Here is a 224,562-nt window from a genome sequence, read left to right as displayed (position 1 = left end):
ACACCAGAAGACGCCGTTCGTCGTCGCCTGCAACGACTTCGGCGAAGGCCACCGCCCCGACGAGGTCCGCGACGCGCTCGACCTGGATCGGCACGTGCCGGTGATCGACTGCGACGCCCGCTCCCGCGAGTCCGGCAAGGGCGTCCTCATCACCCTCGTCGAGCACCTCTATTCCCGCGCGCCGTCCCCGGCGGCCCGGCGCCCCTTGTTCCCGACTCCGGAGGCCGCGTCATGACCACGCCCGCGCCGAGTTCCACCGACAGCTGCCCCGTCCGCACCGCACCGGTCACGTTGAGCGGCCCGCGTTTCCATACCGACCCGCATCAGCTCTATCACGAGATGCGCCGGGAGCACGGACCGGTGGTCGCCGTGGAACTGCCCGGCGGCGTCCCCGCGTGGCTGGTCATCGGCTACCGCGAATTGCATCAGGTGACCAACGATCCCGAGTTGTTCCCCCGCGATGTCGGGCGGTGGAACCAGTGGCCGAACATCCCGCCGGACTGGCCCTTGCTGCCGATGGTCGGGCAGCCGATGCCGTCGATCTATTTCACCGCGGGCGCGGAGCACCGCAGGCACGTGGCGATGGTGGAACCGGCGTTGGAGACGGTCGACACCTTCGAATTGCGCCGCACCTGCGAGGACCTGGCCGACCGCCTGATCGACGCGTTCTGCGGCAGGGGCGAAGCTGAGCTGGTCGCCGATTTCGCCGAACCGCTGCCGGTGCTGGCCCTTGCGCGGATCCTCGGCTTCCCCGACGCGGACGGACCGCGGCTGGCGTGGACGATGAAGACGCTCGCCGACGGCGGGGCCGACGCCCAGGCCGCGCATCAGCAGTTCGCCGAGCACATGGGGCGGTTGCTCGCGACCAAGAAAGTCGCGCGAGGCGCCGATTTGGTGTCCTGGATGCTGGCGCATCCCGGTCCGTTCTCCGACGAGGAATACGTCCTGGACCTGATGGCGATCACCGCCGCCGGATACCTGCCCACGGCCGACTGGATCGGGAACTCGGTGCGGCTGATGCTCACCGACGACCGGTTCGCCGCGGCGCTCGGCGGCGGGCGACACAGTGTGGGCCAGGCGATGAACGAAGTGCTGTGGGAGGACACCCCGACCCAGATCCTCGCCGGACGGTGGGCAGCCCGCGACACGCGGCTCGGCGACAAGGTCATCCGCGCCGGTGACATGCTGCTGCTCGGCCTGGCCGCGGCCAACGCCGATCCCCATGTGCGCCAGCATGTTTCCGACGGCGCCGAGCCGGCGCACTCGGGCAACAGCGCGCACTTCGCGTTCAGCTACGGCGAATACCGCTGCCCGTTTCCCGCGCAGGAGATCGCCGAGGTCGTCGCGCGCACCGGCATCGAGGTGCTGCTCGACCGGCTGCCCGATCTCGATCTCGCGGTGCCCGCCCGAAACCTGGTCCGGCGACCGTCGGCCTTTCTGCGCGGCATGACATCCCTGCCCGTCCGCTTCACACCCGTTCGCGCCGTCGGAGGTACCCCGTGAGCAGAGAATGCCCACACGCAGCAGCCCTTGTCATCGATCCGATGGTCGGCGACCTGAGCGGAGAGACCAGCAGGCTGCGCGCCGCGGGTCCGCTCACCCGGATCGAGTTGCTCGGCGTGCCCGCTTGGACCGTCACCCAGCACGCACTGGCCAGGCAGCTGCTCGTCGACACCAGGCTGGTCAAGGACATCAACGCCTGGTCGCTGTGGCAGTCCGGCGCGGTGACCAGGCAGTGGCCGCTGATCGGCATGGTCGACGCGGGCCGTTCCATGTTCACCGTCGACGGTCCCGAGCACCGCAGGCTGCGGATCAAGACCACCCAGGCGCTGACCAAGCGCAGGCTCGACGCGCTGCGTCCCGCGGTCGAGCGGATGACCGCCGAACTGCTCGACGACCTGGCCGAGGCCGGACGCGACGGCGCGGCGGTCGACCTCAAGACGGTGTTCGCCTACCCGCTGCCGATGCGGGTCATCAGCGAGCTGATGGGCGTGGACCGCGCCGACCATCCGATGCTGCTCGACTGGTACAAAGCGTTCTTCTCGCTGCTGACGCCGCAGGACGAGCGGCTGCGGGTGATCGACGAGTTGGACCTGTATTTCACCGAGTTGGTGCGCAAGAAGACCGCCGACCCGACCGACGACCTGACCAGCGCCTTCATCGTCGGCGGCGACGACGCCGAGCCGTTGACCGAAGAGGAGGTGGTCGGCAACCTGAAGGCGCTGGTGGCCGCCGGGCACGAAACCACGATCGGCCTCATCCTCAACACCGTGCGCGCCCTGCTGGCGCGGCCGGAGCAGTTGAGCGCCGTCCACGCCGGCGACCGCACCTGGGACGCCGCGGTGGAGGAGACCCTGCGCTGGGACAGCCCGGTCACCCATCTGCTGATGCGTTTCGCCACCGAGGACATCGCCGTCGGCGACACCGTCATCGAGAAGGGCGAGGGTGTGGTCATGTCCTACCGTGCGATCGGCCGGGACTTCGCCGTGCACGGCGACGACGCCGACGACTTCGACGTCTCCCGCCCGACGGCCAACCGGCACTTGGCTTTCGGCTACGGCCCGCACATCTGCCCCGGCGCCGCGCTCGCCCGCATGGAAGCGGGCATCGCGCTGCCCGCCCTGTTCGCCCGCTTCCCCGGCCTGCGCTTCGCCGTGCCGGTCGAACAAATCCGCAACCTGCCGGTGCTCACCCAGAACGACCTCGAAGCGTTCCCGGTGTATCTGGGGAACTGATTCGGCGCACGGGTTGTTACCGTGCCCATGGCCAGTGATTCCCCGGCGCCGCACCGCCGCGCGCAGCTGCGCGACTTCCTCCGCACCCGCAGAGCCAGGCTCACGCCGCGCGACGTCGGTCTGCCGACCGTGGGCAAGCGGCGGACGCCCGGCCTGCGGCGGGAGGAGGTCGCGATGCTCGCCGGGGTGAGATGTCGGTTACACACTCCTCGAGGGCTCACCCAAAGCAGGAGACGAAACCGTCGCCTCCCCCGTCCGTAAATCAGTCTTCGACCGAATCACCACCTCCGGGTTGGTCTGAGCATCCTGAAATGGCGAATACAGGATGGTTTTGAAGCCCGCCGGTATCGAGGATCGAACGATTTCGCGGCACCACCAGGCAGTGTGCACGAGTCGAGCGGGTGCAAGCGGTACGACTTCACCCAGCGGAGTGTCCGGCTGTTCGTGCCACCGCCACTTCACCCCATGTCTGCGTCGGGTACCTGCGGCGCTGTAGGGGTGACGGTAAGAACCGTGTCACCTGGTCGATGAAGCTGTCGTGATAGCGGCCTTGGGCGGGTCGGTGCGGTATAGCTTGCCGCGTGATGAGAGAGATGGGCCAGGACGAACTGATCGACCGGTGGACGTGACTGGGCAAGGAACCAGAGCTGGACGCCACCAAGCGGGGCGCGACGAAACTCGGGCTCGGGCTGATGCTGCGGTTCTATACCAAGCGGGCCGGTTTCCGCGTGCCCGGGCCGAGATCTCCGACGCCGCGGTCGACTACGTCGCCCGGCAGGTGGATGTAGAGCGGATCGAGATGCGTTCTACGACTTCACCGGCCGCACCAGCAAGCGCACCGGTTCAAGCGGTGGTGTGGTCGGGAGGTGACCATCGGTAGGCGATAGGTCCGACGAGCAGGGGCTGGTCCAGCGTGTCGGCCGTGAACGACACTCCAGTGACCTTCGCCGCCAGGGCGAAGGCTCTCGGCACGACGGCGCTGTAGCTGATGTCCCAGGCGTCCGAGTCGCTCTCGTCTTCATCGGCGTCGTAAACATAGTCATCGCCGGTCATGTCCAGCTCCATGCCCAGCTCGCGCATGTAGTCGTTGAACCGGTCGGGGTCGCAACCCCAACGGATATGCGGGTACTCCAGTCGGTGGCCGGTCACGATCGTCCCGTCGATCGCGTACTCGAGGCTGTGCTCGGCGTAGCCGTGGATGGTGATCGCCAGGACCTCGCAGTCTTGCGATAGTTCCGCCAGCGTCTTGCGCTCAGTCATCCACCACCCGGCCGGTTCGATGGCCACGCTCCATGCACCGGCCCGAAACACGCCCACGTGACCGCCTCCGTGCACACCGGCAGTCTTGCCGAGGAACTCGACCATCCTGTCGTTGAGCTCTTCGAAGTCCGACTCCTGGCCGGAGTCGTCGCCTTTGCTGAAGCGGCGCACCACCTCCGACGGGTCAAGGTTTCGGAAGAAGCCGACGCTGAAGATCTCGCCCAGCGGGTCCGCTCGGCTCTCGGATGCGTTCAGCCACTGGAGTGGGGCCAGGGGATCAGTTGTCGCCATATGGGTCATGGTGGCAGACCCCACCGACAACTGTTCGATCGTCTGGAACGCCTGATCGACCCACTGTCCTCAGCGCGGAATTCTCTTGGCTCCGTTGGCATCCGAGCGGCTCGCCGGGCCGGCCCGCTAGGGTCGGCAGATCACCGGACTTGCTACCACTGGCGACCATCCTTGCCGCGCGGCGAGGTGGCCTTCGGCACCGAGCACATCGGATCGACATCCGGGACCGCCCGAAAGCACTGAAATGCCGCTGATCGCTCGGGTTGCTTCAGTCCTTGGGAGTGCAGAGTGGCACCACTCACTCGGGTCGGCGTCTCCTGGTACACGTGGCTGGAGCAGGGACGCGACATCACGGTGTCGGCGGAGGTGCTGGACGCCGTCGGCGCGGCGCTGCGCCTGTCCGGCCCGGAGCGACGGCATCTGTATCTGCTCGCCGGTCTCAATCCGCCGCCGCCGGGCCCGGCGCGTGACGCCGAGGTCACCCCGCAGTTGCGCCGGCTGCTCGACGCTTGGGGAGCGCGGCCCGCCGTGCTGCGGGACCGCTACTGGAATCTCCTCGCGGTCAACGACACCGCGCGCACCGTCTTCGGATTCACCGCCGCCGACCACAACTGCCTGGTCTCCTTCTTCCGCAACGCCCGGTATCGCGGCATGCACGTGGCTTGGACCGCGATCGCGCCCGCCGTCGTGGCCGCTTTCCGCGCCGACGCCGCCTACGCTCCCGACGATCCGGAATTCGGCCGGGTGGTCGGCGAACTCAGCGCCGCGAGCCCAGAATTCGCCCGGTTGTGGGCCCGCCACGACGTGGACGCCGCCGTCCAGGCCGTGAAGGCGGTGCGCCATCCCGACGCCGGCGACCTGGTGTTCGACACGACCACCCTCGCGGTGGCCGACCACCCCGGCTGGTTCCTGGTGCTCTACAACCCGCAGCCGGAGAGCGCGGAGCGGGTGGAGGATCTGATGCGCGTCGCGCTCACCGCCCCGGGGTGACCGCAGCCTGGTGGCGCCACACCTAGGTGGACTGGACACTGTTCGCCCGCCAGGACCTTCGGCACGCTGATTCCCATGACGCACAACATCTCCCGATTCGGCGGCAAGATCGCACTCGTCACCGGCGGCTCGAGCGGCATGGGGCTGGCCACCGCACGACGGCTGCTCGCCGAAGGCGCACAGGTGGTCATCACCGGCCGGGACAAGGCCAGACTGGACGCGGCGGTCGACGCACTGCGCGGCGGCGACCGGGTGCTCGCGGTCCAGGCCGACGCGGCGCGCTCGGCCGATCTCGACGCGCTCACCGCCGCCGTCCGCGACCGGCACGGCCGATTGGACGTCGTGTTCGCCAACGCGGGCGTCGCGTCCTTCCGGCCGAACGCCGAGATCAGCGAAGACGAGTTCGCGCGCGTCGTGGACATCAACTTCAAGGGCGTGTTCTTCACCGTCCAGAAGGCGCTGCCGCTGCTTTCGGTGCACGCGGCGATCGTCATCAACGCGTCGTGGACCCTGCACCGCGGCCTGCCTGGCGCGTCGCTGTACGCGGCCACCAAGGCGGCCGTGCACAACCTGGCCCGCAGCCTCGCGGCGGAGCTGGGCCCCCGAGGGATCCGGGTGAACTCGGTGAGCCCCGGCTATATCGAGACCCCGATGTTCCACGACAACGTCAGCCCCGACGCGCACACCGCCGTGCTCGCCGAAGTGGCGAGCCGCCGACTCGGCACCGCCGAGGACGTGGCCGACGCCGTGGCCTTCCTCGCGTCCGCCGAGGCGTCCTACGTCAACGGGCAGGATCTGATCATCGATGGCGGTTTGGTCGCGGCCATTTCCCGGGAAATGATCTGACCGGACCCCGTCACGGGCGGGAACCCGTTCGCGTCGCATTGATTCGATGATGGCTTTCCGGATGGGCCGCCAGAGCAGGCCGAGTTCCGCCGGGGTGCGGGAGTCGTGGGTCGGCGTGGCGGTGGTCAGCCGTACCCCGCCAGGTTCGGCTCACGCCGAAAGGACGTCGGTCTGCCGACAGTGGGCCGACGGCGGTCGCCCGTGCCTGCGGCGAGCGGATCGCGATACTCACCGAGGTGACGTCAGCAGGCGACGGCTCTCAGGATGACTCCCCGTAGTAGGTGGCGATCGCGGCGGCGCGGTAGCGAAGGGAAGTGCGTAACGACTGCGGGGCCAGTGCTTCCGCGTCTGTGGTGAGCTGCCACAGCGCCCATTCGGCGTGTCGCGAGTCTTGGAAGGTCAGCTCCAGCCGCAGCCAGCCGTCGGTGTCGGTTTCCTCGGTGCGGACGGCCAGTGCGGTGCTCACGAGTTCCTCTCGCCGGGCTGGGTTCACCCGTACCAGCACGGCGATTCGGTCGCCGCCGGTCCGGAACCGCGTGCTGCGTTCCTGCCACGCCCGGTCCAGATCGACCCGGCCCGGTCGCTGTGCCGGTTCGGAGAGTTCCTTCGCAGCCAGCACCCGCGACAGCCGGTAGGTGCGGTCCGCGCCAGATCTCGTGGCCAGCAGGTAACCCTGGTCGCGAACGATGACCAGGCCGATCGGATCCACCGTGCGCCACTTCGGGGTCTGGTCCACAGCCGCGTAGTGGATGCGCAGCTTGTGTCCGGCGAACACCGCGCGCCGGATCTCCGCCGATATGGTGTCGGGCACTTCCTCAGCGATCAGCCGACGCGACAGCAGATCGGTCTGCGGGTCGACGAGCAATCGCTCGGCCACGTCAGCCGCGGTGTCCCGGTAGCTTTCGGGTAGCGCGTCGATCACCTTGAGCATCGCCGAAGCAAGCGCCGAGCCGAGGCCGAATGCCTGCGCGCCGCGACGTGATCCGGCGATCAGCAGGGCAAGCGCCTCGTCGTGGTTCAGCCCGGTGAGCTCGGTCCGAAACCCGGGTAACAACGCGTAACCGCCGTGTCGGCCGCGTTCGGCGTAGACCGGGACACCGGCCGCGGACAGCGCCTCGATGTCGCGCAACACGGTGCGGGTGGACACCTCCAGCTCGTCGGCCAGCTCGGTCGCAGTCAGCCGACCGCGCTGGCGCAGCAGTAGCACCAGCGAGACCAACCGGTCGGCGCGCATACGAAAACTCTAACGAATACACGACACAGGATGTCGTGATTCGCTGGGAGGCTCAGCACCACGGCGTCACGGACGGCGGCCACCGGGCCGACAGGACGTACGTACTTCGAAATCGAATGGGAGCTGATGTGGTAGTCGAACGAACGGCAGTCAACCCGGTGACGTGGTCGGTGGAGATGGGATTCAACCAGGGCGAGCTCGTCTGCGGCCACACCCGGACCCTGTACTGCTCCGGGCAGACCGCGATGAGCGGCGACGGCAGGCCGCAGCATGACGGTGACATGGCGGGGCAGTTGGCGCTGAGCCTGGACAACCTGGAGGCCGTGCTGGGCGAGGCCGACATGTCTCTCGCGAACCTCGTCCGGCTCAACGTCTACACCACCGACGTCGATCTGCTTTTCCAGCACTACAGTGTGCTGGCGTCGAGATTGGGGGCTTCCGGGGTGGCACCGACTACCACGATGCTCGGGGTCACACGGCTGGCGATCCCGGGCCAGTTGGTCGAGCTCGAGGGAACCGCGGTCGCGTGATGCCGCCTCCGGCGAGCACTCGAGCTCCGGGAACTGGTCCGACCGGCCCGTGCCGCATCAGGTGTGGGAATCGGATTCGCGGCGCACGGATTCGATGATGGCGTCCCGGATGGGCCGCCAGCGCAGGTCGAGATCGGCCAGCGTGCGGGAGTCGTCGGTCGGCGTGGCGGTGGTCAGCAACCACGCCGCCTCGTAGCTGAGGCCCGCGCTGATCGGGAGGAATCGGGCGGCGGCGTCGGTGAGCCGTCCGATTCCCAGCAGGGCGGCCTTCGGCACCGGTATCCGGCGGATCCGTTGCCCGGCAGCGCTTTCCAAAATATCGACGATCTCGTCGAAGGCCAGCAGGTGACCGCCGCACAGATAGCGCCTCGGTCCGAGACCGGGGCGCATGACGGCGGCGTGGACGGCGGCCACGTCCCGGACATCGATCATCTGCATTCCGCCCCGGATTCGCGGAGCGACGCGGGCTCGCAGGATGGCGCCCCAACCGTCGGAGGTGATCCCGGCCTGCGCCCCGAGACCGGGGCCGACGACGCTGGACGGATAGGTGATCACCACCGGGGCGCCGGTGGCCTGCAATGCCCGCGCGATCCGATCGGCGGCCGACTTGGTACGGCCGTAGGCGCTGCGACCCGGCGCGGTGGGGCTGTCCGGCGTGATGACCGGATCGGGGCTGGGAAACAGCGCGCTGTAGCTGGCCACATGCACGATCGGGTCCAGCCCGAGCGCCGTCGCTCGGGCGAGCACCATCGCAGTGGCGTCCGCGTTGACCTCCCACATCAACTGCTCGCGCCGGTTGTCGGTGCCGACCACGCCCGCCGCGTGCAGAACGGCGTCGCATCCGACGAGCAACTTCTCCACGGTCTGCGGGTCCCTGATGTCACCGGGCAGCACCGACAGCATGTCCGGCGTGGTGTCGAACATGCCGACCACCGCGGCGAGGGACTCGCTCGGATGGACCAGCAGAACGACCTGATGCCCGTCCCGCAATAGTGCGGAAACGGTGTGCGCGCCGAGATAGCCGGTGCCGCCGGTGACTGCTATTCGCATACCGGCTACCCCTCGTCACTTCCGGTCGGCGTCCACGCGCTCGCCGCTCGCGCCGCCGTACCGGCTTCAGCCGGTATGCCTTTCGGTCCGCCCATCTCATTCCTTCGTCACCACGGGTTCCGCCGTCCGGTCCACCGCCGCCGCGCCCACGGCACACGCGACAATGGCCGCACATCGGAAGCATCGGTACAAATTCGATGCCAGTGGCATCGTAATGGAGGTCAGGAAGCGGCATGGGCGAAACGGCGCAGGACCCGCAGTCGGCGACCCGGAGCACGGGCCGGCCCCGGGACGAGTCGGTCGAGCAGCGCGTGCTGGCGACCGTGCGGGAGATGCTGGTCGAGGTGGGTTGGGACGAGTTGAGCGTGCGGGCGGTGGCGGCACGCGCGGGGGTCGGCCGGGCGTCCATCGGTCGCCGCTGGCAATCGAAGGCCGAACTGGTGCTGCACGCCGTCCTCGGTGAGACGCCGGATCTGGGCCCGTTCGAGGGAACCGATCGGAAGGGATGGATCGAGTGGGTGCTGCGCGGCAGCCGGGAACTGTTCGCGCGGGACGATGTTCGCGCGGCCGTGCCCGGCCTGCTGACCGCGCTCGATCGCGATCGGCAATTGCGCGACCGGCTGTGGGCCGGATTCAGCACCCCCGCGGCCGCGCTGTTCGCCGCGGGCGACACCGAATCGCGTGCGCGATCCGAACTGGATGCCAGGGCCGTCATCGCGCTGGCGGCCGGTGCGGCGCTGTTCCTGGAGTTCGTCGCCGACGGCGACGACACCGCGCTGATCCACCGGCGCATCGGCGAGCTCCTGCACCGCGCCGTGCTCGAGCACTGAGCGGCCCGAACCGCCGCAAATCCGGTTGACGTCGCGTTCGGTCCGCTCAGTACAGTGGGCCGGTGATTCGCACCGCCGCTCTGGCCCATGTCCGGGATCGCCGCCTGCTACAGGCGCGCTCGGTGGGCAAGGACGTCTTCTACATGGCCGGCGGCAAGATCGACCCGGGCGAGACGCCCGAGGCGGCATTGCACCGCGAGGTGCGCGAAGAACTCGGCGTCGGCGTCGTCGCCTACGACGAACTCGGCGTGTTCCGGGCCGAGGCGTACGGGCACTCCCCTGGCACCCAGCTGCACATGACCTGTTTCACCGCGGAACTCGACGGGGAGCCGCGACCCACCAGCGAGATCGCCGAACTGCGCTACTTCACCGTGCGCGAGTACGCCGCCATGGACCACGTCGCCCCCGGCTCGATGCTGGTCTTCCGCAGGCTGCACGAACTCGGCGCGGTCGACTGGTAACTCACCGAGAAGGCCTGATACACAGAGGTTTTCGGGAAGAGCGAGCTGCCTGCCGCATCACGCGCCGTTCTGCTGCGGACCGCGCAGAAAACGACCGACGGCGGTCTCGTCCAGAGCGAGCGCCTTGACGACCGCCGCCGCGCCCACGATCACCATCGACAGGACGAAAAGCCAACTGACCGTGGTGAAGGCCAGGCCGAGCGGACCGAAGTGCGCTTCGGCGTTCGCCGTGGTCCGCGGCAGCACCACCCGCCCCACCGCGTGCATCGCGGTCAGACCGGCGGCAGTGAGCACTCCGGACACCCACAACGGCCGCCCGGTCAGCGCTCCCTTCGTGAGCAGGAAAGGCGCGACCGTCCAGACGCAAGCCCAGACGACCAGCTCACCCGCCAGGGCGAGCGGTCCACCCGCGTACCGGATTCGCGTGAGCTCCCTGGTCTGCCCCACCAGCGCCACCGCGATCGCGACGGCGAGCAGCGCGGCGAGCCAGCGCCACGCATCGCGGGGGCCAAGGGTCGGCACCTTCCATACCGCCGCGTAGACGCGAGCGAGCGCGCGCGCGAACGAGGTCCCGCCGAGCACGACCATGAGCAGTCCGACCACGCCGAAGGCCGCCAGCGTCGGATCGTCCGAACTCGCGCCGGTTTCGGCGCCCAGCGAGCCGGAATCGAACCCGAACTGGTCGTTTATCGTCTCCGCCGCCGCATGCCACCCGCTGAAGACGGACGCGGCGATGATCACCGGCAGCACCGAGGTGAAGATCTGCGCGGCGAGCACCATCGACCGATCGACGATCTGGACCTCCGCCAAGCCATCGATCACCCGGCGCACGGTGCGGCCCTGGGGCGTTCCGCGCAGCCATCCGGTCGCTGCCCGGCTCCGTGCCAGCGAGACTTCCCGGGCCAATGCCACGGACAACTTCACCGACCGCACCGCGATTCACTTCCTCTGCTCATCCGGCCGCGAAGGGCCGATTCGCGCGACTGGTCCGCTTCGTCTCGACGTCCGGCCCCTCCCGAACCGGTCGTCGCCCGGCCGGGAGAACTCCCGCATTTCGCCGAATCGACGCTACGCCGCGCTCATGGCGACTCGCGCACATTCCGGCAACAATTGCGCCGCTCGTGACCGGGCAATGCGGCGACCCGCGAAACGGCACTCCGGGGCCGCGTGCCTGTGCAAGGATCGAGTGCACCGACAGCATTGGACAGACGTATGCGTGCGGGCCTGTTCCCGGGCAATTCCACGCATCGCACCGAATGGCGCATACGGGATTTCTCCACCGAAACAGGAGTAGGCAGATGATTTCCAAGAAAAGCGTCAGTGGAATCGCCGCTGTGGCCGTCGCGCTGCTCGTGACCGCGGCGTGCGGGTCCGACGACGGCTCGAACTCTTCGGCGACGACGACCGAGCAGACCCACCCCCTGCGCAGCAGCCTGGCCGCGACCGCGTCCTCGGCCGTGCGCTCGGGCCTGAACACCGCGCAGCAGGTGATCCAGGACGCGATCAACGCGGCGCTGGCCGCCGCGCCGATCACCTTCGACAGCGGCAGCTCCGACCTCAGCGGGACGGACGTCGCCACCATCAAAGTGGTGGCGGTCCCGTTGAAAGGCAACGACGCCAAGGTGGAGATCACGACCTACGCCCAGGACGAGAACCCCGCCACCGCCAAATCCGTGGCCAAGGCCAGGGGCGACAACATCGCGGCAGAACTCGAGTCCGCGGGCGTCGAGAAGTCGCGCATCACCGTGAAACCCCAGGGCAACCCGACCGACCAGAACATCAAGGTCGACGAAGCGAAGATCGAGGTGCTCGGCAGCTGACCGTGTTGCCATCGGGCCGGGTCCGGCCCGATGGCGCCGGACTCATACGGCGGTGAAACGAGTCGGCAGCGCCGCCAACCCGCGGATCACGACATTCGGCTTGTACGGCGGCGTGTCCGACAGCGCCTCGATGTCGCGGACCTTCCGCAACAGCACCTCCAGCAGCACTTCCATCTCCAGCAGCGCCAGCGGCGCGCCGAGGCAGTAGTGGATGCCCAGGCTGAAGCCGAGATGCTTCTTGGCCGGGTTCATCGGGTCCGCGTACCGGGCGACGTCGATGCGATCGGCGTCGGCGTAGGCCGCGTCGTCGCGATTGGCCGAATTGATCAGCACCACCACGCCTTCGCCCGGCTCGAAGTCGTGCCCGGCCAGCGTGATCGGGCGGGTCGCGGCACGCGTGGTGATCTGAACCGACGGTTCCAGGCGCAAGAGTTCGTCGGGCGCCGAGGCGACCAGTTCCGGTCGCTTGCGCAGCGTATCGATCGCCTCTGGGTTGCGCATCAACTGCAACGAACCGGTGCCGATCAGGTTGGCCGTGGTCTCGTGCCCGGCCACGAACGTGGTGATGCAGGTGGCGAGCAACTCCTGTTCGGTGAGCACGTCCCCGCGATCCTCGACCTGGGACAGCGCGCTGAGCAGGTCGTCCTTCGGGTCGCGGCGGCGCTGGTTCAGCAACTCGCGGAAGTAGCCCATGAATCCGCGCGAGGCCGCGCTGCGCGCCTTCAGCGCCTCCGCCGGCAGCGTGTAATCGTGGTCGAAGCCACGCGCCAAATCCTGCGACCACTGGTGAACCTGGTCGTAGGCCTCCGGCGGCACCCCGATCAGCTCGCACGCGATGATCAGCGGCAGCGGGTAGGCGATCATCTCGACGAGGTCGAATTCGCCTGCCTCCATGGCCTTGTCGACCAATTGCTCGGTGAGTTCCTGGATTCGCGGACGCAGCCTGGTCACCATGCGCGGGGTGAAGCCCTTGGTCACGAGGTTGCGCAACCGGGTGTGGTCCGGCGGCTCCATCCACAGGAACGAGGTGGGCAACTCCTCGGGCGCGTCCTCCGGCGACACCGTCGGATGCATCATCGCCGCCTCCTCCGCGTGGCTCCACGCGGTGGTCGACAGGACGGCGGCGCAGTCCTCGTAGCGGGTGAGCACGTAGTGGCCCAAGGGGGTCTGGTGCAGGCGGCCCGCCTCGCGCAGCACCCGGGCCGGGCGGTAGGGATCCGGTCTGCCTTCGGGGCCGAAGAGCTGGATCAGGGCGGTCTGGACGGCGGAATCCTGTTCCGCGACAGCCGTACCAGCGGTTGACGAGTCCATGTCGAGTGGTTCCTCCTGTGCGGAGCACCGACGCCGGTCGATGCTGCCGGTAGTCGAAATGGGTCGGCGATGGGAAGGGATGGACGGCCGCGGGTCCGGCGAAGGACCCGATGCGCGAAGGGGTCCGGGACCGGTGGGACGGATGTTCGGTGCGGCCGCGCGGGTGCCGCCGCGCAGCAGTACTCGTCCCGCCATCGCGGGGTGCAGCAGTGCCGTCGGCGGTTCGACCAGGTTCGCCACTCGCAGAAAGGTCCTGGACACATGCGGGTCGACGTGGGCCGCGCGATGCACGCGGGCCACATAGGCGTTGGTGAGCCGCGTGCGCACCGTGCGCGGCCCCACCACCCCCGGATGCGCCAGATCCGCGCCGGCCGACAGTTGCCAGGCGACGTCGAGCGCCTTGTCCGCCGCCGCGTAGAACCTCGCGGGGAGATCGGGCGTGGGTCCGCCGGAGCGCAGGCACGCGCGCAGTGCCGCGGCCTGCTGGGCGGCGACCGCCATGCCCTGGGCGTAGAGCGGGTTGAAGCTGCACAGCGCGTCGCCGAGCAGTAGGAAGCCATGGGGCACCGCGGCACGGCGCCGGTAGGCCCTGCGCACCGGAGCGCGGAAGCGGTGCGGCACCGCGTCGCCGACCGGTTCGGAGCGGGTGATCAGATCGAGGATGTCCGGCGCGGCGAGGGAGGCGGCGAACCGGGTGAAGCCGTCGGGGTCGGTGGGCGGGTGGTCACCGAGTATCCCGGCCAGCGTGACGTGCCAGCGGTCGTCTTCCACCCGCACCGCGCCGCCGCCGCGGCCGTTGGCCCCGGTCGAGATGATCACCGAGGCGTGCCCGTCGAGCTGGCCTTCGAGGCGGCGGTAGAACCGCGAGGAGTAGCCCAGATCCACCTCCAGCCGCTGCTCTGCGGGCGGCTCTGCGCCGAGCGCGGTGAGCCACACCGGCGCTCGCGTGCCGCGTCCGGTCGCGTCGACCACGAGGTCGGTCGCATGCGTCTCGACGCCGGAATCACCCGTCACCGACACGGCGCGCACGCCGTGCCGGTCACCGATCAGGCCGCGCGCGGTTCCCGCCACGAGCCGCACCTGAGAAAGCCGCGATATCCGTTCCCGCAATAGCGATTCCAGCAGAGGCCGGGTCGCGATCAGCGAGGTGAGCCCGGTGGCGGCCGGCGCGGCCCGCAGCCCGCCCACGTACCACCTGGTCGCGACCAGGGCCTCGGCGCGGGTCGCGCCGCGCGCGGTCATCTCGTCGGTGAATCCGGGCAGCAGTTCCTCGATGACGGTGCGGCCGCCATCCAGCAGGCCGTGCAGGTGCCGTGCCTGCGGAACGCCTTTGCGCATGCCCTCGACGTCGAAGCCGTCGCGCTCGAACACCGTGACCCGCGCGAAGTGGTCGGCCAGAACCCGCGCCGCCAGCAGCCCGGCGACGCCAGCGCCGAGCACGACGGCGTGCCGTGCCCCGTTCACAACGTCACCGGCAGCGACACGATGCCGCGGTGGATCAAGCTCGGCCGGTACTCGATCGCGTCGGTCGCGGGCGCCAGTTTCTGAGCCCGCGCGAGCAGCGCGCCGACCGCGGCTTCGGCCTCGATCCGCGCCAGCGGCGCGCCCACGCAGTAGTGGATGCCGAGACTGAAGCCGAGATGCTTGCGCGCGGGATGGTTTCCGGCGTAGCGGGTGACATCGAAGCGGTCGGCGTCCGGATAGACCCGGTCGTCCCGGCTGGCCGACGCCGTGAGCACCACGACTCCGTCGCCCCTGCGGAACCGGTGTCCGCCGACCACCGTGTCGGCCAGCGCTACGCGAATGGTGAACTGGGTGGGCGCGTCGTAGCGGAGCATCTCGTCCAGCGCGGGCGCGATGAGGTCGGGCTGGTCGCGCAACAGGGCGAGCTGGTCCGGGCTGCGCAGCAGCGCGAGCATGCCGTTGCCGATGAGGTTGATCGAGGTCTCCATCCCCGCCACCAGGGTGAGCAGGGCAATGCCGATCACCTCCGGCTCGGTGAGCTGGTCGCTGTCCGCACTCGCGGCGACCAGCGCGCTCAGCAGGTCCGGCGTCGGATTCTCCTTCTTGCGCTGGACCAGCCGGGCGAAGTAGCCCATGCACTCCACGGCCGCGGCGGTGCGGGCCGCCACATCCTGCGGCCCGAGCAGCGAATCGGGGTCGCTGCCGCGCGCGATGGCCAGCTGCCACTCCCGGAACTTCGCGGCGTCGGCCGGGTCGGCGCCGAGCAACCGGACCGGCACCATCGCCACCGCCAGCGGCACCGCCAGGCCGTCGAGCACGTCGAGTTCGCCGCGGACGAGCGCCGCGTCCACGATCTCCCGCACGACCTGCCCGGCGACCGGGGCCATCTCGGCCATCAGCCGCGGGGTGAACGCCTTCGCGACGAGCTTGCGGTAGCGGCCGTGCTCGGGCGGATCCATCCGGACGAAGGAACCGGGAATCGCCGCCGTGGTGTCCCGGAACGGACTGATGCCCGCTGCGTAGCCGTGCCCCCAGTCCGCGCCGGTCAGAATCGCGGCGCACTCCTCGTAACGGGTGACCAGCGTGACCGGCACATCGCCGAACGCGAACGGGAAGAGCGCCGCCGCGTCCCGCACCCGCCGGTAGGCCGGATACGGGTCGGCGCGCTCGCTCGGATCGAAGGCGTCGAAGGTGACTTCGGCGGGCGTAACGGTGTTCATCGGGCCTCCATCCGGACACGCAGTTGCGACATGCCGCGCACGACCACGTTCGGCCGGTACAGCGGTTCCTCGAGCAGGGACATGGACGCGACCCGGTCGGCGATCGCCCGTAGCACCACGCTCATCTCCAGCCGCGCCAGCGGCGCGCCGAGGCAGTAGTGCAGGCCGAGCCCGAAGGACAAGTGCCGCTCGGCCTTTCGACCGCGCGCATACCGCGCGATGTCGAACTCGTCGGCCCGCGGGAACGCCGCCGGATCGCGGTTGGCCGACGCCAGCAGCACGATCACCGCATCGCCCGGCGCGAAAGTCCTTCCCGAGACGGTGATCTCGTCGTGCGCGGTGCGTGTGGTCAGATGCACCGGGGCGTCGTAGCGCAACACCTCGTCCACCGCGGGCTCGGACAGCTCGGGGAAGCCGCGCAACCGCTCGAACTGCTCCGGGTTGCGGATGAGCGCCAGCACGCCGTTGCCGATCAGGTTGACCGTGGTCTCGTGCCCGGCGACGACGAGGATCAGCAGCGTGCCGAGCAATTCGGTGCGCGTCAGGCGCGCGCCCGCGTCGTCGGCCTGCACCAGCGCGGTGATCAAGTCGGCGCGCGGAGTGCGGCGGCGCTGCTCGACCAGGTCGCCGAAGAATTCGAGAAAGGCGTGCACGGCGGCGGTGCGCGCGTCCAGCTCCGGTTTCGACAGCAGCACGTCGGGGTCGAGGCCGCGCGCGATGCCCGCCGAGATCTCCCGCACGTGCTCGTGCGCCTCGGGCGGCACGCCGAGCAGTTCGCACACCATGGTCAGCGGCAGCGGATAGGCCAGCGCCTCGAGCAGGTCGACGTCGCGCTCGGCGAGCATCTTCGCCATCAGGTCCTCGACCAAACGCTCCGCGCGCTCGCGCATACCGCTGACGGTGCGCGCGGTGAACGCCTTGCTCACCAGTCCGCGCAGGCGGGTGTGCTCCGGCGGTTCCATCCAGAGGAACGAGCCGGGCAGTTCGACCTCGCTGTCACCGTGCAGCAGTTCCGGTTCCTCGGCGTGGCTCCAGCGCGGGTCCTGCATGATCGCCTGCGCCTCGTGGTGGCGGGTCACCAGGTGGGTGTCGTGCGGGCCCGGCACGAACGGGGCCGCCGCGCGCAGCACGTCGTAACTGCCGTACGGGTTGTGCCGCATGTGCGCGGCGACGCTCTCGACGACCGCCAGCTGAACCGGGGTCGATTCCTCGACCGCGGATTGGTCGGAACTCACCGGCGACTCCTGGGTAGAAATGGACGCGGCGCGGAAAAGGGCATAGCATCCGCCGGATCGCTGCGGACAATTCCGGGACGCGGGAGAGAATTTCTCGTCCATCGTGGTGCGCGGCACCGGCGCGGTGTGGCGACGATTACCCGTTCCTATCGGTCCATAGCCGAAATACTTTATCGCGCAGTGCGATCGGATGATCGGCCTTGTTTATCGCCGACGTCAATTCACAGCGAGTTCAATGCGCCGTCACAATTCGCTGTTTCCGTGGCAGACATGAATTCCGCGGATTCGGCCGGGACCCTGCACGGTCGCCTCGCCGAGATCGCCGCCGCCCATCCCGCGGTGGCCGCCACGTTCTGGTCGCTGCCGGAAACGGTGGACTACGCCGCGCTGCACCGGCGGTCGCTGGTCGCGGCGGCGGCGCTGCTGCGGCGCGAGGTGCGGCGCGGCGAACCGGTGGGCATCCTGAGTCCGAATGCTCCCGAGTTCCTCACCTGCCTATTCGGTGTGACGGCGGCGGGCGGCGCCGCGACTCCCCTTCCGCTGCCCGCAGGCGCCCGCGCGGCGAGCGGCTACCCGCAGAAGCTAGCCGCCATCGTCGCGGCGGCGGGCATGCGCACGATTCTGGTGTCGCATCGCTTCGCCGACCTGGCGGCACTGCTCGGCGACACGCTGGACGTCGAATTGATCGACACCGCAGCACTTCTCGCGGATGACACTGCGACGGCCGACGCCCTTCCCGAGCTGTCGAGCGACGATCCGGCCGTCATCCAGTTCACCTCCGGCAGCACCGCGACACCCAAAGGCGTTCGCCTGACCCACCACAACGTCCTCAGCGGCCTGGCATCGATCCGCACCGGCATCGATCTGAGCCTGGACGATCAGGGCGGGTTCTGGCTTCCGCTGTTCCACGACATGGGCCTGTTCGGCACGCTCTCGGCGATTCTGCGCGGCATCCCCGCCCACGTGTGGTCCCCGCTGTCGTTCGTCAAGGACCCGGCCCGCTGGCTCGCCGACTTCGCCGCCAGCGGAACCACCATCACCGCGATGCCCAATTTCGGCTACGAGGCGCTGCTGGCCGCCGTGCCCGCCGAGCGGGTGCGCGACTACGACTTGAGCCGCTGGCGGATCGCGTTCAACGGATCGGAACCGATCTCCCGAGATGTCGTCGTCGCGTTCTGCGAGCGCTTCGCCCCCGCCGGATTCCGACCGGCGACGATGTTCGGCGTCTACGGCATGGCCGAAGCGACCCTCGCGGTCACCTTCCCGCCACTGGGCCGCGCGCCCGTCTTCGAGTGGGTGGATCGCGCCGCACTGTCGGATGGCGCGATCGCACAGCGTGTTTCACCGGACGCCTCGGGTGCTCGGCCGGTGGCCGGAGTGGGCTCGCCGGTACCGCGTATGCGGGTGCGCGTGGTCGACCCCGACCAGGACTGTGACCTGCCCGACGGCAAGGTGGGCGAGATCCTCATCCAGGGCGACGCAGTCACCGGCGGATATCTCACCGCCGACCCCGCGCGCGTGTCCGGGCTGTTCGCCGACGGCTGGCTGCGCACCGGCGACCTCGGCTACCTGAGGGACGGCGAGCTTTTCGTCACCGGCCGGTGCAAGGACATGATCACGGTGCGCGGCGTGAACTACTACGCCCAGGACGTCGAGGCCGCGGTACGCGACCTCGACGGCGTGTACAAGGGCCGGTGCACGGCGGCGATCGACCCGCACGGCGCGGACGTGATCGCACTGATCGCCGAATCCGAGCGCACCGGAGCCGACGCCGACGCTCTGACCGAGGCGATCCGCGCCCGGGTCTCCGCCGAACTCGGCCTGGCCGCGGTCCAGGTCCACCTGGTCGCGCCGCGCAGCATTCCCCGTACCAGCAGCGGCAAGCTCAAGCGGCTCGCCGCCCGCGATCTCATCACCCACCGCAGGTAATCCCGACCGAACCGGAGCCTTTCGTGCACAGCTATGACGTCTTCCGCCACTACGAGCGCCTGCATTGGAAGCTGGCCGACCTCGATCTCGACGCCGTCGACGCGACCCTGGTCCGTCCCGAGTACATCACCCTGGCCAAGAGCGCGACGATGGGCGAGTCCAACGTCATCGCCGCGGTGCACGGATTCCTGAACGAGTTCGTCGACGACTACGACTTCTCCACGTTCGCGGTGGTGTGGGGCTACCAGGAAGTGCAGCACCACTACGCGTTCCGCTCCTGGCTGAACGCGCTCGGCGAGCGCGTGGACGACAAGGCCGTCGACTCGATGCGCGAGCCGTACGCGCCGGGCACCACCCCGTCGGCGACCCTGGCCACCAACATCATCTCCGAGCTCACCGTCAACCACATCTACCGGGCGGTGGCGAACTGGGTGGAGGAGCCCGTGCTGAAGGGATTGCTGCTCAACGCCAGTCGCGATGAGGCGGGCCACGCGCGCGAGTTCATCCACTACGCCACCGAGCGGCTGCGGCGGCGGCCCGAGGAGCTGCCGTCGGTGCTGGAGACCCTCTACGTGTACAGCTCCGAGGCCAAGATCAAGCACCCGGTCAGCACGTTCAAGGCCGGGATCAGCGAACTCGGCGACCACGAGACCATCGACACCGGCTTCGACCTGTTCCTCGAGCAGGTCGCCGCCGAGGGCGAGCTGGAGGTCCTGCACGACAAGGTCCGGCGCACCTTCGCAGGCATGACCGGACTCGACCTGTCCAGCAACGCCAAGGTTCGCCGGGCCCTGGCCGACGCGATCGCCTAGCGCCATGGACCGCGACAGCGCTTTCGACGACACCGTCCACGGCGGAGTGGACACCGTCCGGGTGCCCTGGTCGGCGATCCCGGACTACCGTTGCTTCGGCTGCTCGCCGCACAACACGACCGGCCTTCGCCTGCGGTTCACCCCGCATCCGGACGGGTTGCAGGCCCGGTTCCGGCTCGGGCGCGAGTTCGAGTCCTACCCCGGCGTCGTGCACGGCGGGTTGATCGGCGTGATCTGCGACGAGGTGATGGGCAATCTCATCGTCCTGGCGCGCCACCACCCGGCGTTCACCGTCACCCAGCGCACCCGATTCCTCACCCCGCTACTCGTCGGACGCGAATACCACTGCGTCGCAACGCTGCCCGGCGACGAAGAAGACCGCCCGATCCGGGCGTCCGCGGAGATCCGCGACGCCGACGGCCTCGTGTGCGCCGGCTCCACCGCGGCCTACCAGCCGTTCGCGCTCGACGACGTGCGCCATCAGCTCACCCTCGGCGACGACGAGGTCGCCGCGCTTTCCCACGCACTGTCCACCGGCACCGCCCTCGCCCCGAACGGAGTCGAGTCATGACCACCACCCACACCGCCGACGACATCCTGCGCACGGTCACCGGCATCGCCACCGCCGAGACCGGCATCCCCGAGACCGAGCTGCGCCCCGACCTGGACCTGCGCGGCATGGCCGGCGTCGACTCGGTGCGCGTGCTGCGCATGGTCGCCAAGATCGAGCGCACCTACGACATCGAACTCGAGGACCAGGACGTGTTCGGCCTGTCCTCGTTGAACGACGTCGTCACCGTGGTCGGCAAGGCGCTGCGCGAGGCGGCGGCGTGACCGTCACCGACCAGCCGGTCACCGCAGACACCAACCAGCACTACGACCTCGACCCCGACATCTTCGGCCAATTCCTCGACCCGCTGCGCAAATACAGCTCGGCGCTCTACGAATCCGAGTCCGACACCCTCGAGCAGGCGCAGCGGCGCAAACTGCGGTTCGTGGCCGACCGGCTCGGGCTGACCGGCGGCGAACGCCTCTTGGACGTGGGCTGCGGCTGGGGCTCGCTGATCCTGTTCATGGCGGCGGAATTCGGCTGCGAGACAACGGGTGTCAGCCCGGCGCCACGCCAGCACGAGTACATCGCCGAGCAGGCCCGCGCCCGCGGTCTCGCGGATCGGGTGCACACCCGGGTCGGCCACTTCGAGCGGATGGAACTGCCGCCGCGCGGTTTCGACGCCGTGACGCTGCTCGGCTCGATCGTGCACATGCCCGATCTCGGCGCGGTCTTCCGCCGAGCCCGCGGGGTGCTGCGGCGCGGCGGCACGCTGTACGTGTCGGAGAGCTGCTTCCGCAACGCGTCCGCGCGCACGGCGTTCGACGCCAAGGCCGGAACCGAGTTCGTGCGCGCTGACATCTTCGGGTGGGGCGATCTGCGTCCGCTCTCCGACCTGGTCACCGCCGCGGAGGACGCGGGTTTGTCCGTCATCGCGGTGGACGACCTCACCGAGCACTACCGCCGCACCATCGACGACTGGATCGCGAACGTCGACGCCGCAGCCGAACGCATCGACGCGCACGGGCCCGGCTTGGCCGCGAAGCTGCGGCACTACCTGGAGATCGCGAACGCCGGGTGGGGTTACACCACCAAGCATTACGCGCTGACCTGCCGTAACGCCCGCTGAGCCGCAGGAGCGACAGATGAACATCGAATCGGCGCTGATTCCCGTCGACGAAGTGGTCGCGGCCGTCGACGGTTTCCTCGCGGCCTCGCCCGCCACGCGCGCCTGGGACGTGGAGACCGCCTTCGACTGGTCCCGCGCCGACGCGGGCCTGCTCACCGAAGGCCAGCGGTCCGCGGTCCAGTTCGTCACCCTCATCGAGGACCATCTGCCCGGCTACTTCGACGTCTACCACCGCTATTTCCCGGTGGACGACACCGTCGACCGGGACGCGTTCGTGCACAACCGCGAGCTCTACCACTTCACGGTCCGCTGGGCGCTGGAGGAGGACACCCACGCACGCGCGCTGAGCCGCTACCAGGTGGCGTCCGGGATGGCCGAGCGCGGCGCCCTGCGCGCCGAGCTGGCGATCGAGGGGCAGAAACCGTTCGACCTGCCCTACCGGCATCCGGTGCAGTTCTTCGCCTACGCGCTCGTGCAGGAGAAGGCGACGCAGATGTACTACCAGCACCTGCGCGAGGTGGTGAACGATCCGGTGCTCGGGGCGGTGCTGGCGCGGCTGTCGCGCGACGAGGCGCGGCATTTCAGTTTCATGGCCGACGTGGTCGGCCGCTACCTGCGGGTACGAGGCGACGCCGCCGTGGAGCCGATCCGGGAGGTGATCGCCACCTTCCGCATGCCCTTGGCCGACACCATGCGCGGCTACTGGCGGTGGGCGCTGAAGATCGCCGACGTGGCCTCCTACGACCACACCGAGGCCTACGAGCACCTCGTGAAGGTGATCGACCGCGCGGTGGACGCCCGCAGCGACCGCCTCGACGAATTGGTGCGCTTCATCGACGAATGCCGTGCACTGGCCTGATTTTCGACACCGGACGGCCCGGCTCCCGATCGTGTTCCGGGAGCCGGGCCGTCCGCTGCGCTCAGTGTTCGGGCTGCAAGACCAGGATCGTGGTCGAACCGTGCGCGATCAGCTTGCCGTTCGCGTCGGTGATCCGGCCCTCCGCCGTCGCGGTGCGCCGCCCGAGGTGCACGGCGTTGGCCTCGCAGGTCAGCCGGGAACCGTCCAGCGTCACCGACCGGATGAAGTTCACCTTCAACTCCAATGTCGTGTAGGCCACGCCGTCACCGAGCTTCGTGAAGACCGCGCTCCCCATCGCCGTGTCCATCAAGGTGGCCAGCACGCCGCCGTGCACGGTGAACATCGCGTTGATGGCGGCCGGGTTCGGATCGAGGTAGTACCGGGTGTAGCCGTCGCCCGCGGTCTCCAGTCGAATGCCCAGAGACGCGCCGACGCCTAGGTTTTCGCGAAGTCCCCGCTCGAAAACCGTGGTCAGTTCGGTGACACGGGACGCGACGGTTCCGTTGGCGTGAGTGTCGATGCTGGTCATGGCTCTTCCTCCCTGCGAACGTTGCCCCGCTATTCGACCAGCGCCCGATGAACGCCACCCGACGGCATCCGCTTGCATACCGACATTCGATCGGGTGATAGGACACTTTTTCGTAGCGAATCCGCCGCATCGGCACCGTCCTGCGCCCATCGCGGCGTGCGCTAGGGTTCGAACTCGTGTCCAAGCTGCGGCGACGGGTGGTCGAGGCTGCGGAAGCGGCGCTGGCCCAACGCAAATACGTGTCGGCGGTCGATGTGTTCGCCGTTCTGGGGTGGGTGCGGTCCGGTCAGGTCGATCGCTGGCGACAGGGGCAGGCGCCGTCGCTGGAGCGGGTCACGGCGGTGGACGGGCGACGAATGCTCGAAGCGGCGGATCTGCTGGGCGAGTGGGCCCGCGAGCACGGGCTGACCGCGGCCACAGCGGCGTATCTGTCGAGCGGCCGCGACCGCGAGGCGTTGCGGTTCGTCGACGACGGCGACGACACGGTGTTCCGGGTGCACTGGCTCTCGGCGGAGCTCAGCCCGGCGCGGCGCGAGCAGGTCGTCCAGCGCCAGAACCGGGCCCCGGATCTGACGGTGGTCGAGGCCGCTGAACCTTGGACGTGCGCGGAATGCGCCGAGACCGGCTCGTATCTGATCACCTCCGCGGCCGGTCCGCTGTGCCTCACCTGTTCGGACCTGGATCATCTGGAGTTCCTGCCGGCCGGGAACGCGGCGTTGAGCCGGCGCGCCAAGAAGGAGAGCACCCTCGCCGCCGTGGTGGTCCGCTTCAACCGGCGGCGCAAACGCTACGAACGGCTGGGCATCCTCGTCGAGGAAGTCGCCCTCACCCGCGCCGAACAGCAATGCCTGGCCGACGAAGAGGCCCGTTCCCGCCGCCGCGACCGCGACCGCGTGCGCCGCGCCGCCGAGGACGTCGAATACCGTGCCCGAATGTCCGACGAGATCCGGCGGCTGTTCCCCCGCTGCCCCGCCGACCGCGCCACCGAGATCGCCGAACACGCCGCCGCCCGCGGCAGCGGCCGCGTAGGCCGCACCGCCGCCGCCAAACTCCTGTCCGCCGAAGCGCTCACCCTCGCCGTGATAGCTTCCATCCGCCACCGCGACACCGACTACGACCATCTCCTCATGACCGGCATCCCCCGCTCGGAGGCCAGGGCTCGTATCCGGCCCACCGTCGACCGCGTCCTCGAAAGCTGGCGCGGTTGAGGCGGCGCTGGGTGGCATCGCGTGGTCAGGTCATTTTTCGGCCCCGTCTCCCGCAGGCACCGGCGAACGACGGGCATGCTCGGCCACCCAGACGCCGACGCCGATCGCTCCGGCGACCGGCCACGAGACCAGCCCGGTGACCGCGGCCGCCCCGAGCCCGCCGAAATAGAGCAACGACTCCCGGTCCGGTACTCGATCGAGCACCGCCGTGGTCGCCGAGGAAACACCGGTCGCCACGCTGCGCGGCCCGGGCGGCAGCGGAACTCGCGCCATCCGCATCCCGAGCGTCGGAACCGGGACACGCACCCCGCCGCGCTCTGCGGTCGCGGTGTCGGAGCCGGTCGGCGCTTCGGTCTCGGTGGGCGGCGCGGAACGTGCCTTCTCCGGTGATTCGGACCCGGACTCACGGACCTTCTCGGTTGCTGTCTTGGCCATGACCGCTCCTTCCTGCGCCTGCACCTCGTCGCTGTGTATGTGATCCAGCCAAGCCGTGCTCGCCCCGCATCGCAACCCCTCGTCGGGATGCGTTCGGTCGCGATGTGACAAACGAACGGACACCGCCGGACGTTCGCGGCCATGGCCGACGGCGGATCGAATGCCCAGCGCGGATGTGCGGTCTCCGCTGCGGACCCTGGGATTCTCCCAGTAGTGGCTGTTCAGTTGCTATGCATCACGATACCCACAATGAATCACCTCAAAATCGCCAGTTATCTTCGAGGCCAGTGGATTTTTCGCGCATTCACGAACTCACCACTTCATGTTGCTGATAGTTTGCCGACGATGCACTCTTATGCCCGCCACTGTTCGGCGAATGCGGCGAACTACCCCTGGAGGTCAAGGTCGTGACTCGTCCGTTTCTTCGTTTGCTCGGCAGTAAACGCATCGGTTCCGCCCGTGCCATCGGCGCGTGCTGCGGAATGGCAGTCACTCTTCTGCTCGGGACGGCGGCAACCGCGGACCCGCTCTATCCGCAGCCCGATCCGGACCCGTTCTACGCCGCGCCCGCCGATCTGGCGGCGCACCGTCCCGGTGACATACTCGACGCGCGCGTCTTGCCACCGCTTCCGCTGTTCCCCGGCGCCACCGTCCGGTTGGTCGAGTTCCGGTCCACGAATTCGCGGGGCGCGCCGATCTCGGCGACGACAACGATCCTCACCCCCCTCGGCCAGCGGCCCGGCATGCCGCTGCTGTCGTATCAGCACTTCATCAACTCGCTCGGCACGCACTGCGCGGTGTCGCACCTGCTCTACCACAACGATCCGAACCTGACGCTGACCACGCCGATGTTGAACGTCCTGCTGGCGCAGGGCTGGACGGTAGCGCTGCCGGACCATCTCGGACCGCAGTTCGCGCTCGGCGCCGGGCGTTTGGGCGGCCAGATCACGTTGGACGGTATCCGCGCGGCCAAACAGCTCCCCGAACTCGGCTTGCAGAGCAGTCCGACCGCGCTGGCCGGTTACTCCGGCGGCGGTCTCGCCACGGCATGGGCGGCCGAGCTGCAACCGACCTACGCGCCCGACCTGCGGCTCGCGGGCGCGGCCATCGGCGGCGCCCCGATGAACCTGGTGACGATGGCCAAAGCGTTGGGTTTCGAACCGCATCCGGCGTTCGGCCTGGCCATGGCGACGGCGATCGGCCTGGAACGGGAGTACCCCGACCGCGTGCCGACCAGCCAGTCACTCAACGAGCGCGGTCTGGCGCTTCGCGACGAGATGGCCAACAGCTGCACCAACGACATCCTCGCCGCGGGCGTGAACGGTAGCGCGCGCGACTATGTGACCTCCACGTCGGTCTTCGACACTCCGGCCGCATGGTCGGTGGTCGAGGAGAACAGTGTGGAGCTCTACCCGAGCGCCCCGGAAATCCCCATTTTCGAATGGCATTCACCTAGCGATGGGCTGATTCCGATCGATGCCATCGACAACACCAATCGCCATTGGTGCTCGGCCGGGGTGCCCGTGCAGACACTGCGCGTGGCCGACGTGGAGCATCTGACCGCAGCGGTCCTCGGCGCCCCCTCGGTGCTGCCGTGGCTCCAAGGCCGGGTTCGCGGCGAGCCCGCGCCCAGCACCTGCTGACGTCAGCTCACCACCTCCCGGAGTAGCGGTCGCGCTCTCGGAAGCTTCGGATGGCCGGGCCCGGCGGACGATTCGGGCCCGATCCGGATTGCGCGGAGATTCCCGGGGTAGACCGCAGATACAGGAGGTGATGACATGCCGAAGGCTTGGACCGACAAGCAGGAACGCCAGTACGAGCACATCGCGGATTCGGCGAAATCCCGGGGCGCGAGCACCGGGCGCGCGAAGGAGATCGCCGCTCGCACGGTCAACAAGAACCGTGCCCAGTCCGGACAATCCAAGACCGCGAGCAAGACGTCGACCGACGACAAGTCCCCGCAGCAGCGCGGTGGTCAGCGTTCGCACAGCGGCGCCCAAGGGCCGACCCGTGACCAGCTGTACAACGAGGCCAAGAAGCGCAATGTCGAAGGCCGCTCGAAGATGACGAAGAAGGAGCTGGCGCACGCGCTCGGACGGGACTGACGCGACGCGCGGCTCGGCGACGAAGAAGCGAAAGGAGTGGAGATGACCAAGCAGCAGGAAACGGGCACCATCACCGGCACCAGGGACAAGGACTACAACCTGATCTGGTTCGTCGAGGCGTCCCTCGAGAACGCACTGCGTCTGGACACGTTCATCCAGGACGCGGAACGCGCCGGAGACACCGAGCTGGTGGAGTTCTTCCGCAAGGCGCAGGCCGACAGCCGCAAGGGCGGCCGGATGGGTAAGGAACTGCTTGCCAACCGTCTCGCCCAATCGAATATGTGACGTTTTGCAGACGAGCGGCGGACGGGAGCCCGAGTGGGTTCCCGTCCGCCGCTGGTTCGCAGGTCGTCCGGATGCGCACCGGCCCGTCGTGACGCGGTCCTGGGCGCGCCTTCGGGCTACCGCACCCGGCGGTCGCCGGGCCCGGCCGGGAAGAATCCGATTCACCGCTCTACCGCGGTGTCGTCGCCGACATCCTGGGTAAGTCGCTCTCGAACCTCGTCACCGAGCCAAGGAGCAGATATGCGCGTCGTCGTGGTCGGTGCCACCGGAAACGTCGGAACGAGCGTGCTGGAGACACTGTCGGCCGAAGCGGGAGTCAGTTCGATCGTGGGGATCGCTCGGCGCGTGCCGGGCATCCCGCGCCCGGGTGTGGAGTGGGTGCGCGCGGATGTGCGAACCGACGACCTGGAGTCCCATTTCCACGGAGCCGACGTGGTCGTGCATCTGGCATGGCTGTTCCAGCCCACCCATCAGCCCATGGTCACGTGGCGCGCAAATGTCGGCGGCACGGAACGCGTGCTGCGCGCCGTCGCCGCGGCGCAGGTCCCCGCGTTGGTCTACGCCTCCTCCGTCGGCGCCTACTCCCCGTGCCAGAGCGACGAGCCGGTGCCGGAGAGCTGGCCGACCGACGGCTGGCCACCCGCCGCTTACATGCGGGAGAAGGCTTACGTCGAAAGGCTGCTCGATCGGTTCGAGGCCGAGAATCCGGATCGCCGCGTGGTTCGCATGCGTCCGGCGTTCATCTTCAGCAGGCACACCGCCAGTCAGCAACGGCGTCTGTTCGCCGGTCCGCTGTTGCCGAACCGCCTGATGCGGCCGGGCCTCCCGCCGATCCTGCCGATTCCGCGCGGCCTGCGGTTCCAGGCGGTGCACAGCGCCGACGTCGGACGCGCGTACGCGCTCGCGATCGCGACCGATGCCCGTGGCCCGTTCAACCTGGCCGCGGAGCCGGTGATCGATCGCTCCTGGCTGGCCGCGGTCTTCGATGCCCGGGTGGTGTCCGTTCCGCCCGCGGTGATCCGCGCCGCACTCGCGATGGGCTGGCACGCGCGGACACTGCCCGCCACGCCGGACCTGTTGGACGGGGTGATGCACCTGCCGATCATGGACACCGGCCGCGCGCGGGCGGAGCTGGGCTGGACTCCTCGGTTCACCGCCGTCGACGCACTCCGGCACCTGATCTCCGGGTTGCGGGCGGGCGCGGGGGAAGACACCCCGCCGCTGGCCAGCGACGCGGGCGGGCCATGGCGCTGGAAGGAGTTCACCTCGGGAGTCGGTGGCCGCGAGATCGGCGTCGGCTAGTCACTCGGCCGAGTGCGCGGCGCGCTGACCGCGCGCCCCGGCCAGTACCTGTTCGATACGGGCACTCGTGGACCGGCCCGCCGCGTGCAACGGTTCCGTCGAGCGCAGCGTGCGGCTGAGGACGAAAGCGCCCTCGAGGCTCGTGAGAACGGCGAGGATGAGATCGCGAGCGTCCGTCGCGGACAGGCCGCGGCGGACGAAGTAGTCGGTGCCCGCGTCGATCCAGGAGGCGATGACTTCGGCGGCGACGTCGCGCAGCGCGGGTTCGCTGTCGGCGATCTCACCCGCGACGGTGCCGACCGGGCACATGTTGATCCAGCCGGTCTGCTCGATCTGTTCGGCGGCCGCCGCGAAGGCGGCGGGTATGGCTTCGCGCAAGTCGTCGTGTGCGTCGAGCAGCAGCGGGAGCAACTGGATGTACGCAGCCCCGGACGTGCGCAGCGCCGCGGCGGCGATCTGCGGTTTGCCCTCGGGAAAGTGGTGGTAGAGCGACCCCATCGGAGCCTGAGCGGCGACGGTGAGTTGCTTGACGCTGGTGCCCGCATAGCCCTGTGTGCGCATCAACTCGGCCATCGCGGTGACGATGCGCTCCCGGGTGCTGGTTGACATTTTCTCGGTCACCCTTCCAGACTAGAGCAAACACTCTAGAGTGATCGCTCGAATGGAGGCGGACATGCCTGTGATCGAACTGCCCGCGGGACGGGTGCACTACGTCGAGCGCGGCGAGGGACCTCCGGTCGTCCTGCTGCACGGCCTGCTGATGAACCACACGGTCTGGGACGAGGTGATCGACGCCCTCCCCGAAGGCTTCCGGTACCTGTTGCCGGACCTGCCGCTCGGCGCCCATCCCCTGCCGCTGCGCCCCGGCGTCGACCTGAGTTTGCGCGGCCTGAACCACCTGATCGCCGACTTCCTCGCCGCACTCGACCTGCGCGAGGTCACGCTCGTTCACAGCGATTGGGGCGGTGCGCTGTTCCTCACCGCCTACGGGCTGGACGAACGCGTCGGCAGGCTGATCGTGCTGCCGTGCGAGGCGTTCGACAACTTCCCGCCCGGCCTGCCGGGCAAGATGGCCACCGTCGCCACTCACCTCCCGGGCGGCATGTCGCTGGCGCTGCGGCAGTTGCGCGTTCGGTGGCTGCGCCGCTCGCCGTTGCTGTTCGGCTGGATGGCGCGGCGCCCATTGCCCGATGCGCTGGTGCGCGGCTGGACCGAGCCGGGGCTGCGCGACGCACGGATCCGGCGGGACCTGCTCGCCTACACCAAGTCGGCGTTCCCGAAACGAGAATTGATCGCCCATACCGAAGCGTTGCGCGACTTCCGTGGAGACGCCCTGATCCTGTGGTCTTCGGCGGGCAAGGTGATGCCGCGCGAGCACGGCCCGCGGCTCGCGGAACTCATTCCCGCGGCCCGGCTGGTCGAAATCGATGACGCGTACGTACTGTCCATGCTCGACCAGCCCGCCGCCGTAGCCGAGGCGATGTCGGCGTTCCTGCTCGACAACCACACCGCACCGGGGCGCGACAAGCGCTCGCCGCGCTAGCGCCCGCGAGTCACGCTTCGTCCGGCACGCCGAGGACGCCCCGCCCGATCACCCCGGCGATCACCTCCGTCGAATACGCCATGAGCTGGCCGGCCTGGGCATCGCGCAGGTGACGTTGGATCGGCGACCGCTTCAGATACCCCGAGCCGCCGCCGACCCGAACGCCGAGCTGCGCCACGTCGACCGCCACCTTGTTCGCGAGGTACTTGGCTCGGGACAGGTTGTCGAAGAACAGCGCGATCCCATGGTCGGCCTGCCACAATGCCTGTTCGTAGAGCGCGTGCGCGGCGGCGAGCCGGGTCTGCGCGTCCGCGACCTCGTACTGCACCCACTGCTGGTGCGCCAAGGGCTTGCCGAGAATTTCCCTGGTGCGCGCGTGTTCCACCAGCGCGTCCAGCGCGGCATCGGCGATGCCGAGCGAAATCGCGGGAAGCCCGGCCGGGATCACCGCGAAATCTCCCGGACGCGGCGCGCGGCCGCGGTACTCGGCACGCAGCACGGTGTCGTCGAACGCGAGCAGCTGGCTGCGCGTGGCGCGCAGGCCGAGAGTGTCCCAGATCGGGACGATCGATACCGTTTCGTCGGGGACCACGCCGAAGAAAGCGGGTTCCCCCGCCACGAGCGCGTTGACCAGCAGATAATCGGCGATCTCGCTCCCGGAGACGAACCGCTTCGCCCCGCTCAGCGACCACCCGCCCGCGGTCGGCTCGGCGACGTGCTGCGGCTGGAGGAAGCGGTTTCCGCTCGCCGGTTCGGACAACGCGTTCGCGAAGCGCTTACCCGACCGGAACTCGTCGGCGAAGAACGATCCCGAACTCTCGCCGGTGATTTCCGCGAGGGCGACGCCCGCCCCCGCGTGCATGGTCCAGATCGTCGCGGTGGACGGATCGGCTCGAGCCAGGATTCTGACGAGGCGACCGAGTCCCAGGTAGCTCAGGCCCGCGCCACCGGACGATTCGGGCAGCACCGCGTGATCCGCGCCGGCCTCGTGCAACGCGTCCAGATGTTCGACGGCGAGCTCGGCGCGCTCGTCGTAGTCGGCCGCCACGGCCGCGAATCCGGTCGCCAAGTCGGCGACCCGGTCGAGCAATTCCCGCTCGCCGTCGCGGACCGGAACGATGAAATGCGCGTTCGTCACGAAATGCTCTCTGGTCGAGGGGAATCGGCGAGCAAGGCTCGCCGGCTGATCTCCCCCGAGGGTACGCAGCCCGCGCCGACTTGCCTTGACGTCGACGAGAAGGTTTAGCGTGGCGGTAGCGGAGACAAGGAGGACGGATGCGCATCGGCGAACTGGCGGAGCGGGCGGGCACCAGCACGCGCGCCTTGCGTTACTACGAGGAGCACGGTTTGGTGCGGCCGCACCGCGCCGCCAACGGTTACCGCTCGTACGACGACGCGGAGGTGCTGATCGTGGCGCAGATCCGCGAACTGCTCGGCGCGGGCTTCGATCTCGACGACATTCGTCCGTTCGTCGCCTGCCTGCGGGCGGGCAACGGTTCCGGAGACGTCTGCCCGGACTCGGTGTCCACCTTGCGGCGCAAGCTGTCCGAGGTCGATTCGTACCTGGCGCGGCTGGAGCGAGTACGAGGCCAGCTGCACGAGCGGCTCGCGGCGGCCTGCGAGTTCGACCGGATCGAGGAGCCGCGGTGAGGTTCGCGGTCAGCTACAGCACTCCCTTCTTCGGCGTCGACCCGGACCGGTTGATCGCCTACGCCCAGCACGCCGAGCGCTGCGGATTCGAAGCGATCTACCTGCCCGAGCACGTCGCGCTGTACCCGGGCGCCGCGGTCGGACCGATGGAGATCACGCCCTCGGTGCCGTTCGCCGACCCCCTCGACGCGCTGAGCTTCGTGGCCGCAGCGACCGAGCGGATCCTGCTCGGCACCGCGGTGCTGCTATTGCCCTACCACCATCCGGTGGTGCTGGCCAAACGCCTCGCGACGATCGACGTGCTGTCCAAGGGACGGATGCGCCTGCTCACCGTGGGGGTGGGAACCCTGCCCGGGGAGGCACAGGCCGTCGGCGTCGATTTCGCCTCCCGAGGCCGCCGCGCCGACGAGGCCATCGATGTGCTGCGACTGCTGTGGTCGGGCGGCGCGGACGGGGTGAGCTTCGAAGGCGAGTTCTTCCGGTTCGAGAACCTGTGCAGTTATCCGAAACCCCTCGGCGGCGACCTGCCGATCCATGTCGGTGGATCGAGCCGCGCCGCGGCGCGGCGCGCCGGTTCCCGCGGCGACGGTTACTTCCCCGGCGGGGTGCTCGGGCCCACCGAACGCGCCGCCCAGCTGGAGATCGCCCATACCGCGGCCGCTGCGGCGGGCCGGGATCCCGGCGCGTTCGAGTACACGCGCTGGGGATCTGTCGACATGCCGGTCGAGCGGGTCGAGGGACTGGCCGAACAGGGTGTCACGCGCATCGTGGTGAGCGCGAGCACAGGGGACCCTGAGCAAGCCAGAGACGAGTTGTCCGCCTTCGCCGAACGATTCGAACTTGCGAACGCACTGAAATAGCTTTCGCGTCCGGGCGGCGGTCCCGAACCAACTCAGACGGTATGGCCCGCAACCAGATCCGCTACCGAGTGGTAATGCAGCGTCTCCGCGGTGGGCCGCAGCACGGCGCCGTCCTCGGGTTCCAGCAGCATCCCGACGTGATCACCGAGGTCGTAGCGGTCGCGGATACGAGCGACGAACCAGCTGGGCACTGTGCTGAGCACCGGGATGCCGCCCGGACCCGGGCGCCAGTCGCAGTGCACGAACTTGTCGATGTCGTCGCCGGTCTCACCGCCGAAAAGCCGTGCGAGGGAGACTTGTTCGCTGCCGAGCAAATGCACCGCGAGCCGGTCGGCGTGCTGCGCGACCCGATAGGTGTAGTTCTTCTTGGACAGGCCGATCAGGAACCGGCGCGGCTCGATGCTGACCTGCGTCGCGAAGCCGACGAGACAACCGGCGCGCCGGCCGTCCGCCTGCACGGTGACCAGCAGCACGGGATAGTCCGCCGCCGCGACCACCGCGTCGAACACTGCGGTCCGGTCTTCGGTAGCCATCGGTCCTCCCAGCGTGATGCGGCGTCTTCCCCGGATGCCCGCGCGACCGTCGCGCAAACATGCCGGAACGAGCAGCGCTCACCCTACAACCGCGGCGGCAAGTCGTCTGAGACGCCGACGCCGACAAGTGAGACGCCCGTACGACGGCCCGGTAGATCAGCCCTTTCCGATCTACATTGCCGTGGATGATAGTCCACCACAACGACTTCCGTGCCGACACTGAAAACGCATGGTGGCGGTCGCCACATTGCGAGCGCATCTCTGCATACGGCCTGGCCCTCACCTCGGCGGCCGCGGTTCGGCGGCACGCATCGCGCCCCGGACTCGGCGGCGAGCGAGGCCATGGGCAGGCCGAGGATCACAGATCCGCGTCCCGGTCGACGGGAGCGTCGCCGGTGCGCCGCCGCAGTGTCATGACGCCCGCCGCGGCGGCGATCATGCACAATCCCACCACCCAGAGCCCGGCGCGCTGGCTGCCGGTCACGTCCTTCAGCCCACCGGTGACGTACGGCGCGACGAAACCGCTGACGTTGCCGACCGAGTTGATCAACGCGATGCCGCCCGCCGCCGCCGCGCCGGACAGGAAGGTGCCGGGCAGGGCCCAGAACGTCGGCAGCGCCGCGAGCACGCCCACCGCGCACACCGTGACCGCGATCATGGCGGCGAACGGATCGCCGAGATACAGCGCCACCGGGATGGCGAGACCGCCCAGCAGCGCGGGCAGGGCGACGTGCCGAGCCCGCTCACCGGTCCGGTCGCCGTGCCTGCCCCACCACACCATCACCACGGCCCCGACGAGGTAGGGCACCCCATTGATCAGTCCGCGCTGCACCACCGAATAGTGCGTTCCGTATTGCTGCTGGAAGCCGTCGATGATCGTCGGCAGGAAGAATCCCAGCGCATACAGGCCGTAGACGATGCCGCCGTAGACGAAGGCGAGGCCGAGCACCCGCGGATGGGTCAGCGCACGACGCAACGTCCAGTGCTCCGCGCGCCGCAACGTGGCCTGCTCCGTGGCGAGTTCGCGAGTGAGCCATTCACGTTCGGCGGAGGCCAGCCAGCCCGCCTGCTCGGGACGGTCGGTCAGATAGAACCAGGTCGCCACCGCCAACGCGACGGCGGGCAACCCCTCGACCAAGAACATGAAACGCCAACCGCTGAGCCCGAAGACGCCGTCGCCGTATCGAATGATCAAGCTGGACACCGTCGCGCCCAACGCGGTGGACATGGGCACCGCGGTCATGAACAACGCGACGATCCGCGCCCGTTGCGCCTGCGGGAACCAATAGGTCAGATAGAGCAGGATGCCGGGAAAGAAGCCCGCCTCCACCACACCCAGCAGGAACCGCAGGAGATACAGCACGGTGGCGTCGGGTACGAAGGCCATCGCCGTGGCCACCAGCCCCCAGGTGGCCATGATCCGGGCGATCCAGCGCCGGGCGCCGAACCGGTGCAGCGCCAGGTTGCTCGGCACCTCCAGCAGCAGGTATCCGACGAAGAAGATGCCGGAGGCGAATCCGAACGCGGTCTCGGTGAGCCCGAGCTCGGTCTTCATGCCGCTCGGCCCGGCGAACCCGATGTTCACCCGGTCCAGATAGTTGACGAAGTACAGCAGCCCGAGAAAGGGCAGCAGGCGAATCGTGACCTTGCGCAGCGTCGTGTCTGCCGCCTCGGCGGTGGAAACCATCTGCGCACTCTCGGCTCCGGACGGCCGCGTCGTCAAGGGCGGCGCAGTAAAATCCGTCCCATGGCGGTTACCTGGCCGGACGAGGTGGACGACGTTCTCGGCGGCGATCTGACGTGCGCCGCAGCGTATGTGACGCCCGCGGGCGGCGCGGTGGTGTCGGCGGTGTCGCCGATCGGGCTGCGCGACCGGGCAGCGGGCACGGTGGGGTTCACGACTTCACTCGGGTTCGGACGCAAGCTGGAGCGAATGAAGCGGGAACCCAAAGTGGCGCTGGCGTATCACGCGCGCGAGCACGGCATCGGAAGCCGGGACAACTCGCGATTCGTGCTGGCGCAGGGCACCGCGGCGTTCGACCCGACGCCCGACCAGGAGGCGCTGGACCGCCTCGGCGCCCAGGCCACGCCCTACATGGGCGCACCGCGGCGCGGTGTGTTCTGGGACCGGTGGCTGCGCGCCTACTACGCCGATCGAGTGGTCGTGACCGTGACCGTCGACCGCATCGTCGTATGGCCGGACCTCGACGCGGCGGGCACGCCCGAGATCCTCGGTGCCGCAGCGCCTTCGGTCGAACCAGCGACACAGCAGCCTCCGGCGAAGGGGACGGGCCCCCGGGTGGACGTCGCCCGGACCGCGGCCCAGGCGACGAAGCTGCCGCACCGGCTGCTCGGCTACCGGCAGGCCGACGGCTACCCGGCGGTCGTCCCGGTGCAGGTGACGGGGTCGAGCGCCGACGGTGTGCGGTTGACCGTCCCGGCGGGCCTGCCGCAAGGCGGACGCCGCGCCGGGCTGCTGGCCCACGAGTATCGGTTCCAGTTGATCGGCTTGGAATCGCGGCAGAACACCGGCTGGCTCGAGGTTTCCGGCACCGAGGCGGTGTACGCGCCGCACACCGCGTCCGGGTTCAAAGCGCCGCCGAACAAGACGATTTTGTTGCTGGGCAACGGTTTTCTCGCCCGGCGCGGACTCGCGAAGGCTCGCAAGTCCGGCTTGGTCGAAGCATTGCGCTGACCCGCGCCTCCGGCGGCGACCGGAGGCGCGGGTCAGCCCCTAGTCCGCCGCCAGATACACCGGCAACCTGGCGTGCCCGTTGGAGATGAAACTGGACACGCTCCCGAGTTCGGCGGGATCGGCCGCCAGGCGCAGGTTCGGGAAGCGCTGGAAGAGCGCGGGCAGGGCGACCTCGGCTTCCAGCCGCGCCAGGGGTGCGCCCAAGCAGTGATGGGCCCCGTAGCCGAAGGCCAGATGTTCCTTGCTCGCTCGCCGCACGTCGAACTCGCTCGCGGTGGGGCCGTGCAGTTTCGGATCGCGGTTGGCCCCGGCGTAGGAGGCGAGAATCGGTTCGCCCTTGGCGATGCGCAGGCCGTCGATCTCGATGTCGTCGGCGGCGAAGCGCAGCGGCAGGTGCGCCACCGGCGCCTCGTACCGCAGCGCCTCCTCGATCAGATCGGACCAGGCCGCACGCCCCTCGGTCACCTCGGCACGCTGGTCCGGGTGGGTCAGCAGCGCGAAGACGGCCTGATCGAGCAGGTTGACCGTGGTCTCGTGCCCCGCGCTGATGACGAGCAGCAGCGTGTCGATCAACTCCTGCTCGGTCAGCTGCGAGCCGTCCTCCTCGTCCCGGTGCGAGATCAGCAGGCTGGTCATGTCGTCACCGGGTGTCTCCCGCCGATAGGCGACGAGCTCACCCAGGATCCGGTACATCTCCATGTAGTTCGCCTGGGACTCCTCGGGCCCGAGCGACGTATCGAAGATGCCGTCGACGCATGTGCGCAGACCGGCGTTCAGGTATTCCGGAACGCCCATCAGCGCGCTGATGACCTGGATCGGCAGCGGGTAGGCGAAACCTTCCCTGAGATCGACCGCTTCGCCCGCCTGCGTCGCGGCGAGCGCGCCGAGCAGGTCCGTCGTGATCTGCTCGACCATCGGGCGCATCGCTTGGGTGCGGCGGTGCGTGAAGGCGGGCGCGACGAGTTTGCGCAGCCTGCGGTGGTCGGCACCGTACGCGGTGAACATGTTGTTCACCGCGACCCACGGCAACAGCGGCCAGTCCTGGGGTATCTCGCCGTTGATCAACGCGGGCCAGTGCTGCTTGCCGTCCTTCGACACCCGGGGATCGGCCAGCAACCGCTTGAGCACGTCGGCGTCGGTGACCGACCACGCTCGCACGCCGCCCGGCAATTCGACCGGGGTCACCGGCCCGCGCGCACGAATACGAGCGGACTCACCCTGAATGTCGGCACCCAGCGGGTCGAGGACCAGGGGTTGTGTGTCCATCGATGACTCCTTAGAAGACGGTCAGTGGAGGGGATTTCGGAAAGACGACCGGCAGGGAGACCAGAGCGCGGTGGAACGGTCCTGGCCGCCAGTTCAGTTGATCGGGCCGCAGGCCCAACCGCATCTCGGGCAAGGCGTCGAGGATCTGATCGATCGCGTCCTGCACCACCAGGTACGCGGCCGACCGGGCGGGACAGGCGTGCGGGCCCACGCTCCACGCCAGATGGGCACGGCTGTCGGTGCGCTGCCCGACGCCGATCGCCGGGTCGTTGTTGCATCCGGCCATGCTGATCAGCACCGGCTGGTGCGCGGGTAGCCAGACATCATCGATGAGGATCGGCTGGCGCGGGAAGCTGACGCAGTAGTTCGCCATCGGCGGGTCGTTGAACAGCACCTCGTCGAGGGCGTCGCGCGTCGAGAGGCTGCCGCCGAGAAAGTCTCCCGCGAAACGTTCGTCGGTGAGCATCAGCAGCAAGGTATTGACGATGAGGTTCTGCATCGGCTCGATGCCCGCGCCGTAGAGCGTGACCAGCTGGTGGATCATCTCGACGTCGTCCAGCCCGGCCTCATGCTGCAACAGCCTGGACGTGATGTCGTCGCCGGAGTCCTTGCGCTTCATCTGCACGAGTTCGAACAGCGCGTCGGTGAGCATCGCGTTGCCCTTGTCCGCGTTGACGCCTTCGAAGATGGCGGCCATACCGGTCGCGACCTGCTGGCCGATGTCCGCCGGACAGCCGAGCATGGCATTGAGCACCGCGAAGCTGAGCGGGAACGCGTATTGGCTGATGAGATCCGCCGCGCCGTCCTCGCAGAAGGCGTTGATCAGCGGGATGGCGATCTGCTCGACGGTTCCGTGCAGCGCGTGCAGGTCCACCCCGGCGATGCTGGCGACGTTCGCCTGGCGGTAGCGCAGATGCTCGAGACCCGAACTTCGCAGCGCGTTCGGCCGCCACTCCAGCATCGGCAGGACCGGGCACTCGCCCGGAATGTCCTTCTGCCAGATCCGCGGATCGGCCGGGAAATGGTCGGGATCGTTGAGGATGCGCAGCGCGGTGTGGTAGCCGATCACAAGGGTGGCGGGCACGCCCGGCGACAGCTCGATCGGAACGAGCGAACCGAACTGGCGGCGCATTTCGCGGTACGCGTTGTGCGGATCTTCCGCGTATTCCTGCGAATACAACGGGTAACGAGGGCCGCTGGTGTCGATCGGCGAGCCGTGCGAGACGGGGCACCCATTCGCGGAAGTGGACGGCGGGAAGTGTGGCGTGGTCAAAGACGAAACTCCAGAGGAACGAACATGCGACGAACGCGATCGACCGGGCGCGTGCGCGCCGCGACGGCGAAGGTCGGCGTGATGCGTGGGGATCGGTGACAGGCCGGCGCACACCCTCATCAGCTGTGTGCACGACGACCTCTGAGCGGCAACCTCCTTCTGGACGGGAACGCGGCGACGGCGGCTTGCCGGACGGAGCACGGCTACTGCGCCGCGCTCCCCTCCGGCTGCGGGACATAGACGGGCAGGGGCGGTGATTCCGGGAAGAGGACCGGCAGGGCGGTCAGCGATCGATGGAACGGACCCGGGCGCCAGGTCAGCTGCTCGGCAGGAACACCCAACCGCATCTCGGGCAGCGCGTCGAGCAGCTGATCGATGGCGTCCTGGGCGATCAGATAGGCCACCGACCGGGCCGGACAGGTGTGCGGCCCGACGCTCCAGGCGAGATGAGCGCGATTGTCGGTGTACCGCCCCGTGTGGATCGCCGGGTCGTTGTTGCATCCGGCCATGCTGATGACCACCGGCTGGTGCGCGGGTAGCCAGACGCCGTCGATCAGGATCGGCTGACGGGGGAAGGTGACGCAGTAGTTCGACAACGGCGGGTCGGTGAACAGCACCTCGTCCAGCGCGTCGCGGGTCGAAAGGCTGCCACCGAGGAAGTCTCCCGCGAAACGTTCGTCGGTGAGCATCAGTCGCAGGGTGTTGATGATCAGGTTCTGCTGCGGCTCGATGCCCGCGCCGTACAGCATCAGCACCTGCTGGACCATCTCCGCGTCATCGAGATCGACCGGGTGCCGCAACATCCGGGAGACGATGTCGTCGCCGGGATGGGACCGCTTCAGCGTCACCAGGTTCGCCATCGCGTCGTTGAACATCGCGTTGCCCCGCTCGGCATCCACCCCTTCGAACATCGCGGCCAGTCCCATCGCCGCCTGCTGCCCGATCTCCGGCGGGCAGCCGAGCATCGCATTGATCACGGCGAAGGCCAGAGGGAACGCGTATTGGGCGATCAGGTCGGCGGAGCCGTCTGCGCAGAAGGTGTTGATCAGCGGAGCGGCGATCTGCTCCACCGTATTGCGCAGCGCGAATTGATCGATCTCATCGATGCCCGCGACGATGGCCTGCCGGTACCGGGCGTGCACAAGGCCGGAGTTGCGAATCGCGGCCGGACGCCACTCGAGCAGCGGCAGGACCGGACAGTCACTGGGCACGGTCTGCTGCCAGGTCCGCGAGTCGGAAGGAAAATGGTCGGGATCGTTCAGAATGCGCAGCGCGGTGTGATACCCGATCACCAGCGTCGCGGGCACGCCGGGAGACAGCTCCACCGGCACCAGCGAACCGTATCTCGCGCGTGCCTGCCGATAGACCTGGTGTGGGTCCGCCGCGAAATCGTCCGCGTACAACGCGACCCGGGGTCCGTCGGAGCCGACCGGTGAACCGTGCGGGACCGGGCAGCCGGTGGAGAAGGACGATGTCGAGGACTGTGGGTGGGTCAAAACGTGACTCCAAAGTCGGAACGTTCGACGAGCAGGGTGGGCACACGACAAGCGTCCCGAAGCCCGGGAAGCGAATTGCCATGTGAGCGTCGCGAATTCGACACTACGTCGAATTCCGCTGCCGCAGAGCATATCTCGTGTGCCGAAACGGTGCGATCGTGCGTGTTCCCAAGTGCGTACGCCGACGGTGGAACACCTCCGCCCGCGTATCCCCGGGGGACACGCGGGCTGTCGAGTCCCGGCGCGGGACAGCCGAGCGCCCATGCCGGGTGTGATCGAGATGTTCTTCCCGGCCGACCTACTCCGTCGCCTCCAAGAACACCGGCAGCTCGGAATGACCGTTGGAGATGAAGCTGAGCACGGTGCCCAGCTCGGACGGATCGACCGCGAGGCGCATGTCCGGGAAGCGCCGGAAGATGGCCGGAAGGGCGATCTCGGCTTCCATCCGGGCCAGCGGCGCGCCCAGGCAATGATGCGCCCCGTAACCGAAGGCCACATGATCCTTGACCGAGCGCCGCGGGTCGAACTGGTCGGCGTTCGGACCGTGCACCTTCGGATCGCGGTTGGCCGCCACGTAGGAGGCCAGGATCGCCTCCCCCTTGGGAATACGGACGTCGGCGATGTCGATGTCCTCGACGGCGTAGCGCAGCGGCAGGTGCGCGACCGGCGCCTCGTAGCGCAGCGACTCCTCCACCACATCCGACCAAGGGATCCGCCCCGCCACCACGTCGGCGCGCTGGTCCGCACGGGTGAGCAACGCGAAGATGGCCTGATCCAGCAGGTTCACCGTCGTCTCGTGCCCGGCGTTGATGACCAGCATCAAGGTGTCGACGAGTTCCTTCTCGGTCAGCTGTGAGCCGTCCTCCTCGTCCCGGCTGGCGATCAGGACGCTCGTGATGTCGTCGCCGGGCGCCTCCCGCCGGTACGCCACCAGTTCGCTGACGAGCCGGTACATCTCCAGGTAGTTGGCCTGGGCCTCCTCCGGACCGAACGAGGTGTCGAAGAATCCGTCGACACATTTCCGCACGCCTGGGCCCAGGTGCTCGGGCACACCCATCAGCTCGGTGATGACCTGGATCGGCACCGGATACGCGTAACCCTCACGCAGATCGACGGCCGTGCCGCGCGGGGTCGCGGCCAACTGGTCGAGCAACTCGGCGGTGATCGCTTCGATGCGCGGTCGAAGCGCCACCGTACGACGGTGCGTGAACGCGGGGGCGACCAGCTTGCGCAGCCGCCGATGCTCGGCGCCGTAGGCGGTGAACATGTTGTCGACCGCCACCCACGGGTGCAGCGGCCACTCCTCGGTGATCTCGCCGTTCATGAACGCGGCCCAGTGCTGCCTGGGATCCTTCGAGACGCGCGGGTCGGCCAGAAGGCTCTTGAGCACGACGGCATCGGTGATCGACCACGCCGGCACCCCGCCGGGCAGTTCCACCAGGGCCACCGGCCCACGCTCGCGCAGCCGCGCCGCTTCGCCTTGGATATCGGAACCGGTCAGATCCAAGACTATCGGCTCTTGCGACATCGGACGCTTCTCCTTACACCATGTTCAACGGAGGGGACTTGGGGAAGACGACCGGCAGGGCCGCCAACGCCCGGTGGAATGGGCCGGGCCGCCAGACCACTTCGTCCGCGGGCACGGCCAGCTGCATTTCGGGGAGAGCGTCGAGCAGCTGGTCGATGGCTTCTTGCACGACCACGGACGCGACGGACTTCGCGGGGCAGGCGTGCGGGCCGACCGCCCACGCCAGATGCGAGCGATTACCGGTGCGGTCGCCGCCGCGGATCGCCGGATCGTTGTTGCACCCCGCCAGGCTGATCAGCACCGGCTGGTGCGCGGGCAACCAGACGTTGTCGATCAGGATGGGCTGGCGCGGATAGGTGATACAGAAGTTCGCCATGGGGGGGTCGTTGAACAACACCTCGTCCAGCGCGTCACGCGTCGACAGCGCGCCGCCGAGCATGTCGCCACCGAAACGGTCGTCGGTGAGCATCAGCAGCAGGGTGTTGGTGATCAGGTTCTGCTGCGGCTCGATCCCGGCGCCGTAGAGGCTGATCAGGTTCGACAGCATCTCCTCGTCGTCGAGGCGGGCCGGGTGATGCGCCAACCGGGACGTGACGTCGTCGCCCGGCTCCGCGCGGCGCTGGTGGATCAGCTCCATCAGCGCCTCGGAGAGCATCTGCATGCCCTTGGCCGCCTCGACGGTGTCGAAGAGCATCGCCATGCCGGTGGCGACCCGCTGCCCCAGTTCCGTCGAACAGCCGACGATCCGGTTGAGCACTTCGAAGACGAGCGGGAACGCGTACTGGGTCACCAGATCGGCGGACCCCGCCTGGCAGAAGGTGTTGATCAGCGGAATCGCGATGCGCTCTACCATCGAGTGCACCTCGTGCAGGTCGATGGCGTCGATGCTCGCGACGTAGGCGCCCCGGTAGCGGGCATGCGCCGCGCCGCTGTTGCGCAGCGCGTTCGGGTACCACTCCATCATCGGACGGATGGGCGAGTCCTCGGGGATGTTCTTCTGCCAGATGCGCGGATCGGCGGGGAAGTGCTCGGGATCGTTGAGGATCCGCACGGCTTCCTGATAGCCGATCACCAGCGTGGCGGGCACCCCTGGCGACAGTTCGATCGGGACCAACGAACCGTGGCGCCTGCGCATTTCCCGGTAGATCCCGTGGGGGTCGGCCGCGAATCCCTCGGCATAGAGCGGAATTCTGGGACCGTCGGTGTCGATCGGCGATCCGTGTGCGACCGGGCAGGCGCCGCTGGATAGGTGCGCGGGGTGGGTCGAGGACTGGGACGTGGTCAAATGCGAGACTCCAAACGGTGGAACAAGAATTCGACTAGCGTGATCAGCGAACGCAGGCACGTGCCTCGATCCCGGGCGTCCAGTGACGTCAGGGGAGTCCCGGGTTCCAGGTCGAGGGCATCGCGCACCTCGTCGAGCGGGTAGGGCCGGGCGCCTTCGAACTGGTTGACGGCGACCGAATACGGGACGCCGCGCTCCTCCAGCACCGAGAGGACCTCGTCGGACTTCTCGATGCGGCGGGTGTCCACCAGCACGAGCGCGCCGAGCGCACCGCGGGCCAGCTCCTCCCACAAGGGGACGAAACGCTGCTGACCCGGAGTGCCGAACAGGTAGAGCGCCAGTTTGGGACTGAGCGTGATGCGGCCGAAGTCCATCGCGACCGTGGTCTGCGACTTGCCGGGCAGCCCCGCCATGTCGTCGACGCCGACACTGGCTTCGGTGATGGTCTCCTCGGTGCGCAGCGGTTTGATCTCCGAGACGCTGCTCACGAACGTGGTCTTGCCGACACCGAAGTTGCCGGCCACCAGCAGTTTCACCGAGCGGGTCACGGTCTCCGGCACGTAATCGACGGCGCGATCAGACGGCGAGAGCACGGAGCCCATTGAGTACCTCCTCCAGCAGAGCGATCTCCGGCAGGGACTCGGCCGGGGTGGGGGTGACCAGGTGCCCGCCGTCCATGAGATCGGACGCGACGATCTTCACGACGGACGGCGGAAGGTCCAGGTACGCAGCGATCTCCGCGATCGACAGCGCACCCCGACGGCTGCACAGGGCCATGACCCGGCGCGCATCGGGCGACGCGCCGGGGAGTGGATCTTTGGCGGTCAGGACCAAAGTAACCAGGTCCAGCTCGCGAGTGGGGCGCGTACGCCCTCCGGTGCGCACATAAGCCCGGACCAGGTCCGGATCGCGCCGCGGCTTGCTCATGACGGCACCTCGCTCTCGCTCGGCTCCGTGCTGCCCAGCGGCGCAGTACCTCTGACTCGCTCGCTGCGCTCGATCATGGCATTTCGCTGCCGTCAACGCGCCTGCGCGGCTGGCTGCCGAGCTCGCGTCCGACCCGGCCTGCCAGCTCGTTCATCCGGTGGGCGACGAGGCCCACGTCGATGTCGTTGGTGGTCGCGACGCCGAGTAGCGCGCCCTCGCCTGCCGCGGTGATGAGGATCATCCCCTGGTCGTACTCGGTGATGTTCTGCCGCACGCCGTTCGTGGCGTCACCGCAGAATTCGCCGAGCGCCTTACCGAGCGAACGCAGGCCGGAGGCCGCGGCGGCGAAGCGTTCCGCCTCGTCGCGGGCGATCCCCGTGGAGTGCGCGATCCGCAGGCCGTCGTCGGACAGCAACACCGAGAACCGCACACCCGTGATGCTGAGATCTTCGAGTAGCCAGCCCAGTTTGTTGCTGCTGTCGGTCACGGGTGTGGCCATCAGGATGTCATCCCTTCCGTGTCATCAGATGCGGCGGCGCGGCCGCTCTTGGAGCCGGTATGCCAAGCTGCGGCGACCTCGGGGCGAGCGAGGCCGGGTTCGGTGCGCGGCCCGACCGGGGCGAGTGCGACCGTCCTGCGTCGCCGCTTGGGTAGCCCGCCGCTGGTGATCTCGCTCACCGACAGCGACGGCTCGTTCTCGCCGGGCTGTTCGCTCGGCGCGTCCTGCGCGGGAACCGTGACCGGCTCCGGTTTTGCCTCGGTCACGGGCGCGACCTCCTGGACGTTCTGCGGGGTGACCAGCAGCGACTCCGGGATGTAGACCATCGCGCGCATGCCGCCGTAGACGTTCGGGCCGTCGATGTAGACGGTGAAGCCGTAGCGGCGGGCCAGCGCGGCGATGCCCGGGAAGCCGACCTTCGGCGACGGGCCGAGCTGGTGGATGTCGACGGGCCGCTCATGCGCGAGCACCTGGCGGGCCTCCTCCATCTGCTCGGCGTTCATCCGCACGCCCGCGTCATCGATGATGACGGTGACGCCGTGGTGACCCTCCTGGAAGTTGACGTCCACGTAGGAAGTCGGCGGCGAGTACCGCAACGCGTTGTCCAGCAAGGTCGCCAGTGTGTGCACGAGCGGTTCCACCGCGCGGCTGATCACGACACGGTCGAGCTGGTTGGGCCGCACCCGCAGGTACTCCCGGACACGGCCGATGGCGCCGCCGACCACGTCGGTCAGCGTCTGCGCGGGCCAGCGGCGGCCGGGCAGACCACCGCAGACGATCACGTAGGACTGCGCCTGGCGGATCATCTGCTGCACCGTGTGGTCGATGCGGGTGAGGGTTTCGTACACCTGATCGTCGCGATGCTCACGCAGCGCGGCGCTCACCACCTGGCTGACGTCGGCGCCGAGGCTGACCACGGAGGTGCCGAACGAGCGGACCGCGGCGCTGGTCGCCTGGCGCGATGCGGAGGCGACCTCGTTGCGCGCGGCCTCCTCGGCCGCCTTGATCGCCTGCTGTCCTTCGTTGTTGGTCAGCTCCCTGGTCTCCGAGCGCATCAGGCTCAGATCGTCGGCATACCGCTCGGAGATCCACCGCAGGATCTGCGCGAGCCGCGAATTCTCCATGCCCGCCTGGACTTCGACCGGGGGCACCTGGGACTCGAACCGGCGGATCGACTCGGCCACCGCGGGTAGCGTAGTGGCGGCGAACCGCTCGAGCGTGTCCTCCGTCGCGCGCTGTTCCCTGGCCAGAGCCTCGAGCTTGGCCCGCTGAGCCCTGGCATACTGTACTGCGTACAACGCCCCCGCTACGGCGATCACCAAAGCGACGGCGAGGATCCATGAAAGCACCACGGCGATATCTTGATTCATCAGTTCTTTCGTCGTTGACTGGTCTCGAGGAATCGGCCCACTGCCATCCTGCTTCGCTCGCCTTCCCTCGCCTGCCGACCATGAACGGACCGGTCGGTGGGGTCCGCGTCGGAGTACCGGAAATCCCACGACGGCACCGGCGCTCACCGAGAGCGCCTACCGCACAGTGCCCGCAGGACAGGCGATTACATGTCAATCGCCGACCGCCCGGATCGTGTCCGAACGGTAACCAGAACCCGACCATTCGCACATTAGCAGCATTCCAACGAACTCTCTGCCGATCCCACAGACACTTTCCGGATTCCCGGAACTGGGACGATAGGTGCCGCGGATCGCGACATAGCTGCGCAATAATGTTGGGCTGCCGCGCAACCCGTGGACCATTTGTCCTGCATATGGGCCCGCGCGTCGGACCAGCACCGGAAGCGCGGGGGCGGCGCGGAGGCCCCGAACGCCCACGGCGGCCGAGCCGAACAGGCGGAACGGCCGTTCGCTGACGCATCAACAAATGTATTGGCGGGTGCTCGAATTCGATTCCGCGAAGTAGCGTCCACCGCTGTGCGGGGAGTCCGCCCGGACCGGCCTGCCTCGCCACCGACCGGACACCGGAGCCGGATACCATGCGCCCATGGCAAAGCTGAAGGTCTCGGTCGACGTCCCGATCTCGCCCGAGGAGGCCTGGACGCACACCTCCAACCTCGCCGAACTCGACAAATGGCTGACCATGCACGAAGCGTGGCGCGGCGAGGTTCCCGCAGAATTGACCGTCGGCACCCAACTGGTCGGCATCGCCTCGGTCAAGGGCCTGCGCAACCGGGTCACCTGGACCGTGCGGGCCGCCGAGCCGCCGCGCCGCCTGCGACTGACCGGCGCGGGCAAAGGCGGCACCAAACTGGGGTTGCAGCTGCTCGTCGCCCCGAAGGGCTCCGGTTCGGAGGTCACCGTCGACATCGAACTCGGCGGCGCGCCGCTGTTCGGCCCCATCGGATCCGGTGTGGCCCGCGCCGTCAAGGGCGATATCGAACGTTCCCTGGACCGCTTCATCGCCCTGTACGGCTGACCTCCGCCGTCATACGCCGATGGCGTCGAAGATCGTTTCGGCGCGGTCGCGGGTGCGATACATGCCCCACGCGGTATCGGCCAAGTCGTCCGGATCGAGAGTGTGGCCGTCCGCGCTGCCGAAGCGCGCCGGGTCGGCGGTGACCATCGCGTGGATGTCCCCGCGCTCGACGAGTCCGCCGATGGTGAGCGTGCCCGCATAGAGACCGCGCTCGGCCAATGCCGCGTTCAAGGTGAGCGCGTAGTTGCGCAGTGCCGCCGCGGCGAGGGCGAGGTGGCCGAGCATGGGCATGGGGCGGACGCTGGAGAGCCCGCCGGCGAAAAGTAATGCGCCTTTCCCGCGATCGAGCATGCCCGGCAACACGTCGCTCACCACGTCGACCGCGGGCCACACCCACTCGAACGCCGATCGCGCCGTGGCCGCGTCGATGTCGGTGATCGGCACGGGCCGCTGCGTGGAACCGGGTCCGTAATAGACCATTCCGATCGGTCCCTCCTTGTGGATGTCGCCGAGTACCACGCCGAGCCGCGACCGGTCGGTGACGTCCGCGACGTGAGCGGTGGCGTGTACACCACGCTCCGCCAGGTCCGCGAGGTACCCGGCGTGCCGTGCATCGCTGCGCGAGATCAGCGCGACGCGGAACCCTTCCCGTCCGAAGCGCCGGGCCATCGACATCCCGAGGCCGGGGCCGACACCGACGATCACCGCTGTTCCCTGATCCGCCATGCGTTCTCCTTAATTTGAGGCCCCCCTCGATTTATCACCGTAGCACAGAATCTGAGGCATGCCTCAGGTTCGGTAGGATGATCGCGTGACCAAACCGCTGCGCCGGGACGCCGCTCGCAATCGCGACAATCTGCTGCGGGCAGCGGCCGAAGTGCTCACCGAGCAGGGCCTCGACGGCTCGCTGGAGGAGATCGCGCGGCGCGCCCGCGTCAGTATCGGGACGCTGTACAACCACTTCCCCACCCGCGACACCCTGATCGATGCCCTTCTGCCGCCCCGGCTGGCGGCGGTGGACGAGATCGCCGCCCGGGCGGCGGCCGAACCGGACGCGTGGACGGCGTTCACCGGATTCGTGGAAGACCTGCTCAACAGGCTCACCGCCGATCGCGGACTGCTCGAGGCGTTCACCGGGGATCATCCTGCGGCGGCTCAACTGGCGGAGGCCTGTCATCGCGGGATGTCGCACCTGTCGGCGGTGCTCGCGCGCGTCCGGGATGCCGGCGCGCTGCGCGCCGACGCGACCGACGAGGATGTCGTCAACTTGATGTGGGCGCTGTCGCTGCTCGGCGAGACCACCGGCTCGCCGTCGTGGCGGCGCGGCCTGGAGATCGTCTTCGACGGGCTTCGCGGCGATCGCTGAACGAAAGGATTTCGTAGAGGTGCCCTACGCAACGGCGGCCGACGGAGTTCGCCTCGCCTATCAAGTGGCGGGCACGGGCAGCGCGCTGGTCCTGCTCGCCGGTCAGGCCAACACCCACCACTGGTGGGACGGCATCCGCGCGGACTTCGAGACCGGGCACCGCACCATCACACTCGACTGGCGCGGCACCGGCGACAGCGACAAGCCCGACGAGGTGTACAGCACGCGGGGATTCGCCGACGACGTGGTCGCGGTACTCGACGACCTCGGCGTGCGGCGGGCCGCCGTCTACGGCACGTCCATGGGCGGGCGGGTGGCGCAGTGGCTGGCCGCGCGCCATCCGGACCGGGTGCACTCCCTGGTGCTCGGCTGCACTTCCCCCGGCGGCAAGCACGCATTCGAACGCGGTCCCGAGGTCAGGAGGTCGCTCGCGCAGCGTGACCCGGCCGCCGCGCGACAGGCTCTACTGGAACTGATGTACACCCCGGCCTGGCTGGCGAGCACGTCCGGCCCGTACAACACGCTCGGCGACCCGGCCATGCCGGTTTACGCGAAGCGCAGGCATCTGTACGCGAGCAACAAGCACGATGCGTGGGATGTTTTGCCGGACATACGGGTTCCCACCCTGGTGGTGCACGGCACGGAGGACCGCTTCAATCCCGTCGCGAACGCTCCCCTGCTGGTCGAGCGCATCCCCGACGCGCGACTACATCTGATCGAGGGCGCACGGCACGCGTATTTCGACGAATTCCGCTTGGTGGCGAGCCCGGCCGTCCTGGCGTTCCTCCGCGAGGCGCGGCGGCGGCCCACCGCAGGCCTTGCCCACGGCAAGAAATAGGGGCCGCGGCGGCATCCGCCCGGCCCCTACGGCGGTAGGTCCCGGGATCGGCAGGCGATCCCGGGACCTACCGCTAGGCGTGCACCACTGTCGCCGCGTCGGCCCCCTGCGGGTTCTTCGGCTTGGTCCGCGGCAGGAAGGACGCCGGGATCAAGGTGAGCACGATCAGCACCAGCGCCACCACATAGGTGTGGCTGAACGCCTCCGCGGCCTGCTGCAGACCGGTTTCGACGGCGCCCGGCGGAAGCTGGCTCGCCAAGCTGGGATCGAAGTTGGCCGCGATCGCCGGGCGCGCCAGCGGCTGGTTGTTCAGCAGGTTGGTCAGCACCACCGACATCGTCGCCGTGCCGATGGAGCCCGCGGTCTGGTTGACGATGTTCATCAGCGTCGACCCGCGCGCCACCTGCTGGTGGGTGAGGGTCTGGATCGCCGCGGTCATGATCGGCATCATGGTGCAGCCCATGCCGAGGCCCATCACGAACAGCGCGCCGATCATGGGGAGATACGAGCTGTCCGCGTCGAGCTGGACGAAGTAGGCCGTCCCGATCGAGATCAGCGTGATACCGACCAGCACGATCTTGCCCGGGCCGATCTTGTCCACGAAACGGCCCGCGATCGGCATGCTGAGCATCGCGCCGATGCCCTGCGGCGCGATCAGCAGACCGGCTTGCAGCGCCGACTCACCGCGCACCTGTTGCAAATAGGTCGGCAGCAGCAGACCCGCTCCGAAGAACGCGATGGCGAACAGCACCATCGTGAGCACCGCGAAGGTGAGCGCGCGGTTGCGGAACAGGTGCAGATCGATCAGCGGGTGCTCGGTGCGCAGCGCGTGGAACACGAACGCGACCATCAGCACCGCGCCGATGGCGGCCGGGATCAGCACCCGCGCCGCGAGCACCGTCCCCTGCTCCGGGATGGAGGAGACGCCGAACAGGAACAGCGCAAGGCCGGGCGAGGCCAGCAGCATGCCGATGAAGTCGAACGACTCGGACGGCTCCGGCTTGTCGCTTGGCAGCACGATGAACGCCAGCGTCAAGGCGATCACGCCGATCGGCAGGTTGATCAGGAAGATCCAGTGCCAGCTGAAGTTCTCGATCAGCCAGCCACCCAGGATCGGGCCGCCGATCGGGCCGAGCAGCATCGGCACGCCGAGCACCGCCATCACCCGGCCGACCCGCTGCGGACCGGCCGCATGGGTCATGATCGTCATGCCGAGCGGCATCAGCATGCCGCCGCCGAGGCCCTGGATCACGCGGAACGCGATCAGCGATTCGATGTTCCACGCCGTGCTGCACAGCAGTGAGCCGAGCACGAAGAAGGTCAGCGCCATGATGTACAGCCGCTTGGTGCCGAAGCGGTCGGCCGCCCATCCGGTCAGCGGGATCACGGTGGCCAGCGCCAGCGTGTACCCGGTCATCGTCCACGCCGCGATGGCGTAGCTCGTGTCGAACTCGCGCTGGAAGGTCGGGATCGCGACGCTGACGACGGTGATGTCGAGAATCGACATGATCGCGCCGAGCACCACGACGCCGGCGACCTTGAAGACGGCCGCGTCGAGTTTGTCGGTGGCCGGGTCGGGCCCAGCCGCCTGGGTATCCGGAGGTTGTGTCACCGCTTAAGCGTGGCACCTTCACGGCCGCAATACCAGTCATTACGGGTTCCCGTTGCCGGAAATTCCGCCAGCGCGACCAAGGCGGCCCGAGTCGCTGCCTCGCTCGCGGGCAGCAGAGGCAACCGTACCGCAGGGCTCGGTATGCGGCCTTGCGCCGCGAGCACCGCTTTGATCACCGCGGGGTTGGGTTCGGCGAACAACGCGGCCGACAATACCGCGAGCCGGTGACCGAGCGTCCGCGCCACATCGACCGGACCGGAGCGCCACGCGGCGACCATCGCCGCGAACGACGAAGTGTGCACGGCGGCCGAGGCCGCGATCGCGCCGGACGCGCCGAGGGCCAGCAGGGGCGCGGCGAACAGGTCGTCGCCGGCCAGTACGGCGAAGTCGGCGGGCCGGGCGGCCATCAGCGTGACGGTGGCGTCGTCGACGGCGCCGACGGCATGCTTCAGGCCGATGACGTTGGGCAGGTCGGCCAGCGCGAGGAGTGTCGCGGTCCCCAGGGAGAGTCCGGTCCGGTAGGGGATGTGGTAGATGATCAGCGGCGCGGGAGAGGCCGCCGCGAGTTCGCGGAAATGCGCGAGCACGCCCGCCTCGGAAGGGCGCGTGTAATACGGGACCACGGTGAGCGCCGCGGTGGCGCGCGGATCCAGACCGGCGAGGGCTTCGACGGAGGCCGCCGTCGAGTTCGATCCGGCGCCGACGATCAACGGCGCGTCGCGTTCCCGGCACACGCGCGCGCAGACGGCGATCACTTCCGCGCGCTCGGCGGCGGTCAGAGTCGCGGGCTCCCCGGTGGTGCCGAGCGCGACCAGGCCGGTCGCGCCGTCGTCGAGGACTTGGCGGGCGAGCCGCTCCAGCGCGTCCGCGGCGAGTGCGCCGTCGGCCGTGAACGGGGTGACCAGAGGAACGAAAAGACCTGCGAGCGTCATGACGATCAGCCTCGCCGCTGGAATTCATCAGATCCAGTTCACGTTTCTGTCGCAGACCATAAGCTGAACTTATGCTCGACGTCCGCAAACTCCGCCTACTGCGGGAACTGTCGCACCGCGAGACCATCGCGGCGGTCGCGGAGGCCCTCGCTTACACCCCTTCGGCGGTCTCCCAGCAACTCGCCGCACTGGAACGGGAAGCGGGCGTGCCACTGTTGACGCGGACGGGCAGGCGGGTGACGCTGACCCCGGCGGCCGTGGCGCTCGTCGGGCACACCGAGCGGATACTCGCGGTGCTCGAGCAGGCCACCGCCGAACTGGCCACGATCCGCACCGAACTCACCGGAACCTTGCGCATCGGCGCGTTTCCGACCGCGGTGCGGACCATCCTTTCCCCCGCGCTCGTCGCGCTGAGCAGCGCGCATCCCCGGCTGGAATTGCGTGTGACCGAACTGGACCCGGCGCTGGCGCCCGACGCGCTGCGCGCCGAGACGCTGGACGTCGCGCTGATCCAGGAGTACGACTACGCTCCGGTCCCCGCCGATCCCGCGTTGCACAGCGAGCCGTTGTTCGAGGAGATCGTCCATCTCGCCGCGCGCACCGCCGAACCGCTCGCCGCGCATCGCGAAAGCGCTTGGATCGCAAGCACTCCCGGCACAATGTGCCACACCATGACGATGCGTGCCTGCGAGGCGGCGGGCTTCACGCCCAGGATCCGGCATCACGCCGACGACTTCGGCACGGTCCTCGCGCTCGTGGCCGCGGGTCAGGGTGTCGCGCTGGTCCCGGAATTCGGTACGCGGGATTGCCCGCCGGGCGTCATCCTCGGCGCGCTGCCGATGCGACGGCGCACGCACCTCGCCTACCGGCGCGGCACGGGCGACCATCCGGCCGTGCGCGCCGCACGCGTCGCGCTGCGCGAATCGGCGGGGCGCTCCGGCCGCTGAACCCTCAGCGCAGCCGATATCGGCTGGTGGGCACGACATCCAAGTTCCGGTCACCGCCGAAGGTCGCGACGCTGGCCATCAGCCGATCGATGCGGCGCGCCAGCTCCGCTCCGTCACCGCCGCTGCCGTAGAAGGCGTGCGGATCGGTGAGCGCCGCGAGCGGGAAGAGCTCCTCCACGATCCCGGCGATGTCCGGCGCACCGGCCGTCGCGGGCCCGGTCACGACGTTCTGCACGTAGCCGAAGGTCGCCTGGGTCTCGATGGCGACGGCGGTGTGCTGGTTGCGCCAGCGATCCAGCCACTCGGCATGCGACAGGTCGTCCGGTTTACGCAAGAAGGCGAAGTTCGACAGGCCCGGCGCACGCTCGAGCACCGCGGTGACCGGCGGGGGAATCGGCGTCACCTCCTCGACATGCCAGCCTTCCACCCGCTCGGCCACGGTGCTCAGCACCCGCGCGGCCGCCTCCGCCTGCGGCACGTCCGCCCACCAGACGCTGACGACGGCTCGCACCGGCGCGTCGAACGACGTGATGCGCAGCATCGCCGTCTCGACCGCCGCGTCGGAGATGTTCGCCTGCGCCGCGGCGGCCCCGGTCAGGAGCGGCGCGAAGTCCGCCGCGAGCAGGTCACCGACGCCCCACAGCGCAAAGATGGTCTTCATCGACAGGCCACTTTCTAGAACACGTTTCACTCGTGTTCGAGCCTAACGCACCCGCGCGGTTGGCCGCTCGGGCTCGGGGTATCCGATCCGCAGGCTTGCGAAGGTGGTGATCCGTGCGGACCATATCGACCGACATACCGGCCAGGCTGGATCGTCTGCCCTGGTCTCGGTGGCATTGGATGATCGTGATCGGGCTCGGGTCCGTCTGGATCCTCGACGGTCTCGAAGTGACCGTCGTCGGCAGCGTGGCCGCGCGGCTTTCGGAACCGGGCAGCGGCCTGACCATCACGGCCGCACAGGTTTCCGGCGTCGCGGCGGCGATGTACGTCGCGGGCGCGGGCTCGGGCGCTCTCTTCTTCGGTTGGCTGACCGACAGGTTCGGCCGCAAGAAGCTGTTCCTGATCACGCTCGCGATCTACCTCTTCGCGACCGCCATGACGGCGTTGTCGTTCTCGATGTGGTGGTTCGTCTTGTTCCGCTTCCTCACCGGCTTCGGCATCGGCGGCGAATACGCGGCGATCAACTCCGCGATCGACGAGCTGATCCCCAAGCAGTACCGCGGACGCATCGACATCGTCATCAACGGCACCTATTGGCTCGGCGCGGTCGGCGGCGCGTTGCTGTCCATCGTCGCATTGAACACGAATCTGTTCCCGCCGAATGTGGGCTGGCGCTTGACCTTCGCGCTCGGCGCCGTGTTCGGCCTGATCATCCTGCTGGTGCGCAGACATGTGCCGGAAAGTCCGCGCTGGCAGTTCATCCACGGTCACGAAGACGACGCGGAACGCTCGGTCACCGCGATCGAGGCGCGCGTCCGGGACGACACGGGCGCCTCGCTCGCCGACGTCTCCGATCACCGGATCCGGATTCGGCAGCGGCGCAGCATCTCCTTCCGGGAGATCGCGGCGGTGATGGTGCGGCACTATCCGCGGCGCAGCGTGCTCGGGTTGTCGCTGTTCATCGGGCAGGCGTTCCTCTACAACGCCGTCACGTTCAACTACGCGCTCATCCTGTCCAGATCGTTCGGCATTCCGGACGACCGGGTCGGCTATTACTTCGCGGTCCTCTGCTTCGGCAACTTCCTCGGCCCGTTGCTGTTGGGCAAGTTCTTCGACACGATCGGGCGCAAGCCCATGATCGCGGGCAGCTACCTCGGCTCGGCCGTGCTGCTGCTGGGCACGGCATGGCTTTTCGCGGCGGGCCACCTGAACGCGACCACGCTCACCGCCTGCTGGACCGCGGTGCTGTTCGTCGCGTCGTGCGGCGCCAGCGCGGCGTATCTGACCGTCAGCGAGATCTTCCCGATGGAGACCCGCGCCATGGCCATCGCCTTCTTCTACGCGATCGGTACCGTCGCGGGCGGCGTCGCGGGACCGTTGGTGTTCGCCGGGCTGACCGCGGACGGCGAGCCGGGGAAGACGGCCCTGGCGTTCACCATCGGCGCGCTCGCCATGTTCGCGGCCGGTCTGGTGGAACTGGCCTATGGGGTGCGTGCGGAAGGGCGGTCGCTGGAGGATTTGGCCGAGCCGCTCAGCGCGACACCCGAGCGGGCGCGCGTCGAGGCCGGCCAGCCGCCGCCGAGCGGATAGGGACGACACCGCGGATCGTCGCTGGCGATCCCCCCGCCGCAAACCCATTACGGCACTTGGCCACAAACGCCACCCGCGCGGCGGCGGAAACGGCGTGACGACCACGCAGAACGCAGGCCGGACCTGCCCCGGAATTCGCGGGGCGGTCATGGATGGGACGAGTCGCTACATCCTCGCAAGTCGAGCCGAACTCGGAGCGAGTCTTCGATTTCGAACTCCGCGAAATGTGAATGTCATGTAAACGCGCGGGGTTTTCGGTGAACTCGCTCCCGGCCCACTGTTCACGCAACGAACGACATTCCTCATCGCCCTGTGCGCGCGGCGCTTTCGGCTATGCCGCGGAAAACACTTGCACACATTCGGGCGAAGTCGCAGAACAACTCACTGCCCGCAATTACGCGCCGAGGGCCGGCCCGCGGCGGCCGGCCTTCTGCACGTCGCGGCGAAACCGACGAGCCCGCGGCTCGTCAGTTGTGCCGCGGGTCGGCGGCCGAGGCGTGTGGCCGGGTGATCCGGCGATGCGCCATGACTTCGGCCCACCAACTGCTCAGCGGGCTCGGGTCGGGCCATACGATCCGATCTCGTTCTTCGTCGTCCGCGACGGGCGCTTCGGGTTTCTCGATCACGATGACGTTCCTCTGCGCTGGTGCACGTAGCCGTACACATACTTGCGGAGAGCCCTCGTGTCCGTGCGCGCCGGTAGTTTCGCGACAGAGCGCGTCGAATCGGCTGAACGTCGAGCAGCGCGGGTTCCTCGCCCCTTTTATCGGATGACCGCGCTGTCGATCCGATACACCCCACATTTACCACAGCCGACGTGAAACAAACCGCTCTTTTCGGTTTACGATCTGGACACCAAGCGGTCGCTTGTTTACATTTTTCGGCGCTGAACAGTGGAAATAGCGGGTTCGACCGGGTTTCTTACACGAAACCGAAAAAGCACCGGGTGGTGAAACACACGCGGCCAACTCGTCGCCTTCACCCACGGCCGCCGCGCTGACAGTGATCGGCCTCGGCCGCGTGTACGCGACTCCGGAACGCGGCGCGGTAGCGGCGGCGGTTGCTCCGGTCGGAGCCGCGGAGCTTTCCCCGCATCGTCACACCCGACCACGAAGCCCGGAAGGCTTCGTAAATTCCTCGGCTACAACTCGTGTGGCAGCGCGCTCCCACACGAACGCGCCGCGCCCGAGCACCTGCGTTCGCTGATTCGGCTCGACACGCCCGGGTACCCGCCGATTGTGGTGCACCGAACCGAAGCCGTCGGCACACACGAGGAAGTCACCTGGCGCCGAGCGGCACGGACCGAGTGGTCGCCGATGGTTTCCGACGACCACCGGCACGGACCTTCGCGGCCAGGGATGCCCAGGTGATACCGATGGCCGACCTCCGCCGCATAATCCATAAGCACGGGCCCTTCGTATCGGTCTGCTTCGACAGTTCCCACGACACCGAGGACGCGGCGCGCGGCACCGAACTGCGCTGGCGTTCGATCGACGCCGAACTGGACCGCAGCGGAGCCCGGCCGCGCATCCGCAGGCTGCTCGCCCAGGCGATCGAACTGCACCCACCTGCGCGGGGGCGATGCGGCAGGCTGCTCATCGCCGACGAGACCGAGGTGCTCGCCGACGAACGTCTACCGAGCCCGCCCGACATCGAGACCGTCCGGGTGTCGCCCCTGCCCTACCTGCTGCCGCTGATCGAGGCGCAGGCGGAGAAAGTACCGCATGTCGTCGCCCTCGTGGGCCGAGTGGGCTCGGAGTTGTACGGACTCGACGGCCACGGCAGCGAAACGAGGCACACCCTCCGCAGCGCCGGCCATCCGGTGCTCGAGCCTCGGCGCGACGACTGGTCGCACCGCACGATCCGGCAGCGGATCGAGGACACGGCGCGACGCGACGTCCGCGAGTTCGCGGGCGAGCTGGACCGGCTCGCCGATACCGTGCGCGCGGAGGTCGTCGTGCTCGCCGGGGAAGCCTTGGCACGTGCGGAACTTCGGGCGGTGTTCGATGCGAAGGGCAGGGACGTCATCGACGCCGAAACCGGCACGCTGACACCGGGTTCGGACCCCGATGCGCTCGACGCCGAGGTCCGCGAGATTCTGCACCGGGTGGCGGCGCGGCGGCGCCGCCGGGTCCTCGAGCGCTTCGCCGCCGAGATCGAGCGCCCGGACGGCTTGGCGGTGGCCGGACTGGCCGCGACCACCAGCGTGCTGCGCGCCGCCACCGTGGAGCGGCTACTGCTCGATCGCGGGGCGCTTGGCGACCGATTGGTGCTGGCCGGGTCCGCCCCGAACCCCCTGATCGGCCCGGCCACGAACGGCTCGGCCGGTGAGATGCGCCGCGCCGACGAGGCGCTGCCGGTGGCCGCTCTGGCGATCGGGGCCGAGATCGTCCTTGTCGACGCCGTGGCAGCCCTGCACGACGGGGTCGGCGCCGTGCTGCGCGACCACTAGGACCGCTCCCTACGACTTCGGGATGCGCTCGTGCAAGGTGAGCAGCATGTGGTCGAAGGCGGTCTGCACCCCGGGCGGAGCCGGGGGCAGCCGGTCGATTTCGGCGATTAGCTGGGCGGCGAGGTCGCGCAGCTTGACGTTGGTCTCCTGCGAGCGCCACTGCAACACGTGAAATGCCTGGTCGGCGTTGATCCGGTAGACCCGCATCAGCACGCCTTTGGCCTGCTCGATCAGCGCGCGCGCTTCGACGAGTCGCGGCAGCGTGTCGTCGAGCAGATCCTGGCGGTCCTCGGCGATGGTGGCCGTCAGGTCGACGTAGTAGCCCGCGGTGCCGACCACGGTGCCGTTCTTGTCGGTCATGGTGTCGCCCAGTACGAGCACATGGTGCGGCACACCCGCGGTGTCGATGATGCGATGACGGCTGCAGAACGGTTGGGCGTTGCGCACCGACTTCTCGATCGCCTCCGCGACGTGATCCCGGTCCTCGGGGTGCTTGTGCGCGAGCAGCAACTCGGTCGTCGGCGTCACCGCGTCGGGTCCGTAGCCGTGCATCGCGGCGACCTCGTCCGACCACTCCCAGTGCTGGTCGGCGAACCAGAACCGGAAGCTTCCCGTGGCTTGCGGGATCCCCGCACCGACTACCCGGGCTATGGTGCCTTCGGCCGTGTCCACGGTTGAGTCGCCCGATTCGTTCATCGCGTAAGTATGCTCCTACCTGCAGCGTCTCACCTGATCCCGGCGATCGAAGCGGACTTCGACCGCACACCGCACGCGGTGACAACATCATCTTATTCCCGGCGAAGCATGGCCGGCCGGACGATTCGCCGCGAGCCCGTCGCCATGGCCGGGATAGTCTTGGGGTCGTGCCGGGGCAGGTGGAGTCTGCCCCGGCACGCCCGTGCCGAGCCTTATTCAGCGTGCGCCAGAGCGACCCGCTGCCTCTCGGTATCGATATCGAGGATGCGCACCGTCAGAGTGGCACCGACCTGCGGTTCGGTGGACCACTCGGTGCGGTGCAGCAATCCGTGAATTCCTGGAGCGACCTCCAGGAACGCGCCGAACGGCGCGATCTGCACGACAGTGGCCTCCAGCACTCCGCCCCGAGCGTGTGCGGCGACGAAGTCCGGCCATCCGCGCTGCGGTGATTCCGAATGGGACATGTGTTTCACCTCCTTCCGGCGTCCCTGTAGTGACATGGGATTCGCGAAGAAGGCGGCGGGCCCCTGGCCCGCCTGATGATCACAGCGCGGCCGGGTAACCGTTCTGTGTGCGGCGTGTCGCCGACCCGGCAGTCATGGCGACGACCATAACCCAGCACGACGCGGCACGGCAAGATCAAGAACCGGAGAACAACGAAAAGCACAGTCCATCACGGACTTTGGGCGATGGATCAGCGGTCGATTTCCGCCCAGAACGCGCAGTCGTGCCTGGCGGCGAAATCGTCCGTCATCACGCTGCCGGTCGCCCGCATGAGCAGAGCGGATCCATCGGGGCCGTTTCCCGTCGACGCAGGCCAGGGCTGCCATTCGGGGGAACCCGGCGCGTTCGGGTCACCGGTGTGGGCGAAGGTGGTCCACCATCGCTGCATCTGCGCGGCGAAAGCGGCGGACGCGCCGGTCCAAGGAATCGGCACGCCCATGAATCTGGTCAACAGATAGTAGAGCTCGGCGGAGTGAAAGGCGCCGGGCAGAACCGGATTGGCGGCACCGAGCGGCGCCTGATCGAATTCGTACTGCCACAGTGGATGTCCGGCATCGCGCGCCGTTCGGCTGGTGGACATGGTGGGACAGGCGAGCTCGCTGTCGGTGATCACCGCGACCTGGGCTGCTGCCGGTGACGGGAATCGGTCCAGCGGATATCGGGCCAGGACGCGGTCCGCGTCGGCGCCGAAGGACCGGCGCACGAAACGCTCGTAGCTCGCCGCGTCCGGGATGTGGCCGCGGGCATAGTCGGTTTCGGCGACGATCAACGCACCTTCCGCGGTGGTGGTCCCGATGAGGATCGGCGCTTTCCTCGGATCCCCCACCAGGCCCTCGTCGAGTGTCCGAGTGATGACGACGCCGTCGATGGCGGGAAACCAAATGGGATTCTCCCCCTCGGATCGGGCGATCGGCGAGTCCAGGAGTCTCGATACGGGCAGTGCGCGCAGGCAGGCCAGCCGGGTCGCCGCGTCGCCGCATCCGACGCTGTCCGCATAGCGCTGCGAGCGCGCGAAAGCGTCGGCACGATCGCTCGGTGCCAGGGGCGCTTGGGCACAGGGACCGCTCTGGATGATCGCCTTGGCGAACAGGGCGTCGGAGCCGGGTGCGGCGAAGTGGGTGCAGACACTGACGGCGCCGGCCGACTCCCCGAAGATCGTGATGTTGTCCGGATCGCCGCCGAAGACGTGGGCGTTGTCGCGCAACCAGCGCAGCGCGGCTTGCTGATCCTGGATGGCGACCGTACCGGTGGCGCCGCCGGATTCGGCCGCGAGTTCGGGCAGTGCCAGGAAGCCGAACGGTCCGAGGCGGTAGTTGGGGATGGCCACGACGACGTCGCCATCCGCGGCCATCCGGGTGGGACCGTCGTATTCGGTGTTGGAGCCGTCGAGATATCCGCCACCATGGAAGAACACCATGATCGGCCGCGCGCGGTCGCGGTCGCCGTCCGGCGCGTAGACATCGATGGTCAGGCAATCTTCGCCGGTAGGCGCGAGCGACGGTATGCCGGGCAGGTATCCCGTCTGCGGACACTGCGGCCCGTGGTCGCGCGCAGGGCGCACGCCGGGCCACGGCGACACGGGGCGCGGCGGCGCGAATCGCGCTTCGCCACCGGTGGGCGCGGCGAACGGGATGCCGAAGTATTCGGTGATCCCGTCGACGGCGCGGCCGGAGATCGCGCCGCCGGTCACCACCACATCCAGCGGCGGCGACGCGACCACGGGCGCCGGAGCACCCGCGAACCACGTACCGGCGGCGACCGTCAGAGCGGTCGCGGTTCGCACGATCGAGCGAATCATGGCTGTGCCCTACCTCCGATGCGAGCGCTACGGTCGGCGGCGAGGCAGGCGGCCTCGTCCACCGCGGTAGCCGGCATCGATCGGCTCGGCGTGCGCCCTCGGATCAGGAGTCGACCGGACGCACGCGGCGGGAACCGAATCGCCGCTCGAACCCTTCACCTGGCAGTCACACGTGTACGGCGCCCGTGGACCCTCCTGGCCGACTGCGTCGACGGCGTTCGAACAACACCCGACGCCGTGCCCGGCCCTCATCGTCCATCCAACCCGCGGAAAGTCGCCGTTACCGATTGAGCTGCGGCAATGGCACGCGGCTGATGCTACAGCGGTCCGGTGCGCGTCGCGGTACAGACGCAGCCGTTCCGGTCGCCGCGGACCGGTGGCCACCGTCGGTACGCGTGCGACCGGCGACAGCCGAGTCGCGCGTCAGCTGTCGGCGAGCAACGCGAGTTCCTCGGCAAGAATCTCGATCGTGTCGCGGATCTGGTCTTCGGTGTGGCAGGCGGTGACGAAGAACCGCAGGCGCGCCAGATTCTCCGGCACCGCCGGGTACAGGATCGGGTTGACGTTGACGCCGCGGCGCAGCAGCGCGTTCGACAGTTTCAGCGTCTTCAGCCGGCAGGTCCGGAATGTCGCCGTCCTGGCTGTAGACGCCTTCGATCAGGATCAGCACCCACCGGTACCGGCCGCGGATCTCGGTCAGCAGTTCGTCGAGGGCGGCGTGGTCGTTGTGCGGGAACGGGCGGCGGGTCGCGCCCGACAGCTTGCAGCCCTGCACGATGCTGTCGTGCGCGAGGCTGTCGTGGATCACCAGGTCCTCCGCGCCGACCAGGTGCCCGAGGATCGTGACGTTCGTGGAGTGGCCGCCGACCAACGCGCTGCTGCCGAACCGCCCACTACGCCGCACAATCGACATCAACCCCGCACCCGACCCGATGCGAGCCGAGGCTCGCACGGAGGCGGGACACGCGAGTGCCGCACAGCAGGACGCCAAACAACCGGCTCTGCTGGACTGAGTCGCGGATACGGGGTAGAGCTCCGAAGCCTTCGGGGCTCTACGCGTCTGTCACCAGTGCCGACTCAGCAGGGCGGACGCTCGGCGGAGCGCAAATCGACGGTCGTCGCCGAGGTCAGGGCGACGGCCAGGCAGCGCAACTCCCCTGGTATCAGTATCGATCGGATCGCGCCCTGGAAACACTCGAGCATCGCGCCGTCGGACCACCGCACGTCGTAGCGGTACCAGCACCGACCCGCGCCGCCGGCGCGCTGGACGTCCCGCTCGACCCGCACGGCCAGTTCGGCGAGCGCCGCGCGAACCTGACCGGGCGCGCCGGTGCTGGCGATCTTCCACCACGGCCGATTGAAGTAACCTGGCTCGGAGATCTCGACCAGGTAGAGCAACGGCATCCCCACGACGTCGGAGGCGGTCATACCGCTCAGACTGCCGCAAAACGGACTGGACAGATGGGTGAAACGCCGGGCGTCATCAATGCGAGACCTACCGCCCGGCGCTGACCGCGTCAGGAGCCGACGCGGTCGAGCAACCAGCGTGGACCGACCGCATCCGCGCCGTGAACCGCCACGCGGTCACGCAGTCCCCGGTCCGCCGTCACCACGGTGATCGGACGGCGGCCGTCCTGCGCACGAGCCGCGGCCACCACACCGACGATGGCGTCGTCGCCCGAACCGTCAGCCCGCACCACCCGCACGCCGCCGACCTCCGGGTCCGCCGCATCGACCGCGGTCTTCGCCGCTCCCTCGAGCACCACGATCACCTCGGTGCGTTCCGCCAGACGTCCCGGCAGTCCGGTCATCCGCTCGAGCAGTCGCCGAGCGGCACCGGGGCGGTCGCGCCACCATCCGTCGGGTCGTGAACCGATGACATTCGCGGCGTCCACCACGATCAACCGAACGCCCTCCGCCGTCACCCCCTCAGTCTCCTCCCACGGTGAGCACCGCATCGGCGGCGGATTCGGCTCCCTCGGGCCGCGCCGCTCGCACCGCGGCGAGGGCGTTGATCCTGCCGTACCCGTACTTGTCGCTGTGGCCGTCGGACCCGTAGCCGCCACCCTGCGGATCGATCTTGTCGCAGGCGCCTTTCAGCAGGTTCTTCACCTCGTCCCAGGACAGCCCGGGATTCACCGACAGCATCAGGGCGACTGTCCCGGCTGCTCCCGGGCAAGCGCTGGACGTACCACCGAAGTCGTTGGTGTAGTCGCCCGCCGCGTCGCCCGACGCCGTCGTGCCGGGGTTGTAGCCGTCGGCACCGTGCCGGTCCACCGTCCAGATTCCGGGCGTGAGCGGGGCGGGATGCCCGAACGGGCGGTGCCCGATGTCGCTGCTGGGGAACGCACACCACACCGCTTTGCCGAAATCGCTGTACACGCTGCGCTTACCTGTGTCGTTGCAGGCCGCGACGGCGATGACCTTCGCGAAACCGGCATAGCCGTCGTTGTCCACGGACTCGTTGCCGTTGCCCGCCGCGAACAGCACCACACAGCCCTTGCCGCCGCGTCCGCTGGTGACGGCGTGCTCGATTGCCAGCCTGGTGCTCGCAGGCAGCGCCACGACACGGTTGTGCGCCGGATCGCCCGGCTGGAACCATGCGCCGTCGGCCGGGCCCCAGCTGCACGAGATGACGTCCGCGCCGTGGTCGGCGGCCCACTGAAAGGCGTCCGCCTCGGCCTGCGAACCGAGCCCGGAGGCGAGCCGGATCGGCATCAGCCGGGCTTCCGGCGCTACTCCGGATGCTCCGGCCGTGCCGTTGGCGCAGGCCACGCCCGCGCACGCGGTGCCGTGATTGTCACCGTTGTCGGGGCCGGTTCCGAAACTGTCCTTCGGGCGCGGATCGCCGGTCTTCGCCGTGACGTCCCGTGGCGCGACGATCTTGGCGGCACCGGCGAATTCGGGATGGTCGATGTCGATGCCGTCATCGATGATCGCGATCGTCACCCCGGCCCCTCGGGTGATCGCGTGGGCGGCTTCCACTCCGGCATGCGCGTCGACCGTGACACCGCCGATGGTGGTCTTCTTCAGATGCCACTGCTGGGGAAAGATGGTCTTCTTGGCGCGGCTGCGGATCAGCTCGGGATGGCAGTACTCGACGTCGTCGCGATTCAGCAGCGCGGCGGCGATGTCGAACACCTGTTGGCCGGTGCCCTCCGTTGCCGCCGTGAAGTACGCATTGTTCGCGTACGAAACCTCTTGCTTCACAGTAAGATTCGCAGCTGCGAGCACAGCGAGACAATGCTCCCGATCGACGCGGTCGACGAACTTCACGAAGATGTTCTCCGTATAGAGCACCGGTTCCCCGGTGCCCGGATCCACCAGGACGTGCCCGGCGAACCGCACCTCCGGCGCGGCGTCGAGCACCGGCTTGCGCTGCTCCACCGATCTCGATCCCGCGGGCAGCCGGTAGACCTCCACCCCCGCCTCCGGGTAGGCCTGCACCAGTGTCGCGTCGTCGAGTTCGGCGCCGAGCGGGGTGCGCACCGACCCCGATTGCCGCCGGATCCCGCGACCGCTGTGCGTGCGCACCACGATCAAATCGGGACTCTGCGCCAGCTCGAAACCAGGATCGTCCTTCGTACCGAAATTCGCCGTGGGCACCATGATCTCCTTCGCCGTGGGGACCGAAGCACCAACTATGAACCAAAACTCCGGCCACCGCGGAAACACGGAGTAGAGCGACACTCTCGTGTCGGCGGCTCCCGCCTCGGCAGACCCCATGGAACCCGCAGGTCTCGCGCCCGGGACTTCTCGCCGTGGATCCGGACCGGTACGCGAATCCACGGCGAGAGACGACGGGTCACGCGGACAGCCGCGCGACGGGTCAGCGGAAGGCCCGCCGGTACTCCTGCGGCGTCACCCCCACGGTCTTGCGAAAGACCTTCCGGAATGCGGCCACCGAAGGAAATCCCGTTCGAACGGTGATGCACTCCATCGTCAGAATGGTCGTCTCGAGCAACACCTGCGCCCTGCGCACCCGGGCGGTCTGGAGCCACTCGTTCGGCGTCATCCGGACCTGCTCGTGGAAGCGCCGGATCAGCGTGCGCTTGCTGACTCCGGCTCGTTCCGCGAGATCCAGCACGGTGATCTGCTCACTGAGCATCATCTCCGCCCACTCCAGTGTGGGGTTGATGGACTTGCTGTCCGCCTCCGAGCGCGGACGTTCCACGATGAATTGCGCTTGTCCCCCGTCGCGGGTCAGCGGCATCACCGACAACCTGGCGGTATCCGCCGCCACCGCGGTCCCGTAATCCGTGCGCACCATGTGGAGGCACAGATCCAACCCGGCCGCGGCGCCGGCCGAAGTCAGGATGCTCCCGTTGTCCACGTAGAGCACCGTGGGATCCACTCGAACGCGCGGATAGCTCCTCGACAATTCGGTAGCGGCCATCCAATGCGTCGTCGCGCGTTTTCCGTCGAGCAACCCCACCGAGGCGAGGGTGAACGCGCCCAAGCAGATCGATGCCACCCTCGCACCGCGCTCATGGGCGCGCACCAACGCCTTTCGCAACCGATCCGGTATCTGCGACCGATAACTCATCGCTCCCGGCACGACGATGGTTTCGGCCTCGTCCTCGAGATAGTCGATTCCCCCGAGACATGAGATGTCGAAGAACTTCGACGGAACGTCCGACTGCACCCCGCAGACCTGAACCTCGTACGCCGCGGTGCCGTCTTCCTGCATGGCCCGCCCGAAGATTTCGAGCGGAACCGAGAGATCGAACGGAATCACGTCGTCGACGGCCAGAACAGCCAATGACCTCATGTCCTCGACCTAGTCGACCCGCTGCTGCGAGTCCGGTCCCGTCACCACCAACCCGGCTCGGATCAAGCGCTTCAGGGCTCGCCCTTGCAGCACCGTCAACTGTGGCGCCAGCTCCGACCACCGGGCGGGACCACGGTTCAGCGTCTCCCACAGTTGCTCGCCACCGTCGCGCTCCAGGCACCGCACCTCGATGTCCGGGTCGGCCGCGGAGTAGATCCGATGGCAGGCAACGGCGTCGGCGAGCGGCGACGGCGCCGCGTCGCTGTTGGCGATGGGGTCCCGCCAGTAGGCGGCCAGTCCGTCGCGAACCACCTGCGGAATCTCGAACGGCGGCGACATCCCCTTGAAGCCGGGGATGTCCGCCGCCACGCCGGTGCGAATGCGTGCGTCCGGAGACAGCGCCACGATGTGGTCCTGCGCCAGTTCGACCGCGTCGGCCGCGGTGAAGGCCCGCAGGTACGGTCCTTCGTTGGCGAGATCGCGCGGATCTCGGGTGCCCTTGGTCATGATGTTCAGCAGGTCGGGCACCAGCGCGGTGTTCAGCAACGCCTGGAAGGTTCCCTCCGTCGCGTTGTCGGCTTCGACTCGCCTGCCTTCCGCGCTCCAGTAGGGGCTGTCCGGATGCGAGCGAGAGATCTCGTGGTACCACTGGTCGATACTCAGCGCCCAGGTCTCCGCCATCCCGCGCCACTCGACGTCGTAGTCCCGCCAGAGATCTCGTTTGGACTGCTCGTCCAACTCCTGGTCGAACGTCTTGCGCAAGACCAAGGCGGCCGCCCACGCTTGCGTGACGGCGAAGGACATGCCGGAGGAGAAGAGCGGATCGACGAAGTACGACGCGTCCCCCACCGCCATCCAGCGATCCTCGTACGAGCCGAAGCATTCGCTGACCCTGGAATAGTTGGTGGCCGTCAGCATCTCGTCACGGATCGGCTCCGCGTTCGCCACCAGATCCTGGAGCACCGGAATCGACTTGATCGTCTTCAGGAAAATGTCCGGATCACGCAGATCCACCCGCGCGATCGACTCCGGATTGGTCACGACGCCGATCGACCACACCGTCTCCCGCACGCCGTCGACCAGCCGGGGCGTCGGGATGTACCACACCCATCCGTGCTCGAACGCCACCGCGTAGATCGGGGACAGATCGTCCGCACGGAACACGTTCCAGTCCCCCGCCGCCCGCTGGGCGGGCACGCAATTGCGGTAGTGCGACCACACGGCTACGTTGCGGTAGTCCGAGAGCCACTGCTTGTCGCGCTGCGACCCGCGGGCGGCCACTTGATTCGCCCGGCCGGAAGCGTCGACGAAATAGCGTGCCGTGACCTCGGTTCCGTCCTCCAGCACGACCGTGGCCCGGTCCGCGTCGGCGAGGAACCGCATCACCCGCACGCCCTGGAAGACGTGCGCGCCGCAGGACTCGGCGTGCTCGAGCAGCACGGTGTCGAATTCGGCGCGGTTGATGTGCACCGACCAGCGGTACACACCGTCGACCAGATAGTCCGAGTGCTCGAAGAAGCCGACGAACGGCCGCTCGGTGTCCCACTGGTAGATTCCGCCGAACTTCTGGATCCAGCACTCGCTCGCCAGCACCTTCTCGAGCGCGCCGCTGGCTTGCAGAACGGGGACCAGCGGGTGCGCACCCGATTCGCCGATGTGCTCGCGCGGGAACACCTCGCGGTCGAACACCGCCACACGCAGATCGGTATCGCGGCAGAGCATCGCGGCGAGCGTGGATCCGGCGGGCCCACCACCCATGATGACGACGTCGTAGTCGTCCGCTGGTCCGGAGATTGAATTAGCCATTGATATTCCTCCCTGATGGCCGATGTCTCAGATGATCTGGATGCGCTGGAGGTGCCGCGAGACCGACCCGGTGAACGAGTTCCGGCCGTGCAGCAGAGCGTGGTTCTCGGCCACGACGATGTCGCCGGTCCGCCACTCGTGGGCGTAGCAGTAGCGGGCGTCGTGCAGCCGCTCGCGCAGGTCCTCCATGACGCGCACGCCGTCCTCGGCCGAGATGCCGTCGACGGTCAAGAACAGCGGATTGGCGTAGCGCGCGGGATCCAGGGGCTCGGCGTATCTGATCGTCGTCTCGCCGGTGGCCGGATGGGTGCCGAGCAAGGGCCATTCGGCCAGGCCGCCGTAGTGCGCGAGTTTGTCGGTGCGGTACGTGATCGAGGTACGGGCCCACAGTTCTTTCAGGTCTTCCGGCGCGTCCCGATAGGTTTGGACGCTGTCGCAGAACACGGTCTCGCCGCCCGCGCCCTCGCCGCGCAGACATTGGAAGAGGAAGAATCGAGGCACCTGCTCGGCGAACGCGCCGTCCCAGTGGAACGGGACATCGCCTTTGTCGAACAGATAGTTGTCGGGAGTGTCCCGGACCACCAGATCCAGGATCGACCCGAAGTTCCATTGCAGGATCTCTCCCGCTGCCCGGCAATAGTTTTCGAGTTCCTGCTTGCCGAGCAGGCCGAATCCGCGGAGTACGACCACTTTCGCATCCAGCGCCAGCGCGAGCAGTTCCTCGACCGGCACATCGGCGAGGCTTCGTCCTTCCGAACCGGACTCCACCAGGCGGCCGAACGGCCGCAGCGGCTCCCCCTCGAGCAGTACCTCGTTCAAGCTTTTCGTCATGTGTCTCCTCAGGTTCACTGTGTTTCGATCTCTGGCGTCCGTCCGAGGACGAAATGACTGGGGCGACTGTTGCGCCATACCAGACGAGCACCCATCTCCTCGGCGTGCATCCGCTTGACCAGCGAGTAGTTCGTTCCGTCGTCGAGCACCACGCCGTGCCACGGAGTCAGCCAGCTGTCCTGGGTCCGCAGCAGATGGAAGCCGATCTTCTCGGAGTGATTCGTCTGCGGATGGATCGACAGCCGCACCGCGTCGGGGAAGATCTCTCCCATCAGACGGCTCCACGCCTGACTGCGCTGCACCACCGCGTAAGCGGTCTCCTTCGATCGGTTGCGCCGCTGCGTGGCCGACAAGTCGGGCAACAGCACGGCGTTGTCCTCGACCATGAACCGGTGTATTCCGTTGAACATGCGCCGGGCCGCGGGTTCCGTCCGGATCGCCTCGCGCAGCGCGTCGATGCCGTCGGAGTACTCGGCGAGCAGGCGGCGCCTGCGTTCGTCCCAGGACATCTCCGGCATGGCGTCGCGCAGGCCGTACAGGCCGACGGAGCCGCCGCCGGTCGAGCGGATGACGCGGCGGAGTTCGTCACCGTAGTCGTCCACGTGAACGTCCGGGATGCCAAGCGTGTCACTGAACACGTGGCCGTCGGAGCAGATGGTGACGATGGCGCCCGGCCGGTAGACGGCCGAGATCTGGTCACAGAATCCCTGCAGGGACTCGATCGCCAGAGTTTCCGCCATGTCGGGCAGCCGCCCCAGCGTCTTGCGGCGGTTGCGCGACTTCGCCGGGAACGCGGGGATGATGAAATGGACCGGCACGCCGGCCTCGATGTATCGGATCACTTTGCTCAGGTGCGGCGCGAAGCAGTCCGCACAGGGAGCCACATCGCACAGCGACTTCTCCTCGGCACTGCGCCGACGGGCGAAGACCATGCGAAGGATCCGGGTGGCAACCGACTCGACGTCGTCGTCGGGTCTCGGGTGGGCTTGTGGTCGCTCGAGCTCCTGGAGTCGCTCGGAGCCGTTGTCGACAGTCGTACTCATCACTACCTTCCGGACACACAAAAAGAGCGCACGCAACCGGACGGCACAGAAAAATTCCCGCGATCAGCGCGGAGCGAGCCGTCGGCATCTGCTTGCGATCAGAACGTCGTGCTGGGATACGGATTCAGTGCCGAAATTAATTCGATACCCGAGAACCGCGAGCCCCGATGCTCACAGCCGGATCCGAATCACCTACCCCAATTGATCCAGCACCCCCCATGTTTTAAACGGTTCTGTGGTTTATAACACCAGGATAGCGCTGCCCGGACAGGGCGGCAACCATATTGTTTTCCACCGCAGGGAAGGCAATTCGGCGGTGCATGGCATCGCCACGCACCGCCGAACAGGTAATTCGATTGTTGCCGACAGTAAACCGAAGCGCCTAACTCGCCACCTTTTCCGCGACAACCGCGACGCGTTTCGGCCGGGCGAAGCGGCGCATCGCGGGAGATTCCACGAAGGTGAACAAAGACCATGCGGCGAGAATATTCAGGAGGAACAACGCGACGATCAGCGATACCGCGACCGGCGCGCTGAAGGTGGCGGCGTCCATCGTGCGGCGGACGTAGAACAGCGTCACGCCTTGACAGATGTAGAAGGCGAAGGAGATCTCACCGAGCCGCACCATGAGCCTGCTGGACAGGAACCGCGAGGCGCCGTCGAGGTCGGACTGGGCGGCGGACCCGATCAACAGCGCGAGGGGCACCGCGGTCGCCAGGACGAAGCCGACGTAGAACGGCGTGTACATCGCCACCACGTATCCCGCGACCACCGCTGCGAGAGACGCCCAGAGCGGCACCCGTATCCAGCGCCCCTCTTGCACTATCCGGGCCACGAACACGCCGAGGAAGAATTCGAACAGACGCGACGGCGGAAAGAGATAGCCGAACCAGAGCTGCAATACGGGTATCGGTGTGAGCTCCGACTTCTCGGAACTCGGTATGACGAATGCGGTCAGCAGCACGATCACACAGATGCCGGCCACCATGGCGGCGGCGCAGTACCACAGGTATTTCGACTCGATGCGCAGTACGACCGGTATCAGGAACGGGAAAAGAACATAGAACAAGAGCTCACAGGACAATGTCCAGGACGGCGTGTTGACCCCCGCGTTGATGTAATTCTGCGGGAACCAGGCATGGATCAGGAATAAATTCGGCAGCCATGCCTTCCACGGCGTGATAGCCGCCGCGAACAACACCATCGAGGCCACCCACAGCGTCAAGTGATTGGGAAATATCTTGACCACTCGCCGCCGAATGAACTGCAATTTGCTCGATCCCGGTTTCCACGACCAGGTCAGCACGAAGCCGCTCAAGACGAAGAAGAACGACACCCCGAGAAAACCCGCCTTGCCGACCACCCATGCCGCGTCGTAGGCGATATCCGGGTCGGAGAACAGATTGACCGGTTTGTAAGGCGGTATCGGCGAGGCGGGCAGCATCACATGGAATACGAACACCGAGAACGCCGCGAAGAACCGCAGTCCGGTCAGGGACGGCAGTCGTTTGCGATTGTCGACTTCCATCGCGATCAGCCCAGACCCACGACGAAGGGGAATTCCGGCCTGCCGCCCATTACGAAGGCGCCGGTGGACTGGATCACCTGGTCGTGCGCGATGATGTGCCGCGCCATCGTGTTCGTGTCACGCAGCCAGATGTCCAGCGGATTCGGCCGGTAGATCGAATCGGTGCCGACGAGTTCGCACAGCCGGGTGAGGATGCGCTGCGCGGCGCGGAACGCGTTGGTCCTCGCCAACGCGGTCGCGATCCGGAGATCGGTCGGCAAGTCCGCGAAACGCCTGTGGTCCAACGCGTTCCACAGCTCCTCCACCGTGTTGACGACAGCGCCGCGCGCGACGATGTACTCCATCTCGCACTCACCGAGCAGGTACTGGGCGCGGTAGTTGTCCGCCCACTTCTGACCGGTCGCGTTCACCGTCTTCCCGTCCGCCAGGCCGCGAACGTAGTCGAGGGCCGCACGGGCCGTGCCGAGCGGCACACCCGGCATGATGCGGGCCAGCGCCTCCGGTTCGGACAGCTTCCCGCGACAGCTCTTCCGTTCACTGAACGCGAAGGAATGGTGCTCCGGGACGAAGAGACCCTCGACCGCGTAATCGTTGCTGCCGCTGCCGCGTAAGCCCGTGGTGTCCCAGGTGTCGAACACGGCGACCTGATCGCGGGGCATGAAGAAGAGCCGGACGACCGGCGCGCCCTCCGCGGTCTCTTCCATGCGGCCGCCCGACGTCACGAAAGCGCCGCCGATGACCAGGTCCGCGTGCGTGATGGCGCTGCCGAACTTCCAACGTCCCGTCAAGCGATAACCGTTCGCCACCCGCTCGGCGCGGCCGGCCGGGAAGATCAGTCCCGCGGTGATCAGATCCTGGGTCGGCATCAGCTCCGCGACGGCCCGCTCGTCGAGATAGCCGGCGTAGATGCCGGTCGCGGCGCCGATCATGGCGCACCAGCCGGTGGCGGTGTCCCCGTAGGACAGCGCCTCGACGACCTCGAATTGCTCCAGCGACGTCAGGCCGGGGCCACCGATCTCCGCACTGAAACACATGCGGTACACACCGATCTCACGCAGCCGCTCGACGATGTCGGAGGGAAGCCTGCGCTGCGCATCGATCTCGCTGCGACGTGCCGCCAGATCGGGAACCAGCGAACGCACCGCGGTCAGCAGGGATGTCGCCGAAATTGTTGCTGCAGTCATTGCGGAACTCCTAAGCCAGAGAAGGTGCGTGCGGTCGCGGCCGCTCACGCTGGAGCAGTTCGATCGCCGAAGTGGTCTGCTCGGGACCGAGGGCCGAGTAACCGCCGTCCACGGTCCATTCGGCTCCGGTGACGAAGCTGGCCTTGGACGAGGCGAGAAACGCCGCGACTTCGCCGATCTCGCGTGCGTCTCCCGCCCTGCCCAGCATGTGGAACCGGGAGGCCACCGCATCGGTGCGGGCTCGGTCCCCTTCGGTGATCTCGTTCATCACGCGAGACCAGGTCCAGCCCGGCGAGACACTGTTCACCCGGATCCCGTCGCCCGCGTATTCCAATGCGAGACTGCGGGTCAGCTGCAACAACCCCGCCTTGCTGACCGGGTATCGAACGCGCCCGGCCTGAGCTACTCGCCCGCTGGGCGAGGTGAAGTTGACGATGGACCCCGCCGTGTCCCGCAGTCGGTTTCGGGCCTCTTCGCACAACATCGCCGTACCGACGACATTGGTGTTCAGCACCTCGAGCCACTCGGCCCGCGCATCTGCGCCAGGCCCGTCGTCACCGTAGACGCAGGCGATGTTGACCAGCGCGTCGATGCGTCCGTGCGCGTCGGCCGCGTCCGCGACGAACGACCTGACCGACGAATCGCTGCGCAGGTCGACGGGTACGAAGAGAGCGCGCTCGCCGATCTCGGCGGCCGCCTTCTCTCCCCCGTCCGTATCCAGGTCACCCAGTACGACATTCGCCGAATAATCGGCGAAGACGCGAGCGACTTCGGTGCCGATGATGGTTGCCGCACCGGTTACGAGTATTGTCTTGCCTTCGAACAACGTCGACTCCCCTCGGCTGCGCCCTCCGACCGGCGCAAGCCATGGATCGAAGTATTCCGAACGGAAAGAGCGACCAGCCAGTACCTTTCGCGACAGACATGCACACCTTTGCGCCAGCCCGCGCCGACACCCCCGTGAATGTGTCGTAGATCACTCTCGACTCTCGCTCGTCGGGCCGGTGCGATATCGTCTGAGCGCAGGCAGTCCATGTTTCGGGGGATTCACACTGCGGTCGACGCGTCACGGAAATACCCCGTGCGAGAATCGGATCCGCTCCTCCCCTCGATGTCGGAACGGAGTCGAGGCGTTGCCGAGCGACCAAATGATCTTCTTGTTGTTGGATCTCGTACTGATCGTGGCCGCGGCGCGTGTGCTGGGTTGGCTGGCCGAGCGATTGGGCCAGCCTCCGGTGATCGGCGAGATCGTGGCAGGCGTACTCGCGGGCCCGACGTTACTCGGGGCGCACTTGTCCGAGACCGTCTTCCCGCACGATATTCGCTCGTATCTCACGGCATTCGCGAACGTCGGCGTGATGATCTTCATGTTCTCGGCGGGCCTCGAGATGGATCTGCGGTCCGTCGCGGGACGGCGACGATCGGTCACCGCGGTCGCGCTGTCGGCCTACCTCACACCGTTCGCGCTCGGTTCCGCCGTCGCGGTATGGGCGCTGGCCCGGCACGACGGCGGCAACCGGCTGAACTTCGCGCTCTTCATCGGCTGCGCCCTGGCCGTCACGGCGTTTCCGGTGCTGGCCCGCATCCTGCACGACCGCAAGCTGCTCGGCACCCGGCTGGGCCAGACGGCAATGACCTGCGCGGCATTGGACGACGTCCTCGCCTGGTGCGTCCTGGCGGTGGTCATCGGCATCGCCCGGCCCGGCCTCGGTCACCACTGGCGGTTGCTGTTGTTCGTTCCGCTGGTCGTGGTGTTGTGGTGGGCGGTGCGCCCCGCCCTGGACCGCATCGCGGGCGCCGGATCCGAGAAGAACCCGTCCAACATGGTCTTCGTCGGCGTCTCCGGCGCCCTTCTGCTGGGAGCGACCACCGAATGGATCGGGTTGCACCTGATCTTCGGCGCGTTCCTGTTCGGGGTCGTCTTCCCCCGGCGGCTGCGCACGGCCGTCGACAGCGGCGCGCAACTACTGAGCAGCATCTTCCTGCCCGCGTTCTTCGTGGTGGCCGGCCTCCAGGTCGACCTGGGCGGACTGGATCGCACCAGTATCGCCGAGTTCGCGGCGATCATGTTCGCCGCGCTCGCGGGGAAACTCGGCGGTACCTACTCGGCGGCTCGGTTCGGCCGGACCGGCCGGGCGGAATCCGCCGCGCTGGCCGCGCTCATGAACACCCGGGGGTTGACGGAACTGGTGATCCTGAATGTCGGGCTCACGATCGGCGTCATCGACCAGCGGCTGTACTCGCTGCTGGTCATGATGGCGTTGATCACCACGGCGATGACGGCGCCGTTGCTGAAACTTTTCGGTGTCCCGCACACCCTGCGCGACGACGGCGCGCCCCAGGGCACGGGGAAGACCGAGCGCCGCGCGGATTCCGCTGTTCAGACGGAGGCCGCGGCCTCGTGAACCAACCGCACGCGGCTCCCGATCCCGCCGGCGCGCCTGCGGTCGACGGCCGCCACGTCCCAGCGGCTTTCGTCGACGTCGACGAAACGTTGGTCCGTTGTGTCACCTTCCTGTCCTTGTTCGTCTTCGACGCGCGACGCCGTGGTCGAGGCGAGGAAGCCGACGCCGTGCTCGAGGAGTTCCGCGCGCTGCGCGCGGCGGGGATGAGCCGCGGCGAATCCCATCGGTGGTTCTATCGGCACTGGGCCGGCCGCGAAGTCGCCGAGGTGTCGCGCACCGGCCGTGACTGGTTCGCGTCCCGTGCCGCGGATTCGGCGTTCTTCAATATCGCGGTGCGGCGCCGGTTGGACGAGTTGCGCCGCGCCGGGACTCGCATCGTCCTGGTGTCCGGCTCGTTCGTCCCCGCACTCCATCCGATCGCCGAAGCCGTCGGCGCCACGTCGGTCTTGTGCACGACGCTGGAGACCGCGGGCGGCAGATACACCGGTGAGGTGCCCGCGACGATGGTCGGAGCCGACAAGTCCGCGGCGCTGCTGCGCTACGCCGAGCGAACGGCCGTGGACCTGTCGTCCTGCGCGGCGTTCGGCGATCACCACTCCGATATCGCGATGTTCGACCTGGTCGGCCACCCGGTCATCGTCGGCGACACCGACCGGCGGCTGCACGGCTATCCCGCGGAACGGCTGCCCGGCTAGCTTCCCTGCTGCCTTCCGTTGCCGATCGTGAACATGTGCCGATACTGCCCCGGGCTGACACCGAGATGGCGCTTGAACAGAGCCCTGGTGTTCGCCGGGTTCCCGAGGCCGACGCGGTAGCCGATCTGGTCGATCGGGAGTTCGGTCGTCTCGAGCAGTTCCCGCGCCTGGTTCAGGCGCGCGCTGGTGATCCAAACGTGCGTGGAGGTTCCGGTCTCTTGCCGGAATCGCCGTATGAAGCTGCGGCGTGAGAGATTCGAACGCTTCGCGAGATCCTCGAGCGAGTGCCTGCGGTCGAGGTTCGCCAGAATCCACGCCCGTGTCTCGGCGAGCGCGCCAAAGGAGGTCTGCTTGGCGAACTGCCGGGTGTACTGGGCTTGGCCGCCCTCGCGCACCGGGGGCGCCACCAGATCGCGAGCCCGTTCGTTGGCGGCCGCCGCGCCGATGTCTTTGCGCACCACGTGCAGGCAGAGATCGATACCGCTGGTCACTCCGGCGGAGGTCAGCACATCGCCGTCGTCCACGAACAGCCGATCCGCGTGCACCTCGACGTCGGGGTATTCGCTCTGGAGCAACGGAGCGGCCCGCCAATGCGTCGTGGCAGGCCGGTGCGACAGCAACCCCGCGGCGGCCAGCGCGAAAGCCCCGGTACAGATCGACAGCATTCGCGCGCCGCGGCCGTGGGCCGCGCGAAGCGCTCGCAGCACCGGTTCCGGCGGCGGCGTCGCGAAGGACGCGTACCCGGGCACCACCACCGTCTCCGCGTCACGCAGCGCCTCCAGCCCGGCCACCGTCACACACGACAGCCCTGGAACCGAGGTCGCCGCCGTCCGCGAGACCGCGCACACCTCGAGCCGGTAGTTCGGGTCGGATCCGAACACGTCGATCGGGATCGCGGCGTCCAGAAGCACTACTTCATCGGGAATGACCACCGTGACCCGACGCTCTCCCCCATCCGGTTGCATGGCCCGATCGTAGCGGTGAACGGCACTCGGGCTACTACCCCGGTCTTCCGGCGCGCACATAGCCTCGCTCGAGTATGCGAGCCGACAAGCCGAAAGAAGGGGTTTGATGTCCGATTTGACGGACTTCTCGACCAGCAACGGAGGGTTCCGGAGCGTCGTCGTGACCGCTGTCGAGATGTCGACCGCCGTCGGCACCGGCACCGATGCGACATGGAAGGGACTGCTCGCCGGAGAGACCGGGATCGCCAAGGTGCAGGACCCCGACTTCGAGCGTTTCCAGGTGCCCGTCGACATCGGCGGCCAGTTCAAGCTCGATCCGACCGAAGAGCTCAGCCGCGTCCAGAAGCGCCGCATGTCCTACGTCCAGCAGGTCGCCTATGTCATGGGCAAACGGATCTGGGACACCGCGGGCCGCCCGGAGGTCGATCCCGATCGACTCGGCGTCTGCATCGGCACCGGTCTCGGTGGCGCCGACACGATCATCGAGTCCAACGACCTGATGCGGGAATCGGGCTACCGCAAGGTGTCCCCTTTCGCGGTGCCCATGGCCATGCCGAATGGCGCCGCCGCGGTGGTCGGGCTGGAGCTCGGTGCGCGAGCCAGCGTGATCACACCCGTCTCGGCGTGCGCTTCGGGATGCGAGGCGCTGGTCCACGCGTGGCGCTCGATCATCCTGGGGGAAGCCGACATGATCGTGGCGGGCGGTGTGGAAGGCCGTATCAACCCGCTGGCGGTGGCCGGATTCGCGATGATGCGGGCATTGAGCACCCGGATCGACGAGCCCGAGCGCGCGTCGCGCCCGTTCGACCGTGACCGCGACGGTTTCGTCTTCGGCGAAGCCGCCGCGCTGTTCGTGCTGGAGTCCGAAGATCACGCGCGGGCGCGAGGCGCGAAGCCCATGGCTCGCCTGATGGGGGCAGGCCTGACCGCGGACGGCTACCACATGGTGCTCCCGCACCCGGAGGGCGCGGGAAACATTCGCGCGATGCGCCGCGCGCTGGAAACGGCAGGCGTGAGCGGCAAAGACATCGACCACGTCAACGCCCATGCGACGGCCACCTCGTTCGGCGACCTGGCGGAGGCCAAGGGGATCCGGGCGGCCGTGGGCGACCACCCCTCGGTCTACGCCCCCAAATCCGCGCTGGGGCACTCCGTAGGCGCGGTGGGCGCGGTCGAAGCCGCCTTGACCGTGCTCAGCGTGCGCGACGGTGTGGTGCCGCCCACCTTGAACCTCGACAACCAGGATCCCGAGATCGATCTCGACATCGTGCACGGCAGCGCGCGCACCCAGAACATCGAGTACGCGCTGAACAACTCGTACGGATTCGGCGGCCACAACGCGGCCGTGGTGTTCGGCCGCTGCTGACCGCGGCGACGCCCGGTGCGCCCGCCACTCATGCGTGGCGAGTTCGCCTGCCGGAATCCTCGTCGCCGGTTCGACCGGTCCCGCGACGCGCGCGTTTTCCACGGGCGATCTCCGTCGCGAGCGCGTCGAGCGGTTGAGCGAAATGGCGCATCGGGTCCGCCAGCCCGGTCAGCCAAGCCCGCGCGGCCTCGATACCGGCGGGGTCGAGGGCGTACAGCCGTCGTGTGCCCTCGGCGCGGACGTGTACCAGCCCGGCGTCGCGGAGCACCTTGAGGTGCTGGGAGACGCCGGGCTGGGAGATCCGCGTGCGCTGCTGCACGGCGGCGACCAGCGCGCCCGCGGGCTGCTCTTCGGCCGCCACCATTTCGAGAAGAAACCGGCGGACGGGGTCGCCGAGCGCCTCGAAGATCTTCGCCGGCGATCGATCCATCAGGACTCGGCGCCGTCCTCCGGGACGACCGTATAGAAGTCGATCGTCCGCCGCGCCGCCGAGTTCGCGGCGTCTGGATCGTCACCGTCACTTACGGCCGCCTCCGCCCAGCCGAGTGCCGCCGTCCGGACGAACGTCAGGCCCTCGGGTGTGGTCGGGAAGGCCAGCCCCTCGGCCGGGTCCACCGGATCTCCGCTCGACAAGTGCAACCCGAGACCCATGAGGGCGAGATCCCAGCCGACGCCCACCGCGCCCGGCCCGTATTGCGCCCAGAACTCGGGGGCGACCGGCGCCTCGTGCAGCAACTCCAACTCGGTGCCGTCCGCGGTCGGCGTGAGCACGAGGGTGAGCCAGGAGATCTGCGGTCCCATCTCCCAGGTCACGGCGAACCGCTCCGGCGCGTCGCACTGTTGGACGACGCCGTTGGCGTTGCCTTCGAGCTGATAGCGCCCGCCGACCCGCAGATCACCGCTGATCGGCAGGAACCAGCGCGGAATCCGCTCGGCATCGGTGAGCGCGTCCCAGAGATCCGCTCGATCGGTCGGGTAGTTCCGACGGGCGACAGCTATTCGGGTGGGTACGCCGTCGCGGGATCCGGTGCGGACCTCGCGGGTCACGAGCCCGGCGATGGCGGCGGGATCGGTGAGCAACGCCATGACAACCTCCTTGATAAGTTTTGACTTATATTAGCGGCGCGCGGCGTGACCGCAAGACCGGTGCGGCGCCACCCCGCGAGACCGGACGCGCGCCGCCCCGATCAGTCGTCTGGAGACAACCCCGCGATCGCGCGCAGCGCGGAGATCATTCCCGCGACCGGGATGCCGGGATCGATCGACCGGAACAGACCCAGCCCGACGCCGAGGGCCAGCACGGCGACGGCGGCTTCGGCCCGGGGCATCGGGGTGTCGAGATCGTCCGTCGCGCGCAAGGCGGCGCCGACCATGCCCACGATGTTGTCGAGCCGGGTCGCCAACTCGGCGCGCAGGTGCTCGTCGCGCCGAGCGTGCACGCTGAACTCCAGTTCGAGATGCGTCCAGTCGGGCTCGCCGACCACCCGTTCGGCCCATTCCGTCATCCGGAGCAGTCGCTGCGCGGCCGTCGGCGCGGCGATGATCTCGGCGACCTCCGTCGCCCGCTCAGCATGAATTTCGTCGAGCACCGCCAGACACAACTCGTCCTTGGTGCGGAAGTTCGAATACACCGCCCCTTTGGTGAAACCGGCGGCTTTCGCGACCTTGTCCAGTGTCGTGGCCTGAAAACCGTCCTCCAGAAAAAGCCGCTTGGCGGTCGCGATCAAAACAGCGCGCGTCCGCGCCTGGCTCTGCGCCCGGGTCGGACGGGAACGCCCCGCCCCCGCGAGCCGCCGACACTCATCGCTATTCCCGGACAATTTCGACCCCTTACAGATACTCTCAGTATCCGATTCTAGATGCCAGGGGTATCCCAATCGCAGGAAGGATCGCATCGTGAGGAGCCGAATACTCAGATTGGCCACAGCTTTGACGGGAACCCTCCTCGTGGTCGGGGGTGGGGCCGTCGCCGCCCCACACGCATGGACGGAACCTGCCGCGGAAACCGTCGCCGGCGACGATTTCTACATCCCGCCTGCGGCACCGGCGGGCGCACCGGGCTCCATCATCCGCACCGAAGGGTCGCGGCTGGCGATCTCGGTCCCCGGCGTCCCAGGGCAGATCCCCGCGACGTCGACGCGCATCATGTACACCAGCAGCGATACCCACGGTGCCCGCACAGCGGTGACGGGAACCTATCTGGAACCGTCCCAGCCGTGGACCGGTCCGGGCGAACGACCGCTGATCTCCTACGCGGTCGGCACCAAGGGGCAAGGCGATCAGTGCGCGCCGTCGAAATTGCTGGCGCAATTCATCCAATACCAGCCCCCGTTCGACGTAATCGTCGAATACGACGTACTGGCGATCTACACGCTGCTGGCCCGCGGCATGTCGGTGATGGTGACCGACTACCACGGTCTGGGCACACCGGATGTGCACGACTACCTCAACCGCAAATCTCAGGCCTACGCGGTCCTCGACGCCGCGCGCGCGGCGCTGCAATTGCCGGGCACCAGCCTGAATCCCGGATCGCCGGTCATTCTGTACGGATACTCCCAGGGCGGCATGGCCTCCGCGGGCGCGGCCGAACTGCAGCCGAGCTACGCCCCCGATCTCAACGTGCGGGGCGCCTACGTCGGCGGGCCGGTGGTAGATGACGAGTACTTCATCGCCTTCAACGACGGACGAGCCCCGCTCGGACCCGCCTTCGCGTGGATCCTCAACGGCATCGCCGCCAATTACCCCGAGACCCGGCCGGTGCTCGACGCCGAACTCAACGACACCGGTAAGGCGATCATGCGCGAGTCGATGGACAAGTGCGCCGTGCCGCTGGGACTGGCCCAGCAATTCCCGAATACCTCACAGTGGACCACCAGCGGGCAACCACTGACGGCGGTGATCGATCAGTCGCCAGTGTTGAAGGCGGCGTTCAACGACCAGCGGGTCGGCACGATGACCCCGGGAGTGCCCGTCCTCATCGCCTCGAACCAGGCCGACGAGGGCGCGCCGTACGTGCCCGTGCGCGAACTGGCCGCCGGATGGTGCGGCGGTGGCGCACCCGTCCAGCTGAATGCGAATGCCGAGCTACCCAGCGTCATCACCGGGTTGCGGGTTACCCACGTACTGGCGTTCTTCCCGTCGCTGGGGGCCTCGCAGGACTGGATGACCGAACGGCTCGCGGGCCAGCCCGCGCCGACCAACTGCGGAGCCCTGCCCTGATTTGCGAAAGCACGACCAACTCGGATACCGTCAGTATCTGAATCGGAGATTCGGCGCGGCGCGCCGCGCACAGAAGTTCTGCTCGTAGTGCCGCGAACTTCGTGCACCTCGGTCGGCCGCGGTTCGGTTTTCACGACCGAGCCGCGGCCGACTGCCTGCCCGGAGGAGTACAGGCGTCCGCGCGGCAGGCGGAGCCTCACCCCACGGTCTCCCGGCGCCCCGGAGCCGGTGCATTGATTTGCAGAAAATTTGCTGTTGATCTTCGCTAGCTGGGTCGAAATCGGGACGGAAAGGTGCGGATGTCGGAGTTGGCTCACCCCCGCCGACCTGAGCCACTCAGGTGTGCGCAACGGTGACACTCGGACGTCTGGCACGAGTCGACCCGCGTCGGATCCGGCAACTTCGACCGTCCGAAGGCCGGCTGTCGAACCTCGGCTGTCGAAATCCGCAGCGCTTCCAGACAGTCGACGTCACAGCGGCGAACAAGCACACCGTTGCCGATCCCGTCCACGCCACGCCGAACCGAACAGGCGACACACGCGAGACGGGTCCCGAAGACCTCCCCACCGATCGGGTGTCGGACCGTGTGCGCATGATGAGGATTGCCCGCTCAGGCAGCGGTTTCCACGGTTCACCACCACCTGGCGAACTTCCAGTTATCCTGGATTGGCGCGCATGGTTCAGGTGTTGTCCGCAGTCGGAACTGTCGGTTGAGTGTCGTCCTCACGGATCGGCGAGATGACTATGACGATCTTCGAGCACACGCGAGCCCGCGACCCCAAGCGGTACCTCTGGATTCTCGGCTTGATCGCCCCGGGTTGCGCACTGCTGCCTTCCACGTTGGTGGCACACACCGGACTGGAACTGTTCTGGTGGATCGGCCCGATCATCGTGCTGGTGGTGATCCCGTTGCTGGACTGGTTCATCGGCGACGACGGAAGCAACCCGCGCGACGAAGACTACGAAGCGCTGTCCAACGATCGTTATTACCGTTGGTGCACCTTTCTGTTCCTGCCGATGCAATTCATCGGCCTGCTCATCGCCGGCTATATGTGGGCCAGCCATGAGCTGAGCCTCGCCGACAAGCTCGGCTTGGCGGTCACTCTCGGCTTCGTTTCGGGTATCGGTATCAACGCCGCCCACGAACTCGGCCACCGCGCCGAACATCTCGAACGGTGGCTGGCCAAGATCGCGCTCGCGCAGTCCGGGTACGGACATTTCTTCGTCGAGCACAACCGCGGCCACCACGTTCGCGTCGCCACGCCCGAGGACCCGGCCAGCGCCCGCTTCGGCGAATCGCTGTGGCAGTTCCTGCCGCGCACCATGATGGGCGGGTTCCGGTCGGCACTGGCGCTGGAACGCACGCGCCTGGCCCGTAACGGCAAACGTTGGTTCAGTCCCGGTAACCATTTGTTGCAGGCCTGGGCGATGAGCGCGGTGCTGTTCGGCGGCCTGATCGTGACCTTCGGCCCCGTTATCACGCCGTACCTCGCCATCCAGGCGCTCATCGGCGCGGGCCTGCTGGAAACCGTCAACTACGTCGAACACTACGGACTGCTGCGTACCCGCCGACCCGACGGGCGTTACGCTCGCTGCTCGCCGCGCGACAGCTGGAACAGCGACCGCCTGGTCACCAACATCTTCCTGTTCCACCTCCAGCGCCACAGCGACCACCACGCCAACCCCGGCCGCCGCTATCAGACCCTGCGCAGCTGCGACGTGGCGCCGCAACTGCCCGCCGGCTACGCCACCATGGTCGTGCTCGCCGCGATCCCCCCGTTGTGGCGTGCGGTCATGGACCCCCGCGTCCTCGCCCACTACAACGGCGACATGACGCTCATCAACCTCAAGCTCCGCAGACGCAGGCTACCGCTGCCCATCCGGTACCCGCGCGATGACGTGCGATGGGCCGCGGACCCCGGCACGCACGGCATGAGCCCGTCGACCGGCGACGACGACCTGTTCCCCACGGAGGCGAATCGCTGATGCGGCCGCCGTCCGGCAGGCGAGGGTACGGATTCAGTGCGGCAGGCGCCGAGCGTCGGGTTTGAGACAGGTGAACTGCATGACGTCGGTATGCCCGCGGCGGAAGTACTCGGCGGAACCGGTCAGATACCGCATATAGGCGTTATAGGTGTCCCGCCCGGCGAGCTCGACAGCCCGGTCCCGGTTCTCGTGGAGGGCGTCGGCCCAGCAGTCCAGTGTCGTGGTGTAATGCGGTCCCAGTGCCTGGATGTCGGCGACGGTGAATCCGGCGTCCTCGGCGTATTCGGTGATCCCTTTGGGATGATGACCGGTCGGCAGCGGAAGCTCGCCGCCGGGGAAGATGGTCTCGCGCAGAAATCGCAAGAACGCGAAGTCGTCGCTGGTGATCTGGGTACCGTGTGCCCGCAGATGTTCGCGGCTGTAGCTGACCACGGTTTGCAACAGCAGCACCCCGTCGGAGGGCATGATCCGGTAGGCGAAATCGAAGAACTCTCCGTAGCGGTCCACCGGCAGGTGTTCCAGCGCTCCGATGCAGACGATCCGGTCGGCGCGCCGGTCGAAGTCCTCCCAGCCCTGCACGCGCACCCCACCGTACGGGCGGCCCCGGATCAGCCGGTCGACGAGCATGTCCCGCACGTATCGGTACTGGTTACGGCTGCGGGTCAGCCCGATCGTGTTCACCCCGTAGGTGTCCATGGCGCGCAGCATGGTGGAGCCCCAACCACAACCGACGTCCAGCAGGGCCATTCCCGGCTGCAGATCGCACTTGGCCAAGGCCAGGTCGATCTTCGCCGTCTGGGCTTTTTCCAGGGTGTCGTCAGGGTGGGACCAGAAAGCACAGCTGTAGGTGCGGGTCGGGTCGAGGAAGAGCCCGAAGAACTCGTCCGGCAACTCCTCGCGGGAGAGCACCTCGTGGTAAAGGGGGGCGTGAACACTCATGATGGCGGATCTTTCGCACGAACCGGCACTGCTGTTCAGCGGAAGCCGCCGGGCGGCTTCCGGCCGGGTACGGACCACGATGTGAACGCACCGACCACGCGCTGCCGACGGGGACGACCACGCTGTTTCCCGTGGCCGGCCTCGGCCGACACATCTTCACGCTACCTCGCTCCACGAGAGCACGTCCTAGAACGGTCCATCTCGGCAAACTGGAGGCCACTCGCGACTCGCCCGACTCCCTGAGGCCGGATCGGGCGGCAAGGCAGCGCGCGGGCCTCGGACCGGCAGCCCGATGCGGATGCCGGTGCGTCCGGGCCGCTGCCACCCCGGCCGCAGCTGTGAACATGCCGCGCGAGGTTGTCAGGCCTGCTCGTACTGCGCGCGGGTGTCGTGCTGTTCCACTCGCGACATCGGAAAGATGCCCAGTTGCCGTGCGAGTTCGGTGACCAATGACGCGCCGTGCCCGGCCGCGGCGGCGCCGAAGACGAATCGGTCGGGACGCAGCACGAGGACGCCGCCGGGGCGCAGTCCGGCCTTGCCGAACCAGCGGGTCAGAGCGCCGGTGTGGTCTTCGATGTCGGTGACGTCGTCGCGGCCGTCGCCCGGTTTGCCCTGCGGGCGTCCACCGAGCGGATACACGGTGACGAAGGCGGCGTCGAGACCACGCAGGAATGCCAATTCCTCCGGTCCGAAGGCCCGGCGCGGATCGGTGCCGTAGCCCAGGACCGCGAATCCGATGCCCAGCGCCTCGTCCAAGCGCCGGTGACGTCCGTTGTAGTCGCGGATGTCCGGTTGCGGGGCAAGGGTTCCCTCGATACCACGCAGCACGCGCCGGGGCAGACCGAGATAGGCGCCGCGACGGAAGCGCGGCCGCGGTTTCATTTTCGCGCCGCGGATCCAGCCGCCGAGCCCCGGCACCCGCAGCGCGGTGGTGAGCCCGATGTCCCTGGCCGCCGCGAGCAGCCTGTTGTCGAGCGAGACGATCTGCTTGTTCAACACCGACAGATCGATCATCGCCTTCGCGTGCGGCCTCCGCTCGGACTCGTAGCTGTCCAGGATGTCCAGCGCCGCACCGTGTTCGATGATCGCGGTCAGCTTCCAGGACAGGTTGTCCGCATCGCGCACTCCGGAATTCATGCCTTGGCCGATGAACTGCGGGGTCATGTGCGCGGCGTCGCCCGCGACGAGGATCCGCCCGTCGCGCCAGCGATCGGCGACAACCGCGTTGAAGGTGTAGACGAGTTTGCGCAGCACCTCCACTTCGTCCGGGTCGACGAAGCGTGCGATGTAGCGGCGTACGGTCTCCGGGTCCTCCATCTCCGCTTTGGTCTGGGATTCCGACAGCATGAACTCGAACCGGTGATGCCGGTCCGGCTGCGGGCAGGACACGATCGGCAGTTCCGGGTCGCACACGAAGTTGAAATACGGCAGATGCCGGAACGCATCGACACCCTCACGGGCTCTCAGATCGACGACCAGCCACCGTTCCGGAAAACTGGTGCCGGACATCTCGATACCGAGCTTGGTGCGCACCACGCTCCGCCCGCCGTCGCAGCCGACCAGGAACTTCGCCCGCACCCGTTCGGCCGTGCGCGGATCGGTGTCCGCCGGGCGCTTGCCGTAGCCCGTACCCCGGCATTCGGCGTGCTCGACGTGCACCCCGTCGGCATCCTGGTCGAAGTCGACCGCCTCGCGACCGCGCCGCACCGTGACGTGCGGATAGCGGTCGAGTGCCCGTTCGAGCGTGTTCTCCAGATACGGCTGGTACAGGAAGTTGACCACGGGCCAGCCCAGCGGCCGGTCGGTCTGATGGAACTGCGCCAGCACCGAGCCGTCCCCGCGCACCCACTGCACGGTCGAATCGACGTTCATGTCCGCCGCCAATTCGTCCGCGGCCCCGGCGGTCTGGAAGACCCGCATGCCTTCGTCATCGGTATACACCGCGCGGGCCATCCCGTAGTACTCCGGCTCCCGTTCCAGCACCAGCACTCGCACCCCTCGCCGTCCCAGCAGGTTGGCCAGGGTCAAACCGGTCGGGCCGAGGCCGACCACCACCACATCGACATCGAACTCGCTCATCGCGACAGTCCTCCCGTCAGTTCGGCGACAGTGGGTTCCGGAGTCCTGAGGGTCCGCAGGGCTTGCCGGAACTGGGCGAACTTGTCCAGCACCGTCTCCCCCACCGTGGTGTGGCCCCAGATGCTGATGCCCTGATAGGTGCTCGGTTCCCAGGTCGATTCCAGTTCCGGGCCGATCACCACCGGATTCCAGCCGACCTCCAGCTCGAAACCGGACGGCGTCACGCAATAGAACGACAGTTCGCGATCGTTGGTGTGCTGGCCGACCGACCACGCCATCCGGAAACCCAGGTCGGTGACCCGGCCGAACGCGGCCAGCATGTCCTCCAGGCTCGCGGACTGGATATTGATGTGCTGCACCCGAGTCCGCAGCGGATCGATCTTCATCCCGCGCAGGTTCGCGATCGCGATCGAATGGTGACGCTCGTTCACTCGCAAGAACCGGATCTTCATCGTCAAGCCGGAGATGTTCTCGTCGATGTAGTCCGTCAACCGCGCGTCGAACACCGTGTCGTAGTAGCCGCGCATCGACTCCGGCTCACGGGAGACGATCGCCACGTGGCCCATCCCCGCCTCCCCGGTGACCCAGCCGGAACTGAGCATCCGCAAGGGTTCCGGACTGGTCACCGGCGTTGTGAAGATTTCGGTGGCGATGCCCTTGGGGCCGGGGAAGCGCCACAGGCGCTGCACGCCGCGCGCGGCCGCCTGCTCGGCGGTGCCTTCCTCGATCGGCACGCCGCGGTCGCTGACCCGGGCGAGGATGCGGTCGAAGGTCTCGTGGTCGTCCACCTGCCAGCCCAGCGCGGTGACGTCCTCTGCCGTGCCGTGCCGGATGAGGAAGCGGCAGGCGTGGTCGTCCAGACGGAAGCGCAACACGTCGGTGTCCAGTTCGTCGACGTGCATCCCGATGGCCAATCCGCCGAACCGACGCCAGTCGGCCAGTCGCCGCGAATGCACGACGACATAGCCCAGATGCACCGCGCCGAACACCGACCCACCGGTTGCCCGGCCCGTGCGCTCGCTCATCACGCCGCTCCCAGGAACGCGACGGCCAGCGCGTTGAACAGCTCCGCGCGCTCCCACTGCACCCAGTGGCCGGTCTCCGCCGCCAGGTACAGATCGCAGTTGGGCATCCGCTCGGCGAGCATGCGCCCACCGCCGGGCCGGTTCACCCTGTCCTCGGCGCCCCAGATCACCAGCGTCGGATTGCGCACGCCCGACAACCGGGCGTCGCGGGTGAAGTCCATCCGCCACAGCGTTCGCAATGCCGACGGTCCCGAGGGACGCCGCAAGGGCGGATCGGCGAGCACGTCGGGATCGAGACTGGCCCGATAACGGTCGTCGATGATCTCCTCGGTGACACCGCTGGCATCGTGAACCAGATACTCGCGGATGAACTCGGCCAGCTTGGCCCGGCTCGGGCCGTCACCGCCGTAATAGGACAGCAGTGACTGCAAGCCTTTGGTCGGCAACGCGCGCGTGGTGCCCACCCCACCGGGGCCCATGAGGATCAGCTTCCGCACCTTCTCGGGTCGGTCCATGGCCAACCGCAACGCCGCCGCTCCCCCATAGGAGTTGCCGATCAGGTGTGCGGAGTCGATATCGAGGGCGTCGAGCAACCCACCGACCGCCGCGGCCAAGTCGCCGAACGGATCGGACTGGTCGATCCGCTTGGTCGAGCGCCCGTAGCCGGGCATGTCCGGAACGATCACCCGGAAACGCCGGGCCAGCGCCTCGATGTTGCGGGAGTAGTTCGACCTGCCGCTGGCTCCAGGTCCGCCCCCGTGCAAGAGCACCACGGCGGCACCCGCGCCTGCTTCGCTGTAGAAGATGTCTCGATTGCCGACCCGGATCATCCGCCCGGTCTCGGCGGCACTGCCGATTGTCATCACTACCTCCCAGATCGTCGATCTGATGTAATCATCAGTTATGTAGAAATAGTCTGTCAAGCAAAAATGATGAAATCATCAGAATTGCTTGCGCAACGCCCCTGGAGTGCGCCAGAGTGAGGGTCTGGACCTCTTCGAGCCCGGTGCGCCCGGAGAAAGGACTGCTGGAACCCCATGAATCGCATCGACGTGCATCAGCACGTGATCCCGCCGGACTATGCCCAAGCGCTGCGGGCGCACGGTGTGACCGCCCCGGGCGGGCGTGCACTGCCCGAGTGGAGTCCCGAGGCGGCGCGTGCGTCGATGACGCGGGCCGGGATCGCTTCGGCGGTGCTGTCGGTGTCGACGCCCGGCACCACCTTCCTGGCCGACCCGGCACAGGCGGCCGCACTCGCCCGCTCGGTCAACGACTACACCGCCGCGCTGGCACAGGCCGAACCCGGCCGGTTCGGGTTCTTCGCCACCCTCGCCATGCCCGACGTCGCCGCGGCCGCCGACGAGGCTCGACGCGCCCTCGACGACCTGCGCGCCGACGGCGTCGTGCTGCTCGGCAACGCGGCGGGGACCTATCTCGGCGAGGACGGGCAGGACGACCTCTTCCGGGTGCTGGACCGGCGATCGGCCGTCGCGTTCGTCCACCCGGCGGACCTGCCCGCGCCCGCCGTGCCGGGCGTCGCGCCATTCGCCGCGGATTTCCTGCTCGACACCACCCGCGCGGCGTACCTGCTCGTACGCAATGGCATTCGGCGGCGGTATCCCAACATCCGCTTCGTCCTCGCCCACGCAGGCGGGTTCGTCCCCTACGCCGCACACCGCATGGCACTGGCCATCTTCAACGACACCGGGCGCAGCCCGCTGGACATCCTGGACGACTTCGCCGGGTTCTATTTCGATACCGCGTTGTCGGCGAGCGCGGCGGCACTGCCGTCCCTGCTCGCGTTCGCCGAACCCGGGCACGTGCTCTACGGCAGCGACTGGCCCTTCGCGCCCGAACCCGCGGTCCACTATTTCAACGCCGGGCTCGACACTTTTCCCGGATGTGACGACAGCACGCGACGAAACATTCAGCGCGACAATGCCATCGCGCTCTTCCCCCGCTTCGGCGCGACCGCACCGGCGCCGGAGCCACCGCTGCTCGCCAGGGCACGGACGAGCCTTCGGCGCAAACTCTTTCGCAGCGTGGCGCGGGCGATCGCCCGGCGCTGAACCCGGCCTTCGGCGCCGGCCGTCGCACCTATCCTTCGGTGTCGGATCATAGGCGCGTGCCGCTCCGGGCGTCGGGTGTCAACCGCGAAGTCGTTCGAACTCCGTCGCACAGTGAGCGGAGAAGACCGTCACCGCGTCGCCGTTGTCGTGGACGAGTTCCCGTAGCCGCTGCTGATTCTCGATGCGGGACTGTCGCCGAGTGTCCACGTACCACTGGAAGATTCGCGCGCCCAACGGCATCGACGGCTTCGCACGCATCTGCCCGTGATAGGTGTATGCGTCACCGGCGTGCAACAGCCAGCCGTTTCCGGTGTCGACAGCGACGCCGACATGACCGCGCGTATGTCCGGCCAGCGGAACCATGAGGATTTCCGGCGGCAGCCCCCGCAGTTCACGCACCGCCTGGAACCCGAACCAGCGCTCCGCGTCGCTGTCGGTTTCGTCGTACACCGACCACTCGGGTCCGTGCTCGAATTGCACCGGCCGATACCGCAACTTCTCGCGCCTGCCGAAGGGGCCCGCGACGGCATCGAGTTCCGCCCGGTGCACATGCACGGTGGCCTGCGGGAAATCGGCGAGGCCACCGGCGTGATCGAGATCGAGGTGCGTGACGATGACGTCGCGGACGTCGTCGCGGGAGAAGCCCAGCGCCTCGATCTGCCGTGCGATCGGCTGGTCGAGAACCGGATTCGATTGCCGGATGAGTTGACGCCCCACCCAGACATCCGGCCGCGACAGCGCCTGCTCGCCGTAACCCGTGTCGACCAGGACCAATCCAGCGGAGTGCTCGATCAACAAACAGTGGCAAGCTCCGGCGGCCGTACGCCGAAACCCCGGCCGGCCGTCGAACAAACGGCCTCCGAAGGGACGAGTTCCCCCGGCATCCAGATGATGGACACGCACCAGTCCGCTCCTATCCGCGCCGTCCGGCCAGCCACGCTACACGCTGACGCTTCCGGACGCGATAGATACCGGCGGAGCTCGTGATACCAAGTGCGCGAACGCATTCGACCCGGGAGACCATGCGGCGGGAGCACGAGAGCACTCCCGCCGCGGACCTCGTCAGGCGATCTTCAAGGTGCCTCCGTCGATGACGTAGTCCGCACCGACGATATTCGCGGCTTTCGGTGACGCGAGGAAGGCGACGAGAGCGGCGACCTCCTCCGGCTCGCTGATCCGGCCGGAGGCGATGCCGAACTGCTCGGGCACGGCCGCGAGCAGTTCCTCCTGCGAAAGCCCCTGCGCGGCAGCGAACTTGGCGCCGACGCCGTCGGGTCCACGCCACAGCGGCGTGCCGACCACGCCGGGAGAGACGGTGTTGACCCGCACTCCGCGCGGCCCGAACTCCTCGCTGAGCCGCTTGGTGAGCGCGGTCAACGCGGCCTTGGCCTCGCTGTAACCGACCGGGCCCGCTGCGGGCAGATGCTTGTTGATCGATGAGATGGTGACGATCGAGCCGCGCCGTTCCAGCAGGCTGGGCAGGGCCGCACGGGTGACCCAGATCGCGCTGAACAGATTCAGGTCGAACAGCTCGCGCCACTGCGCGTCCTCGACCTCGAGGAATCCGCCCAACTCCAAGCGCGCGGCGTTCACCGCGCCGACGTTGTTGATCACGATATCGACGCCGCCCAGTTCTTCGAGGGCGGCATCGATCAACCGAGTCGCCCCCTCGGAAGTGGAGAGGTCGACGGGAACGGCCGCGACACTGGCCTTTTCGAGCTCGGGGGTGATGGTGCGCGCGGCGCCGACCACTCGGACACCTTCGGCGGTCAATGCCTCCGCCACCGCGAGGCCGATGCCGCGACTGGCGCCGGTGACGACGGCGGTCTTGCCGGACAGTTCGAGATCCATGAGGGAACCTTTCTTTCTTGAACTACAGGTCAATAATGTGGGCAGCAAGCGGGCCGACGGTCGGGCATCGGAATTCAGAGGCTGGTCAAAGCGGTATCGATGACGCGATGCAACGTGGGCGCATCGTAGGTCTTGGCCATCACTCGCAGGCCGACGATGGTGTTCATCAAGAATTCGGCCGCCGCCCGAGGGTCGGCCTCGGCGCGCACGTCACCGTCGCGCCGCCCCTGATCGATGCGAGCCTCCAACGCTCCGATCACGCGGTCCTGCATGGCGCGGACCGCGCGGGTGATCTCCGGGTCGTGTCCGCCCAGTTCCATGGCGGTGTTCACCGCCAAGCAGCCGCGCCGAACCGGCTGGGCCAGGTCGGAATCCACCAGACCGCACAGGAACGTGGCCAGACAGTCGCGAGTGGAACCCGGGCGGGACAGGATCTCGGCGGCCAGCTCGGCACCGAGCCGGTCGTAGCGATTCAAAGCCTGGTCGAACAACGCGCGTTTGCTACCGAAAGCGTGGTAGAGACTCCCCTTGCCGACCCCGGTGGCCTCGGCCAGCTGCGCGGGCGAGGTGTTGGCGTACCCATGGGTCCAGAACGCCTCCATGGCCCGCTCCACCACCGTGTCGGGGTCGAAGTTGCGCGGCCTGCCCATGATGCAAACCGTAATAGTTTTCGACCGGCAGGTCAAGAAAGCGTGTGATTCGGCGCCTCTCCGGCGCGCATGCCGGGCCATCGGCCATGAGATCGGGGCGATCCTAAAGCTTCCGATCGATTCGTCGCGGCTCGATACTTCCGGCATGCATGCGACGACCACCGGCGGCCGGATCAGGCCGGACGGCGGTGCGGGACTGGCGCCGAGTTGAGTCACTCACCGCAATCCTCGGTCACCCGCCCACCGGTCATCCGCGATCGGGCTGCCGCTCTCTGGTGCTGCCTGGGGGCGGGCTTCGCGACGCTGCTCGACTCCGCGGCGGTCGCTTTCACGGCGCCGGACGTACGGTCGACGCTCGGTCTGGCGAACTCGGACGTGCAGTGGTACCTGGCGTCGTACTCGCTGACCTTCGGCCTCGGGCTCGCCCCCGCCGGGCGGCTCGGCGACGCGTACGGCCGCCGCAACCTGTTCGTCGCCGGACTCGGGCTTTTCCTCGTGGGCGCCGTCCTCTCCGCGTTCGCCCCCGGCGCGTGGCCGCTGATCGCGGGCCGGTTGGTGCAGGGTTTCGGCGCGGGGGTGATCAGCGCGCAGGTGCTCGGCGTCATCCAGGACGTCTTCACCGGAGCCGCCCGCCTGCGCGCTCTCGCGGCGTACACCACCGCGGGCGCGCTGGCCGCGATCGCCGGGCCGGTCCTCGCCGGAACGGCACTCTGGATGCTGCCGCCGGATCTGGGCTGGCGCGCCGTACTGGTGCTGCCCGTGCCGTTCACGCTCGCGACGGTCGCGCTCGGCCTCCGCGGGCTCCCTCGCGACGTCCGTGGGCGCCGCTCGACCGATCTGGACCTTCCAGGGATCGCGGCGCTCGGGCTGCTCGTCGTCATCGTCACGATCCCCGTCATCGATCCGGGTCTCCCCGCCCCAGCGGTCGCCGCCATCGTCGTCGCGAGCGGCCTTCTCGTCATCGGACTGGCCCTCTGGGAGCGCGCATACGCCCGCCGCGGCCGTCTGCCGCTGTTCGCGCCGCCCTTGATGCGCTCCCGGGGCTACGTCACGGGAAATGTGGTGGCGCTGCTGTGGTTCGGATCGATGCTCGCGTTCACCACGGTGAAGACGGTGTACTTCCTCCAGGTACACAAGATCCCCGCGCTGGTGGTCGCGCTGGCACTGATTCCCTCCGCGCTGGCCCGGATCTTCGCGGCGCGTTGGGGGCAACGGCTTTTCGCGGTCCACGGGTCCGTGGTCGTCGCCTACGGGCTCGTCGTCCAAACCGCCTGCATGGCGGCGACCGCCGCCACGACACTGTTCCTGGACGGGTGGACTCTGTTCCTCGTGCTGGCCGCGATCCAAGTCGCCTGCGGTCTCACCAGCGGTGTGGTGGAGCCGCCGCTGCGTGCGGTGACGCTGGCGTTCTCACCCTCGTCGTTGCACGGGGTGGCCGCGTCCTTCCTGCAGTTGACGCAGCGACTGTCGGCCACCTTCTGCATCGCCCTCACCACCGGCGTACTACTGGCATTCGGTGGAACCGCGTCGTCGGCGTCACTGGGCTGGGCGGTGCTGCTGTGCTTCGCGGCCTCGGCCCTGGCGACAGTGGCGGCGTTCGCGCCCGACTTCCGCACCGGCGCGAATACGCAGCAGACGTCGATGGTTTCGACACACGCGCGATGACCCGCCCGAGCCTCCACGCGGGTCGATGCGTCGGAATCGCGGTGAGCGCAACCCGTGTCGGGTGATCGTGCGCCTCGCTAACGTTCTCTCGTCGGACGCTGTTGTGGAGGAGTGCGCGGTGACCACTGATTCGATTGTCGACGTCGATACCTCGCTACACCCGCTCGACGACCCGGTGCGGGCGTCGCTGCGTGGCGAACACCGCCGGTTCGCCGGCTGGGTGGGCCGGATCGGCCGCTACGACCCGGAGGTCGCCAGGTTCGTCGGCCACCCGCCGGTGCTGGACGAACGAGACTGGGCCGACCTGGCCACACTTCTCGGGCCGGGCGGCAGCACCGCGTTGCGCGGCTACGGCCACGTGCCGCCCGAGGGCTGGACGGTCCTGAACCAAATGGACTCGGTGCAGATGGACGGCACCGCCCTGCGCGTCGCCCACGACCCGGAACTGGAACCGCTGACCGCGGCGGACGTGCCCGAGATCCTCGAGCTGATCGCTCGCACCCAACCCGGCCCATTCGCTCCGCGCACCATCGAGATGGGCACGTATCTGGGGCTGCGGGTCGACGGCACGCTGGTGGCGATGGCCGGAGAGCGCATGCACCCGCCGGGCTGGACCGAGATCAGCGCCGTGTGCACCGACGGCGGATTCCGTGGCCGCGGCTTCGCCACGCGCCTGGTCCGCGCGGTCGGCGCGGGCATCCGCGCGCGGGGTGAGACACCGTTTCTGCACGCTTCCGCCGGCAATACGTCGGCGATCCATTTGTACGAGACGCTGGGATTCACGCTGCGCAAACGTTCGAAATTGACTGTCGTGCAGGCCCCTGCGCAGTCGTCGCCCACGAGTGTCATGGTTTGACGCACCACGTCGGGGGTGATCAGTTCACGCTTTGTTAGAGATGCGTTTACAAATATTCATGCCCGGGCAGAACCTCGCGGATGCGAATGTCTCGCGGGGCATGACTGTCTCGAATTGCTCGCGCTGCGAAGGGCGACAGACCTGGGTATGCTCCCCTTGTTAGGCGAATTACGCTGCGGTCGAACACTTTTGGCAGACCGGTCGGTATGACGGCCGGGTTCGGCCGTGGCGCCGAATGCCGGCGGCGTAAGCAGGGGAGCTCAGAAGTGTCGAGGTGGCACCGGGTACACGGATCGCCAGGATTCACGATCCGGTCGGCAGGCCTGCGACTATTTTCACCCACTGCGTGTCGTCGGTCTCTCGCACACGCTTTCCTTCGGTAGCCGACCCGGCTATTCCGCGCAGGGCCGGATTCGCGTACGCCAGAGAAGTCGTGCGGATTCCGCTCTCGATCGTGCATTTCCTTTCCAGGAGCCTGTCTTGACTGATCCCTCGTCTCTTGCGCTGCCCTTCGATCGCCACGGTGCGCGCGGGTGAAGCTGTATTCGAACGAGTTCGCGGCCGACCCGCACGCCGCATACCGGCGGATGCGCAGCGATCACGGCCCGCTCGTCCCGGTCGAAGTAGCGCCGGAGGTGCCCGCGACATTGATCATCGATTACCGCACGGCATTGGACGTGCTCACCGACGCCGTGCATTTCTCGGCCGATCCCAGCGAATGGGAACAGAACGTGCCGGAAGGATGTCCGGTGCCGTGGGCGATGCGCTGGCGGCCGGACGCGTCGCGGACGGCGGGAGAGGAGCATGCTCGCTACCGGAACGCCGTCACCGGCAGCCTCGATCGCATCGACCTGCACACGCTGCGCGACACCGTGGAACGCACCGCGCTGTCGCTGATCAACGGTTTCTGCGCGGCCGGTTCGGCGGATCTGCTCAGCCAGTACGCGATCCCGCTCACCGTCAGGGTGCTGGAAGAGGTATTGGGATTCCCGCCGGAGGTCCGGCAGAACGCCTACACGGCGATGATGAGCCTGCGCGACGCCGCCGACGAGGCCTCGGCGGAGGCGAGCCATCGAACGCTCGCCGCGGCGATGCTCGAGGTGATCTCGGCCAAACGCGCGGCGCCCGCGGCGGATGTGGCGTCCTGGCTGGTACAGCATCCGGCTCGGTTGAGCGAAACCGAACTCGTGCAGCAGATGGCCTCGTTGTACACCACGGGCGCCGAACCGACGTGGAACCTCATCGCGGTCACCGTGCTGTTGCTGATGACCGATGAACGATTCGGCGGCGAACTGCTCGGCGGAGCGCTGTCCACCCGGGACGCCATCGACGAGGTGCTGTTCACCGATCCTCCCACTGCGAATTCCTGCGTGCGATACCCGAACCAGCCGCAGATCGTCGGGAATGTGTGGCTGCCCCAGCACCAACCGGTGTTGATCGGTTTGGCGGCGTGCAACAACGATCCCGCGGCGGTGGCAGGCGAGCGCCAGGGCAACCGGTCACACCTGGCCTGGGGCGCCGGGCCACACACCTGTCCCGCCCAGTCGGTCGCCATGGTCATCGTCCAGGAAGCGCTCGACCAACTGCTGGACGCCCTTCCAGAGATCCGGCTGTCGGTGCCCGCCGACGAGCTGGAGTGGCTGCCGAGCTCCTTCCACCGCGCACCGGCGGCCGTTCCGGTGACCTTTCCGGCGTCTCCACCCCTGGCGTTCGGTTGACAGCGACGGGGCGGGTCGCGGTGCGAGGCAACGCACCTCGACTATCCACCGAGCGTCTAAAACAATTAGCCATTTGTAAAATAATGACCTAATCTGAGTATGTGGCGACACACCGCACACCTGATCCCGCTCACCGCGTCCGCGACGCCGAACGCACCAAACGCTGCCTGCTGGAGGCCGCTTTGGAGGAGTTCGCCGCCAAGGGCTACGCCGGTGCACGGGTGGGTGACATCGCCCAGCGGGCCGGTGTCAACAAGCAGTTGATCACCTACTACTTCGGCGGCAAGGAAGGTCTCTACCGGGCGCTCCAGCAGAACTGGCTGGAGCGCGAGGCCGCCTTCAGCGATCCGGCGCTGCCGTTGGCGGAGGTGGTCACGAACTATCTCCGCGACGGTCTGCGCGACCCCCGCGGCATCCGCTTGCTCATGTGGCGGGGATTGTCCGATGCCGCGCCGACCGGTACGCACCCGATCTCCGAGACCGACATCGCCGAGACCACGCGCCGGCAAGAGCGCGGCGAGGTCGCCGCCGACCTCGACCCGGCCGCGTTCCAGCTCGCGGTGATGGGGATGGTCATCGCCCCACTGCTGCTGCCGGTCCAGGTTCGCGAACTGTTCGGCGTGGAGGCCCAGACCGCCGAATTCGAGCAGCGCTACGGCGAACAGTTGCGCCGCATTCTCGCCCATCTCACCGATTCCCGCTCCGAAGGAGATATTTCATGACCTACCTCGTCACCGGCGTTCGCGGTCTCGTCGGCCGGACCGTCGTCGACCAGCTGCGCGCGGCCGGAAAACCGGTGCGCGCGGCCAGCTCTCGCCCCGCCGAGACCACCGTGCCGGACGATATCGAACTCGTCGGACTCGACCTGACCGACCCGGAATCGGTCACCGCCGCGCTCGCGGGTGTGGACAAGGTCTTCTGCTACGCCGCCGCGGAAGGCATCGGCAACTTCATCGACGCCGCCGAGGCCGCTGGTGTCGCCCACATCGCGCTGCTGTCGTCCATCGCGGCCGAGAACGACCAGAATCCCATCGGCGCAAGGCATCTCGCGGTCGAGAACCCGCTGCGCGCATCCGGCCTGCCGCTGACCGTCCTGCGGCCGGGAGCCTTCGCCGCCAACGCCCGCACCTGGTTTCCCACCATCAAGGCCGAGCGCGTCGTCCGCGTCCCCTTCCCCGACCTGCACCTGACCCCCATCCACGAGGCCGATATCGCCGACGCGGCCATCGCGGCGCTCGACGATCCCTCCCACGCGGGCAAGACCTACCCGCTCACCGGCCCCGAATCCCTGTCGCACCACCAGCAGGTCGCCGCCATCGCCGCCGCCCTGGGCGAGCCGGTCCGACTGATCGAACTGACCTATGAGGAAGCAGCCGACGTCTACTACCGCCCCGTCCTCGACATGTGGGCGAAGGCCGGCTCGGAACCGAGCCCGGTCGGCCCCACTTCCGAGTCGGTCACCGGCATACCCGCCCGCACCTTCGCACAATGGGCCGTAGACCACGCGGACGACTACCGCTGACCGCCACCCCTCCCCACCGGCGATCCACCCCGGCCAGCCCAACACTTCAACCCCCTCTGACCAGCCGATTAGCACCCCTCCAGCCTCGTGCGGTAATCTCTTCGAGCGCCCGCACAGCGGACGCAACGGGCTGTGGCGCAGTTTGGTAGCGCACTTGACTGGGGGTCAAGTGGTCGCAGGTTCAAATCCTGTCAGCCCGACAGAGAAAAACCCCTTCCGACCAGCGTCGGAAGGGGTTTTCTGCTATCTGGCTACCCGGAGACTTGGGACCACTTTGGGACCAGAACTGCCCTGTAGGTGCTGTGACAGCCTGTTCCCGTCATCCCGGAGGGCTTCTAGATCCGGGTGTAGGTATCGCTGGGTGATCCGTGGATCGGTGTGTCCGGCGATCCGTTGCAACCTGTGCAATGGCACGCCCGCGTCGGCGAACCAGGTCAGTCCGGTGTGTCGCAGATCGTGCCGCCGGAGATGCTCGTAGCCCAGCTGCGCGACAACCTCATCCCAGTGCGTTGCCTTCCGCAGGACGCCGGTCGCGATCCGGCCGCCCCGCGGCCCGACGAACAACCGCGCGTTCATCATCGCTTCTCGCCGGTCGTCGTCGCTCGCGTCTCTCAGAGCACGGTCGGAGTTCACGCGGGCGCGAGCGGCGTTGATCCGGCGCAGGATCACGGGCTGTATCTCCGCGATGAGCGGCATCGTCCGCGCCCGTTTGCCTTTCGTGCCTTTGTCCAACATTCCACCAGGGCCGGGAGTGGTCTGGCGCCGAAGCGTCCACACCCACTGATCGGTGTCGATGTCGCGCACCCGACACCCGGAGACCTCACCAATTCGGGTCGCCGTGCACGCGGCGAACACCACCGCGTCGCCCCATCCCTGATACCGACCGGCCGACGCGTCGACGAGCGCCGCAGCGAGCTGTTGCAGTGTCGCCCAGTCCGGCAGCGCCAGCGCCCGAGGATCGTCGAGTTCGTCCTCATGCCGCGCGAGCTGGTGTTGCCATCCCGTCACGTCGACACGGTTACGGTCGATGACCTCATCGCGGACGGCCTGGTTCAAAACCCGCGCCAGCGCGGCGAGCGTGTTCTTGATGGTGGACTGGCCGCACCCGTCCGCGATCCAGACAGACACCGCCCGATCGGCGAGGCCAGTCGTCATCATCGTCACCGGCAGGTGTCCGAGCGTCGGCACGATTCGGAGCCGCCAGCCCGCGCGGTACGGATCAAGCGTCTTGGGCTCCACACCGCGCATCGCGGTATCCCAGTGCACCTTCCCGTACTCCGCCAGCGTGGCCGTCGCGGTCTTCGGGTCGACACCACGAGCGGTCGCCTGCTCGATACGTTCGATCCAAGCCTCCGCTTCCTCGCGGGTGCTGAAGGACTCCGATTTGGAGGTCCGCCGTTTCGTCGCCGGGTCGGTCCACCGCACGCGCGCCCGGTGCGCGCCAGCCTTCCCACGGAACTCAATGTCACCGCGGATCGAGACCCCGAGCGGGATCAGCTGCACTTGGCCGTCCATCACGCCGCCGCCGGATCGATGCGCTTGTTCTTCAGATAAGCGATCAAGTCTGCGCCGCTGTAGCGGATCACCCGATCGGAGACCACAACGAACGGAGGACCTTGCGGAGGACGAGCGGTACGCCAACGGCGCAGACTGGAGGCATCCACACGGAGGAACACCGCCACCTCTTCGGTTGTGTACCAGGCCGACTCGTCGAGCTGCTGCCGCTGTTCGTCGCCGTTCATGGTTACGCCACTCCCCCGGTCTGAGTGCGGGCTTCCTGCTCGGCGATCCACGCTTCGATCACACTCTGGCGATAGACGCGGCGACGACCGAGTTTGAAGCTCGCCGGGCCGACGCCCTTGTGCGCCCAGTAACGCCAGGTAGCCGCAGGGATGCCAGTGAGGCCTTCGAGGTCGGCCGCCTGCAGGAAATTCTCGGTGGTCATGGTGGTGTCTCCGTTTCGGTGCGGTGCGGTGGTTCGGGTGGTGGTGCGCTGGGTGAGGGTGGGTGGTGCGTCCGGTGCGCTGTTGTCACATCCGGTGCGCGGGCTGGTGCGCGGCGCACCGGCGGGTGTCGCTTGGTGCGCACCGCTGTCGCGACTGGTGCGTTGCGTGGTGCGCACGCTGTCGCCCCTGGTGCACACGCTGTCGCTTGATGTGTCACAGTTGGTCGGGTCGGCGGCGACTCCAGTCGTTGCGTGCTGGCCGGTGGTCTCGCATGTCCCGAGCGCGTAGCCCTGTGACCTGGCGATATCCACGGCTCGGTTGTCGGTGTCGGCTGCTGTCGCCTGCTGTGCACCGCTGTGCCGCCTGCTGTCACACGTGGTGCGCACCGTGTCGCCTGCTGTCACATCGGTGGTGCGTAGTGGTGCGTTCATGCGACGCCCCATGGGGTGAGGACCGGGATGTTCGGGTCGGTGAGGTCGTCGTAGTCGACGGCGGCGACGGTCAGTGCACCGTTGTCGAGTACGCCGTGGCGGGTGAGTGTGTCGATGGTGCGCAGTACGGTGTCTGGTTCGGTGTCTCCGGTGCACACGTACAGCAGGCCGTCACACAGGTCGGTGGCGGTGCGGATGGTGCGCACCAGCGTTTCGGCGAGTTTGCTCGGCGTGGTCGAGTTGCCGACGTCGACCTTGACTCCGACCGTTGCGCCGCCGAGGGTCAGCTGCCCGTCGTAGGGGAACGCACCGCGGTATTGGTTGTCGTAGCGCAGTTCCCGTTCCGAGCGCCAGTCGTAGAACCCGGTCGCGCCTAACGCGATCCGGACTTTGGCGATGGCACGGCCACGGGCTGACCACAAACGGGAAGGCTGCCAGTCCGGCATCGGGTGGCCGAACACCCGCACCACGGCCGCGCGGGTCGGCACGATCCACTTCGGGCCGGTGTGGACCTTCATCAGCGGGTGCACCATTCCGCCGGCGCGCAACCGGCCCAGCATTTCGTAGACGTGGTTGCGGCCGGTGCCGAGGAACTCGGCCAGCACATCAGGTTGCATCGCACGGTGCTGCACCAGGGCATAGATGGTGCGGGACTCGCGGCCGGTCGCGTAGAAGTAGTCGTCGGTATCGCGGGCATAGAGGGTCATGGCAGGTCCTTGGAAGAGGCGGGAAGGATAGCGCCGGGTGCGGTGTTCTTGGCGGCGCGCAGGGCTTTGCGGTGGGTGAGGAAGCGGTTCCAGTCGCGGTCGAAGTCCCGCGCCACCAGCTGCATATCCAGGTCGTCGAACGCGGCCGGAAGCCGCTCGGCGGCGGCCATGATGGTCTTCTCCACCTCCCGGCCCCGGTACAGGTACAGGACCCCGGTCATGGGTGTGGGTTGTGCGTCGCGGGCGGCCCAGATCGCGCCACGCAGGGCCTTGTCCATGTTGGCGGCGCTTTTGGCGGTCAACTCGACCTCGACCGCCCACCACCCGTAGGTTCCGTCGACGACGCCGAGGAACCGGCCGTCGTGGATGTGCCCGAGCGTGGCGGTGCGGGAACGGGGTTGGCGCCGCTCCATTTCGGCCTCGTGCCGCAAGCGGCGTTCGGAGATCCAGTTGGTCAGGTCCGAGCCGTTGAGCATGATCCGGGCCTGGGCGACCGCGCGATAGTGCTCGCAGTGGTTGTTCGTCGGCTTCCACACCGTGTACGGCCGCCAACCCAGGTACGACGCGGCCGTTTCGCCGGTCGGCACCACCCACTTCGCTCCGGCCTGGACCTCGACCAGCGTCGACTGCACGAGACGATCTTTACGCAGCTGCCGAACCAGGTTGTAGACCGTGGTACGCGGCAGGTCCAGAAACCAGCCCAGCACATCCACCTGCATGCCGTACATGTCCACCAGCGCGGTCGCCGCAACCGTGGAGCGAGCCGACAGTGACCTTCCAGACTGCTCCGCAAACAGTCGCTGGACCGTCGTGCGTGGAAGCCCGATGCGTTCGGCGATCTCCCTGCTGGTGTGTCCGGATTCGTGCAGTGAATTCGCTTCGCCGAGCACGACTTCGACCTTGCGGGCAGGGATGCGCAGCTGCCGCGCGATCTGCTGGTAGGTGGCTCCGAGGTCACGTAGTTCCCGGATGCGCCGGTCACGTTCGGCAGCTCCCCCAGCCGCATGAATCTTCCTGTTGTGGTCGGTCATCGGCTGCGCTCCACCCGGGGCCAGGACGCGCGGAGCCGGTCGTACTCCTCCATGGTTTGGTACTGCGGGCGGTAGCGCGGCACCTCGACCGGCGTGGACTGCTGCGCCTGCTCGGCGTGCAGCTGCGGGTGGATGTCGGCTTCCTTGATCGGCGCTGACGCCGCGGCGTGATCGGCCAGGGTCTGCGCGCGTTCGTCATCACGGGCGCTGCGTGGACGGGTGAGTCCCAGTTGCTGGCGCATCTCGGCGGCCTGGGCTTGGATCTGCTGCTCGGCCCACCGATCCCACACCCGAGTCGGGTCGGTCGCGGCCATCCGCGTTTCCAGTGCTCGATGGGCGTCCGGCCACAACTGCGTTTCCGGGACCTTGACCATTTCCGACACCGCCGTCCGGTGACGCGAGTACGGAAGGCGGCCCTTCATGATCCACCGCTCCACCGTCTTGGCGTTGACCTCCAACTTCTCCGCCACCTGCTCCGGCGTCAGTCGCGCCCGGTAGATCGCCTCGCGCAACCCCTCGTTCGCGTCCGGCGAACGCCGCCGCGATTGACCGGGCCACAGCTCCTCGACGCTCGAACCGATCGCCTCGACCACTGCGTGGCGGTGCACCGGAAACGGTGGACGACCGTCCATGAGCCACCGCTCCACCGTCTTCGGGTCGACCCCGACCTTCTTCGCCAGCTGCTCCGAATTCACCCCGGCCGCCGTCATCGCCTGCCACAACCGATCGTTCGGCCGCCGCCGCTCTACACTGGACATGCTTCAAGGACTCCAATCTGATTGAGGCACCGAGCCGAGCGGGGGCCAACCCGCGGGGCTCCGAGTTCCCGGCGACTGCAATCGCCGGGGCTCTTTGGCCGGTTGATTTATCCCCCCTAAACCACGTTGGCCAAGTTGACCGCCTCGATTTAGCGGGGGTAAACCGAGGGTAGGTCGATCATCGCGTCGAGTCAAGAGGGCCTAAACTCTGCCTATGACCGAAGGTGATGAGTTCGACGCCGTGCGGAGCGATCCCAACCCGCTTCGGCGGGGGCGGCGCGCGACTGAGTTGATGACCATCTATCAACAGCGCGCCGTCGAGCTCGCTCGGCTACGACGCGTCGCGATCGACGAGGCGCACCGAGAACTCGGTCTCAACTACACAGACATTGCCGCGGAACTCGGCATCACCAAGGGGCGAGTGACGCAGATCAGGAACACCGCGCCTCCGGCAGAGAGAGCGTTCTTTGGCGTAGGGCCGGTCTCAGTCGGCATCCCTCGCCGATACGGCATGGAGGACGGACGTGAGCGACCGTTCTTCGACGCGACTGATTTGACGACGCAGGCAACGGTGGAATCTGTGCTCGGGCGGCTATCGCTCAGTTCAACTCGGTTCGCCATCGAGCCGACGCAGCTGGACCTTCCGGACGGTGACGTCGTCGTCATTTGTGGTCCGAAGTCTGCCCCGGTCGCCCGCGCACTCCTCGATGAGGATCCATTCCTAGACTTCACCCAGGATGAGGACCAGCGGTGGTGGATCAGAGATGAAAGCACCAAACGAGGCGCGCGGTACGACTCCCCATATCGTCGTGCAAAGCCGGTTCGTTCCGACGTCGGGTACTTCGCTCGGCACGCCCATGCCTCAAGGGTCGCGGTCCACGTCGCGGGAATCACAAGCGTCGGTTCCCTGGGGGTGGTCCATTGGCTGGACGAGCATCTACCAGACTTGTTCAGGGGAAACGAGGACAAGTCAGTCAGCGGCGTCGTGCAGTGCGAATTCACCGACGATTTCAGGGTGGAGGAAAGTCGCCTGATCGCTGGCCCCTACCCTTGGTGACATGGAGACCAGGTTCGAGCTGAGATCGGCGCAGCTGCCGGGGTCTTCAAACGAAGACCGCATCTACATGAGTGCTAACGCCGTCGTTGTGTTGGACGGCGCCACTTCCCATCGACCGAGCGAGGGACCGACGGGTGGACAGTACGCCGAGTGCCTTGGCGCGGCGCTAATTGACATCCTCACGGCCGAACCGCACACGACGGCCCTGGATGCCGTACTGGAGGAAGCTATAAGGCGGACAGTGGCAACACTTCGCCTTCCCGCAATGGCGAAAGTGTCTCCCTCTTGCACAGTCGCTATCGCTCGGCACCGATACGACGACGATGTGGTTGATTTATTGCTGCTTGGGGACTCAACGGTTGTCATCGGCCGCTCGGATGGGACCGAGCAGGTTGTCACGGACGACAGGATGAGCCAGCTGGATCTGCCGAAATCTCATGAGTACAGATCGCGCTTGAGACAGGGCTACGGATACGACGACACACACCGGGCGATCCTCGGTGCCCTGCAACAATCCGAGCAACTGCACCGAAACGAGCCCGGCGGATACTGGATCGCCGCAACCGATCCGCTCGCAGCTCGTCACGCTGTCACCTTCGCGTGCGATGGCCGGACGTTGCAGTGGGTGATTCTTGCGACCGATGGCGCGGTGGATGGGCTCGCATCAGTCGGCCTCGGCTGGCGGCAGGTTGCAACTGCTGCTGGCGACCCCGAACTGTTGAACCTACTTCGGCAGGCCGCCGAATGGGAGTCGGGAGTAGACCCACATGGACGGCTGCGCCCCCGGTCGAAACGGCACGATGACAAAACCGTTGCAGTCGTTCGCTTCTGACTCTGCCTGCCCCATCTCGGAGCTGGCCCGGGATTGGCTCGGGATCGGCCCGGGATTGGCCCGGGACGCGGTAGTCCCGACCAATCCCGAACGGCCCGCCTCGATCTCGCGTTGACCTGCGCCTTCGGCGCATGGCTCTCCCCTCACCCGACCCCGATTCTCTAGGGCTTCGCTGTTCCTAGAGAATCGGGGTCGGGTGAGGGGAGAGCCAGTGGGGGTCAAGTAGGTGGGGAAGTGGTGAGTTGGGGACCACAAAGAAGGGGGTGAGTGGGTAGTTGCGTTTGGGTGCAGATGTTGCGTTTAGAGCTGCGCGACCGGCGGTCGCGTGTTCGCGCGGCTGGCCGCGCTCAGTGCCGTGGCCGATCTGCGTTCGTAGCTGACGGTTTCCGGCAGGGGTGACGGGGTGGGTGCGGATGTTTAGCAGCGATAGGACGCGCAGAGATGGACCACAAGAGGAGAGTTCGGCGGGGACCGTTTTGATGGCTATGCGTCAATCTCAAGCGCGTCCTCTTAAGAAGTTCCTTGGTCTTCAACTGCATCAACAAGAAGGAGGTCCGTTAACCCTTGGTCGTCGGGTGACCAGAGCCCTGCCCCCGCCCTGACGAAAGATCGGCAAAGGTTTACGATCTTCGCTCTTCCGCCGAATTTGACCTTGGTTCTTTCAATCTCCGTCAATGACTCGAAGGCGTTCTCGGTGAATCCATATGTCGAGAGAAACAAACCTGCATCGCGACGCTCCCGCGCGACTACCTTGACAAATTCGCGGACAGAACTGTCTCCGACGCGCTTTCCTGATCGCCAGTGTTTCAGTTCAACAATATAGGTCTTCGGGCCAGATTCCGTGTTTAGTTCGACGACGATATCTTTGCCGCCGTCCTTCGATCCAGGCGTCAATTCGGCTGAAAACCCTAGGCCATCGAGAACCGTAGCCATCATGCGCTCTAGATCTCGCCATTCAAGCGCATCAAGTTCAGAGGGGTCTCTCGCTACTATTTTGGCGAATTCCTCGCTGACCCGCCGAATTACCGCGACGATTTTCGGCTCAGTCGGAGTGATCTCGTCAACTGCGCGCGCGAGATCTTGGAGTTCATCGCGCGCTAGTAATTGGACTCCGACGATGTGCCCAAGCGCTTGAGCTCTCGCTGCCGAGGTGAATCCAGTAGGGCTAACCAACAACATTCGATCGACCCTTGTCCGTTCAGCCAGGCTTATAGCTTGGAGAACCACCTCTCTGCCAGCCGGTCGCTCGTTCTTGTATTGCTTGTACTCGATGCCGATGCGTCCTTGCTGTGGCCCACCTGACCTAGCAACGCCTTCGAAGTCCAGTCCATGATCGGACGCACGTCCCACCCTCCTCGCCTGGATGTCGAAGCCCTGCGCCGCCATCAGTTCGGTGAGGATCGGTCGCAACCGCTCCTCTGCCTCCCGAGGGTGCAACTGATAGCACTCGTCGAGGAACCGCTTTGTTCGTTCGAAAAGACCTTGACCATCGGACATCCCGCCATTCTGGAGGACGGGGGAGCCAGGAGGGCAGATGGGGCTTACCTGCGCAGCCCGGGTGTGCGACATGCGTGCAAGATCCCTCGGCCGGAGCGTGAGGGACGGGGGACTGCCCCGGCGACGTGACCGCTTTCGCGCGCGAACCTCGACCAACGCAGTCAATACCAAAGACGCAGGTGGAGAACCCGTCTCAACCGTAGCCAGCCATGGCAAACGCCCAGCAGGTAGTCCGAGCTGTGCTTGGGACCAACTTGGGACCACACGCTACGTGCGTCCCTGCACAGCCAGCGCGTCGGAAGTCTGCGGGCCGTGCGCGTACCGTGCGTGACGTGCTCAAATGAGAGCCGGGGATAGCTGGGGGTCAAGTGGTCGCAGGTTCAAATCCTGTCAGCCCGACAGATGAGAAAGCCCCTCTGACCAGTGTCGGAGGGGCTTTCTTCATTCGCCGACCACCCGCAGAGCGGGACCAGAACGGGACCGCAAGTGCTCGGAGAGCTTGTCACCGGCCCCGGTGATCTCTCGACGATCCGGGTGGAGATACCGCTCCGTGGTCCGGCTGTCGGCATGTCCGGCGATCTTTTGGAGCACGTGCAGGCTCACCCCGGCATCGGCCATCCACGTCAGTCCGGTGTGTCGCAGATCGTGCCGACGCAGATGCTGGTAGCCGAGCTTGGTCACGACCTCATCCCAATGGGTGGCATCCCGGAGCACGCCTGTAGCGATCCGTCCTCCGCGAGGGCCGCGGAACAGCCGAGCGTCAGGGTTGTCGGTGCCGACGATCGCGATGCGCTGAGTAACCAGTTGCCGAACTTCTTCGATCAGCGGAACGTAGCGCGCCCGGTTGCCTTTGGTGCCCTTATCCTCCATGCCGCCCGGTCCGGGCGTTGTCTGCCGCCGCACTCGCCATGTCCAGGTATCGGTACCGATGTCACCGACCCGGCAGCCGGAGACCTCGCCGATGCGGGATGCTGTGCAGGCAGCGAAGATCACCACATCACCCCAGCCCTGATACCGATCCGCAGAACGAGCCACCAGGGCATCAGCCAGCGTCACCAACGCCGACCAGTTGGGCAACGCCAGCGACCGCGGATCATCCAACTCGTCCTCGATCTGCTGATAAAGCTTCTGCCAACCACGCACCCGCGCCGGGTTCGTCTCCCGAATCGCGTCCCGCACAGCCTGTTCCATCACCCGCACCAGCACGGCGAGACTGTTCTTCACCGTCGACTTACCGGCGCCGTCGTTGATCCAGCCGACCACCGCACGATCCACCGCACCATTGGTCAGCATGGCCACCGGAAGATGCCCCAGCGTCGGCACCACGCGCTTGCGCCAGCCGGCCATGTACGGGTCGGTGGTCTTCTTCTCCAGACCCCGCAACGCCAACTCCATGTTCGCTTCGCCATAGTCCGACAGGCGCATTGTCGCCGTCTTCGGGTCGATCCCCTGGGCTGCCTTCCGCTCCAGACGAGCAATCCACGCCTCAGCCTCTTCCCGAGTCTCGAACGGCTCCGAGACCGCGGGGCGCTTCTTTGTCACCGGATCAGTCCAGCGAACCCGCGCTTTGAACGGACGCCGACCGTAGTCCGACCGCTCTTCAATGTCGGCCGAAAGCCGCACGCCGACAGGAACATTCGCTCGCACAGCCATTACGCCGCCGCCTGGGACGGATCAGTGCGCCGACCTTGCAACCAGACCTCAATGTCCTCAGCGGCATACTTCACGACCCGCGGAGAGACCCGCACGAACGCAGGCCCACATGGAGGATTCGCGGTACGCCACCGCCGCAGGCTCGACGGATCGATACCGAGCAACAATGCCAGTTCCGCTGTCGAGTACCACTTGCCATCAACCAACCGTGTGTCCATCGAACCCCCCCTATGCTGCCTGCTGAATTGCCGAATGTTCCTGCTGCGCTGGGGGCCCCGCCGCAAGTAAGGCGTTGGTGTATTCCGCTCGCCATTTCGTGCGTTGAGCGATCGCGGCCAGGATCAGGTGATCCCGCGGTGGCGCGGACTGGTCGCCGGGTTCGACGGGTCGGATGATCAGGTGGCTGGTGTCGGGTTTGTGGATGCCGACGGAGGCCAGCAGTTGCCGAACGAACTCCGCGCGATCGGCCTTGTGATCCGGCAGCGTCTTGCCCGACCAGCGGCGCGACACGAGCACGCGGCGGCCGGGAAGGCCGAGGGTGTCGCGGCGGTGTGCCTTGCCCTTGCACTTGCCGGGGATTGTTTTGTCGCTGGCGCCCTTCGGGACGATGCCGTACCGCAGCCACACCGCGCACCGCGGCGAGCACGGGGTGTGCTGGAGCTCCGCGTGCAACCGGTCGTAGTGGATCGCGGTGCGCGTCGACTCGGTCTCCAGCACTTCGCTGATCGACTTCGTCAGGTACTTCGTCACGTACCCGATCGCCCGGTCGGCCTTGTCGCCGGGGATGTAGCCCTTCATATCGCCGGGATCCATGCGGGCCCCGAACCGCACCGTGTACGCCGGTTCCAGATCATCCACCGCATCCAGCACGTCCATCGCGTCGTCCCAGCCGGTCAACGCCTGCCCAGAGTCGGGGTCCACGAACGTCATCGCCCGGTAGTCCCACACCGGCATCTTCTCCCCCGAGTACACCTCGTTGTCGGGGTCGAAGTGCGGCCACCACACCTGGTGATACGTCGCCGCGGTCACCATCCGCAGAATCTCCCGAGAAATCACACCCCGCAGCAACAGATGCAGGTGCGGGGCACCGCGCTTCTGCGGTTCGACGGTGGCGAAGTACTGCACGTCATAGCCGACGCAGCGACGCAAGTTCTGAATCCAGCGATCGACCAGCTTGGAGAAGAACACGATGTCGCGCGCCGCCCGCGCATAGTCGTAGCTGTCCGGGTTGCGGGGTGAGCCGTCCGAGCACGGCTTGCCCTCGGCGTCCACTGCGCCGTCTTGGTTGATGGCGCCGTAGGAGGGCATGGTGAGGGTGACCATCATCGATGACCGGTAGCCGCCGATCAGCCGCCCGATCGTGTGCCGTTCGACCTTCTTGCGCGGCAGGTCCGGCACGTCCTGACGCCGCTTGGTCGACCGGGAACGCCGCTTACGCTCGGTCGGGTCCAGCGGTGGGATGGGGCCCCGGAAACCGGAGTCCCGGAGATCGCGGTCCAGGCTGCCGACCAGGTCGCCGATGGCGTCGGCCATTTCGTCGTCGCCGGTGTCGCGGGCTTGTCGGTACTGCTGGGCCAGATCCGCGCGGGCGGTGAGCAACTCGGTTTGGGTGTCGGAGGGGTCGCGGGTTTCCTCGACCGGTTCGGTTTCGGCGTGCCAGCCTTCGCGGCATTGGGTCATCCGCAGCCAGCGGGCCTTGTCCGCGCACGGCTTGCACACCGACGCGACGGTGGACTTGCACGGCGAGCCGACGTACTCGACCTTGCCGGTCCGCGGGTCGAACGAGCGCATCGTCACCGGCCGCACGCACACCCCGAACTTCTCCGCCGCAGCCTCCGCGACGTCCATGAAGTTCGGAAGCGCCCGCCGTTGTGCCGCGGTCTGCCGGTCCGTTGCAGGCTCGTCGTTGTTGTCGAGATCGACAGGCATGGTCACGCCGCCTCCCTATCGTCGTCGTCTTCGGTGACCGGGGCCCCAGAGATGCAGCCGTACGGGGAGCACCCCCCGGTGTCGGGGTCGTCGGGGTCGAGGTCGTCGAACAGGTCCAGTTGCCGGTCTTTCCACTCCCCGCGGGTGACCCGGTCGATCGGGGCGAGCTCCAACGGCACACAGGAGCGGTGCAGGAACGCCTGCCCGCGCAGGGGTTCGCCGCGGGCCCCGCCCTTGCGGATGGCGTGGTCGAACTCGACCGCATCCGCCCACTCCTCCGGCCGTTCATCGCGCATCTGCCGCCAGTAGGCGTTGTTGTGGTGCGGGCAGCCGATGCAGTCGCTACTGACGACGTCACCCCAGCCCGCGCGCCGCAGATACCGCAGGCAGTCCTTGCGCGACATCCCGAGTTCCAGCAGCGGGAACCGTTTGATGGTGTAGGCGTTCTCCCGGCGGTCGTTGACCCGATAGATCTCGTCGGTGCTGAATCCGATCCACTGCTCAGCGACCCGGCCTTTGGGGACGCGGCGGTAGTGGGGTGCTGGGGCCCCTAGCAGCATCCGCACCGCCCGGTTGATCGGGGCGATCTTGTAGCGGTAGGTGCACTGGCGACGCCCGATCCCTTCCCGTTCCCGACGCGTGGCGGGACGTTCCCGATACCCGACGATCGCCTCCCGGCCGTCGCTGTCGGTTTCGGTGATTTCCTCGCGCACCATCGTGTCTTCGGGGGCGAGGGTGAAGTACGGGATGGACACGAACCGCTTGCTTGGATCCAACGTGTCCTTACGCAGGTGACCGTTGCTGACGCGGTGCAGCGGGATACCGGCCTTGGTGAACTCCGCTTCCAGCCGTTCGACTTGCCGGTAGACCGCCGGCCTCTCCCATCCCGTGTCGGCGAAGATCGCGCCATCCAGGCCGGACAGTTCACCCCGGCAGGCCATCAACGCCAGAGTGGTGGACTGCACACCAGCACCCAGGGACAGCAGACGCAGTGTCGGGACAGTCGTGGTGGTGTTCATGCCGCCCGCCCTGGTCCTTTGGTCCAGTGATCGACCCGCGGCAGGATCACGGTCTCGGCCAGGGAATCGGCGCGGCGGAAGGCGAGCTCGACCGTGCCGGGGCCGGTGATGGTGGCGCGGCAGTCCAGGGCCCCGAACGCATGCGCCAAATGCGACACGCGGTTCTCGAAATCGGCGGGGCAGTGCCCGTCGAGCATCCGCACCCGAACCCGATCCGTCACCGGGCCGATCTCCACTCCGAGCAGGCGTGGGATGAACATGCGGTCGCCGCGGTCGATGCTCAGGTGGCAGGCCGTCATCAGCTTGGCCCACCGCCGCTGATAGCGGTGCCAGGTCAGGAACCGGGTACGGGCCCGCCGCGTTACCCAGCGGTCGAAGGTCTCCGGACGCCGAAGCCGCCAGAGGGTGAGTCCCGCGGCGGACACCCCGACGACCACGAGGGCCGCGGCCGGTCCGTAGAAAGCGCCGGCCACGACGGCGAGGACGATCGGGACGGAGAACATCGGGAACAGCACCGCCCACCACACCGTCACACCGGCCGTGAGGAACGCCCACCAGGCGAGGTTGAGCACGGCCAGCCCGATCAGGTCGAACGGGTCACGCTCGTTGCGGGTTTTCGTGGTCACGACTGGTCTCCTTGCTGGGGATCGAACAGTGACAGTTGCCCCGAGCACGGGGCGTGAATGTCTTTGCGGGGACGCCGCTTGCGGCTGCTCACCTGGTCGGCGGCCGCTTGCACGATCGGATTGACGTCCGGGGCCCCGCTGGTCTCGGGGTTGCTGGTCATGCCGCCCAGTCCCCGCCGTCGAAGCCGTCGCCGTTGTCCCACAGCGGGACAAACCCGGTCTCCGCGAACAGATGAACCGCGATGCTCACCGGATCAGCACCACGGCGTTCGAGCTGGCAGCGTCGGCGGGCTTGCAGGTCGATGACGTTGTCGTCGTAACGGTGGTTGCTCATGGTTGGGCCTCGATTTCGGGGACGCCGCACACGTCGCAGGTGCGGGAACGGGTGGAATTGCCCAGCGGCCACACCGTGGTACGCCAGGACTCAGGGAAGGAATGGCCGTGCTCGACGCACCGGTTGGTCGCCTGGCAGCCGTCGCAGACGACCTTGTCGCCGTCGTAGACCCAGCCGACACCGCCCGCGGAATGAACGGTCAGATAGGCGATGGCCTGGGTGATGGAGTCGAAGCAGATCGCTTCGTTCTCGCCCTCGGTGTAGTGGTCGCCGCAGGTGTCGCAGTACACGACCACGTGCTGTTCGATGACCAGTCCGCGTTTCATGCCGCCACCGGCCCGTCTTCGGACTCATCACCCAGGTTGTCGGGGTCGAAGTCGCTGTAGTCGGCTTGGGGCGCGAGGTCGATGTCGTGGCCGCGGGAGGCGTAGTGCTCGCACAGGTCGGCGATGTCCTCACGGGAGACGAAGTACGAGCGCGCTCGTACGATGTTCGGTGTCCCGTCTTCGCGGACGTAGGCGACACCGGGTGTGGTGTAGGGGATTTCGTCGCAGCGTGCGCCACGCTCCCGGGCGGAGTCGCCGTGCACCATGCCGATCTGGGTCTTCTCATCCAGACGCAGGCCGATGCGGATCGGGATCAACTGACGTTGCGGCAGAGTGTCTTTCGACGGGTCCTGCACACAGGTGATCACGCAGATCCCCGGCGCCCGGCCCTGGGTGAGCAGCTTGCCGTAATGACGGTCGAACTTCTTCATGGCGTCGGGTTCGGCGTAGGACGTCATCGCCGCCGCCTCGTCCACGATGATCACGATCAGCGGCTCATCCACCGTCGGGACGTGCTTCTCGATACCGGCTTCCATGCACCGCGCCGCCCGCTCCAGCATGAGGGCTTCGGCGTCGGCCATCATCGCGACGATGCCCTCATCGGTGTACTCGAAGCGGGTCAACAGCGCTTTGCCGCGCCCGAACTCCATACCGCCCTTCGGGTCGGCCACCCACAACTCCACCAGGCCCGAAGCGATGGCCGGGGCGAGTCCGGCGATGATCGCCCACACCAAACCGCCCTTACCGGCGTTGGTGCCGCCCGCGATCAACAGATGCCGATACAGCAGCGCTAGGTACCAGGTGCCGCCGTCTTCGAGCACGCCGACGGGGATCGCCTCCAAGTCCACGCCGTTGTGGACCCCCGACACCTTTGTCGGGTCCGCGAGCGTGTCGAACACCCGCAGTTGAAGACGAACCACCCCCGGATCAGGGAAAACCACGGTCACCTTCGGCACCGCCAGCACTTGCGCGAACGCGTCGAGGGCGTCCTCACCGGCCCAGTCCTTACGGGTCTGACCGGCCATCATCAGCAAGTCGATCTGCAAGCCGTAGTCGGTGTACACCCAGTCCTCCAGCGTCGGGAACCCGCTGTCGACCGAGCCGAGCCCCAACGCGGCGAACATGCACGGCCGCTGCCGAGGATCAGCGACCACCAGCACCGCCGTACGCAGCTCGACCGGAGCAGCCGCGACAATCTCACGAGCATCACCAGCCGGTTGTACGGACGTACCGAACGAGGCCAGCGACCGCAGCCACCACACCGCCGACGCCCCCGTGCACAGACCGCTGGCGAGCATCACCGTTCCCGCGATACTCATCTCAGAACCCCCAACCCTGCGGGCCGCGCTCCAACTCGCAGAACAGGCGGCACCCCTCCGGGGCTGGAGCCGGAGCCTTCTCGAACTCCGGCCGACCGAGACCGGCGTCCTCGCAGAACATCACGCACCGGGGCGGAGCCGGAGCCGGGGCCCCGTAGGTGACAGACACCGACGAGGACGACGCAGCGGCCGGGACCAGCGGGGCTGGAGCATCCCCGGGCCGATCGACCAGCACCCCGACACCGGCCAGCACGGTCACGAGCGCGGAAACACTCGTCGCCACAGCAGGAACAAAAGCAGTCATCTCAACCCCCAACAGGGACAGCGATCGGCAGCATGGTCTGGACCGGTCGCGAAGAACGAACAGGAATTTGCACCGGCGCGTCAGGCACCGGGCGAAGCTCAGCCGCTCGCACCGGCTCAGGCACCGGCAACGGGCCAGGCTCGGGCTGGGGCTCAGGGACCGACACCGGTTCCGGCTCAGGCTCAGGTGTTGCCTGCTCTGCGGCAGGCTCGACCACGGGAGCCGCAGCCGGTTCAGGTGCCGAATCTCGTTGTGCTGCACGGATCAGCAGCGCCAACCCGTGTGTGTCGGCCAGCAGGGAAATCGGGGCGATCGCCGCCACCAGCGCCGAAGCCCACCATGGCAGTTCCCGCCCCGCGGCGACCGCGTGCAGCGAGTTGCCCGCTACGGAGACGACCGAGCCGATGACCAGGACTGTGACGAAGAACCGGCGTTCCGGAGCGTTGGCCAGGACCAGCACTCCGAACGTGGCCAGCAGGATCGTGCCGTCCACGATCAGCGGGAACAGCCACGCATCCGACGCCGGAATGTGCGCCAGGACCGCGAGGTCCTTCAGCGTGGCGAACGACAGCCGAAACGCCGCCGCGCCGACCGCGATGATGATGACCACGGCGGACCAGCGCGCAAGACGCATCCCCGCCGACTGATCCGCCGCACTCATCGTCAGGCCGCCTTCGGAGCCGTCTTGGCGCCGGAGTTGTCGCCCTTGATCCCGGTCGCGCGGATCGTCCAGCCGATCGACTTGAACTCACCCTGACCAGCAATCTTCGGCTTGACCTGCAACCCCTCCAGCTCCACCGGCCGCATCCCCCGCGCAATCTCCGGAGCCACCGGAACCGGCTGCACATCCGCGACGAACACCACGTCGAAACTCGCCTGCTTCGCGTTCGCCGCCGCCGGATCGGTGACCGTGCCCTTCCACAGCCGCTTCCCCGTGCCGTTGCCCTCCGCATCCAGATCCAGCCGCTGACGCTTCGGCGCGTTGCGATCGGAGCTGAACTCCGTCACCGGCGCGATCTCCCCCAACAGGAACAGACCCATCGGGAACGCGTCCTCGAACGCCGGGGTGAACCAAACATCCTTCAGTGCCATCGCTCAATCTCCTTGCTGCTGCGTACTTCCCAGCTGACTCGACTTGCACATCCTGTGCATACACAACAGCGTATACACAGCTGCGTATACGCACAAGCGTTTTGCGTATACGCAGTTGTAAGGAGGGTTGACAACTCAAGTCGTCACAGCGCGGACCTGTGCGTATACGCAGTTGCGTATCATCAGTACAGACCGCGACGAAGAGGAGTGAGCACATGAGTGAGCCCGCGTACGTTTCCATCGCAGGGGAGATCGCACGGGACATCCGCAGCGGCGCTCTGCCTGCCCGGACGCAGCTACCGAGCTACTCCGAACTGGCGAAGCAACACAGCGTGTCCGAGATTGTCATCCGGAAAGTCATCGACCTGTTGTTGCGCCAGGGACTCGTCTACACCATCGAACGCCGAGGAACATTCGTCGCGGCCCGCCCGACACTGGTGCGCGTTTCTCCGGAACGGCAGATGGAAGACCCCGAGGTCACCTTCGGCAACGAGGCAGCAGGAAGCGAGGAAGAGGTGCGGATCGAACGCGAATCATCGACAGCACCCGCGGACGAAGAACTCGCCGCGCTGCTGGGGATCACCCCAGGCGACGATGTTGAGCACATCATCACGATGGCGTCGGAGAAAGGACGGCCCATCTCGATCTCCGACAGCTACCAACGGCCGGGCACGGACGTAGCCGCCGCGGCCATCCTCGAGGAGACTCTTGCCGACCGGCCGCCGGTGCCGACACACGCCGTATGGCTCGAGGTGCCGTCAGGCGAACTCGTCAAGTCGGTCCATCAGCGCTTCCTTGCGGCCGATGGTGAAGTACTGATGATCTCGGAGGTTTCATACCCACGAGACCGCTACGACTCGTTCGTTTTCCGGATGGCGCTCGATACGCAGTCCTGACTCATCGCAATGCAAGCGTGGCCCGATCGCACCATCGATCGGGCCACGCTTCGTTCCGAACCTAACTAACCGCGGCGGACCCAACCTTGCGCCACGTCAGCGAGGTTCCACCAGGAGACAAACTCTGTGTCCCACGAGTCCATCGTCCAGCGGTCCGACAGCCGGTCGAAGAAGGCGTCGTCACCAGTCTTGCCGCCCTTCGGTTCGCCCACGTAGATCAGACGGCGACCTCCACGTGCCTCGAACAGTTCCAACGCTTCCGACGCCATCGGGTTACCCCAACCGGGTGGCCAGCATAGGAAAAGTACCGAATCACCATTCAGCTCAGTGTTGAAGTCTTCGAGGCCGCCGACGGGATACCAGGCGTCACGTTGACCTTCCGACTTTGGAAATGACGCATTCGAGGCCTTGTCCGGCGGTTCGGAGTCGAAGGCCCGTACGTCTACCTCACCATTGGTGAGCAGTCGTGCCCAGTAGCCACGGCCTGCCCCCAGCTCGACAACCGTATGCCCTTCGCTGAAGGCCTTCACCCACTCGAGCGTCTCCGGTGACGGGATCGCATAGGCGTAGACGCTCTGCAAGATCGTCTGGACGAAGCCCAGTCGGACGCTCCCCTTCGCACTTCCGCCGTTGACGACTCGCCGTGCTCCGTCCACTCCGACCGAAGGCGCCACGATGTCCCAGTACGGGTTCCCCGAAGACTGCCCACCGGTCATGTAGTGCACGAACCTCAGGTCGAACGCTGCATCAGCCTCCGCATCGCCGGTTCCCGACAGCATCGGCGCAGTGTCCAAGTACTCAGCCACCCTCGGATACTCGGCCTTCAGCCGCAGCTCGTTGCCGAGCAGTTCGGCCAGTTCCGTTCGACGCTCCGGCGTCAGCGCGAGACCAGTCATACGCTCGATTCTCCTGACGCGCCTTGGCTTGTGCGGGTTGTTGCCGAATTTCGCCATACAGCAACAAGAGCGCCCCGGCGGCGCTTCGCGCCGCCGCCGCGCTGCGACGCGCAGCGCGGTTCCCTGAACGGCGGTCACCGCGGCGCGTCGGCGCGTCGGCGACACTCGGCCGCCGGGGCGCAGTAAGCCTCTCTAGCCACTTTTCGAACATCCTCGCAGTGCTGGGCGCGACGAGAGCCGTACCCGACTTACCTCCCGCAGTCGAGCACGAATCGGCCGGGCACTCTGCCCGATCCACCGGCCGTGGTCCCGTGGAGCTCCGGACACGTTCACGAGCAGGTCACCGCAGTCAGCCGAGCGGGGCCCCGCCGGGTCACCAGTTCCTCTCCGGCCGGGGCGGTCTGACTGATCCGAGGGCTATCACGCCACCAGCGGGCATCAAGAGCGCCTACGGCGTCACTACGTGATGGCTGGCGCCACTCCTGACACCCACCGGAGCCGTGATCGAGACGCCCTCAGCCAGACCACCCCAACCGGAGAGGAACCCGCGAGATGACCACCAAGCCCACCACCTGCCAGCTCCGCGGATGCGACAACCCCGCCGCCGTCCCGTTCACCTCCAAGTACGGCCCGCAGGACCAGGTCACCTGGCACTGCATCCCGTGCAATACCCAGCACCACCGCAACCTCGAGATCCTCGACCGCTACCCGTACTGACCCGGAGGGGGCTTCGGCCCCCTTCCCCTGTTGCCGAACTACTGAGCGCCCTTCGGCCGCTTGGCCCCGCTGTGTGGTGGCCTGCATTGTGTTCACGCGCCCCTCCAGCGTCAAGAGCGCCTACGGCGTCACTCCGTGATGGCTATCGCCACTCTTGACCCCGGAGCCTCTACGCGCGAAAGGCAGGCAGATTAGGGGCAGGCGCAGCCAGCCCACCTCTGGGTGCAACCCACCGCACAGCAGGGCCAGCGCCTCGGTAGTTGGTAGCGAATGTCCGGTTCACACGTCTAGGGGGCGATTCCTCGCCCGAAACGTCGCGGGATCCCGGCTTGATCCAAACCCGGCACGACGTAATTCATCGTCGGTCGACGCGCGAAGGTCTCCGGGTCCTCCCGTTTCAGAGATTCACGAACCTTCGACGTAACTCCCTCGATCTCGGCATGGAGGTCGTTCACCAGATTCCTGGCAAGATCCCGGCAGACAATCGCAGCCTCAGTACCAACCGGGAGTCCTTGCATCGTAAGGATGCCGACGCCAATAAGCGGCTCTTCTTGCCCGTCTTGAGGCTGTACAGCGCCACAGATCATTACTGCCTCAAACGGGCTCACCGAGTGTGCAATGTGCTTGTCCCGCATGTCACAGATGAACTTATGGATCTTGCGCGCTTCACCAGGCGCAGCCTGAGGAATCCGGTCGAGCGCCGCGGTCTCAAGTTTGCCCCTCACCCCTGTACCAAAGCACCGGCTGTAGGCAACGGCCGCCGCTGAGAACAGTGCCTGCCGCTCCACCCACAACGCCTGTCCGTCGTCCGGCTGATCTAGCAGTGCTCCCAGCCGATCGAAGCATTCAGCTGCAAACTTCAGGTCCTCCACAATTCCGACTAGGTCATACAGCTTGTCGACATGTGGGACATCCTCGATGTTCACCATTGGGAACGACCCGTCTTCTGCTGGCTCGCTCACTACCACCCCACTCTTCCCGCCGACTGATCCCAGTGTCGCCACCGAGCACCAACAAATACCACGAACTCCACCCGGCATCCAGGGGTTAGCCGGTCACACAACCGCTCGAAGAACCTTCCAGCCAACCCATGCCTTCACCGCCTTGGACGCTGGGCAGGATGATCTTCCGCGTACTCTGCATGCATTACCGCCTGGTTGTGTCGGCGGTCACCCACGGTCAACGCAGACAAGCTACGCCAGAGGGAATCCCCCCTCCAGGTGGTATATCAGAAGGGGATTTGGTGGCCCTGGGATCGAACCAGAGACCTTCCGCTCTTCAGAGAGGAAGTGTAAGTCACAGCTGCGGTAGCGCGTATTTGCCGAGGTTAGTTGACTAGTTCCTGGAAGCGCGTATGCAGGAGGCCGCCGATCATAGTTGCACTTCCCGACAGCTTATATTCGTCCACAAGCGTTCGGAGATCCGCGTCATCCAGCGCTGTCATGTACCCACGGTCATCTTTAGCTGTGTCCCGGAGGGACTTCATTACGGCAGATTTATCAGAAAACGATCGATAGACAAGAATCCCATACTTACCCCGAGAGGGAGAAAACCTTCCGCTCAGCTGATCATATTCAGGGTTTCCCAGTGGTCGACTATAATTCTTGCACTCGACCACAATATTAGCCGCAGGATAATGACTGGCCAACCACGAGAAGAAGTCATTTCTTCCCATATTAGTGTAGCTGATGTCTATCCTTTTCCTATTTTCGTGAATTTTGGTTTGCCGTATGGGATTCACCAGGCTGGGGTAGAAAAGCGCTGACAGCAACCTTTCTATAGCCTTCTCGTACTCGTCGGCATTCTCTCTACCAGTACCCAAACTGACGACCGCAGCCAGCAGACTCTCAAGATCCGGGGGCTCTGTGCCAGTAGCCTCGGCGAGCTGTTCTGGGCCGATTGCCACGGGGGGGGTTCTTCGCCTTGTCCGCCTTATACTTGGCTATGAGGGAAGGAAATCGCTCGGTGGCCTCGACATTTATGCGCTTTTCGACGCCCCTTCGCCCGTCTTGAGAGTGCTTCTTTTTGTATTTCTTAGCCACGTCTTTCTTCGTGACATATTGCTTGTTCTGCGTCTTGAATACGCGTACCAAGGGAGACTGCCGCCGCACTTCATCGTCCATTAAATAGGTGAGCACATAGTGCGAATAATATTCGCCAGGATTTATAAAAAGAAGTCTTCGGACGATACTTTTCGGCACAAGTATCAGCGGGGATTTACCGGCCACCGGAAGGTCGAAGTACCTGCTCACCCACTGTCTTTTATTGGCGCCCCAGTACGGCGGAACTGCAATACTATTTTTCAGAGGGATGCCGTAGTAGGCCGCCGCAGCCTGAGTGTACTCGATCAGCAGATTTCTGATGATGTTGGTGACAACGTCAGAAATACGATCTTCTCCGACGCCTTCGATCAGAAGTGCAGTATCTTCAATATCGCTGATTAGCCCCGAGTGCACCGCGTCACTGGCTGACAGCTCTGTGAAAAACTCCTCGGATAATTTAGAACCTACTCCGCTTCCTCGGTTTCGCTTGGAGTATCCGAGTCTGGTCGAATTATCTTCACTGAGGTGCGAAAGGAGCGACTTCGCTTTATCTTTATCTCCGGCCTTGATGCAGTCAATAACCTCTTGGAAAAAGCTCTGAATGGCCGAAATGCACGCATGTTCCCATGGACCATCGATTGATGCAATAACTGACGGATCAATAAATAACAAGGTGTCGCGGTCAATCTCTACATCTACAAAATCGAGAGTACCCTGATCGCCGGACAACCCGTAATACTCGGAAACGCGGACCACGCGCCCCCCTTTTCTTCAGACCCAACCGGGCTTGCCATTGTATTTCGATAGTTGTTCGTACAAGCGTAGCTGACGAACGTGTTGCCGAACACGGTTTTAGCGTAGACAGTCACACGTCAGCCACCAGTCCCTTAGGTTGCTCGTGGTCACCGGAAAGCCGTTTGGGGCCCGCCGGACGAGTGGCGTCTTAGGCGGGCGGGATTTTGTACCGGTATGAGATGACGGTCAGGCCGGCGGGGTCGATTTTCCAGGGTTGTGTGACGACGCGGGTTCCGCCGTAGGCCACGGGTGGTTGCTGGGTGCGGTCGAGCAGGATCGAGTGGACAACGACCAGTGCGTTGTTCGGGTGCTGGTTGTGGTGTTCGACCTCTTTGCGGGTCAGGATGATCTGTTCTCCGGGTGAGGTGGTTCCCTTCACCTCGATGTAGACCTTCTCGTCGCCGCGGGTGGCTTCCAGATCGTAGGACTCGGTGCTGCCGGTGTCTTTGACCTTGTACTTGAGGCCTTTGAAGTACTCGGTTGCCAGTTTCACTGCATGTCGCTCGATCGCGGTCTGTTCGGCGCGGTTCAGCCGGAAGCCTTGGCCCTTGCTGCGTCGACGTGTGTTGCCGGCCGCGTTGGCCGAAGCCAGCTCCGCATCAAGTATCTCGGGAGGTTCGTCGCCGGGGATGTAGGCGGTGTTGGCATCGATCTCGTAGAGCTTTTCCAGGAGCCGGCCGATGTGGAGCAGGTCGTTGCGCAGCTCTTCGTCCGACGGGATCGCGTCGAGGCGGTACTCGATGCCGTGCACGTTGCCGAACTGATAGACCCGGCCGAGTCGTTGCCGGCCTTTGAGGTCGATATCGTCAAACGTTTTCGGCCCGGAATCAGTGGCCGAGAGCGCTTCCCGTGCCCACTGCACCCGCCGAAGCAACTGGTTCTTGGGGCGGTACACGAAGTCTTGCTTGTCGACATCCCAGGTCGTGGTGCCCTGGTTCAACGACAGATACACCGATTGACCGACCGCGTCGAACAGATAGACGGCATACCAACCATCCGTCGGTGCCGGACTACTGGCCGGGTCGAAGTAGCGGCTCCAGGGAACCTCGGCCGGGTTGCCCTTACCGTTGCTGCCACCGGCCCGCCATGGCGGGAACACCGGATCCAACACTGACGCGATCCACTCCGGGATCTCGCGTTCCACCAGCTGTTTGCGCCGTAACATCAACGGGCTCTTCGGATCCGATGTGTAGTCGGCTTGCAACCTCAGCACTTCGCTGAGCAGATCCCCCAAAGGCATGGTGAGCAATCTACACACCACCACCGACAACTACCGGGGCCCGACCGATCACGATCCACCGCCGACATCAGGCCGGCTCGCCCGGTTGTTGGTGACGACCTGACGTAGCTCGTCGGGAGTCAGCCATGGCGTGCCGCGATGGATCATCCGATGGCAGTTGGAGCACAGCAGGATCAGCTCCTCCAACGTGGTGGTGGTGTCGCCGGACACGTGTAGCGGCACGACGTGATGGCACTCGGCGAACCCGGCGCCGCGGGCCCCGTAGACCATCTCGAAGTCGAACTGGCAGACCTCGCAGAAGACGCGGCCGTGCACCGCAGAGAAGGCCGCAATCTTCCTGCGGCGCAACCTGCGATCGCGTTCGCGGGCGTAGTGCCACCGCTTCAACAACCGACCTTCTCGGGCAGAAGCATCCTCATCCCGGTCTTCCTGTTCCTCCTCCACCGCCGGCAACTGTTGGAAACTGCCGCTGAGGACACCGCGGCGGAGGGCCCCCGCGACCGCATGCATGTGTTCGGGCTGCATGAGGAAGTCGTACAGCACGATCCGATCCAACTCCCCGCCCTTGGTCGGCACTCCCCGATAGGCGGGATGTTGGGAGGCGATGTCGGCCGTCTTGCGGGCCACACCGTTCGGGTTGCGAAAGGTGTCACTGCGGAGCTCGCGGCCGTGGATCGGAAGCAGCTGCAGAATGCCAGACAGCTCGACGACCCGACTGTCGGTGTCATCCAGCAGACGCCAGCCGTTCTGCATCACCAGATCGCACGCCAAAATCAGTTCGTCCCTCGCCCACGCCGGCGAGCGCCGCGGTGGCACAGTGAAACCCAGCTCGCGTAGCTTCCGTGCGACCGTGCTCTCACCACCACTAAACTCCGAAGCCCGCAACGGTTCCCGGCCATCGAGATAACCATGTGCGGCGCCGACGATGGCCTTGGAGTCATAGCGCTTGCCGTCGAACACCAGATGGAACTCTCGCGCCTTATCGAACCCGTAGCGTTCCAGGAACGCATCTCGACCCAGTCGGTCGTACTCGTGCAGCGCCGCCAACACAGCCGGCCGCGTGATGTCCCGAACTCCCACGCCGAGACCGTAGCGCGTCGTCCCGACAGCCGGCGAAGCCAATCAGCCAGGTCAGACACGGGACCAGAACGGGACCACACGCTATGAACGATGCCAAACAACGTGCTGCTCGATACGAGCCAACGAACTACCGAAAAACGCTGTCTACCTGCGCTTTTAGCAGCCCATCCGACCTGGGGGTCAAGTGGTCGCAGGTTCAAATCCTGTCAGCCCGACAACAAAACCCCTTCCGACCAGCGTTGGAAGGGGTTTTCTCGTTCGGTGGCGAGGGGCCGGATTCGACCCGAGCCAGTCAAAATCTCATACTTTCGCCCTCGTCGCCCCGATCCCAGCGTTCCAGGACGTCCCGATTGTCCGGAACGGTCTCCGGTACATCGATGTAGTGCGTCTTGGCCACCGCGCGGGTGTTGCCGAGCTGGCGGGCGGCGCGTTCGGGATCGCCGTAGGCGTGGTCGACCGCGGTGGCCGCGCCCTTGCGGAACGTGCGCGGGGTCACCCAGGCGAAGTTCTCGCCGCGGGCCGCGCGCCAGGTGCGGCCGAAGTTGTTCGGGTTGCGCAGCGACCCGTTTCGGGCCGGGAACAGCAGTCCCATCGGGTTGGGGCGGTCGCCGACTTCCAGGTCCTTGATCGCTTCCCGGATCGCCTCGATGGTGTGGGCGGGCAGCAGGATGCGCCGCCACCCGTTGTCCGACTTCGGCGCGGGTTTGCGCACCCACTTACCCTTCACCTCAACCAATGTGCCGGTGACGTCGAGGTAGGGCTCGGGTGCGTCGAGATGGATGTCCTCGAGCAGCAGCGCGAACACCTCGTGCGGGCGCATGCCGGTGCCGGTGATCACGTCGACCACCCATACCACCGTCCAGTCCCGCGGCGGGCCACAGGTGTAGGCCGGGTCGCTTCACCGTTGGCCCATGCCCGGACCTGAGCCCGGAATGCGGGCAGAGCGCCGTGGTCCTGCACCTTGCCGCGAGCCGGGTTGCGCCGCCGCGTAAATGGACTGACCCCGTCGACGGGGTTGGTTTCCACCGCGCCGTGGCGGACCGCGATCTGCATCATCGCGCGCAGAATGATCTTGTGCTGCTTGGCTTTGCGCCGCAGCCCCAACGCGATGAGTCGTTTGAGGTGGCGGTCCAGCTCACCGGCGGTGGCCTGCCAGACCTGCAGGTTCCCGACCGAGTTCTCGATTTTGATCGTCGCCGGGTTCGCCCGTTTGTCGGTGGAGACGTAGATTTCGCGCCGGTAGTCCTCGACGTTGCCGTCGGTATAGGCGTCGTCGTTGCCCATCTCGACCAGCAACTCCACGGCCAGATCCATCAGCTTGGTGGTGCGGGTGACCCGGCCGTACCCGAGCTGTTCGCGATGATCCCGCATCGCCTGGCCAGCCGATTACGCGCCTCGTCCGCACTCGCTCCGACCCGCTCGAGCTGCACCCGGCCCGCCGCACCGTAGTAGTACACCGTGGTACGCCACCGGCCGTTGCGCTGCTTCTTCGGCCGCGTGGGTTCCCCGAACGTTCCCACCGGCTTCGGCAACCTGCCACCCATCACACCCTTCCCCACACTCCGATAACCATCAATTCGCGCGCATCACCCGCAGAACGCGACACAGCACTAACGCCCCACTGGATGCGCCGAGCCATAGGTGAAAGCACCTCGGAAGCATGGGCAGACGACCGGCGGTACCTCAAGAGGCAGAAAATTTCTGAAGGTTAGCTACAGACCCCTGGGGGCTACTCGACTTGCTCGTCCATGCGGCAGCCGCCTGCGCCACGCGGGTTCAACCGTGCGGGTGCGAGGAACCGATTCCCCCGCCGCCGCGATCGAGTTGGTCTTGTTCCCAGGCCAGCAAGTCGCTGAGTCGGTAGCGGCGGTATCGCCCCATCCGCGCGTACCGCGGGCCCCGACCGGCGGAGGCCCACGACGCCAGAGTCTCGAGCGGAATCTTCAGCCGCTGCGATACTTCCCGCGTACTCAACCAGACAGCGTCATCGGCGGATACGGGATCGGGCTGAAAACTCGCACTGCCGCTAGGAGTTGGCCGCGATGGTGTGGGACGGGATGCCGGAGGCTTTCCGGACATGACGAGGTACCTCTTTCACCAGTCCCTGGCAGCAGACGTACCCGACAACCATTAAACCCTCGACCGGTCGCCGGTACCACTACCACCCACGCCTATGCGGTCCGAAAGCCGTACAGCACCATCCTTTTCGACCGCAGCATGGCGGCCCGAGCGCGTCGACAATGACCGCGCCGAGTGACGTGACGGTGATGCCCAGCCCACGAGAAGCGAGACGCCCCAGCCTAGGTGAGGCTCGGACCGATCGGCGCCCGCGCCTCGAAGCGAACACCGAGGCACGTATCAATCAGTTGGGAGTCAGCCTTCGCGGGGTGTTGACCCCACGGCTGTTCTACGAGCCATGTGGACACGGGAGCTCCACCGGGAATTTTGCCGATGCAGGCCAACGCCTGGTGACGGTTTCACCAACCACATGCGCTCTCTCGCTACCCACTTGTCAGAGGAGGAAGAAGCGACTTACCGCGGTACTCGTCGTGGATGTGGGGCCGGCCCCACTACCCCGATGGCCAACACGCCCCCGCAATCGTCGACACGATTCGCACCCTAGTGATCACTAGTCCTTCCTGGCCGACAACTCGGAACCCGGAGAGACGACGGCGCGGCGTTATGCGGGCGCTGCGTGCGCAAGCCCGAACACCACTGTGCAAGCTGCGGCAAACTACGGCCAGCCACTGCGCGCACCTCGGACGGGCCGGTCTGCAAAACCTGCTATCGCCCGCCGAGCGGGACGTGCGGTGTCTGCGGCAATTTCGCTCCAATTGCCGCTCGAGCCAACGAACTCCGGCCTGACACGTGTATCAGGTGCTACCGAAACACCGGGAAATGCGTTGTCTGTGGTCACATCCGGCACGGCTCCCGCATCGGCGTAGGCGGCCCGTTTCACTGTTACTCCTGCCGCCCGAGGACCGCGCGCGACTGCGCCGGGTGCGGCAAACACGCCGTCATCACCGCGAACTGGCCGCTTGGCCCGGTATGTGCGACTTGCTACGAGCACCGAACCCGGTATCCCGCCCGCTGCGTCCAATGCGGAATAACCGCGGTCCTTGTCGCCCGCACTCCCGACCGCACGGAGATCTGTGGCCCCTGCGCCGGAGCACCCGAGTTGTTGTTCGCCTGTCCCAGCTGCGGGCGGTCCGGCGCCAAATACAAGGGCGGGACGTGCGTTCGATGCGCCGTCCCGCCAGCCGTCCAGTCGCTGCTCGCTGATCAAGAAGGCAACGTGGCGCCCCAGCTGGAACCGGTCGCCTCGACGCCATGCCGCAAGACCTCGACACCGGCTACGTCCGGGCCGCCCTCGTCACCATGGACGTGTTGCCGCCACGACACGAACCGTTGGCGCAACTCGAGCTCTGGTGCAGCACGACCGTCGCCGAATTGCCTCCAGGACACGCTCGGATCATCCGTCCCTACGTGGAATGGCACATTCTGCGCGACGCGCGCCGCCGCGCCCCACGCGGGCGATACACCCACGGAGCTTCACATTGCGACCGCAGCGGTATCCGAGAGGCCATCGGATTTCTCCAATGGCTCGACGCCCAGGCCACCACGCTGGCCGACCTCACCCAGGACCTGGTCGATGCGTGGCTGGCCACCTATCCGGGCCGAGGCCGCCAGATCAACTCGCTGCTGCGCTGGACTGCCAGACGTCAGCTCACCCGGCCGCTGGAAGTGCCAACGTCACGGGGTGGCTCCCGGTCGAGTTCATGTCCGATGACGAACTGACCCGACAACTGCGCCGCTGCCTCAACGACGAGACTCTGCCACTGTGTGTTCGGGTGGCCGGCTCGCTGATCCGTCTCTACGCCCTGCCGGTCAGCCGAATGATCGAACTCACCGTCGACCAGATCCGGCGAGAGGGCACCGCGACCTACCTGGTAATCAACCGCTGTCCGGTCATCGTCCCACCCCGCTTGGCAGTGCTTGTCGATCGAATGATCGCGCAGGGCAGTCCATCGACATCGTTCCGCTGGCCCGCGCATCAGCGTGCCGCCGCCTACCTTTTTCCAGGTCGCATGCCTGACCGCCCCCGCAGCGCGACCGCGGTGAGGCAGATGCTTGCCGCGCACGACCTGCCCGTCCGACGGGCACGAAACGCGGCGATGATCGACGCTGTATCGCGGATGCACCCGGTGATCGTGGCCGACTTGTTCGGCATCTCGATCGGCTCGGCCCAGCAGTGGGCCGCCTTCGCCCATTCCAGCTGGGCCGACTATCTAGCAGCGGCGCTCTCAGCCGACGGCCAGCCTGATCAACATGGAGGCGGCGACCCAGACCGCTGACGACCAACCTTTCAGCGCTGATGGCCGAAATCGTCAGCGGCCCCGATCAATTCCCCGAGGAGGGAGTGCGCTGCTGACTCGGGGGCGGTTTCCAGGTCGGCAGCGCACGTCCGGCGGTTGCAGGTTCGCCGGAGCCGGCGAGGCGCGATGTCGCTCTGACAGAGTGAGTTGGTCAGAGTTTGTCGAGTTCTTGCTGAACGATTCGCATGGCGGCCAGTGCAGCGGGCGCGCCGCAATATCCGGCGGTGTGGATGATCGACTCGGTGATCTCTGCGCGGGTGAGTCCGTTGTTGAGCGCGCCTCGAACGTGGCCGGCAAGCTCGTCGTGTGCTCGTAACGCAGTGAGGATTCCCAGATTGAGCAGGCTGCGGTCACGGCGATCCAGACCAGGCCGATTCCATACCGCGTTCCAGACGTGCTCGGTGACGAAGTGCTGGAGATCTGCCGATTCGCTGCCGAAGGTGCGGGCCAGGGCCTGAGCGACGTACTCATGGCCCATGACTTCCTTGCGGGTGCGCAGGCCGTTGGTATAGGCAGAAGACTGTAGGGGTTCGGGGCCGGTCATTCACGTTCCTGTTCGTCGACGGGTACCGGACGGGTCATGGGCCGTCGCTTGTGCGGCCGGATCGGATTGCAGTGCGCGGATCACGCGGGTGACGTGCTGGTCGACGAATCGGTCGTCCATCGGTTCGTGGGTGAGGAAGTGGCGGAAGTGTATCGGCGCGATGAGGGTTTCGATGACGGTCCTGGTGTCGGTGCCGACGGGTAGTTCGCCGCGTTCGACCGCCCGGGTGACCATGGCCTGGTTGGCTTCGTAGCGGGTTTCCCAGAAGGTCTTTCGCGCTTCTGCGATCTGTTCGGAGTCGGTGATGAATGCCAGAGCGCGCGCAAGGCCGGTGCCCAGAGGGGTTTGCAGGTAGGCGATGAGTGCGGTGGCGAAGCTGGTCAGGTCTCCGCGTAGCGACCCGGTGTCCGGTAGCGGGAGAGTGCGCTCGCTCGCGCTGAGCATCACATCGAGCACCAGATTCTCTCTTGTTCTCCAGCGCCGGTAGATGGAGCTGTCGCGGACCCCGGCGCGGCGGCTGATGTCGGGGATGCCGACCTTGTCCACGCCGTGTTCCTCGACAGCTTCGAGCACGGCGCGATGCACGGCTTCGCGGACCTTCGCCGCGCGGCCTCCGGGCCGGCGCAGCGGCTCGACGTTCTCGGCTTCGGACATAGCCCGATACTAAAGCAGAATATCTTGCTTTTGGCTATCACCTGTGCCTACGCTCATAAAGCAGAAAATTCTGCTATTTCGAGTTCGAGAGGCACAACAATGACGTCAGTGCGGGACATCGGTAAACGACTGCTCATCAGCGCTCGCGCGATGACACACACCACCGAGCGTGCGGCCCGGCGCGTCGGTGTGGCAGCGTTCCTACCCCGGCTGTTCGCCGACCGGTTCACCCACCTCGGCGGGATCGACCCAGAGGAATTCCAGCGCCAGCTGCACGGCTGCCGGTCCTTCGACGACACCCGCTGGACCGGGTACTGGGAGGACTTCGCCCGCCAGCACCTCGCGCGGGCCGACACGGCGTTGCTGCGGCTGGGCGGACCGTCGACCGACCAATTGCTCGACCCCGCCGCGCCGCGTGATCCGCACGCCTTGGGGGGGCTGCTCGCGCCCGCGGTGACGATCCTGGCCGACCGCGGGCCCGTGGCCGATCCCGAGGCGGTCGACCGGTTCTGTGCGGCCCATCCCGACGCCGCCGATGCCGCGATCGCGATCGATGGGCTGATCAAGGCGCTGGTGTATGAGTTCATCGCCGCCTGGCCAGGGTGGAGCCCGGCCAGGCTGGCCGCCTACGAGCGCTCACACCGGCTGTGCGAAGTGCTGCTGCGCTCGCTCGACGCCGCGATGGGAGTGAGCGTCGAAGTGGTGCGAATCCCGGTCGGCACGCAGACCGTCCGCGGCATGCTGATGCTCCCGGCCGGTGCTGTGTCGGTACCGACGATCCTGGTCACCAACGGTCTGGAAGGCACCATCGCCGAAGCGCTGCTGCCGCTGCTGTCCCGACGCGACGCCGGCATGGGCGTGTTCGTGATGGAGATGCCCGGCACCTACTCCTACACCGAGCCGCTGACCATCGACGCCGAGACCATCTACTCGGCCGTCATCGACCACCTGTGCGCTGACCCGCGTATCGATCCGCGACGGATCGGCATGCTGGGCTTCAGTTTCGGCGCCTACTGGTCGACGCGTATGGCCGCCGTCGACCCGAGGCTGACGGTAGCGGTCTCCAACGGTCCGCTCGCCGACCGCAGCTTCGGGCTGCTCAACGCGATCGGAATGCCAGAGATCATGGTCTCGACGCTGGCCTCGACCCTCGATGCCAGCGGCCCCTCCGATCTGTCGAGCAAGCTGGCGAAATTCTCACTCGCCCAACACTATCGCCACATCGACATCCCGCTGCTGGTGATCAACGGCGCCCGCGACACCCTCGCCGACACCCGGGACTCGATCGACATCGCCATCGACGCACCGCACGCCCAACTGGTGCTCTATGCCGAGGACGACCACTGTGCCATGGGACATGCCGAGCAGTGGACGGCTCTGTCGACGAAATTCCTTAGCGATCACCTGGGTGTACGCGCCGAGGTCACCGCATGACACACCCACAAGACCCCGCCACCCATGCGATCCCACGGATGCGGCGCATCCTCGATCGCAGCGCACACCGCATCGATTCCCAGATCGACACCGGCACGGGCTGGCGCACCGACACCGAAACCGACCGCAGCCAGGGGTTCCCGAGGATCGAGCCCGCATTCACCGTCGATTTCGAGATATCGCGCTACGACGCGCTGGGGCTGGGCGACGGGACCGTCGTCCTGCCGGTATGCCCGGTCTCGTTCCGCGATTTCATGATCTTCGAAAAGCATGCCGTCGACGCCGCACGAGGCCTGGCCCGCCGCTTCCTGCCCGCGGCCTCCCGTGTCGCCACGGCCTACGAGACGCTGACCAGGCACACGTTCCCGCCGTTCCGGCCGCACGCGCTGTGGTATCGGCAGCCGATCTACTACATGTCCAACGCCTTGACCATCGTCCCCTCCGGGGTGCCGGTCAGTGCCCCGACCTACACGCGGGCACTGGATTTCGAACTCGAACTCGGCGTCGTGCTCGGTGCTCCGCTGCGCGACGCCACCGTCGAACAGGCCGCAGCCGCGATCGCCGCGGTGGTGGTGATCAACGACTTCTCCGCCCGCGATGTCCAATTGGCAGAGATGCGTTCGGGTTTCGGTCCGCAACGAGCCAAGCACTTCCTCACCTCGATGTCGGGGACCGCGGCCGCGGGGCCCGCGCTCGCCGACCGCCTCGACCGATTGACCGCCACGGTCACGATCAATGGACAGACCGTGGCTCGCACCGGAACACACGATGCCCGGTACTCGATGGCCCAAGCCATCGCGCACGTGTCCCACGGCGAACAGCTCTACCCCGGCGAACTGCTCTCGACCGGCACCTTGCCCGGTGGAAGTGGGATGGAACTGGGCCGCTGGCTCGCCCCCGGCGACCATCTGCGCCTGGAAATCGACGGCATCGGGCTCATCGAACACGACATCCAGAAGTAGGCCCGACATGAAAATCGATCAGGTTTCCCACTCCGTCTACGCCGTAGCCGGCACCAACGTCAACTGGGCATTGATCGACGACGGTTCCGGGGTCACCGTGATAGACGCCGGATACCCCGCCGACACCGCCGACGTGCTCGACTCGATCCGCCAGATCGGCCGCCGACTCGCCGACGTGCGGGCCGTGCTGATCACCCACGCCCACCTCGACCACATCGGCGCGATCCCGACGCTCATCGAACACGTCGGCATGCCCGTCTACACCGGCGCCGAAGAAGTGCGCCACGCGAAACGTGAATACCTGCAACAGATCACACCAGTCGGAATGCTCAAACAACTCGCCACCGGCCGCGGCCGCCGCTGGGTCGCACACACCCTGCGCGCGGTCCACGGCCACATCGGCATGGCCATCCCACAAGCCCAGGCGGTCGACCCCGCCACCCTGGCGGCGCTGCCCGGCGGGCTCGTCGCGATCCCCACCCCCGGGCACACCAGCGGCCACACCGCCTACCTCATGCCCGCCGAAAGCGTGTTGTTCTCCGGGGACGCGCTCGTCACCGGGCATCCACTGCGGCGTCACGCCGGTCCCCAGCTACTACCGGCGGTGTTCAATCACGACGAAGCGCTGACCTATGACACCGCTACGAACCTCGCCAAGGTGCACGCCTACACCTTGGTTCCCGGGCACGGACTGCCCATCAGCTTCGACAGCCCCGGCATCGCCGCAGCCCTGGGATCGCGACCACCCACTCATCGACACTGATAACAAACGCCCGCACACCCACAACGCGGAACTCGGTGGCAGCCCTGCCTTGTCGGCCCAGATCTTTTCGCACCCGGCGGCGGTGAGCGCGTCGATCTGGGAGTCGTCTTTCGCCCTCGGGTGGACACCCGCGCGCACCCGAACCGAGCCATGTCCCGAACTGTCCCACAAAGTGCCGGCACCTGGGGTTTCGTCTCGCAGATATCACACACGAGTTCTGACCTGAATCGGGTGAAAGGCAGCTGGGCAGATGCGTCCACACGGCAGTCAAGCCATGGGGGACAGAAACGGTTTTCGTGAGGTTCCCCCGGTTCGTTGGAGGGCTCTGAGCATGGTCCGATAGGGCCAGGAAGAAGTCCTGCGTGGCAGCACCGAAGAAGTATCCGGACGAGTTGAAGGCCCGGGCGGTCCGGCTGTATGTCGAGGATTTCGACCTGCGCCTGGACGACGAGCACGTCCGGTTGCACGGCAAGGGCGGCTCGGTGCGCACCGTGCTGCTGGACGACCGCGGCTACGTCGCCATGGTCCGGCTCAACCTGCAGCGCACCGGCTACACCGCCGGACCGATGTTCCGCGCCAGCATCAACGGCCGCGGCGACCCCTTGTCCTACTCCGCGGCCATCACTGGTGGAGCCGGTACTGCGCGGCGGCCGGAGTGGACATCGACATCCACCAGCTGCGCCACTCCCACGCCACCGAGCTCATCAATGCCGGCGTCTCCATCGAAGTCGTCCGCAAACGCCTCGGGCACGCCTCCACCGGTGGTGAATCCGTGCGGTAAGTAGTGTCGAGGCGGGGCAAGATTGCGAGTGGGCTGGGAGGCCGGGGTGAGTGGGACGGAATGGGAGATGTTCTGCTCGGAGGTGTTGGCCATCGCCGAGCGTTACGCCATCCAGACGTTTTCGAATCCCGGCACCCTGGTGCTCTCCAGCGGATCCTCGTCCACGGAAGCCGAAGTGCGCGGGGCAAATCCACACATCAAACTGGTGGATATGGGCGACGCCGCGGTGCGCATCGAAACGGGCTGGTGCGTCCGCGCCATCGCCGACTACGAAATCCAATTCGAGGACAAGCCGTCCCAGGCGGCCGCGGCGGTCGAGGCGATCATTCTCGGGGGCGCCGAAGAGTATGTGATCACCGATGACGACGACCGGTGGGTGGCGTTCGGGTGGTGTATTCGGGGCAAGGATTCCCTGATGTCGCAACCCCCGCACATCACCTCGGGACGAAAGGCGGTTCGTCGGCTCCTGCCGTGGCGGTCGGCGTGACCGTGCGGCCAGGAGCTCGACCAAGCCGACCCAACTGCCGTCGGTGTAGCGTGCCCAGCCGTGCAGTCGGCCGGGCACGGTGGCGGTCGAACTGAGGCCACCGATCTTCACGCGCATCGGCACCTTGTCGCGTCAGTGCTATCGAAACAGCTGCAAAGCAGGACCACCGGTCACTACACCGCGTACAACGCCGTAGATCAGACAGTAGAACGGGCCGTCGTCGACGTCGGCACCTTCCGCTGGCGAAATACGCCCGCCCGTCGAAAGAGGCACTGCTGGCTTGGCAGGACGCTACCGACCCCGCCGCGCGGCGACGCAGCTGACGATGCGCAACTTCAGCCCCTGATCTACGGATTTTCGGGTGGGTGAGGATCAGCCGCAGGCATCGGCGAAAGTTGTGCTTGCGCGTGACAGCAAGCCTCGAAGGCAAGCCGTGGCAACCTGCTTTGCTTCCTGAACTCGACGTCGTCGTCCCTGGCGCCAGCGGTGAGGCTTTGAAGCGACGACTTCGTCCCCCACCGCAGGCCCGTTCGGGACGCGGGACCACAGACCAGAAGATCAGGAGCCCAGCCGCACAGCGTCAGACTGACGCGAACAGCACCTCACTCTGACGCTCTCCGCGACGTCTCCGGGTGTGGTGTTGGGCCGTACTCCAACCGGACAGGGAGCGGATCCCTCTATGACGAGCGAGACGGCTGGGGTGGTTAGGCTGTCGGAGTGGTCGGCCGCGAGGGCACTCAGCGATCGGTGAGGTTCTGTTTGAGCGGCGTGAGGGTGTCGGGGAGCCGGCCCGCCGAGTGGTAGGCCCGGCCGAGGTTGTTGCGGGCGATGAGGGTGTCTGGGTGGTCGGGGCCAAGGAGCCGCTCGGCGTCAGCAAGGTTCTGCTCATACAGCGCGATCGCCTCGTCCACCCGACCCGCCGAGGTGTAGGCGTAGGCGAGGGCGTTGTAGGAGGCGAGGGTGTCGGGGTGGTCGGACCGGACAGCAGCAGACTTGGATGTCTGCGGGCCTGCCACTCGGCGGCCCGGCTGCGGACCCGCTGCCGCTCCCGCATCCCCGCGTCATACTGGTCGATCCACTCCTGCAACAGCTTCCAGGCGTCCAGCAGGGCGTCATGGATGAGGAATACGGCGCCTCGGTCTATGCCGAGCAGCCGGGCTCGGACAAAGACGTCGAGCACCTGCGGGTCAGGCCGGAGATCGTCCAGCGCGACGACCCGGCTGGTTCGCTGCAGCTCGCCGTCCAGCGGGACCAACGCCAGAAACAGCTGGCGCGCTTCGGCTTTACCCGCCGCGTCGAGCGCGGCGTATACGGCGTCGGCGCTCTTGGTCACCGCTTTTTCGATGCGGCCTGCCCGGATGTAGTCGGCGGCGGTGAGCACCCGGCCCCGACGCACCTGCCAGGTCTCCATCAACGCGTGCGACAGTAGTGGCAACACCTCCACCGAGCGGCCCGAGCGCGGCAGCGCGTCGGAAAGTATGATCTCGACGAGATCCTCTCCTGCCACGAAACCGGCTTGCTCGGCGGGCTTTTCGACCACCGCGCGGAGATCGGCGGGCGTCATCGGTGTCACTTCGACGGCCGCTCTGGCCGCCGGGCCGAGCGCCGGGTAGCTCAGGCAGCGCCCGAGAAAGTCGGATCGGAGGCAAACCACCGTCAGCCGGGCGACGCTGGCCAGTGCAGTCAGCTCCTCGATGAAGACATCGGCAACGGCGAGGTGGTGGGTGAACACGTCCTCGAACTGGTCGACCACCACGGCAATCGGTGTGGTGTTGCAGGTTTCGCGCAGCCGGGTGGCGTCGGTGAGCAGGTCGTCGACGGCCTCCTGGGAAATTCGGAGGGCCCCTGCCAATTCGGTGCGCAGCGCCGCCAGCGGATCGGTGCCGGGCACGAACGCTACTTGCCGCCATGTCTCCGAGCCGGGGAACTCCTTACCCTTATCGAGCAGCGGCAGCAGCCCGGCGCCGAGTATCGAGGATTTTCCGACGCCGGACGCGCCGGTGAGCACGATCAGGTCTGTGGCGCGCGCGGCGATGGCCGCGGTCAGCGCGGCGGTCGTCCCAGCACGCCCGAAAAACCGTGACGCATCTTCCTTCTCGTACGCGGCCAGCCCGAGATACGGGTTGACGGCGTCGGTGGCGCCCGCATCCGGCGGCGGCTCCGGCTTCGGTTGTCGGTGGGCATGGTTGTTCGCGATGACCAGTCGTCCTGCGTTGCCGCGGAATTCGATGCCGATCCGGGGCTGATGGGGATCGAGGTCATGCAGCTTGCGATCGAGTAGCTCGGTCAGGCGGGCGAGCGTGGTCAGCGGTGGGCCATTCGGATCGCCTGCGGCGAGGACCTGCAGCAACGCGCCGGTGAACACGGTGTGCTCGGCGCCGTCGCGGACCAGCGCGGGTCCCCACGGCGTCGCGGACACCAGCAGCAGGCCGTCGGCGATATCGGAGCCGAGCCTGGCCCGGCCGGAGTAGCAGCAGTCGAGCACCACGAGCACCGTGCTCGCCGTGGACGTGGACAGTGCCGCCGGAATGGCGGAGAACTCCAAAGCCTGACTGGCGGGGCGGTTCTTGGTGATGTCAACGGTCGCCACCGTCGAGAGGAACAACTCGTTGCCCGCCGCGACCAGTCCGTGCCCGACGAAGTAGATCAGCAGGACATCGGTCGCCGCGGCGGCAGTGGCCCGGATAACCGCGTCCAGCATGACCGGATCGGGTGGATCGAGGACGACTCGGATGTTTGCCGGGGGAATGTCGCACGAATCCATCAGCCGCTGTTGGAGATCCGCCAACGACGTGCGCACTGCCGGGACGTCGGACAGCTTCGGGCTATCCGTGTGTTCGGTTCCGATGAGCAGTACGCGTGTACCTGCGCCGCTCAGTCCGGTCATGATTCGGTGTTGTCGCTGTCGGGTGAGTCGAGTCGGCCGATCAGCTCCGCCAGCGCGGCAGGGAGCTCGGCATCTTTGAGCCGCTTGATCCGCTTGGCGGACAACGTGACTTCGGTCTTCTTGTCGGTGCGCCTGATGCTGATCTTGATGTCCGAGGTATAGACGCGCAGAAAGGCGAACAACGCGGTGGCCAGCGGCACCAGTGTCTGCGGCTGTAGCGCGATCTGCAGGCCCTCTAGCACCGGTCCCAAAGTGCCTTTGGGGGCGGGCTTTTCGAGCAGGGTGACCCGGCCGCGCCACCGCGCATCGTTCAGTAGCTCGGTGTTCAGGTCGCGGAGTGCGTCCGCGCCTCCCGGCTGCGTTGATTCGACGAGAACGTCCATGCGCCTATCCCTCCACCGCCTCGACAACTAAGGATGTCGCATGTTCGCGTCAGTTGTTACACACTCGCGCAATCTGCTGTCCGCCGGTGGAATGAGCCCGGGCTTCGATGAGCGACGAGGATTGCGGCCAGGCTGAGCGCCACTCAGATCGCCGCCGCGCTCAAACGTGCCCGCCGCCGCGATATCCCCTCACCGGGCTGATCGAGGTTTATGTGGTCCGCGAGACCGAGCAGGTGCTGGCGTTCCGGCCGCCGATTCAGGGTTTCGGGACTGATCACGTGCTCGTGGTCCCGAAGCGCCATGTTCGGTCGTTGCTGGAGTTGGAGCCAGGATTGGGTGCTCACTTGCTGCAGATCGTGCAGGGGGTCTCCCGCGAAGTCGTCGACGAGCATGGTGGTTGCCAGGTTTTGACCACCCTCGGCGATGAACAGCACAACCGTCACCTTCATGCGCATTTCGCTGTAGGAGAAGGGCTGGCGCCATACGTCACTCGACAGGTAGAAGACAGGTACTTCATGCGGGTTCACCCCGGCCCGCTCGATAGAGAAGGTACGTAGCGTAAGGGGCGCTCCAACCCGGCCGCTCACCATGTGGAGGGAAGCCGTCGGCGGCTGATGCGCAGTAAGTCCTACTACCGGGAGGAACAATGAAGTTCGGAATCGATTCGCCACAATCGGCCTTCGATGGAACCCGGCGGCCTGACAAGCCTGGCCACGACCGCGGAAGAACTCCGCTTTGAGTCGATCTGGTTTGTCGAGCATCCGGCGATGCCCGAAAACTACGCGTCCATACGGTCCACCGGAAGCTGGTGCGCTGGTGAGCGCTGATGCGACCGTTCGTTCCAGGACCGCGCGCGTGGTCGGGCCGGCGCGGTGACACGCTGTCTTGCGGCGGTCACAACTCGGGAGCCGGAAGACCGGACGTGACTCCCGTCAGGCCGTTACTCGTCGGCCTTGCAGGGGCACGTCCAGGCGGTTGGCCAGCTCCTCGAGCGTGATGCCGAAGGTGTCGCGCACGATGACTCCGTCGGGTTCGATGTCGAAGACCGCGAGGTCGGTGTAGACCCGGGATACGCAGCCGACTCCGGTGAGGGGGTAGGTACAGGCCGGAACCAGCTTGGGCGCGCCGTCTTTGGTGAACAGCGTCATCATCACGAAGATCTGTTTGGCTCCGATGGCCAGGTCCATCGCGCCGCCCACGGCGGGGATGGCGTCGGGTGCGCCGGTGTGCCAGTTCGCCAGGTCACCGGTCGCCGAGACCTGGAAGGCGCCGAGCACGCACACGTCGAGGTGCCCGCCGCGCATCATGGCGAAGGAGTCGGCGTGGTGGAAGTAGGCGCTTCCGGGGAGCTCGGTGACGGGGATCTTGCCCGCGTTGGTGAGGTCGGGATCGATGTCGTCGCCCACCGCTGCGGGGCCCATGTTCAGCATGCCGTTCTCGGTGTGCAGTACCACCCCGGAGCCGGCTGAGAGATGGTCGGCGACGGTGGTGGGCTGGCCGATGCCGAGGTTGACATACGCGCCGGGCGGGATGTCCTCGGCGATCAGGGCCGCGATCTGATCCTTGCTGAGCGGGCCGGTGTTCATACCGCGACCACCTTGTCGACGTAGATGCTGGGGGTGACGACCGCTTCGGGATCGAGCGCGCCGGTTTCGACGATCTCTCGGACTTGGACGATGGTCGTGGTGGCGGCGGTCGCCATGACCGGGCCGAAGTTGCGAGCGGTCTTGCGGTAGACCAGATTGCCCATCCGGTCGGCCCGGTAGGCGCCGATGAGGGCGATGTCCCCGCGCAGGGGATACTCCAGAACGTAAGTGCGGCCGCCGATCTCGCGGGTCTCCTTACCTGCGGCGAGTTGGGTGCCGACGCCGGTGGGGCAGAAGAACGCGCCGATCCCCGCACCCGCCGCGCGGATGCGTTCGGCGAGGTTGCCCTGCGGCACGACCTCGAGCTCGATCTGTCCGGCCCGGTAGAGGCGGTCGAAGACCCACGAGTCGGACTGGCGGGGGAACGAGCAGATCACCTTGCGCACCCGTTTGGCGGCCAGCAGCGCGGCAAGGCCGGTGTCGCCGTTGCCCGCGTTGTTCGACACCACCGTCAGATCGGTCGCGCCCTGGTCGATGAGTGCTTCGATGAGTTGCACGGGCATGCCCGCCATGCCGAAACCGCCGATCAAAATAGTGCTGCCGTCGGTGATCGCGGCGACCGCCTCCGCGGTCGTCGCACAGATGTCCACCATCACCGCACCTCCCGCATGTTCTCGAGTACGACCGCCAATCCCTGACCGACACCGATGCAGATCGCGGCGACACCCCACCGCTGCCCGGACTCGATGAGACGGTGCGCCAACGTGCCGACGATCCGCGCGCCCGAAGCGCCCAGCGGATGCCCGATCGCGATGGCGCCGCCCTTGGCATTGACGATTTCCGGATCGGCCAGCCCTTGCGCGAGCCAGGCATCGACACAAGCCAGCGACTGCACCGCGAAAGCCTCGTTCAGTTCCACCGCGGACACATCAGCCCAGCCGATCCCCGCGCGAGCCAGCGCGCGATTGGTCGCCTCCACCGGCGCAAAGCCGAAATCCTGCGGATCCAGCGCATACGTCCCCCGGCCCGCGATCCGAGCCAGCGGATCGATACCCAAACCGGCTGAGTCGCTCGCGAGCAGGACCGCAGCGGCGCCGTCGTTGAGCGGGGAAGCGTTCCCGGCGGTGATCGACCCATCTTCCCGGAACGCCGGTTTCAATCGGGTCAGCTTCTCGGCAGTGGAGCCGGGCCGGATGCCCTCGTCGCGGGCCAGACCACCGACCGCGACGACGAGGTCGTCGTAGAAACCCGCTTCCCACGCCGCGTCCGCCAAAAGGTGTGAGCGGGCGGCGAACTCGTCCTGGCGGGCACGGGAGATCCCGAAAAACTGCGCGAGCTGTTCGTTGCACTCACCCAGCGAGACCGTCCACTCCGCAGGCATCCTGTCGTTGACCAGCCGCCAGCCCAGCGTAGTCGAGACCGCGGTGACGTTCCCGGCAGGAAAGGACCGCGAAGGCTTCGGCAGCACCCACGGCGCCCGCGTCATCGACTCCACACCCCCGGCCACCACCACCTCCGCGTCACCGGTCTCGATGATCCGCGAGGCGCTCATCACCGCATCCAAAGATGAGCCGCACAACCGGTTCACCGTGGTCGCCGGTACCCCGGTCGGCAGCCCGGCCAGCAGCACCGCCATCCGGCCGACGTTGCGGTTGTCCTCACCGGCCTGATTCGCGCATCCCCAGATCACATCCCCCACCGCGTCAGGAGACAGGTGTGGAGCTTTGGCAAGCGCACCGGTCAGGGCCGCGGCGGCCAGGTCATCGGGGCGCTGATCGGCCAACGCACCCCCGAAACGCCCGAACGGCGTGCGCGCCGCGGCATAGACGAAGGAATCGGTCACGCCTCGACGGTAAACACCACGATTAATGCAGTCCAATACTCATTTGACGCGTATTGATAAGTAGCGACGATAGGATGGCTGTGTGGACTTCGACCTGCGGACCCTGCGCTATTTCCTCGCCCTCGCCGACGAGCGTCATTTCGGCCGAGCCGCAGCTCGCGTCCACATCGCCCAACCAGCCCTGTCCCAACAGATCAAACAGCTCGAAACCCAACTGGGAATCCAGCTGTTCGACCGCTCGACCCGCCGCGTCGAGATCACCCCCGGCGGGCGAACGCTTCACCGAACACGCCCGAAGGATCGAGGCGGCATGCGCACGCGCCACCGACGACATGGCCGCATTCGCCCGCGGCAGCGCAGGCCGCGTCTCGGTCGGCTTCATCGGCACCGCCACCTACGACGTCCTCCCCCGCCTGACCCGGATGGTCCGCACCGAACTCCCCGACATCGACCTGCGAGTGCGCGGCGAACTGCTGTCCCCGCAACTGCTCGACGGCCTGGCCACCGGCGAATACGACCTAGCACTGGTCCGGCCGCAACCAGGCTCTGAACCGGGATCAGCCCGAGGACTCCACCACCTCCTCGCACGGAGCCCGGACGCGCCGAGCATTGTGCTCGAAACACTGCGCACCGAACACCTTCTCGCTGTCCTCCCCGTCAACCACCCACTCGCCCACACCGATCCGGTCGATCTCGCCGCCCTGGGCGGCGAAACCTTCATCACCCATCCCTCCGGCGACCGGTCCACCATGCACCACCTGGTGCTCGACGCATGCGCCCGCGCCGGATTCCGACCTCCCGTCCTGGAAGTCAGCGAAACCGCCACCCTCGCCGTCTCCGTAGCCGCCGGCCTCGGCGTCGCCCTCGCCCCCGAACCCGTTCGCAGCCTAGGACTGGACGGCGTCACCTACCGACTACTCCGGCAGCCGGAAACGGTCGATCTCATGCTGGCCCATCGAGAATCGGAAAACTCGCCCGGCGTGGCAACTGTCGCGGCGCTGGTCCGAGCCGCAGCGCACGCTACCTAGCAGGCCCACCCGCTACGGCACTGGTTGGACACCGACGTACCCGTGGCAAAGTGGCCTCGGTAGACAGATTGATCTGGTGAGCGGTGCATCGATCAGTCTCGATCGGATAGGCGCGTCGCGGGCCATACGCTCGAATCTCGGGGATCGGCGCTGAGCGCGAAGACCGGGAACCGGTCCTCCCATGGATGGGGCAGGAATCGAACGCGCACGGACCGGCCACGGCAATAGACCATGCCGACGTAGCACCGACTCGTTGCAGAGCCCTCGGCCCGGTCGCCGGCCCACGCCACCACACTCAGGTGGCGAATTCATGTCCGCTCCATCGAGCCAGAGGTCGGCAACAGAGGGTCAGGTAACCGTCAATAGATATTGTATGTGATATACATCACATGCACTCAGCAAATTCGCTGGTTAGGCGACGAAGCCATGGCAGACCTGCGGCTTTCGATAGAAAAGTCCCTACTTGCCCTGTGCATAGTTAACCGTCTGTGCTTAAATTGTGACCAAGCCGACATCAAACGTTGGCCACCCGACACCGCGGACGGCCCCGTGATGACGGGATGGTAGCCGCGCGAATGCGTGACGCTGCCGGAGAGTTGAGCATCCCACAACAGAAGACCGCTCCATCGGCGAGCCTCAGCGGCTCTCTCCAAGGGTCCGTGCAGCCCCTACGCGCTGTCGGAATCCGATCCGTCCGTACAAGAGATCGATGCACAATGCCTGACTGCCGACATCTATCCCAGCGCTGCGGCGCGAATCGCGAACGCATCGACGTCGCCCTCGGCGCCACGGGCATGGTAGCCGTGGCCGCGCCTACCGTATACGCAGCCGACCGAGCATGTAGCTGTGTCAATACGCACGGCGAGGGGCGGCGGCATATTCGAGTACCGGTAGATCAAATCTGATGCGGTGCATCAATTTTACCAAGGTGAGCCAGGAGCCGTGACACGTCACAAACCAGTCACCGCCCACAGCAACGCTCGCGATATACAGATCCGACTTGTGGTGATCCGAGCGCACCATCCAGAAACGCAGGTTCAGAACAACGACAACCGTCACCTAAGGAGCTGACAGTGCACAAGAAGGCCGAACAGGCACTCCATCAGGATTTCCACCGCTGGACCGCGCTGGTCGACCGGGCCGCACACGCGGAAAACGAAGTCGAGCGCGAGAACCCCGCCTTGGCTGCGGCAGAGCTGCAAGAGAAGTGGATCCGCACGGCCCCCGAAGGCTGGCGAACACTGCACAGCCAATGGTGCGACAGAATCGACCCGACGCGACCAGCCGATGCTGGAATACGCTCCACCTCGGGTCAGATCGCCGACTCGAACTGCGCATGCGCATTGTCGAGGCCGCTTCGAACTCGAGCACTCTCGCACCGATGACCCCTCAGGCAGGCTCGTCAGCGAGTCACCGTGCCACGCACGTCACGCGACAGTTCGCCGTACATGGCACGGCCGACGCGCGATAGCGTCGCCGGATCCTGAGCGCGTCGATCCAGCTCGCCTGGACGTTACCGATTCGCATTGTTGTTCGCAGCTACGTGGACCTGGACACAGTGCTCGTAACCGACGACTGATCGGCTCGGGCTCGACAGCGCTACACACAACCGGTTCCGATCCTCTTCGCGCATTTACTGGCGGGAGAACAATGGACGAGCACATCCACACAATAACGAACAGATTCTGCTCACGATGCAGAAGAGCGCTGTTATCGGAAGCGGATCAGCGTCGACGCCTGCACATATACTGTCTCGAGTCGGAGGCACATCCTCCTGCTCGAATGACCCCAGCCGACTGGAGGGCGGTGGCCGGTTGGCTCGATCCGTACCGATCCCAGCTAATGGGAAATATGGGGTCGGAGTAGTCCAGCCGACTGCGATAGCCGATAGCCGATAGCCGATAGCCGATAGCCGATAGCCGATAGCCGATAGCCGATAGCCGATAGCCGACGGTAGCGTTCTGGACCGTGTATCCGACAGCTCCTGACCCTCGGTAGGGATATGCAGTTCGCGCACGCCTGACCCGCTCCTTCTGACCGGCCTGCGTGCGAGTTTCCCGACTGCTCTCTCCTGGGTCGGCATGCCGATCAGATCGGAGTGAGCGTGAGTAATTCATAGAGCGTGCGCCACACTCGTGACTAGGTTGTCGAACATGGATAACGACGGACCCAGCCGTACAGCGCTCATCACCGCGTACGCCCGCGCCTATCACCAGATCGCTGACCGACCACAGATCTTCACCGACCCCCTGGCGGCACGTCTACTCGGCGTCACCACAGAGGACCTGGCCGAAAAGGGGACACCCACCACCGATCACCTCCGTGACGGGGTCAGCGATCGGCCCCGCCGACTGTTCTTCGCCGCCCGCGCGCGCTTCGCCGAGGACGCCGTGGCCGCGGCCATCGCCGCTGGTGTGCGGCAGGTCGTGATCCTCGGCGCCGGTCTGGACACCTTCGCCTACCGCAATCCGCGCCCGGACTTGCGTGTCTTCGAGGTCGACCACCCCGCCACCCAAGCGTGGAAACGCGAACGCCTTACTACCGCCGGAATCGACCGCCCTGAGACGTTGACCTTCGTGCCGGTCGATTTCGAAACCCAGACGCTGGCAGCGGCGTTGGAATCCACCGGATTCGAACGGACGGACCCTGCCGTCTTCGTGTGGCTCGGCGTCGTCTTCTATCTGACTCCCGACGCCGCCCACGCCACTCTCGAATACATCGCTGGTCAGGCCCAGCCGGTCGAGGTGGTCTTCGACTACCTGCAGCCCGCGGACACCGATGAGGAGCGTACGCACCAGCAGGCCCGCGCCGATCGGCTGGCCGGCCTCGGTGAACCCGTGTTCAGCTACTTCACGCCCGACGACCTCGCCGCACAGCTGCGCGCCCTCGGCTTCACCGACCTCGAAGACCACTCCGCCCCCGACCTCATCGCCGGCTACCTCGACGGATCCGAGAATTTCGAGGGCGAACCGCCCCCCGCACTGCGCGCGATCCGCATACTGCGCGCGAGCCGCTGAGTTCATCTGCCGCGGTTGCGGCCGCCGGACCAGCGCCTACCACTCTGTCGCTCATGCCTCTAAAATAGAGGCATGAGCGACAGTGTGGTTCTCTCCTTCTGGCAAGCCGACCGCTCGCGGGACCTCGCGCAGCATCTTGCGGACGACGCGATCTTCAGCAGCCCGGTCGCCGACTATCACGGGCGCGAGGACGCCACACACGTGCTGGGACTGATCTCGACAGTGCTCGGTGGTATCACCGAGACGAACCAATGGAGAGGCGAACGGGACGGGGTTTTCGCGTTCACCGCACAGGTCGAGGATCACCACTTGCAGGGCATGCTGCGCGAGGAACGCGACGCCTCCGATCGGATCACACACGTCACGTTGTTCCTGCGTCCGTTGGGAACCCTGCGCATCGCGATCGCGGAAATGTCCCGGCGGCTGCAGGATTCACCTCTGCCCAGCCAGGCCGGATAGCCATGCCCACCGACGCGCCACGACCCGGACATCCCGTCCGCGGCTCCTCGACCGGCCGCCCGATCATGGCCCTGTTCGACCTGATCGGGCGGCGGTGGACCCTGCGAGTGATCTGGGAACTCGACAGAGCCGCACACCCACCGACCTTCCGCGAACTGCGTACGGCATGCGGCGAAATCTCCTCGAGCGTGCTGACCCGTCGGCTCCATGAACTCACCGCGGCCGGCATCGTCGACCACGTGAACGGCTACTCGCTGACACCGATCGGACAACGACTCATCCACAGCTTGCAACCGATCACCGCATGGGCCCAAGACTGGGACCGCCAACTTCACTAGCCGCCGTGGTCAAACTATTGTCGTTGTCTTCCGCGAGTACTACGTGTGCCAGCGAATCCGGCGAGTCCGGCGGCGAACGAGTCGAACATCGGCTCGAAAAGGCGTCGCATCACCAGTGATTCGACCGGGCGTAGCACCGGTGCCGGGTCGAGGTGTACCTGCCAGACCATGCGGCAGCGGTCGGGGCCGAGCGGCTCGAAGGTGATGTCTTCGATCATTCCGCGCGCCAGCGGGATCGACATGGCATCGGCGGAGAACGTGAAACGGGCGGCGGGCTCCCAGGCCAGGAATCGTTCGCGCACCGTGATCCAGCGCAAGTGAATGTCGCGGATCGTTCCCACGTCATGCGGAGCATTTCCGTACCAGGTGGTGGCCCGGTACCCGTGGGCCCACTCCCCTTGGCCTTCCCCGGTGGCGAGAATGTCGAAGGTTCGCTGCGCCGATGCGTCCACGATACGTTCGCTGAGTAGGTGGCGGCGCATCGAAGAGATATCGCACAGGCTGCTGGGACGCAGGGCGTACATGGTCATTTCGCGGCGACCAACCCGCGGGTGAGGCGAATCGTGGTGCGGCGCGGCAGGTACCGCGGCAGACGCGTGGACACCGCGTTCGTCAGCCCGGATACCACGCTCGGCCGGGGCGTGCGACGGTCCAGTTCGCGCAGAGCCGTCGCCACCACCTGCTCCGATGTCTGCCGTCGGCCGACACTGGCGGCTTCGCCCGCCACCTCGAAGAACTCGGTATCGGTGGCGCCCGGGCACACGGCGAGCGCGGTGACGCCACTACCTTCCAGCTCGCCCCACAACGCCTCGGTGAAGGAGAGCACGAACGCCTTCGTCGCGCCGTAGACGGCCATGAACGGGATCGGTTGGAACGCCGCGGTGGAGGCGATGTTGATCACCGCTCCGCGGCCGCACCGGATCATGTCCGGCAGTGCCGCCCGGGTCAGTTCCGCGACGGCGGTGATGTTGACCGCGATCTCCTCGCGCACTCGCGCGGGGTCGTGGTCGGCGAGCGGGCCGTGGGTCGCGAAACCGGCGTTGTTGACCAGCACGTCGATCGGGTGCTCGTCCGCGCTCAGCAGGGCGGCGAGGCGCTCGACGTCCGCGGGGATCGAAAGGTCCGCGGTGACGACCCGAGCCCGGATACCGAAGGTGTGTTCGAGGTCTGTCGCCAGCTCGCGCAGCCGATGCTCGCGCCTGGCGACCAGGATCAGGTCACACCGTCTTTCCGCCAAGGCCGTGGCGAATGCCGCGCCGATTCCGCTACTCGCACCGGTCACGACCGCCGTCGCGCCATCCCAGTTCTTCATGTCGCCTCCTGAAGGTGAACAGGTGTTCAGCTAGCTATACTTAACATCTGTTCAGTGATCCATGTCAAGGGAGCCTCGATGACCGATACACGCCAACGACGAGCGCGCGGAGAGGGCGAGCGGCTGCGCGCGGAGTTGGTTGCCGCCGCGATCGAGCTGCTGCTGGAACCGCAGTCGTTGCCGGCGCCGTCACTGCGGGCCATCGCCCGGGCCTGCGGTGTCGCGCCCAGCGCGGTCTACATGCACTTCCCGTCTCAAGATGCGCTGAACTATGCCGTGACCGAGGAATTGTTCGGCCGGCTGCGGCATGCGCTCGACGCCGCGGACATGCCCGACGGCACCCGCGTCGACCGGCTTCGTTCGCTGATCGATGCCTACCTGACGTGGGCCGAGAATCATCCCGGCGCCTACCAGTTGCTGTTCGAACGACCCGATCCCTCGATCGAGCCCGGTACCGGGCCGGGACTGGATCTGCTGGATCGTCTGGCCGATCTGTTACCGGCCGCCGAGAAGTCCCCGGACCTCGCGCTGCGCGCGTGGTGCGCCCTGCACGGCGTGGTCTCGCTACGGATCCACAAACCTACGGCCCCTTGGACTTCGGAACCACGTGCCGACGCATGGGCAGTCGTCGCGGCCCTCGCCGGCCTACCGTGACCACCGGTGGCATCCACCCTGCGGCGCCATGACCAGGCGGACGTTCGAGTGGGGACGATTTTCGCGACACCATCACCGTCGTAATGAGGAATTTCGAGCAGTCGACGGCGGCGGATACACCGACGCGCGACGGCTACGGCGATTTTGTCAGGCCGCGGACGTGTGGCCATGCCTTGGCGAGTGCGAGGAGCTGGCGCAGCTCCGCGGTGAGATCCCGTGCCCCCGGTTGGATTTGGTGCCGCGGTGTGAGCCGGCTCGCGCGCGGGGCGTGCCCGGCAGCTTTTGTGGCGATGGCCTCGGCGACGCGACGGGCATAGATGTGTGGGTCGCCGCCGGTGGCGGCCAGATCGTCGGGGCAGTCGCTGTAGCGCTTGAGATGCAGCAGACTGTCGCGGATCTCGACCGTCATGCGGTGCAGACGGATGGCCGGGTCTGTTCGGCCGTCGAGGTCGCGCCGCGTCTCCATGACGATTTCCGGTACGGCTGCGGTGAGATCGGCCCACATCGGCTGCAAGCGGCGGCGATATCGGCTGGTGCGGTCCCATCCGACGTGGGAGACCAAGGCGCTGATCAGCGGCACCGTGACCACGGCGGGAGCGCCCACCGCCGAGAGAAGGAACCCGCACCATGCTTTCCAGTGCATTTCGGGATCGAATGGCGGTTGACCTGTCAGGACACTGACAAGCGAATCGATCGGGTATGCGACCGCGACAATCCCCATGCCCACCGCGGTGCACAGGACCACCGTGTACAGTGCGCGTTCCTGCCAGGGGCTATCGCCCGCGGCGCGCATCTCGCGCACACTTGCCCGGCTGACGAGCACAGCCGTCGCACCGAGCGGCAGGGAAAACGCGATCCAGATCACGACGGCAGGCCAGCCGAGGGCTTGGTCGATCAACTGGTCGGCGCGGCGGGCGGGCGTCCCTGCGATCAGGATGACAACGGTGGCGGTGAGGGTGAGCAGGTAGTAGCGCCGCTGCCTGTGCCACGTGTAGGCGGGGTCTGCGCCTGCCCACAGCCTGGCGATGCCGTAGATATTCGAGACGGCCAGCACGGTTGCTCCCAGCGAGAGCTGCCGGGCGATGTTCACCACGTCGCTGTTGTCGCCGGGCAGCAGCCGGGTCAGTGACTGTTCGAACCACGACTCCCGCAACAGGTGTTCGAGGAGAGCTGCGGCGAGCGCGCGGTTGACGAGCCGGTCGACGACGCTGTCCGGCAACAGCCACCACCGACCGACGAGCGCCAACGCGATACCTGTCAGGACGGGCCAGGTGATCGAACCCGGGATCGGGGAAGTCATCTCACCGATGCCGGTTTCGGAAGAACGTCGAGCGGAACCGGCTCGCTGACCGCTTCGGCAGCATCGCTTCGACGAGCAACAGGTCGGCGAAGGTTTCGGCGGCGCGCTCGCGCTCACTTCCGTAGTCCTGGCGGCGCAGTACGCTGCGGATGGTTTCCAGCGACAGCGAGGGCATCAATTCGCGCAACGGCAGATCGGCCGCGGCACCATCGGTACCGCTCGCGGTTCCTCCGTGGCCGAGCAGCATATGACCGATCTCGTGGGCGATGATGTGATCGGCATGCCATTCTGTGTCGGCTCCGTACATGATCACGTCGTCGCCTGCACGGGCGATCCACAGGCCGCTTCCGGTGCCGCATCCGTTCTCCGAGAGTGCGCCGACATCGATCGGACACAACGTGATCGGCCGTTCCCGGTACTCTGCCACCCGCGCGATGTACTCCGTTACGTCCCATGGGTGGGGGATCGGTACCAGGCGACCCAGCTCCTCGAATCGCGCGGCGAGATCCTCCATTACGCCTTCCCCTTGTCGATCACGTGACCTATGCCGATACCGCGATGAGCGTAGCCGCCGACCGAGCATCGCCACGGACGCGGCTTGTCGCGCAGGCTTTCTCGCACCGATCGACGGATCGGCCGCGTGGTCATCGTCCGGTCGGCCTGACAGAGAAATGCGTAGTCGATCGTGACGGTTCGCTCATGTTCCCGAGGGGTTGCGCGAGGCCGCTATCCACGCCGCGACCTGTGTTCGCGAGGTGAAGCCCAGTTTGGTCAGCACGTGTTCGACATGGCCTTGTGCGGTGCGGGGCGAGATCACCAAGCGAGCGGCGATCTCCCTGTTGGTCAGGCCTTCGGCGACCAGTTCGGCGACTTGCCGCTCGCGTTTGGTCAATTTGCTGCCCAGGGGATTTCGCGCCGAGGGTGGGGCCGGTTCACCCAGGGCGTAGGCGATCGCGGCGTCGAGATCGAGCGCGGCGCCCTCCCGGTGGGCCGCGGCGTAGGCCTGCTCGCTGATGGCTTCTCGAGTTCGGCGCTCGCACTCTTCCTGATAAGCGAGCAGCTCTGGGAATTGGGTCGGCGCGGTACCCACGGACCGGCCGATCTGTTCGGCGGCCGCGAACAAGACGACCACGCGCTCGGCAGCTTCGTGGTCGGCGGCGATCCACGCCAGTGCTTGCAGGCACATGCTGAGGTTCGTGCGGTCGTCCACCTTCCTGCTCACCCGCAGTGCTCGCACGATGAGTCGAGTCGCCCGCACGGAATCTCCTCGACGCCACAACGAAATAGCCAGCGCCCACATCGCGTAGGCCTGATATACCGTCCCGCCGTGTTCTTCGATGAGCGCGAGAGAGCGTTCGAAATATTCGATGGCCCGCGCGCTGTCGTCACCCAGCCCGTGTGTGAGACCGAGAAAGGTCAGCGCGTCGACTCGGAAGAGGAGAGGGCCGCCTCGCTCGGTATACACCTGGAGGGCTTTCTCGAGATACAGGCGGGCGTCGGAAAGGTTTCCGTTGAACAGTGCGAGGAGTCCATCGGCGAAGTCGATGTGTGCGCGGATCAGCGGGTCGGTCGTCCGCTCGGCGAACGCGTGCCCTTCGCGTACCAGATCGGCCACCCCTGAGACGTCGCCCTGTACTGCGGCTATGAGGGAGGTCGCGAATATCGCCGCGGCCTGGTCGACGGTGACTGTGCCGGTGCGGCGGGCCAGCAGACGCTCCAGCCAGCGACGCTCCTCGGCGAGGGAGCCGTGGGAGAACCGGAAGGGCAACAGAGCGTTGGCGATCCGGATTCCGGCTTCGGGGCTGTCGGACACGCAGAATTCCAGCGCTTGCCGCATGTTCGGCTGCTCCCGGCGCAACCGACCGACCCACTCGAAGTCCCGAGGACTGATCAAGTCGGCATTCGCATCGAGCGCCAGCTGTTCGTACCAGTCACGGTGGCGACGGCAGAGTTCGAGGTATTCGCCGGTCCGCTCCCCTTTTTCGCGGCCGTAGTCACGCACCGTGTCCAGCATCCGAAACCGCACCACGCCCGCCGACTCTTCGCGAATGAGGATCGACTTGTCGACGAGGAACGCGATCGTATCCAGAATGTTCTCCGCTGCCAGATCCTCTCCGCAGACGTATTGCGCGGCCTCGAGGTCGAAGCTGCCCGCGAAAACCGACAACTGAGCCCACACTCGTTGTTGCACCGGTGTACACAGGTCGTAGCTCCAGTCGATGCACATGCGCAATGTCTGTTGCCGCGGCGGTGCGCTCCTGCTGCCGCGAGTGAGCAAGGCGAACCGATCGGTCAAGCGTCGCAAAATCTGTTCCGGCGACATCACCCGCAACCAGGCCGTCGCCAGCTCGATCGGCAACGGCAAGCCGTCCAGCTGCCGGCAGATCCGGGCGATGGGGCGTTGATTGTCCTCGGTGAGTTCGAACCCCGGCACGGCCGTGGCGGCCCGGTCGCCGAACAACCTCATCGCGTCATTGCGGGCCGGGTTCCTGGGTAGCCGATCCGGATCGGGGACGGCCAGCGGGTGGATCGGCAGAACCGCTTCCCCTGCGAGGCCGATCGGCTCGCGGCTCGTCGCGAGAATCCGCACTCGCTGACACGCGCGAAGCAGCGACTCCGCGAGTTCCGCCACCGCGGCCACCAGTTGCTCGCAATTGTCCAGCACGAGCAACAGTTCGCGATCGGCGAGGAACTCGGCGAGTACGTCGCGTAACGGCCGCATCGATCGGTCCTGCAAGTTCAGCGCGCCCGCGATGACGCTCGCCAACAGCGATTCGTCACGCAGCTCACCCAGCTCGACGAACACCACACCGTCGGCGAAGTCGCGTTGCGCAGTGGTGGCGACTTGCACCGCGAGCCGCGTCTTGCCCACTCCGCCGATCCCGGTGAGGGTCACCAACCGTGAGGTCGACAACGAGTTCGTCGCTTGCGTCAGCTCGGTTCGTCGATCGATGAAGCTGGTCAGTTCCAGCGGAAGCTTCCCCGAACCCGACGAAGCCTCCGTCGCTCGAAGCTGCCGCGACCCCGTCGAAGGAGACTGCCGGCCTGGTGACTCGGCCTCGGGCTCCCCCGCGAGCGAAGTGTGCAACGCCATTTCATCGACAGGGAAACCATGACGGGTCTGCGCTTCTCGGAGTTGCTCACCCAGTTCCGCGGCGGAAGGTCGGCTGTTCGGGTCACCGGCCATGGCACGTTCGATGATGGCGCCCACGGCCTCGGGAATGCCGTGCTCGCGCAGGTCCGGTACCGGCTCGGAGGTGATCCTGAGGAACTGGGCCACCAACTGCTCGCCGTCGCGGCGTTCGAAGGCCGCGTGGCCGGTGATCGCGGCGAACAAGGTGGCGCCGAGGCCGTAGACGTCGGCGGCCGGGCCGGCCGCCTCGCCGCCGATCACTTCCGGAGCAGTGAAGGCGGGCGTCCCGGTCACGATGCCCGCGCCGGTGACGAACCCGCCTCCGATATGAGCGATGCCGAAATCCACCAGCGTGGGCTCGTCGTAGTCGGTGTAGAGGATATTTCCGGGCTTGACGTCACGATGGAGCACCCCGGCGCGATGCGCCGTCTCGAGAGCCCCGGCCATCTTCACCCCCAGCCGCAGCACTTCCTCGAGTCCCAGCGGCCCGCTGCCGCGGATCCGGGCGTCCAGAGAGCCGTGCGGGTAATACGGCATGACGATGTAGGGGCGACCGTCGTCGGTGACGTCGGCGTGCAGGACATGCACGATATTGGGATGGCCGGTCAACCTGCCCGCGGCCCGCTGCTCGCGTAAGAACCGGGCCCGGTTGTCCTCGTCCAGATCGGCGGTGAGGACCTTGACCGCGACCACTCGGTCGAGCGAAGCCTGCCTGCAGCAATACACAGCGCCGAAACCACCCCGGCCGATCTCGGCGGCGTCGTCGAACCCAGCCGCCGCCAGTTCCGCCGCGACCGAACCGGACGCGTCGCGTTGCGTCGCGAAGGGATCGGCATCGGTCATCGACTACACCGATTCACCCCATCCGAGCCCATTGGCAAACCCACCACTGCACACCTCCCGGTGACGTATCCCCAGGATATCGCCGGGACTTATCCAGCGGGTCGCGCAGTCGGACTGTCAGGGCAAACGGGTGCTGACCGCGAAGACCGGGAACCTGCCTTCCGGGGGATGGGGTTGGAATTGAACGCGCACCGACGGGCCCGCGGACGAGGGGATCTCGCCTTCGAGCGATGTGTAGACCCACGGGCCTTCGTCGAGCTCCACGATGGCGATCGTCAGCGGCACCAACCCGCCCTGCCTGTCGGTCGGGGCCCGATCCACTACCCGCCATGACACGACGGAACCCGCACCCGACGACGGCACACTTTCGAGGTCATCGGATCCGCAGGACGAGCACCCGGACGTTATCGGCGCGAGCAACTTCTCGCACCGCATGCAGCGGTAGATCATCAACATGTCGTCCGCGCGCAGCGCACTGCCACCTCCGACGACGTTCGAAGTGTGCTCGACCTGGTTCGTGTGCATACGGGCCTCCCCGAGGCGGTGCTGGCAAGTTCCGCTCCAGACTGCCCCGCTGAGCCACGTCGAGCGACGGTGAAATTACCCGGGGGTATACCTATTTTTCGCCCGATCGAGGTGCCGGACCGCACACCTCCTTGATTATATCCACGGCGTGGGTATAAAGTTCGTCCTCACTTAACCCACACTGTGGATATCGGAGGCATGCGCTTTCCGTACCCGCGGTTTCCCCCCAGCGAACTCACCGGCACATGGACCAACCCGGGCGCCAGGCCCATGCGCAGTCACGGCCACAGCACTGATGGACCCGGCTTCGAAGGAGTACTCCCATGTCGTCCCGATTCCACCTGCCGCCCGAAGACGTGCTGCGAGCCCGCGAGAAACTGGTTCTCGACCACTTCCGCGACGAAGTCCGCCAGGACTGGGACGCCACCCTGTCGACATTCCCCCACCCGCACTACGAGATCATCGCGCAGATGCTCGTCCACGACGGCGACGGCGAAGTGCGCGGCTACTATCACGACACCCGCGTCGCCTTCCCCGATCAGGACCACGAACTCATCGCGCTCCGGCACAGCCATGACGCCGTCATCGTCGAATTCTGGCTGCTCGGAACACATCTCGGATCACTCGGCAAGATTCCCCCGACCGGCTCCCGGCACCGCACGAGGATGACGGCCTACTTCGTCTTCGACGAGCACGAGAACCTGGTGACCGAACGAATCTACTTCGACCAGCTCACCATTCTCCGACAGCTGGTGGGCGGACTGAACAAACGCGATCCTCGTGACCTGTGGAAGCTCGGCCGAGCCGCCGCCGGAGCCCTCGCCATGGCCGGCTCCGATCCGGACCCGCGCCTGCTGGCCACCACCCCACCCGACCTCGGCGATTGACCGCCGATACGCAGGACCCGTTACGGGCGTTCGGCCGTTCCTCCCCCGTTGTCGCGGGTTTCGATGGCCTTCACGGTCTTGTCCAGGGCCTGTCGCAGGACGCGTTTGCCGACGGTCCCGACCACGACTTCGAGGACGCGTCCCTTGAGGTTCTTGCCCTCGCGCACGATGACGACATCCACATCGGTCTTCCCGTCCGACCGGCGGTTGAAGGTGTAGGTGTGGCCCGAGTGGCCGCCCCATACGTTCGAGTCGGTGGTCGTCATGACGACCCGCTCGGGATTCGACCAGTCGTAGTGCAGGCGTTCCCAGATGCCGTGCGATCCTTCCGTGACGTCGGCCTCACGGCGGCCCTGGTTGTGCACTTCGAGGTATTCGTCGGCGCTGTTGCCGAACACCTGCGAACGGCCCGGCCCGAAATCGGTGAGCGCCGCTACGAACTGCTCCGGTGTCGAGTTCGTCGTCTCCTTGAAGTGGATGGTGGACATTGCCTTCTCCTTTGCTTTGGGGTGATGGGTTTCGAGCCAGGAGGTGGGAACGATCTGCGCTACGCCGGACCTCGGCGCAATGCCGCGCCCCCGTACCACTGGCACACCAGCAACGCCATCTCGACCTCGAGCCGGTCGTCGTCTATCGGCCGACCTCGCCGCGCGATCGCTCGCGTTATCCGGTACTTCACGGAATTGAAGTGCAGGTTCATTTCCGCGGCCGCGGCCTTGTAGCTCGATCCGGTGCGCAGGAAGACCCGCAACGTCTCGCGGAGCCGCTCGTCGTTGTCGTTGTCGGAGGCCAGATCGCCGAGTACCTCGCTCACCCAGTCCCGAGCTTCCGCCATGTCACCACCCAGCAGCGCCGCGGCGGACAGTCCCGGATCGGTCGCGGAGAAGACCGTCGGATCGTCCGTGCCGCGGGCGAGCGCGACCGCGCGCGCGGCCTGAGCGTGCCGATGGGACCGCTGGAAGCCCTCGACGCCGGCGCCGAGCGTGCCGATCGCGAAGCAGGGAGCGTCGGCCCGGTCGCGTGCGAACCTGCGTACGGCGCCGACCGGGTCGGCGGGAACCGACCGGTAGGGCAGCCAGGCCCATGCGCTGACCCGATCGACGGCGGCGAACAGCGGGCGCGCCGACGTGTTCGCCGCTTCGGCCAGTTCCCGCACGAACCGCTGTATCCGGGGCAGCTCGTCACCGTCGGTGCTCAGCTCCGGATACCACAGCACCAGCGCGAGGTGATGCCAGCGCAGCGGGTAGCGGATCGACTCGGTCGCCGCGTCGACGTCGACGGCGCTCGTCTCGGTCAGCACTTCGCGGACCTGGAGTGTGCGAATGCTGTTCTGATTCTCCAACCACTGTTCCCGCTCGCCCTGGTAGGCGGCGACGACCTGCCGGGTGATCGAGTCGATGTAGTTGAACAGCGTCGTAGTGATGGTCTGCAGGGCGTCGACACGCTGCTGCGGCGTGATGTCGGCGGCGCGCACCTCCGCGAACACCAGTTCGCTCATCCGTCGCTGCCCCACCCAGTAGGCGCGAATCAGAGCATTGAGCGAAACCTCGTGCTGAGCAAGCCGTTTGGCGTATTCGATCGCCGCCGTCGGCGCCTGGACGCGCGCGACCGGGATATTGTGGCGCAGCGCCTGCAACAGTGTCTCGACATTCGCGTGCACGCTGGCCCCGAGCAGTTCCCGCGAATGCGTGTCCTCGCGCAGTTCGGCTATTTCTTCCTCGAGTTTGCGCCGGATGGCCGTGCCGATTTCCGTCACCCGCTCGTTCATCCGGGCGGCGATCCCTCCGACGTAGTCGTCGAGTTCGACTTCGCTATCGCGACGAAAAGTCGTCACACGATCATTGTAGGTATCTCGCTTCGACGCCACGGAAATATCGCGGGCGGCCCTCGAACGACAACCGCGTCGAGGGACCTGCCGACGTGCTCTCTTCGCTCGCTAGGAATTCGATCTGCCGCAAGGCACAATTAGGTCTATCGCGTTCGACAGATCACTTCGCCCATCGAGGGGGAGGAACTGACGACATGCACCGAGACGGCGAGCGCCCGAAAGGGCTTTCTGTTTCCGCGCTGGCGGCGGTGGCGAACCCGTCGTACTCGCGAATCGACACCTGGAATCTGCTCGACGACGCGTGCCGTCGGCTCGCCGATGTCAATCGGGCCGGGCTTGACGCCACCCACGAAGCCGCCCGGGTGCGGCGTCTTCTCGATCGACTCGGCACCTATGAGCGGTACTGGCTGTACCCGGGACCGGCGAGATTGGCGGCGTTCCGCGATTATCTCGCCGATCTCGCGACGGCGCGGCTCACCGACGAAGTGTCGCTGGCCGTGCGCCTGCTCTCCGAGTACGGCGACCGTGCGGCTTTGTTCGACACCTCCGCGCCGCTGGAAGATCAGGAACTCGTGGCGCGGGCCAAAGAGCAGCAGTTCTACACCGTCCTGCTCGGCGACGACGCTCCGCCCGACGCTCCCGCGGGCCTGGCGGAGAGCCTGCGGGCACCGCGCGACCCATCGGACGATGTGCAGTTCGACCTGCTCGTCGTGGCGAGCATCGAGGACGCCATCACCGCCGTCGCGTTGAACGGCGAGATTCAGGCGGCGATCATCCGGCACGACCTCCCCCTCCGTTCCAGCGACCGCGCGCCGTTGATGACCACGTTGCTCGGCGCCAACGAAGACGTCAACGTGACCGACCGCAACCACGACTGGGTGGAATGCGGCGAGTGGATCAGGAAGCTGCGACCGCATATCGACCTGTATCTGCTCACCGACGAGTCGATCGCCGCGGAGACCGAGGACGAGACGGACGTCTACGATCGCACGTTCTACCGCCTCAACGACGTCACCGACCTGTACAGCACGGTGCTCGCGGGCGTCCGCAGCCGGTTCGCCACACCGTTCTTCGATGCCTTGCGCGCCTACGCGGCCGCGCCGGTCGGCCAATTCCACGCGCTTCCCGTCGCACGTGGCGCCAGCATCTTCAACTCCAAGTCGCTGCAGGACATGGGCGAGTTCTACGGCCGCAACATCTTCATGGCCGAGACGTCGTCCACCTCCGGCGGGCTGGACTCACTGCTGGATCCACACGGCACGATCAGGGCGGCGATGGACAAAGCCGCCGAGACGTGGTGCGCCGATCAGACGTACTTCGTCACCAATGGCACGTCCACCGCGAACAAGATCGTCGTGCAGGCCCTGACCCGGCCGGGCGACATCGTCCTGATCGACCGCAATTGCCACAAGTCGCACCACTACGGCTTGGTGCTCGCCGGTGCGTACCCGCTGTACCTGGATGCCTACCCGCTCGCGCCGTTCGCGATCTACGGAGCCGTGTCCCTGCACACCATCAAGAAGGCACTGCTGGACCTCGAGGCGGCCGGACAGCTGGACCGGGTGCGGATGCTGCTGCTGACCAACTGCACTTTCGACGGCATCGTCTACAACCCCCAGCGCGTGATGGAGGAGGTTCTGGCGATCAAGCCGGACATCTGCTTCCTGTGGGACGAGGCGTGGTACGCGTTCGCGACCGCCGTGCCGTGGGCGCGACAGCGCACCGCGATGGTTGCCGCCGAGCAACTCCGATCGACGTTGTCCTCGCCCGGGTACGCCGAGGAGTACCGCGAGTGGCGTGCGTCGATGCGGGGAGTCGACCGTGCCGAGTGGAGCGAGCGCCGGTTGCTTCCCGACCCCGAGCGTGCGCGGGTGCGCGTGTACGCGACGCATTCCACCCACAAATCGCTGTCCGCGCTTCGGCAGGCGTCGATGATCCATGTCCGCGACCAGGATTTCAAAGCTCTCGTCCGCGAGACGTTCGCCGAGGCGTTCCTGACCCACACCTCGACCTCGCCGAACCAGCAACTCCTGGCGTCGTTGGACTTGGCGCGCAGGCAGGTCGACATCGAGGGCTTCCAGCTGGTCCGCAACGTCTACGACATGGCGCTCGTGTTCCGCCACCGCGTCCGTAAGGACCGGCTGATCGGGAAGTGGTTCCGCATCCTCGACGAGGACGACCTGGTGCCCGACGAGTTCCGCCCCTCCGAAGTCATCTCCTACCGGCAGGTCAGACAGGGTGGCCTGGCGGAGTGGAACGAGGCGTGGCGGTCCGATCAGTTCGTGCTCGACCCGACCCGGGTCACCCTGTTCATCGGCAAGACCGGCATGAACGGGTACGACTTCCGCGAGAAGGTCCTGATGGACCGGTTCGGCATCCAGATCAACAAGACCTCGATCAACAGTGTGCTGTTGATCTTCACGATCGGCGTCACCTGGTCGAGCGTGCACTACCTGCTCGACGTGCTGCGCCGGGTCGCCACCGACTTCGAGCGAAGCCGGAGCGCGGGTGGCAGGGCCGATCGCGCACTGCAACAGCGCCGGGTCGAGGAGATCACCAAGGATCTGCCCGCACTGCCCGATTTCAGCGAGTTCGACAGCGCTTTCCGTCCCGACGGCGCCAGCCCGTTCGGCGATATGCGTTCGGCCTTCTACGCCGGGTATGCGGAGTCCGACCGCGAGCACGTCCTGCTGGGCGATGCCGGGCGACGGCTCGCCAAGGGGAAGCCCCTGGTATCGGCCACCTTCGTGGTGCCCTACCCGCCCGGCTTCCCGATACTGGTTCCAGGGCAGGTGGTCTCGACGGAGATCCTTTATTTCCTCGCCGACCTCGACGTCAAAGAAATTCACGGATACAACCCCGACCTCGGGTTGTCGGTCTTCACCGAAACCGCGCTCGCGCGGCTGGCCGCGGCTCGGCACCCGATTGTCACGGCATCCGACGGTGTCGGCGCCGGGAAGATCGAGGGTCGGCGATCAGCCGTCGGCGGCAAGGCGGTTCAGCCACTCCCGCAGTAGATCTTGCTCCGCGCTGCTGAGGGTCGTCTGCTCGGGCAGTGCGGCGCGCAAGGCGCGGGCGGCGCCTGCCGGGCCCGCGTCTCGCACCGCCGGTTGTTGGTTGGTGACGGCGGCGACCATCGACTCCCGCAGGGTGGTCAACAAGGCCGGGTTACGCCGCTCCTCGCGCAGCGAGAGCCAGGTGAGCACTGCGCCGCGCGCCGTGGCATGGATGATCTGGGCCGCGAGTTCCTCGTCGACGCGCAGCCAGCCGCCTGCGGCGAGGCGGCGGATTCGGCCCATCAGGATCTCCATGCCAGCCTTGAAGGCAGCCGAGGTGGTACCGACGGGTTCGGTGTACATCAACGTGTACAGCGCGGGGTTGGCCAAACCGAATTCGACCGCGACGTCCCAGCCGGCTCTGAGGTCCTCGATGGGGTCCGGCGGATCGGGGTCGACGTGCTTGGTGGCGAGGAACGCGGCGAAGCCGTGCTCGGCCACCGCGTCGAGCAGGCCGTCCTTGTCGCCGAACAGCCGGTAGATGGCCGGCGGCTGCAAGCCCGCCGCATCAGCGACCGCGCGCGTGGTGACCGCGTCGCGACCCCCACGCGTCAGCAGGTCGATGGCGGCCTCGATGACCCGCTGCCGAGTCTGCTCACGGCCCGTGGCCGTGCCGGACTCGACGGTAGTTGCGTCATCGGTGCCGCGTGCGCGCGATGTCATATATCAACGATACCGCTTCTCTGGTTCCATTGTTAGTATCAGTGATACCGTTCAATTGTTTCCATTGGAACCATCGCCGCAAGACAGGAGCGCATCATGATCATCGTGACCGGAGCCACCGGACAGCTGGGACGTCAGATCGTCGAGAGACTGCTGACGCGCGTGCCGGCGGACCGAGTCGGCGTCAGCGTCCGCGACCCGCGAAAAGCGCGGGCTTTCGCTGAGCGAGGGGTACGGGTACGCGAGGGAAGCTTCACCGACGCCGCCGGCCTCGCCAACGCCTTCGAGGGCGCCTCTCAGGTACTCATCGTCTCCGTCGACAAAATGGGCGAAGAGTGCGTCGAACAACACCGCACCGCGATCGAAGCGGCAGTCGCCGCGGGCGCCCGGCGCATCCTCTACACCAGCCAGATGGGAGCCAGTGCCTCGTCGCACTTTCAGGCGTGCCGTGATCACGCCGCCACCGAGGACGCACTACGCGCCTCCGGTGTACCGTTCACGTCGCTGCGCAATGGCTTCTACGCCACCAGCGCGGCGCACTTCCTCGGCCACGCAGTGGAATCCGGCCAGCTCGAACTCCCCGCGGACGGGCCGTTCAGCTGGACCGCGCACGCCGACCTCGCCGAAGCCGCCGCCGCCATCCTGGCCGACGAAGGCCGCTTCGACGGCCCCACGCCGCCGCTCACCGGAGGGCAAGCGCTCACCTTCGACGACATCGCCGGTATCGCCACCCAGATCACGGGCCGCGCCGTGACGAGGACCACGACACCCGACGACAAGTTCCGGGATCAGCTGGTGGGCCAAGGCGTTCCCGCGCAGCGGGCGGATCAGTTGCTGGGCATCTTCGCCGCCAGCCGAGTCGGCGAGTTCGCCACTGTCGACCCGACACTGGCCACCCTGCTCGGTCGCGAACCCGTCACCTTGAGTACGGTGCTGCGCGATCAGCTCTCCCACGTTTGATGGTGTGTCGGCAGAGCGAGCCCGCAGCGATCAAAGCTGTTGCGGGCCATTGTGTTCACACGCTGAGTGACCGGCATTCGCTTCGATCCGGAGATCAGCGCGCGGTCGGCAGGATGATCGCCTTGTAGTCGGTCCACTCCGCTCGCCCGGCCAATGCGGCGGAGTCGGCGGTCGCCGCCGATTGGCAGGCTGCTGTATCCCGATACGCCATCCTCGGCGGTCCCGATTCCGCGGCCGCAGACGATGTCGCCGCCCGTGCTGATCGAGAACGCGATGCCGGGGACGACTCGCAAAGGTGTCCGCGTGGACGACCGGAACCCGACACCTTGGTGGGATCGAACCACGAGAAGGGTGCGCTGCCACGCACCCTGGGTGTCCTTTCGGCCCGGACCAGCGTCGATGAGTCTGGACAGCGTCATAAATGACGACAGCGGGACCGCCCCGCCACACCGACACGAAGGAGCACCTATATGACCATCGACCAGCGCTCGACCCACCGCACCCGCCGCTTCGCCCGCGCCATGGCGATCGCCGCAGCACCCGCCCTGCTGGGCATGGGGCTGCTGACGGCCGGCGTGGCCCAGGCCGGCCAGGACCCCAACCTACCGACCTGCTCCTGGCCCAACCTGGCATGCGGGCCGCAAACCAACCTGACTCCCGGCGGCCAGACCAACCTCACCCCCGGCAACGCGGCCAGCGCCACCAGCATCCCCGCCGACCGCACTCCGGGCGGGCCCCACCGGCCGCCTCACGTCCGGCCGATCGCGGGGTAGCGCCAGTTGATGATCACGGTGCGTACGTGCGACCCCGCCGCACTCGAGCGGGGTCGCGGCGAAGTCCGGTGACCGTACGGCGACAACGATCTTTCCGAGCGCGGCCAGTGGTCGGAGGGAAGTCCCGGCATCGCGCGACCCGCACGTTCGTAGACCGGGCGGATAGCAGACCCGATCCGGGCCCGCACGCCAGCAGAAGCAGTTCCGCCCGATCGAGAGCGGTCAGCACCTCACGCCGCCAACTGTCGTCGGGTGGGTAGCGGCGCGCACCTGTCGTATGACGGCCGCAGGCCGCAAGCCTCGACAGCGTTGCGTCAGATGTTCAGCGGAGAGGTCGGGGGGAAGGTGACCGGCAATTCGGTCAGGGCGCGGTGGAAGGGGCCCGGTCGCCAGTCGGGGGTTCGGTTCGGCAGGTTCAGTTCGATCTCCGGCAGTGCGTCGAGGAGTTGGTCGATGGCCTCTTGCGCGATCAGGTAGGCCAGCGGACGCGCGGGGCAGGCGTGCGGGCCGAGGCCCCAGGCCAGGTGGGAGCGGTTGCCGGTCAAGTCGCCGGTGCGGATCGCGGGGTCGTTGTTGCACGCGGCCATGCTGATGACGACGGGCTGATGCGCGGGCAACCAGACGTCGTCGATGAGGATCGGGTGACGGGGATAGGTGATCAGCAGGTTCGCCAGTGGCGGGTCGTTGAACAAGACCTCGTCGATGGCATCGCGGGACGACAGGTTTCCGCCGAGGATGCTGTCGCCGAAGCGCTCGTCGGTGAGGATCAGCAGCAGGGTGTTGGTGATCAGGTTCAGCTGGAATTCGATGCCGCTGCCGTACACCTGGGACACGTGGTGCGACGCCTCGACGTCGTCGAGCCGGGCGGGATGCCGCAGCAGTACCGAGGTGATGTCGCGCTGGGGTTCGGCGCGTTTGAGTGTCACGAGGCTCATCAGCGCCTCGCCGAGCATCTGATTGCCCTTCTCGGCGTCGACACCCTCGAGGAGGGCGGCCGTACCGGCGGCGACCTGCGCCCCGATCTCCGGCGGGCAGCCGAGCAGATAGTTCACCGCTTGGAAGACGAGCGGGAACACGTACTGGCGGATCAGCTCGGCGGACCCGTCTTCGCAGAACGAGTTGATCAGCGGGGTGGCCAGTCCTTCCACGACGGAATGGAGGGCATACAGGTCGACCTCGTCGATGCTGGCGGTGATCGCCCCACGGTAGCGGGTGAAATCGGTCCCGGCGCTGCGACTGGCCATGGGCCGCCACTCCAGCAGGGGAAGAATGGGGCAATCCGCGGGGATGTTCTTCTGCCAGGCGCGCGGGTCGGCCGGGAAATGGTCGGGATCGTTGAGGATCCGCACCGCGGTGCCGTAGCCGATCACCAAGGTGGCCGGGACGCCGGGGGCCAACTCCACCGGCGCCAAAGACCCGTAGCGCCTGCGCATCTCGCGGTACACACGGTGCGGATCGGCCGCGAACTCGGGCGAGTACATGGGCACTCGCTGTTCGTCGGATTCGATCGGCGAGCCGTGGAGGACCGGGCACGACCCAGCCGGAGCATGAGATTGCGGCGTACTCAAAGAGCGAACTCCAAACATTGGTGTTGCACAACGTGACTGCTGAACTACCGCTCCCTGCCTGGACACTGCACTGGAGCGAACTCACGGCGACTGTGCCGGAACCAAGCGATGGTATAGCGCGCGTGGACCGTGACCCTCACCGCGGACGAGAACAAGCTTCGCAGAATGCCCGCCGATCCGCTGCGCGGCCGGAATCGACCCGGCCGCGACAACACGGAAGCGGTGGACGAACTCGGGGCTCAGACGCCGAGAGCGTCCAGTGAGTCGTGGTCGTCGATGGCCGTGGTGATTCGCTTCAACAGCGTCAGACAAGTCTCCACCGGCTGCATCTTGGGTTGATACGCCGCCCTGCCGATCGTGAACGCCCACGCCGCGTACGCGAACATGGACTGTTGCCGGTACGCCAGCCACGCGTCCTCGAACGACGGCGCTTGGCCGCCGAGGGCTCCGAGTTCGTCCAGGTAGGCCGCCAGCAGTTCGCGGTCCCAAGCGCGCCGGTCCTCGGGCTCGCATCCCGAATTCACGGTATAGGCGAAGTCGTGTGCCCAGCCTCCCCGCATCACCACCTGCCAGTCGACGAATCCCATTCGCCCGGCGGCGGTTCGATATGTCTGCCCGATGTGCGGGTCACCGTGCAACAGAGTCTGCGGAAGCTCGTTCGTCGCGTTGTCGATCGCACGCTCGACACCGGCCCACAGCCGGTCGGCCTGGTCGTGCAGGGCCTCCGGAACCACCGCCGCGGCGCGGCGCAGGCCGACCTCGCAACGCTTCTTCATGTCGATGGCGGCGAGGTATGCCCGCAGCGCCTCGGTGGTGGTCTTGAGGTCCGCGATCGACGGGTGATTCCAGAAGGTGCGGTGGAGTCGAGCCAGATTGCGCACCAGGTCTTCGATCTGGTCCCGGGCGACCGGGGCGTTCGGCTCGACGAACTGCGCACCACGGGTCGAGGCGATGTCCTCCATCAAGGCGATCGATCGCCAGGACGCGGAATCCGCGGCACCCCAATAGCCGATCGGCGCCTCGATGTCGACCTGGGGGCGGAAGTCACGGAAGAAGCGGGTTTCGCCGTCGATCATCTTCCCGCCACCGAGCAGGATGCGTTGCGAGAAGGCCGTCGTCGTCTTCGCGAAGAGGTCGGTCGGCAAGCCCGCCTGCCGTCCCGCGTCGTTGTAGTCGACGCGAATCGCGACGCGGGTTGATGTTCCGCGGCTGCCGTTCGCGGTTTCGAACGAGAGCACCTCGGCCCCGGGAACATCGCGGCACAGCACGGCCGTCAGCCACTGTGGGGTCAGCGTCTCACCCGACACCGGGACGTCCTCGACGTCGCGCGCCTTCGGCCGGAACACTTTCTCGCCGATGATGTGAGCACCGACCGTGACGGACCGTCCGAGCAACCAGAGCTTGTGGTTCATACGCTTGCCTCGATTCCGGAGTACGACATGACCGCCCGAGCAGCCGGATCGCCGGCGCACGGGTCCGCAGGACAGTAACGCACTCTCGAAACAGCTGTACCGCAATGCGATTGCCGAGCCGATGCGGGCGGTTGCTACTCGGTGGTCGCCTTCTGCGCGATCTTCGTCAGCCGTTCCCAGGCGGGCGAGGTGACTCCGACGGATTCGTTCACCAGGCGGACCAGTTTCGGATCCAGCGCCGGGGTGGTCCGGCCGGCTCCGGTGCGTCTGCCGATGATCCACCGGCGGGTGCGGTCGGCGAGGTCCACCAGCCGCGGGTCGTCGGGGGACCAGTCGAATGCCGCGTCGTAGTCGAGGTAGATGGCCCGGAATCGCGGATCGTCGATGGCGTCGAGCTTGTCGGCGACCCAGTCCGACGCCTGTTCCGGAGCGACCGATTGCAGCAGAATCCAGATGTCGCGCTCCATCCGGACCGCCCGGTCGCTCACCCCGAGTGCGCGCAGGCGCGCGAGGTATTCGGCGACATCGGCGGACACGAACAGTCGATCGCCTGACCCCAGTTCGGCGATCTGCTCGCGGGTGCGGCGGATCTCCTCGGCGCGTTCGGCGAGCATGCGGTCGATCTCGGCGATCGCCGCCGCGAACTCGTCGGAATTCGCGGTCAGCAATTCCTTGATCCGCGCCAGGGGCACGCCGGATCGCGCCAATGTCTTGATCTTGACCAGATCGATGGCGTCCTCGGCGCTGTAGCGGCGATAGCCGGAGGAGTCGCGCGGCGGCTCGGGCAGCAGGGCGCGTTCGTGGTAGACGCGCACGGCCTTGATCGTCACGCCCGCATACCGCGCGAGCTGCCCGATCGTGATCATGCTTGTCTCCCTTCGGTGCCCGCCGCCGTCATCGCACCCGGGCGAACAAGCGACCGGCGAGATCGATTCCGGTCACGGCGGCGGAATCGTCACGGGTGAAGAACCCGCGTTGTCCTTGCAGACCGCCTTCGGTGACGATGTACTCGTCCGCGTCGCCGGCCAGCAGGCCGAGGGTAGCCGGTGGCAGGTCGGGCGGCAGATCGGTCACCGCGGCGGCACGAATCTCGGGTTTGATGGCGCATTCGATCGTCACCCTTGCCCCGTCGGTGTCGAGGGTCAGCCGCATCATCTCGTTCTCGGACTCGGACGCGAGCAACGCGAATCCGTCCACCGGGAGCACGGCCGACACGGTGAGCATGAGCATGGTCCTGCGCGAGAGTCCGTCGTGGCCCATCGCAACCCCTGACGTAGGTTTCGTCGATGCGTCGACGGGCTCGACGTTATCGAGACAACCGTGCCACCCCGTGAACAGTGGTTGAGCTGTGCCGGTCGGTTGGCCGCCGGTTTCCTGAATATGCCTGTGTTCGCGTCAGCCGCAGTTCGCTGAGCATTCGAACAAGCTCGCCGACCTCGACGCCGACACCGTCGGCCTGGTTGCACAGGCTCACGCCTTCGTCAGCCGGTTGGCGGACATGGAAAAAAGGTTGTCCCAGTGATGATCGAGACGCTGTTTCGCCTCGGTCGGCGGCACGGCGCTCAGCGTGCCGTGCTCGTCCTCGACGAGTAGTTCCCACCTCCGGAGTCTGCGCAGTCCGTCGCGGATCTGGAAATCGAAGGTTGTGCCCCATTGCCGCCGGAACCAGTCCTCCACGCGCCGATCGAGTTCGGTGGCGGTGAGCGGCCGGTCGGCGGTGCGCAGGAAGTGGTATGCCAGCACGGCTTCCTTCACCTCCGAATCCTCGGCGGCACCGAGCAGATGGTGGAACACTCCCGCATCATTGTCGAGGTTGCGGAAATAGAGATGCTCCGACAGCGTCTTCATCAACTTGATCTTGCGGTTCTTGAACTTCGCGAACTGACGCACCAGATAACCGCCGAAGGCAGCCAACCCGGCGCCGAGGGTCACCAGCGTGGCTTGATCCAGCCGCACGGATTCCTCGCGCAACCCCACCCAGAACGCCAGCAGCAAGAGCAGCGGCCCCAGCGAAGCGACCAGCTTGGTGGCGACCACGACGATCCCCGAGACCACCGCGGGCACACCGATCAGCAGTTTGTCCAGTGGCCGCATCCGCACGCGAACGCTGGGATACAGCATCTCGAGGTCGCTTCTCGGGACGTTCTGGAACAACTTCACCAGCACACCGCCGTTGGGCCGATCCGCGACCGCCTCCGCGCGCTCGGTGAACGCGACGTACACCAGAACCTTGCCGTAGCTGATGAATTCGATGCTGCGCCGCCGTAGACCGAACAGCCACCGCACCTGCTCGGTGCGCCGCGCGACCCCGCGGCGGAAGAACATCGCCGTTTCGATGTCGTCAGCGTCGACTTCCAACCGCACCTTCACCAGCGAGTGCTCGGCGAACGCGCGATCGATCTCAGCGGCATCGATGCGGGTGAAATCCGCCGACTCGGCCAGCGCGACCAGCTCGCTCTCCACCCGCGCCCGCGCGGCGGCCCGGTGCTCGGGGGTGGCAATGCGGATCGCCCGTTCGTCCTCCGCTGGATCGACCACCTGATAGGCATCGAGCAAAGCCTCACCGCGCACATGGAACTCGTTGTGCACCAACGCCGCCAGCAGACGCGCGAACTCTGTGAACGACTCGCGCTCCGCTTCGGGGAGTTCGTCGGCACACAGCGATATCACCGCGCTCTTACGGAACGGCAGGAAGTGTTCGGCGTCCATCGGCAACTCCTCTCGGCGGACCCGCCCGTCGGTCACAACCCTATGGGGAGGCCGCAATCCACCGCACAGCCGACGGGGTCGGTCCACGACGACGGTGGAGGCGATTCGCGGACGCCTGGCCCGAGCACCGAGGACATCACGATGCAAGATCCGGATTCGCGCTACGTCGCGCAGTTGGCCGGGTACGCGACCCTGCACGGACCACCACAGTGCACCGCGGATACGCCGAGCGCGGCGGTGGACGTTCGGTCCGCCGCCGCGCTCGATCTGTTCAGTTGTTCAGCTCATGTGGTGCGAGGTGCAGCGGATCACTGTCCGGGCTGGCACTGCGGCGGCGGGCCGTCCGGGTGATCACCGGGCGGAGGACCCTGACGGTCACCGGGCGGCGGGCCCTGACGGTCGCCGGGAGGGGGACCCTGGTGGTCGCCGGAAGGCGGGCCCTGGTGGTCACCGGGCGGAGGACCCTGGTGATCGCCGGGAGGCGGGCATTGCTGTCCGGGCACCGGTCCCTGGGGCGCATCAGCGCCGGCCACACCGGCTCCGATGCCGAGGGCGCCGAGCGCGAGCGCACCGGCCACGGCGCTCATTGCCAGCTTCGATGTGAAACTCATCTGCGTTCCTCCTGTTGTCGGATCAGGTCCGAAACCGTCGGCCACCGCTCTGAGGCCGACACGAGAATCGTTGAGTCTCAACATTTGTCCCTCGTTGGCGGAAGCTGTGTGCCAGCTGTGAACCGACCGGCTTCGCATACCCGCGCCTCCGCCGCGCGAGCCCGTTTCCGCTGGTCGCACCCTCACAGCAAACACATAGCCGCACCACAGCGGACCCCAAGCGTTGCTCGCCATGGTGAAACGATGTCCGCGACGACCACCGGGAACGGGCCGGCCGAACGAATTGTCGTGCGCCGCGCCGACGGCAGCCCGATCACCGTGCTCGTGGTCGACGACGAGCCCGTTCTGGCCGAGATGATGTCGATGGCGTTGCGCTACGAGGGATGGGAGGTCACTACCGCGGGTGACGGCCGGACCGCCGTCGCCAAGACCCGCGAAGCCCGCCCCGATGTGGTGGTGCTCGATGTGATGCTGCCGGACATGACCGGGCTAGAGGTGCTGAGCAAACTACGCGCACAGTATTCGGACCTGCCGGTGCTCCTGCTGACCGCCAAGGACTCGGTCGAGGACCGCATCGCCGGGCTGACCGCGGGCGGCGACGACTACGTCACCAAGCCTTTCAGCATCGAAGAGGTGGTGCTGCGGCTGCGCTCGCTCCTGCGCCGAACCGGCGTCGCCACCGAGAACAGTGACGCGCAGCTGGTGGTCGGTGATCTCGTGCTGGACGAAGACAGTCACGAGGTCACCCGAGCGGGCGAAGTGATCGTCTTGACCTCCACCGAGTTCGAATTGCTCCGGTTCTTCATGCGCAACCCGAAACGGGTACTGAGCAAGGCACAGATTTTGGATCGGGTGTGGAGTTACGACTTCGGCGGTCGGTCCAACATAGTCGAGCTGTATGTCTCCTACTTGCGGAAGAAGATCGACAGTGGACGCGCGCCGATGATCCACACCCTGCGCGGTGCCGGGTATGTCCTCAAGCCCGCAGGCTGAGGCGGCGCGCCGGGTGCTGATGCCACGGCGCTGGTCGCTGCGGGCACGGCTGTTGGTCGGGCAGGTGCTGTTACTGGTGATCGTGGTCGTCGGTATCGGCGCCGCGACCGAATTCGCGCTGCGCCAGTTCCTGGTACACCAACTGGACACCGAACTGATCGATGTGCAGAAGCGTTCGCTCGGCGAGGTCGGCGGTGGCCCGAGCCTGGGCCCCCGCCCCAGCGGTGAGCAGCCGCCGCCGCTGCCTCCACCCCCGCCACCGCCGCCGAACAACGGCCCGGGACCCGACTTCCTCAACCGGCGCGGTATCCAGCCCGACATGATCGGCGCCATCGTCCACGAAGGCAGCGTCACCAAGGCGGGCCGCAACGCGGCCGACGGCACGCAGGAAGCGTTGTCGCGAGCCGCGCAAGAGCAGCTCGCCGCGGTGGCGGCCACCGAGAAGCCGGTCGACGTCGATCTCCGCGGCCAGGGCCGGTATCGAGTGGTCGCGGACACCACCTGGTCGGGCGACATCGTGGTCACCGGCCTGCCGTTGACCGCCGTCGACGCGACGCTGTTGCGCGTTCTGTTGATCTTGGCGATCGTCACAGCGGTCGTCTCGATCGTCGCGACACTGGTTGGCATCTGGCTCATCCGGCACGCTCTCGCGCCGCTGGATCGGGTCGCGGCGACGGCCGCGCGGGTGGCCGGACTCGAACTGCGGCGCGGCGAGGTGGTACTGCCCGTCCGGGTTCCGGTCGAGGACGCCGATCCGCGCACCGAGGTCGGACAGCTCGGCGCGGCGGTCAACCGGATGCTCGATCACATCACGGGTGCGTTGTCGGCACGCCACGACAGCGAGACCCGGGTCCGGCAATTCCTCGCCGACGCCAGCCACGAGCTGCGCACCCCGCTGGCCGCCATTCGCGGCTATGCCGAACTGGCACAACGCAAACGAGCCGAGGTGCCCGGCGAGGTGGCCAATGCGATGGCCCGGGTGGAGTCCGAGTCCCGGCGGATGACGGGTCTGGTCGAGGACATGCTGCTGCTGGCCCGGCTGGATTCCGGACGCGGGCTCGAACACGAGCCGGTGGACCTGACCCAGCTCACAGTGGACGCGGTGAGCGACGCGCACATCGCGGGACCAGAACTTCACTGGGATCTGGAGTTGCCCGACGAGCCGGTGGTGACCACCGGTGACGCGGCTCGGCTGCATCAGGTGCTGGCGAACCTGCTGACCAACGCGCGGGTTCACACCGGCCCTGGCACAACGGTGCTCACCTCGCTGGAATTCCACGGCCACGGAGGAGCCGTGCTGCGGGTGACCGACGACGGACCCGGAATCCCGGAGAGCTTGCAGCCGACTGTGTTCCAGCGTTTCGCGCGTGGCGACTCGTCGCGCTCGCGGCGTGCGGGCAGCACCGGCCTCGGTCTGGCGATCGTCGCGGCGGTCGTCAAGGCGCACGGCGGTGACATCTCGGTGGCCAGCGAACCCGGCCACACCGCATTCACCGTGCGTCTGCCCGGTGCCGGAAGCGGCTAGTCGGCGGACACGGCCTCCCGGATGGCTTTCACGGCGGCGGTCGGGGCGTAGCCGGGGGGGACACCTTCGACGAGGATGAGGTCACCCTCGATGTGCCGGGTGCGCAGCGGTGCGATCTCCCGGTACGCGGGCGAGTCCCACCACGCTCGCGCCTCGGCGATCCCGGGGAAGCCCAGCATCACCACGGCGCCGGGCCAGCTGCCTTCTTTCACCTCGTGTGGTGTCGCGTGCACGAGGTAGTGGCCGCCATACGGCTCGAGGGTCGACGAAAGACGTTCCATGTAGTCCGCGATCTCCGGGTGCGCGGCGGCGTCTTGCAGGTGAGCTATGGCGTAAGCGGTCATAGCGTGATCGTGGCATGGCGATCGACCAGAGTCGATTACCTGCCGGGTAAGCGGCGCTCGTCTCGCGGGGTGTGCTGGGGAACCGACGAGCGGCAATACGAGCCCGCACAGAGCGCCCCGACACCGTGGTCACGGCTGGAACCGGTCCGTGGGCGCGGCGGTCGCCGTGCGGCCGTGCACCGGGAGAAGGTGCGGGCGTTTGGCGGTACGTCCGTCGCCGGAGGAGCGTCCGGTGAGCCGCCTACCGAGCCAAGGACCCAGGAAGGTCGCGGCCCAACGTATTTCGCTCATCACCGTGGCCGTTCGGGTGCCGGCGGGCAGCGGCGGCGTCAAGGGCGCGGCCCAGCTTTCGTCGACGCCGGGTAGACCCAAGGCGTGCGCGAGAGCGTCGGCGATGCGCTGATGTCCGAGCGAGTTGGCGTGTAGCCGGTCAGTGCTCCACAGGCGGGGATCGGTGACGGCGGCGTGGTGGGCGGTTTCGGCGAGGACGACGCCGTGCCGTGCCGCCGAGGCGCGGATGCGCTGGTTGAGCGCGGTGACGCGACCGCCGAGCGGGCGCGCGAGCGGGGTGATGCGCGCGAGGTCGGGGAAGGTCAGCGTCGCCACGACCGCGCCGTTGGCGGTGAGGGCGGCGAACATCGCGTCCAAGTGTCCGGCGACCTCGTCGGCGTCGAAATTCGGCCGCAGCAGGTCGTTGACTCCGGCGACCACGGTCGCGAGGTCCGGTCGCAGCGCCAGGGCGGCATCGAGTTGCTCGGCGCGGATCTGCCGGGCGAGTTTGCCCCGAACCGCGAGATTGGCGTAGAGCAGGCCGGGATCGGCCTGCGCGAGGCGTTCGGCGAGGCGGTCGGCCAGGCCGCGCAATCCGGTCCGGTCGTCGCCGTCGCCGACGCCCTCGGTCTGACTGTCGCCGAGCGCGACATAGGTTCGGTAGGTCACAAGCCCAGCTCCACATCGGTGATCGGGTAGGCCACACACGAATGGGTGTAATCGAATCGAGCGTCGGAGAGCCGGAGTTTCGCCTCCTCGGCGTTGTGCACCTCACCCTTCAGAATCCGCACCCGGCACAGGCTGCATTCGCCGGAACGGCAGGCGGCCTCGGGACGAATACCGTTGTCTTCCAGAGCGTCCAGTAGTGGACGGTTGCGCGGGGTGCGGAAGGAGGTGTTGCCGACGGTGACGGTGACCTCCTCCGCCGGATCGATACCGGCGGGCCAGTGCGATTGGGCGGTGGGATCGCTCGGCGCGCCGTTGGCCTCGAAACGGATGCGTTTGCGCGGGTGGCCCAGCGCGGTGAGCTGCCCGAGGGCGTAGGGGTACAGCGCCTGCGGGCCGCACACGTAGACCATACGGCCGTCGAGTTCGCCCACCAGCCGGTCGATGGTTTCCGCGGTGAGGAAGCCGGTGGCTCCGGTCCAGCCGGCGGCGGGTTCGGCGATGACATGGTCCACGTCGATGCCGGGGTGGGTGGCGGCGATCTCGTCCAGTTCCGCGCCGAAGATGATGTCGGAGGCGTCGCGGGAGCCGTAGATCAGGTGGAAGGCGCGATCGAGGCCCAGATCGGCGATCTCACGAATCATGCTCATAGCCGGAGCCACGCCCGAACCGCCCGCGAGGAACACCACGTCGTTGCCGTGAAAAAGCGGGTTGTGGTGGAAGGTGCCCATCGGGCCGGTGGTGGTGAGCACCTGCCCGATCTCGGCGGTGTCGACGAGCAGGTTGCTGACGCGTCCGCCGGGGACACGGCGGACGGTGAGGTCGTAGTGGGTCAGCCGGGACGGGCTGGAGGAGATCGCGAACGGGCGGCTGGTGCCGTCGATGAAGACGTTCACGTACTGGCCCGCCAGGAAGGGCGGCAGCTCGCACCGGTCGGCGCGCTCGAGCCGCAAGGTCTTGGCGGTGGCGGTCTCCTCGATGATCGCGGTGACCACCAACCGCAGCCGCTTGGGGTGGTAGGCGTCGATGGTTGCGCGTGTTTCGGCGGAATAGTCGCGCGTATCGGGGACGCGGGCATCGATCTCGGCGAGGATCTCCGCCGCCCCGTCGAACCGTTCTGCGAGTGGGTGCTTCACGTAGTGTCCTCCGATCAGGCGGCTTTGGAGCGCAGGAGACGGCGGGCGACGCGCGCACCGGCCTCCAGGGTGGGCTGGAATCCGCCGATCCCGGCCCAGGAGCCGGCCAGATGGAGTCCGGGAACATGGGATCGGCGTTCGCTGTCGCGGAACAGCCAGCCTTCGGTGGCGTCCTGGTCGTAGCCGTAGATCGCGCCGCCCGGATGCCCCAGGTAGCGCATCATGGTCAACGGTGTCGCGACGTCGACCTCTTCGATGGCGTCGCGGATGCCGGGGGTGACGGTTTCGCACAGGTCGAGCAGGGTTTCGGCGTAGGCGAACTTGGTGCGCGCGTACTCCGATGCGGCGATGTTCTTCCAGATGTCGGCGTACTGCAACGTCATCAGGCTGACGTGCGTGGCGCCGGCGGGCGCGAATCCGATCGGCGCGACATCGTAGGAGCTGACGCAGATGCCCCGCGCGGGCTCGAACGATTTCCATGCCCGGTAGGTGCGGTCGTCGTCGGCGTCCATGTTGACGAACGTCGTGCTGGTGGTGAAACTCAATTCGGCCGGAGTCGCGTCCAGACCCATGTGCAGCACGAAGCCGGAGACACCGATTCGCCTGGTGGCCAGATCGTTGCGCACCTCGGCGGGCACGTCGACGCCTTCGAGCATGCCGTAGGTGGTCGGCAGCGACGCGTTGGAGACGACGTCGGCAGCGGTGACCTCCGAACCGTCTTCCAGCCGCACACCCAGAACCCGGCCGGATTCGGTGAGAACGGCCTCCACGCCGGTGTTGAACCGCACTTCGCCCCCCGCGGCGAGGAAGGCGTCGAGGATGGCGGTGGACATCGCCTGCGACCCACCGCGCACATGCCAGGGCTTGAACTCGAAGTAGGCGAACAGTGTCAGCGCCAGATCCTGGAATCGCAGTCTCGACGGCGGCTGCCCGAGATAGGTCCAGTACATGCCCAGCGCGACCTTGATGCGGTCGTCATCGAAGAACTCGTCGAGCACGTCCTTCAACGGCCGCAATCCGTACTCGAACAGCACCGGGTCGATCTGCTCGACCGGCATCCTCCGCATGGCGGCGATCTGCCAGAAGCTCACCTGCCGGATCAGGTCGAAGAATTTCGCGGCCCGGTCGCGGTTGCCGGGGAACTCGGCCTCGATGGCGGCGACCGCGCCGTCCCAGTCCGCGGGCAAGGTGAGATCCAGCCGGCCGGGAATCACGGCACGATAGAGGTCGTGTTCCTGCACGAACTCCAGCTTGTCGGCGATGCCGAGTTGCTGGAACAGCCCTTCTCGCAACGACATCGGCTGCCCATCGATGCCAACGCCGGACAGCTGGTGCAACGCGACCTCGAACTCGAAACGTCCACGGCGAAAGGATGTTCCGCAGCCACCGGGAATATTGTGCCGCTCGAGCAGGAGGGTTCGCGCGCCCGCGCGCTGGAGGGTCGCGGCGGCGGTCAGCCCGGCATTGCCCGCGCCGATGACGATGGCGTCGTAGTCGCTCACGCTCCGGCGGCTTCCCGCTCGAGCTGCGCGGCGGCCTCGGCCTTGATCCGCTCGAACTGCTCACCCATACGCGCCGAGAGGGCCTGTGCCGCCGAGAGCGGACGCACCATGACCATGAAGTCGTCGATCTTGCCGTCCTCGTCGAAGTGCAGGAAGTCGCAGCCGGTCAGCCGCTTGCCGTCGACGGTGGCCTCGAACACGAACGCGTGATCACGACCGTTCGCGTCGGCGATCTCGCGCACATAGCGGAAATCTTCGAACACGCGGATCACCGCGCGCAGGATGGCCGCGGTGATCGCCTTGCCCGGGTACGGCTGGAATGCCACCGGACTGGTGAACACCACGTTGTCGGCCAGCAGCGCCTCGATAGCGGCCTCGTCACGAGCTTCCACGGCTGCGCGGAAGGGGTGCATCTCCCACCTCCTATACTCAAGAAATTTAATAGGTGACTTGAACCGTATCCAGGTCGAGTCGACCTGTCCATAGCTCGAAGGACAGATATTTGATTAATCTTCTCGAGTGGTAGCCTGAGCCGATGGCGCTACGTAACGCGGTGCTGGCCGCCCTGCTGGAGGGCGAGGCTTCCGGCTACGACCTGGCCAAGAGCTTCGACGCCTCGGTGGCCAACTTCTGGATGGCCACGCCCCAGCAGCTGTACAAGGAGCTGGAGCGGATGGCGGCCGATGGCCTCATCGAGACCCGGGTCGTGCAGCAGGAGCGCAGGCCCAACAAGCGCCTGCACGCCATCACCCCCGCCGGGCGCGCGGCTCTCCACGAATTCGTCGAGAAGCCGGCGAAGCCCACCGCCATCCGCGACGAGATGATGGTGAAGGTGCAGGGCATGGACGTCGAGGACGCCCCCGCCGTGCGTGCCGCGGTAGCGGACAAGCTGGAGTGGTCCAAGTCGAAACTGGCCCGCTACGAACGCCTGCGTTCCCGGTTGCTGGACGGCCGCAGCGAGCAGGCGTACCTGGCCGAGGCCGAGCGAGTCGGCCCCTATCTCACACTGCTGCGCGGAATCTCCTTCGAGCAGGAGAACATTCGATGGGGAGAGTTCACGCTGTCGGTGATCGATCGGCGGATCGCCGCGCACGTGTGACCGTCGCGGCGAAAAGCCCGCACCACCAGCCGATACGGCGTTCTTTCTACACCGGGACTCGGTCCGGTTCCGGTTCGCGGTCCTCGAGCGGCTCGGTCGCGCTCACCTGCGCGAGCGGACTTACCCGATGCAGCGCCGCGTATCCCACGCTCGCCAAGACCAGCGCGACGAATACCCCTAGGTTGCTGCTGCCCAGGCCACCCGCGCGGGCGGCGGGCGTGAACAGGTAGCCGAGCAGCGGGCCGACATGCGGATCGGGCGAGGTGACCAAGCCGAGCCCGGCGATGGTCGCGACGATCAGACAGCCGACCCCGACGCGGTTCACCTTGCCGTAGCCGCCGACCGGGCTGTACAGGGCCGTCCGGTCGTAGCCGACGCGGCGACGCTGCCACAGGTCGACCACGAAGATTCCGGTCCATGCGGCCATCACCACACCGGTGGTGGTCAGGAACGCCTGGAACGGAGCGAAGAACCCGGGGGCCGCGAATGCCACATAGCCGCCGGCAGCGGCGATCAGGGCCGCGTCGATCAGAACGGTGTAGTGCCGGGATATCCGGACGCCCAACGTCTGCAGCGCGAGCCCGGAGGAGTAGAGGCCGATGATGGAGCCCGACACGAAGCCCACCAGCGCCAGGATCAGGTAGGGCACCAGAAACCAGGTGGGCAAGTGGGCCGACAGCGCGCTGATCGGATCGGTGGCCGCCGTCGCCGCGATGTCCGGATCCCCCGCCGCGAGCACCGTGCCGAGTCCCATCAGAACGAGGGCGGGAGCGGTGCCACCGAACGTGATCCAGCCGACCAGCGCGCGTTTGCCTGCGGCGCGGGGCAGGTAGCGGGTGTAGTCGGCCGCGCAGTTGACCCAGCTCAAGCCCAGCGTGTTGGCGACCAGCATCACCCCGCCCACGAACGCGCCCACGCTGACCTGTCCGTGCGTCGCGAACGAGATCCTGGGCAGCGTCAGCACTACATAGACCACCGACAGCGCGGTGAATGCGAGGGCGAACCACTTCTGGATCCGCAGGATCACGTGACAGCCGTAGATTCCGATCACCGTGGTCACCACGATGACAGTGACGAGAGTGACGACCATGAGCGGCGCGGTGTCCATATCCGGGTCGAGCCGGTGTGCCACCGTGCGGGCCGCGAGGGTCGCCAGCACCGCCGAGAAGGTCTCCCATCCGACCAACGCCAGGTAGCTCAGCAGTGCCGGAATCTTGTTGCCGTGGAATCCGAACGCGGCGCGGCCGGCCACCATGGTCGCCGCTCCCCCTTGCTGCCCGGCCAGCGACACCAGGCCGAGCAGGAGGAAGGAGAGCACCGCGCCCACCGCGGCGGCCAGCGCCGCCACATGCCAGTCCAGGCCGAGCGCGGTGACATACGGACCGAACGACACCAGGACCACATTGCAGCTGGTGCCCGCCCACGGCCAGAACAAGGCGCGTGGCTTGCCTCGACGTTCCTCGTCCGCGACCCATTCGGCGCCCTTGCGCTCGACGGACCAGTCCGACGGTTCTGCTGAACTCCCGACCATGTCGAATCCCATCGTCGAGGTGGGAGGAACCGCCGACCCAGTCTCACCACCGTGCACCTATATAACGTGCCGTTATATGTTGGCCCATTGTAAGTGCGAGAACGCCGATGGGGAACCAAAGTTGATAGCACAACCAAAACCGCAGCGCGGTGGCTTCACGGCGTTGGAAGCTCCCGTGGACTGGTGACAGATGAGCGGCCGTGCGGTCGTCAGCTCACTAATGCCTGCGGCGACAGTGTCTTCAGCATCCCGTTCGCCCAGCGCAGTTGCCGCAGCGTTTGCGGGTGGCAGCGCTGACAGAGGTCGACCAATTCGAGGTCCTGTGCCGCTTGGGCTCCTTGGGCCAGCAGTTCCCAGTCGAGGGACACGCCCGCCGCGACGCGGTGCAGACGGCGCAGATCGGCGAGCAGAAGCAGGGCCGGTTCCGGCCGACGGCCCAACCGGGCGCTCAGACGTTCCTGCAGACCCGCGCCGAGGGCGTCGGTGCGGGGCTCGGGGCGAAGCTTCAGCCCGTATCGGCGGCCCGCGTCGGCAAGGTCGGCGATGTGGTCGAGGGACCAGCGCCGAATGTCCAACGCCACGTGCCGGATTTCGTGTTCGGTGACGTGGCGTGCGGAGATCGCGGACAATTCCCGGGCGAGTTTGCGCTCGGATCGGTGCAATTCGCGCAGCGCGATGCGGAGTTTCATCGGTTCGGGACCTCGAGCAGTTCGTCGTCGAGTGCCGCGGTCCCGCCCACGGTGGCGGCGATCCCCGACGTGATCGGCGCGGACGCGGTGGCGGTGGGAGCAGGCGCCGGGTGCCCGTCGGCGCCCGCGAGCCGTTCGAGCTCGGCGGCGGCGGTCTTGAAGATCGGCTGTTTCGAGGCGGGATCCCAGTCGGTGATGGTCATTTCGTTGGCTGCCCGCTCGCGCTCAGCGGCGGGCTCGTCCCAGTAGCCGTAGTGGAACGGCACGAACAGCACGCCGGTGCGAATGCCGGTGATCCGCGCCCGTGCCCGGATCGCGCCGCGTGGCGAGGAGATCCGCACCATATCGCCTTCGGCCACGCCGAGTTTCGTCGCGTCCTCGGTAGACAGTTCCACCCACACCTGCGGGGCGGCCGCCTGCAACTGCGGCGCACGCGCCGTCTTGGTGCGAGTGTGGAAGTGGTAGAGGGTGCGGCCGGTGATCAGGGCGAAGGGATAGTCGTCGCCGGGCTGCTCGTGCGGCGGAACATAGCGGGCGGCCTTGATGATCGCCTTGCCATCGGGATTGAGCGCGCGATACTCGGTCGGTTCCACCGGCGTTCCCGTGACCAGGTCCTTGCCGTAGCTTTCGCAGTACTGCGGGGAAGCGAAGAACTCGCCGTTTTCATACAGTCGCTCGGCCCCGTCGGGATGCTCGTCGTTGCAGGGCCATTGGATGCCGCTGCCGCCACGCAGGCGTTCGTAGGTGATCCCGGTGTAGTCGCAGGGCCGCCCGGCACTGCACTTCTTCCAAGCCTCGAACGCCGATTCCGGGTCGCGCCACGGCGGCAATGGGTCGCCGTCTTTGTCCCGGAAGTCCATGCGCCGGGCGTAGTCGAGGAAGATGTCCAGGTCCGCTCGCGCCTGACCGGGTGGGTCGATCGCTTTGTCGGAGATGTGCACGGTCCGATCGGCGTTGGTGAAGGTGCCGGTCTTCTCGCCCCAGGTCGCCGCGGGAAGGACGACGTCGGCGAGTTCGGCGGTTTCGGTCCGGAACAGATCCTGCACCACCAGAAACAGTCTCTCCTGAGCGAGAATGGACCGGATGCGGCCCAATTGCGGCAGTGACACCGCCGGATTGGTGGCGCTGATCCACAGCATTCGAATCGTGCCCTGCTCCGCGTAGCGGAAGATCTGCATCGCGTGCGTCGGGGGCGCGTAGTGCGGGATCCGGTGCGTCTCGATGTTCCACAGCTTCGCCAATTCGGCGACGTGCTCGTCGTTGGCCCAATTGCGGAAACCGGCCAAGTCGCCGTCCGCCCCGCACTCCCGGGTGTTCTCGGCGGTGGGTTGGCCGTTCATCTGCAATATCCCGCACCCCGGCTTGCCGAGCATCCCGCGCAGGATGTGAATGTTGTTGACCTGCACCGCAGCCGCCGTCGCCTGGTGGGATTGGTAGAAGCCCTGCAACACGGTCGATAGCAGTCGTCGCGCGGTGCCCACCAACTCGGCCGCCCTGCGCACGTCCGCGGCGGCGACGCCGCAGATCTCGGCCACCCGCTCCGGGGTGTAGGCGGCCACCGTCGAGGCCAATTCGTCGAATCCGACGGCGTGGGCGTCGATGTAGTCGCGGTCGATCCAGTCGTGCTCGATGATCTCGCGCAGCAATCCGTTCATCAGCGCGACATTCGTTCCCGGCAGCGGAGCCAGATGCACGGTCGCGGCCTTGGCTACGGGCGTCGGGCGCGGATCGACGCACAGCAACGCCGGGGGTTGCGCTCCGGCCAGGCGGTCGAGCATGCGTGTCCACAGGACGGTCTGGGTTTCGGCGACGTTGTGTCCGAACAACGCGATGACGTCGGCGTGGTCGACATCGGTGTAGCTGCCGGGCTGGCCGTCACTGGCGAACGACTCTTTGAGTGCCTGGGCCGCGGTGGCGGTGCACAACCGCGTGTTGCCGTCGAGATGGTTGGTGCCGATCGCCCCGTGCGCGATCACACCGAGGGTGTAGTACTCCTCCAGGAACAGCTGCCCGCTGGTGTAGAAACCCAGCGCACTGGGCCCCTGCTCGGCGAGCAGCTCCTTGCTGCGCTGGACGACGCGGTTCATCGCCGTGTCCCAGTCGGTCTCGACCAAGCGCCCGCCGACACGGATCAGCGGCCTGGTCAGCCGGTCGGGTGACGCGTTCGCCTGCCATCCGAACAGGTCTTTCGGGCCGAGCCGACCGTGATTGACCCGGTCTCCCGCGCGTCCACGGACCCCGACGATGCCGCCGTCCTTGACGGCGATGTCCAGCGCATCACCGTTGCTGTGCAGGATCGACGCCGACTGTACCCACTCGTCGACGTCCTGCTCCCGAACTCCGTCCGCCAGATGCATGTCCACGCGGGCGGGCCACGGCTTTCCCGGTTCGTACGGCGTCCGGTGGCCCCAGGGTTCGGCTATGCGGTCGTGCCTGATCACGACCCGCGCATACCCCACACATGGTGCGGCAAACAGAGTCGGCGGGGTCGTGCCACACTGGCGTAGATGGAGCGAGCGAACGCTTTCCACGACGAGAGATCCGCACCCACCGCCGGTGGGGAGAGCACTCGCACGGTGATCGTCGCCTTCGGCGCGAACGTCGCGGTGGCGGTGGCCAAAACGGTCGCCGCGACGCTGTCCGGCTCGGCGTCCATGGTCGCCGAAGCCGCACATTCCTGGGCGGACACCGGCAACCAGATCTTCCTGCTCGTGGCCAACCGTCGAAGCGCTCGCACCGCGGACGCGAAACGACCCCTCGGGTACGGACGCGAGGCGTATGTCTGGTCGTTGCTGGCGGCGGTGGGACTGTTCGTCGCGGGCGCCGCGGTGTCGGTGTGGCACGGGATCACCGAACTGCTGCACGAAGGTCGAGGTGGACAGGATTACGCGATCGCCTACCTCGTGCTCGGAATCGCCTTCGTCTTGGAGGGAACCTCGTGGCTACAGGCCACGCGGCAACTCGGCGGCGAGGCGGAGAGCTTCGATCAAGACATCCTCGAGTACGTACTGAAGACCTCCGATCCGACTTTGCGCGCGGTTTTCGCGGAGGACAGCGCCGCACTGATCGGCATCGTCATCGCCTTCGCGGGAATGGGGCTGCACCAGCTCACCGGCGCGGCGGCCTGGGACGCACTCGGATCGGTGCTCGTCGGCGTGCTGCTCGGGGTGATCGCCGTAGTGCTCATCGACCGTAACCGGCGCTTCCTGACCGGTGAGCCCGCCTCGCCCGAACTCCGCGCCGCCGCGGCGGCCCGCCATCGAGGAGATGCCCGAAGTGGCCTCGGTGCGCTTCGTGCGCCTGGAATACGTCGGCCCTCGGCAGGTCTTCCTCGTCGCGAGCGTCGACCTGGTCGGCGACCCGGCCGAGTCGAGCATCGCCCTCACGCTGCGCGCGCTCGAGCGCGAACTCGAACGCAACCCGCATATCGCCGACGCGGTCCTCACGATCGCCGCTCCCGAGGACGACTGAAGCCGAGTAACCCAGGCACAGGCCGAAGTACTCCGGGTGATCGTGCACGAGCCGGGTACCGTTCCCGGGCACCTGGCCGCGGTGACCGGCATGCGACCCAGCAACGTCAGCACCGCGCTGCGCCACCTGACCGAACTGGGAATGATCGAACGCGAGACCGACCCCGCCGACCGCCGCAGCAGCTGGATCATGCCCACCCACAAGGCGAGCGCGAGGCCGGACCGCCACTCCGATGACTCCTGCCGGAGGCCCGGATCGCACCCGCCGATCAGTTCGTGATGGCGTCGAACATGCCGGGCTGATAGGAACCTCCCGGCATGCGCGTGATCACGCCGAGCCGGTTGGAAGCGTTGATCATGGCGACCAGGTAGACCAGCGCGGCGATCTGGTCGTCGTCGTAGTGCTCGCGCACCTCGGCCCAGGTCTCGTAGGAGACGCCTCGGTAGGCGTCGGCGAGCCGGGTACCCTCCTCGGCCAGCGCCAGCGCGGCCCGTTCGGCCTCGGTGAACACGCTGGACTCGCGCCAGGCGGCGACCAGGTTGATGCGGACCGCGGCTTCACCGGCGGCCGTCAGGTCCTTGGTGTGCACGTCGGTGCACCAACCGCAGCCGTTGATCTGGCTTGCGCGCAGCTCCATCAGCTCCATCGTGGCCTTCGGCACCGTCGACTGCAGGATCGCCAGACTGGTGTTCGCGAACCGCTTGCCGATCTTGGCGCCGATCTCGCTGTCGTTGAGATTGATACGGGGTCCCATGACGTGGTCCTCACTCGTGATGTCGTGTGCTGTGCACTGAACGAACACCAGACGTCGGCTGCCCGAGCCTCGTAACAGCGCACCGAAGTGACCTGCGCCACTGCGTATCGGTGTTACGAGACGGCCGGGACAGGCGTCTGATGGGTGACACAGCCGAGAGGGAACAGGAGCCACTTCATGGCCGACACATCGCAGAAGACGCCAGGCGATCACCACCCCGCCCCGGCTACCGCGGCGTTCGTCAACCACCGGAATCTGCTGTTCACCGTCGCCTACGAGATGCTCGGCTCGGCCGCCGACGCCGAGGACGTGCTGCAGGAGACCTGGCTGCGGTGGGCGGGCGTCGACCTCGGCACCGTCCAGGATCAGCGCGCGTACCTGGTGCGGATCGTCACCCGCCAGTCGCTCGACCGGTTGCGGACACTGGGGCGGCGCAAGGAGTCCTACGTCGGCCCGTGGTTGCCCGAGCCGCTGCTCACCGCGCCCGACGTGGCCGAGGACGTCGAGCTCGCCGACAGCGTGTCGATGGCCATGCTGCTCGTGCTGGAGACGTTGACGCCGATCGAGCGAGCGGTCTTCGTACTGCGCGAGGTATTCGATCTGAGCTACGACGAGATCGCCGAAGCCGTCGACAAGAGCCCCGGCGCGGTCCGCCAGCTCGCGTACCGGGCCAGGGCGCACGTCGCGGCACGCCGACCGCGCGGAGTCGTTTCGCCCGCCGAGACCCGCAGCGCACTCGAGGCGTTCCAGCGAGCGACCGAAACGGGCGATCTACAGCATCTGCTCGACATCCTCGCGCCGGACGTCGTCCTGCTCGGTGACGGCGGCGGCGTCGTGCAGGCCACCCTCGCGCCCGTCCTCGGAGCCGACAGCGTGGCCAGGATACTGGCGGCCGGGCTGGGCAGGCTCGCCGCGGTGTCGAGGCAGCCCGCGCAGGTCAACGGATATCCGGCACTGATCTTGCGGCGCGACGGCGAGATCGACACCGTCCTGGCGCTTCGCATCGACGACGGCCTCGTCACCGGCCTCTACGCCGTGCGCAATCCCGAGAAGCTGTCCCGCATGGAGCGGGAGACGGCGCTGTGCCGCTGACGAAGGGGAGGGTCCGGCATCGGCGCCCCGGGTTGTAGACGGCGTCGAGGACGGGATCGTTCCACACGCCACCGGAGAGCACGGCCCGGTCGCCGGGCACGATCCGGAGTGAGGAGCCGCTGCGCTCGGCTCCCTCGAACAACCCGAGCGCTGGTAAGACTCTCGGGCCCCACGGGGAGCCCACTGCCACGAATGCCGCGGACAGCACCGCCCAGCGCGCCAGCAACAACGGCAGCGCAGGCACACCCTCCTCCACCACTGCCACGCCCGGCTCGGCCCTGGCCGCCGTGTCGGCGGGCCGCGATTGCCGATCGGCATGCCCGATATGGGCGGCCAGCCACACCGGCAGCCGTTCTCACGGAAACACTTCCGGGTCCGCTCGATAGATCTCGGGCAGGAAGAGGTGGTTGTCGGGGAACGGTTCGGCGTCGTAGTCGCACGGGAAACGAACGCTGCTGCGGAAAACGAGTTTTCGATGTCCATCGATCGATTCATGCTGCGCGCGATCAGATTCGCTTGGCCTTTGATGAAGGCTCGACTCACTGCGGTGTATTCAATGTCGGAGGGCCAGCGGCGGGGACGTGTCCGCAACAAGCGGCAGTCAGCGATCGGTGAGCCGAACGGGGCCGCGTATCTGGCGGGCCACCGCGCGGAACCAGCCGATGTCGTGTCGGCCGCCCTCGGCGTCGAAGGCGGGCCGGAGTTCGTACCAGCGCAGGCCGGGGCGCAGGTGATGCACGCCGTGCAGGTTGAAGCTCAGCGCCAGTACTTCCAGTGGCGCGGACAGTTTCAGGTTCAGCGCCTCGAGCGGCTCGTCGAGATCGGTGCCGTAGTGATAGGCGTTGTCCGACAGCGAGACGATCACGCCGCGCCCGGCCAGCGCCGCGAGCAACATCCACCAGTGCGGACCGTAGGCGGCGAACGCCGCACCGTGTAGCCCCACGACGGCGGCCGCGTCGACGCGGAACTGCCGGAACACTTCGGGTCGCGCGAGGCGTTCGAGCAGCGGCCCCGCCACCGTGTCCGGCCCGTCCACCGCCCGGGCGAGCCCGTGCACCGCCGCGACGGGCAACGCCGCCAGCATGATCGCCGCCACCTCGAGCAGATATAGCCCGCCGAACAGCCGCAGGTAGTACCCGGGCGCGACCTTCGCCCAGGTGGAACTCGCCGGGTCGTAGACCTCGGCCCGCTCCCGAGTCCGGTTGTAGCGGTGGTGCAGCAGGTGACCGGCTTTGAGCAGCGCGAACGGCGACCCGTACAGCACGGCGAGCACGCGCCCGTACCGGTCGTTGCGAGACCGCGGGTGGTGCAGATTGCCGTGCACGGCCTCGTGGATCACCGACCAGAATGTCGTCGTCAGCAGTACCAACGGCAGCAGGGCCCAGCCCCATGCGGGGTCGCCGGAAATCAGTAGCGGGAGCCCGAAGAGCTGGGCGATATTCAGCACGACCGCCGTGGCGGTCAACCACGATCCGATAAGCCGTCCGTCGTCGCGCCGCTGCGCGTGGACAGCGCCACCGGTGCGCCGTTCGGTCATCTCGCCCCCGGTCACCTCTCCGGTCTTCTCCGGAAACCGAGCGTGCACGACCTGCCCCACCAACACCCCTACAGGGGCTGTCGCCGCTCTTACATCAGTGCGACGAAACGGTGTTGCGGGAGAACGGTGTACGACGGCCACCTGTCCCGAGCGATCGACACCGGGACCGAGGACCGATGCCCGTGGCGAGAGCGGGCGGCGTGGTACCGAGACCGGAACGAACCGATAACGGTTCCATGAATCGCGGGCTCGCCCGGTGGCACGCCGGGAAAGGCGAGAACCATGAAACTGACAGTCATCGGCGGTACCGGGCGGATCGGCTCGCAGGTGGTGCGGAAGCTGGCCGCGGCCGGGCACGAGGCCGTGCCCGCGTCGATGTCCACCGGTGTCGACGTGATCACCGGAGAGGGCCTGGACCGGGCGCTGGAGGGGGCCGAGGTCGTCATCGACCTGGCGAACTCGCCGACCTTCGACGAGGCGTCGGTGGATTTCTTCCGCATCTCCATGCGCAACCTGCTGGATGCCGGGGAGAAAGCGGGTGTCGGGCATCAGGTCGTGCTGTCCATCGTGGGCGTCGACCAGGTGCCCGGCCTGGACTACTACCGGGCCAAGAGCTTGCAGGAAGACCTGCTGCGGCTGGGCCCAACGCCGTACTCCATCGTGCGCGCCACCCAGTTCTTCGAGTTCATGGACGCGGTGCTGTCCTGGACCTCCGACGACGACACCGTCCGCCTGCCCGCCACCCCGATCCAGCCGATGGCCGCCGCGGACGTGGTCGACGCGGTCGTCGAGGTCGCCACCGGCGCTCCGCTGGGCGGGGTCCGCAATGTCGCCGGTCCGGAGGTCTTCCGCCTCGACGACCTCGGCAGGCTCACCCTGGCCGCTCGCCGCGACAGCCGGACCGTCGTCACCGACGACACCGCGGGCATGTTCGCGGACGTTCCCGGCGACGTTCTCACGGCGGGCCCGGACGCCCGTCTGGCCGCTACGCACTACCGGGACTGGCTCGAGAAGCACGAGAGCACCCCGTGATCGACATCGCGGTTCATTCGGTTGCCACGGTCGCCATGGACAACGCCCAGAAGTCGGCGTAGCGGCCACCGAGACGCAGCAGCTCGTCGTGGCTGCCCTCTTCCACGATCCGGCCGTCGTCCAGGAAGACGATGTGGTCGGCCCGCCGGACGGTCCGCAGCCGGTGCGCGACCATCACCACCGTCCGGCCCGCCATCAGCCGTTCGATGCCCTCGTGGACGGCGGCCTCGTTCACCGGGTCCAGCGCGGAGGTCACCTCGTCCAGGAGGACGATCGGCGCGTTCTTCAGCAGAGCTCGCGCGATCGAGACGCGTTGGCGCTCACCGCCCGACAACAGTGCGCCGCCCTCGCCGACGTTCGTCGCCCATCCGCCGGGCAGCCGATCGATGACTTCGTCCAACCCCGCCGCGGTCGCCGCCGCGCGCACCTCGGATTCGGTGGCGTCGGGACGGCCCAGACGCACGTTCTCCTCGATCGTGCCGTCGAACAGATAGACGTTCTGGAAGACGACGGCGATCCGTTCCATCAATACTTCGGTGCTGATCGCGCGCACGTCTACGCCGCCGACGCGCACGGCGCCGTCGTCCACGTCGTAGAACCGTGCGAGCAGTTGCAGCAGTGTGCTCTTGCCCGCACCCGACGGTCCGACGATGGCGACCCGCTGTCCCTCGGGTACCGACAGCGACACGTCGTCGATCACGGTACGACCGCCGTGCCGGAAGGCGACGGACTCGAACGCCAGGTCGTTGCCCACCGGCCGGATCGGTTCGCGAGGTTCCGGCAGCGGCTCGGTGCGCAACACGGTGTCGAGCCCGCCCAGCACGGTACGCGCGCTGCGGAGTTTGCCGCCGATCTCCGAGAGCGACAGCAGCGGATCCGCGCAGCGGGCCACCAGCACCAGCATCGCCACCATCTGCGCCGCGCCGACGTTCCCGCCGAGCGCGAGGTAGGCGCCAAGGGCCAGCAGCACGGTGAACATCGCCTGGACCGTGAGCGTCAGCCCCACGATGCCTGGCAGCGCCGACAGCACGGCACGGCGGGACGCCCGCTCCAGTCCCGACAGCGCCTCGTCGAGCAGCCGGAATCGCTCGGTGGTTCGGCCACCGGCTCGCAGGACCGGCTGTGCCTGGAGATACTCGACGACTCGCCCGGTTGCCTCCTTGGTGCGTTCGACGCGTTCGGCGTCGGCGGCGGCCATCGAACGTCCCGTCCAGATCTGGATCGCCGCCACGATCGGCACGGCGGCCAGCGCGGCCAGCCCCATGTGCCAATCGAAGGCGAGCAGCACGGCGACGATCGTCAGCGGAGTCACAGCGGCGGCGATCGTCGGCGCCAGCAGATGCGCGATCACGCTCATCGCCTGCAGCACACCCTCGCTGGCGAGCACCGATACCTCTCCGACGCGACCGGCGGTGAACCAGCCGAGCGGCAGCCGGGCCAGGCGATCACCGAAACGGTGGTAGACACCGCGCAGCAACGTGGTCCCCACGAGGAAGCCGGACAGATCGCTGCGATAGCGCAGCGCCGCGTAGCACGCGATCGCCGCCCCGAACGCGAGCAGCCACGGCCAGGCGTCCGTGGGCGTGCTCCCGAACAGCGCTCGCAGCACCGGAACCAGAAGTGCGTAGGACAAACCTTCCGCTACCGAGGTCGCCGTCATTAGGGCCACGGTGCGTCGTACGGGCTGGGCGTACTCGTCGCCCAGCACGCGCAGCAGCATTCGGATCATCGGCGCTCCTCTCCTCGCGATGTCTCGTCGGCGAGCGGTCGTGCAGGCACGCTCCGCTGCCTGCTCCATGGCCCGAGCTCACGCCGGAGCATGCCACCGAGGGTTTCGACCTCTTCGGTGAGCGTGGACCGGTGCGATCGCCAGAATTCGGCGAATTTCCCATTGCGGGAGAGCAATTCGCCGGGCTTGCCGCGCTCGGCGATCGACCCGTTCTCCAGCAGCACGACGGTGTCCGCGTCGGCGATGGTCTCCAGCCGGTGAGCGACGACCAGGATCGTCCGATCGCCTTCCAGCGTCGCCAGGGCTCGGCGCACCGCCTGCTCGGTGTGCGGGTCGGCGAAGGCGGTGGCCTCGTCGAGCACCAGCACGGGAGTATCGGCGAGCAGTGCCCGGGCGATCGAGATCCGTTGCGCTTCACCGCCCGACAGCTCGGCCTCCGCACCGAGCACCGTGTCGTAGCCGCGCGGCAGCTCGAGAATCCGATCGTGGATGTTCGCCAGCCGGGCGGCGCGCACCACGTCGTCGCGGTCGGCGTGCGGTAGCGCCAGTGCGATGTTGTCCGCGACCGACGCGCGCAGCAACCGGACGTCCTGGAAGACGAAGGAGACCATCCGATAGAGCGCCCGGCTGCCGAGCTCGCGCAGGTCGACCCCGCCGAGCAGCACCGAACCGTGTGTGGGGTCGAAGAATCGAGGAAGGAGCTGAACCAGAGTGGATTTTCCGCTGCCCGACGGCCCGACGATCGCGGTGACCGTCCCCGGCTCCAGGACCAGGTCGATGCCGCGCAGCACCTCGTGCTCGGCGTCGTAGCCGAATCGCACCTCCCGCAGTTCCACCCGGTGCCCCTGCGGCGCGACCGGGCGCGAAGGTTCCGGCAGCGACGGCACCGCGAGGACCTCCCGGATCCGGTCGACCGCGCGCCGGGCCGCCCGCAAGTCGTCGAAGCCGTGGCCGAGCGCCGCCACCGGTGCGGTCAGACCGAGTCCGAGCAGCAGGAAGGGCAGCAGGTCAGCCGGGGCCATGGCGCCGCCGGTGATCAGGACCGCACCACCGGTCAGCACGACTAGCAGCACGAACGGCGGCGACAACACCACCTGCATCGCCGCGCCGAGTCCGGCTAGACCCCGCACCATGCGAAGGAAGGCGTCGGTGAAATCGTTTGCGGCCGTGCGGAATCTGCGGTGCGCGCGCTCGCCCGCGCCGAACGCCTTGACCACCGAGATGCCCTGTACGAACTCGACGGTCGCACTCGCGATCCGCGCCATCCCCGCGTCGAACTCCTGCTGCGCACGCAGCCGGGCCGGGGTCATCATCAAGGGGACCAGCGCCACGGCCAGCGCGACCGGTATCAGCGTGATCAACGTGAGCCGCCAGTCGACGGTGAACAGGTAGGTCAACGACACCAGCGGAACGACGAACGCGGCGACGAGTTCGCCGGGGGTGTGGGCGATGAGTGGATGCACGGTGCCGACGTCCTTGCCCACGATCTTCGACAACTCGCCGGAACTGCGCCGGGAGAACCAGCCGATCGGCACCAGCCCCAGTCGCGCGGCCAGTTTTCGGCGCAGCGACAGTTGCACCCGGCTGTCGAGCAGGTGCCCGATGCCGGACGACGCGGCCGTGAACACCAGCCGGACGAACAACCCGGCCGCCCCCGCGATCACGATCATCCGGACATGGCCGTGATCGATCGGGCCCGGCGACAACAGCGTTCGACCCAATTCGACGACCGCGAGCAGCGGCGCCAGACCGGCCACGGCACCGATGATCTGCAGGACGACGACGGCGGCGAAACCGCCCAGGTACGGGCGCAGCAACCCCGTCCCATTTCCTCCCGCCGGGGAATCGGCATCCGACGGGGGCGGTGTGGACTGCTTCCTCGCCTCGGCGAGGTCGATGGTGGTCATCGTTCTCCCCTCTTCGCAATCCCTTTGCGGCTACGCGCTTTGCGAGCCGGTCGCGGGGTGCAGCGCGCGGCGCAGCGCGGCGGCGAATTCGGCGCTCTGGCGCTGGGACACATCCGCGGACAGGATCGCCTGCGACCCGTGGAACGTGCCGGGCCATTGGTGCAGCTCGACCGGCACGCCCGCTTGCAACAGGCGCAGCGCGTACTCGATGTCCTCGTCGCGGTTCGGGCAGTACTCGGCGGTGGCGATGTAGGCGGGAGGCATACCGGACAGATCCGTCGCCCGCGCCGGAGCGGCGTACGGCGTCGCGGGCGCGGAACCCAGATAGTGCTGCCACATCTGGGCCACTTTCGCCCGGGTCACGAACGGCGTATCGGTGAAAGTGCGCGCCGACCAGGCCAGCTGGCGGTCATCGAGGACGGGTTGGTTGAGCAGTTGGAAGCGGATCGGCGGCCCTTGCTCGTCGCGGGCCCGCAACGCGACCGCGGTCGCGATTCCCGCCCCGGCGCTGTGGCCGCCGATCGCGATCCGCGCCGGGTCGATGCCGAGCTCGACCGCGTGCTCGGCCGTCCAGATCAGAACCGCGTAGACGTCGTCGTGCGCGGCGGGGAACGGATGTTCGGGGGCCGAGCGGTAGCCGACCGAGATCACTGTCACACCGGAGTTGTCCGCCAGCAGGCCGGCCCACGGATGTTCGGTGTCCAGATCGCCCATGACGAATCCGCCGCCGCGCAGCCAGATGAGGGCAGCGCCCTGCGCCCGGTCCGGCCGATAGATTCGTACCGGTACGTCGAAATCGCCCGGCACCGTGCGATTTTCGATCGACATGCCCGCGATGTCCGGTACCGGAAGGGCGGCGACCAACTCGGCGAGGCGCTCTCGGGCGGCGCGGGGGTCGCTCAGGTCGGCCGGGGGGAAGAACGCGACTGAGGCTTCGAGTTCGGGATCCAAGATCATGCCGTCGATGGTCGCGCCCTCGGCACCAGCTGGGCTTCCGCCGACGGGAGTCGCCGTCTACGTGAACGCGCGTACGCCGACGGCGATCGGCTGCGCAGGTCGTCGTAGCCGAACGCGCGACCGTACTCGCCAGTGCTATGGCATTGTGAGTCAACGTGATTCGAGAGGCCGCGAACGCCTCGGCAGCGAGGTCAACCCGCTGATCGCTACGAGGTGAAGCCGGTCAGCCCGGTCTGGTAGGCGATCACGACGAGCTGCGCTCGGTCGCGCGCACCCAGTTTCACCATCGCGCGGCTCACATGGGTGCGTGCGGTGGCGGGACTGAGGAAAAGCGCGGCGCCGATCTCGTCGTTGCTCATGCCCTGTCCCACCAGCGCCAGGACTTCGCGCTCACGGTCGGTCAGCACGGCGAGCCGGTCCTCGGCGGACTTGGCTGCCCGGCGCTGCGCGGTGAACTGACCGATGAGCCGCCGGGTGATCCGAGGTGCGAGCAGTGCGTCACCAGCGGCGATCACTCGGATGGCGTGCAGCAGTTCGGCCGGGCCCGCGTCCTTGAGCAAGAACCCGCTCGCGCCCGCCTGCAAGGCGTCGAAGACGTTCTCGTCGGTGTCGTAGGTGGTGAGGATGAGCACCTTGACCCGCTCCATCCCGGCGGCCGCGGCGATCTGGGCGGTGGCGCGTATCCCGTCCAGTCGTGGCATGCGGATGTCCATCAGGACCACGTCGGGGCGGGTGGCGCGAGCGAGTTCGACGGCTTCCGCGCCGTTGGTGGCTTCACCGACCACCGTGATGTCGTCTTCCAGGTCGAGCAGAACCTTGAAGCCGGAACGGACCAGGCGTTCGTCGTCGGCGAGCAGGACTTTGATGGGTGGTGTGGCGTTCACGAGCGCGATCCGACCGGAGTCAAGGGTAGGCGGGCGGTGACCTCGAACCCGCCGCCGGGACGCGGCGTCGCGTCGAGTTCACCGCCGAGCAGCCGGCAGCGTTCGCGCATCCCGACGATGCCGCGTCCGGTCGTGGTGCTGCTATCCGTGCGGACCGGTGCGGCGGCGCGACGACCCTCGTCGGCGACCCGTATCCGCAAGGCGTCGATGCCGGGTTCGAGCGCCACGGTCACCCTGGTCGGACCGACGTGCCGGATCACGTTGGTGATCGATTCCTGCACGATGCGATATGCGGCGCTGCCCACCGCGCTCGGGAGCGGCGTGACCGAGGGAGTCTGCGCGAAAGCGATGTCGAGCCCGGCATCGCGGGCCTTGCCGACGAGCTCGTCGATCTGGCCGAGCCCCGGGTAGGGTTCGCGCTCGTCGCCGTCACGCAGTACACCGAGGATCGCGCGCATCTCGCGCAGCGCCCGCGAACTGGTCTGCTCGATGGTGCGCAGGGCTTCCCGGGCCTGTTCCGGTCGCTTGTCGAGCACGTGTGCGGTGACCCCGGATTGCACATTGATGATGGCGATCGCGTGGGCGACCGTGTCGTGGACTTCGCGGGCGATCCGCAGGCGTTCGGCGTCGACCCGCGCTCTGGCTTCCTCGTCGCGGGACCGTTCGGCCAGTTCCGCTCGTTCTTGCGCATCGGCGGCGATGACCCGGCGGGATCGCACGGACTCACCGAGGATCGTGCTGATCACCGACGCGCCGATCCGGAAGAACACCCAGCCGATGGCTACCAGCGGCTTGATATCCGCCGCGGCGATCAGCCAGCCGACGGCGAGGACCGCGATGCCCGCACCGGCGATCATCAGCGTCCGCCGCCCGTCGCCGTAGGCGGCCAGGGTGTACAGGGCGACGAAGAGTCCGAGATAGGAAAGCCGATCGGGGAAGCCGAGACCGAAATAGATCAGACTGGCCAGCGCCGTCACGCCGAACACCGCGACCGGCTGCCTGCGGCGGGCGGCGACCGCCAGGCCGCTGACGATCAGCAGGACATATCCGAAACCCGACACCGGCGTGTAGGCCGGCTCGAGCGGCACCGGTATCGCGGCACTCTGCACCTGGATCACGGTGACGAACAGCGCCAGCAGGACATCCGGGAACCAGGCGGGCCGACGCGAGAACCAGGCGGACAGCCGTCGTGCCACCGCCTGCTGAACCATGCCGTGAGCGTACGGCATCCGCGAACGCTCGCGCTCCGGACCGGATGCGCGATCGACTACGACGACCGACGCAGCCGATCACGATCTCCTACGCGGATTCGCGTAGGCCGGAAGCCGAGTATGAACGGCGCGATTCGCCCATCGGCTGCCGACGGCTCCGGTTCTCCGCCCATACGGTCCACAGCGTCAGGACTGCTCTTGCTCGGGATGGGTCACGATGGTTCGCAACGAGTTCCGCAGTTGCTGTGCGGCCTGCGGACCGAGCTGCGCCAGGAACTCACGCTCGGCGGCATCGCTCGCCTTGGTGGCCCGGCGAAGAGTGTCCTGTCCGGCATGTGTCAGTTCGACCACGTTGCGACGCCGGTCGTTCGCGTCCGGATGACGTGCCACCAACCCCTTGCCTTCCAAAGTGTCCAGCATCGCGACCATCGTGGTGCGGTCGATGCCCAGCCGCTGCGCCGCCTGCTGTTGGGACGTGGGTTCACGGCCCGCGAGGACGGACAGCACGCCGAGCTCGCGCCCGTCGATGCCGTACGGCGCCAACGCTTTCGTGTTCAGCTCGGCCATCCGCGACTGCGCGTGCTTGAGCAGGTAGCCCAACCGGCTGGTCAATTCGGGGCCCGGCCCATCCGTCCTAGACACCCGCAGATTCTATCGCTAGCCTGATCGTCAGTAGTACTGATAATCAGCTAGACTACAGAAAGGCTCATGTGATGATCTTGGTCACCGGAGGTCTCGGGTTCATCGGCTCCCACACGGTGCGGGCACTGCTCGACCTGGGCGAGGGCTGCGTTCTGGTCCAGCGTCGAACCGGCGAGGTACCGGCCGAGTTCGCCGGTGCCCAGGTGGCGGTGGAGCGGGCCGACATCACCGATCTGACGGCGTTGCTCGACGTGGGCACGCGCCACAAGATCACCGGCATCGTGCATCTCGCGGGTTCGATGCCCTGGCCACCCGGCTCCGACGAGCCCATCGATGGCGCACGGAAGGCGATCGGCAGTCTGTTCAATGTGATCGAAGCCGCCGAGGCCTGGGGCGTGGCGCGGGTCGGCGTCGCGAGCACGATCGGCGTCTACGCCGGCCTGACCGGTGCGGGTCCACTGCGGGAAGACATGCCGGTTCCGCTGACCGCACCCCATCCGATACCGAGCTTCAAGAAGATCGGTGAGCTGCTCGCCGACCATTTGACCGGAGCGACCGGCATCGAGATCGTCAATTACCGCATCTCCGCCATCTGGGGCCCGCGCGGCCGACCCGCGGACCCGTTCTTCCCGGCCCCTCAGCTCGTTCATGCCGCCACCCGCGGCACCGCGCCGGACCTGTCGTCGCTGCGCTTCCCCGCCTACGCGGACGACGCGATCGACCTGTGCTACGTGAAGGACTGCGGCCGGGCCATCGCACTCCTGCAACTGGCAGACCGGCTCAATCACCGCACCTACAACGTCGCTTCCGGCCGCGCGACGACCAACGCCGAAGTCATCGCCGCGATCGAGAAGGTCGTCCCAGACGCCGGGATCGACCTCCCCACCGGCGGGTCCGGACAACGCAACTACCTCGATATCACCCGTATCCAGCAGGACACCGGCTACCGGCCCGACTACGACACCGAACGCGCGGCCGCCGACTACATCGCCTGGCTGCGCGCGGGCAATGAGCGCTGAGCGGGTTTCGTGGCCCCGCAAGCGCCGCTGGGCCGGAAGGGTTCGACGAGTTGGGCGAGATAGCCGCTGGGGTAGTGGGGCTTGGCGGCCATCCCGAGGTCGTCGCTGGTGAAGCGGCGGTCCGGGTCGTAGGAGTAGGTGCGCAACAGGTGATCCCAGAACAAGGTGAACAGTCCGAAGTTGACGTCGCCGATGCCCGCCCATTTCAAGTGGTGGAACCGGTGTGCCTGGTTGAGCGCGAGCACGGTACGCAGGGGGCCTACGCGGTAGTCGACGTTCGAGTGTTGCAGTAGGAGTTGCACCGCGACGGTGAACGCGAGGGCGGAAGCCACCGAGGCGGGCAGGCCCAGCAATACGAGCGGGGTGACTCCGGCGACGGTCTCCAGGGTCTGGTGCAGGGGATGTTTCATCAGGCCGTTGAAACCGTAGGCGCGTTCGACGCTGTGGTGCACAGCGTGCAGCCGCCACAGCGCGGGAATCTTGTGGCTGGCCAAGTGGGTCAGCGTGATGCCGAGATCGGCGACGACAACCGCGACCAGCACCTGAATCGGGAAGGGCCATCGGTGCGGCCAGACATCGGCGGAAGGGATCAGTGCGGCCATCAGCGGCAGTGCGGCCACGCCGCCGAGGGTGAGCAGTTCGTTGACCACGGCGTGCGCGGTGTCGCGCCGACCGTCGTCGTGGGCGCGGTTCCAGTCGTCGTGGTAGGGCAGGATCCGTTCGGCGGCGAACGATGCGGCGATCGCGAGTACCAGCAGCGGCAACAGCCATAATTTGCCGAGGCCGGTGGCGATGACGGCGAGCGCGGCGCCGTTGACCGCCAAGAGCATGAACGGCACGTAGCCGTAGCGAACCAAGGTGTGCATGCCGTTCAGCGTGGGGGCCGCGGTCCCGATGGCGCTTGAACGGATTCGCTACGGCCGCACCATGGTGACCGCACCGGCGAGTTCGGAGGGGGTGAGCCCGAACATCTCGCGACAGACTCGGGTGAGATGCGCGCTGTCGGCGAAACCCGCAGCGTGCGCGGCCTCGGTGAGCGTGCCGCCGCGACGGGCGTGGTCCATCGCTTGTCGCAGGCGCGCCCACCGCACATACGGCGGGAACGCCAGCCCGAGCTCGGCACGGAACAGATGACCGAGTCGACTCGCCGACAGTCCGACCGCGGCGGCGAGCTCGGCCAGACGCAGCGGGCCGTCGAGCAGGTCCGGCAGCAGCTCCAGCGCGCGACGCAGCGCCGGGTGCCGGGCAGCGCCAGTAGGAGCGGGATCGCCGATCAAGGCCGTCAGTGCGGCGTGCGCCAGTTGCCGGGGATCCCGCTCGCCGTCGTCGAGGTCCAGCAGCGGCAGCGCGGCCCGCGACCACGCGGTGACCGAGTCGACGGCGCTCCCGGTGCGCTGCACACAATCGGTCAGCGCGCGCCCGAGGGGCGACTGCGCGTCCGCGAAGACGAGCAATCCCGTTGCCGTGCCGGTGGTTTCGTGCGGCACACCGGGAGGGATCAGCGCCGCTCGCCCGGCCCAGCGGCGGCCGGCGTCGTCGCGCAGACCGACGGAGCCGTTGGCGCTGAAGATCAATTGCGCGGCGGCATGATGGTGGCGGTGCGCGCTCCCGAGCCGCCCCGTGTACAACAATCTGCCCGGGTACAGCGTCGCGGTGCCCTGCCACATGTCCGACACCTTCCGATCCCTTACGACTCGGCCGCCGCGGCCTCGATCGCCTGCTTCATCTCCGCGAGGCCGTATTCGGTACGAATCCGCACTTCCGGCGCGGCCGACTCCGGCAAGACGTCGGTGATCCAGATCAGCCTGCCGCGCTCCCCCTCGGCGCGAACCTCGAACGAAGCGTGGTGATAGTCCAGCGCGGGCCTGGCGCCTTCGACGACCGAGTACGCCAAGCGGCGGGCCTCGTCATCGATGGAGACGATCAGTTCACGGATCACATGCCCGTCCGGGAAAGTCAGCCAACGCCGCGCTCCCTCGAGGCGGGTGTCGACGACCCGGCCGGGCAGCAGGCGCCGATGCACGGCGCCGACATCACGCACGACATCCCAGATGTGGCGCGGCGAAGCGTCGATCACGATCTCATGGCGAATCGCTGTCATGGGCCGACGCTCCCTCGTCGTGGGTCAGATCATCGTCAATCTACTCGAGCCCGGGCGCCGATCACCGCCACAGACCGCCGCAGGGCAGCTCGGGCAACTCGACGTGGACATCGTCATCGATCGTGACGATCAGGTCCGGATGACTGTGCGCCAAGTCGGCGGCCAGACTCCGGGCGTGTTCCGCGCACGCCCGGTAGTCCAGGACAAGGGCGCCGGATTCGATGTGGATGTGCTGGATATGCTGCGGGTTCGTCATGTCCACCGCACTGTCCGGTGTGTTGTCGGTACGGCATCCTCCGCGCCACCTCCAGACATCGGTCGCAGCGCGGTCAAGCCATGTGGAGGGCCGAGCGTCCTATGGCTCAAGTTCCAGAACTCCTCGTAACTTAGGCCGAGATCAACCCTTCGATCGCGCGCACACCAGCGCAGTTAAGACGAGGTGACGGTTCATTTCGGCGATCTACCGCAAAGAACAACCAGTAACTTACCAGCTATCGCCGATGCACTCCAGGAGGCTTCGAGAGCGCATCGGCGTCCGGAAGGCTCAGCGCGGCGGCTGGCTCATGTCCCGGTTCATGGTGGGGATCTCGATACTGATCGGCATCCGCAGTTCCGCCAGATAGAGCAGCGCCGCCCTGCGGAGGAATTCGTCGAATAGCCAGTAGGCATCCGGCGCGAGCGGCACCACGGGCAGCAGACCTTCACGCACGGCGATGAAAGGCCCCCAGCTCACCCGCAGCAGCGGGTCCCAGACCGGCTCCCTGGCGATGGCCAGCCCGTCGGCGATCTTGTCGCCGAGCAGGAAGCGGGTGAAGGCGCCGAGCACCGGTTTGGTGAGGACGGCGAAGTCGAGGTTCGCCCCGAGGCGCAGCAGCCGGTCGGCCAGCTTGGCGCCCTCCGGGGTCGGCGCCAGGATCGGATCCAGCACCTGCGCGGCCTGCGAGTCGGCCTCCGCCCAGGAGTTCGGAATGTATTCGTCACGGATGCCGAGCATGTGCGCGCCCACCTGCCACGAATGCAGGAACGCCTCCGACTCCGCGACGGGCATCGGCACCTGCCACGCGGTCAGATGCTTCATCACGGTGGTGGGCAGGCTGTGCCAGGTGACCATCAGGTCGTTCTGGCTGATCGGGATGTCCTCCTCGGCGGAGTACACCCAGTGCGGGGACTGCGGCAGCAGGTGACGCACAGCGGCATGAACCAGCCGGGTCTTCACGCAGGTCACGACCATCTCACCATCGGGCGCGTAGGCATTCGCGGTCCCGATGTCGTAACCGAGCTTGGCGGTCTTCAAGATGCGGTCCTTCAGGTCGTGACCGCCCTTGGAGTAGTAGACCGCGCGCGCCTCCTTGGGAATGACCGTGCTCATCATGCCGCTGGCCAGCCCGTAGAGCACGCCGAGATACAGCCCGCGCTTCTTGTTGAACTCGACGGCGGTGGCCAGCTTTCCGCGATCAGCCCAGGGCGGCAGCTGACGTGCGTATTCCATGAAGTCGCGCAGATCCGGCGGCAATCCGTCCGGCAAAGGCTGCCCGTTCGCGGTCCAGGTGCGCAACAACTCGTTGACCCTCGGCACCTCCCCCCGGTCGATCAGAGAGGCGACCAACTGATCCGCCTCGGGATCCCAGACGGTGAGCGGATCGGCCCCTTCACCGGAGCCGGCCACCGAACCCTGCGGGGACCACGTCCACGGCTCCGCGCGCGCGGGGGTCGCCATGGCCAGCGCGCCGAGCGCGCCCAACACCCCACCGGCTTTCAACGCGTTGCGCCTGCTGAGTCCATCCATGTCTGCGCCACTCCTCATTGAGCCGAGCGCCGCCGTGATGATGCGACGAAAGACCGGCAGCACTCGTACATCGCCGTCGCATCGATAAGAACAGTCATTAACTTAGCAAGAACGGGCGCTTGTTGTCCCGACTTTTCCGTAACTTGCCGGCACCAATCGCACCATGATCGACACTCGCGCAGCTCCGGTGCCGAATCGCAGATGATCAGCATATTCGCCGAATTTGAACACTTGACCAGCGACTCACCGATAGAACGGCATCCGGCGTGCCATCAGGTTCTCTCCGCCCATCACCACCTGAACCAGTCACAAATAGCTAGTCACATAGACAGTTGGTCACCCAGTCATCTCGCTGCCGTGTCACCGCTGGATCATGACCGCCGCACAACGAAACGGGCCGGGCGGTTGTACCGCCCGGCCCGTGTTCGGTCGACGTCAGCGACCGGCGTGGCTGTGCTGTCCGCCGCGCACCTTCGCTTCGTTGGGCTGCGCTTCGGCGCCCTTGCGTCCGGCCGCACTCGGATCGGCCGAGTTACGCTCGCCGAAGCTGCCGGTGCTGGCCTGGCCGCCGCGACGCGCCTGCTCCTCGGTGTCGGAACGGTTGCCGAACTGGCCCGGGTTCTTCTGGTCTGCCATCACTTGCTCCTTTCGGTAGCGGATGAAACCGACTGTGGCTCTTGGCGCCACGTCTTCGTGCTACCCCTGACCCAGTGCTCGAATCAGCCTCGGAGCTTCTTCACACGATCGAAAAGAACTGCCCGGAAACGGCTTATCCGAGCCGCCCCGGGAAGCTGGTCGCGGCATCCGACCCGGCCACACCGGCCGGGCGCCACCTGCGTATCCGGCGAGACCAACCGGGTAATCGGGGCGCCGCCCCGGCGGAGTCGCGGCCTGCGCCGCCGGAAACGAGTAGTCGCCTACGCACGATCGCGCGGCCGATCGCGACGAGCATTCGGTAGCGCCACAACCGTTCGTGGACGGCAGGTGCGCCTGCGAGACAAGCCGGAATCGGTGTCCGCGGCGCCGGCTGTCAGCAGTGCAGAAAGGCCGAAGAGATGAAGAAGTACGAAGTCCAACCCGGCGACACCCTTTCCGCGATCGCCCATCGGGAGTACGGAGACGGCAGCCTGTTCCCGGCGATCGCGCGCCAGAACCATCTCGCCGATCCGAATTCGATCGATGTCGGACAACAGCTCCTGATCCCATACATCACGCGGCGCCACCTCCTCACCACGCCCGACTCCACCGCGGTGCGCAAGCAGATCACCCAGCGCTACTACGGAACCGAGGACACCGGAGTCCAGCTGATCTGGGAAGTCGTCAACGGCGTGGCGCAACGTGCCATCCAGCCCGGCGCGTGGCTGCACATTCCGGAGCTCGCCGATGTCGGTCACCACACGGTGACCGAAAGCGAAACCCTGGCGATACTCGCCGAGCGCTGGTACGGCGACGCGAATCTCGGCGTGATGATCGAACTGGCCAACCACTTGCCCTCGGGCAGCCAACCGGCTCCCGGCCACGTGCTCGTCGTGCCCGGTATGAACCGCCGCCGAGGCGTCGCGGGCGACACGCTGCGCTCGATGTGCGAGGACCACTACGGTCCTGCGGATCTGGACACCAGAGTGGGAGTCGTCGCGGCGGCGAATCACATCGCCGAGCCCGAAGCGCTCTTCTCCCGCCAGGTGATCCACTTCCCGTCGTGACCGGGGTCGGCGGCTACGTCGTCGCGTGAGCGCGGCGGCGCCGGGTCCGTCGCCGGAACAGCCAGGTCGACAGGCCCGTGATCGCCAGCGCGAGCGGTGTCAGGCCGAATGCCAGCCAGATCAGTCGCCACCAGCCGTTCACCAGCCAGCCGAAGTGGGCGGGCTCGAAGACTTTGGCGTAGAAGGTGTTCGCCAGCGGCCGGTCGTGGCTCGCGTCGACCACCTTGATGTCGGAATCGTCATGGGCGTTCACGTAGACCATGACGTCACCGCTGTAGAAGAGGCGGTGCTCGCGCGGGGAGTAGGCCCCGGCGACGACGGCGCGGTAGTACGGGGCGGCGTCCGTGGGCAGCAACAGGTAGGCGAGTCGGCCCGGCGCGGCCCGATCCGCGATCGCCGTGGCCTCGCCGATGGACAGCGGGGGCCGTCGGGCATCGCTCGACCGCGGCACGAAAGACCGCTCGGTTCGCTCGAGGGTCGTGGTGCCGCCGGTCGCCACGAGCCAAGCCCGTTGCACGGCAGGCCATTCGATGGTGGTGCCGGTGATGCCCCACAGCAACAGGAACGGCACCGCGAGAATACCGATGACGTCGTGCAGGTCGCGGTCCCGTGCGAAGCGGCCTTTGCGCAGCCGGACCCGGAATCCGTGGCGCAGCCGTGCGAGTGACGGCCACCAGATGACCGCGCCGGACACCGCGAGCGATACCAGCAGGACGCCGAGCGCGCCGAGAATCACCGCGCCCCATTTGATGCCGAGGAGCGGAGCCTGATTCTCCAGGATCGGGATCGCGCCGGAGTAGCGCGCACAACCGAACGCGCAATTGTGCAGGTTGGTCAGCCAGCCGAGAACGCCGTCGGTCAGGTTCACTTGCTCGTTGATTCGTCCGGTAGCGGGATCGACGGAGTAGGCGGCGGTGTACTTCGTGTTCCCGATCGCGATCACGCCGCCGTCTCCGCCGACCCAGCCGACGTCGAAACCGGGATCGGCGGCACGCACCATCGCGACGGCCTGTTCTGCGTCGATCACCGCCGGCGCGTCCGTGTGGCGATAGAACGAAGCGTGTTGCGCTCGGAACAATTCCGCATGGTAGAGCAGGATCGCGCCCGAAGTCGACTGGATCACGAGGACCGAGCCGAGAATCAGCGCCGACCAGCGATGGATCGAGATCAGCCTGCGCCGTACCGGTTTCCGGGATCGCTTCGGTGATCCGACGATCCGCTTGCCAGGCTCGCGCACCACCACGGTGGTATTCATAAGGTTAGGCTAACTTCAAAATTCGACCTTCCCAATGCGGGCACGGCAGCCAGGAGGGCTTGTCTACACCACCGCACCGGCGGATGATCTGATCAGAGTCACCCCGGACTCGGATTGACGTTGCCGGGCCGGGTTCGGATCGCCCTATCGCTCAGCCAAGGAAATCACCATGATCACCAAAGCCACGCAAGCGATCGCCGCAGCCGCTCTCGCACTGACCATCGGGGCCCTTTTCGCCCCGGCAGCCTCCGCCGCGCCGGCTTCACCCGTACCGACGAACGACGCCCTCGGTTCGGTCACGGTATGCCTCAATATCCCACTGGGCCCGGCCAGCATCAGCTTCTGCATCTGAGGTCACCGCACCCGCGGTACCGCCGAACGGATGCCATCCGCGCGGGCCCCGAGGGCTCGACCACGGCGGCCGCGGGCGGCGTCCCGAGCAATCGAGTCCGTCGGCGGGCACGTTACCCCGCCGGCACGAGGTCGACGCCGTATCCCGGGTGCATGCGCGATGCCCTCCCGGTCCGGAACACCTCGACGGGACCGGCCACCTCGGTGGCGAGCCCCGCGGCCCGTAGCGCATACGCTTTGAAGGCTCGCCCGCGATATTCGGGGCGACCACCGCCAAGCGGTACCGATGTGGGCAGTGGAAATGGATCGCCGCGCCCCTCGCCGGAAGGTTCAGCCGCACACACGGACGCGCCCCCTTCAGCCGCGCAGAGCGCGGTCCAGCAACGCCCATGCCTGCCGGGCGGTCTCCTTCTTGGCCTGCGCATCGGTCTTCGACAGCACGGCCGCCAGCATCGCCAGCGCCAAGACCACGTCCGCGGTGGTGATGTCGGCGCTGATCGTGCCGCGCTGACGCGGATCCTCCAGCTTCTCCGCGATGAGGGTGATCAGCCGTCGCGCCACCTCGAACAGGCGCATGTCGTCGGTGCTGGTGGGATGGATCATCGCGATGAACGCCGCCGAGGTGGTGATCTGATCGACCATGATCGCCAGCAGATCGTCCACGGTGACCGCGGGATCGTCCGCCAGCGCCTCGATGCCCTCGATGTTCTCCTCGAACACCGCGAGCGCGATGCTCTCCCGGGTCGGGAAGTGCCGGTAGAGCACGCCCTGCCCCACCCCGGCGGCCCGCGCGATGGAGCTGAACGGCGCGTCGAAGCCACTGTCCGCGAAAACCTCCCGCGCCGCTTGGATCAAGGCCGCCCGATTGCCGGCCGCCGCCTTCGGCCCCCTGTTCACACGGCGTGGCGAGGTCATTCGGGCAAGGTTACCGGACCATCGCCGACCGCCCCGCAGCACGCCGGAGGGCCCGGCACGGATGCCGGAATCCGACCGGATACAGCAGCGCCGTATTGACGCGGCGCGGCGATCTCACGCACACTGACCGAGTAACCGGACAACACAGTCCGGCATGGCGAGAGGGTCGGCTCGGCCCGGCTCGGCGAGTAGGGACGCCGTTGCGCCAGGCCGGATTCGACACTCGTTCGACGCCACCATGCCGCATCGGGTGGTCCGGATACACGATGACGCTGCCGTCACCGCGGCGGCCGCACCGCACGCGCTCGGGATCGACCAACAGCCGTCCGAGACCGCATCCGGACTTGTAACCGAGCACACGGGAAAGGCGCCCTCACCGCCGAGGGCCGGTACGTCCATGACTTCGTCCATCACCAGCTGGGGCCGGCGCTTCTTCGTGACCGTCGGCGCCGCAGCGATTGTCCTGCCATTCGGCATCGTCGCCGCCCAAACGGATTCCGATCCCTCCGGGCAGGTTCGCGAGGTCGGCGCCATAGCCGCGACCGCGGCCGCACGCGCCGTCTGCAATCCAGGTTCGGCCCCCGAAACAGGTTTGCAAGGCGATGTTCCCGCCGCCGACCGTGACAGCGGCCGCAGCGGCCAGGGCTACAGCTGCAACGTCACCCGGCTCGGCGCCTATGGCGGCCGCGGCGGCGGCATCAACTCGGTGACCTTCGACCACTGCGCCTACATCGGCACGTTCTTCCCTGGCGACCTGCTCGGGCCCGAAGAGGGCGTCCAGGTAGTGGACGTCGCCGATCCCACGAACCCCGTCCGCACCGCCACGCTCACCGAACCGGCCATGCTGGCAGGCACCTGGGAGAGCCTGAAGGTCAACGAGACGAGAAAACTGCTCGTCGGCACCGGGGTGCCCGCTTTGACCGGTGCGGGCCTGCTGTCGGTCTACGACCTCACCGATTGCGCGCATCCACGCCTGCTCAACCCCGGCCCGGGAACCGACCTGGCGATGCCGTTGCCGATCACGGCCCATGAGGGCGGGTTCTCCCCTGACGGCAACACCTACTGGAGTTCCGGCGTCGCACCCGGCCTGGTCAGTGCCGTCGACCTCACCGACCCCGCCGCTCCCCACGTGGTGTGGCAGGGCCTGCCCGGTCCGTCCATGCACGGATTCGGGTTCAGCCCCGACGGAAACCTCATGTACCTGGCGAACAACATGGGCGGGCTGATGATTCTGGACGTCGGCGCGGTGCAGCGCCGCGATCCCGGTCCGCAGGTGCGCGAACTGTCGCACCTCACCTGGACCGACGGCTGGGCCAGCCAGCACAACATCCCCGTGACCTATGGCGGCAGGCCGTACGTGTTCGCCACCAACGAGGCCGGATCCGGCGGCGTCAAGATCATCGATGTCGCCGAACCCACCCGGCCGCGCATCGTCGAGACCATCAAACTCGAGATCAACCTGCCGGAGAATCAGGACACCGCAATGGCTTCCGCCGCGGGCGGCTCGCTGTTCGCCTACGACACGCATTACTGCGCCGCGGACCGGGCCGCCGATCCCACGGCGCTGGCGTGCAGCTGGACCTCCTCGGGCATCCGCGTGTTCGATGTCCGGGATCCGTCGGCCGTCCGGGAGATCGCCTACTACAACCCGCCCGCGCGCACCGGCCGCAACACCGAGCTCTGGAATTCACCGCACGCGCTCGCGTCGATCATCGGCCCGCCGGTGCTGGCCGGTCCCGCGGTGGTGCAGGCGGTGCTGCAAGGCCAGTTCGACCTCACGCAGGCGACGAGCGAACGAAGCGGCATGCTCGCCTTCGGTGATCTCTCCACGGACTGGTGCTTCTCGCCGCCGGAATGGCGGGGCAGCCAACTCTGGACCACCTGCGCCGACAACGGCTTCTTGGCGCTGGAAGTGGACCGGAACGTGTACACGCCGCCCGCCGACCAACGTTCGACCACGGGATCATGATCCGCCGCCGGTGGCTCGGGGCGGCCACGCTCGCCGCCTTCGCGGTGCTGCTGCTGGTGGCGGGCGCGGCGCTGCGGCCGTTGGTGGTCGGCGCGGACAGCACCGCCGCACCGCTGCTGAACAGCACCGAAACCGGTTTCGTCCAGGACATGATCGCCCACCACAATCAGGCGCTGCTCCTGGTCCAGCGACTAGACGGCGGGGCCGACCCGGCGGTGCGCGCGCTGGCACAACAGATCGCCGACACCCAGCGCACCGAGATCGGCATGATGCTCGGCTGGCTGCGCATGGCCCGGCTCGCGGTGACCAATCCGCACCCGATGGCGTGGATGCACGCGGAGGCCGACCACGAGCACCACGCGACCGCCGCGCACGGAACGATGCCAGGCATGGCGAGCCAGGACGAACTGGACGCGCTCGCCGCCGCGCGCGGCGCCGAGGCTGCGACCGGTTTCCTGCGCCTGATGCAGCGCCACCACTACGGCGGCATCCAGATGGCGCAGGCGGCGGATCGCCGGCTGAACGGAGGCATGGTCGAACAGATCGCCCGCGACATGATCAGCACCCAGGGACAGGAAGTCGGCCTCATCGGCTTGCTGCTGTCCCGAGAGCAGGCACCACGCTGAGGTGCGCCCGGCGACTACCGCGACGGCCTGTGTCGCCGGGTCACCGGTCCGGCCGTGTCTCAGCCCTGAACCACCGCATCGTGCGTGCTCCCACCACCGTTATCGATACGGCTCCGGCGCGACTGGGCTGGGCCGCATCGCGGTGGCCCTGCGTGGGTGTTCCGAGGCCACGATATTCGGCGACCGGACGACGACTACCGCTGCGACGAAACCGCTTGCTGCTCGGCCAGTTCGGCGAGCCGGTCGAGGGAGGCCGACAGCTTGTCCGCGGTGGTAGCGCGCGCCCGGACCTGACGCTTCTCGTCGGTGAGCGATGTCCAGTCGTAGGTGTGGGTGACCAGGGTGCGGCCCTCGCCCACCGGCTCCAGTTCCCAGCGCCAGAGGTGGCCGGGCGGCTGCTTGCCCGGTTCCGACGGATGCCACGCGATGCGGCTGCCCTCGGTGAACTCCACCACGTGGTTGTCGCGCACAGCCCCATTGGTCAGGGTGGTGCTGAACACCGCTCCGGCTTCTCGCACCCGCTGCCCCGCCGCGGCCTCGGCCAAGTTGTCGTTGCCGTCCCAGCGCGGCTGCTCGGCGGGATCGGCGATGAGCTCGAAGATCTCCGCGGGATTCGCGTTGATCTCACGGCTGGCGCTGACGATACGGGGAACCTCGTTCTGCTCGGTCACGTGCCGATCGAAGCATCCGGGTCGAGAGCCGGGCAAGCCTTCCGCTCGAGGTCGGTGCTAATTCCCCGGCGACGATCCGGCGACCGATCCGCCTCCCGGGCACGGCGGACCGGTGCGGTAAGACTGATTCGATCCGACATCCGATCGACGAAGGGACGCGCTCATGGGCGAGCGAGTTGCAGTAGTGTCCGGCGCCGCACGAGGGATCGGCGCGGCGATCGCCAAGCGCTTGGCCGCGGACGGTCTTCGGGTCGGCGTGCTCGACCTCGACGCGGCGGCCTGCGCCGACACGGTCGGCGCGATCACCGAGGCGGGCGGCCGAGCCGTCGCGCTCGGCGCCGACGTGTCGAACGAGGAGTCGGTGGCCGCCGCCGTCGCGCAGCTGGAGAACGAGCTGGGGGCACCGACCGTTGTCGTGAACAACGCGGGCATCCTGCGCGACAACCTCCTGTTCAAGATGAGCGTCGACGACTGGGACGCGGTGCTGAACGTGCACCTGCGCGGCGCCTTCCTGCTCACCCGCGCGGTGCAGAAGCACATGGTCGAGCAGAAGTGGGGACGGGTCGTCAACATGTCCAGCACTTCGGCGCTCGGCAATCGCGGCCAGGTGAACTATTCGGCGGCGAAGGCCGGTTTGCAGGGCTTCACCAAGACCTTGGCGTTCGAGCTGGGCAAGTTCGGCGTCACGGCCAACGCCATCGCTCCCGGGTTCATCGTCACCGACATGACCGCCGCCACCGCCGCGCGCGTCGGCGTCTCCTTCGAGGACTTCCAGAAGGCGGCCGCCACGCAGATTCCCGTGCAGCGCGTCGGCACGCCCGAGGACATCGCGCACACCGCCTCGTTCCTGGTGAGCGAGGGCGCCGGTTTCGTTTCCGGCCAGGTGATCTACGTGGCGGGCGGCCCGACCAACTGACAACCCGCCCCCGCCCGCCGTGCCGGGGCGGGCGGGGGCGGTAACGTCGCAGCACATGAATCGGCGTGGGGCTCGTCGCGGCATGACGAGCTATGTTCTCTTGCTGCCGAGCCTGATCGGCGTCGGCGCGTTCCTGGTGCTGCCGATTCTGGTGGTGGCCTGGCTCAGTTTGCACAGCTGGAACCTGTTGGGACCGATGGAGTTCGTCGGACTGCGCAACTGGCGGTCGGTGCTCGGCGACGCCGCGTTCGGCCACGCCCTGCTGGTGACGCTGGCGTTGACCGCGATCGTGGTGCCCGCTCAGACGGTGCTGGGTTTCGCGGTCGCGGCATTGCTGGCCCGGCGGCGCGGCGCGACGAGTCTCCGGGTCATGTACGCGCTGCCGTGGATGTGCGCGCCGGTGGCGGTGGGTGTGGTGTGGCAGTGGATGTTCGCTCCCACCGGTGGGGCCGTCAACGCCGCACTCGGCCTGCGCGTCGAATGGCTCTCGGATCCGGCGCTGGCGCTGCCGTCGGTGGCCGCGGTGAGCGTGTGGGCGAACTTCGGTTACGTGGCGCTGTTCTTCGTGGCCGGAATCCGCGCGATCCCGGGCGAGATCCTCGACGCCGGTGCGCTGGACGGGGCCACCGGCTGGCGCCGGATCCGCTGGCTGATCCTGCCGCTGCTGCGGCCCACCATGTTCTTCGTACTGGTCACCGGCGTACTGACCGCCTTCCAGACCTTCGACACCGTGTACGCGTTGACCAAGGGCGGACCGGGCGACCGCACCGATGTGCTCGCGATGCGGATCTTCACCGAGGCATTCGACGCCGCACGGCCCGGCCGCGCCGCCGTCATGGCGCTCGTGGTGTTCGCGGTCATGTTCGCGATCACCGTGGCGCAGCACCGCTACTTCCGGGATCGGACCAGTTATGAGCTCTGATCGCCTACGTTCGGCGGCCGCCTACGCGATCCTCTCGGCCGGAGCGTTGCTGACCGTGGCGCCCCTGCTGCTCAGCGCGCTCACCGCCGTGAAGACACCCGGCCAGTTCGCGACCGGGTCGCCGCTGGCCCTGCCGCATCCGGTCACCGCCGACAACTTCCGGACCGTACTGGACTACGGGTTCGGGCGTGCGGTGCTGGTGACCGCGTTGATGACGGTGTTCATCACCGGCGGCCAATTGATCACTTCGGTGCTGGCGGCATACGCGTTCGCCCGTACCGATTTCCCGGGACGCGATGCGCTCTTCTGGGTGTATCTGGGCACCATGATGGTGCCGCCGATGGTGACTCTCATCCCGTTGTACCTGATGTTCGCGCGCCTGGACCTGCTGAACACCTTCTGGGCGCTGGTGCTGCCGTTCGTGTTCGGATCGCCGTACGCGGTCTTCTTGCTGCGTCAGTACTTTCGGGCGATTCCGCAGGAGCTGATCGGCGCGGCGCGGCTCGACGGCGCGAACACCCTCGACATCATCGTGCACGTCATGGTGCCGATGAGCAGGCCGGTGCTGGCGACCTTGACGCTCATCACGATCGTCTCGCAGTGGAACAACTTCATGTGGCCACTGGTCGCGAGCAGCGGCCGCTCGTGGCAGGTGCTGACGGTGGCGACGGCGAATCTGCAGACCCGCTACAACGCGCAGTGGACCCTGGTGATGGCGGCCACGACGCTGGCCATCGCGCCGCTGGTGGTGCTGTTCGTGATCTGCCAGCGGCAGGTGCTGCGCTCGATCGCGTGGACGGGGGTGAAATGAGGACATCGACCCGCGTGGTGCTCGCCCTCGCACTCGCCGCGGCACTGCTGGTCGCGGCGGCCCTGTGGCTCGGCCGTGACGGCGACGGGTCCGGCCGCACCGTGGTGGGGTTGCGGATCTGGGACGAGAGTCTCGTACCCGCCTACCAGGCCTCGCTCGCGGAGTTCGAGCGGGCGAATCCGGACCTCGCAGTACGGATCACGGTGGTGCCGTGGTCGTCGTATCGGCAGAAACTCCGCTTGGACGTGGCCGGTGGCACCGCCGACGATCTGTTCTGGACCAATCTGTACGAGGACTACGCCGATGCCGGGCGGTTGCTCGACATCGGGGCGACGCTCGGTCCCGAGGCCGCGAGCGCCTGGGACCCCTCGGCGGTCGCGCAGTACATGCGCGACGGGAAGCTTTGGGCTGTACCGCAATTCGTCGATGCCGGAACCGCGGTGTACTACAACCGCGACCTGCTCGCGGCCGCGCACATCGATCCCGCCGAGCTGACCGCGATGCGGTGGAGTCCCGGCGGCGACGACACACTGCGCCCGCTGCTGCGCAGACTGGCGGCGGTCGCGCCGTGGGCGTACAACGCGGGTCACGACTTCCAGTCCATCGAACTGCCCTATCTGGGCTCGAACGGAGCGCGCTTCCAAGACGACCACGACAATTTCGTCTTCGACAGCCCGCAGGGCGTGGCGGCGTTCGACTATCTGGCGCGGTTGATCGCCGACGGACTCGCGCCATCGCCCGCGGACACCAACACCAATCCCGACTTCGCGAAGAACGCTTTCCTACAGGGCAAATTGGCGCTGCTGCAGTCCGGGACATTCAATCTCGCGCAGATCTCCGAACAGGCCCGCTTCGAGTGGGGCGTCGCGCTGCTGCCCGCGGGCCCGGCGGGACGGGTGAGCACGAACAACGCGATCGGCGTCGCGGGTAACGCGGCCACCCGGCATCCCGACGCGGTGCGCCGGGTGCTGGCCTGGCTCGGCAGCGGCGCGGGCAACCGCCACCTGGCCGAGGGCGGCGGCGCCATCCCGGCAGTCGTGTCCGAACAGCAGCGCTATCGCGACTACTGGGCAGGGAAGGGCGTGGAGGTCTCCCCCTTCTTCGACGTACTCCGGGGCCCGCGCATCTCCTCTGGTGGCGGACCGGGTTTCTCGGCCGCGCTCCGCGCCGTCGACCCGATTTTCGCCGAAATGTATCTCGGCCGGATACCGGTGCCGGAAGCGTTGTCGCGCGCCCAGGCCGCGGCCGAGGCCGCCGTCGCGCAGAACTGAGCGAGCGCCGGAGAAGATCCGGCCGCCCTAGGATGTGGTGCCGCGATTCGCGGTGCGCGTCAATCCTTTCCGGTCGTAGAACGCCGTCACCGCCGCACCGGAGCACAAGCCGATGACCAGGCCGAGTAGCGCCATCCAGACACCGCGTTCCAGGCCCGCCGCGGCTCTGGCCTCGAAGTACAGGATCGCGCGGATGCCGAGGAAGACTTGATGCATCGGCTCGAATGTGGACAGCCAGGCGAAGTACGTAGGCGTCGCCTCGATGGGCACGGTTCCGCCTGCCGAGGGCAACCCCAGCACGATGAACAGGATCAGGTTGACGAGCATGCCCGCAGCGCCGAAGGCGGCGAGTATCGACAGCGCGGTGACGCCCACGGCGAGGATGGCGAACGTGGAATAGAGGAACAGCAGCAAGGCTTTGTCGATGGGCATGTCCAAAGCCGTCCCGACGCCGAGGAACACACCGGACACGATCGGCGCGGCGACGGCGAGCACGCCCCATTTCAGCAGCAATGTGCGCAGCCGGGAGATCGGAGTGGGCGGATAGTGCACATACCACGGCCCGTACTCGGTCGGCGTGAATCCGAGCGAAGCGTCCACCATGGTGTGGATGATCATGGCGCCGGTGAATCCGGCCAGCAGGATCAGCAGCGTGTAGAAGAAGGCCGACAACCCGCCGCCGGTGCCTTCGGGCAGTGGACGATACGGCGCGATCACCACGTCGATCGGCTCGGCCAGCAGCAACTGGCTGGCTCCGGCCAACTGCGGCGCGGGTCCGCCGGAGGACCGCAGTTGTTCGTCCACCGCGGCGGTGAGCTGCTGTCCGACCGTGGTGTTGACCGCGCCCAGTGCCTGTTCGGCGATACGCAGCGTGATCTGTGTGGCGTAGGTGCCGGTGCGCGGATTGGTCTGCACGGTGATCACCGGCCGGTCGACCTTTCCGGATACCACACCGGAAGCGCCGAGGATCGCGAGCCGCTTGGTGAAATCACTCGGGATGACGATCGCGCCGTAGATCTTGCCGTCGCGCATCAGCAACTGCGCTTCGGTGATGCCGATGACGCGCAGGTCGACCTTGTCGGCCGGGATGTTCGCGGTGAGCGCCGCGGTGATCTGGTTGCCCACGTTGGCCGGTTTCCCGGCGAGTGTGTCGCCCGCATCCTGGTTCACGACGGCGAGCGGCAAGTCGTGCAGATTCTTTTCGGGGTTGACGACGTACCCGAGATACATCACCGATAGCAACGCCATGAGCAGCGTGACGACGACAAGGGGTCGGATCCAGGTACGGATCCGCGTGGGTTTCGCTGCCATGGAACCGGCTCCTCTCGCGGCGGACAAAAGACTGCTCGGCGGCGCGGACGTATTCGGCGAACTGCTGGTTATCTTCACCCGTGCGCGCGGACATCCCGAAATCGTGGTCCGGAGTTTCGCCGGGAAACCCTGCGCGTCGTCGATCGCGAGTGGCAGGCGCTCACGCGTCGATCGCCGCGGCCAAGCGGGGCAGTTGCCGCAGCGGATTGATCCGCTCGACCTCCATCCGCTGGTCCGCGTCGAAGATGTCGCTGAGTCCGGGGGCCGGATCGTGCGTGCCGGTCTGCGGCAGGGTGAGCGCGCTGAAGGGCCAGTCGGAACCGAAGACGACGTGCTCGCGCTTCCCGACGGCGAGCACACTCGCCATCGCCGCGGCCGATCCGCTGAGCGCGGTGTCGTAGTAGAAGTTCGCGATCTGGCGTTGCGTGTCGAGCACCGACGGCCTGGGCAGATCGTCGGGCCACAGTTCGCCGAGCACCGTTTGCGACGCGACGCTGACGCGGTGGGACAGGAACGGAAGTGTCCCGCCCGCGTGCGCGAGCTGGAAACGGATGTTCGGGTAGCGCTGCGTCGTGCCGGTGGCCATCATCAAGGTCGCCGCGCGCGTGGTGTCGAAGGTGAATTCTTCGAGGAAGTCCGGCAGCGGCAGCTTCGGTTTGGCCTCGGCGGGGATGGCGGCCGGATGCACGAAGACATAGGCGCTGCGTTGGTTCAGCGCGATCAGCAATGGCTCGAAACGCGGATCACCGAGGTAGACGCCGTCGTAGGCGGACAGCAGCACCACGCCGTCGAGGTGCAGTTCATCCAGCGCGTAGACGGCTTCCGCGACGGAGGCGGCGACGTCGGGCATCGGCAGCACCGCGAAGGCGCCGAATCGCTTCGGATGCGTTTGCAGCAGCCTTGCGGCATACGTGTTGCAGTAGCGGGCCAGGTCGTTCGCCTCCTTGCCACGCAGGAACGACACGCCGGGGTCGGACACCGACAGCGCCTGCGCCTGGATCCCGTAGTAGTCCATGAACGCCAGCGCCTGTTCCGGGGACCAATCCGGCGTCGGGTATCCGCCGATGGTGACGTGACCGTGGTCGAGCAGCGCCGCGCGGTAGTCCGGTGGCAGGAAGTGGGCGTGCAGGTCGATCCGGTAGGTACCCGACGGCGCAGGTTGCCCGGTGCGCGCCGGGTTCGCTCGAGCGATCGCCGCTGTCGCGGCCACGCCGAGCGTCCCGGCGACGACGCCGCCCAAGGCGCGGCGCCTGCTCGTCTTCCTGCGGAATCGGGAATCGGTCATGAGAGTCCTCACTCGTCCGGACGGGGAAACGGACCGGTCCGCCGGTGCTTCTCAGCACCACCGGACGGCATTCGATGAAATCATCAGCTACGATGAAATTGTCGTCAAGAGTAAATGACGAATTAGTCAGTATCGTGGAGAGAATCACCTGTCGACGCGCGCATGCGCGGAGACGAACCGCCTCGGAAGACCGCCGTCAGCGGAGATGATCGGCTTCGGAGCCGCTGAAGTAGATCGAATGGCGGAGGTCTCCGCGATCCGGTCGGAGCTCAGTTGTCGTACGACGCGACGCCGACCGGGCCGACGCCGAGGCACAGGTCTAGCCCCGGTGTCTCGGCGGAGATTCGCAGTGCCGAGCCGCTGCCGACGAGGCGGACGAACACGGTGTTCAGTCCCTTCCGGACCGGCGCCGACACCGCTTCACCGTGTTCCAGGGCGACGCTGATCCGGCCATCACGACTGGCCACGTAATTGATTTGCGCGGTCCACTTGTTCGCGAGCAGGGGGCCGTCGAGACGCGGGAACACCGGCCTTGTTCCGTCGACGCGGTAGCCACAGCCGGGCTCCGGTCCGGGGAGGATGGCCCGGTTCCACCAGACCGCCGCGTCGACGATCGCACCGTCGTCGGTGATCATCCGCAAGTGCGGTGTCGCGACCGCGAACGTGCCGGGGGCGGCCACGGACGCCAGCACGCTGCTGGTCAGATTCTGCGGATAGGCCATCGGATTCAACACGTTCCACGGCACCTCCTGCTCGAGCAGGGGCGCGCCGTCCCACGCGCGCAGTGCCGATTTCACGTTGGTGACATACGTTTCGGACGGACCGACCCGCCACGATCGCACGAATGTCCAGGTGGACCAGAGACTGCTCGCGACGAACACCGCTGTCACCGCGACCGTCAGCTGCCGGACGGGAAGCCCGATGCGCCGCGGATTCCGGGACGGCCGGGGGCGAGCCCGCACCATGAGCGCGCCCGCGGCCGCCGCGATCACCGCCGAGTCGGCGAAGTAGCGCAGCGACTGCATCAACTCCCCCGCGGTGTTCGGTCCGCCACGAGCCAACGCGACGGCCAGCTGAGCGATCACGACGTAGACGGCGGCCGTCAGCCACACCGCCCCGATCCGCTGCCGGGTGCGCATCGACAGCGCCACCACCGCGCCCAGCGCCAGCCAGGCCGCTACCACCGCCCAGCCGGGGGGATCCGCCCACGGCGTCGACGGCAGCCACCGCTCCCACACCCACGGACCGCCGGACAGCGCGGGCACGATCCCCAGGGAGGCCGCGCCGGGCAGCAGGTCGCGCAACTCGTCCCAGTCGTCGGGCAGTCCCGGCCCTGCGACCACCGCGAGATAGGCGATGGTCCAGAAGCCCAGGACCGCGGACGATCCGATCCACAGCGCCGCGCCCCGCCGCGCCACCACACGAATCGGGGACTCGCCGCCGTCCACATGGCGGACCAGCGCAGTCACGGCGAACGCGACGAACGGCACGACCGCCGACTTCTCGAAGAACAGCAACGCCACCACGAGCACCGCGACGCCGGACAGCGCGTATCGGCGGCGACCGCTCCGCACCAGCGACACCGCGTCCCCGATCACCCAGGCGAGGGCGAATTGCAGCGGCAGTGCGTTGAGAGCGGCGGCCCACCATGCGAAAGCCGGGATCGTCAGGGGGCAGAACAGATAGAAGACCAGCGGAATCAGAAGCGGCCACCGGGGGCCCACGATGAGCAGCAGCATGCGCACCACGGCTACCGACGCACCCACTTGCATGAGCAGCAGCACCGTCACCGGTCCCGCCCAGACCAGCGGCGCGACCGCGTTCACCGCCCAGGCCGTGACGAAGGCCAACGGCATGAAGTGCCCGTCGTGGTCGTACAGCAGCAGATCGGTGGACCACAGCCCGTAGCGGGCCGCCCGGCCGACCAGGATGAAATCGTCCCAATAGAAGAAGCCGCTGTCGGCCACCCACCAGCGGACGGCCAGCTGCACCGCGACCAGGCATCCGGCCACGACGACCACCGGTTGTGCCTTCGCGATCCTCCGGACGCGGCCCAGCGCCGACACCGGAGGAACGCGCGCCGACTCCGGCACGGCGAGCGCAGCAGTGTCCATGCCAACCCACCGTAGCGGCGGTCGCGCCGGGGATCGCGCCTCGACGGCTATGCAGCGTTCACGCGCCCTCCCGCCAGTAGGGCCGATCGCCCGACGGCGCGGTCTCCTCGACGTCCAGTTCCGCGTCGTCCCGCAAGGCCTCGATCAGCGCGGCGCTGCCCGCGATGCCGGTCCCCACTGCCCTACCTGGCCGAACGGCCCCCGGAACAGTAGATAGTCCGGCGCGGGTATGCGCAGACGCGGCCCATCGATCTCCCCCGGCGGGAAGGCCGGTGCGACGGTGGGCGCGGACACGAGTTCCGCGGACTCGTCCACGCTGAGCGCCACCGCGACCGAGGAACCGCCGTAGATGTCGCCGAAGCCGTCCCAGACCCCGAAACAGCACTCCTCCGCAGTAGCGACGGCCGTTCGCGTGGTGCCTCGCCTCGGGCGTCAGTGCCCGACCACTCCGCTCACTTCATTCGGTGTGTTCGGCAGCGTGACGCTCGCCGTCTTCGCTCCGGTGCCCAGGTCGACGCGGTGGACTTGCTTCGCGGCGGGGTCCGAGACGTAGGCGATGTCGCCGCGGACGAACAGCGCGGGTCGCGGCTTCTGCCATTCCAGCGGCTCTTGCCAGGAGCTCGTCACGGGAATCGTACGCACGACGGCGCCCGCGACGGGATCGATCACGTGAATGCGGCCGTCGGTGCCGAGGACCAGGGCTTCGCCGTGCGGGCCACGGGCCAGCGAGCGGAAGGTGTAGCTGGTACCCAGGTCGACCAGGCGCAACGTGCCGGTGGCCGTGTCGATCAGCGAAACGCGCTGAGGACGTTCGAGTTCGGCGTCTCTGTCCTGCTTGTAGTCACCGAGGACGACGGGCGAGGTCTCGCTGCCCGCCTGGTTGCCGATCCGGCCGTACTCGGTCGGGCTGGCGACCTTGGTGATCGCGCCGTTGCGGTAGACGAGCACGCCGTTCTCGCAGCCGATCACCACGGCCTCGCCCGCGGCGGTCGCCTCACCGTGTACGCCGGGGCAATCCTCGTTGCGCGCCCTCTCGGTGCGGTTCTCGTCGAGTACCACGATGCCGGTCCGTTTCTCCTCGGTGCCGAGCGTGAGGACGAGTTCACCGTCGGCGAGTTCGATCGCGACGCCGTGATGCGGGGCGGCCGCGCGGTAGGTGGTGGTCTTCGGCGCGCCTTCGGCGAGATCGGCCGAGTCGAACGCGACCACTTCACCGGTGCCGTCGCTGAACAACACGGTCCGCCCGGCATGCCGGACCACGTGCCCGGGATGGGGGCCGGAGAACTCGATGCCGGTGAATTCGCCTGCGACGGCGTCGAAGACGCGGAAGCCTTCTTTCGTCGAGACGATCAGGTGGCGGTCGTCGCCCGCCGGGTTGAGCCGGTTGAAGCCGTCGAGTTCGACCGTGTCCGCGAGTTCGAGCGTGGCGCCGTCCAGTACGTGGATCCCGCCGTCGTAGGTGATCGCGACGGGTTCGGCGATCCGCGGGGCGTCATGTTCGGAAGCGGTGTCGGCGCCGCAACCGGCGAGCACTACGGTCAGCAGGCCGATCAGGGCCGACGATTTCGTGGTTCGTGACCGAACGGGCATGAGTTACTCCGTCTTCATCTGGTGTTCGGGTGCTGGGCAGCGGCCAGGCCGCGCACGATCGATTCGGTGTTGGCCCGCATCATTTCCAGGTAGGTGCCGGCGCCGCCGCCGGGTTCGGTGAGCGACTCCGAATACAGCGAGATCACCTGCACGTGCACACCGGCCTGCTCGGCGAGCACACGGGCCAGACGGTCCGGCTGCGAGGAGTCGGCGAAGATCGCGCCCACCCCGGCGGCCCGGATTGCTCCGGCGAGGGCGGAGAGATCCGACGGGCTCGGTGCGGCGAGCGTGGTCCCGCCCGGTATCACGGCGCCGACCACCTCGAAGCCGAATCGCTGTGCCAGGTAACCGAAGACGTGGTGGTTGGTGACCAGCTTCCGCCGCTCGGCGGGGATGGTCGCGAACCGCTCGGTCATCCAGCGGTCGAGCCGGTCGAGTTCGGCGAGGTAGCGGTCGGCTCCGGCGCGCACGGTCGCGGCGTCGTCGCCGTCGACCTGCTCGATGATCCGGTCCCGGATGACTTCCACCGCCTTGCGCACCCGGCGCGGATCGGTCCAGAAGTGGGGATCCGGCCTGCCGTCCGCGTCGTCCGTGGAGTAGTCGATCGGATCGATCGCCGCGCCGACGGATACCCCTGCCACCCCGGATCTCTCGGCCGCCTCGACGTTGCGCAGCACACTCTCCTCGAGGCCGAGACCGTTGTAGACGATCAGGTTCGCGCGTTCGAGCCGGGCCGCCTGCTGGGCGGAGAGGGCGAAGAAGTGCGGGTCCGCGTTGGCCGGCATGAGCACGGTGACCTCGACCGCGTCCCCCGCGATGGCACGGGTGAGATCGCCGAGGATGTTGGTGGTGACGACGACTCCGTCGCGATCGGCGTCGGCATTCGAGCATGCGGTGAGCGCGAGCAGGGCGACGGCGAACAGCGCGCACCAGTGAGCGGCACGTCTCATCGGCCGGTCTCCACCATCGCCGTGGGCACGATGTCGAGGCCGAAGGTTCGTGCGGCACGCAGGTTGTCGGCGTAGTCGATCTCGTGGATCGCTCGCGCCGCGGGATCGTTGAGGTAGGCGCGGTGCTCGTCGACGAGGATCAGCGGCGCGGGTGCGCCGTCGAGTACCGGCGCGGTGAACGGTCGCGCCGCGGCGGTCTCCCGTCCGGACACGGCGTCGTAACTGTGCAGCAGGCCGTCCGCGGTGAGGACCAGCAGTGGCGCGCCCTCGCCCGCGGTGTTCGCCGCGACCACCGGACCGGTGTCCACCGCGGTCCAGGACTTGCGCCGGACGTCGAGCACCCACACCCCGCGCGAGCCCGCCTTCGCCACCAGCGTCGCGCTGCCCGCGCGGTGGAAGAACGCGGTCGCGCGGTCGTCGTCGGAGATGCCGTGCGGATAGGGAATCTTCTCGCCGCTGAACACCGCGTTCCTGGCCGTCACCACCAACGCGCCGTCGGCGCAACCGAAGACGACACCACGCCTGGTCACCGCCGAGCCATGCGGACGCGGACACTCTTGGGCGAGGACCGAGGCGGGCGCTCCGTCTCGGGCACGAACCTCGATCCGGTCCCGGGCGGGCACGGCCACCAGCAGGTGCTCGGCGTATGGCACGGCGGCTCCGTCGGCGATCACGCCGCGCTCGTGTCGCGACCCCGCGCCCAGCGCGGACCGATCCAGCAGCGCTGTGCCACCCGCGTCGGAAACCAGTGCGGTCACCGCACTGTCGGCATACGCGGCCGACACCGGGCCACCGGCGAGGGCGCCCAGATCGCGGACGGGTGCCCGGTAGTAGTGCACGTGATCGCCGTGATCGACCGTCCATGCGCCCGCGTCCACGATCCGCACCCCGTCGCGGGCGGACAAGAAGGCGTAGCGCCCATCGGCGGTCACGCGGACGACGCCTTCCGCTCGGCCGAGATCGATGACGTCCGCGGTGACGAGGTCGACCACCCGCACCGCGCCGGTCCCGCTGTCGACCACGACCAGACGCGGCTGCGCCTCGTCGGCCTCCTGCGCGCCCGCCACATAACCGTGCGGCGGCGTCTCCGGAGGGCCGGTGGAATCGCCTGTCCCGCAACCGATCAAGGATGTCATCGTGGCGAGTACCAGGAGCACGGCCAGTGGTTTCGGCGTCCCGCGCGAGGACCGGATCCGATCACGCACCCAGGACGACAGCGCCGAGACGAAGAACAGCGCGACGGCCGTCGCCGCGATGGTCGCCCCGGCGGCGGTGTGCGCGTGCCACGAGATCAGCAGCCCGGCGAAGGTCGCCACCGCCCCGAGCGCGGCGGCGGCGAGCATGATCGCCGGGATGCGATGCACCCAGTAGACGGCCGCCGCGGGCGGCGCGATGAGCAGACCGAAGACCAGCAATGTGCCGACGATGTGGAACGACGCGACTATCGCCAGGGTCAGCAGAGCGATCAGCGCCACGTTCGCCAGGCGAGGCCGTAATCCGAGGGTGTGCGCCTTGCGCGGGTCGAAGGTCAGCGCGACGAATGCCCGGTAGCCCAGCACCGAGATCACCGCCGCGAGAACCGTGGCCGCGACCAGGTACGACAGGTCACGTTCTCCGACGGCGAGTACGTCACCGAAGAGGAAGCCGGTCAGGTCGACCGCGAACGAGGGCGAACGCGACACGATGATCACGCCTGCCGACAGCATCCCGACGAACAGCAGCCCGATGCCGGTGTCCGGGGCGAATCGCGTCCCACGGCCGAGCACCGAGACGCCGACGGCCATCGCCGCGACGCTGAATGCCGCGCCCAGCAACAGATTTCCGCCGACCAATGCTGCGATCGCGACGCCTGGCAGCATGCCGTGCGCCATCGCGTCGCTGAGAAAAGCCATGCCGCGCAACACCACCCACGTCCCCGCCAGAGCGCACAGACACGACACGAGCAGTCCGCCCCACAACGCCCGCTGCACGAACGAGACCTCGAACGGGGCCAACCACTCCATGACGCAGCACTCTACAATGATAACGGTTTTCATTTCAATGAGCGGATGGGAGTTACATGCCGCCAGCTGTCGATATCGCCGAGGTGACGGCCGGGTACCGGGGACATCCGGTCCTGCGCGAGTTCACCGCCACCATCCCGGGCGGCCGGGTGACCGCACTCGTCGGACCCAACGGGTCGGGCAAATCCACCCTGCTCGGCGTCCTGGCGGGCGTCATCACACCCACCGCGGGAACCGTGCGCCGACGACATCTGCGGCGACCGGCGTTCGTCGTGCAGCACAGCGGCGTTCCGGCAACCTTGCCGATCACCGTCCGCGAAACGGTCACCATGGGGCGTTGGGCGCACCGCGGCGCATGGCGGCGCCTCACCCGGGCGGATCGGGCCATCGTGCGCGCGTGCCTCGACCGGATGGCCATCGCCGACCTGGCCGATCGCCGACTCGACAGTCTCTCCGGAGGCCAGCGCCAACGGGCGATGCTCGCACAGGCACTCGCCCAGGAGTCGGATCTACTGCTGCTCGACGAACCGACCACCGGTCTGGACTCGGCGGCGCGGCGGGAGATCTCCGACGCCATCCGCCACGTCGGAGCGCAGGGCGTGACGGTCGTGCACGCCACGCACCGGCACGAGGATGCCCTGCGCGCCGACCACTGCCTGCTACTACAGGACGGCCGGGTCACCGGCAACGGCGATCCGCGCACCGTCCTGCGCGGCCCCACCACCGAACCGGAAGCGGCCGCCGTCGACTAGCGCGACACTCCGGGCATGCCGGCGAAAAGGATCTGAAAGACTTTGGGAGCGTTGAGTAAGACCGCCATGGACGGCGTGAAGGGCGCGCCTTCGTTGGTGTCGGTGACCACGTAGTCGGCGTGGCTATCCGGCACCCGGTCGAGGATCCCGGCACAGCGCGGCCCGCCGGTCGCGTTCACCTTCGGCAGGTCGCCGGGATATTTGTAGGGCTGCGCGCCGTACATGAAGCTGGCATTGAAGATGGCTCCGGGTTTGTATCCGCCGATGATGGCCTCCGCCGCGGGAAGGGCTTTCGCGATGCCGACGACTACGCAATACAGCACGGGCGAGTAGATCTCGAGCAGTGAGCTGGTTGGCCGCAGGGTCGCGAGCAGAGCGGCGAGTCCTTGCTCGTTGTCGGTCAGCGCCGTCCGGGTGGTGTCGGCCAACCCGACGAGGTTGAGCAGCACGGCGTCCAGGTCTTCCGCACCCTGACCGAGCGTCCCGCTGATCGTGGCGGCGTCGGAGGCCGTGCGCAACAGGTCGGGGGCGGTATCGGCGTAGAGCCCGGTGACCTGGCCCGCCGCGGACAGGTCCCGCCGCAGCGCGGGCAGGCTCGGGTTGATCTGCCGCAGGTAGTCGTCCGAACGAGCGAGCAGATCGCCCAGCCGGTCGCCACGCCCCTGCAACGCCGTGTCCAAGGCGGCGAGGGTGGCATTCAATTCGCCCGGTTCGACTTTCGCCAGCACATCACGCAGACGCTGGAACAGCGTGTTGTATTCGACGGTGACGGATTCGGCGCGGATCGTCGAGCCGGGGCGCAGCGGTGTCGGCGAAGGAGCGCTCGGCACCACGAAATTCACGTACTTGGCCCCGAATACGGTGGTCGAGCGGATGTCCACCGTCGCGTTGGCGGGCACCAGCCGCAGCAGTTCGGGATCCAGCTCGAGGCGCAGACGCGCCCGGTCGCCGCGGAACTCGACGGCGCTCACCTTGCCGAGTTCCACGCCGCGCATCCGCACCTTGGCATCACTGTCGAGCACCAGACCGGAGCGGGGCGTCTCGACGGTGACGGCCACCGTCGAGCGGAAACGTCCGGCGTACATCGACGCGGCGACCGCGACCACCGCGACGATGAGCAGGAGCAACGCCGCTCCGGCGACTTTCAACCGCAGTAACCGCCACGTCACCAGCACGGTTTGGCTGCCGAAACTCATTCGAACCACCGATCACTTCTCGTCACGGGCCGTGCGCGGACGGCGGCACACCCGCGGCCCTGGCATCCGACTACGGTCGCGGTCCGCGTCTTGCCGGACGCTCGCTAACCGTAGTACTGTCCAGACACGTGTCCATCATAAAACTTGGACACTTATCTGGGGAAGGATTTCCAATGACTCTGGTGAAACCACGTCGGGTATCCGGAGGCGACCACGAGCACGGTCATCTGGAGGAGTTCCGCGTCGACCCGATCGGGCTGATGCGCCGGGTCCGCGCGGAGTGCGGCGACGTCGGCTCGTTCGACCTGGCCGGGCGCCAGGTCATCCTGCTGTCGGGCGCGGAGGCCAACGAGTTCTTCTTCCGCTCCGGCGACGACGACCTCGACCAGGCCGCCGCCTACCCCTTCATGAAGCCGATCTTCGGCGAGGGCGTCGTCTTCGACGCCAGCCCGGAACGCCGCAAGGAGATGCTGCACAACCAGGCGCTGCGCGCCGAACACATGCGCGGGCACGCCGCCACCATCGCCCGTGAGGTGCAGCGGATGCTGGCGCGCTGGGGTGACGAGGGCGAGATCGACCTGCTCGACTTCTTCGCCGAGCTGACCATCTACACCTCCTCGGCCTGCCTGATCGGCCTGAAGTTCCGCAACGACCTCGACGACCGCTTCGCGCACCTCTACCACGACCTGGAACGCGGCACCGACGCACTGGCCTACGTCGACCCCTACGCCCCGATCGAGAGTTTCCGCCGTCGCGATCAGGCGCGGGCCGAGCTGGTCGAACTGGTCCAGGGGATCATGGACCGCAGGGCCGCCGACCCGCCGACCGGCAAGGACGACCGGGACATGCTCGACGTGCTCATCTCGATCCCGGGCGACAACGGCGAACCGCGCTTCAGCGCCAGCGAGATCACCGGCATCTTCATCTCCATGATGTTCGCGGGCCATCACACCACCTCCGGCACGGCGGCTTGGACGATCATCGAACTGCTGCGCCACCCCGAGGTGCTCGACCGGGTCGTCACCGAACTCGACGAGCTCTACGCCGACGGCTCGGACATCAGTTTCGGCGCGCTGCGCCAGATCCCGATGCTGGAATCCGTGCTCAAGGAGACGCTGCGCCTGCATCCACCGCTGATCATCCTGATGCGGGTGGCGCGCGGCGAATTCGACGTCTGCGGTCATCGGATCGAGCCCGGCGATCACGTCGCCGCCACTCCCGCGATCTCGAACCGGATCCCGGAGGACTTCCCGGACCCGGACGCTTTCGATCCCGGACGTTATATCGATCCCAACCAAGCCGACCTCGTCAATCGCTGGACCTGGATTCCGTTCGGCGCGGGCCGCCACCGCTGCGTCGGCGCGGCGTTCGCGTTGATGCAGCTGAAGGCGATCTTTTCGCTGCTGTTGCGGGACTGGGAGTTCGAGATGGTCCAGCCGTCGGACAGCTACCGCAACGACCACTCCAAGATGGTCGTGCAGCTCGCGCAGCCCTGCACCGTCCGTTACCGCAGGCGTCGCAAGGACGACGACAGCTGACGACGTGGCCGGGCGCGCGAGAGCTCCCCGTCGCGTGACGGGGAGCCCGCGTCCGGCAGCTACTCGTAGCGCACCCGCCAGCTCTTGATGCCGTTGATCCACCCGGACCGCAGCCGCACCGGATCGGACACCTGCCGCAGGCCGGGCATTGCGTCGGCGATGGCGTTGAACATCAGATCGATCTCCAGCCGGGCCAGGTTCGCGCCGACGCAGTAGTGCGTGCCGGTGCCGCCGAAACCCACGTGTGGATTCGGATTGCGCAGGACATCGAACGTGAACGGATTCTCGAAGCCCTCCTCGTCGAAATTCGCCGAGCTGTAGAACAATCCGAGCCGTTGACCCTGCCGGATCCGCTGCCCGCCGAGTTCCAGGTCCTCCGTCGCGGTGCGCTGGAAGGCGGTCACCGGAGTGGCCCATCGCACGATCTCGTCGGGCGCGGTACGTGGACGCTGCTGCCGGTAGGTCTCCCACTGTTCCGGGTGATCGACGAACGCCTTCATCCCGTGCGTGATGGCATTGCGGGTGGTCTCGTTGCCCGCCACGGCGAGCAGGATGACGAAGAAACCGAACTCGTCGGAGCCGAGCGCCTCGCCGTCGACGTCGGCGTGCACCAGCTCGCTCACGATGTCGCCCACCGGGCAGGCACGGCGCTGCTCGGCCATATTCCAGGCGTAACCGAGGATTTCGGCCGAGGCCATCGCGGGATCGCCGTACTCGGGGTCGTCGTAGTTGAGCATCTGGTTCGACCAGTCGAAGATCTTCTTCCGATCCTCCTGCGGCACGCCGATCAGCTCGGCGATGGCCTGCAACGGCAGTTCACAGGCGACCTGCTCGACGAAGTCGCCGCCGCCGGACTTCCTGGCCTCGTGCACGATCCGCTCGGCGCGCTCGGCGAGCGCGGCGCGCAGGTTCTCCACCGCCCGCGGCGTGAAGCCCTTGGATATGATCCGCCGGATCTTGGAGTGCTTGGGCGGGTCCATGTTCACCAGCAGAGCGCCGGTGAGCGCCATCTGTTCCGGCGTGATGTCGCCGGGCAGGCGGATGATGGCCCCTTTCCGCTCCGAGGAGAACAGCTCCGGATGCTTGGAGATCTCCTTGATGTCGGCGAGCTTGCTGACCACCCAGTAGCCGCCGTCGTGGAAACCACCGGACGTCTCGTCGGATTGCGCGTTCCACCACACCGGGGCGGTCCGGCGCAGCTGAGCGAATTCCTCTACCGGACTTCGGTTCTCCCACAGCGCCGGGTCGGTGAAATCGAATCCGACCGGAAATGCCGGAGCTGCCATTGCTACCTCCTAGATGAAACGTGCGAGCCGGTCAGCGCGGCGAAGTGCGCCGCGCGGCGTCGGGATCGGCCTCGGCGGCCGACGCGCAGGCCGCGTCACCGTCGCGCAGCCATGCGGCGGCGCGACCAGCGACCAGCGGCAATTCGAGATACGTGCGCACACCCGGCTCGGCGGCGACGACGTAGGGGATCGAGTTCACGCAGTGCATGGCCGTGGCGACGATGCCGGGGTTGCGCACCAGACCCGCGGCGGCGCTGTGCGCGTGCATACCGGTGAACGTCACCATCGCGCCGGGATCGCCGACGATCTCGACCTCGTATCGCTCCCCCGTGGGTCCGAAGGTCCAAGGCGGGTCGAGGTTCTCGGTGCCCATGAACCAGTTCACGGCGGCCGTGATCACCGGAGTACCGCGAACGGTCCCTTCCCAGCGGAAGCGCTGCGCGGCGACGCGCCCGGGCGCGATCGGGCCGATGGGCGAATCGATCGGCGCGGTGGCCACCGCCATGTCGTGCGTCACCCGCAAGCGCTCGTCGAGCGCGATGCCCAGCGCTTCGGCGATCATCCACACCGACTGGCTGTAGCCGCCCGCGAGCACGTTCGCCATGACGCTGGTCGCGGCCTGCTCCGGCGTGGCGCCGAACAGCATCCAGTCCCGGACCACTTCGGGCGCGCCATAGGTGCGGATGTCGGAGAACTCTTCGGCGCGCACCGCGGTGATCGCCCCCGAGAGCGCCGACACCACCAGCGGGACCTTCTCGGTGATGCCGCCGGGATGTATTCCGGTCCCGTGCAGCGTGACTCCGGCGGCTCGGCACAGCTCGTCGTACCGTTCCCGCTCCGCGCGGCGCGGATGGAACCAGCCCAGCGGTGTGACGACGTTCTTGCCGGACCGCAGGATCGCGCGCACCGTCGCGGCGTCGGCCATGAACGGGCTGTAGAGCACGCAATCGGCCGGTGTGGCGAGCAAGCGGTCGGCATCGGTGGTCGCTCGCACCCCGATCGGCGGGCGGCCGACCAGCTCGCCCAGGTCCATGCCGTCCTTGTCCGCGCTGTACACCCAGGCTCCGGCCAGTTCCAGCTCGGGATGGTCGAGAATGCCCTCGATGGCGGCCCGCCCGACCCCGCCGGTCGCCCATTGGATCACCCGGATCATGTCAGTCCGCCTTGTGGTCGGGCCCTCGCCCGGCCACGTACTGCTTGGCCCACCGGTAGTCGGGTTTGCCGCTCGGCGCGCGCACGATGGCGTCGGCGACCCAGACCTGTTTGGGCACTTTGTATCCGGCCAGGAACTTGCGCACGTGCGCGTGCAGGTCGGTGAATTCGACCGGCCCGGACAGCGAGACCACCGCGGCGACCTGATGCCCCCAGCGCTCGTGCGGCACGCCGATCACCACCGCGTCGAAGATCGCGACGTGGGTCTTCACCACGCTTTCGACCTCTTCGACGAACACCTTCTCGCCGCCGGTGTTGATCACCATGTTGCCGCGGCCGATCAGCGTGATCGACCCGTCGGTCTCGGCGCGGGCCCGGTCGTCGGTGACGACCATGCGCACGCCGTCGACGGACTTGAACAGCTTCTCGGTCTTGTCGGGGTCCTTGTAGTAACCGATCGGCACGTTGCCGGTCTTGGCCAGCCAGCCTTCCGAACCGGGCGCGACGGGGCGGCCGTCGTCGTCCACGACCACCGCACCGCGGCCGGTCTGCACGCGGGGGCCGCGCGCCGGATCGTCGTCCTTCTGGGCGAACCCGATACCGCCGAACCCGGTCTCCGACGATCCGATGGAGTCCGAGACCACCGCCCACGAGAACATCTCCAGCAGCGTGTTCTTCACCGGTTGCGACAGCAGCGCGGCGCCGGAGGCGATGGCCAGCAGCGACGAGGCGTCCACCGGTTCGCTCCGATACGCCTCGATCAGCGGCCTGGCCATGGCGTCGCCGGTGATCACCATGACCTGCGGGCGTTGCTCGGCGACGGTCCGCCAGACGCGTCCGGCGTCGAAGCGGGACTCGAAGATCACGGTGTTGCCCGACCACAGCGCGGTGAAGGTGGGCATCATGGCGGCGGCGTGGATCAGCGGCGGCAACACCAGCCAGGCGCTCGGATCGATCCGGGCGCCGGTGCGGGACTGCTGGAACTCGTCGGCGACCGGTTCACCGGTGTAGAAGTCGATGCCTCCGCCGAGGACGCGCCACATGTCCTCCTGCCGCCACATGACGCCTTTCGGCATGCCGGTCGTCCCGCCGGTGTACATCATGAACAGGTCGTCGGCGCTGCGTTCGACCACCGGACGGTCCGTCGCTCCGGCGACGACGGCCGACTCGTACGACGTCGCCGCATCGTCCACGTCCGGCGAGAATTCGTCGGCGACGCGAATCATGTGCCGCAACCCGGGCGTTCGCTTTCCGGCCTCCCGGACGGCGGCGCCGTAACAGGAGTGGTACACGAGCACTTCGAGATCCGCGTTCTCGTAGACGTAGGCCAGTTCGGCGACGCCGTACCGGTAATTGATGTTGATCGGGACGGCGGCGAGCTTGAAGCACGCGATCAGCGTCTCCATCGTCTCGATGCTGTTGTGCATCTGGAAACCCACGTGCGTTCCCGCGCCCACGCCGATGCTCGCCAGATGGTGCGCGAGCCGATTGGCTCGGATGTCGAGTTCGCGGTAGGTCACGCGACGGCCGGACTGGATGAGAGCCACCCGCTCGGGCATGGCGTCCACGGAGTGCTCGAAGAGGTCGGCGAAGTTGTTGGACATGTCGTTCCATCTCCGGGTGGTGCGGTCAGACGACGGTGAGCGGAAGGGGTATCCCCCGGTCGGTGAAGGTGAAGGCCGCGCCGGTGCTGAACCGGGTCAGCGCGACCTCCGTCGCCTCCCGGAACGGTGTGTCGCCGAGCGTGATCGCGGCATGCCAGCCGTCCTCGCCCGCGGCGACGACCTCGGCGGAGAAACGCGGGTTCACGCCGCGGACCAGGGCGTTCAGCGGCTGCAGGTGCTCGGGGTCGAGCATCGAAGGCCACGTGCCGTCGGTGTGCGCGCCACTGGCGGCCGGGAACGTCACCGTGACCGTGTCGCCGGTGGGCCCGATCTCGATTCCGGTGTACGGCAGGGGATTCAGCGCGGGGTGCAACCGCAGTACCGTCGCCAGCGCGGCGGCGTCGTCACCGAGACCGAGACAATCGCGCAGGCGTTCACTGGTGAGCCCGGCGATGCCCGCGAACTGTTTTCGTCCGATCTCCAGCGCCGCGTCGGCGTCCACCCGAGCGCGCACCGCGATCAGGAAACCCAGAGTGAGCAGGTGATGTTGCAGACATACCTCGTCGGCGAGCCGAACCAGCGCGGAGCGGGAGAAATCCGCGAAACGCACATCGCTGAGCAAGGGGCCGGAGTAGTCCGGCCGCCCTTCGTCGGCGGGGTCGATCGCGGCCAGATCCAGTCCGGCCGCCACCGACCCGGCGACCAGGTCGGCGTTGGCAGGCACCGGCGGCGGTACGTGCGCGGGGTCGATCACGACCGTCCACGCGCACACCGGCTTGCGATCGGCCGGACGGCGGGGCGGGCGGTGGATCGGCCGGACCTGGGCGTGCGGATTGGTGGCCAGCGCGGTCGCGTCGAAGGTCGGGTCCTCGATGTCGTGGCACATCGACACGACGAAGTCCTCGCCCATCGGTTCCACGTCGGCGAGCGCACCGCAGTGGTCGAGCCAGAACTCGCCGTGGTGGTGGTCGTCGACTCGGAAACGGAAGTCCATGAACTGCGGTGGAGCGCCGATGTCCAGTTGCAGTCCCTTGAAGATGGTCTCCACGCCGTCACCCGCGAAGCCGAGCGCCCGCTGCATGCGCCGGGTGTAGACGGGGCTGGCCACCTGCCACTCCTCGATGGCGATCTCGGTCATGCCCTCGCGGCCGAACACGGCGATCGAGTGCGCCATGCCGGAGCGGTCGATGAGGTGCCCGCACAGCAGCAGTTCGGGCAGCAGCGCGGCCAGGGTGTCGCGGTCCAGGTCGGCGAAACGGCTCTGTGGTCCGGCCATGTCGGTCACCACAGCGAGGCGGGCGATTCGCCGACGCGGTACCAGCCGGGCAGCGGCGCGCCGGAGACCGAGCGCTCGATGCGCTTCTGCATCCCCGGGGTGAGCGCCTTGTCGGTGATCATCTCGACGAACAGCGCCGAGACATTGCCGAAGTCGAAGAAGTCGCGCTGCCAGGACCATTGGAAGTCGCCGCCGTAGCGGAACCAGCTACCGCCGATGCCCTCGGGCGAGTAGTTGCGCCCATCCGGACGTGTCGCCTCGCTGATCTGCTTCCAGAACCCGATGACGGTGCCGCTGCGGTCGTCGACCACGAATTCCTGGTAGGGGTAGGTCCAGCCCTCCAGGCCGGCCATCTCCTGGCCGAGGGCCAGGTCGCGGATCTCGTCGCGTCCGACGGCCATGAATTCCTGGGTGGGTCCGTAGTTCCAGCCGTAGGTGGCGTCCTCGGTGTACATCTGCGCGAGGGGCTTCCAGTCGCCCTTCTCCTCGCAGCGCTGGTTCTCCACGATCCAGCGCTGAATCATCTCGTCGAGCTCGGCGCGGTCGAAACCTGGCATCAGTCGGTACCTTTCGGAGAGGAGTCGGTCGCGCCTTCGTCGGCGATCGACAGGGCTCGAGTGGGGCAATACCGGATCGCGTCCGCCACGGCGGGCCGGAGTTCGGCGTCCGGTACGTCGTGCCGGATCTCGACCTGCCCGCGTCTGGGCACCGTGAACACCTCGGGAGCCTCGGCTTGGCAGACCGCGTGCCCTTGGCACAGATCGAGATCGGCGCGGATTCTCATGACCGGCTCCACACGGGCCTGCGCGGCGATCCCGGCATACGGATCCGGTCGGATGGACGGCTCATCGGGTCTCCACGGTGATGGGTAGGTGCGCGAAGCCACGCACATTGGACGAATGAACCCGGGCGATCCCGGAATCGAGGACGTCATAGGACCGC

Annotated in this window: 219 protein-coding genes, 1 tRNA gene and 6 pseudogenes (1 of these 226 only partly in view); 85 read left to right on the top strand and 141 right to left on the bottom strand. The window is 67.3% G+C overall.

The annotated features are described in order from the left end of the window. The 4 genes and pseudogenes from ACFV2O_RS17820 to ACFV2O_RS17805 form a co-directional block, all read left to right on the top strand. Positions 1–235 carry the 3' end of an ATP/GTP-binding protein gene (locus ACFV2O_RS17820; RefSeq protein ID WP_379252731.1) on the top strand. It extends 410 nt beyond the left edge of the window, so only the last 235 of its 645 coding nucleotides appear in the window; its start codon lies off the left edge, out of view; its stop codon occupies positions 233–235. Next, positions 232–1,503 carry a cytochrome P450 gene (locus tag ACFV2O_RS17815; RefSeq protein WP_379252730.1) on the top strand — a complete coding sequence of 424 codons (1,272 nt, stop codon included), beginning with the start codon at positions 232–234 and terminating at the stop codon, positions 1,501–1,503. Before ACFV2O_RS17820 ends, ACFV2O_RS17815 begins: the two co-directional genes overlap by 4 nt. 41 nt (positions 1,504–1,544) lie before the next feature. Next, positions 1,545–2,735 (top strand): cytochrome P450, encoded by a 1,191-nt coding sequence (locus ACFV2O_RS17810; protein ID WP_379252729.1) that lies wholly within the window; start codon positions 1,545–1,547, stop codon positions 2,733–2,735. Positions 2,736–2,762: 27 nt separating this feature from the next. Then, a pseudogene (locus tag ACFV2O_RS17805) lies at positions 2,763–2,942 on the top strand (transcriptional regulator); the annotation flags it as partial. Positions 2,943–3,578: 636 nt separating this feature from the next. Here ACFV2O_RS17805 and ACFV2O_RS17800 read toward each other — a convergent pair. After that, positions 3,579–4,286: a DUF6461 domain-containing protein gene (locus tag ACFV2O_RS17800; protein WP_379252728.1), complete on the bottom strand. Its 708-nt coding sequence runs from the start codon at positions 4,284–4,286 to the stop codon at positions 3,579–3,581. A 288-nt stretch (positions 4,287–4,574) separates the two neighbouring features. On the opposite strand from ACFV2O_RS17800, the gene ACFV2O_RS17795 reads away from it, so the two are divergent. Together ACFV2O_RS17795 and ACFV2O_RS17790 are read left to right on the top strand one after the other, a co-directional pair. Further along, a complete protein-coding gene (locus ACFV2O_RS17795; RefSeq protein ID WP_379252727.1) occupies positions 4,575–5,276 on the top strand; it encodes a helix-turn-helix transcriptional regulator in 702 nt (233 codons plus the stop codon). A 75-nt stretch (positions 5,277–5,351) separates the two neighbouring features. Continuing rightward, complete coding sequence (locus ACFV2O_RS17790) at positions 5,352–6,122, top strand: glucose 1-dehydrogenase (protein ID WP_379252726.1); 771 nt, start codon at positions 5,352–5,354, stop codon at positions 6,120–6,122. A gap of 259 nt (positions 6,123–6,381) precedes the next feature. Here ACFV2O_RS17790 and ACFV2O_RS17785 read toward each other — a convergent pair whose 3' ends face one another. Continuing rightward, the gene (locus tag ACFV2O_RS17785; protein WP_379252725.1) at positions 6,382–7,356 is read right to left on the bottom strand and encodes a helix-turn-helix transcriptional regulator; all 975 of its coding nucleotides are present in this window, start codon (positions 7,354–7,356) and stop codon (positions 6,382–6,384) included. Positions 7,357–7,532: 176 nt separating this feature from the next. On the opposite strand from ACFV2O_RS17785, the gene ACFV2O_RS17780 reads away from it, so the two are divergent. Further along, entirely contained in the window at positions 7,533–7,886 is a 354-nt protein-coding gene (locus ACFV2O_RS17780) for a RidA family protein (RefSeq protein WP_379252854.1), read from the top strand. Between the two features lie 57 nt (positions 7,887–7,943). Here ACFV2O_RS17780 and ACFV2O_RS17775 read toward each other — a convergent pair whose 3' ends face one another. Continuing rightward, the gene (locus ACFV2O_RS17775; protein ID WP_379252724.1) at positions 7,944–8,936 is read right to left on the bottom strand and encodes an NAD-dependent epimerase/dehydratase family protein; all 993 of its coding nucleotides are present in this window, start codon (positions 8,934–8,936) and stop codon (positions 7,944–7,946) included. A 233-nt stretch (positions 8,937–9,169) separates the two neighbouring features. Here ACFV2O_RS17775 and ACFV2O_RS17770 point away from each other — a divergent pair, with 233 nt between their 5' ends. Further along, positions 9,170–9,766 (top strand): helix-turn-helix domain-containing protein, encoded by a 597-nt coding sequence (locus ACFV2O_RS17770; RefSeq protein ID WP_379252723.1) that lies wholly within the window; start codon positions 9,170–9,172, stop codon positions 9,764–9,766. A gap of 62 nt (positions 9,767–9,828) precedes the next feature. Continuing rightward, the gene (locus ACFV2O_RS17765) at positions 9,829–10,227 is read left to right on the top strand and encodes an NUDIX domain-containing protein (RefSeq protein WP_379252722.1); all 399 of its coding nucleotides are present in this window, start codon (positions 9,829–9,831) and stop codon (positions 10,225–10,227) included. A gap of 57 nt (positions 10,228–10,284) precedes the next feature. On the opposite strand, the gene ACFV2O_RS17760 is transcribed toward ACFV2O_RS17765, so the two are convergent. After that, entirely contained in the window at positions 10,285–11,160 is an 876-nt protein-coding gene (locus ACFV2O_RS17760; protein ID WP_379252721.1) for a hypothetical protein, read from the bottom strand. A 365-nt stretch (positions 11,161–11,525) separates the two neighbouring features. On the opposite strand from ACFV2O_RS17760, the gene ACFV2O_RS17755 reads away from it, so the two are divergent. Next, entirely contained in the window at positions 11,526–12,047 is a 522-nt protein-coding gene (locus ACFV2O_RS17755; RefSeq protein ID WP_379252720.1) for an OmpA family protein, read from the top strand. A 42-nt stretch (positions 12,048–12,089) separates the two neighbouring features. Here ACFV2O_RS17755 and ACFV2O_RS17750 read toward each other — a convergent pair whose 3' ends face one another. Genes ACFV2O_RS17750 through ACFV2O_RS17740 form a run of 3 tightly spaced genes read right to left on the bottom strand, consistent with a single transcriptional unit; the run spans position 12,090 to position 17,277 of the window. After that, positions 12,090–14,822: a cytochrome P450 gene (locus ACFV2O_RS17750; protein ID WP_379252719.1), complete on the bottom strand. Its 2,733-nt coding sequence runs from the start codon at positions 14,820–14,822 to the stop codon at positions 12,090–12,092. After that, positions 14,819–16,042, bottom strand: a complete 1,224-nt coding sequence (locus tag ACFV2O_RS17745) for a cytochrome P450 (RefSeq protein WP_379252718.1) — start codon at positions 16,040–16,042, stop codon at positions 14,819–14,821. Before ACFV2O_RS17745 ends, ACFV2O_RS17750 begins: the two co-directional genes overlap by 4 nt. Beyond that, positions 16,039–17,277, bottom strand: coding sequence for a cytochrome P450 (locus tag ACFV2O_RS17740; protein ID WP_379252717.1), 1,239 nt, complete (start codon positions 17,275–17,277; stop codon positions 16,039–16,041). Before ACFV2O_RS17740 ends, ACFV2O_RS17745 begins: the two co-directional genes overlap by 4 nt. Positions 17,278–17,547: 270 nt before the next feature. Between ACFV2O_RS17740 and ACFV2O_RS17735 the strand changes: the two genes are divergently transcribed. From ACFV2O_RS17735 to ACFV2O_RS17710, 6 genes are read left to right on the top strand one after another with little or no spacing between them, the layout of a single operon-like run. Further along, on the top strand, positions 17,548–19,206 hold the full coding sequence (locus ACFV2O_RS17735) for a fatty acyl-AMP ligase (RefSeq protein WP_379252716.1): 1,659 nt from the start codon (positions 17,548–17,550) through the stop codon (positions 19,204–19,206). A gap of 23 nt (positions 19,207–19,229) precedes the next feature. Beyond that, positions 19,230–20,018: a ferritin-like domain-containing protein gene (locus tag ACFV2O_RS17730; RefSeq protein WP_379252715.1), complete on the top strand. Its 789-nt coding sequence runs from the start codon at positions 19,230–19,232 to the stop codon at positions 20,016–20,018. A 4-nt stretch (positions 20,019–20,022) separates the two neighbouring features. Continuing rightward, positions 20,023–20,589 (top strand): PaaI family thioesterase, encoded by a 567-nt coding sequence (locus ACFV2O_RS17725; RefSeq protein WP_379252714.1) that lies wholly within the window; start codon positions 20,023–20,025, stop codon positions 20,587–20,589. Next, positions 20,586–20,852 (top strand): acyl carrier protein, encoded by a 267-nt coding sequence (locus ACFV2O_RS17720; RefSeq protein ID WP_379252712.1) that lies wholly within the window; start codon positions 20,586–20,588, stop codon positions 20,850–20,852. Before ACFV2O_RS17725 ends, ACFV2O_RS17720 begins: the two co-directional genes overlap by 4 nt. Further along, positions 20,849–21,697, top strand: a complete 849-nt coding sequence (locus ACFV2O_RS17715; protein WP_355076530.1) for a class I SAM-dependent methyltransferase — start codon at positions 20,849–20,851, stop codon at positions 21,695–21,697. Before ACFV2O_RS17720 ends, ACFV2O_RS17715 begins: the two co-directional genes overlap by 4 nt. Positions 21,698–21,713: 16 nt before the next feature. Beyond that, entirely contained in the window at positions 21,714–22,556 is an 843-nt protein-coding gene (locus ACFV2O_RS17710; RefSeq protein WP_379252711.1) for an acyl-ACP desaturase, read from the top strand. Between the two features lie 61 nt (positions 22,557–22,617). Here ACFV2O_RS17710 and ACFV2O_RS17705 read toward each other — a convergent pair whose 3' ends face one another. Then, a complete protein-coding gene (locus ACFV2O_RS17705; RefSeq protein ID WP_379252710.1) occupies positions 22,618–23,085 on the bottom strand; it encodes a PaaI family thioesterase in 468 nt (155 codons plus the stop codon). Positions 23,086–23,261: 176 nt separating this feature from the next. Here ACFV2O_RS17705 and ACFV2O_RS17700 point away from each other — a divergent pair, with 176 nt between their 5' ends. Then, positions 23,262–24,293, top strand: a complete 1,032-nt coding sequence (locus ACFV2O_RS17700) for a DUF2293 domain-containing protein (protein ID WP_379252709.1) — start codon at positions 23,262–23,264, stop codon at positions 24,291–24,293. A 30-nt stretch (positions 24,294–24,323) separates the two neighbouring features. Here ACFV2O_RS17700 and ACFV2O_RS17695 read toward each other — a convergent pair whose 3' ends face one another. Beyond that, positions 24,324–24,728 carry a hypothetical protein gene (locus ACFV2O_RS17695; RefSeq protein WP_379252708.1) on the bottom strand — a complete coding sequence of 135 codons (405 nt, stop codon included), beginning with the start codon at positions 24,726–24,728 and terminating at the stop codon, positions 24,324–24,326. A gap of 482 nt (positions 24,729–25,210) precedes the next feature. Between ACFV2O_RS17695 and ACFV2O_RS17690 the strand changes: the two genes are divergently transcribed. From ACFV2O_RS17690 to ACFV2O_RS17675, 4 genes are all read left to right on the top strand, one after another. Then, positions 25,211–26,371, top strand: coding sequence for a lipase family protein (locus ACFV2O_RS17690; RefSeq protein WP_379252707.1), 1,161 nt, complete (start codon positions 25,211–25,213; stop codon positions 26,369–26,371). A 135-nt stretch (positions 26,372–26,506) separates the two neighbouring features. Continuing rightward, entirely contained in the window at positions 26,507–26,833 is a 327-nt protein-coding gene (locus ACFV2O_RS17685) for a plasmid stabilization protein (protein ID WP_355076542.1), read from the top strand. A 42-nt stretch (positions 26,834–26,875) separates the two neighbouring features. After that, complete coding sequence (locus ACFV2O_RS17680; RefSeq protein ID WP_355076543.1) at positions 26,876–27,118, top strand: hypothetical protein; 243 nt, start codon at positions 26,876–26,878, stop codon at positions 27,116–27,118. Positions 27,119–27,358: 240 nt separating this feature from the next. Beyond that, entirely contained in the window at positions 27,359–28,420 is a 1,062-nt protein-coding gene (locus ACFV2O_RS17675; protein WP_379252706.1) for an NAD-dependent epimerase/dehydratase family protein, read from the top strand. Here the strand turns inward: ACFV2O_RS17675 and ACFV2O_RS17670 are convergent, their stop codons facing one another. After that, positions 28,421–29,029, bottom strand: coding sequence for a TetR/AcrR family transcriptional regulator (locus ACFV2O_RS17670; RefSeq protein WP_379252705.1), 609 nt, complete (start codon positions 29,027–29,029; stop codon positions 28,421–28,423). Between the two features lie 64 nt (positions 29,030–29,093). Here ACFV2O_RS17670 and ACFV2O_RS17665 point away from each other — a divergent pair, with 64 nt between their 5' ends. After that, positions 29,094–29,963: an alpha/beta fold hydrolase gene (locus ACFV2O_RS17665; protein WP_379252704.1), complete on the top strand. Its 870-nt coding sequence runs from the start codon at positions 29,094–29,096 to the stop codon at positions 29,961–29,963. A 10-nt stretch (positions 29,964–29,973) separates the two neighbouring features. Here ACFV2O_RS17665 and ACFV2O_RS17660 read toward each other — a convergent pair whose 3' ends face one another. Further along, complete coding sequence (locus ACFV2O_RS17660; protein WP_379252703.1) at positions 29,974–31,101, bottom strand: acyl-CoA dehydrogenase family protein; 1,128 nt, start codon at positions 31,099–31,101, stop codon at positions 29,974–29,976. A gap of 137 nt (positions 31,102–31,238) precedes the next feature. Here ACFV2O_RS17660 and ACFV2O_RS17655 point away from each other — a divergent pair, with 137 nt between their 5' ends. Both ACFV2O_RS17655 and ACFV2O_RS17650 read left to right on the top strand, forming a co-directional pair. Beyond that, the gene (locus ACFV2O_RS17655; RefSeq protein ID WP_355076553.1) at positions 31,239–31,613 is read left to right on the top strand and encodes a MerR family transcriptional regulator; all 375 of its coding nucleotides are present in this window, start codon (positions 31,239–31,241) and stop codon (positions 31,611–31,613) included. Beyond that, positions 31,610–32,473 carry a TIGR03619 family F420-dependent LLM class oxidoreductase gene (locus ACFV2O_RS17650; RefSeq protein WP_379252702.1) on the top strand — a complete coding sequence of 288 codons (864 nt, stop codon included), beginning with the start codon at positions 31,610–31,612 and terminating at the stop codon, positions 32,471–32,473. Before ACFV2O_RS17655 ends, ACFV2O_RS17650 begins: the two co-directional genes overlap by 4 nt. Positions 32,474–32,505: 32 nt before the next feature. Here the strand turns inward: ACFV2O_RS17650 and ACFV2O_RS17645 are convergent, their stop codons facing one another. After that, the gene (locus ACFV2O_RS17645; RefSeq protein ID WP_355076557.1) at positions 32,506–33,006 is read right to left on the bottom strand and encodes a flavin reductase family protein; all 501 of its coding nucleotides are present in this window, start codon (positions 33,004–33,006) and stop codon (positions 32,506–32,508) included. A 358-nt stretch (positions 33,007–33,364) separates the two neighbouring features. Continuing rightward, entirely contained in the window at positions 33,365–34,693 is a 1,329-nt protein-coding gene (locus ACFV2O_RS17640; RefSeq protein ID WP_379252701.1) for an MFS transporter, read from the bottom strand. Positions 34,694–34,753: 60 nt separating this feature from the next. Between ACFV2O_RS17640 and ACFV2O_RS17635 the strand changes: the two genes are divergently transcribed. Then, positions 34,754–35,701 carry a hypothetical protein gene (locus tag ACFV2O_RS17635; protein ID WP_379252700.1) on the top strand — a complete coding sequence of 316 codons (948 nt, stop codon included), beginning with the start codon at positions 34,754–34,756 and terminating at the stop codon, positions 35,699–35,701. Between the two features lie 39 nt (positions 35,702–35,740). Here the strand turns inward: ACFV2O_RS17635 and ACFV2O_RS17630 are convergent, their stop codons facing one another. The 9 genes from ACFV2O_RS17630 to ACFV2O_RS17590 form a co-directional block, all read right to left on the bottom strand. After that, entirely contained in the window at positions 35,741–36,967 is a 1,227-nt protein-coding gene (locus ACFV2O_RS17630; RefSeq protein WP_379252699.1) for a cytochrome P450, read from the bottom strand. Positions 36,968–36,977: 10 nt separating this feature from the next. After that, positions 36,978–38,240, bottom strand: a complete 1,263-nt coding sequence (locus ACFV2O_RS17625; RefSeq protein WP_379252698.1) for a cytochrome P450 — start codon at positions 38,238–38,240, stop codon at positions 36,978–36,980. 203 nt (positions 38,241–38,443) lie between these two features. Beyond that, positions 38,444–39,736: a cytochrome P450 gene (locus ACFV2O_RS17620; protein WP_355076565.1), complete on the bottom strand. Its 1,293-nt coding sequence runs from the start codon at positions 39,734–39,736 to the stop codon at positions 38,444–38,446. 298 nt (positions 39,737–40,034) lie between these two features. Next, the gene (locus ACFV2O_RS17615) at positions 40,035–41,264 is read right to left on the bottom strand and encodes a cytochrome P450 (RefSeq protein WP_356965393.1); all 1,230 of its coding nucleotides are present in this window, start codon (positions 41,262–41,264) and stop codon (positions 40,035–40,037) included. Between the two features lie 13 nt (positions 41,265–41,277). Next, positions 41,278–42,549 carry a cytochrome P450 gene (locus tag ACFV2O_RS17610; protein ID WP_379252697.1) on the bottom strand — a complete coding sequence of 424 codons (1,272 nt, stop codon included), beginning with the start codon at positions 42,547–42,549 and terminating at the stop codon, positions 41,278–41,280. Beyond that, positions 42,546–43,151 (bottom strand): ATP/GTP-binding protein, encoded by a 606-nt coding sequence (locus tag ACFV2O_RS17605; protein WP_039805400.1) that lies wholly within the window; start codon positions 43,149–43,151, stop codon positions 42,546–42,548. Before ACFV2O_RS17605 ends, ACFV2O_RS17610 begins: the two co-directional genes overlap by 4 nt. Further along, the gene (locus ACFV2O_RS17600) at positions 43,126–43,476 is read right to left on the bottom strand and encodes a DUF742 domain-containing protein (RefSeq protein ID WP_039805398.1); all 351 of its coding nucleotides are present in this window, start codon (positions 43,474–43,476) and stop codon (positions 43,126–43,128) included. Before ACFV2O_RS17600 ends, ACFV2O_RS17605 begins: the two co-directional genes overlap by 26 nt. Before the next feature lie 73 nt (positions 43,477–43,549). After that, a complete protein-coding gene (locus tag ACFV2O_RS17595; RefSeq protein WP_355076570.1) occupies positions 43,550–43,975 on the bottom strand; it encodes a roadblock/LC7 domain-containing protein in 426 nt (141 codons plus the stop codon). Next, positions 43,975–45,345, bottom strand: coding sequence for a sensor histidine kinase (locus ACFV2O_RS17590; RefSeq protein ID WP_364435667.1), 1,371 nt, complete (start codon positions 45,343–45,345; stop codon positions 43,975–43,977). The genes ACFV2O_RS17595 and ACFV2O_RS17590 overlap by 1 nt, the downstream gene beginning before the upstream one ends. A 628-nt stretch (positions 45,346–45,973) precedes the next feature. Between ACFV2O_RS17590 and ACFV2O_RS17585 the strand changes: the two genes are divergently transcribed. Beyond that, a complete protein-coding gene (locus tag ACFV2O_RS17585; protein ID WP_379252696.1) occupies positions 45,974–46,405 on the top strand; it encodes an SRPBCC family protein in 432 nt (143 codons plus the stop codon). Positions 46,406–46,414: 9 nt separating this feature from the next. Here ACFV2O_RS17585 and ACFV2O_RS17580 read toward each other — a convergent pair whose 3' ends face one another. Next, positions 46,415–47,131 (bottom strand): SDR family NAD(P)-dependent oxidoreductase, encoded by a 717-nt coding sequence (locus tag ACFV2O_RS17580; protein WP_379252694.1) that lies wholly within the window; start codon positions 47,129–47,131, stop codon positions 46,415–46,417. Between the two features lie 85 nt (positions 47,132–47,216). On the opposite strand from ACFV2O_RS17580, the gene ACFV2O_RS17575 reads away from it, so the two are divergent. Then, a complete protein-coding gene (locus ACFV2O_RS17575; RefSeq protein ID WP_356965396.1) occupies positions 47,217–47,771 on the top strand; it encodes a helix-turn-helix domain-containing protein in 555 nt (184 codons plus the stop codon). Positions 47,772–47,790: 19 nt separating this feature from the next. After that, on the top strand, positions 47,791–48,609 hold the full coding sequence (locus ACFV2O_RS17570) for an alpha/beta fold hydrolase (RefSeq protein ID WP_379252693.1): 819 nt from the start codon (positions 47,791–47,793) through the stop codon (positions 48,607–48,609). Between the two features lie 73 nt (positions 48,610–48,682). On the opposite strand, the gene ACFV2O_RS17565 is transcribed toward ACFV2O_RS17570, so the two are convergent. After that, a complete protein-coding gene (locus ACFV2O_RS17565) occupies positions 48,683–50,221 on the bottom strand; it encodes a DHA2 family efflux MFS transporter permease subunit (RefSeq protein ID WP_355076580.1) in 1,539 nt (512 codons plus the stop codon). After that, positions 50,218–51,153 carry a 4-hydroxy-tetrahydrodipicolinate synthase gene (gene dapA, locus ACFV2O_RS17560; RefSeq protein WP_379252692.1) on the bottom strand — a complete coding sequence of 312 codons (936 nt, stop codon included), beginning with the start codon at positions 51,151–51,153 and terminating at the stop codon, positions 50,218–50,220. Before dapA ends, ACFV2O_RS17565 begins: the two co-directional genes overlap by 4 nt. Before the next feature lie 71 nt (positions 51,154–51,224). On the opposite strand from dapA, the gene ACFV2O_RS17555 reads away from it, so the two are divergent. Beyond that, positions 51,225–52,100, top strand: coding sequence for a LysR family transcriptional regulator (locus tag ACFV2O_RS17555; RefSeq protein ID WP_379252690.1), 876 nt, complete (start codon positions 51,225–51,227; stop codon positions 52,098–52,100). A 4-nt stretch (positions 52,101–52,104) separates the two neighbouring features. Here ACFV2O_RS17555 and ACFV2O_RS17550 read toward each other — a convergent pair whose 3' ends face one another. Next, positions 52,105–52,761 carry an EthD domain-containing protein gene (locus tag ACFV2O_RS17550; RefSeq protein WP_379252689.1) on the bottom strand — a complete coding sequence of 219 codons (657 nt, stop codon included), beginning with the start codon at positions 52,759–52,761 and terminating at the stop codon, positions 52,105–52,107. A 113-nt stretch (positions 52,762–52,874) separates the two neighbouring features. On the opposite strand from ACFV2O_RS17550, the gene ACFV2O_RS17545 reads away from it, so the two are divergent. Beyond that, positions 52,875–54,350 (top strand): MFS transporter, encoded by a 1,476-nt coding sequence (locus ACFV2O_RS17545; RefSeq protein WP_379252688.1) that lies wholly within the window; start codon positions 52,875–52,877, stop codon positions 54,348–54,350. Positions 54,351–54,817: 467 nt separating this feature from the next. On the opposite strand, the gene ACFV2O_RS17540 is transcribed toward ACFV2O_RS17545, so the two are convergent. Next, the gene (locus ACFV2O_RS17540) at positions 54,818–54,976 is read right to left on the bottom strand and encodes a hypothetical protein (RefSeq protein WP_355076589.1); all 159 of its coding nucleotides are present in this window, start codon (positions 54,974–54,976) and stop codon (positions 54,818–54,820) included. A gap of 749 nt (positions 54,977–55,725) precedes the next feature. Here ACFV2O_RS17540 and ACFV2O_RS17535 point away from each other — a divergent pair. Then, positions 55,726–56,802: a hypothetical protein gene (locus ACFV2O_RS17535; RefSeq protein ID WP_379252687.1), complete on the top strand. Its 1,077-nt coding sequence runs from the start codon at positions 55,726–55,728 to the stop codon at positions 56,800–56,802. 9 nt (positions 56,803–56,811) lie between these two features. Here the strand turns inward: ACFV2O_RS17535 and ACFV2O_RS17530 are convergent, their stop codons facing one another. From ACFV2O_RS17530 to ACFV2O_RS17515, 4 genes and pseudogenes are all read right to left on the bottom strand, one after another. After that, entirely contained in the window at positions 56,812–57,498 is a 687-nt protein-coding gene (locus ACFV2O_RS17530) for a PAS and ANTAR domain-containing protein (RefSeq protein ID WP_379252686.1), read from the bottom strand. Between the two features lie 212 nt (positions 57,499–57,710). Continuing rightward, positions 57,711–57,962: a S1 RNA-binding domain-containing protein gene (locus ACFV2O_RS17525; RefSeq protein WP_355076594.1), complete on the bottom strand. Its 252-nt coding sequence runs from the start codon at positions 57,960–57,962 to the stop codon at positions 57,711–57,713. A 230-nt stretch (positions 57,963–58,192) separates the two neighbouring features. After that, positions 58,193–59,785 (bottom strand): carboxylesterase/lipase family protein, encoded by a 1,593-nt coding sequence (locus tag ACFV2O_RS17520; RefSeq protein ID WP_379252685.1) that lies wholly within the window; start codon positions 59,783–59,785, stop codon positions 58,193–58,195. 625 nt (positions 59,786–60,410) lie between these two features. Then, positions 60,411–60,671: pseudogene (locus ACFV2O_RS17515) on the bottom strand (aminotransferase class I/II-fold pyridoxal phosphate-dependent enzyme); the annotation flags it as partial. Here ACFV2O_RS17515 and ACFV2O_RS17510 point away from each other — a divergent pair. Beyond that, entirely contained in the window at positions 60,643–60,813 is a 171-nt protein-coding gene (locus ACFV2O_RS17510; RefSeq protein WP_379252859.1) for a hypothetical protein, read from the top strand. The pseudogene ACFV2O_RS17515 and the gene ACFV2O_RS17510 overlap by 29 nt on opposite strands. Before the next feature lie 64 nt (positions 60,814–60,877). On the opposite strand, the gene ACFV2O_RS17505 is transcribed toward ACFV2O_RS17510, so the two are convergent. From ACFV2O_RS17505 to ACFV2O_RS17460, 10 genes are all read right to left on the bottom strand, one after another. After that, complete coding sequence (locus tag ACFV2O_RS17505; RefSeq protein ID WP_355076603.1) at positions 60,878–61,228, bottom strand: hypothetical protein; 351 nt, start codon at positions 61,226–61,228, stop codon at positions 60,878–60,880. An 89-nt stretch (positions 61,229–61,317) separates the two neighbouring features. After that, positions 61,318–61,758, bottom strand: a complete 441-nt coding sequence (locus tag ACFV2O_RS17500; RefSeq protein WP_379252684.1) for a hypothetical protein — start codon at positions 61,756–61,758, stop codon at positions 61,318–61,320. Beyond that, positions 61,730–63,406 (bottom strand): S8 family serine peptidase, encoded by a 1,677-nt coding sequence (locus tag ACFV2O_RS17495; RefSeq protein ID WP_379252683.1) that lies wholly within the window; start codon positions 63,404–63,406, stop codon positions 61,730–61,732. Before ACFV2O_RS17495 ends, ACFV2O_RS17500 begins: the two co-directional genes overlap by 29 nt. Positions 63,407–63,629: 223 nt before the next feature. Then, positions 63,630–64,571: a helix-turn-helix domain-containing protein gene (locus ACFV2O_RS17490; protein ID WP_355076609.1), complete on the bottom strand. Its 942-nt coding sequence runs from the start codon at positions 64,569–64,571 to the stop codon at positions 63,630–63,632. Positions 64,572–64,580: 9 nt separating this feature from the next. Beyond that, a complete protein-coding gene (locus tag ACFV2O_RS17485; protein ID WP_379252682.1) occupies positions 64,581–66,377 on the bottom strand; it encodes an NAD(P)/FAD-dependent oxidoreductase in 1,797 nt (598 codons plus the stop codon). A gap of 27 nt (positions 66,378–66,404) precedes the next feature. Beyond that, on the bottom strand, positions 66,405–67,208 hold the full coding sequence (locus ACFV2O_RS17480) for a TauD/TfdA dioxygenase family protein (protein WP_379252681.1): 804 nt from the start codon (positions 67,206–67,208) through the stop codon (positions 66,405–66,407). A 14-nt stretch (positions 67,209–67,222) separates the two neighbouring features. Beyond that, positions 67,223–68,251: an L-tyrosine/L-tryptophan isonitrile synthase family protein gene (locus tag ACFV2O_RS17475; RefSeq protein ID WP_379252680.1), complete on the bottom strand. Its 1,029-nt coding sequence runs from the start codon at positions 68,249–68,251 to the stop codon at positions 67,223–67,225. Between the two features lie 382 nt (positions 68,252–68,633). Next, positions 68,634–69,779 (bottom strand): acyltransferase family protein, encoded by a 1,146-nt coding sequence (locus ACFV2O_RS17470; RefSeq protein ID WP_379252679.1) that lies wholly within the window; start codon positions 69,777–69,779, stop codon positions 68,634–68,636. 5 nt (positions 69,780–69,784) lie between these two features. Further along, positions 69,785–71,011 carry an acyl-CoA dehydrogenase family protein gene (locus ACFV2O_RS17465; RefSeq protein ID WP_379252678.1) on the bottom strand — a complete coding sequence of 409 codons (1,227 nt, stop codon included), beginning with the start codon at positions 71,009–71,011 and terminating at the stop codon, positions 69,785–69,787. Beyond that, positions 70,974–71,789 carry an SDR family oxidoreductase gene (locus tag ACFV2O_RS17460; protein WP_379252677.1) on the bottom strand — a complete coding sequence of 272 codons (816 nt, stop codon included), beginning with the start codon at positions 71,787–71,789 and terminating at the stop codon, positions 70,974–70,976. The genes ACFV2O_RS17465 and ACFV2O_RS17460 overlap by 38 nt, the downstream gene beginning before the upstream one ends. Positions 71,790–72,096: 307 nt before the next feature. On the opposite strand from ACFV2O_RS17460, the gene ACFV2O_RS17455 reads away from it, so the two are divergent. Together ACFV2O_RS17455 and ACFV2O_RS17450 are read left to right on the top strand one after the other, a co-directional pair. Beyond that, positions 72,097–73,368: a cation:proton antiporter gene (locus ACFV2O_RS17455; RefSeq protein WP_379252676.1), complete on the top strand. Its 1,272-nt coding sequence runs from the start codon at positions 72,097–72,099 to the stop codon at positions 73,366–73,368. After that, positions 73,365–74,063: an HAD family hydrolase gene (locus tag ACFV2O_RS17450; RefSeq protein ID WP_379252675.1), complete on the top strand. Its 699-nt coding sequence runs from the start codon at positions 73,365–73,367 to the stop codon at positions 74,061–74,063. The genes ACFV2O_RS17455 and ACFV2O_RS17450 overlap by 4 nt, the downstream gene beginning before the upstream one ends. On the opposite strand, the gene ACFV2O_RS17445 is transcribed toward ACFV2O_RS17450, so the two are convergent. Then, positions 74,060–75,028 carry a GlxA family transcriptional regulator gene (locus ACFV2O_RS17445; RefSeq protein WP_379252674.1) on the bottom strand — a complete coding sequence of 323 codons (969 nt, stop codon included), beginning with the start codon at positions 75,026–75,028 and terminating at the stop codon, positions 74,060–74,062. The two genes, ACFV2O_RS17450 and ACFV2O_RS17445, sit on opposite strands and share 4 nt — an antisense overlap. 106 nt (positions 75,029–75,134) lie before the next feature. On the opposite strand from ACFV2O_RS17445, the gene ACFV2O_RS17440 reads away from it, so the two are divergent. Beyond that, a complete protein-coding gene (locus ACFV2O_RS17440; RefSeq protein WP_379252673.1) occupies positions 75,135–76,394 on the top strand; it encodes a KasA/KasB family beta-ketoacyl-ACP synthase in 1,260 nt (419 codons plus the stop codon). Between the two features lie 28 nt (positions 76,395–76,422). Here ACFV2O_RS17440 and ACFV2O_RS17435 read toward each other — a convergent pair whose 3' ends face one another. The 3 genes from ACFV2O_RS17435 to ACFV2O_RS17425 form a co-directional block, all read right to left on the bottom strand. Further along, complete coding sequence (locus ACFV2O_RS17435; protein WP_379252671.1) at positions 76,423–76,824, bottom strand: ArsR/SmtB family transcription factor; 402 nt, start codon at positions 76,822–76,824, stop codon at positions 76,423–76,425. Further along, the gene (locus tag ACFV2O_RS17430) at positions 76,824–77,480 is read right to left on the bottom strand and encodes an SRPBCC family protein (protein WP_379252670.1); all 657 of its coding nucleotides are present in this window, start codon (positions 77,478–77,480) and stop codon (positions 76,824–76,826) included. The genes ACFV2O_RS17435 and ACFV2O_RS17430 overlap by 1 nt, the downstream gene beginning before the upstream one ends. Before the next feature lie 101 nt (positions 77,481–77,581). Continuing rightward, the gene (locus ACFV2O_RS17425; protein ID WP_379252669.1) at positions 77,582–78,121 is read right to left on the bottom strand and encodes a TetR/AcrR family transcriptional regulator; all 540 of its coding nucleotides are present in this window, start codon (positions 78,119–78,121) and stop codon (positions 77,582–77,584) included. A 169-nt stretch (positions 78,122–78,290) separates the two neighbouring features. Here ACFV2O_RS17425 and ACFV2O_RS17420 point away from each other — a divergent pair, with 169 nt between their 5' ends. Both ACFV2O_RS17420 and ACFV2O_RS17415 read left to right on the top strand, forming a co-directional pair. Then, positions 78,291–79,613 (top strand): lipase family protein, encoded by a 1,323-nt coding sequence (locus ACFV2O_RS17420; protein ID WP_379252668.1) that lies wholly within the window; start codon positions 78,291–78,293, stop codon positions 79,611–79,613. Positions 79,614–80,351: 738 nt separating this feature from the next. Further along, the gene (locus ACFV2O_RS17415; RefSeq protein ID WP_379252667.1) at positions 80,352–81,599 is read left to right on the top strand and encodes an alkane 1-monooxygenase; all 1,248 of its coding nucleotides are present in this window, start codon (positions 80,352–80,354) and stop codon (positions 81,597–81,599) included. A 33-nt stretch (positions 81,600–81,632) separates the two neighbouring features. Here the strand turns inward: ACFV2O_RS17415 and ACFV2O_RS17410 are convergent, their stop codons facing one another. From ACFV2O_RS17410 to ACFV2O_RS17395, 4 genes are all read right to left on the bottom strand, one after another. Continuing rightward, on the bottom strand, positions 81,633–82,538 hold the full coding sequence (locus tag ACFV2O_RS17410) for a class I SAM-dependent methyltransferase (RefSeq protein ID WP_379252666.1): 906 nt from the start codon (positions 82,536–82,538) through the stop codon (positions 81,633–81,635). Between the two features lie 360 nt (positions 82,539–82,898). Beyond that, positions 82,899–84,617, bottom strand: a complete 1,719-nt coding sequence (locus ACFV2O_RS17405) for a bifunctional 3-(3-hydroxy-phenyl)propionate/3-hydroxycinnamic acid hydroxylase (RefSeq protein WP_379252665.1) — start codon at positions 84,615–84,617, stop codon at positions 82,899–82,901. Then, positions 84,614–85,642, bottom strand: coding sequence for a VOC family protein (locus tag ACFV2O_RS17400; RefSeq protein WP_379252664.1), 1,029 nt, complete (start codon positions 85,640–85,642; stop codon positions 84,614–84,616). The genes ACFV2O_RS17405 and ACFV2O_RS17400 overlap by 4 nt, the downstream gene beginning before the upstream one ends. Continuing rightward, positions 85,642–86,505, bottom strand: coding sequence for an alpha/beta hydrolase (locus ACFV2O_RS17395; RefSeq protein ID WP_379252663.1), 864 nt, complete (start codon positions 86,503–86,505; stop codon positions 85,642–85,644). The genes ACFV2O_RS17400 and ACFV2O_RS17395 overlap by 1 nt, the downstream gene beginning before the upstream one ends. A 174-nt stretch (positions 86,506–86,679) precedes the next feature. Here ACFV2O_RS17395 and ACFV2O_RS17390 point away from each other — a divergent pair, with 174 nt between their 5' ends. After that, complete coding sequence (locus ACFV2O_RS17390) at positions 86,680–87,711, top strand: amidohydrolase family protein (RefSeq protein ID WP_379252662.1); 1,032 nt, start codon at positions 86,680–86,682, stop codon at positions 87,709–87,711. 78 nt (positions 87,712–87,789) lie between these two features. Here ACFV2O_RS17390 and ACFV2O_RS17385 read toward each other — a convergent pair whose 3' ends face one another. From ACFV2O_RS17385 to ACFV2O_RS17375, 3 genes are all read right to left on the bottom strand, one after another. Further along, on the bottom strand, positions 87,790–88,614 hold the full coding sequence (locus ACFV2O_RS17385; protein ID WP_379252661.1) for an MBL fold metallo-hydrolase: 825 nt from the start codon (positions 88,612–88,614) through the stop codon (positions 87,790–87,792). 159 nt (positions 88,615–88,773) lie between these two features. Next, entirely contained in the window at positions 88,774–89,562 is a 789-nt protein-coding gene (locus tag ACFV2O_RS17380) for an oxidoreductase (protein ID WP_379252660.1), read from the bottom strand. 74 nt (positions 89,563–89,636) lie between these two features. Continuing rightward, the gene (locus tag ACFV2O_RS17375) at positions 89,637–90,212 is read right to left on the bottom strand and encodes a TetR/AcrR family transcriptional regulator (protein WP_379252659.1); all 576 of its coding nucleotides are present in this window, start codon (positions 90,210–90,212) and stop codon (positions 89,637–89,639) included. A gap of 207 nt (positions 90,213–90,419) precedes the next feature. Between ACFV2O_RS17375 and ACFV2O_RS17370 the strand changes: the two genes are divergently transcribed. The 6 genes from ACFV2O_RS17370 (at position 90,420) to ACFV2O_RS17345 (ending at position 96,173) form a co-directional block, all read left to right on the top strand. Then, positions 90,420–91,877, top strand: coding sequence for an MFS transporter (locus tag ACFV2O_RS17370; RefSeq protein WP_379252658.1), 1,458 nt, complete (start codon positions 90,420–90,422; stop codon positions 91,875–91,877). Positions 91,878–91,995: 118 nt separating this feature from the next. After that, the gene (locus ACFV2O_RS17365; protein WP_379252657.1) at positions 91,996–92,733 is read left to right on the top strand and encodes a GNAT family N-acetyltransferase; all 738 of its coding nucleotides are present in this window, start codon (positions 91,996–91,998) and stop codon (positions 92,731–92,733) included. Positions 92,734–93,266: 533 nt separating this feature from the next. Beyond that, the gene (locus ACFV2O_RS17360; protein WP_379252656.1) at positions 93,267–94,451 is read left to right on the top strand and encodes a cytochrome P450; all 1,185 of its coding nucleotides are present in this window, start codon (positions 93,267–93,269) and stop codon (positions 94,449–94,451) included. Positions 94,452–94,552: 101 nt separating this feature from the next. Next, positions 94,553–95,173 carry a TetR/AcrR family transcriptional regulator gene (locus ACFV2O_RS17355; protein ID WP_379252655.1) on the top strand — a complete coding sequence of 207 codons (621 nt, stop codon included), beginning with the start codon at positions 94,553–94,555 and terminating at the stop codon, positions 95,171–95,173. Further along, the gene (locus tag ACFV2O_RS17350; RefSeq protein WP_379252654.1) at positions 95,170–95,973 is read left to right on the top strand and encodes an SDR family oxidoreductase; all 804 of its coding nucleotides are present in this window, start codon (positions 95,170–95,172) and stop codon (positions 95,971–95,973) included. The genes ACFV2O_RS17355 and ACFV2O_RS17350 overlap by 4 nt, the downstream gene beginning before the upstream one ends. A 126-nt stretch (positions 95,974–96,099) precedes the next feature. After that, positions 96,100–96,173, top strand: a tRNA-Pro gene (locus ACFV2O_RS17345). A 43-nt stretch (positions 96,174–96,216) separates the two neighbouring features. Here ACFV2O_RS17345 and xerC (ACFV2O_RS17340) read toward each other — a convergent pair. From xerC (ACFV2O_RS17340) to ACFV2O_RS17315, 6 genes are read right to left on the bottom strand one after another with little or no spacing between them, the layout of a single operon-like run. Beyond that, a complete protein-coding gene (xerC, locus tag ACFV2O_RS17340) occupies positions 96,217–97,488 on the bottom strand; it encodes a tyrosine recombinase XerC (RefSeq protein WP_379252853.1) in 1,272 nt (423 codons plus the stop codon). Then, on the bottom strand, positions 97,488–97,715 hold the full coding sequence (locus tag ACFV2O_RS17335) for a helix-turn-helix domain-containing protein (protein ID WP_379252653.1): 228 nt from the start codon (positions 97,713–97,715) through the stop codon (positions 97,488–97,490). The genes xerC (ACFV2O_RS17340) and ACFV2O_RS17335 overlap by 1 nt, the downstream gene beginning before the upstream one ends. A 2-nt stretch (positions 97,716–97,717) precedes the next feature. Further along, complete coding sequence (locus ACFV2O_RS17330) at positions 97,718–98,350, bottom strand: helix-turn-helix transcriptional regulator (RefSeq protein WP_379252652.1); 633 nt, start codon at positions 98,348–98,350, stop codon at positions 97,718–97,720. After that, on the bottom strand, positions 98,347–99,057 hold the full coding sequence (locus tag ACFV2O_RS17325) for a hypothetical protein (RefSeq protein ID WP_379252651.1): 711 nt from the start codon (positions 99,055–99,057) through the stop codon (positions 98,347–98,349). Before ACFV2O_RS17325 ends, ACFV2O_RS17330 begins: the two co-directional genes overlap by 4 nt. Further along, positions 99,054–100,088: a hypothetical protein gene (locus tag ACFV2O_RS17320; RefSeq protein ID WP_379252650.1), complete on the bottom strand. Its 1,035-nt coding sequence runs from the start codon at positions 100,086–100,088 to the stop codon at positions 99,054–99,056. Before ACFV2O_RS17320 ends, ACFV2O_RS17325 begins: the two co-directional genes overlap by 4 nt. Then, a complete protein-coding gene (locus ACFV2O_RS17315) occupies positions 100,085–100,846 on the bottom strand; it encodes a helix-turn-helix domain-containing protein (protein WP_379252648.1) in 762 nt (253 codons plus the stop codon). The genes ACFV2O_RS17320 and ACFV2O_RS17315 overlap by 4 nt, the downstream gene beginning before the upstream one ends. 214 nt (positions 100,847–101,060) lie before the next feature. Here ACFV2O_RS17315 and ACFV2O_RS17310 point away from each other — a divergent pair, with 214 nt between their 5' ends. Next, a complete protein-coding gene (locus ACFV2O_RS17310; RefSeq protein ID WP_379252647.1) occupies positions 101,061–101,903 on the top strand; it encodes a sigma-70 family RNA polymerase sigma factor in 843 nt (280 codons plus the stop codon). Between the two features lies 1 nt (position 101,904). Next, a complete protein-coding gene (locus tag ACFV2O_RS17305) occupies positions 101,905–102,735 on the top strand; it encodes a protein phosphatase 2C domain-containing protein (RefSeq protein ID WP_379252646.1) in 831 nt (276 codons plus the stop codon). Positions 102,736–103,245: 510 nt separating this feature from the next. On the opposite strand, the gene ACFV2O_RS17300 is transcribed toward ACFV2O_RS17305, so the two are convergent. The 13 genes from ACFV2O_RS17300 to ACFV2O_RS17240 form a co-directional block, all read right to left on the bottom strand. Continuing rightward, positions 103,246–104,232, bottom strand: coding sequence for a restriction endonuclease (locus ACFV2O_RS17300; protein ID WP_379252645.1), 987 nt, complete (start codon positions 104,230–104,232; stop codon positions 103,246–103,248). Positions 104,233–104,673: 441 nt separating this feature from the next. Then, on the bottom strand, positions 104,674–105,885 hold the full coding sequence (xerC, locus tag ACFV2O_RS17295) for a tyrosine recombinase XerC (protein WP_379252644.1): 1,212 nt from the start codon (positions 105,883–105,885) through the stop codon (positions 104,674–104,676). Then, the gene (locus ACFV2O_RS17290) at positions 105,885–106,103 is read right to left on the bottom strand and encodes a helix-turn-helix domain-containing protein (RefSeq protein WP_280240656.1); all 219 of its coding nucleotides are present in this window, start codon (positions 106,101–106,103) and stop codon (positions 105,885–105,887) included. Before ACFV2O_RS17290 ends, xerC (ACFV2O_RS17295) begins: the two co-directional genes overlap by 1 nt. A 10-nt stretch (positions 106,104–106,113) precedes the next feature. Continuing rightward, positions 106,114–107,814 carry a replication initiator gene (locus ACFV2O_RS17285; protein ID WP_379252852.1) on the bottom strand — a complete coding sequence of 567 codons (1,701 nt, stop codon included), beginning with the start codon at positions 107,812–107,814 and terminating at the stop codon, positions 106,114–106,116. Between the two features lie 2 nt (positions 107,815–107,816). Continuing rightward, positions 107,817–108,833: a hypothetical protein gene (locus ACFV2O_RS17280; RefSeq protein WP_379252642.1), complete on the bottom strand. Its 1,017-nt coding sequence runs from the start codon at positions 108,831–108,833 to the stop codon at positions 107,817–107,819. After that, on the bottom strand, positions 108,830–109,459 hold the full coding sequence (locus tag ACFV2O_RS17275) for a hypothetical protein (protein WP_379252641.1): 630 nt from the start codon (positions 109,457–109,459) through the stop codon (positions 108,830–108,832). Before ACFV2O_RS17275 ends, ACFV2O_RS17280 begins: the two co-directional genes overlap by 4 nt. Further along, positions 109,456–109,620, bottom strand: a complete 165-nt coding sequence (locus ACFV2O_RS17270; protein ID WP_379252640.1) for a hypothetical protein — start codon at positions 109,618–109,620, stop codon at positions 109,456–109,458. The genes ACFV2O_RS17275 and ACFV2O_RS17270 overlap by 4 nt, the downstream gene beginning before the upstream one ends. Further along, positions 109,617–109,793: a hypothetical protein gene (locus ACFV2O_RS17265; protein WP_379252639.1), complete on the bottom strand. Its 177-nt coding sequence runs from the start codon at positions 109,791–109,793 to the stop codon at positions 109,617–109,619. The genes ACFV2O_RS17270 and ACFV2O_RS17265 overlap by 4 nt, the downstream gene beginning before the upstream one ends. Then, the gene (locus ACFV2O_RS17260; protein ID WP_379252638.1) at positions 109,790–110,119 is read right to left on the bottom strand and encodes a hypothetical protein; all 330 of its coding nucleotides are present in this window, start codon (positions 110,117–110,119) and stop codon (positions 109,790–109,792) included. The genes ACFV2O_RS17265 and ACFV2O_RS17260 overlap by 4 nt, the downstream gene beginning before the upstream one ends. Further along, positions 110,116–111,438 carry a hypothetical protein gene (locus ACFV2O_RS17255; RefSeq protein ID WP_379252637.1) on the bottom strand — a complete coding sequence of 441 codons (1,323 nt, stop codon included), beginning with the start codon at positions 111,436–111,438 and terminating at the stop codon, positions 110,116–110,118. The genes ACFV2O_RS17260 and ACFV2O_RS17255 overlap by 4 nt, the downstream gene beginning before the upstream one ends. A 1-nt stretch (position 111,439) precedes the next feature. After that, positions 111,440–111,721: a hypothetical protein gene (locus tag ACFV2O_RS17250; protein WP_379252636.1), complete on the bottom strand. Its 282-nt coding sequence runs from the start codon at positions 111,719–111,721 to the stop codon at positions 111,440–111,442. Between the two features lie 22 nt (positions 111,722–111,743). Next, entirely contained in the window at positions 111,744–112,403 is a 660-nt protein-coding gene (locus tag ACFV2O_RS17245; RefSeq protein ID WP_379252635.1) for a DUF2637 domain-containing protein, read from the bottom strand. 2 nt (positions 112,404–112,405) lie between these two features. Next, positions 112,406–112,834, bottom strand: coding sequence for a hypothetical protein (locus ACFV2O_RS17240; protein WP_379252634.1), 429 nt, complete (start codon positions 112,832–112,834; stop codon positions 112,406–112,408). 158 nt (positions 112,835–112,992) lie between these two features. On the opposite strand from ACFV2O_RS17240, the gene ACFV2O_RS17235 reads away from it, so the two are divergent. Beyond that, positions 112,993–113,730, top strand: a complete 738-nt coding sequence (locus tag ACFV2O_RS17235; protein WP_379252633.1) for a GntR family transcriptional regulator — start codon at positions 112,993–112,995, stop codon at positions 113,728–113,730. 65 nt (positions 113,731–113,795) lie between these two features. Here ACFV2O_RS17235 and ACFV2O_RS17230 read toward each other — a convergent pair whose 3' ends face one another. Continuing rightward, on the bottom strand, positions 113,796–114,683 hold the full coding sequence (locus ACFV2O_RS17230) for a hypothetical protein (RefSeq protein ID WP_379252632.1): 888 nt from the start codon (positions 114,681–114,683) through the stop codon (positions 113,796–113,798). Positions 114,684–115,178: 495 nt separating this feature from the next. On the opposite strand from ACFV2O_RS17230, the gene ACFV2O_RS17225 reads away from it, so the two are divergent. Continuing rightward, positions 115,179–115,343 (top strand): hypothetical protein, encoded by a 165-nt coding sequence (locus tag ACFV2O_RS17225; protein WP_379252631.1) that lies wholly within the window; start codon positions 115,179–115,181, stop codon positions 115,341–115,343. Positions 115,344–115,630: 287 nt separating this feature from the next. Here the strand turns inward: ACFV2O_RS17225 and ACFV2O_RS17220 are convergent, their stop codons facing one another. The 7 genes from ACFV2O_RS17220 to ACFV2O_RS17190 form a co-directional block, all read right to left on the bottom strand. Continuing rightward, entirely contained in the window at positions 115,631–116,305 is a 675-nt protein-coding gene (locus tag ACFV2O_RS17220; protein WP_379252630.1) for a hypothetical protein, read from the bottom strand. A gap of 885 nt (positions 116,306–117,190) precedes the next feature. Beyond that, positions 117,191–118,141 (bottom strand): hypothetical protein, encoded by a 951-nt coding sequence (locus ACFV2O_RS17215; protein WP_379252629.1) that lies wholly within the window; start codon positions 118,139–118,141, stop codon positions 117,191–117,193. Positions 118,142–118,328: 187 nt separating this feature from the next. Continuing rightward, a complete protein-coding gene (locus ACFV2O_RS17210) occupies positions 118,329–119,420 on the bottom strand; it encodes an MrcB family domain-containing protein (protein WP_379252628.1) in 1,092 nt (363 codons plus the stop codon). Between the two features lie 48 nt (positions 119,421–119,468). Beyond that, complete coding sequence (locus tag ACFV2O_RS17205; protein ID WP_379252627.1) at positions 119,469–120,500, bottom strand: HNH endonuclease; 1,032 nt, start codon at positions 120,498–120,500, stop codon at positions 119,469–119,471. A 292-nt stretch (positions 120,501–120,792) separates the two neighbouring features. Further along, the gene (locus ACFV2O_RS17200) at positions 120,793–121,347 is read right to left on the bottom strand and encodes a hypothetical protein (protein WP_379252626.1); all 555 of its coding nucleotides are present in this window, start codon (positions 121,345–121,347) and stop codon (positions 120,793–120,795) included. After that, entirely contained in the window at positions 121,335–121,871 is a 537-nt protein-coding gene (locus ACFV2O_RS17195; protein WP_379252625.1) for a hypothetical protein, read from the bottom strand. The genes ACFV2O_RS17200 and ACFV2O_RS17195 overlap by 13 nt, the downstream gene beginning before the upstream one ends. 405 nt (positions 121,872–122,276) lie before the next feature. Further along, the gene (locus ACFV2O_RS17190) at positions 122,277–122,579 is read right to left on the bottom strand and encodes a helix-turn-helix domain-containing protein (protein WP_379252624.1); all 303 of its coding nucleotides are present in this window, start codon (positions 122,577–122,579) and stop codon (positions 122,277–122,279) included. A 1,251-nt stretch (positions 122,580–123,830) separates the two neighbouring features. Here ACFV2O_RS17190 and ACFV2O_RS17185 point away from each other — a divergent pair. Beyond that, complete coding sequence (locus ACFV2O_RS17185; protein ID WP_379252623.1) at positions 123,831–124,298, top strand: hypothetical protein; 468 nt, start codon at positions 123,831–123,833, stop codon at positions 124,296–124,298. Further along, positions 124,280–124,855, top strand: coding sequence for a hypothetical protein (locus ACFV2O_RS17180; protein ID WP_379252622.1), 576 nt, complete (start codon positions 124,280–124,282; stop codon positions 124,853–124,855). The genes ACFV2O_RS17185 and ACFV2O_RS17180 overlap by 19 nt, the downstream gene beginning before the upstream one ends. Before the next feature lie 172 nt (positions 124,856–125,027). Here ACFV2O_RS17180 and ACFV2O_RS17175 read toward each other — a convergent pair whose 3' ends face one another. Then, positions 125,028–125,420 (bottom strand): carboxymuconolactone decarboxylase family protein, encoded by a 393-nt coding sequence (locus ACFV2O_RS17175; RefSeq protein WP_379252621.1) that lies wholly within the window; start codon positions 125,418–125,420, stop codon positions 125,028–125,030. Continuing rightward, positions 125,421–125,993 carry a TetR/AcrR family transcriptional regulator gene (locus ACFV2O_RS17170; protein ID WP_379252620.1) on the bottom strand — a complete coding sequence of 191 codons (573 nt, stop codon included), beginning with the start codon at positions 125,991–125,993 and terminating at the stop codon, positions 125,421–125,423. On the opposite strand from ACFV2O_RS17170, the gene ACFV2O_RS17165 reads away from it, so the two are divergent. From ACFV2O_RS17165 to ACFV2O_RS17145, 5 genes are all read left to right on the top strand, one after another. Continuing rightward, positions 125,970–127,508 (top strand): alpha/beta hydrolase family protein, encoded by a 1,539-nt coding sequence (locus ACFV2O_RS17165; RefSeq protein ID WP_379252619.1) that lies wholly within the window; start codon positions 125,970–125,972, stop codon positions 127,506–127,508. The two genes, ACFV2O_RS17170 and ACFV2O_RS17165, sit on opposite strands and share 24 nt — an antisense overlap. After that, positions 127,505–128,470, top strand: a complete 966-nt coding sequence (locus ACFV2O_RS17160) for a fumarylacetoacetate hydrolase family protein (protein WP_379252618.1) — start codon at positions 127,505–127,507, stop codon at positions 128,468–128,470. Before ACFV2O_RS17165 ends, ACFV2O_RS17160 begins: the two co-directional genes overlap by 4 nt. Positions 128,471–128,477: 7 nt before the next feature. Further along, positions 128,478–129,233: an MBL fold metallo-hydrolase gene (locus tag ACFV2O_RS17155; RefSeq protein ID WP_379252617.1), complete on the top strand. Its 756-nt coding sequence runs from the start codon at positions 128,478–128,480 to the stop codon at positions 129,231–129,233. A gap of 655 nt (positions 129,234–129,888) precedes the next feature. Further along, a complete protein-coding gene (locus ACFV2O_RS17150) occupies positions 129,889–130,014 on the top strand; it encodes a tyrosine-type recombinase/integrase (protein WP_379252616.1) in 126 nt (41 codons plus the stop codon). Between the two features lie 85 nt (positions 130,015–130,099). Continuing rightward, the gene (locus ACFV2O_RS17145) at positions 130,100–130,501 is read left to right on the top strand and encodes a hypothetical protein (RefSeq protein ID WP_379252615.1); all 402 of its coding nucleotides are present in this window, start codon (positions 130,100–130,102) and stop codon (positions 130,499–130,501) included. Between the two features lie 737 nt (positions 130,502–131,238). Here ACFV2O_RS17145 and ACFV2O_RS17140 read toward each other — a convergent pair. From ACFV2O_RS17140 to ACFV2O_RS17130, 3 genes and pseudogenes are all read right to left on the bottom strand, one after another. Continuing rightward, positions 131,239–131,517, bottom strand: a complete 279-nt coding sequence (locus tag ACFV2O_RS17140; protein WP_379252851.1) for a tetratricopeptide repeat protein — start codon at positions 131,515–131,517, stop codon at positions 131,239–131,241. Continuing rightward, positions 131,511–133,265, bottom strand: a pseudogene (locus tag ACFV2O_RS17135) (caspase family protein); the annotation flags it as partial. The pseudogene ACFV2O_RS17135 and the gene ACFV2O_RS17140, both read right to left, overlap by 7 nt. 119 nt (positions 133,266–133,384) lie before the next feature. After that, a complete protein-coding gene (locus ACFV2O_RS17130; RefSeq protein WP_355156942.1) occupies positions 133,385–133,771 on the bottom strand; it encodes a hypothetical protein in 387 nt (128 codons plus the stop codon). Positions 133,772–133,878: 107 nt separating this feature from the next. On the opposite strand from ACFV2O_RS17130, the gene ACFV2O_RS17125 reads away from it, so the two are divergent. Next, positions 133,879–134,328: an HIT family protein gene (locus tag ACFV2O_RS17125; protein ID WP_379252614.1), complete on the top strand. Its 450-nt coding sequence runs from the start codon at positions 133,879–133,881 to the stop codon at positions 134,326–134,328. Between the two features lie 375 nt (positions 134,329–134,703). On the opposite strand, the gene ACFV2O_RS17120 is transcribed toward ACFV2O_RS17125, so the two are convergent. The 3 genes from ACFV2O_RS17120 to ACFV2O_RS17110 are packed head-to-tail and all read right to left on the bottom strand — an operon-like array spanning position 134,704 to position 137,200. Further along, on the bottom strand, positions 134,704–135,357 hold the full coding sequence (locus ACFV2O_RS17120) for a 3-oxoacid CoA-transferase subunit B (protein ID WP_379252613.1): 654 nt from the start codon (positions 135,355–135,357) through the stop codon (positions 134,704–134,706). Further along, positions 135,354–136,010 carry a 3-oxoacid CoA-transferase subunit A gene (locus ACFV2O_RS17115; protein WP_379252612.1) on the bottom strand — a complete coding sequence of 219 codons (657 nt, stop codon included), beginning with the start codon at positions 136,008–136,010 and terminating at the stop codon, positions 135,354–135,356. The genes ACFV2O_RS17120 and ACFV2O_RS17115 overlap by 4 nt, the downstream gene beginning before the upstream one ends. After that, the gene (locus ACFV2O_RS17110) at positions 136,010–137,200 is read right to left on the bottom strand and encodes a thiolase family protein (protein WP_379252610.1); all 1,191 of its coding nucleotides are present in this window, start codon (positions 137,198–137,200) and stop codon (positions 136,010–136,012) included. Before ACFV2O_RS17110 ends, ACFV2O_RS17115 begins: the two co-directional genes overlap by 1 nt. Positions 137,201–137,282: 82 nt before the next feature. Between ACFV2O_RS17110 and ACFV2O_RS17105 the strand changes: the two are divergent. Continuing rightward, positions 137,283–137,414: pseudogene (locus ACFV2O_RS17105) on the top strand (LysR family transcriptional regulator); the annotation flags it as partial. A 118-nt stretch (positions 137,415–137,532) separates the two neighbouring features. Next, the gene (locus tag ACFV2O_RS17100) at positions 137,533–138,228 is read left to right on the top strand and encodes a LysR family substrate-binding domain-containing protein (protein WP_379252609.1); all 696 of its coding nucleotides are present in this window, start codon (positions 137,533–137,535) and stop codon (positions 138,226–138,228) included. Positions 138,229–139,077: 849 nt separating this feature from the next. On the opposite strand, the gene ACFV2O_RS17095 is transcribed toward ACFV2O_RS17100, so the two are convergent. Further along, complete coding sequence (locus ACFV2O_RS17095) at positions 139,078–139,287, bottom strand: hypothetical protein (protein ID WP_379252608.1); 210 nt, start codon at positions 139,285–139,287, stop codon at positions 139,078–139,080. A 14-nt stretch (positions 139,288–139,301) separates the two neighbouring features. Here ACFV2O_RS17095 and ACFV2O_RS17090 point away from each other — a divergent pair, with 14 nt between their 5' ends. The 4 genes from ACFV2O_RS17090 to ACFV2O_RS17075 all read left to right on the top strand — a co-directional run bounded on the left by ACFV2O_RS17090 (position 139,302) and on the right by ACFV2O_RS17075 (position 142,042). Next, complete coding sequence (locus ACFV2O_RS17090; protein WP_379252607.1) at positions 139,302–139,613, top strand: hypothetical protein; 312 nt, start codon at positions 139,302–139,304, stop codon at positions 139,611–139,613. Between the two features lie 768 nt (positions 139,614–140,381). Continuing rightward, the gene (locus ACFV2O_RS17085; protein WP_379252606.1) at positions 140,382–141,245 is read left to right on the top strand and encodes a class I SAM-dependent methyltransferase; all 864 of its coding nucleotides are present in this window, start codon (positions 140,382–140,384) and stop codon (positions 141,243–141,245) included. A gap of 72 nt (positions 141,246–141,317) precedes the next feature. Beyond that, a complete protein-coding gene (locus ACFV2O_RS17080) occupies positions 141,318–141,704 on the top strand; it encodes a hypothetical protein (protein WP_379252605.1) in 387 nt (128 codons plus the stop codon). Positions 141,705–141,706: 2 nt separating this feature from the next. After that, on the top strand, positions 141,707–142,042 hold the full coding sequence (locus ACFV2O_RS17075) for a helix-turn-helix domain-containing protein (protein ID WP_355076676.1): 336 nt from the start codon (positions 141,707–141,709) through the stop codon (positions 142,040–142,042). Between the two features lie 14 nt (positions 142,043–142,056). Here the strand turns inward: ACFV2O_RS17075 and ACFV2O_RS17070 are convergent, their stop codons facing one another. Continuing rightward, the gene (locus ACFV2O_RS17070; RefSeq protein WP_379252604.1) at positions 142,057–142,572 is read right to left on the bottom strand and encodes an SRPBCC family protein; all 516 of its coding nucleotides are present in this window, start codon (positions 142,570–142,572) and stop codon (positions 142,057–142,059) included. Next, positions 142,569–143,354: an SDR family NAD(P)-dependent oxidoreductase gene (locus ACFV2O_RS17065; protein ID WP_379252603.1), complete on the bottom strand. Its 786-nt coding sequence runs from the start codon at positions 143,352–143,354 to the stop codon at positions 142,569–142,571. Before ACFV2O_RS17065 ends, ACFV2O_RS17070 begins: the two co-directional genes overlap by 4 nt. A 78-nt stretch (positions 143,355–143,432) precedes the next feature. Here ACFV2O_RS17065 and ACFV2O_RS17060 point away from each other — a divergent pair, with 78 nt between their 5' ends. After that, on the top strand, positions 143,433–144,008 hold the full coding sequence (locus ACFV2O_RS17060; protein WP_379252602.1) for a TetR/AcrR family transcriptional regulator: 576 nt from the start codon (positions 143,433–143,435) through the stop codon (positions 144,006–144,008). Between the two features lie 133 nt (positions 144,009–144,141). Here ACFV2O_RS17060 and ACFV2O_RS17055 read toward each other — a convergent pair whose 3' ends face one another. The 4 genes from ACFV2O_RS17055 to ACFV2O_RS17040 all read right to left on the bottom strand — a co-directional run bounded on the left by ACFV2O_RS17055 (position 144,142) and on the right by ACFV2O_RS17040 (position 149,809). Next, positions 144,142–145,308, bottom strand: a complete 1,167-nt coding sequence (locus tag ACFV2O_RS17055) for an MAB_1171c family putative transporter (protein WP_379252601.1) — start codon at positions 145,306–145,308, stop codon at positions 144,142–144,144. Position 145,309: 1 nt separating this feature from the next. Then, on the bottom strand, positions 145,310–145,822 hold the full coding sequence (locus ACFV2O_RS17050) for a hypothetical protein (RefSeq protein ID WP_355076685.1): 513 nt from the start codon (positions 145,820–145,822) through the stop codon (positions 145,310–145,312). 183 nt (positions 145,823–146,005) lie between these two features. Then, complete coding sequence (locus ACFV2O_RS17045) at positions 146,006–149,284, bottom strand: protein kinase (protein ID WP_379252600.1); 3,279 nt, start codon at positions 149,282–149,284, stop codon at positions 146,006–146,008. 117 nt (positions 149,285–149,401) lie between these two features. After that, entirely contained in the window at positions 149,402–149,809 is a 408-nt protein-coding gene (locus ACFV2O_RS17040) for an OB-fold domain-containing protein (RefSeq protein WP_355076687.1), read from the bottom strand. 323 nt (positions 149,810–150,132) lie between these two features. On the opposite strand from ACFV2O_RS17040, the gene ACFV2O_RS17035 reads away from it, so the two are divergent. Then, positions 150,133–150,696 (top strand): ester cyclase, encoded by a 564-nt coding sequence (locus ACFV2O_RS17035; protein WP_355076689.1) that lies wholly within the window; start codon positions 150,133–150,135, stop codon positions 150,694–150,696. A gap of 20 nt (positions 150,697–150,716) precedes the next feature. Here the strand turns inward: ACFV2O_RS17035 and ACFV2O_RS17030 are convergent, their stop codons facing one another. Together ACFV2O_RS17030 and ACFV2O_RS17025 are read right to left on the bottom strand one after the other, a co-directional pair. Next, on the bottom strand, positions 150,717–151,184 hold the full coding sequence (locus ACFV2O_RS17030; RefSeq protein WP_355076691.1) for a hypothetical protein: 468 nt from the start codon (positions 151,182–151,184) through the stop codon (positions 150,717–150,719). A gap of 59 nt (positions 151,185–151,243) precedes the next feature. Then, positions 151,244–152,530 (bottom strand): helix-turn-helix domain-containing protein, encoded by a 1,287-nt coding sequence (locus ACFV2O_RS17025; RefSeq protein WP_379252598.1) that lies wholly within the window; start codon positions 152,528–152,530, stop codon positions 151,244–151,246. A 188-nt stretch (positions 152,531–152,718) separates the two neighbouring features. Between ACFV2O_RS17025 and ACFV2O_RS17020 the strand changes: the two genes are divergently transcribed. Further along, complete coding sequence (locus ACFV2O_RS17020; protein ID WP_379252597.1) at positions 152,719–155,541, top strand: aminotransferase class I/II-fold pyridoxal phosphate-dependent enzyme; 2,823 nt, start codon at positions 152,719–152,721, stop codon at positions 155,539–155,541. On the opposite strand, the gene ACFV2O_RS17015 is transcribed toward ACFV2O_RS17020, so the two are convergent. Beyond that, positions 155,500–156,243, bottom strand: coding sequence for a TetR/AcrR family transcriptional regulator (locus ACFV2O_RS17015; protein ID WP_356965518.1), 744 nt, complete (start codon positions 156,241–156,243; stop codon positions 155,500–155,502). The two genes, ACFV2O_RS17020 and ACFV2O_RS17015, sit on opposite strands and share 42 nt — an antisense overlap. A 96-nt stretch (positions 156,244–156,339) precedes the next feature. On the opposite strand from ACFV2O_RS17015, the gene ACFV2O_RS17010 reads away from it, so the two are divergent. Together ACFV2O_RS17010 and ACFV2O_RS17005 are read left to right on the top strand one after the other, a co-directional pair. Continuing rightward, positions 156,340–157,203, top strand: a complete 864-nt coding sequence (locus tag ACFV2O_RS17010; RefSeq protein ID WP_379252596.1) for an NAD(P)H-binding protein — start codon at positions 156,340–156,342, stop codon at positions 157,201–157,203. A 470-nt stretch (positions 157,204–157,673) separates the two neighbouring features. Next, positions 157,674–157,976, top strand: a complete 303-nt coding sequence (locus ACFV2O_RS17005) for a hypothetical protein (protein ID WP_379252594.1) — start codon at positions 157,674–157,676, stop codon at positions 157,974–157,976. A 314-nt stretch (positions 157,977–158,290) separates the two neighbouring features. On the opposite strand, the gene ACFV2O_RS17000 is transcribed toward ACFV2O_RS17005, so the two are convergent. The 6 genes from ACFV2O_RS17000 to ACFV2O_RS16975 all read right to left on the bottom strand — a co-directional run bounded on the left by ACFV2O_RS17000 (position 158,291) and on the right by ACFV2O_RS16975 (position 164,276). After that, positions 158,291–159,457 (bottom strand): cytochrome P450, encoded by a 1,167-nt coding sequence (locus tag ACFV2O_RS17000; RefSeq protein ID WP_379252593.1) that lies wholly within the window; start codon positions 159,455–159,457, stop codon positions 158,291–158,293. Positions 159,458–159,783: 326 nt separating this feature from the next. Continuing rightward, on the bottom strand, positions 159,784–160,956 hold the full coding sequence (locus tag ACFV2O_RS16995; RefSeq protein WP_379252592.1) for an aminoglycoside phosphotransferase family protein: 1,173 nt from the start codon (positions 160,954–160,956) through the stop codon (positions 159,784–159,786). A gap of 134 nt (positions 160,957–161,090) precedes the next feature. After that, positions 161,091–161,822: a MerR family transcriptional regulator gene (locus tag ACFV2O_RS16990; protein ID WP_379252591.1), complete on the bottom strand. Its 732-nt coding sequence runs from the start codon at positions 161,820–161,822 to the stop codon at positions 161,091–161,093. A gap of 28 nt (positions 161,823–161,850) precedes the next feature. After that, positions 161,851–162,216 carry a hypothetical protein gene (locus ACFV2O_RS16985; RefSeq protein WP_379252590.1) on the bottom strand — a complete coding sequence of 122 codons (366 nt, stop codon included), beginning with the start codon at positions 162,214–162,216 and terminating at the stop codon, positions 161,851–161,853. Positions 162,217–162,426: 210 nt separating this feature from the next. After that, entirely contained in the window at positions 162,427–163,665 is a 1,239-nt protein-coding gene (locus ACFV2O_RS16980) for a TMEM143 family protein (RefSeq protein ID WP_379252589.1), read from the bottom strand. A 308-nt stretch (positions 163,666–163,973) separates the two neighbouring features. Then, positions 163,974–164,276: a hypothetical protein gene (locus ACFV2O_RS16975; RefSeq protein WP_379252588.1), complete on the bottom strand. Its 303-nt coding sequence runs from the start codon at positions 164,274–164,276 to the stop codon at positions 163,974–163,976. 288 nt (positions 164,277–164,564) lie between these two features. Between ACFV2O_RS16975 and ACFV2O_RS16970 the strand changes: the two genes are divergently transcribed. After that, a complete protein-coding gene (locus ACFV2O_RS16970; protein WP_379252850.1) occupies positions 164,565–165,269 on the top strand; it encodes a response regulator transcription factor in 705 nt (234 codons plus the stop codon). After that, positions 165,247–166,794 (top strand): sensor histidine kinase, encoded by a 1,548-nt coding sequence (locus ACFV2O_RS16965; protein ID WP_379252587.1) that lies wholly within the window; start codon positions 165,247–165,249, stop codon positions 166,792–166,794. The genes ACFV2O_RS16970 and ACFV2O_RS16965 overlap by 23 nt, the downstream gene beginning before the upstream one ends. Here ACFV2O_RS16965 and ACFV2O_RS16960 read toward each other — a convergent pair. From ACFV2O_RS16960 to ACFV2O_RS16940, 5 genes are all read right to left on the bottom strand, one after another. After that, positions 166,791–167,138, bottom strand: a complete 348-nt coding sequence (locus tag ACFV2O_RS16960; protein WP_355081382.1) for a DUF1330 domain-containing protein — start codon at positions 167,136–167,138, stop codon at positions 166,791–166,793. The two genes, ACFV2O_RS16965 and ACFV2O_RS16960, sit on opposite strands and share 4 nt — an antisense overlap. Before the next feature lie 129 nt (positions 167,139–167,267). After that, entirely contained in the window at positions 167,268–168,077 is an 810-nt protein-coding gene (locus ACFV2O_RS16955) for an SGNH/GDSL hydrolase family protein (RefSeq protein ID WP_379252586.1), read from the bottom strand. Then, positions 168,074–169,210 carry a 2Fe-2S iron-sulfur cluster-binding protein gene (locus ACFV2O_RS16950; protein WP_379252585.1) on the bottom strand — a complete coding sequence of 379 codons (1,137 nt, stop codon included), beginning with the start codon at positions 169,208–169,210 and terminating at the stop codon, positions 168,074–168,076. The genes ACFV2O_RS16955 and ACFV2O_RS16950 overlap by 4 nt, the downstream gene beginning before the upstream one ends. A gap of 14 nt (positions 169,211–169,224) precedes the next feature. Then, positions 169,225–170,712, bottom strand: coding sequence for a phytoene desaturase family protein (locus tag ACFV2O_RS16945; protein WP_379252584.1), 1,488 nt, complete (start codon positions 170,710–170,712; stop codon positions 169,225–169,227). Continuing rightward, positions 170,709–171,125 carry a nuclear transport factor 2 family protein gene (locus ACFV2O_RS16940; protein WP_379252583.1) on the bottom strand — a complete coding sequence of 139 codons (417 nt, stop codon included), beginning with the start codon at positions 171,123–171,125 and terminating at the stop codon, positions 170,709–170,711. Before ACFV2O_RS16940 ends, ACFV2O_RS16945 begins: the two co-directional genes overlap by 4 nt. Positions 171,126–171,247: 122 nt before the next feature. Between ACFV2O_RS16940 and ACFV2O_RS16935 the strand changes: the two genes are divergently transcribed. Next, positions 171,248–171,811 (top strand): PadR family transcriptional regulator, encoded by a 564-nt coding sequence (locus tag ACFV2O_RS16935; RefSeq protein WP_355080075.1) that lies wholly within the window; start codon positions 171,248–171,250, stop codon positions 171,809–171,811. Between the two features lie 46 nt (positions 171,812–171,857). On the opposite strand, the gene ACFV2O_RS16930 is transcribed toward ACFV2O_RS16935, so the two are convergent. From ACFV2O_RS16930 to ACFV2O_RS16920, 3 genes are all read right to left on the bottom strand, one after another. Next, positions 171,858–173,342 carry a purine-cytosine permease family protein gene (locus ACFV2O_RS16930; protein WP_379252582.1) on the bottom strand — a complete coding sequence of 495 codons (1,485 nt, stop codon included), beginning with the start codon at positions 173,340–173,342 and terminating at the stop codon, positions 171,858–171,860. A 209-nt stretch (positions 173,343–173,551) separates the two neighbouring features. Beyond that, positions 173,552–174,031, bottom strand: coding sequence for a hypothetical protein (locus ACFV2O_RS16925; protein WP_379252581.1), 480 nt, complete (start codon positions 174,029–174,031; stop codon positions 173,552–173,554). Then, positions 174,028–176,469 carry a molybdopterin oxidoreductase family protein gene (locus tag ACFV2O_RS16920; protein ID WP_379252849.1) on the bottom strand — a complete coding sequence of 814 codons (2,442 nt, stop codon included), beginning with the start codon at positions 176,467–176,469 and terminating at the stop codon, positions 174,028–174,030. The genes ACFV2O_RS16925 and ACFV2O_RS16920 overlap by 4 nt, the downstream gene beginning before the upstream one ends. 69 nt (positions 176,470–176,538) lie before the next feature. Here ACFV2O_RS16920 and ACFV2O_RS16915 point away from each other — a divergent pair. Then, positions 176,539–177,502: pseudogene (locus ACFV2O_RS16915) on the top strand (cation diffusion facilitator family transporter). Positions 177,503–177,520: 18 nt separating this feature from the next. Beyond that, positions 177,521–177,781 (top strand): annotated as a pseudogene (locus ACFV2O_RS16910) (MarR family winged helix-turn-helix transcriptional regulator); the annotation flags it as partial. Here the strand turns inward: ACFV2O_RS16910 and ACFV2O_RS16905 are convergent. Beyond that, positions 177,771–178,256 carry a carboxymuconolactone decarboxylase family protein gene (locus ACFV2O_RS16905; RefSeq protein ID WP_379252580.1) on the bottom strand — a complete coding sequence of 162 codons (486 nt, stop codon included), beginning with the start codon at positions 178,254–178,256 and terminating at the stop codon, positions 177,771–177,773. The pseudogene ACFV2O_RS16910 and the gene ACFV2O_RS16905 sit on opposite strands and share 11 nt — an antisense overlap. A 177-nt stretch (positions 178,257–178,433) precedes the next feature. On the opposite strand from ACFV2O_RS16905, the gene ACFV2O_RS16900 reads away from it, so the two are divergent. Beyond that, a complete protein-coding gene (locus tag ACFV2O_RS16900) occupies positions 178,434–179,348 on the top strand; it encodes an RNA polymerase sigma-70 factor (RefSeq protein ID WP_379252579.1) in 915 nt (304 codons plus the stop codon). A gap of 601 nt (positions 179,349–179,949) precedes the next feature. On the opposite strand, the gene ACFV2O_RS16895 is transcribed toward ACFV2O_RS16900, so the two are convergent. Then, positions 179,950–180,933, bottom strand: coding sequence for a fatty acid desaturase family protein (locus tag ACFV2O_RS16895; protein WP_379252578.1), 984 nt, complete (start codon positions 180,931–180,933; stop codon positions 179,950–179,952). Positions 180,934–181,167: 234 nt separating this feature from the next. Here ACFV2O_RS16895 and ACFV2O_RS16890 point away from each other — a divergent pair, with 234 nt between their 5' ends. Then, entirely contained in the window at positions 181,168–181,917 is a 750-nt protein-coding gene (locus tag ACFV2O_RS16890) for an SDR family oxidoreductase (protein ID WP_379252577.1), read from the top strand. A gap of 13 nt (positions 181,918–181,930) precedes the next feature. Here ACFV2O_RS16890 and ACFV2O_RS16885 read toward each other — a convergent pair whose 3' ends face one another. The 6 genes from ACFV2O_RS16885 to ACFV2O_RS16860 form a co-directional block, all read right to left on the bottom strand. Then, on the bottom strand, positions 181,931–183,646 hold the full coding sequence (locus ACFV2O_RS16885) for an ABC transporter ATP-binding protein (protein WP_379252576.1): 1,716 nt from the start codon (positions 183,644–183,646) through the stop codon (positions 181,931–181,933). Next, on the bottom strand, positions 183,643–185,553 hold the full coding sequence (locus ACFV2O_RS16880) for an ABC transporter ATP-binding protein (protein ID WP_379252575.1): 1,911 nt from the start codon (positions 185,551–185,553) through the stop codon (positions 183,643–183,645). Before ACFV2O_RS16880 ends, ACFV2O_RS16885 begins: the two co-directional genes overlap by 4 nt. A gap of 30 nt (positions 185,554–185,583) precedes the next feature. Continuing rightward, on the bottom strand, positions 185,584–186,510 hold the full coding sequence (locus ACFV2O_RS16875; RefSeq protein WP_379252574.1) for an alpha/beta hydrolase: 927 nt from the start codon (positions 186,508–186,510) through the stop codon (positions 185,584–185,586). Positions 186,511–186,716: 206 nt separating this feature from the next. After that, positions 186,717–187,394 (bottom strand): response regulator, encoded by a 678-nt coding sequence (locus ACFV2O_RS16870; RefSeq protein WP_379252573.1) that lies wholly within the window; start codon positions 187,392–187,394, stop codon positions 186,717–186,719. Beyond that, the gene (locus tag ACFV2O_RS16865) at positions 187,391–188,605 is read right to left on the bottom strand and encodes a sensor histidine kinase (RefSeq protein ID WP_379252572.1); all 1,215 of its coding nucleotides are present in this window, start codon (positions 188,603–188,605) and stop codon (positions 187,391–187,393) included. Before ACFV2O_RS16865 ends, ACFV2O_RS16870 begins: the two co-directional genes overlap by 4 nt. A 186-nt stretch (positions 188,606–188,791) precedes the next feature. Continuing rightward, positions 188,792–189,247, bottom strand: coding sequence for a MarR family winged helix-turn-helix transcriptional regulator (locus ACFV2O_RS16860; RefSeq protein WP_379252571.1), 456 nt, complete (start codon positions 189,245–189,247; stop codon positions 188,792–188,794). A 71-nt stretch (positions 189,248–189,318) separates the two neighbouring features. On the opposite strand from ACFV2O_RS16860, the gene ACFV2O_RS16855 reads away from it, so the two are divergent. Then, complete coding sequence (locus ACFV2O_RS16855; RefSeq protein WP_379252570.1) at positions 189,319–190,266, top strand: NAD-dependent epimerase/dehydratase family protein; 948 nt, start codon at positions 189,319–189,321, stop codon at positions 190,264–190,266. Here ACFV2O_RS16855 and ACFV2O_RS16850 read toward each other — a convergent pair. The 6 genes from ACFV2O_RS16850 to ACFV2O_RS16825 form a co-directional block, all read right to left on the bottom strand. Beyond that, positions 190,230–191,132, bottom strand: coding sequence for a sterol desaturase family protein (locus tag ACFV2O_RS16850; protein ID WP_379252569.1), 903 nt, complete (start codon positions 191,130–191,132; stop codon positions 190,230–190,232). The genes ACFV2O_RS16855 and ACFV2O_RS16850 overlap by 37 nt on opposite strands. Before the next feature lie 48 nt (positions 191,133–191,180). Further along, a complete protein-coding gene (locus ACFV2O_RS16845) occupies positions 191,181–191,933 on the bottom strand; it encodes a helix-turn-helix transcriptional regulator (RefSeq protein ID WP_379252848.1) in 753 nt (250 codons plus the stop codon). A gap of 20 nt (positions 191,934–191,953) precedes the next feature. Continuing rightward, the gene (locus ACFV2O_RS16840) at positions 191,954–192,367 is read right to left on the bottom strand and encodes an SRPBCC family protein (protein WP_379252568.1); all 414 of its coding nucleotides are present in this window, start codon (positions 192,365–192,367) and stop codon (positions 191,954–191,956) included. A 61-nt stretch (positions 192,368–192,428) separates the two neighbouring features. Beyond that, positions 192,429–192,623, bottom strand: a complete 195-nt coding sequence (locus ACFV2O_RS16835) for a hypothetical protein (RefSeq protein WP_379252567.1) — start codon at positions 192,621–192,623, stop codon at positions 192,429–192,431. Between the two features lie 288 nt (positions 192,624–192,911). After that, the gene (locus ACFV2O_RS16830) at positions 192,912–194,153 is read right to left on the bottom strand and encodes an oxygenase MpaB family protein (protein WP_379252566.1); all 1,242 of its coding nucleotides are present in this window, start codon (positions 194,151–194,153) and stop codon (positions 192,912–192,914) included. A 435-nt stretch (positions 194,154–194,588) separates the two neighbouring features. Continuing rightward, positions 194,589–194,789 carry a hypothetical protein gene (locus ACFV2O_RS16825; RefSeq protein WP_355080113.1) on the bottom strand — a complete coding sequence of 67 codons (201 nt, stop codon included), beginning with the start codon at positions 194,787–194,789 and terminating at the stop codon, positions 194,589–194,591. A 419-nt stretch (positions 194,790–195,208) separates the two neighbouring features. Between ACFV2O_RS16825 and ACFV2O_RS16820 the strand changes: the two genes are divergently transcribed. Further along, positions 195,209–195,856 (top strand): LysM peptidoglycan-binding domain-containing protein, encoded by a 648-nt coding sequence (locus tag ACFV2O_RS16820; protein WP_379252565.1) that lies wholly within the window; start codon positions 195,209–195,211, stop codon positions 195,854–195,856. 13 nt (positions 195,857–195,869) lie between these two features. Here ACFV2O_RS16820 and ACFV2O_RS16815 read toward each other — a convergent pair whose 3' ends face one another. Beyond that, the gene (locus ACFV2O_RS16815) at positions 195,870–197,111 is read right to left on the bottom strand and encodes a PepSY-associated TM helix domain-containing protein (protein WP_379252564.1); all 1,242 of its coding nucleotides are present in this window, start codon (positions 197,109–197,111) and stop codon (positions 195,870–195,872) included. A 169-nt stretch (positions 197,112–197,280) separates the two neighbouring features. On the opposite strand from ACFV2O_RS16815, the gene ACFV2O_RS16810 reads away from it, so the two are divergent. Next, positions 197,281–197,463, top strand: a complete 183-nt coding sequence (locus ACFV2O_RS16810) for a hypothetical protein (protein ID WP_355080119.1) — start codon at positions 197,281–197,283, stop codon at positions 197,461–197,463. 356 nt (positions 197,464–197,819) lie between these two features. On the opposite strand, the gene ACFV2O_RS16805 is transcribed toward ACFV2O_RS16810, so the two are convergent. Then, complete coding sequence (locus ACFV2O_RS16805; RefSeq protein ID WP_379252563.1) at positions 197,820–198,377, bottom strand: TetR/AcrR family transcriptional regulator; 558 nt, start codon at positions 198,375–198,377, stop codon at positions 197,820–197,822. A 397-nt stretch (positions 198,378–198,774) separates the two neighbouring features. Here ACFV2O_RS16805 and ACFV2O_RS16800 point away from each other — a divergent pair, with 397 nt between their 5' ends. Both ACFV2O_RS16800 and ACFV2O_RS16795 read left to right on the top strand, forming a co-directional pair. Continuing rightward, on the top strand, positions 198,775–200,346 hold the full coding sequence (locus tag ACFV2O_RS16800) for an LVIVD repeat-containing protein (protein ID WP_379252562.1): 1,572 nt from the start codon (positions 198,775–198,777) through the stop codon (positions 200,344–200,346). Continuing rightward, positions 200,343–200,972: a DUF305 domain-containing protein gene (locus tag ACFV2O_RS16795; protein WP_379252561.1), complete on the top strand. Its 630-nt coding sequence runs from the start codon at positions 200,343–200,345 to the stop codon at positions 200,970–200,972. Before ACFV2O_RS16800 ends, ACFV2O_RS16795 begins: the two co-directional genes overlap by 4 nt. A 194-nt stretch (positions 200,973–201,166) precedes the next feature. Here ACFV2O_RS16795 and ACFV2O_RS16790 read toward each other — a convergent pair whose 3' ends face one another. Then, positions 201,167–201,643, bottom strand: coding sequence for an SRPBCC family protein (locus ACFV2O_RS16790; RefSeq protein ID WP_355080128.1), 477 nt, complete (start codon positions 201,641–201,643; stop codon positions 201,167–201,169). 163 nt (positions 201,644–201,806) lie between these two features. Here ACFV2O_RS16790 and fabG point away from each other — a divergent pair, with 163 nt between their 5' ends. Genes fabG through ACFV2O_RS16770 form a run of 4 tightly spaced genes read left to right on the top strand, consistent with a single transcriptional unit; the run spans position 201,807 to position 205,563 of the window. Then, the gene (gene fabG / locus ACFV2O_RS16785; protein WP_355080129.1) at positions 201,807–202,559 is read left to right on the top strand and encodes a 3-oxoacyl-ACP reductase FabG; all 753 of its coding nucleotides are present in this window, start codon (positions 201,807–201,809) and stop codon (positions 202,557–202,559) included. 55 nt (positions 202,560–202,614) lie between these two features. Next, entirely contained in the window at positions 202,615–203,481 is an 867-nt protein-coding gene (locus tag ACFV2O_RS16780) for a carbohydrate ABC transporter permease (RefSeq protein WP_379252560.1), read from the top strand. Continuing rightward, complete coding sequence (locus tag ACFV2O_RS16775) at positions 203,471–204,292, top strand: carbohydrate ABC transporter permease (RefSeq protein WP_355080133.1); 822 nt, start codon at positions 203,471–203,473, stop codon at positions 204,290–204,292. Before ACFV2O_RS16780 ends, ACFV2O_RS16775 begins: the two co-directional genes overlap by 11 nt. After that, positions 204,289–205,563: an ABC transporter substrate-binding protein gene (locus ACFV2O_RS16770; protein WP_379252559.1), complete on the top strand. Its 1,275-nt coding sequence runs from the start codon at positions 204,289–204,291 to the stop codon at positions 205,561–205,563. The genes ACFV2O_RS16775 and ACFV2O_RS16770 overlap by 4 nt, the downstream gene beginning before the upstream one ends. Before the next feature lie 27 nt (positions 205,564–205,590). Here ACFV2O_RS16770 and ACFV2O_RS16765 read toward each other — a convergent pair whose 3' ends face one another. From ACFV2O_RS16765 to aztB, 6 genes are all read right to left on the bottom strand, one after another. Beyond that, positions 205,591–206,874 carry a YhgE/Pip domain-containing protein gene (locus ACFV2O_RS16765; RefSeq protein ID WP_379252558.1) on the bottom strand — a complete coding sequence of 428 codons (1,284 nt, stop codon included), beginning with the start codon at positions 206,872–206,874 and terminating at the stop codon, positions 205,591–205,593. 160 nt (positions 206,875–207,034) lie between these two features. Further along, complete coding sequence (locus tag ACFV2O_RS16760) at positions 207,035–208,159, bottom strand: amidohydrolase family protein (protein ID WP_355080138.1); 1,125 nt, start codon at positions 208,157–208,159, stop codon at positions 207,035–207,037. Positions 208,160–208,428: 269 nt separating this feature from the next. Then, positions 208,429–210,273 (bottom strand): hypothetical protein, encoded by a 1,845-nt coding sequence (locus ACFV2O_RS16755; protein WP_379252557.1) that lies wholly within the window; start codon positions 210,271–210,273, stop codon positions 208,429–208,431. 432 nt (positions 210,274–210,705) lie between these two features. Next, the gene (gene aztD / locus ACFV2O_RS16750; protein WP_379252556.1) at positions 210,706–211,863 is read right to left on the bottom strand and encodes a zinc metallochaperone AztD; all 1,158 of its coding nucleotides are present in this window, start codon (positions 211,861–211,863) and stop codon (positions 210,706–210,708) included. A 14-nt stretch (positions 211,864–211,877) separates the two neighbouring features. Beyond that, entirely contained in the window at positions 211,878–212,813 is a 936-nt protein-coding gene (gene aztC / locus ACFV2O_RS16745) for a zinc ABC transporter substrate-binding protein AztC (RefSeq protein ID WP_379252555.1), read from the bottom strand. Further along, positions 212,810–214,816 (bottom strand): zinc ABC transporter permease AztB, encoded by a 2,007-nt coding sequence (aztB, locus tag ACFV2O_RS16740; RefSeq protein ID WP_379252554.1) that lies wholly within the window; start codon positions 214,814–214,816, stop codon positions 212,810–212,812. The genes aztC and aztB overlap by 4 nt, the downstream gene beginning before the upstream one ends. Before the next feature lie 56 nt (positions 214,817–214,872). Between aztB and aztA the strand changes: the two genes are divergently transcribed. After that, positions 214,873–215,568, top strand: coding sequence for a zinc ABC transporter ATP-binding protein AztA (gene aztA / locus ACFV2O_RS16735; protein ID WP_379252553.1), 696 nt, complete (start codon positions 214,873–214,875; stop codon positions 215,566–215,568). On the opposite strand, the gene ACFV2O_RS16730 is transcribed toward aztA, so the two are convergent. Beyond that, positions 215,565–216,764, bottom strand: coding sequence for an MCE family protein (locus ACFV2O_RS16730; RefSeq protein ID WP_379252552.1), 1,200 nt, complete (start codon positions 216,762–216,764; stop codon positions 215,565–215,567). The genes aztA and ACFV2O_RS16730 overlap by 4 nt on opposite strands. 173 nt (positions 216,765–216,937) lie before the next feature. Between ACFV2O_RS16730 and ACFV2O_RS16725 the strand changes: the two genes are divergently transcribed. Beyond that, positions 216,938–218,302, top strand: coding sequence for a cytochrome P450 (locus ACFV2O_RS16725; protein WP_379252551.1), 1,365 nt, complete (start codon positions 216,938–216,940; stop codon positions 218,300–218,302). Positions 218,303–218,361: 59 nt separating this feature from the next. Here the strand turns inward: ACFV2O_RS16725 and ACFV2O_RS16720 are convergent, their stop codons facing one another. From ACFV2O_RS16720 to ACFV2O_RS16695, 6 genes are read right to left on the bottom strand one after another with little or no spacing between them, the layout of a single operon-like run. Beyond that, positions 218,362–219,588, bottom strand: coding sequence for a cytochrome P450 (locus tag ACFV2O_RS16720; RefSeq protein ID WP_379252550.1), 1,227 nt, complete (start codon positions 219,586–219,588; stop codon positions 218,362–218,364). 31 nt (positions 219,589–219,619) lie between these two features. Next, positions 219,620–220,741 (bottom strand): dihydrodipicolinate reductase, encoded by a 1,122-nt coding sequence (locus ACFV2O_RS16715; RefSeq protein WP_379252549.1) that lies wholly within the window; start codon positions 220,739–220,741, stop codon positions 219,620–219,622. Position 220,742: 1 nt separating this feature from the next. Beyond that, a complete protein-coding gene (locus ACFV2O_RS16710) occupies positions 220,743–222,344 on the bottom strand; it encodes an acyl-CoA synthetase (RefSeq protein ID WP_379252548.1) in 1,602 nt (533 codons plus the stop codon). Between the two features lie 25 nt (positions 222,345–222,369). Further along, complete coding sequence (locus ACFV2O_RS16705; RefSeq protein ID WP_379252547.1) at positions 222,370–223,620, bottom strand: hypothetical protein; 1,251 nt, start codon at positions 223,618–223,620, stop codon at positions 222,370–222,372. A 5-nt stretch (positions 223,621–223,625) separates the two neighbouring features. Beyond that, positions 223,626–224,177, bottom strand: a complete 552-nt coding sequence (locus ACFV2O_RS16700; protein ID WP_379252546.1) for a nuclear transport factor 2 family protein — start codon at positions 224,175–224,177, stop codon at positions 223,626–223,628. Continuing rightward, on the bottom strand, positions 224,177–224,404 hold the full coding sequence (locus ACFV2O_RS16695; protein WP_379252545.1) for a ferredoxin: 228 nt from the start codon (positions 224,402–224,404) through the stop codon (positions 224,177–224,179). Before ACFV2O_RS16695 ends, ACFV2O_RS16700 begins: the two co-directional genes overlap by 1 nt. Positions 224,405–224,562: the final 158 nt, after the last annotated feature.

Source organism: Nocardia sp. NPDC059691 (assembly GCF_042733915.1).
GTDB classification, from domain to species: Bacteria; Actinomycetota; Actinomycetes; order Mycobacteriales; family Mycobacteriaceae; genus Nocardia; species Nocardia sichangensis.
Note: the sequence above shows the minus strand (reverse complement) of the source record. Positions and strands in the feature narration are given on the sequence as shown.

What these genes read in the sequence shown, in the direction of transcription:
- ACFV2O_RS17120 (WP_379252613.1), bottom strand. Translation starts at nt 135,357, where the DNA reads ATGAACACCGGCCCGCTCAGCAAGGATCAGATCGCGGCCCTGATCGCC.
- ACFV2O_RS16835 (WP_379252567.1), bottom strand. Translation starts at nt 192,623, where the DNA reads ATGACGAACCCGCAGCATATCCAGCACATCCACATCGAATCCGGCGCC.
- ACFV2O_RS17015 (WP_356965518.1), bottom strand. Translation starts at nt 156,243, where the DNA reads ATGACATCGCGCGCACGCGGCACCGATGACGCAACTACCGTCGAGTCC.
- ACFV2O_RS17640 (WP_379252701.1), bottom strand. Translation starts at nt 34,693, where the DNA reads ATGGTTTCCACCGCCGAGGCGGCAGACACGACGCTGCGCAAGGTCACG.
- ACFV2O_RS17675 (WP_379252706.1), top strand. Translation starts at nt 27,359, where the DNA reads ATGCGCGTCGTCGTGGTCGGTGCCACCGGAAACGTCGGAACGAGCGTG.
- ACFV2O_RS17155 (WP_379252617.1), top strand. Translation starts at nt 128,478, where the DNA reads ATGAAAATCGATCAGGTTTCCCACTCCGTCTACGCCGTAGCCGGCACC.
- ACFV2O_RS17270 (WP_379252640.1), bottom strand. Translation starts at nt 109,620, where the DNA reads ATGACCAGCAACCCCGAGACCAGCGGGGCCCCGGACGTCAATCCGATC.
- ACFV2O_RS17690 (WP_379252707.1), top strand. Translation starts at nt 25,211, where the DNA reads ATGGCAGTCACTCTTCTGCTCGGGACGGCGGCAACCGCGGACCCGCTC.
- ACFV2O_RS17375 (WP_379252659.1), bottom strand. Translation starts at nt 90,212, where the DNA reads ATGGGCAGGCCGCGCAACTTCGACCCCGACACGGTGGTGGAGCGGGCC.
- aztD (WP_379252556.1), bottom strand. Translation starts at nt 211,863, where the DNA reads ATGCCCGTTCGGTCACGAACCACGAAATCGTCGGCCCTGATCGGCCTG.
- ACFV2O_RS17045 (WP_379252600.1), bottom strand. Translation starts at nt 149,284, where the DNA reads ATGACCGATGCCGATCCCTTCGCGACGCAACGCGACGCGTCCGGTTCG.
- ACFV2O_RS17555 (WP_379252690.1), top strand. Translation starts at nt 51,225, where the DNA reads ATGCTCGACGTCCGCAAACTCCGCCTACTGCGGGAACTGTCGCACCGC.
- ACFV2O_RS17695 (WP_379252708.1), bottom strand. Translation starts at nt 24,728, where the DNA reads ATGGCCAAGACAGCAACCGAGAAGGTCCGTGAGTCCGGGTCCGAATCA.
- ACFV2O_RS17630 (WP_379252699.1), bottom strand. Translation starts at nt 36,967, where the DNA reads ATGGACACACAACCCCTGGTCCTCGACCCGCTGGGTGCCGACATTCAG.
- ACFV2O_RS17810 (WP_379252729.1), top strand. Translation starts at nt 1,545, where the DNA reads ATGGTCGGCGACCTGAGCGGAGAGACCAGCAGGCTGCGCGCCGCGGGT.
- ACFV2O_RS16845 (WP_379252848.1), bottom strand. Translation starts at nt 191,933, where the DNA reads ATGTGGCAGGGCACCGCGACGCTGTACCCGGGCAGATTGTTGTACACG.
- ACFV2O_RS17475 (WP_379252680.1), bottom strand. Translation starts at nt 68,251, where the DNA reads ATGAGTACGACTGTCGACAACGGCTCCGAGCGACTCCAGGAGCTCGAG.
- ACFV2O_RS17775 (WP_379252724.1), bottom strand. Translation starts at nt 8,936, where the DNA reads ATGCGAATAGCAGTCACCGGCGGCACCGGCTATCTCGGCGCGCACACC.
- ACFV2O_RS17600 (WP_039805398.1), bottom strand. Translation starts at nt 43,476, where the DNA reads ATGAGCAAGCCGCGGCGCGATCCGGACCTGGTCCGGGCTTATGTGCGC.
- ACFV2O_RS17480 (WP_379252681.1), bottom strand. Translation starts at nt 67,208, where the DNA reads ATGACGAAAAGCTTGAACGAGGTACTGCTCGAGGGGGAGCCGCTGCGG.
- ACFV2O_RS16710 (WP_379252548.1), bottom strand. Translation starts at nt 222,344, where the DNA reads ATGTCCAACAACTTCGCCGACCTCTTCGAGCACTCCGTGGACGCCATG.
- ACFV2O_RS17280 (WP_379252642.1), bottom strand. Translation starts at nt 108,833, where the DNA reads ATGAACACCACCACGACTGTCCCGACACTGCGTCTGCTGTCCCTGGGT.
- ACFV2O_RS17665 (WP_379252704.1), top strand. Translation starts at nt 29,094, where the DNA reads ATGCCTGTGATCGAACTGCCCGCGGGACGGGTGCACTACGTCGAGCGC.
- ACFV2O_RS17405 (WP_379252665.1), bottom strand. Translation starts at nt 84,617, where the DNA reads ATGAGCGAGTTCGATGTCGATGTGGTGGTGGTCGGCCTCGGCCCGACC.
- ACFV2O_RS17770 (WP_379252723.1), top strand. Translation starts at nt 9,170, where the DNA reads ATGGGCGAAACGGCGCAGGACCCGCAGTCGGCGACCCGGAGCACGGGC.
- ACFV2O_RS17585 (WP_379252696.1), top strand. Translation starts at nt 45,974, where the DNA reads ATGGCAAAGCTGAAGGTCTCGGTCGACGTCCCGATCTCGCCCGAGGAG.
- ACFV2O_RS17130 (WP_355156942.1), bottom strand. Translation starts at nt 133,771, where the DNA reads ATGGACGTTCTCGTCGAATCAACGCAGCCGGGAGGCGCGGACGCACTC.
- ACFV2O_RS16800 (WP_379252562.1), top strand. Translation starts at nt 198,775, where the DNA reads ATGACTTCGTCCATCACCAGCTGGGGCCGGCGCTTCTTCGTGACCGTC.
- ACFV2O_RS17790 (WP_379252726.1), top strand. Translation starts at nt 5,352, where the DNA reads ATGACGCACAACATCTCCCGATTCGGCGGCAAGATCGCACTCGTCACC.
- ACFV2O_RS17490 (WP_355076609.1), bottom strand. Translation starts at nt 64,571, where the DNA reads ATGAGGTCATTGGCTGTTCTGGCCGTCGACGACGTGATTCCGTTCGAT.
- ACFV2O_RS16700 (WP_379252546.1), bottom strand. Translation starts at nt 224,177, where the DNA reads ATGCCAGGTTTCGACCGCGCCGAGCTCGACGAGATGATTCAGCGCTGG.
- ACFV2O_RS16825 (WP_355080113.1), bottom strand. Translation starts at nt 194,789, where the DNA reads ATGGCAGACCAGAAGAACCCGGGCCAGTTCGGCAACCGTTCCGACACC.
- ACFV2O_RS17655 (WP_355076553.1), top strand. Translation starts at nt 31,239, where the DNA reads ATGCGCATCGGCGAACTGGCGGAGCGGGCGGGCACCAGCACGCGCGCC.
- ACFV2O_RS17635 (WP_379252700.1), top strand. Translation starts at nt 34,754, where the DNA reads ATGGCGGTTACCTGGCCGGACGAGGTGGACGACGTTCTCGGCGGCGAT.
- ACFV2O_RS17390 (WP_379252662.1), top strand. Translation starts at nt 86,680, where the DNA reads ATGAATCGCATCGACGTGCATCAGCACGTGATCCCGCCGGACTATGCC.
- ACFV2O_RS17710 (WP_379252711.1), top strand. Translation starts at nt 21,714, where the DNA reads ATGAACATCGAATCGGCGCTGATTCCCGTCGACGAAGTGGTCGCGGCC.
- ACFV2O_RS17315 (WP_379252648.1), bottom strand. Translation starts at nt 100,846, where the DNA reads ATGTCCAGTGTAGAGCGGCGGCGGCCGAACGATCGGTTGTGGCAGGCG.
- ACFV2O_RS17030 (WP_355076691.1), bottom strand. Translation starts at nt 151,184, where the DNA reads ATGTCCACCATCCACTTCAAGGAGACGACGAACTCGACACCGGAGCAG.
- ACFV2O_RS17080 (WP_379252605.1), top strand. Translation starts at nt 141,318, where the DNA reads ATGAGCGACAGTGTGGTTCTCTCCTTCTGGCAAGCCGACCGCTCGCGG.
- ACFV2O_RS17725 (WP_379252714.1), top strand. Translation starts at nt 20,023, where the DNA reads ATGGACCGCGACAGCGCTTTCGACGACACCGTCCACGGCGGAGTGGAC.
- ACFV2O_RS17685 (WP_355076542.1), top strand. Translation starts at nt 26,507, where the DNA reads ATGCCGAAGGCTTGGACCGACAAGCAGGAACGCCAGTACGAGCACATC.
- ACFV2O_RS16900 (WP_379252579.1), top strand. Translation starts at nt 178,434, where the DNA reads ATGGCCGACACATCGCAGAAGACGCCAGGCGATCACCACCCCGCCCCG.
- ACFV2O_RS17055 (WP_379252601.1), bottom strand. Translation starts at nt 145,308, where the DNA reads ATGACTTCCCCGATCCCGGGTTCGATCACCTGGCCCGTCCTGACAGGT.
- ACFV2O_RS17605 (WP_039805400.1), bottom strand. Translation starts at nt 43,151, where the DNA reads ATGGGCTCCGTGCTCTCGCCGTCTGATCGCGCCGTCGATTACGTGCCG.
- ACFV2O_RS16715 (WP_379252549.1), bottom strand. Translation starts at nt 220,741, where the DNA reads ATGATCCGGGTGATCCAATGGGCGACCGGCGGGGTCGGGCGGGCCGCC.
- ACFV2O_RS16905 (WP_379252580.1), bottom strand. Translation starts at nt 178,256, where the DNA reads ATGGGACCCCGTATCAATCTCAACGACAGCGAGATCGGCGCCAAGATC.
- ACFV2O_RS17335 (WP_379252653.1), bottom strand. Translation starts at nt 97,715, where the DNA reads ATGAACGGCGACGAACAGCGGCAGCAGCTCGACGAGTCGGCCTGGTAC.
- ACFV2O_RS17500 (WP_379252684.1), bottom strand. Translation starts at nt 61,758, where the DNA reads ATGCGGTGCTCACCGTGGGAGGAGACTGAGGGGGTGACGGCGGAGGGC.
- ACFV2O_RS16980 (WP_379252589.1), bottom strand. Translation starts at nt 163,665, where the DNA reads ATGGACGCCGAACACTTCCTGCCGTTCCGTAAGAGCGCGGTGATATCG.
- ACFV2O_RS17755 (WP_379252720.1), top strand. Translation starts at nt 11,526, where the DNA reads ATGATTTCCAAGAAAAGCGTCAGTGGAATCGCCGCTGTGGCCGTCGCG.
- ACFV2O_RS17415 (WP_379252667.1), top strand. Translation starts at nt 80,352, where the DNA reads ATGACTATGACGATCTTCGAGCACACGCGAGCCCGCGACCCCAAGCGG.
- ACFV2O_RS16890 (WP_379252577.1), top strand. Translation starts at nt 181,168, where the DNA reads ATGAAACTGACAGTCATCGGCGGTACCGGGCGGATCGGCTCGCAGGTG.
- ACFV2O_RS16725 (WP_379252551.1), top strand. Translation starts at nt 216,938, where the DNA reads ATGACTCTGGTGAAACCACGTCGGGTATCCGGAGGCGACCACGAGCAC.
- ACFV2O_RS17240 (WP_379252634.1), bottom strand. Translation starts at nt 112,834, where the DNA reads ATGGCACTGAAGGATGTTTGGTTCACCCCGGCGTTCGAGGACGCGTTC.
- ACFV2O_RS17310 (WP_379252647.1), top strand. Translation starts at nt 101,061, where the DNA reads ATGACCGAAGGTGATGAGTTCGACGCCGTGCGGAGCGATCCCAACCCG.
- aztA (WP_379252553.1), top strand. Translation starts at nt 214,873, where the DNA reads ATGCCGCCAGCTGTCGATATCGCCGAGGTGACGGCCGGGTACCGGGGA.
- ACFV2O_RS17225 (WP_379252631.1), top strand. Translation starts at nt 115,179, where the DNA reads ATGACCACCAAGCCCACCACCTGCCAGCTCCGCGGATGCGACAACCCC.
- ACFV2O_RS17395 (WP_379252663.1), bottom strand. Translation starts at nt 86,505, where the DNA reads ATGACAATCGGCAGTGCCGCCGAGACCGGGCGGATGATCCGGGTCGGC.
- ACFV2O_RS17615 (WP_356965393.1), bottom strand. Translation starts at nt 41,264, where the DNA reads ATGTCGCAAGAGCCGATAGTCTTGGATCTGACCGGTTCCGATATCCAA.
- ACFV2O_RS17735 (WP_379252716.1), top strand. Translation starts at nt 17,548, where the DNA reads ATGAATTCCGCGGATTCGGCCGGGACCCTGCACGGTCGCCTCGCCGAG.
- xerC (WP_379252853.1), bottom strand. Translation starts at nt 97,488, where the DNA reads ATGGACGGCCAAGTGCAGCTGATCCCGCTCGGGGTCTCGATCCGCGGT.
- ACFV2O_RS17040 (WP_355076687.1), bottom strand. Translation starts at nt 149,809, where the DNA reads ATGCACACGAACCAGGTCGAGCACACTTCGAACGTCGTCGGAGGTGGC.
- ACFV2O_RS17745 (WP_379252718.1), bottom strand. Translation starts at nt 16,042, where the DNA reads ATGAACACCGTTACGCCCGCCGAAGTCACCTTCGACGCCTTCGATCCG.
- ACFV2O_RS17265 (WP_379252639.1), bottom strand. Translation starts at nt 109,793, where the DNA reads ATGAGCAACCACCGTTACGACGACAACGTCATCGACCTGCAAGCCCGC.
- ACFV2O_RS17435 (WP_379252671.1), bottom strand. Translation starts at nt 76,824, where the DNA reads ATGGATCGATCGCCGGCGAAGATCTTCGAGGCGCTCGGCGACCCCGTC.
- ACFV2O_RS17485 (WP_379252682.1), bottom strand. Translation starts at nt 66,377, where the DNA reads ATGGCTAATTCAATCTCCGGACCAGCGGACGACTACGACGTCGTCATC.
- ACFV2O_RS17300 (WP_379252645.1), bottom strand. Translation starts at nt 104,232, where the DNA reads ATGTCCGATGGTCAAGGTCTTTTCGAACGAACAAAGCGGTTCCTCGAC.
- ACFV2O_RS17705 (WP_379252710.1), bottom strand. Translation starts at nt 23,085, where the DNA reads ATGACCAGCATCGACACTCACGCCAACGGAACCGTCGCGTCCCGTGTC.
- ACFV2O_RS17175 (WP_379252621.1), bottom strand. Translation starts at nt 125,420, where the DNA reads ATGACCGGCCCCGAACCCCTACAGTCTTCTGCCTATACCAACGGCCTG.
- ACFV2O_RS17065 (WP_379252603.1), bottom strand. Translation starts at nt 143,354, where the DNA reads ATGAAGAACTGGGATGGCGCGACGGCGGTCGTGACCGGTGCGAGTAGC.
- ACFV2O_RS17680 (WP_355076543.1), top strand. Translation starts at nt 26,876, where the DNA reads ATGACCAAGCAGCAGGAAACGGGCACCATCACCGGCACCAGGGACAAG.
- ACFV2O_RS17115 (WP_379252612.1), bottom strand. Translation starts at nt 136,010, where the DNA reads ATGGTGGACATCTGTGCGACGACCGCGGAGGCGGTCGCCGCGATCACC.
- ACFV2O_RS16720 (WP_379252550.1), bottom strand. Translation starts at nt 219,588, where the DNA reads ATGGCAGCTCCGGCATTTCCGGTCGGATTCGATTTCACCGACCCGGCG.
- ACFV2O_RS17000 (WP_379252593.1), bottom strand. Translation starts at nt 159,457, where the DNA reads ATGTACTCGCCCGAGTTCGCGGCCGATCCGCACCGTGTGTACCGCGAG.
- ACFV2O_RS16770 (WP_379252559.1), top strand. Translation starts at nt 204,289, where the DNA reads ATGAGGACATCGACCCGCGTGGTGCTCGCCCTCGCACTCGCCGCGGCA.
- ACFV2O_RS16865 (WP_379252572.1), bottom strand. Translation starts at nt 188,605, where the DNA reads ATGGTTCAGCAGGCGGTGGCACGACGGCTGTCCGCCTGGTTCTCGCGT.
- ACFV2O_RS17580 (WP_379252694.1), bottom strand. Translation starts at nt 47,131, where the DNA reads ATGGCGGATCAGGGAACAGCGGTGATCGTCGGTGTCGGCCCCGGCCTC.
- ACFV2O_RS16765 (WP_379252558.1), bottom strand. Translation starts at nt 206,874, where the DNA reads ATGGCAGCGAAACCCACGCGGATCCGTACCTGGATCCGACCCCTTGTC.
- ACFV2O_RS17325 (WP_379252651.1), bottom strand. Translation starts at nt 99,057, where the DNA reads ATGACCCTCTATGCCCGCGATACCGACGACTACTTCTACGCGACCGGC.
- ACFV2O_RS17470 (WP_379252679.1), bottom strand. Translation starts at nt 69,779, where the DNA reads ATGGAAGTCGACAATCGCAAACGACTGCCGTCCCTGACCGGACTGCGG.
- ACFV2O_RS17410 (WP_379252666.1), bottom strand. Translation starts at nt 82,538, where the DNA reads ATGAGTGTTCACGCCCCCCTTTACCACGAGGTGCTCTCCCGCGAGGAG.
- ACFV2O_RS16935 (WP_355080075.1), top strand. Translation starts at nt 171,248, where the DNA reads ATGGCGCTACGTAACGCGGTGCTGGCCGCCCTGCTGGAGGGCGAGGCT.
- ACFV2O_RS16855 (WP_379252570.1), top strand. Translation starts at nt 189,319, where the DNA reads ATGATCTTGGTCACCGGAGGTCTCGGGTTCATCGGCTCCCACACGGTG.
- ACFV2O_RS17440 (WP_379252673.1), top strand. Translation starts at nt 75,135, where the DNA reads ATGTCCGATTTGACGGACTTCTCGACCAGCAACGGAGGGTTCCGGAGC.
- ACFV2O_RS16815 (WP_379252564.1), bottom strand. Translation starts at nt 197,111, where the DNA reads ATGAATACCACCGTGGTGGTGCGCGAGCCTGGCAAGCGGATCGTCGGA.
- ACFV2O_RS16960 (WP_355081382.1), bottom strand. Translation starts at nt 167,138, where the DNA reads ATGACCGCTTACGCCATAGCTCACCTGCAAGACGCCGCCGCGCACCCG.
- ACFV2O_RS17180 (WP_379252622.1), top strand. Translation starts at nt 124,280, where the DNA reads ATGTCCGATGACGAACTGACCCGACAACTGCGCCGCTGCCTCAACGAC.
- ACFV2O_RS17525 (WP_355076594.1), bottom strand. Translation starts at nt 57,962, where the DNA reads ATGTCCCATTCGGAATCACCGCAGCGCGGATGGCCGGACTTCGTCGCC.
- ACFV2O_RS16775 (WP_355080133.1), top strand. Translation starts at nt 203,471, where the DNA reads ATGAGCTCTGATCGCCTACGTTCGGCGGCCGCCTACGCGATCCTCTCG.
- ACFV2O_RS17670 (WP_379252705.1), bottom strand. Translation starts at nt 29,029, where the DNA reads ATGTCAACCAGCACCCGGGAGCGCATCGTCACCGCGATGGCCGAGTTG.
- ACFV2O_RS16830 (WP_379252566.1), bottom strand. Translation starts at nt 194,153, where the DNA reads ATGGATGGACTCAGCAGGCGCAACGCGTTGAAAGCCGGTGGGGTGTTG.
- ACFV2O_RS17720 (WP_379252712.1), top strand. Translation starts at nt 20,586, where the DNA reads ATGACCACCACCCACACCGCCGACGACATCCTGCGCACGGTCACCGGC.
- ACFV2O_RS17050 (WP_355076685.1), bottom strand. Translation starts at nt 145,822, where the DNA reads ATGGAGGATCTCGCCGCGCGATTCGAGGAGCTGGGTCGCCTGGTACCG.
- ACFV2O_RS17430 (WP_379252670.1), bottom strand. Translation starts at nt 77,480, where the DNA reads ATGGCGTTGCTCACCGATCCCGCCGCCATCGCCGGGCTCGTGACCCGC.
- xerC (WP_379252644.1), bottom strand. Translation starts at nt 105,885, where the DNA reads ATGGCTGTGCGAGCGAATGTTCCTGTCGGCGTGCGGCTTTCGGCCGAC.
- ACFV2O_RS17290 (WP_280240656.1), bottom strand. Translation starts at nt 106,103, where the DNA reads ATGGACACACGGTTGGTTGATGGCAAGTGGTACTCGACAGCGGAACTG.
- ACFV2O_RS17505 (WP_355076603.1), bottom strand. Translation starts at nt 61,228, where the DNA reads ATGACCGCCTCCGACGTCGTGGGGATGCCGTTGCTCTACCTGGTCGAG.
- ACFV2O_RS17210 (WP_379252628.1), bottom strand. Translation starts at nt 119,420, where the DNA reads ATGCCTTTGGGGGATCTGCTCAGCGAAGTGCTGAGGTTGCAAGCCGAC.
- ACFV2O_RS17260 (WP_379252638.1), bottom strand. Translation starts at nt 110,119, where the DNA reads ATGAAACGCGGACTGGTCATCGAACAGCACGTGGTCGTGTACTGCGAC.
- ACFV2O_RS17590 (WP_364435667.1), bottom strand. Translation starts at nt 45,345, where the DNA reads ATGAATCAAGATATCGCCGTGGTGCTTTCATGGATCCTCGCCGTCGCT.
- ACFV2O_RS17035 (WP_355076689.1), top strand. Translation starts at nt 150,133, where the DNA reads ATGTCGTCCCGATTCCACCTGCCGCCCGAAGACGTGCTGCGAGCCCGC.
- ACFV2O_RS17785 (WP_379252725.1), bottom strand. Translation starts at nt 7,356, where the DNA reads ATGCGCGCCGACCGGTTGGTCTCGCTGGTGCTACTGCTGCGCCAGCGC.
- ACFV2O_RS17780 (WP_379252854.1), top strand. Translation starts at nt 7,533, where the DNA reads ATGGGATTCAACCAGGGCGAGCTCGTCTGCGGCCACACCCGGACCCTG.
- ACFV2O_RS16730 (WP_379252552.1), bottom strand. Translation starts at nt 216,764, where the DNA reads ATGAGTTTCGGCAGCCAAACCGTGCTGGTGACGTGGCGGTTACTGCGG.
- ACFV2O_RS17815 (WP_379252730.1), top strand. Translation starts at nt 232, where the DNA reads ATGACCACGCCCGCGCCGAGTTCCACCGACAGCTGCCCCGTCCGCACC.
- ACFV2O_RS17160 (WP_379252618.1), top strand. Translation starts at nt 127,505, where the DNA reads ATGACACACCCACAAGACCCCGCCACCCATGCGATCCCACGGATGCGG.
- ACFV2O_RS16925 (WP_379252581.1), bottom strand. Translation starts at nt 174,031, where the DNA reads ATGAAACTCCGCATCGCGCTGCGCGAATTGCACCGATCCGAGCGCAAA.
- ACFV2O_RS17230 (WP_379252632.1), bottom strand. Translation starts at nt 114,683, where the DNA reads ATGGCGAAATTCGGCAACAACCCGCACAAGCCAAGGCGCGTCAGGAGA.
- ACFV2O_RS17005 (WP_379252594.1), top strand. Translation starts at nt 157,674, where the DNA reads ATGACCATCGACCAGCGCTCGACCCACCGCACCCGCCGCTTCGCCCGC.
- ACFV2O_RS16755 (WP_379252557.1), bottom strand. Translation starts at nt 210,273, where the DNA reads ATGGACACTGCTGCGCTCGCCGTGCCGGAGTCGGCGCGCGTTCCTCCG.
- ACFV2O_RS17255 (WP_379252637.1), bottom strand. Translation starts at nt 111,438, where the DNA reads ATGAGTATCGCGGGAACGGTGATGCTCGCCAGCGGTCTGTGCACGGGG.
- ACFV2O_RS16820 (WP_379252565.1), top strand. Translation starts at nt 195,209, where the DNA reads ATGAAGAAGTACGAAGTCCAACCCGGCGACACCCTTTCCGCGATCGCC.
- ACFV2O_RS17085 (WP_379252606.1), top strand. Translation starts at nt 140,382, where the DNA reads ATGGATAACGACGGACCCAGCCGTACAGCGCTCATCACCGCGTACGCC.
- ACFV2O_RS17185 (WP_379252623.1), top strand. Translation starts at nt 123,831, where the DNA reads ATGCCGCAAGACCTCGACACCGGCTACGTCCGGGCCGCCCTCGTCACC.
- ACFV2O_RS16880 (WP_379252575.1), bottom strand. Translation starts at nt 185,553, where the DNA reads ATGACCACCATCGACCTCGCCGAGGCGAGGAAGCAGTCCACACCGCCC.
- ACFV2O_RS17100 (WP_379252609.1), top strand. Translation starts at nt 137,533, where the DNA reads ATGGCCGCATTCGCCCGCGGCAGCGCAGGCCGCGTCTCGGTCGGCTTC.
- ACFV2O_RS17330 (WP_379252652.1), bottom strand. Translation starts at nt 98,350, where the DNA reads ATGAACGCACCACTACGCACCACCGATGTGACAGCAGGCGACACGGTG.
- ACFV2O_RS17245 (WP_379252635.1), bottom strand. Translation starts at nt 112,403, where the DNA reads ATGAGTGCGGCGGATCAGTCGGCGGGGATGCGTCTTGCGCGCTGGTCC.
- ACFV2O_RS17535 (WP_379252687.1), top strand. Translation starts at nt 55,726, where the DNA reads ATGGCCGACCTCCGCCGCATAATCCATAAGCACGGGCCCTTCGTATCG.
- ACFV2O_RS16930 (WP_379252582.1), bottom strand. Translation starts at nt 173,342, where the DNA reads ATGGTCGGGAGTTCAGCAGAACCGTCGGACTGGTCCGTCGAGCGCAAG.
- ACFV2O_RS17530 (WP_379252686.1), bottom strand. Translation starts at nt 57,498, where the DNA reads ATGAACGAATCGGGCGACTCAACCGTGGACACGGCCGAAGGCACCATA.
- ACFV2O_RS16695 (WP_379252545.1), bottom strand. Translation starts at nt 224,404, where the DNA reads ATGAGAATCCGCGCCGATCTCGATCTGTGCCAAGGGCACGCGGTCTGC.
- ACFV2O_RS17320 (WP_379252650.1), bottom strand. Translation starts at nt 100,088, where the DNA reads ATGACCGACCACAACAGGAAGATTCATGCGGCTGGGGGAGCTGCCGAA.
- ACFV2O_RS16965 (WP_379252587.1), top strand. Translation starts at nt 165,247, where the DNA reads ATGTCCTCAAGCCCGCAGGCTGAGGCGGCGCGCCGGGTGCTGATGCCA.
- ACFV2O_RS16975 (WP_379252588.1), bottom strand. Translation starts at nt 164,276, where the DNA reads ATGAGTTTCACATCGAAGCTGGCAATGAGCGCCGTGGCCGGTGCGCTC.
- ACFV2O_RS16760 (WP_355080138.1), bottom strand. Translation starts at nt 208,159, where the DNA reads ATGACCGATTCCCGATTCCGCAGGAAGACGAGCAGGCGCCGCGCCTTG.
- ACFV2O_RS17350 (WP_379252654.1), top strand. Translation starts at nt 95,170, where the DNA reads ATGACCTACCTCGTCACCGGCGTTCGCGGTCTCGTCGGCCGGACCGTC.
- ACFV2O_RS16990 (WP_379252591.1), bottom strand. Translation starts at nt 161,822, where the DNA reads ATGATCACGATCGGGCAGCTCGCGCGGTATGCGGGCGTGACGATCAAG.
- ACFV2O_RS16995 (WP_379252592.1), bottom strand. Translation starts at nt 160,956, where the DNA reads ATGAACCACAAGCTCTGGTTGCTCGGACGGTCCGTCACGGTCGGTGCT.
- ACFV2O_RS16810 (WP_355080119.1), top strand. Translation starts at nt 197,281, where the DNA reads ATGATCACCAAAGCCACGCAAGCGATCGCCGCAGCCGCTCTCGCACTG.
- ACFV2O_RS16985 (WP_379252590.1), bottom strand. Translation starts at nt 162,216, where the DNA reads ATGGGCCACGACGGACTCTCGCGCAGGACCATGCTCATGCTCACCGTG.
- aztB (WP_379252554.1), bottom strand. Translation starts at nt 214,816, where the DNA reads ATGGAGTGGTTGGCCCCGTTCGAGGTCTCGTTCGTGCAGCGGGCGTTG.
- ACFV2O_RS16850 (WP_379252569.1), bottom strand. Translation starts at nt 191,132, where the DNA reads ATGCACACCTTGGTTCGCTACGGCTACGTGCCGTTCATGCTCTTGGCG.
- ACFV2O_RS17190 (WP_379252624.1), bottom strand. Translation starts at nt 122,579, where the DNA reads ATGTCCGGAAAGCCTCCGGCATCCCGTCCCACACCATCGCGGCCAACT.
- ACFV2O_RS16705 (WP_379252547.1), bottom strand. Translation starts at nt 223,620, where the DNA reads ATGGCCGGACCACAGAGCCGTTTCGCCGACCTGGACCGCGACACCCTG.
- ACFV2O_RS16780 (WP_379252560.1), top strand. Translation starts at nt 202,615, where the DNA reads ATGAATCGGCGTGGGGCTCGTCGCGGCATGACGAGCTATGTTCTCTTG.
- ACFV2O_RS16840 (WP_379252568.1), bottom strand. Translation starts at nt 192,367, where the DNA reads ATGACAGCGATTCGCCATGAGATCGTGATCGACGCTTCGCCGCGCCAC.
- fabG (WP_355080129.1), top strand. Translation starts at nt 201,807, where the DNA reads ATGGGCGAGCGAGTTGCAGTAGTGTCCGGCGCCGCACGAGGGATCGGC.
- ACFV2O_RS17380 (WP_379252660.1), bottom strand. Translation starts at nt 89,562, where the DNA reads ATGGATCTCGAACTGTCCGGCAAGACCGCCGTCGTCACCGGCGCCAGT.
- ACFV2O_RS16885 (WP_379252576.1), bottom strand. Translation starts at nt 183,646, where the DNA reads ATGATCCGAATGCTGCTGCGCGTGCTGGGCGACGAGTACGCCCAGCCC.
- ACFV2O_RS17595 (WP_355076570.1), bottom strand. Translation starts at nt 43,975, where the DNA reads ATGGCCACACCCGTGACCGACAGCAGCAACAAACTGGGCTGGCTACTC.
- ACFV2O_RS17070 (WP_379252604.1), bottom strand. Translation starts at nt 142,572, where the DNA reads ATGACCATGTACGCCCTGCGTCCCAGCAGCCTGTGCGATATCTCTTCG.
- ACFV2O_RS17010 (WP_379252596.1), top strand. Translation starts at nt 156,340, where the DNA reads ATGATCATCGTGACCGGAGCCACCGGACAGCTGGGACGTCAGATCGTC.
- ACFV2O_RS17060 (WP_379252602.1), top strand. Translation starts at nt 143,433, where the DNA reads ATGACCGATACACGCCAACGACGAGCGCGCGGAGAGGGCGAGCGGCTG.
- dapA (WP_379252692.1), bottom strand. Translation starts at nt 51,153, where the DNA reads ATGACGCTCGCAGGTCTTTTCGTTCCTCTGGTCACCCCGTTCACGGCC.
- ACFV2O_RS17195 (WP_379252625.1), bottom strand. Translation starts at nt 121,871, where the DNA reads ATGCGGGATCATCGCGAACAGCTCGGGTACGGCCGGGTCACCCGCACC.
- ACFV2O_RS17285 (WP_379252852.1), bottom strand. Translation starts at nt 107,814, where the DNA reads ATGCCTGTCGATCTCGACAACAACGACGAGCCTGCAACGGACCGGCAG.
- ACFV2O_RS16805 (WP_379252563.1), bottom strand. Translation starts at nt 198,377, where the DNA reads ATGACCTCGCCACGCCGTGTGAACAGGGGGCCGAAGGCGGCGGCCGGC.
- ACFV2O_RS16940 (WP_379252583.1), bottom strand. Translation starts at nt 171,125, where the DNA reads ATGCACCCCTTCCGCGCAGCCGTGGAAGCTCGTGACGAGGCCGCTATC.
- ACFV2O_RS17075 (WP_355076676.1), top strand. Translation starts at nt 141,707, where the DNA reads ATGCCCACCGACGCGCCACGACCCGGACATCCCGTCCGCGGCTCCTCG.
- ACFV2O_RS17445 (WP_379252674.1), bottom strand. Translation starts at nt 75,028, where the DNA reads ATGCAACCGGATGGGGGAGAGCGTCGGGTCACGGTGGTCATTCCCGAT.
- aztC (WP_379252555.1), bottom strand. Translation starts at nt 212,813, where the DNA reads ATGAGACGTGCCGCTCACTGGTGCGCGCTGTTCGCCGTCGCCCTGCTC.
- ACFV2O_RS17645 (WP_355076557.1), bottom strand. Translation starts at nt 33,006, where the DNA reads ATGGCTACCGAAGACCGGACCGCAGTGTTCGACGCGGTGGTCGCGGCG.
- ACFV2O_RS17800 (WP_379252728.1), bottom strand. Translation starts at nt 4,286, where the DNA reads ATGGCGACAACTGATCCCCTGGCCCCACTCCAGTGGCTGAACGCATCC.
- ACFV2O_RS16795 (WP_379252561.1), top strand. Translation starts at nt 200,343, where the DNA reads ATGATCCGCCGCCGGTGGCTCGGGGCGGCCACGCTCGCCGCCTTCGCG.
- ACFV2O_RS16875 (WP_379252574.1), bottom strand. Translation starts at nt 186,510, where the DNA reads ATGATCTTGGATCCCGAACTCGAAGCCTCAGTCGCGTTCTTCCCCCCG.
- ACFV2O_RS17550 (WP_379252689.1), bottom strand. Translation starts at nt 52,761, where the DNA reads ATGAAGACCATCTTTGCGCTGTGGGGCGTCGGTGACCTGCTCGCGGCG.
- ACFV2O_RS17125 (WP_379252614.1), top strand. Translation starts at nt 133,879, where the DNA reads ATGAGCGACGAGGATTGCGGCCAGGCTGAGCGCCACTCAGATCGCCGC.
- ACFV2O_RS17020 (WP_379252597.1), top strand. Translation starts at nt 152,719, where the DNA reads ATGCACCGAGACGGCGAGCGCCCGAAAGGGCTTTCTGTTTCCGCGCTG.
- ACFV2O_RS17400 (WP_379252664.1), bottom strand. Translation starts at nt 85,642, where the DNA reads ATGAGCGAGCGCACGGGCCGGGCAACCGGTGGGTCGGTGTTCGGCGCG.
- ACFV2O_RS17305 (WP_379252646.1), top strand. Translation starts at nt 101,905, where the DNA reads ATGGAGACCAGGTTCGAGCTGAGATCGGCGCAGCTGCCGGGGTCTTCA.